Here is a 201504-nt window from a genome sequence, read left to right as displayed (position 1 = left end):
TCGACACCGAGGCGGACAGCCTGGTGGCGGAGCTGGGCCGCATCGGCACGTCGACCAACTTCAACGGGACCAAGCTGCTCGACGGCTCGGTCGCCACGCTCAACTTCCAGGTGGGCGCGGGCTCGACCACCAGCGACACGATCGCGGTGTCGCTGGCGAGCGCGAACGTCTCGGCCGTCGCCGCCGGGCTCTCGGCCATCAGCTTCGCATCGCACGCGTCGGCCCAGGCCGCGGTCTCCACGATCGACGTGCAGATCGGCAACGTCTCGACGGCCCGTGCGCAGCTCGGTGCCTACCAGAACCGGTTCGAGCACACGATCAAGAACATCAACGTCGCGGTGGAGAACCTGTCCGCGTCGGAGAGCCGGATCCGTGACACGGACATGGCCTCGGAGATGGTCTCGTTCACGCGTGCGCAGATCCTGTCGCAGGCCGGCACGTCGATGCTCGCGCAGGCCAACCAGATCCCCCAGGGCGTCCTGTCGCTCCTGCGCTGATCGCAGCACCACCCGCACGACCCGCACGACCCGCACCAACCCGGTCGGCGGCGGACCACCCGCCGCCGACCGGGCCGCACCACCCCGCTGACCCGACCACGAAAGGTGACGACCGATGGCCTCGTTCGGCATCGACGGCCTCGTGAGCGGCCTCAACACCACGGACCTCATCAACCAGCTCATGCAGGTCGAGGCCATGCCCCAGACCCTGCTCAAGAGCAAGCAGACGCAGACGCAGTCGTTCGTCTCCGGGCTCCAGGGGCTGAACAGCCGCATCGCGTCGCTCGCGGAGGCCGGGAAGACCGCGGCCAAGCCGGCGTCCTGGCAGGCGTACACCGCGACGAGCTCGTCGGAGGGTGCGAAGGCCACCGCGGGCAGCACCGCGCAGCCGGGCACCGTGACCTTCCACGTCGACGCCGTCGCCGCGGCCCAGGTGAGCGTCAGCAGGGCGACCCTCGACGACAAGAGCCTCGTCCCGACCATCCCGCCCGCCGTGACGATCAAGAAGAACGACGGCACGCTCGTCACCGTCCAGCCGACCACCGGCAGCCTGGCCGACATCGCCAAGGCCGTGAACGACTCGGCCGACGCGGGCGTCAAGGCCACCGTCGTGCGGATCTCGGGCGGTACGGACCCTCAGTACCGCCTCCAGTTCACCGGCACGAAGACCGGCACGGACGGGACGTTCGAGGTCTTCGCCGGCACCGGGGACACCGGTCCCTCGCTCGTGGAGGCGGACGTGCGCACCGCGCAGGACGCCGTCGTGACGCTGTGGAAGGGCACCGCGTTCGAGGAGGGCTTCACGCAGTCCTCGAACACCTTCAGCGGCCTCCTCACCGGCGTCGACGTCACCGTCTCGAAGGTCACCGGCGTCGACGACGACCCCGTGACCATCACCGTCGCGCAGGACGACGCCGCGCTGAAGAAGCTCGCGTCGGGCCTCGTGGGGGCGATGGGCGTCGTCCTGCAGGAGATCAGCTCGAAGTCGGCGACCACGACCAAGACCGGCACGGACGGCAGGACGACGGTCACGGGCGGCCTCTTCAGCGCCGACAGCGCCGTGCGCGGCATCCAGCAGCAGCTCTCGTCCGCGATGGCGCTGCCCGTCGACGGCCGCTCGCCGGTCGAGGTCGGGATCATCGTCGGCCGCGACGGCACCTTCACGTTCGACGAGGCGAAGTTCACCGCCGCGCTGGCGGCCGACCCGGCCAAGGTCCAGTCGATGGTCAGCGCGATCGCGGCCCGCGTCGAGGAGGCCGCGACCAGCATCTCGGACAAGTACGAGGGCAGCCTCACGCTCAAGATCCAGAGCCAGGAGGGCCTGGTCAAGACGATGGGCTCGCAGATCGAGGACTGGGACCGCCGCCTCGAGGTGCGTCGCGCCTCGCTCCAGCGCACCTACTCGGCTCTCGAGGTCACCCTCTCCAACCTCAACTCCCAGTCGAGCTGGCTCGCCGGCCAGCTCGGCTCCCTCCCCACGAGCTCGTGACGAGGCAGCCATGACCTACACCGCGAACTACGCCGCCGTGCGGACGCGCTACGTGGACGACACGGTCGCCACGGCGAGCCCGGCCAAGCTCCTGACGATGCTCTACGACCGCCTCGTCCTCGACCTCACGCGGGCCGAGGCCGAGCAGCGCGCGGGCAACCGGGGCGCCGCGGGCCCGCACCTGACCCACGCCCAGGACATCGTCGGCGAGCTCGCCTCGACGCTCGACGTCTCCGCGTGGGACGGTGCGCCGCGGCTCCTCTCGATCTACACCTTCCTGCTCACCGAGCTCGTCTCGGCGAACGTCGCGGGCGACCCCGAGCGCACGGCCGCGTGCCGCGCGCTCGTCGAGCCGCTCGCTGACGCGTGGCACCAGGCCGCGGACCAGCTCGGCGCGACCCTCGAGCCGGCGCGCGCGCCGTCGACGGCGTTCGCCGCCTCGGGCTCGGCCGCGTTCGGCGAGCTGGGCGTGGGCTGACGCCGTGACCACCGCGACCGCGCCGGCCACGACGCCCCGCTGGGACGCCGCGTGGGAGTCCGCGCTCGCCGAGCTCGAGCTCGACGTCGCGGCCGCCGAGGCGATGCTCACGCTCGACCACATCGCCGACGCGCCGCCGCGCGACCCCTGGGCGCCGCCTGCCGGGCTCGGGCCGCTGCCCGCGCCGCTCGTCGACCGCGCGCGCACCCTGCTGGACCGCCAGATCGAGGTGGGCCGCCGGCTCGCCGAGGCCGCCGAGCTGAGCCGCCGGCACAGCCGCGCTGCGCAGGCGCTGCGCCAGGCGCCGCCGTCGGTCCCGGTCTACCTCGACACCCCCGCCTGACCACCCACCCACCCGACGGCGACGCCGCCCGGCCCCGCCGCCCACCCGCCGGTGGTTCTGGAACCAGAACCGCCACCCGCGCGCGGGATCCGTTCCAGAACTCGGCGCTGCACGGTGCGGTCGAGGGCGCGTCCGGTGCGGTGAGGCGACGTCGGGCCGGAGTCCGGGGCGCGAGACGGCCGCGGCGCGGTGATGTCCGGATGAGGCCGGATCGGTGCGGTACGGCATCGACCGCGCGGGTGACGCGCGGATGACCTGCGAAGACGCGGGACCGAAGTCCTCACACCCTCGCCCGGACGGCCGATCACCCCCCTGAGCACGGATCGCTCACCCCGCAGGCCATGGATCGGCCGCTCTTCCCCCTCGAACCTTGAGGTGGCACCGGCTGTGTTCGACTCCGTGTCCTACGTCGCGATGAACAGCGCGCTCGACGGGCTGTCCCTGCGGCAGCGCGTCATCGCCGACAACGTCGCGAACATCCAGACCCCGGGCTTCCGCGCCGGGCGCGTGTCCTTCGAGGACGCCCTGCGCCAGGCGGTCGGCGACGGCTCCGGCGCGGTCACCCCCACGCGGTCGCGCTCGCTCGACGCGACGCGCCTCGACGGCAACAACGTCAACCTCGACACCGAGACGCTGTCGAACATCGAGACGAACCTGCGCTACCAGCTCGCGACGCGGGCCGTCGACGGCACCTTCTCGAAGCTCCGCACGGCGATGGGGACGCGCTGATGAGCATCTTCGGGGCGATCGGCGTCGCCGGCAGCGGCATGACCACCTACCGCACGTGGCTCGACGCCATCAGCGACAACCTCGCGAACCTCAACACCGTGCGCGGCACCGACGAGGAGGCCTTCCGGGCCCGGTACGTCGTCGCCCAGTCCATCGAGAGCGGCGACGGTGGCGTGCGCGTCAAGGGCGTCGAGTTCGGCAGCGCCGAGGGCCGCATGGTCTACGAGCCCGGCAACCCGCTCGCGGACGACGAGGGCTACGTGCGCTACCCCGACATCGACATGTCGAGCCAGATGACCCAGCTGATCATGGCCCAGCGCGGCTACCAGGCGAACGCCGCGGTGGTCGACCGGGCCAAGGAGACCTACACCGCAGCGCTGCAGATCGGACGTGGCTGATGAGCATCGAGGCGATCGGGGGCATGACCCCCGCGGGCCTGCTCGGCGCGCTGTCCCCCACGACCGGGCTCGGCGGCGCCGCGGGTGCCGCCGGCGTCCCGGGCGTCCCCGGCAGCGGCGCCGTCTTCGGCGCGACGCTCACCGGCTCCATCGACCAGCTCCAGGCGATGCAGTCGACGTCGAAGGCGCTCGGCGTGGCCGCCGTCACCGGTGACCTCGACGACGTGCACGACTACACCATCGCCTCGACGCAGGCGTCCGTCGCGCTCGAGCTCACCGCCGCCCTCCGGAACAAGGCCGTCGAGGCCTTCAGCGAGATCATGAGGATGCAGGCCTGATGCCCGCCCAGATCACCGGCCTCGTCGGCCGCCTCCAGACCACCGTGCGCGAGTTCAGCCTCGCCCAGCGCACGCTCACCCTCATCGGCGTCGCCGTGCTCGTCCTCGGCGCGTTCGCGCTCTCGACCTGGCTGAGCCGCCCCACGATGACGCCGCTCTTCACGGGCCTCGCCGCGAGCGACGCGAGCGCGATCGTCGACCAGCTCGACACCGAGGGCGTCGCGTACGAGCTCACCGACGGCGGCTCGACCGTCCTCGTGCCCGCCGACGAGGTCTACCCCATGCGCCTCGCGGTCGCGGCCGCCGGGCTGCCGACGGCGTCCGACGGCGCGGGCTACTCGCTGCTCGACGACATGGGCATGACGTCGTCCGAGTTCCAGCAGCAGGTCACCTACCAGCGCGCGCTCGAGGGCGAGCTCGCCCGGACGATCGGGTCGATGAGCGGCGTCGAGACCGCGACGGTCCGCCTCGCGCTCCCCGAGGAGACGGTGTTCGTCTCCGAGACCGCGGACCCGACCGCGTCGGTGTTCATCAAGACGCAGGCCGGCCAGACGCTCGACAGCGACAAGGTCCAGTCGATCGTCCACCTCGTCTCGGCCGGCATCGAGGGCATGTCCCCGACCGACGTCGCCGTCATCGACGCGGACGGCAAGGTGCTCTCCGCGGTCGGCGGGGTCCAGGCCGGCGGGCTGCAGGGCGGCCAGACGGCCGAGTACGAGGCGCGCGTCGCGGGCAACGTGCAGTCGATGCTCGAGCGGGTCGTCGGCGTCGGCAACGCCGTCGTCACGGTGACGGCCGACCTCGACTACGACCAGCTCGCCCGGACGTCCGAGACCTACACGCCCGCCGAGGGGACCCCGCCGCTCAACGCGGCGACGACCACCGAGACCTACACGGGTGGTGCGGAGTCCGCGACCGGCATCCTCGGCCCCGACGGGGTCCCGGCGACCGAGGACGACCCGACCGGCGCGTACAGCAAGGAGAGCTCGACCGTGAACAACACGGTCAACAAGGTCACCGAGCAGGTCACCTCGACGCCCGGCGCCGTGCGCCGCCAGTCGGTCTCGGTGGTCGTCTCGGCCGACGCGGGCGCCGCGCTCGACATGGCCGACCTCGAGCAGACCGTCGTCGCGGCCGCCGGCATCGACGCGGCCCGGGGCGACGTCGTCTCGGTGTCGCGGATGGCGTTCGACACCACGACCGCCGAGGCGGCCCAGGAGGCGCTCGCCGCCGCCGAGGCCGACGAGAAGGCGGCCGAGCAGGCCGACCTCGTCAAGCAGGCCGCGATCGCCGGCGCCGTCCTCCTCCTGCTCGTCGTCGCCGGGGTGCTCGGCGCACGCCGCAGCAAGAAGGCGCGGCGCGAGTCGATCGACCTCGGGCAGATCGAGCTCGTCGAGGCCGCCCAGCGCGAGGTCATCGAGCCGGCGCCCACGCCCGCGTTCGCCCTCCCGCCCGCCGAGGACCCGGCCAAGGCCGAGCTCGCGGCGAAGCGTGACGACGTCATGGCCCTCGCGGCCGACCAGCCGGCCGAGGTGGCCGAGGTGCTGCGCGGCTGGCTCGTGGGCGGACGCCGGTGATGGCGACCCAGGTCCTCACGGGCCGGCAGAAGGCCGCCCTCATGCTCATCCAGCTCGGCAAGGAGCAGGCCGCGCGCGTCATGGCGCAGTTCGACGACGCCGAGATCGAGGAGCTCACGGCCGAGATCGCGCGCCTCGAGCGCGTCGACGCGTCCGTCGCCGACGGCGTGCTCGAGGAGTTCCACGCCGCGTCGATCTCGGGCACCGGGGCCTCGAGCCGCGGCGGGCTCGGGCTCGCGCAGCAGCTCCTCGAGGCGTCGGTCGGGCGCGAGCGCGCCGCGGGCATGCTCGAGCGCCTCGCGACGTCGCTCCAGGGCCAGCCGTTCGAGTTCCTCCAGTACGCCGACGCGCGGCAGGTCGTGTCGCTCCTCACCGGCGAGCACCCGCAGACGGTCGCGCTCGTCCTCGCGCACCTGCGCGCCGAGCACGCGTCCGCGATCATGGCGGGCCTGCCGGCCGCGGTGCAGGCGGACGTCGCGCACCGGATCGCGCTCATGGAGCGCGCGTCGCCCGACGTCGTCCAGCTCGTCGCCGAGAGCCTCCAGCGCAAGGCGTCCGCCGTCCTCACGCCCCAGGAGCTCTCGGCCGTCGGCGGCGTCCAGCCGCTCGTCGAGATCATCAACCGCGCGGACCCGACGACCGAGAAGGCCATCCTCGAGGGCCTCGAGGAGCGCGACCAGGCGCTCGCCGAGGAGGTCCGCAGCCGCATGTTCGTCTTCGGCGACATCGTGCTGCTCGAGGACCGTGCGATCCAGCTCGTCATGCGCGGCGTGGAGATGGCGTCGCTCGCGACGGCGCTCAAGGGCGTCAGCGACGAGGTGCGCGAGAAGATCCTGCGCAACCTCTCCGAGCGGGCCGCCGAGAACCTGGCCGAGGAGATCGAGCTGCTCGGCCCGGTCCGGCTCTCGATGGTCGAGGACGCGCGCGCCGCCGTCGTCCAGGTGATCCGCCGCCTCGAGGAGAGCGGCCAGATCGTCATCCGACGGGACGGCGAGGACGAGTATGTCGCCTGAGCCCGCCCTCGCCGCGGCACCCGCCGCGCCCGTGGCCTTCCGGGCCGTCGCGCTCGCACCCGTCCCCACGCAGGCCGCCACGGCCGAGGCCGAGCGCGCCCGCACGGCCGGCTACGCGGCCGGCTGGGCGGCGGGTGCGCGCGCCGCCGCCGAGGCGGCCGAGGCCCAGGCCCGTCGCCACGAGGAGGCCGCCGTGCGCGCCGAGGCCGCACGCGAGGCCGCCCTCGCGGACGCGCTCCAGGTGCTCGCGCGCGCCGCCGTCGCCGCCTCGTCGCGCACCGTGCCGGTCCTCGACGACGCCCGCCGCACGGTCCACGAGGCCGCGCTCGCGCTCGCCGAGGCCGTGCTCGCCGGCGAGCTCGCGCCCGGCCCGCGGTCCGCGCGCGGCGTGCTCGCGCGTGCGCTCGCCCTGCCGCTCGACCTGGGCGTGCACACGATCCGCCTGCACCCCGCCGACCTCGCGGCCGTCGAGGCCGAGCTCGCCGCGCACCCAGGGCTCGTGCCCGACGGCGTGCGGCTCGTCGCGGACCCGCGCCTCGGCCCGGGCGACGCGATCAGCGAGCACCCGACCGGCTTCCTCGACGCGCAGATCGGCGGCGCGCTCGACCGCGCCCGCGCCGCGCTCCTCGGCGACGAGTCCGGCGAGGTCGCACCGTGACCGCGCTGCTCGCGGACGAGCGCCTGCGCCGGGCGCTCGACGTCGCCGCGCCCCAGCCCGTCGGCACCGTCGACGCCGTCGTCGGCCTCTCGGTCGACGTGGCCGGCCTGCGCGGCGCGGTCGGCGACCTGCTCGTCATCGACGGCACCACGACGGCCGAGGTCGTCGCCGTGACGCAGCGGACCCTGCGGTGCATGCCGCTCGGGCCGCTCCACGGCCTGCGCACGGGCATGCCCGTGCGCAGCACCGGCCGCCCCCTCACCGCGCCCACCGGCCCGAGCCTCCTCGGCCGCGTCCTCGACGGCCTCGGCCGCCCGGTCGACGGCAAGGGCCCGCTGGTGGACGCGCGGCGGGAGCCCGTGAGCGGGCAGGCGCCGTCGGCGCTCGGCCGCGCGCGCGTCGACCAGCCGCTCGCACTCGGCGTGCGCGCCCTCGACACCCTCGTCACCGCGGGCCGCGGTCAGCGTCTCGGGCTGTTCGCGGGCTCGGGCGTCGGCAAGTCGAGCCTGCTCTCGATGGTCGCCCGCGGCACGGAGGCGCAGGTCTCGGTCATCGCGCTCGTGGGCGAGCGCGGCCGTGAGGTCCGCGAGTTCCTCGAGGACGACCTCGGGCCCGAGGGCCTCGCGCGCAGCGTCGTCGTCGTCGCGACGTCGGACGAGCCGCCGCTGGTCCGGCTCCGCGCGGCCTTCGTCGCGACGCGGATCGCGGAGTCCTTCCGGGCCGAGGGCGCCGACGTCGTCCTCATGATGGACTCGCTCACGCGCGTCGCCATGGCCCAGCGCGAGATCGGACTGTCGGTCGGCGAGCCGCCCGCGACGCGCGGCTACCCGCCGTCGACCTTCTCGCTGCTCGCCCAGCTCCTCGAGCGCGCGGGCACGGACGAGCGCGGCTCGGTGACCGGCATCTACACGGTCCTCGTGGACGGCGACGACCACAACGAGCCCATCGCCGACGCGGCGCGCTCGATCCTCGACGGCCACGTCGTCCTCACCCGGGACCTCGCGGTCGCCGGGCACTTCCCGAGCATCGACGTGCTCGGGTCCGTGTCCCGCGTCGCGAGCCGGGTGACCGGCAAGGACCAGCAGGCGCTCGCGACCCGGCTGCGCCAGGTCCTCGCCGCGCGGCGGCGGGCGCAGGACCTCATCGACGTCGGCGCGTACGCCGCGGGCTCGAACCCGCTCGTGGACGCCGCCGTCGCGCACGCCGACGCCATCGACGCGTTCCTGCGCCAGGCCATGGACGAGGCGGCCCCGGCCGGCGACTCCTGGCAGCGTCTCGGCGCCCTCGTGCAGCAGATGGGAGCCCGCTGATGGCCGCCCCGTTCCGCCTCGCCGGCCTGCTGCGCCTGCGCGGCATGCAGGAGGAGCAGGCCGCGGCGCACCTCGCGCGCGAGAACGCGTCCCTCACCGCGGCCCAGCGCCGCGAGGAGGCCACCGCCCGTGCGCTCGCGGGCACCGACCTGCCCGAGCGTGCCGACGACCTGTCGTGGCAGGCGGCCGTCGCCGCGCGCGCCGCGGCGACGGGCATGCTCGCCGAGGCGATCGCCGCGCGCGACGTCGTGGACTTCCGCGTGCGCCGCGCGACCGGCGAGTGGAGCGACGCGCGTGCCCGCGCCCTCATGATCCGCAAGCTCGAGGAGCGCCACCAGGCCGCGCTCGTCGCCGAGGAGCTGCGCCTCGAGCAGCTCGTGCTGGACGAGGCGGCCGCGCGCCGCCGCGCGCCCGGTGCCGACCTCGTGGAGGAGACCCGATGACCGTCAGCACGCTCCCCGTCCCGGCCGCGTCGCGGCCCCGCGCCGAGCGCCCGGACGCCGCGGACCGCCGTCACGCGCCCGATGCCGACGCCTTCGCGCGGACGCTCGACGCCGCCGGTCGCCAGGCCCGCGCCGACGACGCCGCCCGCGCCCGCAGCACGGCCGACCGCACGCGCGGCGCGTCCGACACCCGCCCGACGGCGACGGCCGGCGCGACGGGCCGCGACGACCACGCCGCGTCCGGCACCACGTCCCGCCCCGCGACCGCGGCGGGGACCGGCGCGTCGGACGGCACGTCGGGCAGCACCGCGTCCGGCACGTCGACCGGCACGGCGACCAGCAGCTCGACCGGCGCCTCGACCGGCACCTTGGCCGGCACGGCGGACGGCACGGCGACCGGCACGACGACCGGTGGCGCGACCGAGGGGGCGCCCGGGGAGACCGGTGCGACCACCGACCCGGCCGCCGCTGCGGCGACGCCCGTCGCGCTCACCGTCGAGCAGGTCGTGCTCGCCGCGATGCAGGCGCTCGCGGGTGGCGCGGCCGGTGCCGCGGGCGCGGCGCCGAGCACCGACCCGCTCGACGCCGCGCTCGCCGTCGCCGAGGCGACCGCCGCGCTGACGCCCGCGACGGGCGACCCGGCGACCACGACGACGCCGACCACGGGTCCGGCCGCGACGCCGACCGGGGTGACCACGGTCGCCGGAGCGGCGGCTGCGACGCCGGGCGGACCGCCCGTGCCCGCCGTCGCCGCGGCCACGGACCCCGCGGCCACGGCCGCGACGGCCGACGCGCCGGCCGAGTCCGCCCGACCCGACGCGACGTCGGCTGCGCCGGCAGGGTCCGCCGCCTCCTCGTCCGGCGCGTCCGGCACCGCGGAGGCGCCGGGCGTGGCCACCGCCGCCACCGCGGCGACCGCGCCCGCCTCGCCCACCGGGCGCCCGGCCGACGTCGTGCCCACGCAGCGCACAGCGCCCGCGGAGGTCCCGGTGCTCGCGACCCAGCTCGGCACGCGCCTGGTGAGCCTGCGCACCGCGCCGCTCGGGGAGCACGTCATGGTCCTGCGCGTCGAGCCCGACTCGATCGGACCCGTGCGGGTCGTCGCCCACATCGCGAAGGACGGCGTGCGGGTCGAGCTGCTCGGCGTGACGGATGCCGCGCGTGACGCGCTCCGCGCGGCGCTGCCGGACCTGCGTCGCGACCTCGTCGCGGCGGGCCTGCCGTCCGACCTCGCGCTCGGCGCGCGCACCCAGGACGGCGCGGCCCAGGGCCGTCAGGGTGCGCCCGGTCAGGCCGGTCAGCCCGGCGACGGCCGCCACGACGGCTCGCGCGCCCCGGGCACGCCGTCGGCCGCCGGGTCGGGCGGCGCCCCCGCCGACACCGCCGCCCCCACCGACCACCGGACCGCCCTGCGCGGCCTCGACCTCGTCGTCTGAGAGGACCCCATGGACATCCCGATGACCGGTGCCGCGACGGCACCCGCGGCCGCGAGCACGAGCGTGCACGCGACCGGCACCACGTCGACCGCGAAGAAGGAGATGGACCAGGAGGTCTTCCTGGCCCTCCTCGTGGCGCAGCTGCGCAACCAGGACCCGTCGTCCCCGATGGACACCACCGAGATGATGGCGCAGTCGACCCAGCTCGCCTCGATGGAGCAGCTCTCCGCGATGGCCGAGACGTCGCGCGAGAGCTTCAGCCTCCAGATGCGCATCGCCGCGGGCGGCATGGTCGGCCAGCAGATCGGCTACGCCGACGCCGACGGCACCGCGCGCACCGGCGTCGCCGAGTCCGTGTCCTTCGCCGGGCCGGTCCCCATGATCACGGTCAACGGCACCCAGGTGCCGCTCGACGGCGTGACCCTCGTCCGCTCGACCTCGACCTCCACCACCCCCACGACCTCCGCCGACGCGTCGGCCGGCTCTGCTGCCTGACCAGGCCGCGACCACACCCGAAGGGAACTGACATGCTCCGCTCGCTCTTCTCCGGCATCAGCGGCCTCCGCGCCCACCAGACCATGCTCGACGTCACCGGCAACAACATCGCCAACGTCAACACGACCGGCTTCAAGGCCTCGCAGGCGCAGTTCCAGGACACCCTGTCCCAGGTGCTGTCCAACGCGGGCGGCCCGCAGGAGGGCGTCGGCGGCACCAACCCCGCGCAGGTCGGCCTCGGCGTCCGCGTCGCGGGCATCACGACCAACTTCCAGCAGGGCGCGGCCCAGCTCACCAACCGCTCGACGGACATGATGATCTCGGGCGACGGCTTCTTCGTCGTCGGCAAGGGCAACGAGCAGTTCTTCTCCCGCGCGGGCGCGTTCGACTTCGACGCGACCGGCCAGCTCGTCACGCCCGACGGCGCGCTCGTCCAGGGCTGGGCCGCCGCGGCCGACGGCACCATCGACGTCAACGGCCCGCTCACCGACATCCGCCTGCCCATCGCGACGCTCATGGGCGCGAGCGAGACCCGCGCGGCGACCTTCGAGGGCAACCTGCCGTCGGACGCCGTTCTCGGCACGGTGCTCAACCGCCAGATCGAGGTGCACGCCCCCGACGGCACCGCCTCGTCGCTCAACCTCGCGTTCACCAAGACCGCCACCGGCTGGGACGTCGCCGCCACGCGCGACGGCGCCGCGGTCGGCGCGGGCACCGTGACGTTCGACGCGAGCGGTGCGCTCACCGCGGGCGGCACGCTCACGGCCGGCCCGGTGACCGTCCAGCTCGGCACGCTCACGGGCTACGCGGGCCTCACCACGGTCGAGGCGTCGTCGCAGGACGGCCGCTCGGCCGGGACGCTCCAGTCCTTCATGATCAACGCGGACGGCACCCTGCTCGGCTCGTTCAGCAACGGCCTCAAGCAGCCGCTCGGCCGCGTCGCGCTCGCGACGTTCACCAACCCCGCGGGTCTGGAGAAGGCGGGCGGCTCGCTCTACCGGACCACGGTCAACTCGGGCGACGCGCAGGTCGGCGCCGCGGGCACCGGCGGCCGCGGCGCGCTCTCGGGCGGCACGCTCGAGATGTCGAACGTCGACCTCTCGGCCGAGTTCACGAGCCTGATCATCGCCCAGCGCGGCTTCCAGGCGAACAGCCGCGTCATCACGACGTCGGACGAGATGCTCCAGGAGCTCGTCAACCTCAAGCGCTGACGCGACCGACCCCACTGCCGACCGGGGGCGGACCAGGCCACGCGCTGCGTGCCCAGGTCCGCCCCGGTCGGCGTCTGCGCCCGCCGGCGCGCACGCCGCGGGCCGCCGGTCCGGTCGGGACGTGCGGCGCGCGGTGCTCGTGATGCCCCTGGGGGTCGGCGGCCCGCCACACCGGCCCCGTGCGTCACTCCGGCACCGTGCGCCGCACATCCCGACCGGGGGACGACGCGGACGGCGGGGCGCCGCCATCCCGGGGGCGCCGCGCACCGGGTCGCGGTCCGCTCAGGATCGCGGCCGGTCGGCCGATGGGTGTGCCGACCGGACCGACGACTGGAGCACCGTGATCAGCAACCGCACCAAGGCCCGCCTGGGTGTCCTCATCCCGCTCGCGGCGCTCGTCGCCGTGTGCGTGCTGGCGCGCACCTCGACCACGCGTGCGTCGTCGCAGCTCGCCGCGGGTGACGCGACGGCCGCGGCGGCGACGCTCGACTCGCTCTCCTGGCTCGTCTGGGTCCCGTTCGTCGTGCTCGCCCCCGCCCTGCTGTTCGCCGTCTGGGCCCAGGTGAGCGTGACCCGCCCGCTCCAGCGCACGGGCGCGTTCCTCGCCCAGGTCCACTCGGGCGACCTCAGCGGCCGGCTCGAGGAGCTGAGCAACGACGAGCTCGGGATGATGGGGAACGCGCTCAACGGCACGGTCGACTGGATGGCCACCACCGTCCACGGCCTGCGCACGGGTGCGAGCGCCCTCCAGGAGGCGGCCGACGACCTCGCCGCCGTGAGCCGCACGATGACCGGCGCGGCCGACACGACGGCGCGCGAGCTCGACCTCGTCGACACCACCGCGCGCGGCGTGACCGCCGACGCGCAGACGGTCGCCGCGGGCACCGGCGAGATGCGCCAGGCGATCGACGAGATCTCCCGCAACGCCGCGCAGGCCGCGACCATCGCCGCCGACGCCGTCCACGCCGCCGCCGCCGCGCACGCGACGGTCGGTCGGCTCGGGGACGCGAGCGCCGAGATCGGCCAGGTCATCAACCTCATCACCTCGATCGCGGCGCAGACCAACCTGCTCGCGCTCAACGCGACCATCGAGGCCGCGCGCGCGGGCGAGGCGGGCAAGGGCTTCGCGGTCGTCGCCGGCGAGGTCAAGGAGCTCGCGCAGGAGACCGCGCGGGCGACCGAGCAGATCACCGCGCAGATCGGCGCGATCCAGGACCGCACGACGCAGGCGGTCGGCGAGCTCACCACGGTGACCGACGTCATCCGGACCATCGCGGAGTACCAGACGAGCATCTCCGCCGCGGTCGAGCAGCAGTCGGCGACGACCGCGCAGATGGCGCACGCCGTCGCCGGCGCCGCGGGCGGCTCCGCCGACATCGCGGGCTCCATCGGCTCCGTGCGCTCCGCCGCGCGCGAGGCCCAGGAGGGCGCGCGCTCGGCCGACCAGGCCGCGCAGCAGATGCGCGAGCTCTCCGCCGAGCTCTTCTCGCTCGTCTCGACGATCAAGGTCTGAGGCGGCTCACCCGCACCGGAAGCCTCACATCGGGCGCGATCGGCCGATGAGTACGGGGCAGGGCTCATGGACGGGCCCCGAGGCATCACCAGGGATGGAACAGCCATGATCGTCGTCACGCGACTCAACGGACCGCGCTTCGCGGTGAACCCCGACCTGCTCCAGCGCGTCGAGAGCACGCCGGACACGATCCTCACGCTCATCGACGGGACGAAGTACATCGTCACCGAGTCGCTCGAGGAGATCACCGACCTCGTCGTGCGCTACCGCGCCCGCGTGGCCGCCGCGACCCTCGACTACTCCCGCGAGAGCGACGAGCTGGCTCCCGTCACCGAGCTGCGCCAGCAGCCGCGCCCCCTCACGGCAGTCCCGGAGGTCGACTGATGGATCCGGCAACCCTCGGAGGCATCGCCTTCGCGTTCTCGATGGTCCTGCTCTCGATCTTCCTCGAGGGCTCGAGCCCGATGTCGGTGGTCCTGCCGGCCCCGATGATCCTCGTCATCGGCGGCACGATCGGCGCCGGCCTCGCCTCGACGACGCTCAAGGACTTCCTGCACGCGTTCAAGACGCTCAAGGACTGGGTCACGTTCAAGCGCCCCGACCTCGACACCACGGTCGAGGTCGTCGTCGGCCTCGCCGACCGCGCGCGCCGCGAGGGCCTGCTCTCGCTCGAGGACGCGGCCCGCACCGTCGAGAACCCCTTCCTGCGCTCGGGCCTGCAGGCCGCGATCGACGGCACCGACCCGGACGACCTGCGCGAGATGCTCGAGGACCGGATCGCCAGCAAGAAGGCCCAGGACAAGAGCACCGCCAAGGTGTTCAACAACATGGGCGGCTACGCGCCGACCATCGGCATCATCGGCACGGTCGTCTCGCTCGTCCACGTGCTCGAGAACCTCTCCAACCCCGACGAGCTCGGCCACATGATCGCCGCGGCGTTCGTCGCGACCCTGTGGGGCCTGCTCTCGGCCAACCTCGTGTGGCTCCCGCTCGGCGCGCGCGTCAACCGCGCCTCCGAGCTCGAGGCCGCGCACATGGAGCTCGCGGTCGAGGGCCTGCTCGCGATCCAGTCCGGCGCCAACCCGCGCCTCGTGGGCCAGCGCCTGCGCAGCCTCATGCCGCCCGGCTCCGAGCCGCCCGCGGAGGGCAAGGCCGGCAAGAAGGCCGCAGCATGAGCGCGGGCCACGGCTCCGGGGGTCACGGGCGGAAGTCCCGCACGGCCCACGAGGAGGAGCACGAGAACCACGAGCGGTGGGCCGTCAGCTACGCGGACATGATGACCGTGCTCGTCGGCCTGTTCATCGTGCTCTACGCCGTGAGCCAGGTCGACCAGGTCAAGTTCGAGCAGCTGCGCCAGTCGCTCGCGGTCGGCTTCGGCCACGCGGCGCCGGTCGCGCTCGAGGGCAGCAACGGCGCCCTCACGGGCGTCGAGGCGTTCCAGATCACGCCGGACCTGCGCTCGGAGGCGGGCATCGAGGCCGAGCAGATCCAGGGCCCGTCGAAGGAGCTCACCGAGGACGAGCAGCGCGCGGCCGCCGCGAGTGTCGAGTACCAGCGGCTCGACGCCGTCGCGCAGCAGATCGCGGCCGCGCTCGCGCCCGAGGGCCTCGCGGACCGCGTCCGCTTCCGCATCACCGAGCGCGGCCTCGTGGTCGGCATGGTGGCCGACGACGTCTTCTTCAGCGCCGCGAGCGCCGAGCTCACCGCGACGGCGCAGCGGATCATCGACACGACGGCGCCCGTGCTCGCCGGCCTGCCCGACGAGCTGTCCGTCGAGGGCCACACCAACGCCATCCCGGTCTCCGGCCGGTACCCGACCAACTGGGAGCTGTCGTCCGACCGGGCGACCCAGGTGCTCCGCCGGCTCGTGGAGGTGGGCGGCATCGCGCCGCACCGCATCGCGGCCGTGGGCTTCGGCGAGGCCCGCCCGATCGACGACCCCGGCGTCGACCCGATCGAGGCGAACCGCCGCGTGGACCTCGTGGTCCTCAGCTCCGTCCCGGAGGACGTCCGCGCCCTCCTGCCGTCCCTCGCCGCAGCGAACCAGGGGTAAGACATGCCGACCGAACAGCGCATCATCGCGTCCAAGCCGACCATCGGGGCCTCGGGCAAGACGTCCGCGGGCCTCGGGTCCTCGGCGGCCGCCGAGGAGCCGCCGGCGAAGAAGGGCCGGAAGAAGCTCGTCGTCGTCCTGCTCGTCGTCGTGCTCGCGCTCGGCGGCGGCGCCGCCTGGTACCTCCTCATGGGGCCCGGCGCCGCCCCGGCCGACGCGGCGGCCGAGCCGGTCGAGCCCGAGCCCGAGCCGGGCGAGGTGCTCACGGTCGAGGCCGTGAGCATCAACCTCGCGGGCGGGCACTACCTGCGCCTGGGCATCGCGCTCCAGCTCACGAAGGACGTGCACGAGGAGGTGTCCTCGGCGCACGCGCTGGACCTCGCGATCGCGCTGTTCTCGGGCCGCACGGTCGAGGAGGTGTCGTCGGCCGAGGGCCGCGACGCCCTCAAGGCCGAGCTGCGCCACCAGCTCGAGGAGGCCTACCACGGCGAGGTGATGGACGTCTACCTGACCGACTACGTCACCCAGTGACGTCCGCCCGCCGACCCGGCGGGCCAGCACGGAGCCGGCACGGAGGCCGGCGGGTTCACGGCGCCATGGAGGGCGCCACCTCACCCGGGCGCCACGACGGCGGCCGGGGCACGACCACCGCGACACCCCGGCGACACGCCGGTCGCGTGCCGGCAGGCACGACGTCGCGCGCCGATTCCTCATGAGGTGCCGACCCCGGCCGATGTTGCCCGCGTGACGGTCCAGGACGCAGCGACGACGACCTCCGCGCGACGCGCGGGCGGTGCCCCGACGCGCACGCCCGAGCTCTACGACTTCCGCCGCCCGATGACGCTTGCCCGCGAGCACGGCCGGGCGCTCGAGATGGCCTTCGAGACCTACGCGCGCCAGGCCAGCACGCTGCTCACCTCGCGCCTGCGCGTGGTCGCCCAGGCCACGCTCGTCTCGGTGCAGCTGCACTCGTACGACGAGTACGTGCGCTCGCTCCCGGCGCCGACGGCGATGATCCTGTGCACGCTCGAGCAGGCGCGGGCGACCGCCGTCGTGCAGCTGCCCACGGACACGACGATGCTCTGGGTCGACTACCTGCTCGGCGGGCCGGGCATCGTCCTCGCGGACAGCGAGCGCGAGCTCACCGACATCGAGTGGCGCCTGGTGCGCGACCTCGTCCAGGTCTCGCTCGGCGACCTCGCCTACGCGTTCACGTCGATCTGCCCGCTCGACGCGAGCGTCCGGTCGGTGCAGTACAGCCCGCAGTTCGTCCAGGCCGCCGCCGCGTCGGACCCGGTCCTCGTCGCGACCTTCGAGCTCCTCGCGGGCGAGCACACGAGCACCGCCACGCTCATGTTCCCCGCCGACGTGCTGCTCGCGCCGCTGCGCGACGGCGACGCGACGGTCCGGCGCTCGGTGGACGAGGTGCGCGAGCACGAGGCCGCCGTCGGCCGCCTCGCCGCCCAGGTGAACGAGGTCCCCGTGGGCGTCTCGGTCCGCCTCGCGCCCGTGACCGTCACCCCCGCCCGGCTCGCCGACCTCGCGGTCGGCGACCTCCTGCCGCTCGACCACCGCGTCGGGACCCCGATGGACGTCGTCGTCGACGACGTCGTCATGGCCCGCGCCGCCCTCGGGAGCAACGGCTCCCGCCTCGCCTGCCTGGTCGTCACCTCCGAGGAGAGCACCCGATGACGTCTCTGCCCGTCAGCCTTCCCGTCACGCCCGCGGTCGCCGCGCGGCACGACGCCGACCTCCTCGCGACCGCGCACACGGTCGCCACCGAGCTCGCGCGCCTGCTGCCCTCGACCGCGACGCTCGAGGTCACCGTGCACGACCCCACCGCCGGCCCCGCGCCGGACGCGCAGGCCGTGCGCGCCGGTTTCGTCGGCGCGACGAGCGCCGAGCTCGTCGTCGTCGCCGACGCCGCGGTCGCCGAGGCGCTCGCCGGTGCGGGGGCGGGCGTCTCGCTCGCCGACGCGCTGCGGCCCGCGCTCGAGGGTGCCGTCGCCGTGCTCGGCCCGGGCGTCCTCGAGACCGCGACGGTCGCCCCGCTCGGTGGCTCGCTCGCCGAGGACGACGTCGTCGTGTTCGCGCTGGCCGGCCCGGCCGGGCCGCAGGCGTGGGCCGGGATCCGCCTGCGCGCCGCGGACCGCGTGCCCCAGCAGCGCGGCGCCTCGCCGGTCGCGTCCTCGACGACGCGCACCGAGAGCCGCGAGGCCACGATGCGCCTGCTGCAGCACGTCGAGATGACGCTCACCGCGGAGATCGGCCGCACCCGGATGCCCGTGCGTCAGGTCCTCGAGCTCGTGCCCGGCACGGTCCTCGAGCTCGACCGCGAGGCCGGCTCGCCGGCCGACGTCATGGTCAACGGCCGGCTCGTCGCGCGCGGCGAGGTCGTCGTCGTCGACGAGCACTACGGCATCCGCATCACCGAGATCGTCTCCACGGAGCCGGGCGCCTGATGGACTCCTCGACGCTCGTGCTCGGCCTGCGCGTGCTCCTCGCGCTGGCCTGCGTGCTGGGCGTGCTCTGGTTCCTCGGGCGCCGGGCCGCCGGCACCGGCACCGTCCGCCGCTCGCGCCAGGCCGCGCTGAGCGTCGTCGCGAAGCAGTCGCTCGGCGGCCGGACGGGCGTCGCGCTCGTCGAGATCGGCGGCCGCCGGCTGCTCCTCGGCGTGAGCGAGCACGGGGTCAACCTCCTCACCGAGGTCGAGCCGCCCGCCCCCGAGCCCGAGGCCGTGCGCGACCGTGTCGCCCTCGACCCCGCCGAGCTCGAGGCCGTCGTCGCCGACGCCGTCGTGCCGGACGACCTGCGCGACGTCCGCGCCGACGACGTCACCCCCCTGTCGACCCCCGCGGCACGGATGCCCGCGGTCCCCACGCCCCGCAACCCTCTCGAGGGATCGATCCTGGACGCCGCGACGTGGCGCCAGGCGGTGGTTGCGGTGCAGGAACGGACCATCCGGCGTTGAGCCTCACCACCACCGGGCCCCGCGCGGCCGGCACGAGCCGGAGCGCGCGCGTCCTCGCCGTCGCCCTGCTCCTGGCGCTGCTGGCGGTCCTGTCGATCGCGCTCGCGTCGGGCGCGCACGCCGCGCCGACGCCGCCCGTCGACCCGGCGGCACCCGTGGCGCCGACCGCGCCGACCGACGGCCCGACCGTCGGCATCGACATCAACGGCATCGACGGCACGCCCGACAGCTCGATCGTCGTCCTGCTGACGATCACGCTGCTCTCGGTCGCCCCGTCGCTCCTGCTCATGATGACGAGCTTCACGAAGATCTTCGTGGTCCTCGCCCTGACCCGGAACGCGCTCGGCCTCCAGGGCGTGCCGCCCAACCAGGTGCTCGCGGGCCTCGCGCTCTTCCTCAGCCTCTTCATCATGGCGCCGGTGCTCGGCGAGCTGAACGACGTCGGCCTCCAGCCCTACCTCGACGGGACCCTGACCTTCACGCAGGCCGTCGACGCGGGCACCGGACCCCTGCGCGAGTTCATGCTCGGCCAGACGCGCCAGGAGGACCTCGCGCTCGTCACGCGCGCCGCGGACCAGGTCAACCCCGAGTCCCCCGAGACCGTGCCGATGACCACGCTCATCCCGGCCTTCATGCTCTCCGAGCTCCGGTCGGCCTTCATCATCGGGTTCGTCGTCTTCGTGCCGTTCCTCGTCATCGACCTCGTCGTCTCGGCGTCGCTCATGTCGATGGGCATGATGATGCTGCCGCCCGTCATGGTGTCGCTGCCCTTCAAGCTCCTCCTCTTCGTCCTGGTGGACGGCTGGGGGCTCATCGTCACGGCGCTCGTGGGGAGCTACGGGTGAACCCCAACGAGGTCCTCGACATCGGCATGCAGGCGCTGCTCCTCGCGGGCAAGCTCTGCGCGCCCGTCCTCATCACCGCGCTCGTCGTCGGGTTCGCGGTCTCGCTCCTGCAGTCGATCACGCAGATCCAGGAGGTGACGCTCAGCTTCGTGCCCAAGGCGCTCGCCGTCGCGGTCGCGCTGCTGGTCGCCGGGCACTGGATGATCTCCGAGACGGTGACGTTCACCCACGAGATCTTCGAGCGCATCCCGTCGCTCCTCGGGGGCTGAGCCGTGGGCCTCACCCTGCCGCTGGCGACCCTCGAGGTCGTCATGCTCGCCGGCGTCCGCATCGCCGCGTTCCTCGTCGTCGCACCGCCCTTCTCGCACCGCGCGATCCCGGGCCAGGTCAAGGCGATGCTCGCGGTCGGTCTCGGGCTCCTCGCCGCGCCCCGCGCGGCCGAGGCCGCGGGTCCCACGCTCGGGACGTCGATCGCGTCCGGCACCGCGCAGTTCGTCGGCGACGTCCTGCTCCAGGCGCTCATCGGCCTCGCGCTGGGCTTCCTCGTGCTCCTCGTCTTCTCCGCGGTGCAGGCGGCCGGCAACCTCATCGACCTCTTCGGCGGCTTCCAGCTCGCGCAGGCGTTCGACCCGATGAGCATGACCAACGGCGCGCAGTTCGCGAAGCTCTACCAGCTCACCGCGATCGTCCTGCTCTTCGCGTCGGACGCCTACCAGGTCGTCATCGGCGGCCTGGTCCGGAGCTTCGACGCGCTGCCGCTCGGCACGCCGCTCGACCTCACGGTCATGGGCGAGACGCTCGTGGGCGGTCTCACCGACATGTTCCTCGCCTCGCTCCAGGTCGCCGGGCCGCTCATCGCCGTGCTGTTCCTCGCCGACGTCGGCCTGGGCCTGCTCACGCGCGTCGCGCCCGCGCTCAACGCCTTCGCCCTCGGCTTCCCGCTGAAGATCCTGCTCACGCTCGGGCTCGGCGTCACCGCCTACCTCGCGCTGCCCACCGTGATCGCGGCGCTCACCGACACGGCGGTGTCCCAGGTCGGGCAGGTCGCCCGATGAGCGGCGGCGAGGAGCGGACCGAGAAGGCCACCCCGAAGCGCATGAAGGAGCTGCGCCGCGACGGCGCGCTCCAGCGCTCGCAGGACGTCTCGGCCTGGCTCGGCATCGGCGTCGGCGCCCTCGTGCTGCCCATGGTGCTCACGGCCGGCTCGGGTGCGGCGGTCGACCAGCTCACTCTCGTGCGCGACGTCGCCGCGAACCCCAGCCCGGACGTCGCCGTCGCCGCGCTCTGGGACGGCATGTCCTCGGTGCTGCGCACCCTCGCGCCGCTGCTCGTGGTCGTCGTCCTGGCCGCCGTCGTCGCGTCCGCCGCGCAGGGCGGCATCCACGTCTCGGCGAAGAAGCTCAAGCCGACCTTCAAGCAGTTCAACCTCGCCGCGGGCCTGAAGAACACGTTCGGCCCGCAGGCCGGCTGGAACGGCGTCAAGGCCGCGCTCAAGACGGCGGTCATCGGCCTCGTCCTCGCGTCCGTCGTCCAGGGCCTCGTCCCGCTCCTCCTGGGCTCGGGCTCGCACTCGCTCAGCCAGATCCTCGACGCGGCGGGCGGCGGCGTCGCCGACGTCCTGCGGACCGCGGTCGTCGCGGGCCTCGTGCTCGCGGCGCTCGACGTGCTCGTGATCATGCGGCGCAACCGCAAGAAGACGCGGATGTCGAAGAAGGAGATCAAGGACGAGAACAAGCAGTCCGAGGGCGACCCGCAGCTCAAGGGCGCGATCCGGTCCAAGCAGCTCGCGATGAGCCGCAACCGCATGATCGCCGAGGTCGCCACGGCCGACGTCGTCCTCGTCAACCCCACGCACGTCGCCGTCGCGCTGCGGTACGAGCCCGGCAAGGGCGCACCGCGCGTCGTCGCGAAGGGCGCCGGCCACGTGGCCGCCCGCATCCGCGCGGCCGCGGGCGACAAGCGCGTCCCGATGGTCGAGGACGTCCCGCTCGCGCGCGCGCTCCACGCCGCGTGCGAGCTGGGCCAGGAGGTCCCGGCCCACCTCTTCGTCGCCGTCGCGAAGGTGCTCGCCTTCGTCATGGCCCTGCGCCGCCGCGGCTCCGCGGCCGGCACGCACCGCCCGCCGGGCGGGCCGAGCCGCCTGGAGGCCGCATGACGGCCGCCGGCTCTCCCGTCACCCGCAGCACCGACGCACGCACCACCACCACTGTCACCACCAGCAAGGGAGACCACCGATGAAGGGCAAGCAGCTGCTCCAGCTGGGCGTGCCGGTCGGCGTCGTCGGCATCGTCCTGCTCCTCGTGGTGCCGCTGCCGGCCGCGGTGCTCGACCTGCTCATCGTGCTCAACATCACGATCTCGCTCGTGGTGCTGCTCACGAGCATGTACGTCAAGCGGCCGCTCGACTTCTCGGTCTTCCCGTCGCTGCTCCTGGTCCTCACGCTCTTCCGGCTCGGGCTCAACGTCGCCTCGACGCGCCTCGTCCTGCGCGACGGCTACGCGGGCCAGGTCATCGACGCGTTCGGCCACTTCGTCGTGGGCGGCTCGCTCGTCATCGGCCTGGTGATCTTCCTCATCCTCGTCGTCATCCAGTTCGCGGTCATCACCAACGGTGCCGGCCGCGTCGCCGAGGTCGGCGCGCGGTTCACGCTCGACGCGATGCCCGGCAAGCAGATGGCGATCGACGCCGACCTCAACTCCGGCCTCATCGACGAGGACACGGCGCGCAAGCGGCGCGCCGACGTCGCGGCCGAGGCCGACTTCTACGGCGCGATGGACGGCGGCTCGAAGTTCGTCAAGGGCGACGCGATCGCGGGCATCATCATCACGGTCATCAACCTCCTCGGCGGCTTCGCCGTCGGGATGCTCCAGATGGGCATGTCCGCGGGCGAGGCGCTCGAGCGCTTCAGCCTCCTGACCATCGGCGACGGCCTGGTCACGCAGATCCCCGCGCTGCTCATGTCCGTCTCCACGGGCCTCATCGTCACGCGCGCCACGGCCGAGGCCGACATGGGCACGGCGGCCGGCCAGCAGCTCACGCAGTCGCGCACCGCGCTGCAGATCTCCGGCGCCGCGGCCATCGCGCTCGCGCTCATCCCCGGCCTGCCCAAGGTCCCGTTCATCCTCGTCGGCGCGCTCCTGCTGCTCGGTGCGTGGCGGATCAAGGTCTCCGAGGAGGCCGCCGCGGCCGCCGGCACCGACGTCGACACCGTCGACCCGACGCGACCCGCCCAGGCGGACACGCCCGAGGCGCTCATCGAGCAGATGCGCGTGCACGCGATCGAGATCCTGCTCGCCCCCGACCTCGTGGACATGGTCGGCTCGGGCACCGACCAGGACCTCCTCGCGCGGGTGCGCGGGCTGCGCCGCAAGGTCGCGATGGAGCTGGGCTTCGTCGTCCCGCCCGTGCGGACGCGCGACTCGGTGGACCTGCCGCGCTCCACCTACGTCGTGCGCATCGCGGGCGTCGAGGTGGGCCGCGGCGAGGCGCCCGGCGGTCGCCTGCTCGCGCTCGGCGACAACCTCGAGGGCATCGGCGGCACCGCTGTGGTCGAGCCCGTGTTCGGCCTGCCCGGCAAGTGGATCCCGACCGAGCTGCGCCACGCGGCCGAGATGGTCGGCGCGACCGTGGTCGACCGCGTGTCCGTCCTCATCACGCACCTCGGCGCGATCATCGACGCCAACGCGCCGCGGCTGCTGTCGCGCGAGGACGTGCGCGTGCTCACCGAGGGGGTCAAGCAGGTCAACCCGTCCGTCGTCGACGAGCTCGTGCCCAACCTCCTGACGCTCGGCGAGATCCAGCGCGTGCTCCAGGGCCTGCTCGCGGAGCAGGTCGCCGTGCGGGACCTCTCCCGCATCTACGAGGGCCTCACGCTGCGCGCCAAGGTCAGCACCGACCCCGAAAGCCTCGTCGAGGCCGCCCGCGGCGCGCTCGGCCCCGCGCTCGCCGCGCCCTACGCGCACGACGGCGTGCTGCGCGTCGTCACGCTCGACCCCTCGCTCGAGCAGCAGCTCGTCGAGTCCGTCCGGCCGGGGGAGAACGGCAGCCACCTGCTCGTCGACCCGAACCGCCTCGAGCGCATGCTCGCCGACCTGCGCGGCGTCGTCGTGCAGGGCGAGGCGAGCGGCCGCGAGGCCGTCGTCGTGTGCGCCCCCGCCCTGCGACCCGCGCTGCGCCGTACGGTGGCGCTGGCGCTCCCCCGCCTCGCGGTGCTGTCCTACAGCGAGGTGACCGGGGCGGGCCTGCAGATCGAGACCGTGGGGGTGGTCAGGGATGCCCACGCGATTGCTGCTTGACGGTGAGGACCTGCGCTCGCTGATGCTGCGCGTCAAGGCCGAGATGGGCCCGGGCGCACGCATCGTCAAGGCCGAGCGCATCCGCACGGGCGGCATCGGCGGGTTCTTCGCCAAGGAGCACTACGAGCTCACCGTCGAGGTGCCCGACCCCGTGCACCCCGGTCGACGCCTGCACGAGCGCCGCGCGTCCGGGGCTCCCGCCGGCGGCAGGCCCGCGGGCATCGAGGCGCTCCTCGCCGCGGCCGACGCCGCCGAGGACGCCGAGGTCCTGGGCGGGGCGGCCCCGGGCGGCGGCAGTGCTCCTGCGCCCGCGCGGGACGCGGCCGCCCCCGCCCCGGCCCAGCCCGCGCCTGACGCCGAGGAGGCCGACGCGCCTCCCGTGCCCGAGATCTCGACGACCGGGCCGACGTTCGCCGAGGTCCTCGAGTCCCTCGGTCAGCTCGTCGGCCCGCAGGACGACGCCGCGGCGGGCGAGGCGACGGGCGACCTCGTCGTCCGGCCCGCCGCCGGGCCCGTCGTCGCGACCGCCCCGCGCGAGCCGGACGCCCGGCCCGAGCAGCCCGAGCAGCCCGAGCCCCACGGGGCGACGGTCGGCGCCCTGCTCGAGCTCGGGCTGCCGGCCGCGCTGCTCGCCGGCCTCGGCGACCTGCGCGCGCCCGTGCCCCTGTCGCGGCTCGTCCGCCGGTTCCCCGCCGGGCCCGTGCTGCGCCTGGACGCGGGGGTCGTCGCGGTGGTGGGCGAGCCCGACGCCGCGCTGCGCACCGCGATGCAGATGGCCTACCGCGCGGGCATCGACCCGCACGACGTCGTCGTCGCCGGGGACCTGGGGCCCGTCCCGGGGCACGGGCGGCGCGTCCAGACCGCCGCCGCGGCCGCGCGGCTGCGCTCGCGCGCGGGCGAGGGCGCGACCCTCGTCGCGGTCGGCGTCGACGCCGACGGCGGCGCGGCGGCCGCCGACCTGCTCGAGGCCCTCGCGCCCGACCAGTGCTGGGCCGCGGTCGACGCCGGCCGGCGCGTCGCCGAGACGCGACGCTGGCTGCGGGAGGTCGGCGCGCGCCGGCCGTTCGACGCCGTCGCGGCCATGGGGACGTTCCACGCGCAGTCGCCGGGCGCGGTGCTCAACCTGGGCGTCCCGGTCGGGTGGGTCGACGGCCTGCCCGTGTCGCCCGTCGTCTGGGCCGCCGTGCTCAGCGAGCGGCTCGCGGAGGACGCCAGCTGGGACTGACGCGAGGCCCGGCGGGAGGAGCGACTACTCTCGCTCCATGCTCGTCCTGAGTCGCCGCGTCGGCGAACGCCTGGTGATCGGCGACGACATCGTCATCACCATCATCGACGTGCGCAGCGACGGCGTGCGGATCGGCATCGACGCCCCCCGCCACGTCCGCGTCAACCGGGCCGAGGTGCTCGAGGCGGTCACGAACGCGAACCTCGAGGCGGCGCGCTCGTCCGACGACGCCGCCGAGGCGGCGCTCAAGGCGCTCCGCCCCCCGACGCCGACGGACTGACGCGCCGGCACACTCCTCAGCGCAGCACGACGTCGCCGTCGGGCAGGCCGACGAGCTCCCGCGCCCGCCCGCCCTCCGCGAGGACCTCGTCGCGCTCGGCGCGCGTGAGGGGCCGCTGCGGGTGCACGACGACGTCGCCGTCGGCGAGCTCCCACGTCGCGGCCACGAAGCCGTCGACGAGGACCGTCGCGTGGACCATCGAGTACCCGGGCATGACGGCGCGCCGCACCTCCTCGGGCAGGATGCGCGCACGGTCGCGGTGGCCGAGGACCGCGTTGTCGAACGCCGCGAGGAAGCGCACCGGCGCGGGCGCGTCCTCGTCCGCGAGCGTGGCGCCGGGCAGGTCGAACAGCTCCGCGCCGTCGGGACCGCGCAGCACGCGCAGGTCGGCACGCATCGCGTCGAGCACCGGCCGCAGGCGCGTGAGGCCCGACCACGCCTGCACGTCCATGACGCCCGCGGGGCCGAACGCCGCGAGGTAGCGGCGCACGAGCCGCGGCACGTCCGGCGCGGCCATGGGTGCGCCGAGCCACGCGGGCGCGTGCGTCACCGCGATCGACCGCCGGCTCCACCACGACCCCCAGGCCGACGTCGCCGGGTCGTGCACGACCGGCAGGTGCGCCTCGACGGCTGCCGCGAGCACCGCCGCCCGCCGTCCGGGGTGGCGCGCCGCGAGCGCCGCGCCGAGCTCCCGGCGCGGGACCGTCCGGTCGCCCAGCACGGCGAGCGCGTCCGCGACGAGGACGTCAGCCCCGATGCCGGTCGTCTGCTCGGCGTAGTAGGGCGAGCGCACGAGGCGCTCGAGCACGGGGTGGATCGTCGGGCGCAGCCAGGGGTAGTCGTCCGCGGCGAGCAGGTGCTGGGTCCCCCGCAGGAGCGGGGACCGGACGAGCCCGCGCGCCTCGACCGCTCGCCCGACGCCCGCGGCCGTGAGGCCCGCGACGCGGGTGCACAGGCCGACGACCGCCCAGTTCGGCTCCTGCGCCTGGACGGCGACGAGGTCGCGGACGACCTGCTCGACGCCCGCCGTCGAGGGGGCCGCGAGGTGCTGGCGCTCGAGCAGCGTGCGGTTGAGGCGCCGCAGGCTCACCGTCTCGACCACGGACCCACCGTAGGACCGACCGCCGACACGCCCCGGGCGGCCGAGAGATCACCCGCCCCCGGGTCACCGTGCGCCGCCGCGGACGCTCACAAGTCCCCTGCGACCGCCGATCAGGGGGTCGAAGGGCGGACGGACCCGCCCCGGGAGCCACGGAGGGCGCAGTGGAGGACCTGGACGAGATCGTCCACGAGTTCCTGGTCGAGAGCCACGAGAACCTCGACCAGCTGGACTCGGACCTGGTCGCGCTCGAGGCGGCGCCGGGCTCGCGCGAGCTGCTGAGCAGCATCTTCCGCACGATCCACACGATCAAGGGCACGAGCGGCTTCCTCGCGTTCACCGCGCTGGAGCGCGTGACCCACGCGGGCGAGAACCTCCTCGTCGACCTGCGCGACGGCGTCCGCGCCATGGACCAACGGACGACGGACGTCCTGCTCGAGATGGTCGACGTCGTGCGCGACATCCTGCGCCGGATCGAGACGCAGCAGGGCGAGGGCGACGTCGACGTCGCGCCCGTCGTCGCGCGCATCCAGGCGGTGCTCGACGGCACGGCCGACGTCGCCGAGCCGGCCACCCTCGCGACCACCGAGGCGACGGAGGCCGTCGTCCCCGCGCAGCGCACCGCGCCGCCGGCGAGCGCCGAGAAGGCGGCCGACGCGCCGGCCGAGCTCGTGGCCGCCGGCGTCGTCGCCGAGCCCGCCGTCGTCACGGAGGCCGCCCCCCGGCCGCGCTCGCGCACGATCCGCGCGAAGAAGGCGCCGGCCGCCCCGAGCGCGCCGCCCGCCGCTCCCGCCGCGGAGCCGCCGGCTCCCGCCCCGACACCGGAGGCCGCCATCCCCGCCCCCGCCCCCGCCCCCGCCGCACCCCCGGCCGCCCCCGCTGCGGCGGTCGGGCCGCCGGCCGGGTCCCGGCCGTCGCCCGAGCCGGGCGAGACCGGCGCGGCCCGGACCGCCGCGGACGGCTCGATCCGCGTCGACGTCGGCCTGCTCGACGCGCTCATGCGCCAGGTCGGCGAGCTCGTCCTCGCGCGCAACGCCATCTCGCGCCTCGCGGGCGCGACGGCCGACGTCGACCTCGTGCGCGCCTCGCAGCGCCTCAGCCTCATCGCCTCGGAGCTGCAGGAGGGCGTCATGAAGACGCGCATGCAGCCCATCGAGCACGTGTGGTCGAAGGTCCCGCGCATGGTCCGCGACCTCGCGGCCGCCTGCGACAAGCAGGTGCGCCTCGAGATGGTCGGCGGCGACACCGAGCTCGACCGCAGCCTCCTCGAGGCCATCAAGGACCCGCTGACCCACCTCATCCGCAACGCGGTCGACCACGGCATCGAGACCGCCGAGCGCCGCGCCGCCGCGGGCAAGCCCGCTCAGGGCCTGCTGTCGCTGCGCGCGTCCCACTCGGGCGGTCAGGTCGTCGTCGACATCGTCGACGACGGCGCGGGCATCGACGTGGACCGCGTCGCGGCCAAGGCCGTCGAGCGCGGGCTGCGCACGCCCGAGCAGGTCGCGGCCATGGCGCCCGCGGACCTGCTCCAGCTGCTCTTCCTGCCCGGCTTCTCGACCGCCGAGGCCGTGACGAACGTGTCGGGCCGCGGCGTCGGCATGGACGTCGTGCGCACCCGGATCGAGGCGATCGGCGGCACCGTCGACGTCGAGTCCGAGCTCGGCACGGGCACCACGTGGCGCCTGCGCATCCCGCTGACGCTCGCGATCATGCCCGCGCTCACGGTGGCCTGCGACGGCGAGCTGTACGCGATCCCGCAGGTGAGCCTGCTCGAGCTGGTCGCCCTCGACGCGCAGACGTCGGGCGCGGTCGAGTACGTGCGCTCGGCCCCGGTCTACCGCCTGCGCGGCGAGCTGCTCCCGCTCGTCGAGCTGCGCGAGGTCTTCGGCGCCGAGGTGCCGTCCGACCGGGCGGGCGCCGTCATCGCCGTCCTGCAGGCCGACAGCCGCCGCTTCGGCCTGCTCGTCGACCGCGTGCTCAACACCGAGGAGATCGTCGTCAAGCCGCTCTCCGGCCGGCTCAAGGCGATCGGCCTCTACGCCGGCGCGACCCTGCTCGGCGACGGCCGCGTCTCGCTCATCCTCGACGTCCAGGCGATCGGCCGCCGCGCGATGGCCGGGGACCGCGGCGAGCTCGAGCGTGCACGCTCAGCCGAGGACCGCACCGAGCTGCGCGAGACCGTCCAGGTGCTCGTCGCGGGCATCGGGGACGGCCGCCGCGTCGCGATCCCGCTCGCGTCGGTCACGCGGCTGGAGAAGCTCCCGGCGACGCTGCTCGAGCACGTGGGCGGGCGCGAGGTGCTCCAGTACCGCGGCTCGATCACCCCCGTGGTCCGGCTCGACCGGATGCTCGGGACGCTCGCCCAGGAGCGCGACGAGCTCACCGTCGTCGTCTCCTCGCGCCGCGGCCGCAGCGTCGCCGTCGTCGTGGACCAGATCGTCGACATCGTCGACGACGACGTCACGGCGCACAGCGACCTGGGCGACCACGGCATCGTCGGCTCGACCGTCCTCAAGGACCGCGTCACCGAGCTGCTCGACATCCGGGCCGCGGTCGCGGCCGCGGACCCGCTGTTCTACGCCGACGAGTCGGACGACGAGGGCTCGGTCCTCGACGCCGACCTCGAACTGCGTGATCTCACCGCTCTCGTGGGAGGTGCCCGATGAGCCGCCAGCTCGCGACCTTCGTCCTCGCCGGCGCGCACTACGCCGTCGACGTCCGGCACGTGCAGGAGGCGCTGCGCTCGCAGCCCCGCACCGCGGTGCCGCTCGCCCCGGCCGGCGTCGCCGGCCTGGTCAACCTGCGCGGGCAGGTCGTGCTCACCGTCGACCTGCGGGTCGCGCTCGGCATGCCCCCGCTCGCGCGCGACGCCGACCCGATGATGGTCGTCGTCCAGGTCGGCGGGGAACCGGTGAGCCTGCTCGTCGACGAGATCGGCGACGTCCTGCACGTCGACGACGACCGCTTCGAGGCGCCGCCGGACACCCTCGCGCCCGGCCTCCGCGACCTCATCCTCGGCGCCTACAAGCTCGACGACCGCCTCCTGCTGGCGCTCGACGTCGACCGCGCCGTCGCCGCCTGACCCTCCGCCCCCCGCCACCAGCCCCCCGCTCACGAGGAGCACCGCATGTCCACGACCCTCCAGCGCCCGGCCGCCCCGCAGGCGCGCACCGGCGCCCTGCCCGCCGTGCCCACGCAGCGCTCGGCCTCCGCCGTGCCCACCGGGCCGTCGGGACCGGCGGCCGGCACGCCAGCGACGGGCGGGCGCCGTCGTCGGCTCTTCGCCGACCGCGGCGTCATGACCAAGATCCTCGGGACGCTCGGCGTCATGGCCTTCACGGCCGTCGCCGGCGCCGTCGTGAGCACGGTCAACCTCGAGGGCGTGGCCGAGGACACACAGACCCTCGCCGACCTCCAGGCCAGCACGATCACGGACCTCGCGGTCGTCCACCAGGAGGAGATCAAGGCGCGCATGCTCATCGCCCAGGTCGCCGCGGCGGCGACGGACGAGGAGCGCCAGGCGTGGGCCCAGAAGATCGTCGAGACCGACGCCGACATCCAGGCGCCGATCGACCGGCTGAACGTGGTGCTCACCGGCCTCGCGCCGGAGTGGACCTCCTTCGTCGAGCACTGGGAGGAGTGGAAGGACGTCCGCGACACCCAGCTGCTGCCCGCTGCCCTCGACGACAACCGCGCCCGTTACGAGGAGCGCCGCCTGGCCTCCGGCCAGCCGCTGATCGACGCCTTCGTCGCCGACCTCGAGACGGTCGAGGCCGGTACGACCGAGTACGTCGGGGGCATCGCGTCGGCCGCCCAGGCCGAGGCCGCGCGCGCCAGGACCGTCACGTTCGCCGTGCTCGGCGTCGGCCTGCTGCTGTCGATCGCGCTCGGCATCGTCACGGCGCGCTCGATCCGCGGCTCGCTGGGCCAGGTCGAGCGCTCGCTCGACGCGATGGCCGAGGGCGACCTCACCGTCCCCGCCTCCGTGACGAGCGCCGACGAGATCGGCCGCATGGCCGCCGCGCTCGCCACCGCCCAGGAGAGCCTGCGCGGCACGCTCGCGCAGGTCGCCGAGGCGTCGGGCACGATCGCCGCCGCGAGCGAGGAGATGTCGGCCGCCGGGGCGCAGGTCGCCGCGGGCTCCGAGGAGACCAGCGTCCAGGCCGGCGTCGTCGCCGCCGCGGCCGAGCAGGTCTCGCGCAACGTCCAGGCCGTCGCGGCCGGCGCCGAGCAGATGGGCGCCTCGATCCGCGAGATCGCCCAGAACGCGACCGAGGCCGCCAAGGTCGCGGCGCGGGCGACCGACGTCGCCCAGACGACGACGTCGTCCGTCGCGAAGCTCGGCACGTCCTCGCAGGAGATCGGCAACGTGGTCAAGGTCATCACGTCGATCGCCGAGCAGACCAACCTCCTCGCGCTCAACGCGACCATCGAGGCCGCGCGCGCCGGCGAGGCGGGCAAGGGGTTCGCGGTCGTGGCGGGCGAGGTCAAGGACCTCGCGCAGGAGACGGCGCGGGCGACGGAGGACATCGCGCGACGGGTCGAGGCGATCCAGACCGACACGACGACGGCCGTCGCCGCGATCAGCGAGATCTCGCAGATCATCGCGTCGATCAACGACTACCAGCTCACCATCGCGAGCGCCGTCGAGGAGCAGACCGCGACGACCAACGAGATGAGCCGCGGCGTGCAGGAGGCCGCGACCGGGTCGAGCGAGATCGCCGTGAACATCACGGGCGTCGCGTCCGCCGCGTCGTCGTCGACCGAGGTGCTGGGCCAGGTGCAGACGTCCATCGCCGAGCTCGCCGAGATGGCGGCCGACCTGCGCACCCGCGTCGGGGCGTTCACCTACTGACCGACCGCGACGGCCGGCGCCACCGCGCCGGCCGTCGCGCCACCACCAGGCTCGAGGAGGAGTCCCGATGCGTTCGCCGTTCACCGCGCTCCGTGCACTGCCCGTGCCCGGGGGGCGGAGCCGTGCACCGCGCCGGGACACCCCCGTACCCGACCCCGCCACCGCCCCGCCCTCCGTCGCCCTGCTCGAGCGGGACGGCACCGCGCCCGACGGCGCGCCGGACCTCCTCGACGACGTCCCCACGCAGCGCTCGGTCGTCGCAGGGCCCGCTGACGTCGCGCTCGACGACGCCGCGCCCGGCGACACCACGCCCGGCGACGGCGGGCACGACGACGGACCCGCCGACGGCGCGTCGGCGACGGCGGTGGTCGCGCGGCCCGGCGCCCCGCGCCGCCGCGGGCTCGGCTGGTACGCGGACCGCTCGGTCCGGACCAAGATCCTCGTGCTCGTCGCCGTCGCGGTCCTCGCCTGCGGCGGCCTCGGCATGGGCGTCGTCACCGGCATGGAGGCCATGGCGGAGAACACCGCCGGGCTCGCGCGCCTGCAGGAGGACGCCGCGGCGCCGCTCAGCCGGCTGCGCGAGAACCAGGCCGAGGCCGTGACGATCCTCGCGCAGATCGCCGCGCACGAGCTGCCCGGCACCAAGCAGCCCTTCACCAACCGGATGGGCACGAACGACGAGCAGATCGCCGCCGACATCGCGCACGTCCAGGGCAGCGGGATCGCGCTCGAGGGCTTCGACGAGTTCGTCGACGCGCAGGCCCGCTGGACCGCGGTGCGCGACGACGAGCTGCTGCGCCCCGCGCTCGACGACGACCGCACCGAGTACGCGCGCCTCCTCGGCGGGCGGCTCGAGCCCATCACCATCGAGTACACGCGGTACCTCGACGCCGCGACCGACGACGTCACCCGGCTCATGGACGAGGCGGCGGCGCAGGCGGAGACGCAGGCGGCGTCGTCCCGGACGACGATGCGCGTGACGATCGCGCTCGCGCTCGTCGTGCTCGTGGGGCTCGGCCTGCTCACGGCGGCCCAGGTCCGCCGCTCGGTCGCCCGGGTGCGCGCCTCGCTCGACGCGATGGCGGCGGGCGACCTCACGGTCGAGGCCGACGTCACGAGCCGGGACGAGCTCGGCGAGATGGCGCGCTCCCTCGCGACCGCCCAGGCCGCGCTGCGCGAGACGCTCGCGCAGGTCGCCGATGCCGCGACGACGCTCGCGCAGGCGAGCGAGGAGATGTCCGCCGCGGGCGCCCAGGTCACCGCCTCGTCCGAGGAGACGGCGGTCCAGGCCGGCGTCGTCGCGGCGGCCGCCGAGGAGGTCAGCCAGAACGTCCGGGCCGTCGCGGGCGGCGCGCAGCAGATGGGCGCGTCGATCCAGGAGATCGCGCAGAACGCCGCCGAGGCCGCGGGCGTCGCGGAGCGCGGGGCCGAGCAGTCGCGGACCACGGCGGAGGCGGTGAGCGCGCTGGGGCGGAGCGCCGAGGAGATCGGCACGGTCGTCCGCGTGATCACCGGCATCGCCGAGCAGACCAACCTCCTCGCGCTCAACGCGACCATCGAGGCCGCCCGCGCGGGCGAGGCGGGCCGCGGGTTCGCGGTCGTCGCGGGCGAGGTCAAGGAGCTCGCGCGCGAGTCCGCGCGCGCCGCCGAGGACATCGCCGCGCGCATCAGCGCGAACCAGGCGATGACCGCGTCAGCGGTCACTGCGATCGGCGAGATCACGGGCGTCATCGGGCGCATCAGCGACTTCCAGTCGACGATCGCCTCGGCGGTCGAGGAGCAGCAGGCCACGACGAGCGAGATGAGCCGCGGCGTCGAGGAGGTCGCGGCGGGCTCGGGCGAGATCGCGCAGAACATCACGGGCGTCGCGACCGCGTCGGCGGGCGCGAGCCAGGTGCTCACGCAGCTCCAGACGTCGGTCGCCGAGCTCGCCGCGATGGCGGCCGAGCTGCGCGCCCGCGTCGCGACCTTCACGTACTGACGCGCGCGTCGACGTCGGCCGACCCGCTCGGCGGGTCGCCGCTTTCACCTGCTGAACCCGCCGCCCGACGCTCACAACCGGCGTCGGGCGGCCGATCTGGAACCCGGCGCGGGAGGTCCCTGCCGAGGAGTGGCGACGAGCGGAGGACACGCGTGGCACCGATCAGGGTCCTGGTGGTCGACGACTCCGTCGTCGTCCGCCGGCTGGTCACCGACGTGCTCTCGGCCGACCCGGCGATCGAGGTCGTCGGCATCGCCGCGAACGGTCAGATCGCGGTGGGCAAGGTCGAGCAGCTCGCGCCCGACCTCGTGACGATGGACATCGAGATGCCCGTCATGGACGGCCTCGACGCGGTGCGCGCGCTGCGCAAGGCCGGCCACCGCATGCCGATCATCATGTTCTCGACGCTCACCGAGCGCGGCGCCGTCGCGACGCTCGACGCGCTCGCCGCGGGCGCGACGGACTACGTCACCAAGCCCGCGAACGTCGGCAGCGTGCAGGAGTCGCTCGCGCGCGTCGCGTCCGACCTCGTGCCCCGCATCAAGGCGCTCGTCCCGCGGCCCGGCGGCCTGCGCGGCCCAGTGCCCGCGTCCGGCGCGGCGGCGACCGCCGCCCCCGGCGCCCCGGCCGCCGTCCGTCCGGCCGCGGGCCGCACCCCCGTCCGGCTGCGCCCGCGCCCCGAGGGCCCGCGCCGGCCCGTGCGCGCCGTCGTCCTCGGCTCGTCGACGGGCGGGCCCGAGGCCCTCTCGCGCCTGCTCGGCGCGATGCCGACCGCGCTCCCGGTACCGATGGTCGTCGTCCAGCACATGCCGCCCGTCTTCACGCGGCAGCTCGCGGCGCGCCTGGACCGCCTCGGCCCCAGCACGGTCGTCGAGGCCGGCGACGGCGAGACCCTCGCGCCCGGCACCGTCTACATCGCACCCGGCGACCAGCACCTCGAGCTCGTCCCCGCGCCGTCGGGTGCGCGCACGCGCCTGCACCAGGGCCCGCCCGTGAACTTCTGCCGCCCCGCGGTCGACGTCATGCTCCGCTCCGCGGTCGCCGTCTACGGCGGCGACCTGCTCACCGTGGTCCTCACGGGCATGGGCTCGGACGGCCGCGCGGGCTGCGAGGCGGTCGTCGGCGCGGGTGGCCACGTCGTCGTGCAGGACGAGGCGTCCAGCGTCGTCTGGGGCATGCCGGGCGCGGTCGCGGGCGCGGGGCTCGCGCACGCCGTCATGCCCGTCGAGGAGATCGCCGCGACCCTGCTCGCGCGCACCGCCGCGGGCGACCTGCACGCCGCCGGGGCGGGCCGATGAGCCTCGCACCCGACTCCTTCGCCTGGGTCGCCGACGTCGTGCGCCGCCGCAGCGCCATCCAGCTCGAGGCCGGCAAGGAGTACCTCGTCGAGAGCCGCCTGCTGCCGCTCGCGCGCGCCGCGGGCCTGCCCGACGTCGACGCGTTCGTCCGCTCGGTGCGCGCCGCGCCGCCGCTCGCCCAGCCGGCCGCCGTCGAGCAGGTCGTCGAGGCACTCACGACCAACGAGACGTCGTGGTTCCGCGACGCCCAGCCGTTCCAGGCGCTCGCGAACCACGTGGTGCCCGAGCTCCTCGAGGCGCGCGGCGCGTTCGGCGCCGGCCCGCTGCGGATCTGGTCCGCGGCGTGCTCGAGCGGGCAGGAGCCCTACTCCATCGCGATGGCGCTCGCCGACCTCGTCCCGCAGACGTCGCTGCGGATCGTCGCGACCGACCTCTCGCAGCAGATGGTCGACCGCGCGCGCACGGGCCGGTACAGCCAGCTCGAGGTGAACCGCGGCCTGCCCGCACCGATGCTCGTCAAGCACTTCACGCGCTCGGGGGCCGACTGGGAGGTCGCCGCGCCCCTGCGGCAGGCCGTGACGTTCGCGAAGCACAACCTGCTCGAGGCGCCGCCGCTCGGCGGTCCCTTCGACATCGTGTTCCTGCGCAACGTGCTCATCTACTTCGACCTGGCCACCAAGCGCGACGTCCTGCGCCGCGTGCAGCAGGTCGTGCGACCGGGCGGCTACCTGCTGCTCGGCGCCGCCGAGACGACCATCGGCATCGACGACGGGTGGGAGCGGGTGCCGGTCGGGCGCAGCTCCGTCTACCGGCTGGCCGCACGGAGGGCAGCATGAAGGCACTGGTGATCGACGACTCGCGCGTCATGCGGCGGATCGTCGCGAGCACGCTCCACCCGCTCGGGTTCGAGACGATCGAGGCCGGGGACGGGCGCGCGGCGCTCGACGTCCTCGAGTCCGGGACCGTCGTGGACCTGTGCTGCATCGACTGGAACATGCCCGTCATGGACGGGCTCGAGTTCGTCGGTGCGGTGCGCGCGAACCGCGCGTGGCGCGACGTCACGCTCATGATGGTGACGACCGAGAGCGAGCACGGGCAGATCGTCCGTGCCCTCGCCGCCGGCGCGCACGAGTACGTCATCAAGCCGTTCACGGCGGACGCCATCAGGGACAAGCTCCAGCTCCTCGGGCTGGTCCAGCAGGAGGAGATCGCATGAGCGCCGCCGTCGACATCGAGGCCTTCGGGGGCACGGACCCCGTCCTCAGCATCGCGGAGGACCTCTTCGCGTCCATGGTGGACTCCGAGCCCGGGACGCTGCGCCCCTGGGACGGGCCCGTCCCCGCGCTCGGGCGCGAGATCCACGCGTGGGTCGACGTGCACGGCCCGGCCGCGGGCCGCGTGCTGCTGAGCACCGAGGAGGCGACCGCCGAGGACCTCGCGCGCGCCCTGCTCGGTCTCGAGGCCGACGACGACGTGTCCGACGCCGACCTGGTCGACGCGCTGGGCGAGGTCGCGAACGTCGTCGGCGGCAACGTCAAGGCGCTCGTCGTCGACCCGCACGCGCTCGGCCTGCCCGTCGTCGACCGCACCGAGCCGCGCGGCGACGTCGGCGAGCTGCTGCACCGCCTGACGCTCGACTGGCGCGGCCGGCTCCTGGTGCTCAGCCTGTGGAGCATCCGGTGACGCGCACGACCCCGACGCCCCCGACCGATCCTGTGTTCCCCGTACGACCGAGGTGGTACCGATGAGAGTCCTCGTCGCCGACGACAGCCGCGTCATGCGCCAGATCGTCGTCCGCACCCTGCGCCAGGCAGGTTTCGACTGGGAGGTCACCGAGGCGCCCGACGGCGCCGCGGGCCTGGAGATCGTGCGCCAGGAGGACCCGGACCTCGTCCTGTCCGACTGGAACATGCCCGAGATGACCGGCATCGACTTCCTGCGCGCGATGCGCCGGGAGGGCATCGAGACGCCGTTCGGGTTCGTGACGTCAGAGGGCTCGACGGAGATGCGCGAGCAGGCCGAGGCCGAGGGCGCGCTCTTCCTCATCGCGAAGCCCTTCACCGCGGACACCTTCCGCGACACGATCGAGCCGTTCCTCGCATGAACGCCAAGAGCCCCCTGCCGGCCGCCCTCGAGGTCCGCGAGCTCCTCGAGGGCCTGCTCGGCCGCGACGTCGAGGCCCAGGTCGGCACGCCGCCGGTCGACACGCGCGTGCCGGCGGGCGCGACCGTGGCCGCGTACGTCGACGACCAGCTCGCCCTGCGCGCCATCGTCCTCATGGACCTCTCGCTCACGGCCCACAGCGGCGCGGCGATCGCCCTCATGCCGGCGGCCGGCGCCGCCGACGCCGTCGAGAAGGGCATGATCACGCCCGCGCTCTACGACAACGCGGCCGAGATCCTCAACATCATGGCGTCGCTCTTCAACAAGGACGACGCTCCCCACGTGCGGCTCTACGAGGCGTACGCGCCGCGCGAGGCGCTGGCCGCCGACATCCAGCGGTGGCTCCTCGCCTACGTCCCGCGCGTCGACATGGAGCTCACCATCGCCGGCTACGGCACGGGCTCCCTGTCGGTCATGGTCATCTGACCACCCGCGCGGCGCTCCCCCGCACGGACGCCGAGGTCGCTGGTCTCCCAGGTCACCAGCGACCTCGGCGTCCGCGCGCCGGCGACCGGGTGCGTCAGTGGGTGGGGTGGTAGCCCCAGTGCCACGGCTCGCGCGGCGTGTCCTCGACGAAGCCGTACGCGCCGGCGTGCTCGCGCATCCACGCCTGGGCGCGCGCGTCGAGCGACAGGTCCACGGCCATGCCCCAGCCGTGCATGCTCGTGCCCGGCGCGGCGGCGAGGCCGCCCTGCGAGTACAGGCCCTTGCGCTCGGCGAGGTCGACCTGCGACGCGTACGTCCGGTAGGAGTCGGTCATCCCGATCGTCACGCCGTCGGCGGCGGCCGCGTCGCGCAGCGCCTCGAGCGAGCGTGCGGCGGGGGTCCAGAGCGTGTGGCTCGTCCCGGCGACGGGGCTGAGCGCCGCGGCGGGGACCTTGCCGTTGCCGTACTGCTTGAGCTCGATCGGCACGCCCTTGGCGTCGACGAGCGCCTTGCCGGAGCCGACGTCGGCCGTGGTGGCGGTGCTCGCGACCTCGGTCGCGAGGGCGGACGCGAAGTCGGCCGACGCGCCGCCGGCCGACGCGATGCCGGTCGTCGCGACCGCCGGCGCCGGACCGCCGCCCAGCACGCCCGACGCCGAGGCGCGCGCGAAGCCGAGGAGCGCGAGGCGACCCTCGATCTCCCCGATGCGCTGGCTGACCGCCGCGACGCCGTCCACACGTGCTCCTTCTGCCGGGTCGTCCGTCGGATCGGCCGCCCCACGCCGGTTGTGAGGCGAACCGCACTGCCGACGAGGCCCGCGACGTGTCGGGCTGCGTGTCCCGCCGCGAGGGCGAGAGCGGCCCGCGGCGCACGTCGGCACGCGGGACGCAGCGGGTGAAAGCGCTCGCCCGAACGGGTGGTGGCCCGCAGAGGCCCTCGGCCACGGCGAGGCTCCCCGTTAGAGTCGTCACGTCAGCGAAAAAGGCAAACCCGTCGCGAGGCGGGGACGCAAAGCCACGGGACCCTCGAGGTCAGCCGGGCCACCGAACGAGAGCAGGCCCCCATGAGCGACCTCGGCAACTCCGCGTCCGTCTCGACCTCCGTCGAGGACTCCGCGAGCACCATGACGGTCCCCCCGCAGGTCCTGGCCCGCTGGGCCGCGATGGCCGGCGAGCGCGCGTGCTTCAACGCGGTGCTGCCGACGCAGCTCCTGCGCGCGGTCTGACCTCAGCGCCGGGTCCGGCCCGGTCGCGTCCGGCCCGGCCGGGCGGTCACTGGTACGTGACGAGCTCCGGCACCGGCTGCACCGCGTAGGTCTCGGGCGGCGTGAGCATCGGCACGTCCTCGTCGATGAAGTTCTTCCAGCCCCACGCGAGGCCCGGCGGCGCGCCCTGCAGCAGCGAGGCCCACGTACCCGCCTTGGCGCCCTGGCTGCCCTGGCCGTCGACGTGGATCATCGTCGCGAGCTCGGGTCGGCTGGTGTCCACGAGCGCGCGGTCCGCGATCATCCGGTGGCTGAACTGGTGCAGGACGAAGAGCTTCTGCGGCAGGGCGTGCGTCCGCGTGAGGTCCGCGAGCCACGTCGAGACGGCGTTGATCTCGGAGGCGTGCACCGACCCGATCTGGCGCAGGTGCACCTGGTCGGGCGCGAGACGCCACTCGGGGTCCAGGGCGAGGCCCACGTTCGGGTACCGCAGCAGCGGCTCGTAGATCGTCGCCTGGCTGAGGAAGTCGGTCCGCCCGGGCTGGAGGTCGAGGACCACGTAGATCCCGGCGTCCCGCGCGGCCTCGACCCAGGGCACGAACGACTCGACCGGCAGCTCGTTCGAGTAGTTCCCGTCGGCGCCCGCACCGGCCGAGGCGATCGTCACGATGATCTCGAACGCGGGCACCACCAGGTCGCCCGTCAGCGGCTGGTAGGAGCCGGCGAGCGCGTGCGCCTTGGCGATGCTCCCGGCGAGGTCCGTCTCGCCGAGCACGCCGAGCGCCGGGAACGTCGGCGTCCCGTAGAGGGCCACGAGCCGGCGACCCGGGAAGAGCGTCTGCCCCCCGCCCGGGAGCTCGACGCCCGTCGCGGCCGTCGTCACCCGCCAGCCGAGGTCCTCAGGGGTCCCGAAGGCGGCGCCCAGCGCGACGACGGCGGTGGGCGCGGCGGCGGCGACCGCCTGCACGGTCGCGCTGCCCACGCGCGGGTCGCCCCCGGGCACGGCGAGCACCGGCACGCCGGCCGCGCGTGCGGTCGCGACCGCGGCGACGTCGCCCGCGTCCCCCGTGGTGAGCACGAGCCCGCCCGACGGCGGCTCGGGCCGCGAGGTGAGCGGCAGCGCGCCCTCGTCGGGCTCCTCGGGCTCTGTGGTCGCCCCGCCGGCGTCGTCGGCGTCGCTCGGCGCGGCCGGCAGGGTCGACGCGTCGAGCGCGGCGACCGCCGCCACCTCGCCCCCGGGTGCGGTCACGGGCGCCGCGAGGGGGTCGAGGCGCAGGACCGCGGCGAGCGCCTCGGGGTCCTCGGGCGCGTCGACCACGTCCGCGTCGGTCTCGAGCCCGCCCGGCACCCCCACCGCGAGGACGGCCGCGGCGTCGAGGCGCTCGACCTCGCCGCCGACGGTGTCGTCGGGGCCCGCGAGCAGGAGCGGCGCGCCGAGCGAGACGGCCAGCGCGGCGGCGCGGACCTGCGCGGCGACGTCGTCGGCCGGGGCGAGCACCACGACGGGCGCGCTCGCGAAGAGCGCCTCGCTGACCGCCACGGCGCGCGCGACGGGGTCCGGGCTGTCGAGCACCGTCGTGGCCGCGTCGGGCAGGCGCACCTCGGCGGCGACGGCGACCTCGGGCGTCGGGGTCGGCGTGGGTGCGCTCGTCGAGCGCTCGCCGTCGGGCTCGAGCGGCGTGCAGGCCAGGAGCGTGAGGGCGAGGGCGACGAGGCCCGCGGCGGCGCGTGTCGTCCTCATGGTCCCTCCCCGGTCGCGACGCGGCGGGGCGGCCCCGCCGGCTCCGCACCCTAGCCGGGGCGGCCGACGCACGCAGGCCCGGGGCGCCGCCGCCCGGGTGCGCCGTCAGGCCGTGGGGACGCGCGTGCCCGTGCGTCGCGCGGGCGTCGGGACGTGCACCACCGTCGACGGCGACCCGAGCGTGCGCGGCAGCGTCGCGAGGCCCGCCGCCGGCATGGGCCGCGCGATGTGGAAGCCCTGGATGCGGTCGCACCCCGCGCGCCGCAGGGCGGTGAGCTGGACGGCCGTCTCCACGCCCTCGGCGACGACCGAGAGGTCGAGCGCCCGGGCCATCGCGACGACGGCCGTGATGATCGGCCCGCACTCGCCGTCCTCGCCGATCGCGCTGACGAACGACCGGTCGACCTTGAGCTCGGACACGGGCAGGAGACGCAGGCGCGCGAGGGAGGAGTGCCCGGTGCCGAAGTCGTCGACGGACAGCTCGACGCCGAGGGCGTGCAGCTCGTCGAGCACGACCGCGGACCGCGGGTCGTCGGACATGAACAGGCTCTCGGTCACCTCGAGCGTGAGGAGCTCGGGCGCGAGGCCGGCCTCGGCGAGGGCGTCCTCGACGACCGCCCGGAACCCGTCGGCCTGCAGCTGCCGCACCGAGACGTTGACCGAGATGCCGACGGGCCGCCCGTGCGTCACCGCGAACGCCGCGGCCTCGCGGCACGCGGTGCGCAGCACCCACTCGCCGATGACCACGATGGTCCCGCTCGCCTCGGCGACCGGGATGAACGCGCCGGGCGAGACCGCGCCCCAGCGCGGGTGGTGCCACCGCGCGAGCGCCTCGAGCCCGACGACGGCGCCGGTCCCGGCGTCGACGATCGGCTGGTACTCGAGCGCGAGCTCGCCCCGCTGCACCGCGTGGCGCAGGTGGTTCTCGAGCTGGAGGCGCTCGTGCGCCTGGTGCAGCAGGCCCTCCTGGTAGACGCGCAGCGTGCCCTTCCCCGCGGCCTTGGCCGCGTACATGGCGAGGTCCGCGCTGCGGAGCAGGGAGCCGGCGTCGGCGCCGGCCGCGCCCGTGGTGACGCCCACGCTCGTCGCGGTGCGCAGCGCCAGGCCGAGCACCTGGAAGTCGTGCGCGAACGCCTCGAGCACCTCGGTGCCGAGGGCGACCCCCGCCGCCTCCCCGCCCCGGGGCAGGATGACCGTGAACTCGTCGCCGCCGAGCCGGGTCACCGTGCCGCGCTCGCCGACGATGTCCCCCAGGCGGCGCGCGGCGGCGGTGAGGAGCGCGTCGCCGGCCTCGTGGCCGAGGGAGTCGTTGACGACCTTGAAGTCGTCGAGGTCGAGCATGATGACGGCGATCTCGCGCAGGTCGAGGCCCGCCGCCGGGTCGGTGAGCTCGGCGACGCGCTGGGTGAACAGCGCGCGGTTGCCCAGGCCCGTGAGGGGGTCCTGGAACGCCTGGCGGCGCATCTCGAGCGCGTGCTCGCGCAGCTGCGCCTCGGCGGCCTTGCGGTCCGTGATGTCGCGCGCGATGCCCACGACCCCCGCGGGCTCGCCGTCGGCGTCGCGGATGACCGAGAGGGTGCAGAGGATCTCGACCGTCGTGCCGTCGCGCCGCAGGGCGAGCGCCTCGATCCGCGCGTGGCCCGTCGCGAGCGTCTGCGTGAAGGCCTGCGTGAAGGCCTCGGCGTCGCGGTCGTGCACGAGGACGCTCGACGGCCCGCCGACGGCCTCCTCGGCGGTGTACCCGTAGAGGCGGGTGGCGCCCGGGTTCCACGTGGCGATGAGGCCGTCGAGGGTCACCGTGAGCACGGAGTCGTCGGTCGAGTCGACGATCGCGGCGTACCTCGCGAGCTCCAGGTTCTGCGCCTCGACGCGGTCGAGCAGGCGCCGCTGCTCGGCCGTGAGCCGGCGCTGGTCCCCGAGGTCGCCCGAGAGGAGCTGCACCCGGACGATGACCAGCACGAACGTCACGCACGCGAGCACGAGCAGCCCCGGGCCGGCGTCGGGGCTCAGCGCGATGAGCGCGAGGGGGACGAGCGTCGCCCCGAGCAGCAGCCCGTGCCGGACGTACCTCACCCAGACCGCACGCTCGCCCACGACGACGTCGTCGCGCCCGCGGGCGCCGCGCAGCAGCGCGGGCAGGCGCGGGTGGACCGCGAGGGCCGCGAGCGCGCTGTAGGACACGAGCCACGTCACCGTCAGGGGCCCGCCGTGCTCGAACGTGCCGTTGGTGACCTGCGTGCCGTAGAAGACGTCCCCGGCGAGCTCGAACCCGATCCACGCCAGGAGGAGCGCGCCGGGCGCGCTCGCGAGGAGGCGGCCGGAGACGGCGAGCCGCGCGGCGAGCGCGAAGATCACGACGTTCGCCGCCGGGTAGACGAGCGCCACGGCGCGCGCCATGACGGGCGCCTGGGTGTGGATGCCCGGCTCGATCTGCAGCACCCAGACGGCCGCCGAGGCGGCGCACGTGAGGATGAGCGAGTCGGTGGCGGCGATCCGGCTCTCGGCCCGCCGGTCCGGCGCACGGTGGCGCAGGACGACGGTGAGGAACGCGGTGTAGACGCCGAAGGAGACGAAGAAGACGCCGTCGAGCACGGTCGGGAAGTCGAGCGTCACGCCGAGCACCACCGGCGCGAGGTACCACGTCCCCATCCCGACGAGGTACGCCGCCGAGCCGAACCACAGCAGCTGGAGCGCCCGGCGGTGCGGTCCGCGCGCGCGCCACGCGCGTGCGCCGAGCAGCGCCGTCGTCGCGACGAAGGGTGCGAGGAACGCGGCGACCTGCGCGGGCGAGCCCACGGGGGCGACGAGGAAGACGAGCACCGCGAGCGCGCCGGCGAGCAGCACGGCAGCAGGCAGCCGCTCGGCGCGCATCGTGCCCCCTCTGCTCCGGTCCGGCCACGTCGGACGTCGCCAGGTATATCGGCCCGATCCCCCGGGCGTTGAGGCCCGCGGGCGGCACGAGCCGGGTGCGGCCGGCCCGCGAAATACCGCTTGGCATCCCCGCGGGGCCGGACGTACCGTCGAGGCACACGGGAGAGGAGGTGGTCCAGAAGATGATTTCTCTTCGGACGCGTGAGGTGGCTGTCCGCTAGTCGCCCGAGCACATCGGACGGATTGCCTCCGGTCCCGAGCCGCCGAGCGGCAGCGAGACCCGGCAGTCACCGCAGCCCGTGGGGGCCGTGCATCGTCCAGCACGGCGCGCCGGTCGTCCCGACCGGTAACCCACGGGCTGTCCCGTGCCCGGGCCCCGCCCGGGGCGAGGTCAGACCCGTGCGAACGGGACGAGGGCCGCGCGGCCCGCCGCCGCGGCGACGCCGAGCATCCCGCCGAGGAGGTTGGCGAACGTCGGCCCGCCGAGCACGAACCCGCCGACCGCGCCGACGACGGCGCCCAGCGCGGCGAAGGCGATGACGTGCAGCGACTGGGCGCGCACCCGCCGGAGCAGCCAGCCCACCCCGAACGCGAGCGTCGGGCCCACGACGAGGATGGCGATCGCGGCGAAGCCGCCGATGAGCACGGCCAACCGTCCGGGAGCCGCCTCGACCCCGGCGGCCTCGAGCTCGCCCGCCGGCGCCGCCGAGAGCACCGTGTACACGAGGGCCATGAGCACGAGCGCCGTCACGAGGCACCCGGCGACGACGCCGAGCAGCCCGAAGCTCACCGCCCACGGCTCCTTGGCGGGGCGGTCGTCCGTCGTCATGGGCTGCACTCTAGGGCTCGCGCTGCCGCCCGCAGCGGCTGCGGTGGGGCACGATGACGGCGTGACCCGCCCCGCCCCGCACCGCCCGACCTACCGCGTCATGACCGTCTGCACGGGCAACATCTGCCGCTCGCCGATGGCCGAGGTCGTGCTGCGCGCGCGGCTCGCCGAGGCCGGCCTGGCCGACGTCGTCGACGTCGACTCGACCGGCACGAGCGACGAGGAGCACGGCCGGCCGATCGACCCGCGCGCGCGGCGGGTGCTCGCCGCCCACGGCTACGAGGTGCCGGAGCACCGCGCCCGTCGGGTCGACGCCGTCGACCTCGCGGCGCGCGACCTCGTGCTCCCGATGACGGCGACGCACGCGGCCGCGCTGCGCCGGCTCGCGCGGGGTGACGCCGGGCTGACCGACCGCATCCGCATGTTCCGCAGCTTCGACCCCGCGGCCCCGACGGACGGTCCCGAGCACGTGCTCGACGTCGACGACCCCTGGTACGGCGAGGAGTCGGGCTTCGAGACGACGCTCGCGGAGGTCGAGGCCGCCGTCGACGGGATCGTGGCCCACGTGCGGGCCGCGCTCGCCGAGGGCCGACCCCCGCAGGACGCGTCGCAGTCGTGATGCCGGTCGGGCACTTCGGGGCGCCCCCCGGCGTTGTGTGGGAGATCGCACCACGAGCGGAGGAGCTGCCATGAAGTGCCCGATCGACGGCGTCGACCTGGTCATGTCCGAGCGGCAGGGGGTCGAGATCGACTACTGCCCGACGTGTCGCGGCATCTGGCTCGACCGCGGTGAGCTCGACAAGATCCTCGACCGCGCCGCGGCGGAGGTCGCGCCCGCCGCCCCCGCCTCGGCGGCCCCGCCGGTGTCGCCGGCGTCCGGCCAGTACCCGCCGCAGCCGTACCGCGCGGAGCCCGCCGCTCCCGCGCCCTACCCGGCGCAGCCGTACGACACCCCGTCGTCCGGGTACGGCGACGAGCGCCGCGGCTACCGTGACGACCGGCGTGACGACCGCCGTGACGACCGGCGTGACTACGACCCGCGCCGCGACCCGCGCAACCAGCCGTACCGCAAGAAGAAGGAGTCCTGGCTCAGCGACATCCTCGACTTCGGCTGAGCCCCACCCGGTCGTCGGGCCGACGCCGCCCGGCACACGCGGCCGGAGCGTCGGGGCAGGATGGCCGGATGAAGGTCTCGCGCCGCTCGCTCGTCCCGCCGTTCGCCGTGATGGAGGTCCTCGCGGCCGCCAACGCCCGGCGTGACGCGGGGGCGTCGGTCGTCAACCTGTGCGCTGGCCAGCCGCTGCACGGCGCCTCGCCCGTCGTGCGCGAGCGTGCCGCGGCCCTGCTGGCGTCGGGCGACGTCGGGTACACCGAGGCCGTGGGCGTGCCGCGGCTCCGACGCGCCATCGCGGAGCACTACGGCCGCTGGTACGACGTCGACCTCGATCCCGCCCGCGTCGCCGTGACCACCGGCTCCTCGGGCGGCTTCCTGCTCGCCTTCCTCAGCGCGTTCGACCCGGGCGACCGCGTCGCCGTCGCGCGGCCCGGCTACCCGGCGTACAAGAACATCCTGAGATCGCTCGGGCTCGAGGTGGTCGAGCTCGCGTGCGGCCCGGCGACCCGCTACCAGCCGACGGTCGAGCAGCTCACCGCGGCCTACTACGACGGCGGGCTCGACGGCGTCGTCGCCGCGAGCCCCGCGAACCCCACGGGGACGATGCTCACCCCGCAGGAGCTCGCGGCGCTCACCGCCTGGTGCGCCGAGTACGACGTGCGGCTGATCAGCGACGAGATCTACCACGGCATCACGTACGACGGGGCCGAGGCGGCGACCGCGGCGGCGGCGACGGATGCCGGCGCGGTCGTCGTGTCCTCGTTCTCCAAGTACTGGGCGATGACGGGGTGGCGGCTGGGCTGGCTCGTGCTCCCGCCTGACCTCGTCGGTCCCGTGGACGCGCTCGCCGGCAACGTCGCGCTCTGCCCGCCCGGCCTCGCCCAGCACGCGGCGGTCGCGGCGCTCACGCCGGAGGGCTACGCGGCCGCGGAGGCGGAGGTCGCGGTCTACGCGGCGTCGCGCTCGCTGCTGCTCGACCGGCTCCCCGAGCTCGGCTGGCGGCAGGTCGCCCCGCCCGACGGCGCCTTCTACCTCTACGCCGACGTCTCGGACTCGGGACTCGACTCCGTCACGTGGTGCGCGCGGCTGCTCGACGAGGCGGGCGTCGCGCTCACCCCGGGCACCGACTTCGACGCGGTCGACGGCGACGGCTGGGTGCGTCTCGCGTTCGCCTCGCCCCCCGACGTGGTCGCCGAGGCCGTCGACCGCATCGTCGCCTGGCAGTCGCGCCTCACCACCTGACCTCGCGCGCACGCTGCCCACGCGTCGCGGCGTCGCCGCGACGTGCGCGAAGCCGTCCCGCGCCGCGAGGTCGCCGCGACGCCCGCGAGCCCGCTCGGCGGCCCGTCTCCGTCGCGAGCAGGACCCCGGCGGTCCCCGCACCACCCCCCGGACGGATGCCCGGGCGGAACGAGGGCGTGGAAGATCGCACCTGCGGGGTGTCGCATGCCCCAGGATGTCCGGAGTGGAGGGGGCGGGATGAAGGTCGTCATCACCGGAGGTGCCGGGTACATCGGCAGCACGGTCGCCTCGGCGTGCCTGGACCGGGGCTGGACCCCCGTGATCCTCGACGACTTCAGCACCGGCCGGCGCGAGTTCGTGCGCGGGCGCCTCGTGTACGAGGGCGACGTGGGCGACCGCGCGCTGGTCGAGCGTGTGTTCACCGAGCACCCCGACATCGAGGGTGTGGTCCACTGCGCGGCCCGGACCGTCGTGCACGAGTCGGTCAGCGACCCGCTCGCCTACTACCGCGCGAACGTGACGCGGTCGATCGAGCTCGTCGACGCGCTCGTCGGTGTGGGGTGCCCGCGCATCGTCTTCAGCTCGTCGGCCGCCGTCTACGCGGCGAGCCCGTCGCTCGTGGTCGACGAGCGGGCCCCGCTGGACCCGCGCAGCCCGTACGCGGTCTCGAAGGCGATGGTCGAGCGGGTGCTGCAGGACGTGGTGGCCGCCCACCCCGTCCGCGCGCTCGCGCTGCGCTACTTCAACCCGGTGGGCGCCGACCCGCAGATGCGCACGGGCCTCCAGGTCGCTCACCCCTCGCACGTCCTGGGCAGCCTGCTCGCCGCGCACGAGGCAGGGCGGCCGTTCACCGTGCACGGCTCCGACTGGCCGACCCGCGACGGCTCGCCCGTCCGCGACTACGTGCACGTGTGGGACCTCGCGCAGGCGCACGTCCTCGCGCTCGCGGCGTTCGACGACGTCTGCCACGACGCCTCACCGTTCACCGCGGTGAACATCGGGTCCGGGACAGGGACGACCGTCCTCGAGCTGGCGGACGCCTTCGCCGACGTGGTGGGGCAGCCCGTCGAGGTCGTCCGCGGCCCGCGCCGGGAGGGCGACGTCGTCGGCGGAGCGGCGTCCAGCGACCGCGCGCGCGAGCTCCTCGGCTGGAAGCCCGAGCTGTCCCTGCGCGACGCCATCGGCGACGCGCTGCGCTGGCGCGAGGTGCGCGGCGAGCGTCTCGGCGTGTGAGGCCGACGGGCGTCGCGACGCGCCCTCCTCGCGTGCCCGCAGGGCTTGGTCCCGTGGTGACACCGCCCGACCGGCGGGGTCGGTGACGACGTAGCGCGCCGCACCACGCACCGGCGGGCGCGATCCCGTCGGTCCCACCGCCGCCGGTGGACGCAGCCCCCGCCCCGCCCGCCCAGCACCTATGCTCGACGCAGCAGGACCACAACCGAACACGCTGCTCGAGCTGCGGCGGGAGAGCTCGCGACCAGGTCGCGACGCCGAAGGAGCAAGGCCCTCCCCGGGAATCTCTCAGGCCCACGTACCGCCCCAGCGAGGCAACTCTGGAAAGCGACCGGCGCCGCCGGTCCACCGACGGTGCACGCTGCGCGTCCCTCCGGGACGCCGGTCAAACTCTCAGGTCAGGGCCCCGGCCCACGATGACAGAGCGGGGAGGCCCAGCCACCGTCCGGGTCCGCCCGGGCACGTCCTCGGAGCCGCCAGCGTGACCACCTCCACCACGTCCCAGCCGCCCGGCACGACGACGCCCGCGCCCGTCGCCTCCCCGCCGGCGACCCACCCCGGCACGCCCGCCGCCCGCGACTTCGCGGACCGCCACATCGGCCCGCGTCCCGCGCACCTCGACACGATGCTCGCCGCCGTCGGCGCGACGTCGCTCGACGCCCTCGTGGACGACGCCGTCCCCGCCGAGATCCGCATGTCCGGCACCCTCGACCTGCCGCCGGCCCGCACCGAGGCCGAGGTGCTCGCCGCGCTGCGCGCGCTCGCGGACCGCAACGAGGTCCTCGTCCCGATGATCGGCCAGGGGTACCACGGCACGACCACCCCGCCCGTGATCCGCCGCAACGTGCTCGAGAACCCGGCCTGGTACACGGCGTACACGCCGTACCAGCCCGAGATCAGCCAGGGCCGCCTCGAGGCGCTGCTCAACTTCCAGACGGTCGTCAGCGACCTCACCGGCCTCCCGATCGCCGGCGCGAGCCTGCTCGACGAGGCCACCGCGGTGACCGAGGCCGTCCTGCTCATGCGCCGCGCGGTCAAGGGCCGCCCCGACGGCGTCGTCGTCGTCGACGCGGACACGCTGCCGCAGACGCTCGAGGTCGTGCGCGGCCGCGCCGAGGCGATCGGCCTGCCGCTCGTCGTCGCGGACCTCACGGAGGGGCTGCCCGACGGCGTCGGCGAGCTGGTCGGCGTCGTCGTGCAGCAGCCCGGGGCCTCGGGCGCGGTCCGCGACCTGAGCGCGCTGGTCGCCGCGGCGCACGAGGCGGGCGCTCTCGTCACCGTCGCCGCGGACCTCCTCTCGCTCACCCTGCTCACCCCGCCCGGCGAGATCGGGGCCGACGTCGCCGTCGGGTCGGCGCAGCGCTTCGGCGTCCCGATGTTCTACGGCGGCCCGCACGCGGCCTTCATCAGCGTCCGCCAGGGCCTCGAGCGCACGCTCCCCGGCCGCCTCGTCGGCGTGAGCACCGACGCCGACGGCGCCGTGGCGTACCGCCTCGCGCTCCAGACGCGTGAGCAGCACATCCGTCGTGACAAGGCGACGAGCAACATCTGCACCGCCCAGGCGCTGCTCGCCGTCGTGGCGAGCATGTACGCGACGTACCACGGCCCCGACGGCCTCCGCACGATCGCCGAGCGCGTCCACGCCCACGCCGCGACCCTCGCCGCCGACCTCCGCGCGGCCGGCGTCGAGGTCACCCACGCCGCCTTCTTCGACACGGTCCGCACCCACGTCCCGGGCCGGGCCGCCGACGTCGTCGCCGCCGCCCGGGCCCGAGGCATCAACCTCTGGTCCCCGGACGCGGACACCGTCCAGATCACCACGGACGAGCAGACGACGCCCGCCCACCTCACGACCGTCCTCGCCGCCTTCACGGAGGCGGTGGGCGACGGTGCCTCGCCCGACCCGACCGACGCCGGAGCCGAGCTGACCGCAGAGGCCGGGGCGGCGGCGGGAGTGGCGCAGCCCGTGGTGGGCCTGGCGGGCGCCGGCGACGAAGGAGCCGGCGCGGGAAGGGCAAGCGCTCCCGCCGCCGCCCCGGCCGGACCCGACCACGGAGCGGCACCCACCATCCCCACAGAGCTCCGACGCACGACGCCGTACCTCCAGCACCCCACCTTCCACCGCTACCGCAGCGAGACGGCGATGATGCGGTACCTCCGCACGCTCGCGGACAAGGACCTGGCGCTGGACCGCACGATGATCCCGCTGGGCTCGTGCACGATGAAGCTCAACGCCGCGGTCGAGATGGAGCCGATCAGCTGGCCGGGCTTCGCGGACCTGCACCCGCTCGCGCCTGCCGACCAGACGCAGGGCTACGCCGCGCTCGTCGCGGAGCTCGAGGGGTGGCTCGCGAGCATCACGGGCTACGCCGCGGCGAGCGTCCAGCCCAACGCGGGCTCGCAGGGCGAGCTCGCCGGCCTGCTCGCGATCCGCGCCTACCACCGCTCGCGCGGCCAGGGGGAGCGCACGGTCTGCCTCATCCCCGCGAGCGCCCACGGGACCAACGCGGCGTCCGCGGTGCTCGCCGGGATGCGCGTCGTCGTCGTGAAGACGGCGGCCGACGGCGAGGTCGACCTCGGCGACCTGCGCGCGCGCCTCGAGGAGCACGCGGACGGCGTCGCGGCGATCATGATCACGTACCCGTCGACGCACGGCGTGTACGAGGCGCACGTGCGCGAGGTGTGCGACCTCGTGCACGCCGCGGGCGGCCAGGTGTACATCGACGGCGCCAACCTCAACGCGCTCGTCGGTCTCGCGCAGCCGGGCGACCTCGGCGGCGACGTGAGCCACCTCAACCTGCACAAGACGTTCTGCATCCCGCACGGCGGCGGCGGTCCGGGCGTGGGCCCGGTCGCTGTCGCCGAGCACCTCGTGCCGTTCCTCCCGGGGCGCGGCGCCACGCGGGTGTCCTCGGCGCCCCACGGCTCGGCGGGCATCCTGCCGATCTCGTGGGCGTACGTCGCCCTCATGGGCGCGGAGGGGCTGCGGCGCGCGACGGAGGTCGCGGTGCTCGGGGCGAACTACCTCGCGGCCCGCCTCACGGACCACTACCCGGTGCTGTTCACGGGCCCGGGTGGCCACGTGGCCCACGAGTGCATCCTCGACCTGCGACCGATCACGGCGGCCACCGGGGTCACGGCCGAGGACGTCGCCAAGCGCCTCATGGACTACGGCTTCCACGCCCCGACGCTCTCGTTCCCCGTGCCGGGCACGCTCATGGTCGAGCCGACGGAGAGCGAGGACCTCGGCGAGCTGGACCGGTTCGTCGAGGCGATGGTCGCGATCCGCGGCGAGATCGCCGAGGTCGAGGCCGGCACCTGGTCCGCGGCGGACTCGCCCCTGCGCGGCGCGCCGCACACGGCGGCCAGCGTCGTCTCCGACGCGTGGGACCGCCCCTACAGCCGCGAGACGGCGGCGTTCCCCGTCGCCGGTCTTCGTGCCGGGAAGTACTGGCCGCCGGTGCGTCGGATCGACCAGGCTGCAGGTGACCGCAACCTGGTCTGCTCGTGCCCGCCGATCGAGGAGTACGCGTGAACACCGAGCGCATCAACGCCGAGCGCGCCGCCACCGAGCGCACGACCACCGAGCAGACGACCGAGCACGCCCACCCCGAGCGCCTCAACGAGTTCGGCACCCCGCGGCGGACGCCGCACGCCGAGGACCCCGCCGACGCGGGACGCCACGGTCCGCTGCACGCCGAGCACGTCGCGCTCGGGGCGGCGATGACGCCGTTCGCGGGCTGGTCGATGCCGTTGCGGTACACGTCGGACCTCGCGGAGCACCGGGCGGTGCGCGAGGCCGCGGGCCTCTTCGACCTGTCGCACATGGGTGAGATCCGCGTCGCCGGGCCCGGCGCGGGTGCGGCGCTCGACCGCGCGCTCGTGGGCAACCTCTCGGGCCTGGCCGTCGGCCGGGCGCGGTACACGATGATCTGCCGGCCGGACGGCGGCGTCCTCGACGACCTCGTCGTCTACCGCACGGACGACGACGCCTGGCTCGTCGTCGCGAACGCGTCCAACGCGGGCGTCGTGCTCGAGGCGCTCCGTGAGCGCTGCGCCGGACCGGAGGTCGAGGTCCACGACGAGTCGGAGGCCACCGCGCTCATCGCGGTCCAGGGTCCCGCCGCGGAGAGCATCGTCGCGGAGCTCGTGCCGGTCGAGGCCGAGCGCGCGGCCGTCGTCGGGCTCAAGTACTACGCCGGCACGCGTGCGGTCGTCGCGGGCGTCCCCGCGTTCGTGGCGCGCACCGGGTACACGGGCGAGGACGGCTTCGAGCTCTTCGTCGAGGCCGAGCACGCGCGCGCCCTGTGGCGCGCCGTCCTGGCGACCGGCGGGGCGCAGGGCCTCGTGCCCGCCGGCCTCTCGGCACGTGACAGCCTGCGCCTCGAGGCCGGCATGCCGCTCTACGGCAACGAGCTCGACGTCACGACGACGCCGCACGACGCCGGCCTCGGCCGCGTCGTCCGGCTGGACAAGGTGGACGCCGACGGCGCCCCGGTCGACTTCGTGGGCCGGGGCCCGCTCGCCGCGCGCGCGGGCTCGGACCCCGCCCGGGTCCTCGTCGGGCTCCAGGGCCTCTCGCGCCGCGCCGCGCGCCCCGGGCACCCGGTGCTCGCGCCGCGGGGGGCCGTCGTCGGGCACGTGACGTCGGGCGCGCCGTCGCCCACGCTCGGGCACCCGATCGCCATGGCGTACGTGACGCCCGAGGTCAGCGCACCCGGGACGGAGCTCGCCGTCGACGTGCGCGGGCGCGCCGAGCCCGTGCGCGTGGTGGCCCTGCCGTTCTACCGTCGCGACCGCGGCGCCGGCGCCTGACCCGCGCCACCCGACCACCCGGCCCCGCCGGACGACCGCTGCAGCACCGCACCACCACCGAGGAGACCCCGTGAGCACCATCCCGACCGAGCTGCAGTACACCGCCGAGCACGAGTGGGTGACGACGGGCGACCCCGCGACGATCGGCGTCACCGCCAACGCGGCGGACGCGCTGGGCGACGTCGTCTACCTCGAGCTGCCCGAGGTGGGGTCCCAGGTGACCGCGGGGTCGGTGTGCGGCGAGATCGAGTCGACGAAGTCGGTGTCCGAGATCTACTCGCCCGTCACGGGCACGGTCGTCGAGACCAACGACGAGGCGGTCGCGGACCCGAGCCTCGTCAACTCCGACCCGTACGGCCGGGGCTGGCTGCTGCGCGTCGAGGTCGTCGCGACGGGGACGCTGCTCAGCGCGCAGGAGTACGCCGAGCTCATCGGGGAGTGACGGGGCGCGCCGCGGCGGGGTCGACGAGCCCTGCGGGCGGCGCCCTCGCGTACTCCGATCGGGTGAACGTGCGGCGGCGGCAGTAGTCGATCACTCGGGCCGCTGACCTGCGGCGATGCGGTCGCGGGGGTGCCCTATCGGGCCGGACCGCGCCCCCGCAACCGCGTGGCCGCGAAATCGGGGGTGAAAACCGCGTCATCGGGGGTGAAGTCCCCGCTCTCTCCAGGTGTACCCGCACAACCGGTGCTTCACCCCGAGCACCGTCCCCTGGAGGTCATCATGACGATCGAAGCGACCGAGCTCCGTACGGTCCCGACGCAGCGCACCGCCGAGCCCCTCACGCGTCGCGAGCGCGTGATCCTCTCCAACCTGGACGAGACGGTCACGCTCGAGGAGATCGCGACCAAGCTCTTCGTCACGCGCAACACCGTGAAGTCGCAGGTCCGCAGCGTCTACAAGAAGCTCGGCGTCTCGACCCGGGCCGACGCGGTCGCGTGCGCGCGCCAGATCGGCCTGCGCTGACCACCAGCGCACCACCGCTCCACCAGCACGCGCGGGGTCCAGGGGTGGTGGCCGGTCCGGTTCGGACCGGCCACCCTGCCCGGGTAATGTCGGAGGACACATCTCCGGCCCGTCGGGCCCCGCTCGGAGGCAGGTGCGCGTGGATCGTCCGGGCGGTCGACCTGCGGTCGACGAGCACTGGGCGCCGGACCACCTGGTCCTCGACCGCCGGGTCCTGAGCCACGCGGGTCGCCTCTTCGTCGAGCAGGAGGCGGACGGCACCGTCCTCGTGCACTCGCCCCTCGCCGGCATGGCCGCCGTCGAGCAGCGGTACCCCGCCTGGGCCCTCGGCCCGTTCGGGCACATCGAGCCGGAGCACGAGCTCCCGGCCGCGCCAGGTGTGTACGCCCTGGTCACGCACGGCACCGTGCGCTACGTCGGCGCGTCCGACGACCTCGCCCGGACCTTCGGCGAGCGCCACGGCCTCGGCGACATCACGCGCCGCGACTGCCAGAACCCGCGCGGCGAGGAGCGCTGCCGCCTCAACCGCCTCGTCACGGCCGAGGCGGCCGCGGGGCGCACCGTCGATGTCTACGTCCTGGTGTCCGACGGCCCGGGCCGGCTCGCGCGCCTCGTGCGCCGCTCGGGCGAGGACGTGCGGGACGTCGCTGCCCAGCTCGCGGCGTCGGCGAAGGGCGCCTGGCACCTGCCGAGCTGAGCGGGTGCCCGGCCGGGCCGCCGCCGTCTGGGAGAATCCGGTCATGACGAGCCGCCGACCTCCCGTGCTCGTCGTGGCGGTCGGCCTCGTCGACGACCTCGACCGACCCGCACGCCTGCTGTCGGCGCGGCGCAGCAAGCCCCTGTCCCTGGCGGGTCGGTGGGAGTTCCCGGGCGGCAAGGTCGACCCGGGGGAGACGCCGCTCGAGGCGCTCCACCGCGAGATCGGCGAGGAGCTCGGCGTGACCATCAGCGTCGGCGCCGAGATCCCGGGCCCGCACGACGGCGGCTGGCCCATCACGCACGGCTACGTCATGCGGTTGTGGGCCGCGACGGTCGCGTCCGGCGAGCCCCAGCCGCTCGTCGAGCACGACGCGGTCACCTGGCTCGACGCCGGCGCCTGGCTCTCGGTCCCGTGGCTCGACCCGGACGTCCCGATCGTCGAGGCGCTCGCGGCGCGCGCGGCGTCCCCCGGCGGGCTCCGCTGACGGTGCCCGCCCACGACCCGCCGCCCCGCCGCGCGACGCTCGTCCTCGTCACGCCGGCCGGCGAGCTGCTCGGCCGGCTCGACGAGATCGAGGTGGCGACGCCCTGGTGGCAGGACGCGCGCGCCGTCGTCGCCGCGGCCCGGGCCGCGACCGGGCTCGACCTCACGGTCCTCCGGCTGCTCGACACCGAGCTCGCCCGACCCCAGGGCGGCGGGGTCACCTACCTCGCCGAGGTGAGCGGGCCGCTGCCCGCGGGCGTGCCGCTCCGGGCCCCGCTCGACGAGGCGCTGCGCGTCCGGGCGCTCGCGGACGCGCCGGAGCGCCCCGCGTACGCCCGGCCGGGCGGACCTGCGGCCGACCTCCGCTGGGCGGTCGAGGTGCTCGGCACCCACGGTCTGCGCCTCGCCGGCGCGCCCGTGCAGGACCGGACCTGGAACCTGTCCTCGCTCTGGGAGCTGCCCACCGACGACGGCGGCTCCGCCTGGCTCAAGGTCGTCCCCGCGTTCTTCGCGCACGAGGGTGCCGTGCTCGCGCGCCTCCAGGGCGGACCGGTCCCGACGCTGCTCGGGCGCGACGGTCCGCGCGTGCTGCTCGCCGCCGTCCCGGGCGAGGACCAGTACGAGGCCCCGCGGGCCGTGCTGCTCGAGGCGGTCGACCTGCTCGTCGGCGTGCAGCGCGCCTGGCTCGGGCGCGCCGCCGAGCTCGAGGCGGCCGGGGTGCCGTCCGCGCGCGCCGAGCCCCTCACCGCGGCGGTGGCGGACGTCGTCGCCCGCCGCGCCGCCGCGCTGCCGCCGGCCGACCGGGCGGCCCTCGACCGCCTCGTCGCGGGCCTGGGCGAGCGCTGGGCGGCCGTCACCGCGTGCGGCCTGCCGGACACGCTGGTGCACGGGGACGCCCACCCGGGCAACGTGCGCGGCACGCCGGGCGCCCTGACCCTCCTCGACTGGGGGGACAGCGCCACGGGCCACCCGATGCTCGACCGCGAGGCGTTCCTCGCCGCGGTCCCGCCGGCGGACGCGCCCGCGGTCCGGGCCCACTGGTCGGACGCGTGGCGTCGCGCCGTGCCCGGCTGCGACCCCGAGGGTGCGGCGCGGCTGCTGGCCCCCGTCGCGGCCGCGCGGCTCGCCGTCGTCTACCAGCGCTTCGTCGACCGGGTCGAGCCGACCGAGCGTCGCTTCCACGACGCCGACGTCGTGGACGCGCTCGCCGCCGCCGCCCGGGCGCTCGCCGTGGAGGAGGCCGCCGCGCGCTGACCCGCCGGGCGTCGCGGGCTACCGTGAGGCATGGTCAAGGAGCCGCTCCGCAGGGTCAAGGACCCCGTCCGTAGGCACGAGGCGAGCGTGGGCGCCGAGGCCGTGCTCCAGCGCACCGGTCGCACGCGCGAGGACTGGTTCTCCGCGCTCGACGAGGCCGGCGCCGCATCGTGGGCGCACGGCCCCATCGCGGCCTGGCTGGTCGACCAGGGCGTCGACGGCTGGTGGGCCCAGTCCGTCACGGTGGGCTACGAGCAGGCCCGCGGTCTGCGCCGGCCCGGCCAGCGACCCGACGGCGCGTTCGAGGCCAACGTCACGCGCACCCTCCCGGTGCCGACCGACGTCACGCTGACCTGGCTCACTGACCCTGACCGGCGCCGGCGCTGGCTGGACGTCGAGCCCGAGCTCCGCAGCACCCGTGCGGTGCGCTCACTGCGCTGGGGGTGGCCCGACGGCAGCCGCGTGACGATGCACGTGCACGGCGCGTCGGGCGACCGCACGCGCCTGTCCGTCCAGCACCGCACGGCCGACGACGCCGGCCTCGCCGACCTCAAGCAGGCGTGGGCCGAGCGGTTCGACCGCCTGGCGTCGGCGCTCGCCGACGGCGACTGAGGTCCGCCGCGTCGTCGCTACCGGTCGCGCGACGAGAGCAGGCAGAACTCGTTCCCGTCGGGGTCGGCGAGCACGTCCCAGGTCGCGTCCGGGCCCTGCCCGACGTCGACCCGCGTCGCGCCCAGCGCGAGGAGCCGGGCGATCTCGGCGTCGCGGTCGAGCGACGTGTGCGGCGCGAGGTCGAGGTGGAGCCGGTTCTTGCCGGTCTTCTCGTGCTCGACGGGCACGAAGACCAGGCCGGGCGGGACCTGCTCGAACGGCAGCGTCCCCCCGAGCTCGCGCGCCCACGGCGGCACGAGCACCACCTCGTCGTCGGTCGCGAACGCGGTCTCCCACCCGAGCGCCTCGGCCCACCAGGCCGCGAGCGCGCGGTGGTCGCGTGCCTCGACCACGACGGAGTACCAGCGCAGCGTCACGGTGCGTCCCCCTCCTCGGTGCGGCGGCCGGGCGCGCTCGCCCGGTCGAAGGCCTGGCCGCGGAGGTCCCCGGGCCGGCCGCGGGACGCCCGCCACCGGAGGCGGCGGGCGGGTGCCGGTTCGTCGTCGGACGTCCCGTGCCACTCCTTGACCACCGCCCACGCCACGGCGGCGATCGGGACGGAGAGCAGCGCGCCCACGATGCCGGCGATGATCGTGCCCGCCGTGAGGGCGAGCAGGATCGCGAGCGGGTGCAGCGCGAGCGCCTTGCCGATGACCACGGGCGCCAGCAGGTCGCCCTCGAGCTGGTTCACGGCGATGACCACCGCGAGCACGATGAGCGCGGTGACCGGCCCGTTCGCGACGAGCGCGACGAGGACGGCGAGCACGCCCGCGAGCGTCGCGCCGATGAGCGGCACGAACGCGCCGAGGAAGACGATGGTCGCGAGCGGCAGCGCGAGCGGGACGCCGAGGATGACGAGCGCCACCCCGATGACGACCGCGTCCACGAGCGCGACGATCGCCGTGCCCCGGACGTAGCCGCCCAGCACCGCGACGGAGCGGTTCCCGATGCGCCACGCGCGCTCCTCGTGCCCGGCGGCGAGCGGCCGGAGGAAGAACGCGTAGATGCTGCGGCCGTCCTTGAGCAGGAAGAACAGCACGACGACGCCGAGCAGCACACCGGCCACGACCTCGATGGCGGCGCTCGCGCCGGCGACGGCCCCGGACTGGACCGCGTCGCTCGCGAGCAGCTCGCGCGCCTGGTCGCGCGCGGCGCTGATCTGCTGCTCGTCGATCCCGAGCGGGCCCTCGGCGAGGAAGGTCTGGAGCTCGTCGAACCCAGCCTCGGCCGACGCGCGGAGCTCGTCCCACTCGTTGCGGATGCCGCGCCCGACCAGCCAGAGGACCGCCGCCAGCGCGCCGATCCCGGTGAGCAGGGCCGCCCACGTCGCCACCGCCGCGGGCAGCCCGCGCCGACGCAGGAAGGACACGACCGGGCTGACGGCGGCGGCGACGATCGCGGCGATGAGCACCGGGATGACGACGAGCTTGAGCTGGCGCAGCCCCCACACCGCGCACGCGACGAGCGCGAGCACGAGGAGCACCTGCGCGCAGCGCACGGCAGCCCGCCCGAGGCTGTCGGTCCAGAGGGACGGCGCGCGGCTGGGTTCCATGTCGCGAGCGTAAGGACGGACCCGGGAGAGCGCCCGGCGGGCGGGTGCTCAGGCGACGACCGGGCACCCCGCGAGGTGGTCGTCGACGAGGCCGCACGCCTGCATCGCCGCGTAGGCCGTCGTCGGGCCGATGAAGCGGAAGCCGACGGCCTTGAGGCTCTTCGCCAGCGCGGCCGACTCGGGCGTGGTCGCCGGCACCTCGGCGAAGGTCGCCGCACGCGGCCGGCGCACGCGCTCCGAGGGCGCGTGCGCCCACACGAGCTCGGTGAGGCTGCGCCCCGCGTCGCGCAGCCCGACGACCGCGCGCGCGTTGGCGATGCTCGCCTCGATCTTGGCGCGGTTGCGGACGATGCCGGCGTCGCCGAGCAGGCGGGCGACGTCGTCGTCGTCGAAGCGCGCGACCGCGTCCGGGTCGAAGCCCGCGAACGCGTCGCGGAAGGCGGGGCGCTTGCGCAGGATCGTGATCCACGCGAGGCCCGACTGGAAGGCCTCGAGGCAGAAGCGCTCGAGCAGCTCGGCCTCCCCCCGCACGGGCACCCCCCACTCGGTGTCGTGGTACGCCTCGTAGAGCGCGTCCCCGTCGCCGAAGCACCTCATGCGTCCTCCTCCGTCGCGGCCGGGCCGCGGTCCCGCGCCGTCGGGCCGTGCGCCTGCTGCGCGCGGAGGACGAGCGCCTCGATGCCGTCCAGCATGAAGCCGAGCCCTGACCCGAGGTCGGCGTCGTCCCCAGGCGACGCGCCGTCCACAGGGGCGCCGTCGTCGTCGTCGGGGCGCGGGTCGTCGAAGCCGCCGGCGGCGAGCGAGGCGGCGATCGCGGGGTGGCTCTCGGGCGTCGTGAGCCGCCGCAGCAGCCCGGCATAGTCGAGCAGGGCGGGGTGCGCGACCTCGGGGCCGTCGGCGTCCCGGCCGGCGGCGAGGGCCGCGGCGCGCCTCCGCTGCCGGCTCATCTCCGCGATGATCCGCCCCTCGCTGAGGACGTGCAGCGAGAGGGCCCCGACCACCGCCGTGCGCGTGCCGGGGTCCAGCGGGGTGTCGGCGAGCGCGTCGAGCCCGCGCTCGAGCCACCGCAGCTGGTTCGGGCCGAGGCGCGGGCTCGTGGGCACCTCGGCGAGCCAGGGGTGCACGTGCAGCGTCCTCAGCTGGTCCCGGCACCACTGCTCGAGCCGGTCGCGCAGCGGGGTCGGTGGCGCCGGGCCCGCGGGCACGGGGCCGAGCGCGAGGTCGTACATGAGCGCGAGCAGGTCGTCCTTGCCCGGCACGTAGCGGTAGAGGGCCATCGTCGTCACCCCGAGGGACTCGGCGACGCGCGCCATCGAGACCGCGGCGAGCCCCTCCTCGTCCGCGAGCGCGACGCCCGCGGCCGCGATCGCGTCGAGGTCGAGACCCGGCCGCGGTCCGCGGCGCGGCGCGGCGGGCCGGGGCCACAGGAGGGCGAGCTCGGGCGGCAGCGGGGCGTCCGCGGCGGGCGGTGCGGCCGTGAGCCCGGCCTGCTCCGCGGTCGCGCGCGCGTGGAGGATCTGGCGGGCCTCGCGCTGCGCCCGGGTCGCCTCCCGCTCCGCGTCGCGCACGGCGCGCTCGAGCTCGGCCTGGCGGCGCTGCTGCTCGCGTGCGGCGTCGCGCTCGGCCCGCTGCGCCTCCTTGGCCGCGGCTCGTGCCGCCTTGTCCTCGTCGGCGCGCCGGAGCTCGGCCTCGCGGCGCGCCGCGGCCGCCTCCGCGTGCCCCGCGTCCGCCGCGCCGTCCCCGGTGCCGCTCACCCGACCTCCCTTGACGCCCGTCCGCGCATCTGTGTACAACATACACACCAACTAATCGCGTACCCCATACACAGAAGGAGCCTCCATGACGACGATGGTCGACATCGCCGGGCTCGAGAAGGCCTACGGCCCGACGCGGGTGCTGGCCGGGATGGACCTGCAGGTCCAGCGGGGCTCGGTGGTCGCGCTGCTCGGGCCCAACGGCGCCGGCAAGACCACGACGGTCCACGTCCTCGCGACGCTGCTCCGTCCCGACGCCGGGACGGTGCGCGTCGACGGGCTGGACGTCACGCGCGACGCGGCCGCCGTCCGCCACCGCATCGGCCTCACCGGCCAGTACGCCGCGCTCGACCCCCTGCTCACGGGCGCGGAGAACCTGCGGCTCATGGGCCGCGTCGCGCACCTCGACCCCCGCGCGGCGCGCCGCCGCTGCGCCGAGCTGCTCGAGCTCTTCGACCTCGTCGACGCCCGGGACAGGCTCGTGCGGACGTACTCGGGCGGCATGCGCCGTCGTCTCGACCTCGCCGCGGGCCTCCTCGGACGGCCCGCGCTCATGGTCCTCGACGAGCCGACGACGGGCCTCGACCCCCGCAGCCGCAACGACCTGTGGCAGGTCATCCGTGACGTCGTCGCCGACGGGACGACCGTGCTGCTCACCACGCAGTACCTCGACGAGGCGGACCAGCTCGCCGACCGCGTCGCGGTGCTCGACCACGGGCGCGTCATCGCCGAGGGCACCGCCGCCGCGCTCAAGCGCCAGGTGGGCGAGGCGCACGTCGAGCTGACGCTCGCGGACGGCGGCCGGGAGCGGGTGCGCACGGACGGCTCCGTCGCGGACGTGCGGCGCATCCTGGCCGACGTCGAGGAGCGCCTGCTCGCGGTCGAGCACTGGGAGGTCCGCGCCCCGACGCTCGACGACGTCTTCCTCACGCTCACCGGGGCGCCCGCGCCCGCCGACCGCACCCTCCAGGAGGCGTCATGACCACGCTCGCCGCACCTCCGACCGCGGCTCCCGCGCCCGCGCCCTGGCGCCCGCGCCTCGGCTGGACGGTCCACGACACCGCGGCGATGGTGCGCCGCAGCCTGCGCCGCACGCTGCGCGAGCCGGACGCACTGTTCCTGTCCGTCGCCCTGCCGGTGATCCTGCTGCTGCTCTTCGTATACGTCTTCGGCGGCGCGATCGAGACGGGGTCGGCGTACGTCGACTACGTCGTGCCCGGCATCGTCCTGCTGTGCGCGGGCTTCGGTGCCGCCGGCACGGCCGTCACGGTCGCGGCGGACATGACCGAGGGCCTCGTCGAGCGGCTGCGCACGACGCCGGTGCACCCGGCCGCCGTCCTCACGGGGCACGTGGTCGCGGGCGTCGCGCGCAACCTCCTCGCGACGACGCTCGTCGTCGGCCTCGCGCACCTCGTCGGCTTCCGCGCGGCCGCGGGGCCGGGCGACTGGCTGCGGGTCGCGGGACTGATCGTGCTGTACGTCCTCGCGTTCACCTGGGTCGCGGTGTGCCTCGGCCTCGTCGCGTCGAGCCCGGAGGCCGCGAGCGGGTACGCGATGACGCTGCAGTTCCTGCCGTACCTGTCGAGCGCGTTCGTCCCGACGGACACGATGCCGGCCGTGCTCCAGGCGGTCGCCGAGCACCAGCCCGTGACGCCGGTCACCGACACCGTGCGGGCGTGGCTGCTCGGCTGGCCCGGCGCGGACCCGTGGGTCGCGCTCGCCTGGTGCGTGGGGATCCTCGTCGTGGCGCGTGCGGCCGCGGTCGTGCTCTTCCGGCGCTCCGCCCGACGCTGAGCCCGGCGGCGGACACGGCGACGGCCCGGGTCCTGCGGGACCCGGGCCGTCGTCGTGCGTGGGGCCGTGCGCCCGCGGTCAGACGGCCTCGCGGCGGCGGACGGCGAGCCCCGCCGGGTCGGCCGGGGGCGCGACGCGCAGCTCGACGTGCTCGGTCGGCACGGACAGGAGCCCGCTGCGCACGGCGCCGAGCAGCTCGGGGTCGGCAGCGGCCGCCGGGCCGCTCAGGGCGGTTCGGGCGAGCGTGACCTCGCTGTCGATGTCCGTCATGGGGGTCAATGTAGGGCCCTGGGCGGTCCGTGGGGGAGTGCGGCAGTGGGTGAGACCACGGGTGATTCCCGCGGCGGGCGTCGTCGTCGCCCCGACCGCGCCCCGAGCGCGGCCCGCAGCCGCGGTCAGCCCGCGAGGACCGTCCGGATCCGCTTCGCCGAGACGGGCTGGGCGGTGCCCAGCTGCTGCGCGAAGAGGCTGACCCGGAGCTCCTCGACGAGCCACCGCACCTCCTCGAGCCGCGCGGCGCGGGCGGCGTCCGGCGATCCGGCGCGCAGGGCACGGAGCGCGTCCTCGTACGCGTCCTGCACCTCGGCGACCTGCCACGCGAGCGCCTGGTCCCGGCCGGGGTCCGCGGCCGCCTTGCCGAGGCGGTGGCGCGCCGCGCGCAGGTACCGCACGAGGTGGGGCAGCCGCGCGGCGCCCGCCGCGCTCGCGAGCCCGTCGTGCACGAGCGCGTCGAGCTGGGCGCGCACGTCCGTGACCGTCGACAGCAGCGCGAGGCTCGTGGCGGCGCGGAGCTCGGCGTCGAGCTCGCGGGCCGCGCCCAGGACGGCGACGAGGTCGCGCGCGGCCGCGTACGTGCGGTCCTCGAGCCGGTCGCACAGGTGCGCGCGCAGCGCGGCGTAGGCCTCGGCGTCGCGGACCCCCGCGGTGCCCGACGCCGCGCCCGGTGCCCCGTCGGCGAGCGCGTCGACGGCCGCGCGCTGGAGGTCGACGACGAGCGCCTCCGTCGTCGGGTACGGGCTCGCCGCGAGCGTGAGCGACTCGGCCGTGGTCCACCGGCTCGTCACGCGGCCCGTCGCGAGCGCGAGCTCGCCGAGCAGCAGCTCCCGCACGCCCGCGGGGTGCCGGAGCGCCTGGTCGGCCGCCGTCGCGAGGACCCGCAGGTCCACCGGCCGGCGTCCGCCCCGCCCGCGCTCGCCCGCGACGAGGGCGGGGTATCCGTGGACGGTCACGCCGGCCGCCGTCGTACTGACGACGTCGGGGAGCCGCCCCTCGGGCAGGCCGTCCGGCCAGGTGGTGAGAGCGGTGCGCTCGAGCCCAGCGCCGGGGGCGGGGCGCGGCCCTGCGGACGACGGCGCGTGCCGGGCGTCGGTCGCGCCCGGACCCGACGTCGTGGCGACGTCCGCGGCGGGGGCCGCACCGGACTCGCGGACGGCCTGGCGGACGGCGTCGCGGACAGCGCTGCGGACGGCGTCCTCCGAGCGCGCGGCGAGGCGGCGCTGGAGCGCGAGGAGGTCCGAGCCCTCCTCGAGCACGACGGCGGACCGCCCGCGCTGCTCGACGACCCGGAAGCGCATGCGCAGGTGCGCGGGCAGGCGCGACGTGTCCCAGGCGTCGTCGGGCACGTCGACCCCGCGCAGCTCGCGCACCGCGCGGCCCAGCACCTGCGTGAACGACGGCGCCGCGTCGGCCGCGCGCACGGTGTCCTCCCACGACGGCTGCGTCGTGCGCAGCCACGCGACGACGGACCGCGCGACGTCGGGCGCGGGGACGAGCTGGACGCGCACGGGCTTGGGCAGCGCGCGCACGAGCGCGACGACGAGCTCCTCGTGCAGGCCGGGGACGAGCCAGTCGAAGCCCTCGGGCCGGACGCGCGGCAGCACCTGGACGGGCACGTGCACCGTCACGCCGTCGGCCTCCGTCCCCGGCTCGAACTGGTAGGTCAGCGGCAGGCGCAGGTCGGCCTGCGGCCACACCGACGGGAACTGCCCCTCGTCGACCTCGGCGTCGCCGACGAGCATGCTCATGGAGAACGTCAGCAGGTCGGGGTCGCGCCGTCGCGCGCCCTTCCACCACTGGTCGAAGTGGCGCGCCGAGACGACGTCGGCCGGGACGCGCTCGTCGTAGAAGGCGAACAGGGCGTCGTCGTCGACGACGATCCCGCGGCGGCGCGAGCGGTGCTCGACCTGCTCGGCCTCGGCGAGCAGGCGCCGGTTGGCGTGGAAGAACTCGTGGTGCGTGGTCCACTCGCCCTCGACGAGCGCGTGCCGCAGGAAGAGCTCGCGCGCGTGATCGGGGTCGACCTTCGCGTAGAGGACGCGGCGCCCGGCGACGATCGGCACGCCGTAGAGCAGCACGCGCTCGGTCGCCATGGCCGCGCCCTGCTTGGTGGACCAGGCGGGCTCGGAGTACGTGCGCTTGACCAGGTGCGGCGCGAGCTCCTCGGCCCACTCGGGCTGGACGCGCGCGACGTCGCGCGCCCACAGCCGGGACGTCTCGACGAGCTCGCCGGCCATGATCCACGCGGGGGGCTTCCGGGACAGCGGTGAGCCCGGGAAGATCGCGAACCGCGCGCCGCGCGCGCCGAGGTACTCGTTGCGCGCCTGCGGCCGCCGCTGCGCCCGGCCCTCGCGGCCCTTGACGGGCGCGTTCGCGCGGACCTCGGTGACCTCCTGCATGCCGACCTGCGAGAGCAGGCCCGCGAGCAGCGCCTGGTGGATGCGGTCGCCGTCCCACGCGAGACGCAGGGACTCCGCCGTCTCCGCGGCAGGGCCTTCGGCCTGCGCCTCACCGGTCCGCCGCTCGCGCAGCGACGCGTCCACCTTCGCCTGCTGCGACGTCGTGGCGGCGCGCCCGGGCAGCGGGGCGGGCTTCACGGGCGGCCGGACGACGATGCCCAGCGGCTTGGCCATCTCGCGCAGCTGCGCGACGACGTCCTGCCACTCGCGCACGCGCAGGTAGTTGAGGTGCTCGGCGCGGCACAGCCGGCGGAAGGCGCTGCCCGACAGCTCGCGCTGCTGCTCGCGCAGGTAGGTCCACAGGTTGAGGTACGTGAGGAAGTCCGACGTCGGGTCGGCGAAGCGCGCGTGCAGCGCGTCGGCCTGGGGCCGCTGCTCGACCGGGCGCTCGCGCGGGTCCTGGATGGACAGCGCGGCGGCGACCACCATGACCTCGCGCGCGACGTCGCGTCGGCCGCCCTCGACGATCATGCGCGCGAGCCGCGGGTCCATGGGCAGCAGCGCGAGCGCGCGCCCGGTCTCCGTGAGGCGCGTGCCCTCGGCCGCAGGGGTGAGCGCGCCGAGCTCGGTGAGGAGCTGGACGCCGTCGCGCACCGCGCGCACGTCCGGGGGCTCGACGAACGGGAACTGCGTGACGTCGTCGGGCGTGGACGCGACGCCCACGGCGACCATCTGGAGGATCACCGACGCGAGCGACGTCCGCAGGATCTCGGGCTCGGTGAACTCGGGCCGCGACGCGAAGTCGGTCTCGGAGTAGAGCCGGATCGCGATGCCGTCGGCCACGCGGCCGCAGCGCCCGGAGCGCTGGTTGGCGCTCGCCCGGGAGATGGGCTCGATGGGCAGGCGCTGGACCTTGGTCGCCTTGGAGAACCGCGAGATGCGCGCGGTCCCAGGGTCGACGACGTAGCGCACGCCCGGCACGGTGAGCGACGTCTCGGCGACGTTGGTCGAGAGCACGACGCGGCGGTGCTGGTGCGGCTCGAACACGCGGTGCTGCTCGGCCGCGGAGAGGCGGCTGTAGAGGGGGAGGAGCTCGACCGAGCCGGGGACCGCCGGACCGTTCCCCAGCGCGCGCGGGCCGAGGTGGCTGCTCAGCGCGTCCTCGGCGTCGCGGATCTCGCGCTCGCCCGAGAGGAACACGAGGATGTCGCCCGGCCCCTCGGCGCACAGCTCGTCGACCGCCTCGCAGATCGCCGTCATGAGGTCGCGCTCCTCGACGTCGGAGCGGCGCCCGGGCGCGCGCCGGAGCGGGGCGTCGGGCAGGTCGAGGTCGTCGTCCTCCCCGGGCGCGACGTCGTCGTCGGGGCGCAGGGGGCGGTACCGGACCTCGACCGGGTAGGTGCGACCGCTCACCTCGACCACGGGCGCGGGGACACCGTCGGGGTGCTCGGGCGTCGGCGGGCCGGCGAAGTGGCGCGCGAACCGCGCCGAGTCGATGGTCGCCGACGTGATGACGACCTTGAGGTCGGGGCGCCTCGGCAGCAGGCGCGTGAGGTAGCCGAGGATGAAGTCGATGTTGAGCGAGCGCTCGTGCGCCTCGTCGATGATGAGGGTGTCGTAGGCGAGCAGCTGCGGGTCGCGCTGGATCTGCGCGAGCAGGATGCCGTCGGTCATGACCTTGACCAGCGTCTCCTCCGACGACTGGTCGGTGAAGCGGACCTGGTACCCGACGATCGACCCGAGCGCGCCCGAGCCGCCGGTGATCTCCTCGCTGATGCGCTCGGCGACCGAGCGCGCGGCGATCCGACGGGGCTGCGTGTGGCCGATCTGACCCGCACGCCCGCGGCCGAGCTCGAGCGCGATCTTGGGCAGCTGCGTCGTCTTCCCCGAGCCGGTCTCGCCCGCGACGATCACCACCTGGTGGTCACGGATCGCGGCCGCGATGTCCTCGCGGCGCGCGGAGACCGGCAGCTGCTCGGGGTAGGTGATCGGCGGCACGACGACGCCCTGGCGCACCTCGGCGCGGCGGGCGCGGCGGGCGGCCTCGCGGCCGGCGTCGTGCACGGCCCGGGGGCCGGTCCCTTCCCGGGGCCGGTCGGTGCGGGCGCCGTCAGCGCCGGGCTGGCGCGGACCGCGCCGCCCGCGGGGTCGGCGCTGCCCGGACCGGGACCGGTCCGCGGCCGACCTCTGGGGCTCCTCGCTCACGACGGACCATTCTCCCCGACCTCACGCGACGGCGCTCCGCCATTCACGCAGGGCGCGGTCCGACGCGTGCGAGCCCAGTGCCCGGCCGGACGACGTTCGTCGAAGCAGACGTGCGGCGCATGGTGCTGGTGGGGTTCACGAGACTGTGGGTGGGCTCGCACGAGTCGCACCAGCCCCACGCGTCACATGCGCCGCACGTCTATGGCGGGCGGCGCCCCAGCACTCCGAGCCCGCGGCGGCGGGCCAATAGAACCGATCAGAGCTGGATCTCGCCCTCGAGGTAGAAGACGCACGCGCCGTGCAGGTGGACGCGGTCGCCGACGAGGCGGCAGCGCAGCTCGCCCCCGCGCCGCGACGCCTGGTGTGCGAGGAGCTCGGCCCGGCCGGTGCGTGCCGCCCAGAACGGCACGAGCGCGCAGTGCGCACCTCCGGTCACCGGGTCCTCCGGGACGCCCTTGGCCGGCGCGAAGTAGCGGCTCACCAGGTCGTACGGCCCGTCGCCGGCCGCGGTGACGACGACGCCGGTCCGGTCGAGCCGCGCGATCGCGGCGAGGTCGGGGACGAGCGACCGGACGTCGTCCGCGGTCGCGAGGAGGGCGAGGTAGTTGCCGCCGTCGACGGCGGTCTCCACCGGGGCGACGCCGAGCGCCGCGGTGAGCGCGGGCGGCGTCGGGACGGGGGTCACGGTCCGCGCGGGGAGGTCCATCCGGTACCCGTCGCCGTCGCGCGCCACGGTGAGCGGGCCGCTCGCGGTCTCGAACACGACCTCGTCGCGTCCCGGCTCGAGCCGCTCGAGCACGACGGCGCCCGACGCGAGCGTCGCGTGCCCGCACAGCGGCACCTCGACCACCGGCGTGAACCAGCGCAGCCGGTGGCGTCCGTCCTCGCCCGGGACGAGGAACGCCGTCTCGGCGAGGTTGTTCTCCGCCGCGACGGCCTGGAGCAGCGCGTCGTCGGCGAACTCCTCGAGCAGCACCACCGCGGCCGGGTTCCCGGTGAAGCGGCGCGTCGCGAAGGCGTCGACCAGCCAGATCCGCGCGCGCGTGCCGGGCGGGGGGCTTGCGATCATGCGCGTGACGGTACGGGAGGGCGACGGCACGCCGCTCCGAGCATCCGTGCAGAACCCGGCGTCGAGTACGTCCCCGTCTGCGTCACACGCTCGCATCCGAGCATCTGGACGTCGGAGGGCCGGGAGAGGAGGGGCTGGAGGGGCAGAAGGGCGGGGCGGCTGCCACACTGCCCGCATGAGTCTCGGGCCGACCGACTGGGTGAGCGGTGAACGCGTCTTCGCGCCGCCGAGCGGCACCGTGGACGTCGACTGGCTCTTGCCCGCGGTGCTCGAGGCGGTGCCCGGCGCCGACGCGGCGTCCGCCCGCGACGCGCTCGCCCGCGCGTGGGCCGCCCGGCGCGTCGGCACGGCCGCGCTCGCGGAGGGCGCGCTGGACGACGCCGCCGCGCGCGTGCTGACCGAGGCGGCGGCGATGTTCCGGGCCGACACGACTGCCGGCCCGGCCGCCGACCCGGCTGCCGGCGCGGCCGCGGACCCGGCCGCGGACCCGGCTGCCGGCGCGGCCGCGGACCCGGCCGCGGACCCGGCCACCGACCGGCTCGCCTGACCGGCTCACCGGACCGGCCCGTCCGGGCCCGGCCCGGCGCGGCGCGCCCGCCACCCGGCGTCGGCCGGGCGATGCTCGTGCGGTGAGCCACCACGCCGGCCCCGACGGGCACCACGCACCGGCCCGGGCCGACCGACGCACGCGCCTGCTGCTCACGGCGCTCCTCGCGCCGGTGCTGCTCGCGACCGTCGTCGGCGCCGTAATGCTCCGGGCCCCCGCGGGGGACCGGCCGACGCTGCAGACCATGGCGCCCGGCTCGTCGGTCCAGGAGGTCACGGTCACGGCCGTCGACCGGCAGGCGACCGCGCTCGCGCAGCTCGACGCCCGGACGGCGCAGGGCGAGGACGTCGAGGTGCACGCCCCGCCCGAGTACCTGCCCGAGATCGACGTCGGCGACCGGGTCCGCGTCATCGTCCTGCCGACGGACGCCGTCGCCGGGGCGCCCGCGGGCACGCCGACGCACGTCTTCGTCGACTTCGTGCGCGGCCCGCCGATGCTGCTGCTCGCGGGCGTCATGGCCGTGCTCGTCGTCGCGGTGGCGCGGCTGCGCGGGGCGGCGGCCCTGCTCGGGCTCGGGCTCTCCCTCGCGGGCCTCGCGTCGTTCACGCTGCCCGCCCTGCTCGCGGGCCGGCCCGCGGCGGCGGTCGCGGTCGTGTCCGCGGTCGGGATCATGGTCGTCGTGCTGTACCTCGTGCACGGGTTCTCGGCACGCACCTCGACGGCGCTGGTCGGCACGGTCGTCGGCATCCTGCTCACGGCGGGCCTCGGGGCGTGGGCGACCGGCGCGACGCACCTCACGGGTCTCGGCGGCGAGAGCTCGCTCGACCTGCTCCAGCTCGCGCCCGACCTGTCGCTGAGCGGCGTGCTGCTCTGCGGCCTCGTGCTCGCGGGCCTCGGCGTGCTCAACGACGTGACGATCACGCAGGCGTCCGCCGTGTGGGAGCTCCGCGCGTCCTCGCCGACGGCGAGCCGGCGCGAGGTCTTCGCGCGCGCCATGCGCATCGGCCGCGACCACATCGCCTCGACCGTCTACACGGTGGCGTTCGCGTACGTCGGCGCGGCGCTGCCGCTCGTCCTGCTCGTCGCGATGAGCGACCGCGCGGTGCTCGACGTGCTCGGCGCGGGCGAGGTCGCGGAGGAGGTGGTCCGGACGCTGGTCGGGTCGATCGGCCTCGTCCTGGCGATCCCCGTGACGACGGCGCTCGGCGCGCTGCTCGCGGGTCCCGGCTCGCTCGCGTCAGGAGTCGACGAGGGCGGTGCCGTGCGCGTGCCCGTGGCCGGCTGAGCCGGCGGGCACGGCCGCGCGGCGGCCGTGCGCGGATCCCGCGGTGACGACGACGACCGCGATCGCCGTCGTGAGCGGGATCGCGAGGACCAGGCCGATCGAGCCCACGAGCGTGCGTGCGATCTCCTCCGCGAACTCGCCGCTGCCGATCGTCTGCGCGAGCGGCAGCCCGTAGACCTCGAGCAGCAGGAGCACCGGGAGCGCGGCGCCCGCGTACGCGAAGGCGATCGTGTAGACGGTCGAGGCGATGTGGTCGCGGCCGATGCGCATGCCGCGCGCGAAGAGTGCCCGGCGGCCGGCCGCCGGGTCCGCGGCCCGCAGCTCCCACACGGCCGAGGCCTGCGTGATGGTCACGTCGTTGAGCACGCCGAGCCCCGCGAGCACGACGCCGCACAGGAACAGGCCGCGCAGTCCCGGCCCGTCCAGCTGGCCGGTGTACATCGCGAGCCGGTAGCTCTCCTCCGTGGCGAGGCCCGTGAGGTGCGCGGCCTCGGCCGCGAGCGCGCCGAGCCCCGCGGTGAGCGCGAGGCCGCCGAGCGTGCCGAGCAGCGCCGTCGTCGTGCGGCGCGAGAGGCCGTGCGCCAGGTAGAGGACGACGAACATGATCGCCGCCGAGCCCGTGAGGCCGACGACGAGGCCGTCCCGCCCCTCGAGCAGCGCGGGCAGCATGAACACGCCGATGACGCCGAACGCGAGCGCGAGCCCCACGAGCGCCCGCAGGCCGCGCAGGCCGGCGACCGCGACGACGACGAGTGCGAACGCGACCGCGAGGACCGTGAGCGGGAGCGTGCGCTCGAGGTCGTGCCACACCCAGACCTCGGGCTCGGTGTCCGTCGCCGCGTACCGCGCGAGGACGACGCGCGTGCCCTGGGGCACGTCGTCGGGCCCGACCGTGGCGGGCGCCCAGACCTCGACCCGGCCGCCGCCGTCGGGCACGGCCGCGGTGACGCGCGTGCAGCCGACCGTCTCGGGGACCGTGCCGTCCGGCAGGCGGTCCTCGTCCATGCCCTGGCACTCCTCGACGACCGCCGACGTCACGCTCGCCGTGACGTACTCGGCACCCTCGGCGGCGACGTCGGTCACCTGGCGCTCGCCGGTCGGCCACAGCGCGGCGAGCGCCAGGACGGTCGCGAGGGCGAGCGGCACGAGGACGGCGGTGAGGAGCGCGGTCACGCGGTCGGGGCGGGGCACCGGACCATCCTCCCCGAGGACGGTCGGCGCCGGCCCGGACCCCCCGGGCCGGCACCTCGACGGCGCCCCGCCGGGCACCTCGTCGGCGACGGTCGCACGCACGGTCAGTGCTCGTGCGCGTGCTCCCCCTCGCCGGACGCACCGGTGATCTCGTTCGGCGTGACGGTCAGCTCGGCGCGCTGCCACACCTCGCCGGTCTCGACGTCGACCGCGTGCACGCTGCGCGTGGCGGGGTCGGTGACGTAGGCCGAGCCGTCGAGCACGACGACGGCGGGCCGCGGCTCCTGCCACGCGTCCGGCTCGGTCCACGGTGCGATCACGGGGACCGACCGCACGAGCACCCCGGTCTCGGGGTCGATGACGTGGAGCGCGCCGTCGGTGCCGAGCACGAGCGCCTCGCCCGCGTCGCCGCGGGCCAGCGAGCGGAAGGTGTAGCTCGCGGGCAGGTCCACGAGCCGCAGGGCGGCCGTGCGGGTGTCGACCAGCGCGACGCGCGTCGGCCGCTCGAGCTCGGCGTCCGGGTCGCTCTTGTAGTCGCCGAGCACGACGGCGGAGGCCTCGGAGCCGGCCTGGTTGCCGATCCGGCCGTACGCGTCGGGGCTCTGCACCTTGGTGATCGTGCCCGCACGGTGCACCAGGACGCCGTCCTCGCAGCCGATGACCACGGCCTCGTCCGCGGCGACGGCCTCGCCGTGCACGCCCGGGCAGGCGTCGGACGACGCGACGACGGCGCCCGCGGCGTCGAGCAGGCTCGTGCCGGTGCGCGCCTCGTCGGTGCCCTCGGAGACGACGAGCTCGCCCGTCGAGAGCTCGACCGCGACGCCGTGGTGGGCGGTGGGCGTCGTCGTGGTGCGCACGTCGTGCGCGGCGTCGGGCCCCGCCGCGACCTCCGCGGACGGGACCGACACCACGCGGCCGGTGCCGTCGTCGAAGAGGACCGTGCGGCCCGCGTGGACGACGGCGTACCCGGGCACCTCGGCGGGCCAGACGACGTCGGTCAGGGCCGGGTCGGTCACGTAGTGGTGCGCGTGGTCGCCGTGCGTCTCGGCCCACGTGCCCGCGTCGAGGACGCGGAAGCCGCCGTCGACGCTCACGAGGACGTGGCGGCCGTCGCCCGCGGGGTTGAGGCGCACGAAGCCCTCGAGCGGGAGGTCCGCGACGACCTCGAGCGTGAGGGCGTCGAGCACCTGGACGCCGCCGTCGTAGGTGAGGGCCAGGCGCGGGCTCGCGGTCGCGGCCTCGCGGACGTCGGACACGGTCGCCGCGGCCTCGCTGGGGGTGGGCGCGGTCGCGGCGGGCTCGGCCGCCCCGGCGCAGGCGCCCAGGAGCGCGAGCGGCACGAGGGCGGCCAGCGGTCGCAGCCGACGGGTGGTGGTCATGGGTCCTCCAGGTGGTTCCGCGTGCCCCGGCGGGCACGGCGTCCGCAACCTATTCGATATGAGACTCGTTATCAATAACGAGGAGGACGTTGGACTCTGGCGCCGCCGCTCGCCCCGGGCGGACGGTGGAGGCACGAGGACCGCGGGCCCGGAGGCGACCCGCAGCCGTCCGCCCGCGGCCCCGGATGCCGGGGAGGCGTGATGACCACCACCAGCAGCGCCGTCGTCGTCGGGGTCGACAGCACCAGCTCGAGCAGCCAGGCACTGGTCTGGGCGGCCCAGGCCGCGCGCGACCGGCACCTGCGGCTCGTCCTCGTGCACGCGGTCGGCCACCCCATGACGGCGCTCGACGCGATCTACGACGACCAGATCCGCGAGGGGGCCCACGACCTCCTCGAGAAGGCCGCGACGCGCGTGCGCGAGTCGTGGCCCGAGGTGGCCGTGACCACCCACGTCGCGGGCACGCCCGCGACCCACGCGCTCGCCGAGCTCTCGCGCGAGGCGGCGCTCGTGGTCGTGGGCACCCACCGCCTCTCGCGCGCCGAGCGCGTCCTCGCCGGCTCGCTGAGCTACGCCGTCGCCGCGGCGTCCTGGTGCCCGGTCGTGGTCGTGCCGCGCCTGCCGGGCGACGACGCGGCGGGCGTCGTCGTGGGCGCGGACGGCTCGGCGGACGGCGTCCTCGCGGTGCGGCTCGCGGCCGAGGAGGCCGAGCGGACCGGCCAGGAGCTGCACGTGGTTCACGCCTGGCAGGAGCCGGCCACGTACCTCTCGGCCGACTACGTGCCGTCCGGGTTCGGCGAGCAGCTCGCCGACGCCGAGGCCGTCATCCTCGGCGAGTCGGTCGCGGGCCTGGCGGACGCGCACCCGGACCTCGTGGTCCGCCGGCACCTCGTGCAGGCCCAGCCGGCGCGGGCCCTGCTCGACGTGGCCGCCACCGCCCGGCTCGTCGTCGTCGGGAGCCGGGGGCGGACCGGCCTCACGCGGGCACTGCTCGGCTCCGTGAGCCACGACGTCGTCCTGCACGCGCCGTGCCCGGTCATGGTCGCCCGCACCCGCGAGCACGTCCGCGCCGAGCACCACTGACGGCGTCGCCCGGGACCGCACGGCGGGGACGCTTGTCCTCGCCGCGCGGCTCCGCCCAGGATGGGCCCGTGACCGACACCGCGACGCCCGGCCCCGGCGAGGGCGAGCAGCGTGCCGTCGCGGCGCTCGACGCCGCCGGGCTGCGGTACCGGCTCGTGCGGCACGGGCCCGTCCGGAGCCTCGCGGAGGCCGCCGCGGCCCGCCGGCTCGGGCCCGACCAGGTGGTCAAGACGCTCGTCGTGCGGCGCGGGGAGGACGACTACCTCTTCGTGCTCGTCCCCGGCGGCCGGACGATCTCGTGGCCGCGGCTGCGCGAGCTGCTCGGGGTCTCGCGGCTGTCGATGCCCGACGCCGCCGTCGCCCGGGCCGTCACGGGCTACGAGCGCGGGACGATCACGCCCTTCGGGTCCACGCATGCGTGGCCGGTGATCGCCGACGCGCGCGTCGCCGGCCGGCCGATGTCGATCGGTGCGGGCGCCCACGGCGTCGCGGCGACGGTCGACGGCAGCCAGATGGTGCTCGCGCTCGGCGCGACGGTGGCCGACGTGACGGAGCCCGAGGAGGGCGCCGACGGCGCCGGGGGCACCGACGCCGGGGCCACCGACGGCACGGCGGCCCGGTGAGGCGTTCACCCGGCGTCCACCGGCCGTCCACGCGGCTCGGGAACCCTGGGTGTCGGTGCTTCGTCCTACGTTCCGTGGGCACGCGACCGGACCGACCGACGACAGGGACCTCATGACCGACGCCGACGACCGGGCCCCTGCCGCCGCCGCAGCGCCCGCCACCACCGCCCCCGGCCCGCGTCGGGACGCCGCCGGGCGCGGTCCGGCCGTCCGGCTGCCGGGTCTCGGCGGGGCGCCCCTCGAGATCGGCGACGGCCCGTGGGGCGGCATCGAGCTCGACGGGTCCCGGCCGGACGCCTCGGTCGTGCGCCTGTGGGGCGACGTCGACGCGAGCCTGCGGGACCAGGCGAGCGACGTCATGGCGCAGGTCGTCCTGCGCAGCGGCCCCGTCGTCATCGGCGCGGCCGACGTCGGCTTCCTCGACTCGACCGGCCTCGCCTTCGTGCTCCAGCTCGTCAAGGCGGGCGAGGAGGAGGGGCGCGCCGTCGTCCTCGAGGACCCGCCCGCGCACCTGACGGACCTCGTGGCGATGGTCGGCATGACCGACCGCGTCCCGGTGCGCCGCTCGGCCCCGGTCGAGGCCTGACTGCGGCCCGGCCGCAGCCCGACCCCGTCGCCCACGCCGAGGTCACCGGTTCGCGCGGTGCGAGCCGGCGACCTCGCGTCGGTGTGCCCGACGAGGTCGTGTCAGGCGGTCGCGCGGCGGGTGGCGACGACCGCCGTCGTGCCGGCGGCGACGAGGGCGAGCGCGAGCGCGAGCCACGGGGCCGGGGTGCTGCCCGTCACCGCGAGCGCTGCCGCCGCGGCCACGACCGGCGCGGCGACGGGCGCCGTCGGGGCCACGACCGGCGCGACGGCGGGCGTCACGACCGTGAGCGTCACCGGGTCGGTCGCGACCGCGCCGCCCGCGTTGGCGACGTAGGCGCGGTAGACCGTGCCGTCCTGCGCGGCCGTGACGCCGGCGAGCGTCAGCGTCGCGCCGTCCTCGCCCGCGAGGTCGGCCCACGTGAGGCCGTCGGCGGACCGGACCTGCCACTGGATCGTCGGCGCGGGCGTGCCCGCGACCGCGACCGTGAAGGTCGCCGAGCCGCCCGCGGTCACGGTGGTGGAGGTCGGCGACGCCGTGAGGGTCGGCGCGACCGCGGAGACCGTGAGGAGCGCGTCGGCGCTCGCGACGGCACCCGCGGCGTTCGTGGCGACCGCCCGGACGAGCGTGCCGTCCGCCTCGAGCGGCACGTCGGCGAGCACGAGCGTCGTGCCCGTCTCGCCCGCGAGGTCCTGCCACGTGGTGCCGGCGTCGTCGGACGACTGCCACTGCAGCGCGGGGGCCGGGTCGCCCGTCGCCGCGACGTCGAACGTCGCGTCACCGCCGACGACGAGCGTCACGTCCTGCGGGTCCGTGGTGACCACCGGCAGCGCCGGGAGCACGGTGAGCGCGGCCGGCGCGCTCGCGACCGTCCCCTCGGCGTTGGACCAGACCGCGCGGACCCGCAGGCCCGAGTCGGCGGTCGTGACCCCCGCGAGGTCGAGCGTCCCGGACGTCGCGCCCGCCACGTCGGTCCACGTCGTGCCGTCGGGCGACGTCTGCCACTGCACCGCGAGGGCGGGGTCGCCCGTCGCGCTCGACGTGAACGACGCCCTCGCGCCGGACGCCACCGTGACGTCCGAGGGTGCGGTGACGACGGGGGCGACCGCCGCGGCCCACACGAGCGGGAAGGTGTCCGGGTGGCCGTTCTCCCACGGCAGGCCGGGCGTCGGGTCGACGGGGCCCACGCTCGAGCACCAGCCCCAGGACGCCATGGTCACGCGCTGAGGGGTGAGCTGGGAGACGTAGCCCGACGCGTCCCAGCCGTAGAAGGCGAACCCGGAGGCCCGGACCTCGAACGGCGTGCCCGCGAGGTCGACGTCGGCGGTGCCGGCGTTCCCGCCGCAGTTGCCGCCGCCCGCGAAGGGCGTCCAGTCGGCGGTGCCGCCCGCGCGGCCCTGGAAGCCGGTGCTCGTCGAGAAGGTGCGGTCGGTGCGCAGCACGCTGAACGGCTGGCCGACCGATGTCGGCAGGAGCAGCCGGACGCGCTGGTAGGTCGTGCGCACGTCGGTGCCCCAGACGTCGCCGCCCGCGCCGTTGACGGACACGTTGCCGGGGCCGAGCGAGAGGTACTCGGCCGGCGTGCCCGCCATGCCGGCGCACCACACGTCGAGCGTCTGCCCGAGGACGGTGATCGTGTAGGTGCCGTCCGGCGCGCCCGGGGTCGCGGCGGCGACGTCGGCACAGCTCGCGGACGGGCTCACGACGGCGGTCGCGGGCGCCGCCGCGAGCGGCCCGGCGACGGCGGCCGCGAGGGCCAGCCCCGCCGTGACGAGGCGCCGGAGCCGACGGCGGGCGGGCGCGGGGGAGTGCGCGGACGCGCGGGCAGGCAGGAGGGAGCGGGCCACGGGGGTCCTTCGGGGCGGGGGAGGTCCACGCGGGGGGACGTGGGGAGGGGAGCCCATGGTCACACGGATGTCGATCACTTCCCCGGTCGGCCCCGGGTGAAACGCCCGGCGTCGCCCGAACGGCCGACCGCCGAGGCCGCCGGCACGCCGGGGCCGCTGGTGGGTACCAGCGACCTCGGTGCGGCCGGCGACCCCGGCGGTCGGGGCGTCGTGCGGTCGGGGCGGGCGGTCAGCCCAGGGTCTCGGGGAGCTCCGGGACGCCCTGGTCGAGCACGTGCTCCGCGAGGAAGCCCGTGACCACCTGGTACCAGACCTTGGCGTGCTGCGGGCTGAGCACCCAGTGGTTCTCGTCCGGGAAGTAGAGGAACCGGTGCGGGGTCCGGCCCTCGTCGTCGGCGGGGAGCTGGGAGGACGACAGCAGCTCGTACCAGAGGCGCAGGCCCTCGCCCACAGGCACGCGGTAGTCCTTGTCGCCGTGCACCACGAGCATCGGCGTGCGGATGTTCCCCACGTTGCGGTGCGGCGAGTAGCGCTCGGCCATCTCCGCCGTCATCTCGCGCTCCCAGTAGAAGGAGACGTCCGTCGTCGGGCCGAACTGGTCCAGCGCCCAGAGGCTCGCGTGCGTGACGATCGCCCGGAAGCGGTCCGTCTGGCCCGCGACCCAGTTGGCCATGTAGCCGCCGAACGACCCGCCCATCGCGGCGGTGCGCGACTCGTCGATGTCCTCGCGCGCCACCGTCGCGTCGGTGATCGCCATGAGGTCGGTGAAGGGCTCGGCGCCCCAGCGTCCCCACCCGCGCTGGATGAACTCCTGCCCGTAGCCGGTCGACAGGGCCGGGTCCGGCAGCAGCACCGCGTAGCCCTGGGCGACCATCAGCCACGGGTTCCAGCGCCACGACCACGTGTTCCACGAGCCCAGCGGTCCGCCGTGGATCCACAGGAGCAGGGGCGCGGGGTTCGCGGGCCCGCTGCCGTCCGGCAGGGCGAGCCAGCCGCGGACCTCGTGCCCGTCCTCGGCCGTCGCGCGGACCTCGGTGAGCGTGCCCGGCAGCGTGGGCGGCGGGACGGGCGCGCGGAGCACCGTGACGGTGCCGCGCGTGCGGTGCTCGTCCTCGACGACGAGGTGGATGCGGACCGGGTGCGCCGGCGCGAGGTAGGACGCGCGCAGGGCGTAGACGACCGTCGCGTCGGGCGCGACCTGGAGGTCGGAGTACGTGTAGTCGTCGTGCGTGAGCTGCGTGACCTCGTCGGTCGCGAGGTCGATGTGGAAGACCGGCGCGCGGCCGTCCTGGTCGGCGACCACGAGCAGGCCCGAGCCGTCCGGGAGCCACTGGTGGCCCGCGGTCCAGCGGTCCCACGACGCCGCGACCTGGTGCGTGCGCTGCGGCGACCCGTCCTCCGTCGGCGCGAGCGCGACGAGGTGGAGCGTGCGGCGCGGCGCCGTCGTCGGGTCCGAGACGGACTCGCGGACGAACGCGACCGCGCGGCCGTCGGGGGAGATGACGGGCGAGTCGAGGTCGGCGTCCGGGTCGTCGACGATGACGGTGCGCTGCTGGGTGTCGACGTCGATCCGCACGAGCACCGTGCGGAAGGCGCCGCGCGCCCCGGGCACGCGCCACGTCGAGACGACGAAGCTGCCGTCCGGGCTGAAGTCGTACTCGGCCTCGCGCAGCGCGTGGCCGGGCTGCGGCGTGAGGTCGCTGACCTTGAGGTGCTCGACGCTGAGGCTCGCGACCTCGACGGACCGCGCGACGTCGTCGCCCGGCTTGAAGTGCCAGCCCAGGAGGTGGGGCTGGTCCGGGCCGAGGTCGTGGTCCCAGTACCGGACGGGGTAGCCGTCGTGGAGGATCGCGGAGACCTTGGTGTCCTTGCGGAGCTTGCGCAGGCGCTCGTCGTCCGAGCCGCTCGTCGCGCCCGGCAGCATGTCCGTCGCGAAGACGACGGCGGGGGACCGGCGCGCGGTGCGCACGCCGTTGACGCCGCCCGGCCGGGTGGCCACGATGCGCGCCTCGCCGCCGCCCGCGGGCAGGACCCACAGGGCCGGCTTGTCGAGCGGCTTCTCGGCGTCGTCGGTCGCGTCCGCGTTGGGGCGCGAGGAGGTGAAGAGGAGGTCGCCGTCGGGCGTGAAGGCCGCGCCCGACTCGCCCTGCGAGGAGCGCGTGAGGCGGCGCGCGGGCCGGGCGCGGGTCGGGTAGACCTCCCAGAGCGCGGTGTGCGTCTTGGTCGCGTCGTGGTTCACGGTGGAGACCTGCGTGACGAGGCGCGACCCGTCCGGCGAGAGCACGAGGCCCGACATGCGCGGGAGCGCCACGTACTCGTCGAGGTCGTGGAACGCCGTCGTGAGGGTCAGGGCGTCGGCCGGCGCCGAGTCGTCCGTGACCAGGCGGAGTCCCGGTCCGGACTCGTGGGTCGGCGTCATCTGGTTCCTCCTGTGCTGGTGCTGCTGCAGGGTGCCCTGCGGACGCGCCCGCCGGGCATGACGGGACAGCGTCCACTACATCGGCCGGGCCAGCCCCCTGGTTGACCCCCCGCACCAGATCTCACCCGGATCCTGCCACCCCCCGCCGACCGCCGACGGGGCGTCGCGGGTCGGCGCGGCGGTCACGGCGGTGCGGCAGACTCGCCGGGTGCGTCGTCTGCTGCCCGGGCTCGCGCTCGTGGCCGCGGTGACGGTCCCGGCGCTCCTCGTCGCGCGCCTCGCGCCCGTGTCGGCGCTCGTGCTAGCGATCGTCGTCGGCGCCGTCCTGCGGAACGTCGGCGCCGTGCGCGCGGCGGCCCAGCCCGGGCTCACGTGGTCGGCGCGGCGCCTGCTGAGAGCGGGCGTCGTGCTGCTCGGCCTCCAGCTGTCGCTCCCGGCCGTGGCGGCGCTGGGCGTGCGCGGCGTCGTCGTCATCGTCGCGACCGTCGCGGTGACGTTCGGCGCGACCGTGCTGCTCGGACCCGTGCTCGGCGTGCCGCGACGTCTGGGCCTGCTCGTGGCGACCGGCTTCTCCATCTGCGGCGCGGCCGCCGTCGCGGCGATGTCGGCGGTGGTCGACCCGGACGGCGAGGGGGCCGACGACGACACCGCCACGGCGGTCGCGCTCGTCACGCTCTTCGGGACCCTCGCGCTCGTCGCGCTGCCGCTGCTGGCGGGGCCGCTCGGGTTCGACGACGACGCCGCGGGCCTGTGGATCGGCGCGAGCGTGCACGAGGTCGCGCAGGTGGTGGCCGCGGGCGGTGCGGTCTCGGCGGCCGCGCTCGCCGTCGCGACCGTGACGAAGCTGGGTCGCGTGGTCCTCCTGGCGCCGCTCGTCGCCGGGGTCGGGCTGGTCGTGCGCTCGCGCCGCGCGGACGCTGGCGTGCGGGCGACCGTGGAGGTCCGGGCCCCGGCCGAGCCGCGGGGCGCCGCGCCGGGTGGGGTCGGGCGCGAGCCGGCAGCGCCGTCCGCGCCGCGCGCGACGCGCCCGCCCCTCGTCCCGCTCTTCGTCGTGGGGTTCCTCGCGGCGGTCGCCCTGCGCTCGACCGGGGCGCTGCCCGACGTCGTGCTCGACGTCGCCTCCTGGACGACGACCGCGCTGCTCACCGCCGCGATGGTGGGCCTGGGGGCGGGCGTGGACGTACGGCGCCTGCGCCGGACGGGCGGCCGCGCGGCGGCGCTCGGTGCGGCCTCGACCCTTGTCGCGGCGGGCGTCAGCGGCGTCCTGGTCGCGACCCTCGCCTGACGCCCGCCCACCTCGCGCCTGTCCAGATGCTCGGATCCGAGCGTGCCGACATCTGGAGGCGTCCAGTACGCCGCCGTGCGCACGGACGCTCGGATGCGAACGTCCGGACGAGGGCGTGAGGAGCGGGCGTCGCGCGACGCGCCCGGCCGGTGCCCGGGTCGTGTCGGTGGGGCGGGTTAGCGTCCGGGGCATGCGGATCCTGCACACGAGCGACTGGCACCTCGGTCGCACGCTGCACGGGGTCGACCTGCTCGCCCACCAGGCCGCCTACCTGGACCACCTCGTCGAGCTCGTGCGGAGCGAGGGCGTCGGCGCGGTCGTCGTGTCGGGGGACGTGTACGACCGCGCGATCCCGCCGGTCGAGGCGGTCCAGCTGCTCGCCGACGCGCTCGCCCGCCTGAGCGAGCACGCCGCGGTCGTCGTGACGCCGGGCAACCACGACTCCGCGATCCGCCTCGGGTTCGGCGCCAACCTCATGCGCCCGGGCGTCCACCTGCGCGCGCGCGTCGCCGACGTGGGCCGCCCGGTCGAGCTCGCGGACGACGACGGGCCTGTGCTCGTCTACGCGCTGCCCTACCTGGACCCGGACGCGGTCCGCCGCACGCTGGCGGACCCGGAGGACCCGGAGCTCACGCCCGAGGGCCTGCTCCCGCGCTCGCACGAGGCGGTGACGGCGGCCGCGATGCGGCGGGTCCGGTCGGACCTCGCGGGGCGCGGGGGCACCCGGCGCCCGCGCAGCGTCGTCATGGCCCACGCCTTCGTCGTCGGCGGCGAGCCCTCGGCGTCCGAGCGGGACATCCGCGTCGGTGGCGTCGACAGCGTGCCCGCCGGCGTGCTGCGCGGCGTCGACTACGTCGCGCTCGGGCACCTGCACGGCGCGCAGCGGATCGGCGTCGAGCCGGACGCCGACGGCGCAGCGCCGGTGCTCCAGTACTCCGGTTCGCCGCTCGCCTACTCGTTCTCCGAGATGCGCCAGCGCAAGGCCTCGGTGCTGGTCGACCTCGCGGGGGACGCCGTCGGCGTCGAGCTCGTCCCCGCGCCCGTGCCGCGCCGCCTCGCGGAGGTCAGCGGCACGCTCGAGGAGCTGCTCGGCGCGGCGGGCGACGCGCACGTGGACGACTGGCTGCGCGTCGTCGTCACCGACGCGGCCCGCCCCACCGAGCTCTACGCCCGCGTGCGGCAGCGGTTCCCGCACGCGCTCGCCGTCGAGCACCGCCCCGTCGGCGGCGCGGCGCGCCTGCGGGCGGCCGCCGTGACGACGGCCAGCGACCCGCTCGACGTCGCCGCCGCCTTCGTCGAGCACGTCACCGGCGCGGCGCCGTCCGAGGCCGAGCGGGCGGTCCTCCGGCGCGCCTACGAGGACGTGCTCGCGGCGGAGCGGAGCGCCTGATGCACCTGCACACGCTCACCATCCAGGCGCTCGGACCGTTCCCCGGTCGGCACACCGTCGACCTCGGCGCGCTCGGCGCGAGCGGCATCTTCCTGCTCGAGGGACCCACGGGCGCGGGCAAGTCGACGCTCATCGACGCGATCGTCTTCGCGCTCTACGGCAAGGTCGCGTCCAAGGAGGCCACCGAGGAGCGCCTGCGGTCGGCGCACGCGGCGCCCGGCGACGAGACGGTGGTCGACCTCGTCTTCGAGACGGGCGCGGGCGTCCACCGCGTGCGCCGGACGCCCGCCTACCCGCGGCCCAAGCAGCGCGGCACGGGCACGACGACGCAGCAGGCCACCGTCAAGCTCTGGCGCCTCACGGACCCGTCGCGCCCGGACGACGGCGAGCTCCTCTCGACCCGGCTCGACGAGGCCGGGCTCGAGCTCCAGCGGCTCGTGGGCCTCGACCGCACGCAGTTCGTCCAGACGGTCGTGCTCCCCCAGGGCGAGTTCGCGGGGTTCCTGCGCGCCAACCCCGAGGACCGCCGGGGACTGCTGCAGAAGGTGTTCGGCACCGAGGTCTACGACCGGCTCCAGCAGCGCCTCGAGGCGATGCGCGCGGAGACGGGTCGCGCCCTCACCGACGCGGGGGCGGCGGTCGCGCGCGCGGTCGACCACTTCGCCGGGGCGGCCGGCCTGGACGACGACGACGCCGGCGCCCTGCGCGGGCTCGGCACCCGGGCGGAGGCGGGCGACGCGCTGCGCGAGGCGGCACGCACCCGCGCCGCCGCGCACGAGCAGGAGGCGCTCGCGACCGCGCGGGCCGCGGCCGCGGCGAGGGAGCGGTGCGGCCAGGCGCGCACCGCGCTCGACGCGGCCCGGGCCCTCGTCGCGGCCGACCGCCGGCGCACCGCGCTCCGCGCCGAGCTCGCGGACCTCGAGTCGCAGGCCGACGAGCACGCCGCGCGGGCCGAGCGCCTCGCGGCGGCCCGTCGGGCCGTCGCCGTGCTCCCGTCCCTGAGCGGCGCCGAGGCGGCCGCCCGGGCGCTCGACGCGCGCGCCGCGGCGTGCGACGCGGTCGTCCGGGCGGTGCCCGCCGACGTGCGCGCGCTCGTCGACGAGACCACCGAGCCCCGCGTCGTCCGCAAGACGCTGGCGATCGAGCGGGACCGGTGCGCCGCGCTGCGCGGCACCCTGGTGCGGGCCGTCGCGCTCGAGGACGAGCTGCCCGTCCGTCGCCAGCAGCTGCGCACGCAGGAGGCCGCGCAGGCTCGCCGTGCGGGCGAGGTCGCCGCGCTGACCGAGGCGCTCGCGGAGCGTCCGGCCGCGCGGGTCCCGCTCGCGGACGCCGTCACGGTGACGGCGGCCGCGGCGGCCGGGCTCGCGGCGGCGCGCGAGCGGCTCGCCGCCGTGCGCACGCGGTGGTCCGCGGTCGAGGAGGCCGAGCGGCTCACCGGCGAGGTCGAGGAAGCGCAGGGTCGCGTGCGCGTGACCGCGCGCCAGGCCGAGGACGCGGTGGCCGCCGCGGCACGTCTGCAGCGCGCGCGGATCGCGGGCATGGCCGGGGAGCTGGCCGCGGACCTCGTCCCGGGGGAGGCGTGCGTCGTGTGCGGCGGGACCGAGCACCCCGCGCCCGCCCTCCTCACCGCCACCCACGTCACCGTCGAGGCGCTCGAGGCGGCCGAGGATGCGCGCGACCTCGCGACCGACCGGCTCGGCGCGGCGTCGACCGCGCTCGCCGCCCTGACGACGCGGCTCGACGAGCGACGCGCGGCCGCCGGCGGCACCGCCGACGAGGTGCGCACCCTGCTCGACGCCGCGCGGGGCGAGGTCGCGACCGCCGAGGCCGCGCGCGGGCGTCTCGCCGAGCTCGAGGACACGCTCCGCGCCTTCGACGACGCCACTGCGAGCGCGACCGCCGCGGTCGCGCGCCTCGAGGTCGAGATCGCCGAGGGCCAGGCGCGCGCCACCGCGCTCGAGGAGCGGCTGCTGCTCGACGAGGTCGAGGTCGAGGGCGCGCGCGACGGCGCCGACACCGTCCGCACGCGCCTGGACGCGGTCGAGGTCCGCATGCGGCACCTCGAGGCGTGGACCGAGGCCCTCGCGGCGCTCGAGGAGGCCACGTCGACGCACGAGGGCCGGGTCGCCGAGCTGGCCTCCGCCCTCGTCGAGCACGACTTCGCCGACGGCGCCGCGGTCCGTGCTGCTGCCCTCGAGCCCCGTGCCCTGACCACCCTGGAGCGCGAGGTCGCCGCCCACGACGCGGCGTGGGTGCGCGTCCGCGCCGGGCTCGCGGAGCCCGACCTCGTCGCGCTCCCGGCCGTCGTGGACGTCGACCTCGACGCGCTCGGTGCGGCCCACGCCTCGGCCGAGGAGGCCGCCGGCGTGGCCGCGGGCGAGGCGGCGCGCACCGCGCACCTGGCCCAGGCCGCGGCGCGAGCGCTGACCGCGCTCGAGGCCGCCGTCGACGCGCGCGACGCGGCGCACGCGGAGGCTGGCCCCGTGGTCCGGATGGCCGACGTCGCGGCGGCGAGCGGCGCGGACAACACCAAGCAGCTCACCCTCGCGACGTACGTGCTGGCGCGCCGGTTCGAGGACGTCGTCGCCGCGGCGAACACGCGGCTCGCGGCGATGTCGGACGGCCGCTACGCGCTCGTCCGGAGCGAGGAGAAGGAGGCGGTCCGCAGCCGCCGGACGGGCCTCGCCATGAAGGTCGTCGACCACCGCACCGGCACGGAGCGCGACCCGCGCACGCTGTCCGGGGGCGAGACGTTCTACGTCTCGCTGTGCCTCGCGCTCGGGCTCGCCGACGTGGTCACCGCCGAGGCGGGCGGCACGGACCTCGGGACGCTCTTCATCGACGAGGGCTTCGGCTCGCTCGACCCCGAGACCCTCGAGGTCGTGCTCGCCGAGCTGGCCCGCCTGCGCGACGGCGGTCGCGTCGTCGGCGTCGTGAGCCACGTCGAGGCGCTCAAGCAGGCCATCGCCGAGCGCATCGAGGTGCGCTGCCGACCGGACGGGACGAGCACGCTCAGCGTGCGTGCCTGAGCTCCCGCCGTCCGGGCGTGAGGGCTCGGCGTCCGTGCCGGAGCGCCCGCCGTCCGGGCCCGGGCGGCCGGCGCCCGGGCCGGAGCGACGTCACCACGACCAGCCGCGCGACGCGAGCTCCATCTCCTCGCGGAACCGCTCCGGCTCGCGCGTGGGTCCCCACGGCTCGGGCGACCACTCCTGCTCGACGGGCACGCCCGCGAGCCGGCACGCCTCGGCGAGCAGCGCGTCGTAGGCCGCCTGCGCAGCGAGCATCCGCCGGCCTCGCGCCCACGCGTGCGGGTCGGCGTCGAGCGCGCGCATCTGCGCCGTGAGCCGGCCGAGCTGCACCTGCACCACGAGCACGTCGAACGGGTCCGGCGGCGCCGTCGGCCGACGCACTGGCTCGCGCGCCGGCGGTGCGACGCCTGGGCCCGCCGCGGGCGCCTCGTCGACGACGGCGGCGCCGTCCCTGGGGGTGTGCGATGCACGCCGCTCGCGGTGGCGGGTCAGGGCGGCGCGCAGGCGCGACCACGTGCGCGGTGGGTCGTCGAGGACCACCCAGGCGAGCGCCCCGTAGACCACCGCGGGAAGCACGATCCACAGCACGCCCTGCGCCATGTCAGGCTCCTCGTCGGCGAGGTCCTCCCAGCGTAGGTCGCGGCGCCGACGGTCACCAGGCCCCGGGCCGGCGGACCCCCGCGGGCGCGGGCGCCGGGCCCGGCCGGACGCCCGCCCGCCGTCCAGGGCGGTCCGCCCGTGGGCACGCGGCCGCGGTCGCCCCTAGGGTCGCGACGTGGGAACCCGAGCCGTCGTCGCGACCGCCGTCGTGCTGGCCGTGGTCGTGGGCGGTGCCGTGGTGGCGGACGGCGTCGTGCGGGACCGTGCCGAGGCCGACCTCGCGGCCTCGCTCGTCGACCAGGTCCCCGGGCTCGACGCCGTGCCCGACGTCACCATCGAGGGCTTCCCGTTCCTCACCCAGGTGCTCGGCGGCGAGCTGGACCACGTGCGCATCGCCGCGCCCGCGGTCACGGTCGACGGGATGCCCCTGCACGACGTCGTCGTCGACCTCGAGGGCGTGTCGACCGACTCCCCGACGACGGCGCGGCTCGCGACCATGACCGCGTCCGCGTCGCTCGGCGACCTGTCCGACCAGCTCGCCATGGACGCGGACCTCACGGTCGAGGACGACCTGCTCGTCGCGACCACGTCGTTCCTCGGCCTGCCCGTCGCCGTGCGGCTGACGCCGCGCCCGGCGGGACGCGCGATCGAGGCCGACGTCGAGTCGTTCGCGCTCGCCGGGGTCACGGTGTCCGCCGAGGACCTCCCCTCCCAGCTCACGGACCGGCTCGACGGCCTCTCCGTCCCCGTCGACGGGCTGCCCGCGGGCATGATCCTCACCGCCGTCGACGTCACGGCCTCGGGGGTCGACCTGGAGGCGGGCGGCGAGGACGTCGTGCTCGACCGCACCCTGGCGGAGTAGCGCGGCCGGGCGGCGCGGCGGGGCCGGTGGCAGGCAGTCGCTAGGGTCGGGGCATGGCGACGCCGCACATCTCCGCCGAGCCCGGCGACCTCGCACCCGACGTGCTCATGCCCGGCGACCCGCGCCGCGCGACCCGCATCGCCGAGACCGTCCTCACGGACGCCCGTCTCGTCACGGAGGTGCGGGGGATCCTCGGCTACACGGGCACCTTCGAGGGCCGGCCGGTGTCGGTCATGGCCTCGGGCATGGGCATGCCGTCCATGAGCATCTACGCGACCGAGCTGTTCCGCTTCTACGGCGTCCGGCGGATCATCCGCATCGGCACGGCCGGCGGCATGGCGCCCCACCTGGACCTGGGCGACGTCGTCATCGCGAGCGCGGCGCACACCGACTCGGCGATGTCCGCGGGCCGGATCCCGGGGATCCACTACAGCCACGCGCCGAGCTTCGCGCTCACCGCGGCGGCCGCGGCGGCCGCGGGCGTCGGCCCGGGCACGACGCCCCCCGCCGAGGCGCCGTCGGGCGGGCGCCGCCGTCGCCGGGTCGCCCGGCCGACCGTGCACGTCGGTGCGGTGTTCTCGTCCGACTCCTTCTATGCCGAGCGCCCCGCCACGAACGAGGCGCTCGTCAAGCACGGGACGCTCGCCGTGGAGATGGAGGCCGCGGGCCTGTACGCGGTGGCCGACGCCGAGGGCGGCCAGGCGCTGGCCATCTGCACCATCTCCGACCTGCTGTTCCGGGACGCCTCGCTGCCGGCCGCGGAGCGCGAGCTGCTCTTCGACCGCGCGGTCGCGCTGGGCCTCGCGGCCTTCGCGGCGGCCTGACGGGCGCGGACGCCGCGGGGACCCGGGGGAGCACGGTGGCGAGGGTGCCGGCCCGCGTGGACCGCGCGGTCGCGCTGCTCGACCCGGCCCCCGACGCGCGCGTCCTCGAGGTCGGCTTCGGCCCCGGCGCCTCCCTGGGGCTGCTGTGCGCGCGCGTCCCCCGCGGCCACGTCACGGGCCTCGACCGCTCCCCGGTCGCCGTCACGCGCGCGCTCGCGGCGCACCGCGCGCTCGTCGAGGGCGGGCGCCTCACCGTGCGCCACGGCGGTCTCGGCGACGGCGACGGCCTCGACGGGTCCGGGCCGTTCGACCGTGTCCTCGCCGTGAACGTCAACGTCTTCTGGACGACGCCGGCCGTGGCGGAGGTCGCCCGCCTCCGCGAGCTGCTCGCCCCCGACGGCGTCGTCCTCCTCGTCTACGAGGTGCCGGGGGACGCGACGGGGCACCGGTCCGGCCCGCTCGCGGCGCGCGCGCTCACGGACGGCGGGCTGGCCGCGGAGCTCGTCCCCGCGGACGGACTCGTCGGCGTGCGCGCGCACCACGGCTGAGGCGCGGCCCGGCTCGGCACGGCCCGGCTCGGCGATGCTCGGCAAGGCTGGGCAAGGCTCGGCTCGGCTCGGCCGGCCACGCCCGCGCCGGTCAGGTGCCGTCGGCGGGGCGAGCCTCGTGCCCCCGGGCGGCCACGCCCGCGCGGGTCAGGCGCCGTCGGCGGGGCGCGCCTCGTGCCCCGGACGCCCGTGCGTGCGGCGCTCCTCCTTGAGGCGGGCCTCGTAGACGTGGCGCCGGCCCTCGAGCAGCTCCTCGCGCACCCGCCGCTCCCACGCGCGGAACGGCTCCCAGTAGCCGTCGTCGTAGTCCTCGACGATCTGGAACGTCCAGCGCCGCGAGATGACGTTCTTGCCGAGGAGGTCCTCACGCATCTGCGCGGCGAGCTCGCCGTGACCCGCGTCCTCGAGCGCCTCGAGCGCGTCGAGCAGGTCGTTGTCCGCGTGGCCCGTGAGCCGGTGGAAGCCGTAGAGGCGTCCGCGCGCCTCCTCGACCATCTCGAGCGCGGCCGTGAGCTTGCCGACGGCGTCGACCGTCGCCTCGCTCGCCCCCGCGGGCGGGCGGTGCTCGGCGTCCGGCCCGTCGGTGGTCAGGTCGGCCCCCGGGGCGGCACTCGAGGGCGTCGCGGCCCCGTGCGGGACCGCGTCGCCGGACGTCACCGCTTCTTCTCCTGCTCCAGGACGTCCTTGGCCTTCTCGACGACCGAGTCGATCGTGGCGTCCGCCGGCGTGTCGGTGCGCTGCTTGAGCAGGTCGGCCGCCTTGTCGAGGGCGTCCTGCGCCTGGTCCTCGCGGCCGTCGAGCGCCTTGCGCGCCTTGCCGACCATGTCGTTGATGTCCATGCGGACCTCCGTGCTCGTGGGGTGCTCCCGGGTGCTCGTGGGGCGCTCGGGGTGCGTGCCCCATGCCTACGGTCCCCGGCGACCCCCCGCAACTGCTGCCGCCACCCGCCCCCCACCCGCCGCCGCGCGCCGGTGCGGGTGGGAGCGCGGTGCGGGCGCTGGGGAGTGCAGGGCCGGTGCGGCGGGGCGAGCGGCGGGCGGGCGGGCGGGTGAAGCGTCGGGTGAACCCGGGGCCCGCGGGTCAGGCCGGCGGGAGACCTTCCGATGGGAGAGTACGGAGCGGCTCTGCGGCGGCGTCCCCGACCGCGGCCGCTCAAGCGACCCGACGAACCGGCCGAAAGCAGACCTGTGCCCCGCCTCTACCCGACGCAGCCCGACTTCGACGACGCGAGCCGCGCCGAACGTCGGGTGTGGGAGGACCTGCGCGACCAGCTGCCCGACGAGGCGGCCCTGTTCCACCACGTGCCGCTCCAGCTCGGCAGCCGCGAGCGCGAGGTCGACCTGCTCGTCGCCTGGCCGGGCGTCGGTATCGCCGTCATCGAGGTCAAGGGCGGGCGCGTGGTGCGGGACGCCGAGGGCTGGTGGCAGGGACCGGCCGACACGGCGCACCGCATCGACCCCGTGCGCCAGGTCCAGGACGCGCGCCACCTGCTGCACCGCTACCTCGGGCAGCACCGCAGCCCGGCGTCGCGCGCGCGGTGCGTCCACCTCCTCGCGCTGCCCGGCGTGCACGTGCCCGCCGACTGGGAGGCGCCCGACTGCCCCCGCCAGATGGTCATCGACAGCGACGACCTGGTGGGCCTCGGGCTGCGCGTGCGCCGGGCCATCGAGGACCTCGGCCGCGGGCAGCAGCCCCTCACGCCCGAGGGGCTCGAGAGCCTGGTGGAGCTGGTCGCGGGCGCGCTCCCGAGCCAGCGCGACCACCTGCTGGCCGCCGCGGAGCACGACCAGCGCGTCGAGCAGATGACGCGCGACCAGGCCCGCCTGCTCGACCTCCTGCGCTACCAGCGCCGCGTCCGCGTCGTCGGCGGCGCGGGCAGCGGCAAGACGTGGCTCGCCCTCGCGCAGGCCCGCCGCCTCGCACGCGCGGGCGAGCGCGTCGCGCTCGTCTGCTACAGCCGCGGCCTCGCGCGGTTCCTCGAGCGCGTCACCCGCGAGTGGCCCGGGCGCGAGCGCCCCGCCTACGTGGGCCTCTTCCACGACCTGCCGGTGCTCTGGGGTGCCGAGCGCGGGGACGACGACGACTCCGACTACTGGGAGCGCCGCCTGCCCCTGCGCCTGGGCGAGCTCGCGGCCGCCCGCCACCCGAGCTCGCTGTTCGACTCCGTGGTCGTCGACGAGGCGCAGGACTTCGGCGAGCTGTGGTGGCCCGCGCTCCTCGCCTGCCTGCGCGACGGCGGCGCACGCGGCGACGGCCCGCAGGGCGGCCTGTTCGCGTTCATGGACGACGCCCAGCGCGTGTTCGCGCGGCACGGGCACGTGCCCGTCGACCTGCCGCCGTTCGCGCTCCAGGAGAACATCCGCAACACCAAGCGCATCGCCCAGCTGTTCGGCAGCCTCTCGCACGAGGAGCTGCGCCCGCGGGGCCTGCCGGGCGAGCCCGTGCGGCTCGTCGACGTCCCCGCCGAGCACGCCGTGCAGGTCGCGGACGACGTCGTCGAGGCCCTGCTCGACGAGGGCTGGCAGCCCGGTCAGATCGCGCTGCTCACGACCGAGCACCGCCACCCGGAGCAGCGCCACGCGGTCGAGGTCGGGGGATGGGGCCACTACTGGGACGCCTTCCTCGACGACGAGGACGTCTTCTACGGCCACGTCCTCGGCTTCAAGGGGCTCGAGCGCCAGGTGGTCGTGCTCGCCGTGAACGGCTTCCGCGACCTCCAGCGCGCGCGCGAGATGCTCTATGTCGGCCTCTCGCGCGCCCGGGCGCTGCTCGTGCTGGTGGGGCCGCGCGCCGTCGTCGAGGAGGTCGGCGGCACGGCCGTGAGCCTCCGGCTCCACAGCGCCGAGCCCTGGTACCCGAAGCCCCCCGGCGGCTGAGACCCCGGTCGCCCCGGCGCCGGACCTGCGCCGGACCCGCGTGGGGACCGGCTAGCGTCGCCCCGTGGAGGACCGCTCGCCCGCGCGCCGCGACCTGACGCTCCTGCTCGCGGGCGCCGCGGTCTCGACCGTCGGGGCGTCGCTCACGCTGCTCGCGGTGATGGTCCACCTCGCGGACGCGGGCGCGGTGTGGATCGCCGCCGCGATGGCGGCCGAGCTCGTCCCGGTCGTGCTCCTCGCCCCGCTCGCGGGCCGGCTCGTGGACCGCGTGCCCAACCGCCGGCTGCTCCTCGCGTCGCTCGTCGTCCAGGGCGCGGCAGTGCTCGCCGCGGCCCTCGTCGGGCTCGACCGGCCCGTGCTGCTGGTCGCGGCCCTCACGCTCCTCGGCGCCGGCTCGGCCGTGACGAACCCGGTGGTCGCCGCGCTCCTGCCGCACGTCACGGGCGAGGCGGGCGCGACCCGCGCCTACGGCTGGTACTCGGCGATCACCCAGGCCGGGTTCCTCGTCGGGTTCGCCGTGTCCGGCGTGCTCGTCGAGGCGACGTCGGTCCGGACCGCGATCCTCGTCGACGCCGTGACCTACGCGCTCATGGCCGCGGCCGTGCTGGCGCTGCGCACCGAGCGCCGCCCCTCCGCGCACGACGACGCCCACGCGTCCGTCTGGGTGGGCTTCACGCGGCTGGGGCACGACCGGCTGCTGCTGGTCGGCGTCGTCGGGCTCGCGCTCGCCGTCCTCGCGACCGTGATCGTCAACGTCGCCGAGGTGTTCTTCGTGCTCGGGGACCTCGCCGCCGGGCCCGCCGCGTACGGGCTCGTCACCGCGCTCTGGCCCGCCGCGGGCATCGCGGGCGGCTGGTACGCGGGTCGGCTCGTCGGGGACCGCGCGCTGTTCCGCGCCCTCGCGCTCGCGAGCGTCGTCATGGGCGTCGCCCTCGCCGCGGCCGGTGCCGTGGTCTCGCTCGTCGCGGTCGGCGTCGGCTGGGTGCTCGGCGGCGCCGCGGGGGCCGTGCAGCGCGTCGCGATCAACGCGCTCATCCGCGCGCGCACGCCCGACGACGTCCGGGGGCGCGTCTTCTCGGCGGTGAGCGGCGTGTTCCAGGCCGGCAACCTCGTGGGCCTCGCCGTCGGCGCGGCCGTGGTCGGGCTGGTCGGCGCGCGGTCGAGCCTGCTGCTCTCGGGCGCGCTCACGGCGCTCGTGGGCGTGGGGACGTGGGTCGCCGGCCACGGCGCCCTGCGCGGCGCGGACCGGCCCGTCCCGGCGCCGGCCGACGCCGACCTCTCTGGCGCCACCGCCCCTGGCGCCACCGCCCCGGACGCCACCGCCCCGGAGGCGCACCGGACCTGACCCGCGCCGCCCCGGACACGCGCGAGCGGCGCCGCCGGTGGTCCGGCGACGCCGCCCGGGCGTGCTGCGTACGGGCGCCTGCGCCCCGTCCGGTCAGGCGGGCGGCGGCGGGGGCGGCGTCGAGCCGGCGCGCACGCCGAGGCCGTCGCGCGGCGCGCCGTCGACCGTCCGGCCGCCGGCGACCGACGAGATGAGGTCCGCGAGGTCGAGGCCCGTGAGCTGGCGCACGACCTCCTGGCCCTCGCCGAGCACCGACGCCACGTTCTTCGTGATCGCCGAGGCGCCGTCGGTCGAGATGACGGTCATCTGGCCGATCGAGCCGATCGGCTCGGCGGCGGCGCGGACGATCTCGGGCAGGCGCGAGATGACCTCCTGTGCGATGGCGGCCTCGCCGTACTTCTTGAGCGCCTCGGCCTTGGCGTCCGTGGCTGCGGCCTCGGCGCGACCGGCGGCCTCGACCGCGGCGGCGCGCGCCTCGCCCTCGGCGCGGATGGCGGCGGCGAGGGCGAGCTGGCGGTCGCGCTCGGCCTCGCCGGCGCGGCGCACGGCCTCGGCGTTGGCCTCGGCGTCCTGGATCGCGGCCGTCTTGTTGGCCGTGGCGATCGTCGTCCGCTTGTAGGCGTCGGCCTCGGTGGCCGCGTTGGCGGCGTCGCGCTCGGCGTTGGCCTTCTGGACCGCCGCGTACGCCTGCGCCTCGGCGGGCTTGCGGACGTCGATGTCGAGCTGCTCCTCCGTCACGCGCGCCTGCTCGGCGAGCGCCTCGCGCTGCTGCGCGGCGACGATCTTGTCCTGCTGCGCGCGCGCGAGCTGGCCGGACGCCTCCGCCTCGGCGTTGGCGCGGTCGGTCTCGGCCTTGATCGAGGCCTTCTTGAGGTCGAGCGCCTTCTGGCGCTCGGCGATCTGCTCGGCCGCCTCGATGACGGCGAACTCGGCCGCGCGGCGGGCCTCGGCCTCGGACACCTCGGCGACCTGGCGGGCGCGCGCGTTCTCGGCGCGGCCGAGGTTGGCGAGGTAGTCGGAGCCCGGCGTCGAGATGTCGGAGATGTTGAGCAGGTCGACCTGGAGGCCCTGCTCGGCGAGGTCGGCCTTGGTCGACTCGACGACGCGGTCCGAGAGGCCCTTGCGGTCGGAGATGATCTGCTCGATCGTCATGTCGCCCACGATGGAGCGCAGCGAGCCCTCGAGGGACTCCTTGATGATCTCGGTGAGCGTGCCCTGCTGGGACAGGAAGCGCTGGGCCGCGCGGCGCACGCCCTCCTCGTCACCGCGGACCTTGAAGTTGATGGACGCCTTGATGGCGATCTTGATGCGGTTCTTGTCGACGCCCTCGACCGTGATGCCGATCTGGCGCTGCTCGAGCGAGATCGGGAAGCCCTGCTGGAGCACGGGCCACACGAACACGCGCCCGCCGACGACGACACGCTGACCGGACTCGGCCGCCGCGGCCTTGCCCGCGCCGCGCCCGACGATGATGAGCGCCTCGTTCGGCGGGACCCGCCGGATGCGCTTGGCGATGAACGCCACGATCGCGACGACCGCCAGCACGAGGGCGGCGACGCCGATCACGGTGACGATGTCGGAGGTGAGCGGGAAGGGTGTCACGAGGCTCTCCGGAGTCTGGGTCTGGCGGGTGGTTCGTGGCTGCTGCGCGGCAGCGGGCAGCGGGTGCGGTGGGCGGCGGGCTCAGTCCGTCGGCGTCGCGGGGGTCACCTTGACGCGACCGCCCGACTGCTCGACGACGACGATGCGCGTGCCCTCGGCGATCTCGACGTCGGCCCACGCGAGGCGCCGCTCGAGCTCGCGCGCGTCGTCGAGGCTGACCTCGCCGCTGCGGCCGGGCGCGACGGTCGAGGTCACGACGCCCTGGACTCCGGTGAGGGTGCGCGGCTGCCCGTCCTCGGACGCCTTGAGGCGTGCGACGAGGCGCTGCATGCCCACGACCGTGAGCAGCGCGAAGACCGCGGACGCGACGTAGGCCCAGCCGGTCGGCAGCCCGTTGGCGGTGACGATGGCGCCGATCGCGCCGAAGGCGAGCGCGCCCGCACCGAGCGACGTGCCGGACAGGGCGCCGTCGCCGATGTCGAACACGTCCCCGAGCGGGAGCGCGACGAGGAGCAGGAGCAGCCCGAGCGCACCGATGACGATGAAGATGATCATGCGGTCGCTGCCCGCCCCCCGTGGTGGTCGCTCGCCGGTGCCCGGCTCGCCCGCACCCTACCGTCTGGCGTGCGCGCCACGGGGGTGAACCTGGGCCCCCGTCCCGCGCGGCCGGCGTGCCGCGTCAGGGCACCGCCCAGAACGCGGGTGCGGCGGCGTCGAACGAGAACAGCTCCTCGACGCGCAGCGCCGCACCCGTCGTGACCTCGGCGGGCACGTCCATGCACACCTGGTAGCTCGCCGTCGCACCCGCGGCGACGGGCTCGAGGTCCAGCGGGTCCTGCGGGAGGGTCGCCCAGCACGACGACGCCGAGTAGGCGCGCCCGTCCGTGCCGAGGACGGCGGTGTCGAGGTCCCAGAACGGGTCCCCGACGTCCTCGCCCGCGTAGGTCACGGTGAGGTCGACGAGGACGTAGCGGTGCGTCGGAGGCGCGTTGTACTGGTCCGTCGCGGCCACGACGTCGTCGGCGTCGGTGTCGATCGCGGTGACCGTGACCGTGTACTCGCCGACGACGGCGGACTCGCCCAGGGCCAGCGGCGTCGCCGCGTCGAGCTCCGCCTGCTCGTCCGACCCGATCGCCGAGCTCTGGTCCGTCGCGCTCGCGTCCTGCTCCTCCTGGCTCTGGTCGATCTCCTCCCACGCCTGGTCGATCGTGTCCTGCGTCGAGCGGATCGCGGCGAAGAAGAGGGTCGTGACCAGCGCGCCGACGAGCAGCCCGACGCCGCCCGCCGCGAGCCCGCCGATCGCGAGGCCCTTGCCGCCCATGTCGCCGTGCGCGCGGCGCACGCCGACGATCCCGAGCACGACGCCGGCCAGCCCGAGGAGCGCGCCGATCACGGGCACGGCGCAGAGGAGCAGGCCCAGGCCGCCCACGACGAGCGCGGCGATGGCGACGCCGTTGGTGCGCAGCACGGGCGGCGGCGCGTAGGAGCCGTACGCCCCGGGACTCGGTGGGCCGTAGGCGCCCGGGCCGTAGGGGGCCGGGCCGTACGCGGCGTGGCCGTACGGGGCCTGGCCGTACGGGGTCCGGCCGTACGCGCCCTGACCGTAGGGAGCCTGGCCGGACGGGGCGCCGTACGGCTGGCCGGCGCCGGCGTGGCCCGCGCCCGGGTCGCCGTAGGGCGAGGGGGGCGGCTGGTACGCGGGCCGCTCGGAGGCCGGCGCGGACGGCGTGGCCGGCTGGTACGGCGGCGGCTGCTGGTACGGCGCGGCGGGCGCCCCCGGTCCGTGCGGCTCGTGCGGCTGCTCGCTCACGCGTCGTCCCCCTCGTGCTCGCCGGCCGCGCGGCCGGACGCCGGGAGGCTACCGGCCGTCGCCGTGGCGCGACGTCACCCGTCCGGGTGCCGCCTCACGCCTCGCGGCCGAGCACCCACCCGTGCGGCTCGGCGAGCGCGTCCGCGGCCCTCGGGCCCCACGACCCGGGCGCGTAGGGCTGCACCGCGGGCCGCCGGTCGCCGAGCAGGGGCTCGAACGCCGTCCACGCGGCCTCGAGGCCGAGCGGCGTCGTGAACAGGGTCCGGTCGCCCTCGAGCACGTCGTGCAGCAGGGAGGCGTAGGCGGGCAGCGGCTCGCCGGGGTGGACGTCGTCGAGGTCGAGCTTCGCGGTGCCCTGCGCGAGGTCGAGGTCTGGCCCGGGCTTCTTCACCGCGGTGGTGAGCTCGATCGCCCCGTCCCCGGCCAGCGACAGGCTGATCGCGCTCGCGGGCACGACGTCGCCGAACAGGTGCACCGGGTCGCGGCGCAGCACGAGCGTCACGCGCTGGGCCGACGCCGCCATCCGCTTGCCCGTGCGCAGCAGGAACGGCACGCCGCGCCAGCGCTCGTTGTCGATCCACAGGCGCGCCGCGATGAACGTGTCGGTGGTCGAGCCCTCGGCGACGCCCTCGATGTCCTCGTACCCCTCGAACTGCCCGAGCACGACGTCGTTCTCGGGGTCGAGCGGGCGGAAGTCCGCGATCGCGTCCTCCCGCGCCCGCACGAGGTCGGACACCGCGAGGTGCCGCGGCGGCTCCATCGCGACCTGGCCCGCGACCTGGAAGAGGTGGCTCACGACCATGTCGAGGGCCGCGCCGGTCGCGTCGTAGAAGCCCGCGCGCTGTGCGACGTCGAGCGTCTCGGGCACGTCGATCTGCACCTGCTCGACGTGGTGGCGGTCCCAGACGCTCGAGAACAGCTCGTTCGCGAAGCGCATGACGTGCAGGTTCTGCGTCGCCTCCTTGCCGAGGAAGTGGTCGATCCGGAAGACCTGCTCCTCCTCGAGCGTGCGGTGCACGACGGCGTCCAGCTCGCGGAAGGTCTCGGGCGACGTCCCGTAGGGCTTCTCGTAGACGACGCGCACCGTCGCGCGGCTGCCGTCCGGCCCGGCGTTGAGCCCCTGGGCACCGATCGCCTCGGTGAGCGGCGCGAACGCCTGCGGCGGGATCGCGAGGTAGTGCACGACGACGACGTCCTCGGGCCCGATCTCGTGCTGCGCGGGCTCCTGGTCGCCCTCCGCGAGGCGGTCGCTCTCCGTGAGCTCGCGCCGCACTTCCTCGAGCGCCTCGGGCAGGCCGCCGCCGCTGTCGACCGTCACCTCGTCCGTGAAGCGCGAGTGCCGCGTGAGCGCCTCGACGTCGTCGGCCGTGGTGCCCTCGTGGCCGAACTCCTCGAGCGAGCCGCGCACGTGCTCGACGAACTCCTCGCGGCTGATCTTCCCGCGCCCCGTGCCCAGCAGCGCCCAGCGGTCGGGGAGCAGCCCGCGCCGGTGGAGCGTCGCCAGCGACGGGATGACGAGGCGGCGCGCGAGGTCGCCGCGCGCGCCGTGCAGCACGAGCACGAGCGGCGCCGCGCCGGCCGGCGGCGCGGACGTCGGGGTGGCGGACGGCGTGTCCTGGTCGGTCGTCATCGCGCTCCTCGGCACGTCGGCGCCCCGGCGGTCCGTGCGCGCCGGGGGCGGGCGGGTGGGCTCTCCGCCCGACGCTACGTCGCCCGCCCGGGCCCCGCGCGGCGGCGGCCCGGGCGCCGGGCCCGCGGGGCACCGGGCCCGCACCGGGCCTGTCTAGGATCGGCGGCGTGCCGACGCCCCCGACCAGACTCCTGCTGGTCGACGACGACGTCGCGATCACGGACGCACTGGCCCCGATCCTGGGCCGGGAGGGTTTCGAGGTCGCCGTCGTGCACGACGGCGACGCGGCGCTCGCGAGCGTGCGCGCGGCCGAGCCGGACGTCGTCGTGCTCGACGTCATGCTCCCGCGGACCGACGGCCGCGCGGTGCTCCGCACGCTGCGCGCCGAGGGGCGCACCGTGCCCGTCCTCCTGCTGACGTCGGTGGGCGAGGCGGGCGAGCGCGCCCGGGCACTCGACGACGGCGCCGACGACTACCTCAACAAGCCGTTCGACCACGGCGAGCTCATCGCCCGCGTGCGCGCCGTGCTGCGCCGGAGCGTCCGCGGCCGGCCGTCGCTCGCGGGCGCGGGGCGCGTGCGGTCCGGCGACCTGCTCGTCGACCGGGTCTCGCGCCGCGCGTGGCTGGGCACGCGCGAGCTCGTGCTCACGCCGAAGGCCGCGGCGCTGCTCGACTACCTCGTCACGCACCCCGACGAGCTGCTCGGCCGGGACCGCCTGCTCGAGGTCGTGTGGGGCTTCGACCACCCGGTGGGCACGCGCGCCGTCGACCACCGCGTCGCGGAGCTGCGTCGCGTGCTCGACGACGACCCCGCGGCCCCGCGGTGGGTCGAGACCGTCCAGGGGACGGGCTACCGGTTCCGCGGCGCCGTCGAGCCGTCCGCGTGAGCGCCCGCGCGGCCGTCCCCGTGGCGCTGCCCCTGGCGGCGGGCGCCGTCGTCGGCGTCGCCCTGTACGCCGCGGCGCCGCGGACCTACCTCGTCTGGTCGGTGCACCTGGGCCTCGTCGCGGGGCTGCTCGGGATCGCGGGGTCGGCGGTCGCCGCGGCCGTGCTCGTGGCGCGGCGCCGTCGGCTCCGGGCCGAGCGGGCGCTCGCGGCCGCGCAGGAGCGCCGCGCCGCCGAGGTCGCGGAGCACGTCCACGCCGAGCGGCTGCGCCTGCTCGACCGGCTCGACCACGAGCTGAAGAACCCCGTGCAGGCCCTCCAGCTCTCGCTCGTCAACGTGCGCGCGAGCCTCGACAGGCCCGGCGCGCCGGGTGCGCCCGGCGGCGGGTCGGCGGCGCACGCGCCCCTCGCGGCGACCGAGCAGCAGGTGCGGCGCATCGGCGCCCTGCTGGGCGACCTGCGCAAGCTCACCGACCTCGAGCGCCGCCCGCTCGACCTCGACGAGGTCGACGTCGGGCAGCTGCTGCACGAGGTGCGCGACGCGCTCGCCGAGCGGCCGGGGGCCGCCGAGCGCCGCTGGTCGGTCACGGTGCCGCAGGCGCCCTGGCCCGCGCCTCGCCTCCACGCCGACGGCGACCTGCTGTTCCTCGCGGTGCACAACCTCGCCGACAACGCGCTCAAGTACTCGCGCCCGGGGGACCGGGTCGAGCTGCGCGTGAGCGAGCCCGAGGACGGCGTCGTGCTCGTGGAGGTCGCCGACACCGGTGCGGGCGTCCCCGCCGACGAGGTCGACGGCGTGTGGGAGGAGCTCGCGCGCGCGTCCACGGCGGGCGACGTCGCGGGCACCGGCCTCGGCCTGTCCCTCGTGCGGTCCGTGGCGCGCCTGCACGGCGGCCGGGCCGAGATGCGCTCCCGCGTTGGTCACGGGACCGTCGTCTCCCTGCGCCTGCCGGTGCGCCACGACCCGGCGGCCGCCGCGCGACCCGCCGTCCGACCCACCCCCGTCACCGAGAGGGCACCGCTGTGACCGTCCCCCCGTCCGCACACGCGCCGCGCCGCGCCCCGCTCGCCGTCCTCGCGGCCCTCGCCGTGCCCCTGCTCGTGGCCGGCTGCTCCGCGACCATCGAGACCGACGGGCCGCAGAAGACCGACCGCACGGGCGAGCCGGCGCCCGCGGCCGAGGACGCCGACCGCGCGGACGCGACCGCGGACGAGACCGAGGAGGACGGCGAGGCCGTCGGCGAGGTGGTCGCGGGCGGGTCCGGTGCGCCGGGCAACCCGTTCGCCGGACGCAGCGACCTCCCGATCCTCAACGCGACCTGCACCGGCCAGGACCTCGACGTCGACGAGGACGGCAGCACCGTGATCATGACCGGCCCGTGCGGCGCGATCACGGTCACGGCCTCGTGGGTCACGGTCAACGTCGACGACGTCGAGCGGCTCGAGGTCTCCGGCGACAACGTCACGGTCATCGCCAAGGACGTCGGCGCCGTCGTCGTCAGCGGCTCGGGCAACGTGCTCAACCTCGACCGGGTCGACGGCGAGGTCGAGGACTCCGGCCGGCTCAACGAGGTGCTCACCGACTGACGCGCGGTCCTCAGCCCGCGGGGACGAAGATCTCCACGCGGCGGTTGAGCTGACGGCCGGCCGGGTCGTCCTGGCCCTCGACCTCGTTGGGCGCGACGGGGCGCGTCTCGCCGAAGCCGCGCGCGACGAGCGGCGCGCCGAGCCCGCGCTCCTCGAGCCCGTCGACGACGGCGGCCGCGCGCCGCTCCGAGAGGGCCTGGTTGAACGCGTCGTCGCTCACGGAGTCCGTGTGGCCGTGCACCTCCACGGTCCCCGCGACACCGGCCGCCGTCAGCCCCGTGACGACCGCGTCGAGCACGGCGCCCGCCTCCGGGCGCAGCTCGTGCCGCCCGAAGTCGAACAGCACCGATGCCGGCAGGGTCACGAGCGAGCCGCACACCGGGGCCACCGGCTCGAGCGCCGCGAGCGGCGGGAACACGCCCATGCGGGGGACCGGGGGCAGGGGGTCCATCTCGACCGGCACGCCGTCGACGAGCCCGGTGCCGTCGCCGTGGTTGACGATCGACGTCGTCGGCCCGCTGTACGTGCCGGACCCGTCGCCGTGGTTCGTCACGGACTCGGTGCCGTCGGTCCACGTTCCCGAGCCGTCGCCGTAGTTGACGATGCTCGCCGTGCCGTCCGTGAGGGCGCCCGACCCGTCGCCGTAGACGGTCACCGAGCGGGTGGCGTCGGTGTAGGAGCCGGACCCGTCGCCGTAGTTGACGATCGACACGTCGCCGTCGGCGTACGTGCCGGACCCGTCGCCGTAGTTGGTCGTCGTCGACCCGTCCGACGTCGCGGTGCCGGACCCGTCCCCGTAGGCCACGACCGTGCCGTCGGGACCCACGAACGTGCCCGAGCCGTCGCCGTAGAGCACGGCCCCGTCGCGCACGACGAGCTCGCCGGCCGCGTCGCAGCGCGCCGGCGTCACCGACAGCCCCGGCAGGGACGCGACCGCGGCCCGGACGGCCGCGTCGACGGCGGCCTGCGCGTCGTCGAGCGCCGAGAGGTCCGGCACGGCGATGAGCGGGACCGGCGGGATCTCGCCGTAGGGCAGCCCGTGCACCCCGGTGGGCTCGGCGGGCGCCGTCGGCGTCGGCGTGCCGGTCGGGGCGGCGCTCGCGCTGACGCGCGGCCGCGGCGCCTCGTCCCGCTCGGCGACCGACAGGCTGCACCCGGCCAGGGGCACGACGAGGACGGCGAGCACGAGCAGCGGACGGCACGGGACGGGACGCACGGGGGTCCTCCAGGGGACGACGGCGGCGGGGCCGGGGACGGCGCCGGTGCCTCGGACGAGGCCGGCACCCCGACCCTAGGGAGCGCGCGTCGCGTCATGATCGACGGGGCGTTGCAGGTCCGCGACCCGTGTCGCAGGACTGCGACACGGCGCCGGTACTCCTGCGACGCGGGCTGCCTAGCGTCGAGGCGTGACCACACCACCGCCCCTCGGCCCTCCTCCCGCCCTCGCGTGGCCCGCCCCGGCGGCCCAGCCCGTGCGGGTCGTGACGACCAACGCGCTCGCAACGACGGCGCTCGTCACGGCCCTGCTCGGCCTGTCGGTCGTCGCCGTCGTGTGCGGGCACGTCGCACGGCGCCAGATCCGCCGGACCGGGGAGCCCGGGGACGCGCAGGCCGTCGTCGGGCTCGTCGTCGGCTACCTCGGGCTGGCCGCGACCGCCGTCGGGGTCGCGCTGGTCGTGGGGCTCGTGACGCTGCCGTTCGTCACGTCCTGACGCGCCGCCCGCCCGGCCGGCCGCGTGTGACCCGGAGCACGTTCACCCGCCCGCGCGGTCATCGACCGGGCACCCGTGCCGATCCTTCCTGGTATCAGCCGCGCAGCGGGCGCGGCCCGGAGGGAACCCCAGCGAGGTCGCCATGAGCAGGACGCTTGCTCCGTCGAAGGTCCGCGGCGCCTCGGCCGTGCTGCACGGCACGCACCCCCTGCGCGGCTACGCCGTCACCTGGCACCTCACGCCCCTCGGCACGCACCTCACGGGCCCCGCGGACTTCCTCGTCGAGCGCGCGGACGGCCACATCGAGGACCCGCTCGTGTGGGAGCTCGCCGAGAAGGACACCTCGATCATGACCGCGCACCAGATGTGCGAGCTCGTCCGCAGGGCGGCCGGACGGCTGGTCTGAGGCCGACCGGCCCTCGGCGTGGACGACTCAGGCCGGACCGACGGCGCGGGACGGTCCCGCCGGCCCGCCCGGGCGCTTGAGCTCGACGAACACCACGTGCGTCTCGGTGTCGCCGATGTTCTCGCCCGCGTGGTGCTGCGCGGGGAGCCACATCGCGGCGCCCGGCGGCAGCTCGACGTCGCGCGAGGTGCCGCCCGCGTGCAGGCGCCGCCGGAAGCCGGAGAGGGTGATCATCACGCTGTCCGGGTGGTCGTGCGGTGTCGACCGGTGCCCCGGCACGTCGGCGTACCGCAGCACGCGGACGTCGTCGTTCTCGAACACGACCGAGTAGTGGTCCGGGTTGGTCTCGACGGGGTCTGCGCTCATCCGGCAGACGATCCTCGGCACCGGGTCGCACGTCCAGGGTCCGGTCGGACCGGCCGTGGACCGACGGCTCCGCGGCGCGCCGTCGCGGCACCGCGCGCGGGCGGCCCGGCGTGCGTACCGTGACGCCCGTGGGGTCGCCGTCGACGGAGGGCACGGCCACGTCGGCTCGTGACGCCGCCGAGCCGGCGCACGACGACGGCCGGGGGCCGTCGTCCGACCCGGCGCGCCCGTCGCTCGTGCTCGACCCCGAGCCGGCGAGCGCCGAGCGCGCGCGCCGCTGGCTGCGCGAGGTCCTGGAGGCCGCCGGGCGGCCCGACTGCGTGGACGTCGCCGAGCTCGCGTGCACCGAGCTCGTGACCAACGCCGTGCTGCACGCGCACACCACGGTCGAGGTGTCCGTCGAGGTGGGCGCGCAGGTGCGGGTCGAGGTGCACGACGCGAGCGCGACCCTGCCCTCCCAGCGCGGCCGCGACACGCACGCCACGACCGGGCGCGGACTCGCGCTCGTCGCAGCCATCACGGACGCCTACGGCATCAGCGACGCGGGCCCGCACGGCAAGACGCTGTGGTTCACGGTCGGCGGGGAGGAGCCCCGCTCGGGCGAGGACGTGCTCGCCGCCTGGGACGACGCCGACTGGGACCTCGGCCCCGAGGCGAGCGCCCTGAGCGCCGCCGCCGCCGACGACGTCGCGACCCGCAGCGTCCGCCTGCTCGGCCTGCCGCCCGGGTTGTGGCTCGCGGCGCACGACCACCACGCGACGCTGCTGCGCGAGCTCGTGCTCTTCCTGTCCCAGCACGACGTCCCCGAGGCGGACCCCGAGCAGGCCGACCGGGCCCGGTCCGTCGTCGGGCCGCCGATCCTCGCCGCGCTCGACGCGGCCGGCGTGGCCGCGGCGCCCCACCCCGTCGTCCCGCTGGGTGCCCCGGGCCTGCCCGCCCGGGTGCACGAGCCGGTGGACCTCGCGCTCGACGTGCCCGTCGACGCCGGCCCGGCGTTCGTGGCGCTCCAGGACACGCTCGACGTCGCCGAGAGCCTCGCCGAGGCCGGGCGGCTCCTCGCACACCCCGGGCTCACCGAGGTCGTCGCGCTGCGGGACTGGATCTGCGAGCAGGTCGTCGCGCAGCTCGCGGGCGTGCCGCCGACGCCCTGGCCGGGTCTCGACGGCGACGGTGCCGTCCTGGGGTCGCCGGCCGGGCTCGCGGTGCCGGCCACCGCGGGCGACGCCGTGCGGGACCTCCTGCGCACCGCGCTGCGGGAGGCCGTGACCGACCCCGTGCGCCGCGCGGTGACCGAGTCCTCGCGCGGCGTCCTCGCGGCCGACGAGACGCACCGGATCGTCGCGGTCAGCCGCTCGCTCGCGCGCACGACGGGCTGGGAGGTCGACGAGCTCGTCGGGCGCCGGGTCGTCACGCTCGTCCCGGCGCACCTGCGCGAGGCCCACGTGGCCGTGCTCACGCGCCGGCTCACCGCCGACGAGGGTGCGCCCACGGGTCCGCCCCTCACGGTGCCGCTCGTGCGCGCGGACGGCAGCGAGGTGGCGTGCACGTACCTCGTCGAGCGGGCGCGGTCGACGAGCGGGCGCGCGCTGTACCTCGCGTGGATCGAGCCGACGGGCGAGGCCGGGCCGCGCACGTCGACCTCCGTCGAGGTGGACCACGTCCGGCTCTTCCGCTCCCTGCTGACGCCCTACATGGTCATGTCGCCCGACCTCGTCATCGTCGAGGCGAACGACTCCTACCTCGCGACCGTCGGCCGGGCGCGCGAGGAGGTCCTGGGCCGGTACGTGTTCGACGCGTTCCCCCCGACGCACGACGCCCTCGACCCGACGGGCGTGCCGCGCGTCCAGCGCTCGTTCGAGCGCGCGCGCGACACGGGCCGCCCCGACACGATGCCCATCCAGAAGTACGACATCCCCGACCCCGCGAGCGGCGGCGTCATCGAGCGCTACTGGTCCCTCATCAGCATCCCCGTGCTCGACGACGACGGCCGCACCGTGCTGGTCGCGCAGCGCGCCGAGGACATCACGGACTACGTCCGCGGGCGCGGCGCGGAGACGGCCGCGCGCGACGACGCCTGGCGCCGCCGGGTCGAGGAGGTCGAGGCCGACCTCTACGCGCGGGCGCGCGAGCTCGCGGCCGCCGTCGAGGGCAAGGAGATCGCCGCGCGGCGCCTCGCGGCGCTCGCCGAGGCGGCGTTCCAGCTCACGAGCGCGGACACGGTCGCCGACCTCGAGGACGTCGTCGTCGCCCAGGGCCTGCGCGTCCTCGGGGCCGACGGCGGCGCGGTGCTCACGGTGCACCCGGCGGGCGGCTGGCGGATGAGCGCGATCGGCACGCTGCCGGAGAACCGCCGGATCGTCGGCATGCACGTGCCCCACGACAGCCCGTGGCCCGCGGCGTGGGTCGCGCGGCGCGGCCGGCGGCTCATGCTCCCGACCGTCGCCTCGGCCGTCGCGTTCGACCCGATCATGGTCGAGGCGTACGAGTCGTCCGGGCGCCGCGCGTGGGCGTTCATCCCGCTGACGGTCCAGGACCGCACGATCGGCTCGCTCGGCGTCGCGTGGACCGAGGAGCACCACGTGCTGCCCGACGAGCTCGAGCTGCTCGAGGCGTTCGCCGCCCAGCTCGCGCAGGCGCTCGAGCGCATCCGCGCGACGGAGGCCCAGCGGGTCGCGTCCGCCGAGGCGCAGCGCATGTCCGAGACGCTCCAGCGCAGCCTGCTCACGCGGCCGCCGAAGCCCGACGGCCTGAGCATCGCGGTCCGCTACCAGCCGGCCGCGCAGCAGGCCCAGATCGGCGGCGACTGGTACGACGCGTTCCTCACGTCGACGGGCGCGACGCTGGTCGTCGTCGGCGACGTCACGGGGCACGACCGCACGGCGGCCGCGCTCATGGGCCAGATCCGCAACCTCCTGCGCGGCATCGCCTACGACAGCCACTCCAGCCCCGCGGTCCAGCTCACGCGGCTCGACGCGGCCATGCACGGGCTCGGTCTCGGCACGCTCGCGACGGCGGTGCTGGGCCGGCTCGAGCAGACGGCGGCGGACCGCGCGAACCACGTGTGGCGCCTGCGCTGGTCGAACGCCGGGCACCTCGCGCCGGTCCTGCGCACGCCCGACGGCCACGTGGCCCTCGTGGACCGGCGCACCGACCTGCTGCTCGGCGTCGACCACCACACGCCGCGCGCCGAGCGCACGCTGGTGCTCGCGCCCGGGAGCACGCTCGTCCTCTACACCGACGGGCTCGTCGAGCGGCGCCGCGGGTCGCTCGACGCGGGGATCGCGCGGCTGGTCGACGTGGTGCGCTCCGCGGGTGCGGCGACGGCCGAGGAGCTCGCCGACGCGATCGTCGGCGAGATCGGCCCCGAGCAGCGCGACGACGACCTCGCCCTGCTGGTCCTCACGGTCGACGGCTGACGCGACCGGCGCCGGCCGGTGCGCGCGCCGGTCCGCGGGTCAGCGCCGGGGCTCGCGGCGCAGGACGCAGAACTCGTTGCCCTCGGGGTCGGCGAGGACGACGAACGGGTCGTCCGGCGACTGGCCCACGTCGGCGTGCCGCGCCCCGAGCGCGAGCAGGCGGGCGACCTCCGCCTCGACGTCGCCGTCGTCGGGGCGCAGGTCGGGGTGGCCGCGCACCTTGCCGGGCGTCGGCGCGTCGACGCGCTGGAGCCACACCGTGAGGACGCCGGGGTCGGCGTCGTCGGGCGGCCAGAGCTTGGCGCCCGCGTCGTCGCCGCGGTCGACGCGGTAGTGCAGCGCCTGCGACCAGAAGGCCGCCATCGTGTCGAGGTCCTGCACGTCGAGCGTCCACTGCGCGATCCGGGCCATGGTCGGCAGTGAACGCCACGCGCGGCGCGAGCGGCAAGGGTGACGGCGTCAGCCGGTGACCTTGGCGACGACGGCGGCGATCCGGCGCTGCCGCGTCTCGGGCGTGCGCGCGTCCTCGACCGAGCCGACGTGCGCCTTGCGGTGGCTCGGCGCCAGCCGGTCGAAGGCGTCGCGCGCCCCCGCCGTCGCGAGCGCCGCCGCGAGGTCGTCCGGCACCTCGACCGTGCGCGGCGCCGTGTCGAGCTCGACGTCGACGTCGACCTCCTGCCCGCCCTCGACGCCGGCCGCGGCGCGGTTCGCGCCGCTCAGCGCGATCATCGCCACGCCGTCCCTGACGGCCACCGTGCTGCGGTAGGTGTGGCCGCCGAGGGTCACGACGACGGGCGGCTTCTTCCCCTGCCCGAGCGCGGTGAGGACGTCGTCCGGCACGGGCACGCCCGTCGTGCTCCCGCCGGTCTGCAGGATGGTCGTGCGGTACCTCACGGGACCTCCTCGGGGTCGTGCGCCGACGACGTCGCGGCGGTCGTGCCGGCGGCCAGGGCGCCTCGCGACCATGGTGCCCGCCCGCGGGCCGCGGCGGGAGTCCTCCTCGGCACCTCCGCCGGAAGGACGAGGCGGCCGCGCGGAACCCACCGTCCGGTGGAGGTGGCGCGCGGGTCGCGCGCCCTAGCGTCCTGGACATGGACCACTCGGCCCCGCCGCCACCGCCCGCACCGCCGACCGGGACGCTCGCCGCCCCACCCGGCGCCGCACGTGTCGCACCGCTCACCCTGGACGCGCTCGCGGCGCCGGCGCCGGTCGCGCCGCCCGCGCCGGTCGCGCCGCCCGCGCCGCTCCGCCGGTCCGAGCGCTCCCTCGCGCCCGACGTCGCGCGCGGGGCGATGCTCCTGCTCATCGCCATCGCGAACGTCGGCATCCACCGCTGGGGCTACCCGGTCGACGCCGACCTCACCGAGACCGGGCTGTCCGTCACCGACCGGGCCGCGCTCTTCGTCGAGCAGTGGCTCGTCGCGGACCGGTCCCGCCCGATGTTCGCGATCCTCTACGGCTTCGGCATCGCGATGATGGCCTCGCGCATGGCGGCCCGCGGCGTCGACCTCCGTGGGGTGCGGCGCGTGCTGCGGCGGCGGAGCCTGTGGCTGATCGCGTTCGGCGTCGTGCACGCGGCCCTGCTCTTCCTCGGCGACATCCTCGCGCCCTACGGCGCGACCGGCCTCGTCGCGCTCGCGCTCGTGCACCGCAGCGACCGGGTGCTGCGGCGCTGGTTCTGGGTCAGCCTCGTGCTCTTCGAGGGCCTCGTGCTCGCCGTCACGCTCAGCCCGCTCGCCGAGCTGTTCACGCTGGGCGACGGCGCGGGGACGATGCCGGGCTCGACGTACCTCGAGCAGCTCGGCCTCGGGCTCGGGGCGTCCGTCTTCGCGATCCTCGCCTCGACGCTCGCGCTCGGCTTCCTCGCGCCCGTCCTCGTGGGCTTCTGGCTGCACCGCCGCGGCTGGCTCGAGCACCCCGAGCAGCACGTGCCCGCCCTGCGCCGGGTGCTGCTGGTCGCCGTCGTCGTCAACCTCGTCGCGAACCTGCCGCACGCGCTCGGCGCGGCGCAGGTCTGGCGGCCGGAGGGGTGGGTCGGAGCGCTCGTGTGGGAGCTGCACAGCCTCAGCGGCCTGCTCATGGGCGCCGGCTACATCTGCGGGTTCGCGCTCCTCGCGCTGCGGTGGCGCGAGCGCGGTCGCACGGGCGTGCCGCGCGCGCTCGCGGCCGTCGGGGAGCGGTCCCTCACGGCGTACCTGCTGCAGTCGCTGATCATGGCGCCGGCGCTCGAGATGTGGGGCCTGGGGCTCGGGCAGCACCTCTCGACGGCGCAGGCGTACCTGTTCGCGATCGGGACGTGGCTCGCCATCCTCGGGCTCATGGTGCTGCTCGACCGCGCGGGGCGCCGGGGGCCGTTCGAGGTGCTGCTGCGCCGGCTGACGTACGGGCGTCCCGCGTGACGCAGGTCTCGCGGTTTCACCCTCTCGGGGCTTGCCCGAGGGGCCTCCCGGCGGGTTAAGGTTCAACTACCGAAGGCCCGCTGCCCGCCCCCTGGCAGCGGGCCTTCTGTATGCCCGCAGCCGCGTGTGGTCAGCGCGCCGCCGCCAGCGCCGGGTAGGTCCGCTCCTGCAGGCGCTCCGCCGCCGACGGCTCGACGGTCACGCCCAGCCCGAGCGACGCGAGGACCCACCGCACCCGGCCGACGTCGAGCGAGCCGTGCCGCTCGAGCGGCAGGTGCACGACGCCGTCCACGACGCGCACGCGGTGCAGGCCGAGGATCGTCGTCGACATCGGCCGGTGGTACGGGTAGCGGTGGCGCGCGGCGCGCTCGTCGGAGTGCTCGAGGACGACGAGCCCGGGGACGCCGTCGAAGTCCGCCCGCAGCGCGTCCGCGCGCCAGTGGGCGGGCTCCTCGGCGGCACCGGTGAGGTGGTGCGAGCGGTTCGCCGACGTGATGAACAGCGGCGCCGGGGCGGCCGCGGCCGCGGCGAGCGCGAGGAAGCGGTTCGACGGGCACCGCGTGCCCGGGACGATGACCTGGGTGGTCGCGACGCCGCCGTCGTGCCGCGTGACGTGCGCCGGGACGTGCGCCGCCGCCGGGCCGCGGAAGCCGATCGGCCCCACGCGCGCGAAGGCGTCGACGACCCGCGCGACCAGGGCGGGCGTGAGCTCGGGCGGCAGGGCGGCGGTGTCGAAGGCGGAGAGCAGCCGGTCCCGCGGGAGCGTGATGCTGCCGACCTGCCCGGGCGGGCGCCCCTTGAGCACGTTGACGCGCGCGACCGTCGCCGCGTCGCCGCGCGTGGTGATGGCGTAGATGTTGCCGAACCCGTGGGCGACGGCGGCGCCGCCGGCCAGCAGCGTCGCGGCGAGGGCGGTGTCGGTCAGGTCGTCGACCACCAGGCGGTGGGTGCGGACCGTGCTGATGCTCATGCTGGCCTCCGAGGTCTCACCTGTACGGAGGGCGGCCCGGGCGGGTTGTGACACCCGCGCCGCTCACGTCCACGGTCCGCCCGCGGGGCGCGTGCGCGCGGTTGCCGCGCCGGAGCGCGTGGCCCCGGTGTGCGCGGCGGCCAGGCCCCACGGTGGGTGCACGCCCGCCGCCGTCGCCGATCGCGTGCCGTGAAGGGTTGGTCGCGCGGGCCGCGACGAACCCTTCACGCCAGTGACCAGGCCGCGCGCGGGGCGTCGCGCCGGCCGACGTCGGGACGGCTGCGTGGCGTGAAGGGTTGGTCGCGGTGGACGCGACCAACCCTTCACGTCGAGGGCCCATGCGGCGCGTGGGGGTGTCTCGCCAGCCGACGTCGTGCCGGCTTCGTGGCGTGAAGGGTTGGTCGCGCGGGACGCGACGAACCCTTCACATCGAGGGCCCATGCGGCCCGCGGGGTGTCTCGCCAGCCGACGTCGTGCCGGCTTCGTGGCGTGAAGGGTTGGTCGCGCGGGCTGCGACCGACCCTTCACGTCCTGGGCGGCCCGGCGGCAGCTGAGCTCAGGCGGTCGGGGCGTTGTGCTCGTCGCGGGGCATGGCGACGGCCGCGAGGGCGGTCGCGACCGCGACGACCGACACCGCGACGAACACCGCGGTCGCCGCCTCGCCGAAGCGCTCGGGAGCGGCGAAGGCGTCGTCGCCCCGCATGCGCGCGTTGACGAGCGCGCCGAGCGCCGCGACGCCGACGGCGCTGCCCATGGACCGCGCGAACATGTTCGCGCCGGTCACGACGCCGCGCTCGCCCCACTCCACGCTCGACTGCGCCGCGATGAGCGACGGCGCCGCGACCAGGCCCATGCCCATCCCGATGACGAAGCAGCACGCGGCGACGACGGCGATCGACGGCGTGCCCGAGAGCAGCGCGAGCGCGGCCGTGCTCACGACGACGATCGCGATGCCGAGCAGCACGGTCGCGCGGAACCCGATGCGCAGGTAGAGGCGGCCGGCCTGCGACGCGGCGAGGGGCCAGCCGAGCGTCAGTGCGGCGAGGGTCAGGCCCGAGGTCAGCGGCGAGACGCCGAGCAGCGCCTCGAGCCACGTCGGCACGTACGACGTCAGGCCGATGAGGATGACGCCGACCCCGACGCCGACGAGCGCCGTCGTCGCGAGCAGGCGCCGCGAGAGCACCCACAGCGGCAGCACCGGCTCGGCCGCGCGCCGCTCGACGAGCACGAACCCCACGAGCATCACGAGCCCGACGGCGATGGCGCCCACGCTGCGCGGGTCCGTCCAGGCCCACGCGTTGCCGCCCTCGAGCAGGGCGAGGATGAGCAGCGTCGAGCCGACGGTGAGCAGCGCGCCGCCGGTCCAGTCGATGCGGTGCTTCTGGCGCTCGACGCTCTCGTGGAGGTGCCGCACGAGCAGCCACGCCGCGAGCACGCACAGCGGGATGTTGACGAAGAAGATCCAGGTCCAGTCGAGGAACTCGGAGAACACGCCGCCGAGCGTGGGACCGACCACCGACGAGACGGCCCAGACGCTCGCGATGTACCCCTGCGCCTTGGCGCGCTCGGCGACCGTGTAGATGTCGCCCGCGATGGTGATCGCCATGGGCTGCACCGCGCCGGCGCCGAGGCCCTGGACCGCGCGGAAGGCGATGAGCGCGGGCATCGACCACGCGAGCCCGCACAGGACCGAGCCGAGCAGGAAGAGCCCGACGCCGATGAGGATGACCGGCTTGCGGCCGATCGTGTCCGCGAGCTTGGAGTAGATCGGGACCGAGACGGCCTGCGTCAGCAGGTAGACCGAGAACAGCCAGGGGAACGAGGAGAACCCGCCGAGGTCCGCGACGATCGTCGGGACGGCCGTGGCGAGGATGGTGGCGTCGATCGCGATGAGGCCGGTCGTGACCATGATCGCGACGAGGATCGGGCCGCGCTCGGAGCGGAAGCCGACGCCGTCGTCGCGCGTCGGGGTCGTCGTCGCCGGTTCTGTCGCCACGCGTGGCGACAACCCGCGCTCGCCGCGCGGCATTCCGCGCCGCGGTGCGGCGGGTCCGGCCGGGCGCGCCGTCGTCAGCGCCCGGGGGTGAGCAGCCAGGGCTCGTTGAGGTCCAGGTAGGTCGGCTCGCCCTCGGTGATCGACGCCATCTCCTCCATGGCCGCGCGCATCGACTCGGGCATCTCCTTCGCCTCGTTCTCGCGCGCCTCGGCCTCGGAGGTGAACCAGATGACGGTCGTCCAGCGGCCGTCGTCGTGCGCGGCGCTGAGGCTGCCGAGGACGTCGGGGCGGAACGCGTTCCACTCGCCCGAGTCCTGCGACATGAGCTCGCGCGCGCGGGCCGTGTCGGTGACGCGCTCCTGGATGACCTGGACGAAGCCCGCCTGGTCCGGGTCGCCGACGACGTCGACGGTGACGTCCGAGCTCTCGGCGAACGTCGGGCGGCCGTCGAACAGCTCGGCGGTCTCGGCCCACCACGCGGCCTGCGCGGGCTGGGCGTTGTTCTCGCGCGCGGCCTCCTCGGACTCGAACCGCGCGACGTTGATGAACTGGCCGTCGGCGGTGACGCCGGCGGTGGCGCCGAGGAGGCCGACGCCGGTGCGCGCGAGCTCGTCGGCCCACCGGTCGAGCTCGGCCCGCGCTGCCTGCGGGTCGCGGACCTTGCCCTGGACGATCTGCACGAACATCTCGGCTCCCTCGGGGCGACGGTGCGGTTCCCTCGACGGTAGGTCGGGCGGCGCCCGACGGCGACCGCGGGCTCGTCGCGGGCCGGCGCGCGGCGGGGAGGTGGTTCACTGGCGCGCATGCCGAGGCTCGCGCGCGTGGTCCTGACCGGTGCCCTCGTGGCGGCCCTCGCCGGCTGCACCGGCGGCGCCGAGCGGGTCGTCGAGTACACCGACGCCGAGGCGACGCTCGCGGTGGGCGAGACGCTCGTCGTCGACTTCGGCGAGGTCAACGCGTCGATCGGCGACGGCTGGGCGCTCACCACCCGCCCGGACGCGAGCATCCTGTCGAAGGGCGAGGAGGAGAGCGAGAGCCTGGCGCGCGACGGCGAGGTCGGCGCGGGCGCGCTGCTCACCTACCGGTTCGAGGCCGTCGGCCCGGGCACGACGACGATCGGCTTCACCTACTCCTACCGCGGCACCGAGGGCGACCCCGAGGGGCGCACGGACGACCCGACGCCGGAGATCACCGTCACCGTCACCGAGTAACGGAGCGCTGACCAGCGCGGATGACGGCGCGTTGGTCCGATCGGGTGAATCGGACATCCCGCACTCAAGTCGGGCGAATCGCCCGCCGATGAACAGGTATCCCCCCAGCAAGGCCCGGCCTCGTCGTGGCCGTCGCAGCGCTGCGATCTCGCGCGTGCCCTGCTCGCTCGAGGCCTGCTCGCTCGAGGCCGGCCCGCCCGTTGCCGTCGGCCGGTCGTCGTCGGCCGCGAGCCGCCTGCGGTCAGCCGCCTGCTGGCCGACCCGGTGACCGGGCGAGGCCGCTGGCCCGCCGGATCTCCCGCCCGACGGCGACCCGCACGGCGTCCTCGCTGCCGAGCAGGCGCACCGCCTCCCGCGCGCGGGTGGCCGCGGTGTAGAGCAGCTGGCGCGTGAGCAGGGGCGACGTCGCGGGCGGGAGCACGAGGGAGACGCGCGCGAACTGGCTGCCCTGCGCACGGTGCACGGTCATCGCGTGCACGGGCACGACGGCGGGCAGGCGGTGCGGGCTGATCCGCAGGGGACGGTCGGGGTCGCCGAAGACCGCGACCCGGGCGCCGGCCTCGTCCGCGATCACCACGCCGGTGTCGCCGTTGAAGAGCCCGCTGTCGCGGTCGTTGGTCGTGACGAGCAGGGGCAGGCCGAGTGGCCACGGACCCTGCTGGTCGGGCGCGTCGGGCTCGGCGACCCAGGCCTCGGCGACCTCGGCCCAGTGGGCGACGCCTGCGGGGCCGCGGCGGTGGGCGAGGAGGAGGCGGTGCTGCTCGAGCGCGCGCAGCGCGGCGGGCGCGTCGCCCGCGCGGGCCGCGGCGAGCAGCGCGGACCCGGCGGCGCGGACGTCGTCGTGCAGGCCGGTGAGGTGCGCCGGCGTGAGGGTGCCTTCGGTGTCGACCCACGTGATCGACGGGTGACCCGAGCGCAGGAGGGCGATCGTCTCGTCGACTCGACCGTCGCGGATCGCGGCGGCGAGCGCGGCGAGCTCGAGCCCCTCGAACCGGTGGTTGACCGTGAGCCGCACGACGCCGTGCCGCAGCGCCGCGTGGTCCTCGGCCGGGAAGGCTGCGGGCAGCGGGAGCGCCGCCTCCACCGCGGGGAGCGGGCCGTCGCCGGCCGCGGCGCGACGCACGAGGTCGCCGAGGACGGCGCCGGCCTCGACGGACGCGAGCTGGTCGGGGTCGCCGACGAGCAGCAGGCGCGTGTGCGGGCGCAGCGCCTCGAGCAGCCGCGCCATGAGCGGCAGGGACACCATCGAGGTCTCGTCGACGACGACGACGTCGTGCGGCAGGCGGCGCGAGCGGTCGTGGCGGAAGCGCGTCGACGAGCCGGGGCGCCAGCCCAGCAGGCGGTGGATGGTCGTGGCCTCGAGGTCGCCGACGCGGTCGTGGTCGGTCTGGCCCAGGCGCCCGACCTCGAGCTGGACCGCCTCCTTGAGCCGCGCGGCGGCCTTGCCCGTCGGGGCGGCGAGCGCGACGCGCAGCCGCGGCCGGCCGGCGCCCTCGCCCGCGACCTCCTGGAGGATCGCGAGGATGCGCGCGACGGTCGTCGTCTTGCCCGTGCCGGGGCCGCCCGTGAGGACCGTGAGCGGGGAGACCGCGCAGGTCACGCCCGCGAGGCGCTGGCGCTCGTCGACGTCGCGGGGGAAGAGCCGCTCGACGGAGCCGCGCAGGGCGGACGGGTCGACGGCGAGGGCCGGCGCGGCGAGGCGCGCGTCGATCTCCGCCCGGACCACCTGCTCGTCGCGCCAGTACCGGTCGAGGTAGAGGCGCCCGTCGACCCACCGGACCGGGCGGTCCTCGTGCCCGTAGGGCCCGACGGCGACGAGCGGGCTGCGCTCGATCGCCTCGCGCCAGGCCCGTGGCTCGGGCCACGGCAGGTCGTCCGCGACGCCGCCCTCGACCTCGGCCTCGGCCGTGAGGGTCGCGGCCTCGTCGAGCTCGACGCAGACGGACCCCGACCGGACTCCGCGCACCGCCAGCGCGACCGCGAGCTGCACCGTCTCGTCGGGCTCCCGCGCGAGCCGCCCGAGCCGTTGCGCCACGTGGACGTCCGCGGCCGAGAGCAGGCCCGCGACGTTGAACGTGCGCAGGAGCGGTGACGCGCGCAGGGCGAGGCGCGCGTCGAACGGGTCGGGCGGGGTGGCCGGCGGTGCGCCGGCGACGGTCCCGGTCGCGTCGGTCACGGCGTCCTCCCGTCGAGCAGCGCGGAGAGGTCGAGCACGAGCGCCGTCGGCGGGCGCCACGCCATGACGCCGCACGGCATGCCGTCGACCACGGGGGTGCCGGGCCCGGCCATGCCGCGGACGAAGAGGTAGAGCCCGCCGCCGAGGTGCACGTCCGGGTCGTACCCGGGCTGGCGCCAGCGCAGGAACCGGTGCAGCGCGACCGTGTAGAGGAGCAGCTGGAGCGGGTAGTGGGCGTCGATCATCGCCGACGCCATCGCGTCCGGCCGGTAGTGCCAGAGCGTGAGGTCCTCGGCCGCGGGCGCGAGGCGGTTGGTCTTGTAGTCGACGACGAGGTGGCGCGGGGTGCCGTCGTCGTCGCGCACGCGCAGGACGGCGTCGATGGAGCCCGTGAGGTAGCCGCGCAGCCGCTCGGTCGCGGTGTGCGGGCCGTCGAGCCGGTCGGCGTACGGCGCGAACGGGTCGTCGGCGGGCACGTGGCGCCGCAGGAGCGTCGCGACGTCGCGCAGCACGGCGCCGCGCGGTGCTGTCCCACCCGGCGCGGTGCGCCGGTCGGTCTCGCCGCCCGCGAGCGGCAGCTCGAACACCATCTCGGGCAGGCGGTCCCCCGGCACGACGTCGGCCAGCGCCCGCCCGCCCGCGAGGTCGCCCAGGGGCGTGCGCATCACGGGCAGGAGGGACGCCGCGAGCGCGTCGGGGTCGACGCCGAGCCCGCGCGTGAGCCCGGCCTCGCGGCAGCGCCGGAGCAGTTCGGTGCCCAGGTCGTCCGCGGTGGTGTCGACGTGCTCGAGCACCTCGTGGACGAGCGTGCCGAACGTCGTCCCGCCCGGCAGGTCCGCCATGGGCGAGCGCAGCGCCCGCAGCGCGTCCTCGGTCACGGCACCCGTGCCCGTGGCAGCGGCGATCGGCGTGCCCGCGTCTGCTGGTCCGCCACCCCCGGTCCCGGTGGCGACCGGCTCCGTCGTCCGGCCGTCGCCGACGCCGAGGTCGAGCTCGTCCTGGACGGCGGCGCCGTGCGTGAGACCCGGTGTCGGGTCGACCACCGGTGGCGCGGCCGTCCGCGCGTCCTCCGGGCCGGGTACCGGACCTGCGGCGGGCGCGCTCTCGGGTCCGAGCGCCCCCGCCACCGCGGGCGCGTCGGCCTCGTCGGTGACGCCCGTGGTCTCCGGCTCGTCGGCGACCCCGTGCACGGCCTCGTGCGCCGCAGCCGTGAGCCCGGAGTACGACGTGCGCCGCCAGGCGGTGTCGAGGTGCCGCGTGAAGCGCGCGACGTCGAGTGCGGGCGGCGTCGCACCCGGCGGCTGCCAGCGCACCGGCTCGGGCATCGTGGCGACGACCTCGTGCGCGATCACCCCGCCGGACTCCGCGGCGAGCGCGGCGAACGCCGCCTCGACCTTGTCGTCCTTGGGCACGGTGATCGCGGGCAGCGGCTCGACGCCGCGCGTCCGCGGCCCGAGCAGCAGCCTGCTCAGCGGCCCGCCCGCGGCGTTCTTCGTCGGCGCCCACCACACGACGACCTGCGAGCTCGCGCGCGTGAGCGCGACGTAGGTGAGCCGCAGGTCCTCGCCCTGCTCCTCGGCGAGGTGCCGGTTGCGGGCGTCGGCGTACGTCGCGTCGCCCGGCCCGCCGACGTGCAGCAGCCGGCGGTCGGCGTCGTCGTGGTAGCGGAGCACCTGCTGGCCGGACGCGGCGAACCGGTCCCACGCGAACGGCACGTGCACCACGGGGAACTCGAGGCCCTTGCTCGAGTGGATGGTGACGACCTGCACGGCGGCGGCGTCGGTCTCGAGGCGCCGGCTGCGCTCCTCGGCGTAGTCCTCGGCCGTCTCGGCGATGCGGGTCGCGAGCCACTCGGTGAGCGCCGCGGTGCCGAGCCGCTGCCGCACGACCACCTCGTGCAGCGCCTGGCCGATGTGCCGGACGTCGGTGAGCATGCGCTCCCCGCCCACGGTGCGGAGCAGTCGCTCGGTGAGCCCGCCGGCGTCGGCGGCCTCGACGAGCGTCGCGACGCCGCGCTCGGCGAGCAGGTGCGCCCACACGCGCAGGCGGTCGGCGAGGGCGTCGCGCTCGGCCTCGGAGGCGCCGTCGAGCCGCGCGGCGTCCCACCCGACGAACGGCGTGAGCGCCACCGCGGCCCCGCGCGCCGAGCTGCCCGGCTGCGCGAGCGCGGTGAGCAGCGTGAGCCAGTGCCGCGCGGCGGGCGTGCCGAACACGCTCGACAGCCCGGACACCACGGCCGGCACGCCGACGGCGGCCAGCGCGTCGCGCACCGCGACGGCGTCGGCGTTGCGCCGCGCCAGCACCGCGACGTCGCCCGGGCGCAGCGGGCGCCAGGAGCCGTCGTCGTGCAGGCGGTCCTGCTCGAGCGAGCGCACCACCTCGGCCGCGACGTCCGCGTAGATCACCGCGCGCACGGCGCCCACCGACGGGAGCGAGCCGCTGAACCCCGTCGCCGGGCGCGTGACCTGCCGCAGCCGGACCGCGGGCGAGCCCTCGAGCCGCCGCCCGGTGTGCTGCGCGTCGACGGGCCGGACGACGATGCGGTCGTCGCCGAGCGCCGCGCCGTGCAGCACGGTCGCGAGCCCGGTGAGGACGTCGGCGTCGCTGCGCCAGTTGCGGCCGAGGGTCGAGGTCGCGTGCGCCTCGCCCTTCGCGGCGAGGTAGGTGACCACGTCGGCGCCGCGGAACGCGTAGATCGCCTGCTTGGGGTCCCCGATGAGGACGAGGGTGCGGTGCCCGTGGAACGCGGTGCGCAGGATCTCCCACTGGACCTGGTCGGTGTCCTGGAACTCGTCGACCATGACGACGCGGTAGCGCGACCGGACGCGCTCGGCGGCGGCCGGGCCGGTGACGGGGTCGGTGAGGGCGTCGCGCAGGAGGACGAGGAGGTCGTCGTAGTCGAGCACGCGGCGGGCGCGCTTGCGGCGGGTCATCTCGGCGCGCACGGCGGCGGCGAACCGCACGCGATGCTCGGCGGGGGAGCCGGGCTCGGGGTCATCCGGCCGCAGGTCGGCGTCGTGATCGCTCACGGCGGCGCGCGCGACGGTCCGCGCCTCGCCGATCGAGATCCTCGGCTCGGCCTCGCCCATGTACCCGCGCAGGTAGAGGTCGTCGACGACCTCGTCGACGAGGTCCGCCTGGTCGGGCACGAGCACCGCGTCGTGGTCGACGTCGGCCGCGGTGCCGAGCGCGGCGAGCATCTGCTGGCAGAAGCCGTGGGTGGTGGCGATGGTCGCGGCGTCGAACTGCGCGAGCGCGCGCGTGAGGCGGGTGCGGCGGCGCGCGAGCTCGGCGTCGTCGACGTCGGCGAGGTGGCGCAGCAGGGCGTCGTCGGACGCGCGCACGGCCGGGTCGCGCAGCGCCCGCTCGGTCGCGACGAGGCGCTCGCGGACGCGGTCGCGCAGCTCGGACGTCGCGGCGCGGCCGAACGTGATGAGCATGAGCTCGGACAGCTCGGCGAGGCCCTCGGCGACGTAGCGGGTCGCGAGCGCGGCGATGGTGAACGTCTTGCCCGTGCCGGCGCTGGCCTCGAGCACCGTGGTGCCCTCGGGCAGCGGGCCGCAGACGTCGAAGACGGGCTCGACGGCGACGTCGCCCGCGGTGGCCCCCGTGCTCGTGGTGGACGCCGCGCTCGTGGTGGAGTCCGCGCTCATGCGAGCTCCGTCCGCTCCTGCTCGAGCAGCGGCTCCCACAGCCGCCGCGCGAGCACGCCGAGGCGCGTGCGGTCCTCGGGCCACCACTGCTGCTCCGCGGGCGACGGCGTGCCCTGGACGTCGGCGATCGTCGCGTCCTCGCCCCAGACGAGCACGTGCTGGGCGTCCCGGCTCTCGAAGCTGTCCTTCCACTCCTTGCGCGCGCTGTCGAGCGCCTCGAGCTCGCCGTCGCCGCCGGCGCGCGTGCGGGCGTAGGCGCAGGTGGTGGCGACGGGCATGGGCAGCGGCTCGCGCAGCGCCTGGTCGCGCAGCGCGACGAGCTGGTCGAGCAGCCGCCTCGCCTCCTCCGGCTCGGGCGCGACGAGGATCGACAGCGCGGCGGTCGGCCGCGTGCTGCGCCCGCGCCCGATCGTCACGGCTCCGCGCACCGACGTGCGGCCGTCGGCCGCGAGCGCGAGCAGCTGGATCCAGGCGCGCAGCCGGTGCTTCGCGGCGAGCTTCGAGAACACGCACCGCACGACGACGTCGCCCCGCACCCCAGTCACGGTGCCGACCACGCTGCGCCCGCTCGGCAGGGCGACGTCGACGTCGACCGTCTCGCCCGGCCGCTCGAGGTACGGCTGGGCGGCCGCGGCGACGGGGGCGACGTCCTGGCCGACCTTCCGCAGCACCGCCGTGCCGAGCTGCCCCGGCGGGATGAGCGGGCGCCGGCGCTCGGCCGCGGCGGCGACGTCGATGTCGACGCCGTCGAGCACCGCGCCGAGCAGCCGGTCGCCGACGGTCCACGTCTGCAGCCCGTCGAGCTCGAGCGGCAGGCGGTCGCCGAGCTCCTCGACCTCGCCCGGCAGCTGCACGCCGAGCCGCCGTCGCAGGAACGCCTTGACCGGGTGCTCGAGCGCGTAGACGAGGTCCTCGAGGTCGACGGCGCCGCGCGCCTCCTCCTCGGGCAGCGGCGGCAGCGGCTCGTCGAGGAACGGCTCGCGGCGCGCGCGCTGGCCGCGCGCCCCGAGCGCCGCGCGGTGGTGCAGCGCGTCGAAGCTGAACGGGCCGGGCCGGCCGAGGGTGCCGTCGGCGAAGTTCCGCTCGTCGGCGGTCTGCAGCGGGTGACGCACGACGACGTGCCGGCGCACCGGCTCGCCGTCGGCCGCGGCGCCCGCGGCGTCGAGCGCGTCGAGCAGCTCCCCGACCGGTACCGCGGGCGGGCGGGAGGCGCCGGTGCGCTCGTCGGCGCCGCTGTAGAGGACGACGAGGTTCTCCTGCGCGGCGACGACCGCGTCGAGGAACAGCTGCCGGTCCTCGCCGCGGCGGTCGCGCTCGCCGACGAGCGGGTCGCGCAGCAGCACGTCGTCGCCGTCCTGGCGGGTGCCGCGCGGGAAGGCGCCGTCGTCCATGCCGAGCAGCGCGACGACGCGGTGGGGGACCGCGCGCATGGGCTCGAGCGAGCAGACCGTGAGCGCGCCGGTGCGGAAGCCCGCGCGGGTGGGACGGCCGCGGAGGCGGTGGGCGAGGAGCGCGCGAACGTCGGTGAGGCGCAGCTCGGTGGCCCTGCAACTGTCAGTTGCACCGTTCTCGGGACCCGAAGAGCTCGCGTCGCCGCCCGCGGCCAGCGCCCCGTGGCGAGCGTCGTCGAGCACCATGCGCGCCTCGACGTCCTGCCACGTGTCCGCCGGGCCGACGTCGGCGAGCAGGTGCAGCGCGCGGTCGAGCGCGTCGAACCAGTGCGCGGGCGCGTGCACGCCGTCGAGGTCGCCGAGCACGACGGTGAGCCGGTCGACCAGCTCCGCGAGCCGGCCCGCGAGGTCGACGTCGGTCGAGTCGACGTCGTCGAGCGGCAGCGCGGTGGCGACGAACCGGTGGTCCTCGGCCATCGCGGCGCCGAGCAGGATGCGGTCGAGCGCGGTCGCCCACGTGCCCTGCGGCGCGGGGACGCCGAACCGCTCGTGCCGCGTCGCGTCCTCCCCCCACCGCACGCCCGCGTCGACGGCCCACTGGCGGATGCGGTCGAGGTCCTCGTCGTCGAACCCGAACCGCCGACGCACGGGCTCGGTGCCCGCGAGGTCGACCACGTCCGACGCCGTGACGCGCCCGTCCGCGAGCTCGAGCAGGCGGCTGACCAGTGCGAGCAGCGGGTTGGTCTGCCGCAGCGACCGGTCGGCGAGCCGCACGCGCAGCGACCGACCGGGGTGCGCGTCGGGCTCGGCGTCGTCGGCGGGTGCGAGCCCGAACGTCGCCGCGACCAGCGGCGCGAACGCCTCGATGTCCGGGCACATGACGACGACGTCGCGCGGCTCGAGCGTCGGGTCGTCGGCGAAGAGGCCGAGCAGCGCCTCGCGCAGCACCTCGACCTGCCGCGCGCGCCCGTGGCACGCGTGCACGCGCACGGACCGGTCGTCGGCGGCGAGCGGGTGGGGCGGCGCGTCCGGGGCGTCGCCGCGCAGGCGGCGCTGGAGAGCGCCGAGCAGGGTCGGCGCGGGCTCGGCCGAGGGATGGTGCGTGGCCGAGGCGCCGTCGAGCGCGGCGAGCCGCAGCTGGAGCTCGGTCGCGTCGCGCGCCATCGACGCGAGCAGCGGGTGCGCGGCGACTGCGGGCACGTCGCGCCGCCGCGGCACCGCGTGAACGACGGCGCGCGCACGCCCAAGTGCCGCGCCGGCGTCTGCGCCCGTGGAGCCGTGATCCACGAAGGCGTCACCGCCGGGCGCGCCCGCCGACCCGATGCCCTCGAGTCGCGCCCACAGCGCCGGCGACGGGTGCGGCAGCCACAGGTGCACGTCGCGGTGCCGGGCGAGCGCGTCGAGCACGAGCCGCTGGTCCTCGGGCAGGCGCGTCGGCCCGAACACCGAGAGCCGCGCCGGCAGGTCGACGCGGTCCGGCTCGGCGGCGAGCAGGCGGAGCGCGTCGTCGAGCCGCTCGGCGGGGCTCGGCGCGCCGACGCGAGCCCGCAGGCGCCGCCACAGCTCGGGCTGCCAGGCGAGGTCCTCGGGGACGGGCGCACCGGCGCCGTCGTCGTCGCGGCCCGACGCCCACGCGAGGACCATCGCGGGCCGCTGCGCCGCGTAGGAGGAGAAGAGGCCCGCGAGGTGCTGCGCGGACTGCAGGCGGCGGCCGCGGCGCGGCCCGTCCGGCTCGCCGACGCCGAGGTGGCGGCCGAGCGGCGCCGCCCACGGCTCGCCCGCGCTGGCGTCGACGACGTCGAGCAGGGTCCAGGTGAGCCGGTCGCGCTGCCAGGGGTCGTCGTCGGCGGTGAGGCCGAGGACGGTCCCGAGCGCCTCGCCGACGAGCCGCGCGGGGGAGGGGAACGTGACGTTCGCGCAGATCCCGGACTCGCCGTCGGCGGGTGTACCCGGACCGCCGGTGCCGAGGTGGTGCGAGAGCCGCTGCGCGACCCATCGCTCGACGCCGCGCGTCGGCACCGCGACGACGTCGACCGCGAACGGGTCCGCGACCGGCGTGGCGAGCACCGCGGCGAGCGGGGCGATGAGGGCATCGGCGCGCTCGGAGCGGTGCAGGTGGAGCACGCGGTCCTCCTTCGCGGCCGATGGCGGTGACGTCACCGTAACGGCCACCGGTGACACGGTGGTGGGCGGGTCGGCCGTCCGTGGACGGGTCGCCCTACGCTGCGGCGCGGCAGTCGCGACGCGCGGTCGTGACACCGTGAGGGAGGCGTGAGTGACGCACGACGAGCGACCGCCGCGGCAGCGCGGAGCGGGGGTCACGCGCACGGTGCGGGTCGACGTCGTGCCCGGGCCGCCCGTGGTCGCGCCGAGGGGCAAGCAGGCGCGGGCCGTCGCGATCGCGGCGGTGTTCCTCGTCGGGCTGGGTGCCGCGGGCGGCGGCATGGTCGTGCGGGGCGAGGACGCGTACCCGGCGCTCGGCGCGACGTTCCTCGGCCTTGCCGTCGTCTGCGGTGCGGCGATCTGCCTCCTGGTGGGTCCTCGCCGCGGACGGCTGCGGTTCCAGCGCTGGGGAGGCGGGCTGGTCCTGCCGCCGAGCCGCGCGTTGGGCGTCGTCGTGATCGCCGGGACGGTCCTGTGCGCCGCGCTCGGTGCCGTGCTCCTGGGTGCGTGGCTCACCGGGGAGGAGCTCGGCAGCGGGCGCCGGTCCGGGCCGGTCGTGGGGCTGCTCCTGCTCGGACTGTGTCTGTACGGCCTGCTCAGCGGCTCGGCGCGCCGGGGTGCGACGCCGCGCGTCATGCTCACGCCCGACGGCGTCTCCCGCTGGGTCGGCGACCGCGCGACCGTCGTGCCGTGGGACGAGATCGCCGAGGTGCGACCGCACCCTGCGCAGGTGCGCGTGCTCGTCGTCCTTCGGCGGCCGGTGCCCATCCCACGGCCGCTGGCGCACGGGCCGCGTGAGGAGTGGCCTGCGCCGCTCGAGCTGCCGCTCGGGCTGCACGCGAGCGACCCTGCCCTGGTGTGGGCGGTGATCGAGCACTACCTCGCGCGGCCAGGTGACCGCTGGGAGCTCGCGACGGAGGTGGTCGTCGAGCGAGTGGCGCGTGGGGGGCTCGGGCCGGGGCGGTATCGCTGAACGGCGCGATCCCCTCCGGTGGCAGTTGGGTCTGAACGCGTCAGCAGGTGCTCGGCATGCAGGGCTCGGCGACGAGCGCGGTGCGCTGCTCGACGGCGGTGATCGGCGGAATGGTCGTGACGGTGGTGGCGGTGCCGTCGACGGGGAGCCACGCGGTGGAGCCGGCGATCCGGTACTGGCCGGACCAGGTCGTCGTGAGCGTGATCGTGTAGGTGCCGGGCCGGGCGTAGGAGTGGTGGACGTCGTGGTGGGGGTAGGCGTGGCCGGGGCTAGTGGTGACGAGGCGAGCCGACCCGTCGCCGTAGTCCCAGGTGTAGGTGGTCGCGGTCGCCTGGACCTCGACGGGGTACCCGAGCAGGTCGGTCGCGAGGTTCTGCTGCGGGGCGGCGGCCATCGTGATGGTCGGGATGTTGATGAGCACCGTGGATGCCGCCGGCTGCACCGTGACCTGCGCTGGGGCGAGCGGGAGGCGGCGGAAGTCCTCGGCGGTGAATGCGGGCAGCGCGTCTTGCGGACACGACCAGCCATTGACGAGCCGCCAAGGACCCCAGGCGCTGGTCGAGGTGGCGCGCTCGCGGCTCCACAGCGGTCTCAACGGTTGGAGCTCGCCACAGTCCGGCACCTCCGTCAGGTCGATGTCCTGCGCGCAGTCACCGGCGCCGGGTGCGCCGGACTCCAACAGCTCGATGCCGCACTCGACTGACCGGAGAAACTCGATGAGTCGAGCACCGGTATTGCTGCCGGCCGCCAACCATGCACGCTCCGCCGCGAGCCCGTCGCGAGCGTTGAGCTCGACCGCACCGCCACGAGCCGTCCCAGAGACCTGAGAGTTGTCTCCAAGGCTGTCCCGCGCGTGCGCCGCGGTGGGCAAGAGGGCACTGAGCATCGCCAGGACGAGGACGAGAGTTACTCGTGCGCTCATTGTTCGACGACTTCGGTCGCATCGATCTCGAGCACAATCCACTCGGTATCGCCCCGCTGCAGTGCGAAGACGACGTCGTAGGTCTTCGAGGTCGGTAGCTCGGAGACGACGCTTCCGTCCCCGGCAACTTCCACGGACGGAGACTCGGTGACGACCGCGTTCACCGCGAAACGGGACGGGCTGATCGTGGCGGCGTAAAGCTGGTCGATGTGGAGCCCGCCGAGACTGACTGTCCCAGCGACCACCTGCTCTTCGACGTTGCTGATCACTGAGTTGCAGAATCCGCACTCCGGGTGGCTCAGTGCTCGCCACTCTGTCAGGTCGTTCGTCGCGTATGCGTACGGGTAGAGCTCCAGGAAGTACGTCGCCGCAGCCTCCGCCCCCGCGACGCTGATCTCCGCCATCTCGGCCGGACGCTCCGGCGCGAGCGCCTCGGGCGGCGTCGTCGGGGTCGGGGTGGGCGTGGGCTCCTCGGCGGTCGGCGACGCGCTCGGGGTCGGCTCGGTCTCGTCGGGGGTGCAGGCACCGAGAAGCGCGATGGCGCCCAGGCCGACCACGATCGCCGACGTGAAGGACAGCCCCCTGCTCGCACGCATGGCGGGCAACCTATCGGTCAGCCCGACATTCCGGACACGGGTTGATCAGATCTGTGGACGACTGACGGCAACTGTCACCCGGACGAGTGTCAGCGACGCGCGAGTGCGCCCACGAGCACATCGGCAGGCGTGCTCGTGGGCCGGTCGCTCACCTGCCCGTCACCCAGCTCGACGACGCGCCAGGCGCCGTCGTCGCGCAGCACCATGTCCACCGTCGCGAACGGCAGCGCGAGCAACGCGACCAGTGGCGCCACGGCATTCAGGTCCGGGTCGGGCGCGACGTCGTCGGGGGTGTCCGGGTGCGGCGTGACGAGCCGGCACTCGCCGCCGACCCACCACGTGCGCACCTCGGCGGATACGAACCGCTCGAACCGCCGAAGCACCAGCCCGCCCGTGAGGTCCTCGCCGCGGAGCTCGAGGAAGCGCGCGGCGACGGTGCGCGCGGAGGCGAGGTCGGCGACGTCGGGCACAAAGGACGCCTCGTCCCAGTGGTGCTTGAGCGACTTGGTGAAGTCGCGGAGCACGGCGGGGCCGGAGCCGAGACGTCGGCAGGCGTCCTCGAAGGCGTCGAGATCGGGCCCGTCGGACCAGACGGACTCGGGCGTCACCTCGGCGAACGCGTTGTACCAGCCGGGGAGCTCATGCGCGGTGCGGTACTGCGCCGACGTCGTGCGCAGGGTGGCGCCACGCTCGCGGAGGGCGCCCTCGAGCGCGGCGTACTGCTCCGCGCGAAGCATCCAGCCGTGGTAGACGGCGTCGTCCGACTTTGAGAGGCGCAGGAGTGCGTCGTCGGTGTGACCCCGCTCGAGCGCGTCGTGGTCGAGGAGACCGACGTCGTGCCCTGCCTCGCGGGCGGCGACGGCCTCGTCGCGGAAGTGCTCGTCGGCGCGACGAGGGTTCAGCGGGTCCGCGGGGACGAGGAGGAGCATGTAGGGATCATCGCGAACCGAAACTCGAGTGACCTAGCGACCGGTACCCACGGATCGTCGAGCGCACCTAGACCGCGTTGGCGATGGCCAGGAGGGCGTCCATCGCACGTTCTGCCTTGACTCGCTTCTCGCCCGACACCGGCGTGTACGAGTACCCCGCCAACGTCTTCATGCCGAGGAGGACGCTCAGCGCCTTCGCAGCGCCCTCATCCGCCTTCCGCAGGTGCGCAATCGCGTCCTCGTGCCTCTCGCCCTGGTGGTAGCTGCCGAGCCGTGCGGAGCAGATCACGTCAGCAGCAGCGATTCCCGCGTGCACGGCCAGCGTCACGAACGCGTCCGCCACGTCCTGTGCTTCGTCCGCGAGGTCGAGCACATCGTGCGCGACGGCCGCGAACTGGGTGGCCTTCGCGAGTCGTCCCGCTCGGACGCCGGCGTCTGCCTGCCTCGTGCTCATTGAGCCTCCTAAGTTGCCTTGACCAGGCGTGGCAAGGGCACCCGCTTCCGAAGCCAGGTCGGTTCTCCGTGCATGGTTAGGCCTTGATTTCGAATCGAGCGGAGCACCGGCTCGTTGGCCCGCTCGGGAAGATCGGCCTCGTCGATCACGAAGGGACGCGCGTCGTTGCCTGTCCAGCGCGAGACGATCCGCTGCAACTCGTCCACCTGTGAATCCCACTCGTCCTCGTCTGCCTCGTCCGGACGGACGATGAAGAGGTCGACGTCCGAGTCGGCCGTCGCTTCACCTCGGGCCCATGATCCGAACAGCGCGGCGTATATGGGCGGCTCGTTCCAGGTCTTGAAGTGAGCTTCAAGGCGTTCACGCAGCGTCCGAGCCTGATTCGCCAGTGCGACAATGCTCTCGGCGGCGAGGTGCTCTCGGTTGAGCTCGTAGGTTACGGCCGCATGGCCAACGCGGGTCGACGTCACGATGCCCTGCTTCGCGAGCCGATTCAGAACCTTGCGGACGCCCTCTACCGAAGCCTTCGGCAGCAGGCGCGCTAGCTGTCCAGGTGTAAACGCAGCCCGGGTCAGCGCCAGGTGCGTGAGGACGTCGCCGTCCAGGGTCGGAGTCACGACCGCGAGCGGATGCGTCGCGTCCACCGCACTCGCCTCCCTAGGCCCACTTTCGTACGCGTCCTCCCACTTTTGTGGGCGTGTGTCAACCATAGTGTGCGCGCCAGAGTCTTGTCACCTCGTAGCCCGGGCAGGTGACTACCGAGCGCTCGTGCGGCGTCCGCGAGGGCCTTACGCCACACTTGTCTAGCTTCGGGTGCCTTCCTCGCTGAGGGTTGCCCGCTCCCGTGTGCCCTCGACCTCATTCCGCGGAGCCGACTCCCGGTACGTCCGCGAGATCGTCCGGTAGACGGGCGACCGCAGCGCCACGAGCGCCGCGACGACCATCACCAGCCCGCTGATGAGGAAGACGAGCGCGATCCCACGGGTGTCGCCGTCGCCGAGCCACGGACGCAGCGCGTCTCGACCGGCCTCCGTGCGCGCGTAGGGGATGACGACGAACTGCGCGATCGGCGCGATGAGGAACGCGGTGATGGGCGCCGCGGCCGACTCGAGCGTCATCGCGACGCCGAACACGCGCCCTTGCCGCTCGAGCGGCACGACCCGCTGGATCACCGTCTGCTCGGCCGCCTCGACCACGGGGATGAGGCACATGTACGCCCAGATGCCGAGGGCGTAGAGGAGCCACCACTCGCGGATGGTGAACGTCGCGCCGAGCACACCCATGGCGACGACGACGAGCAGCATCGTGCGCATGGGGTTGGCCCCGAGGCCGAACCGCGCGACGAGGCCGCCGCCGATGAGGAAGCCCGTCGCCGTGACGCCGAGCACCAGCCCCCACGCCTCGACCGAGAACAGCTCGAGGCCGTACGGGTCCATGAGCGCCATGTAGACGCCGCCGATGAGGTTGTTGAACGTCGCGAAGATGATGAGGGAGAACAGTCCAGGCGCCGAGCGGATGACGCGGATCGAGCCCGACAGGTCGATCTGCGCGCGCGCCCCCGACGCCGGCGCGGCGGCGGCCCGGTCCTCGCGGAAGCGGATCGTCAGCAGGTGCAGCAGCGTCGTGGCGGTGAGCGCGAGCGCGATGACCAGCGTCCCACCCATGCCGAGGAACCCAACCGACAGCCCGCTGAGCACGCTGGTCACCATGAACGCGACGCCCTGCACGGTGCCGACGAGGCCGTTGGCGTTGGCGCGCCGCTCGTCGGGAACGAGGATCGTCACGGTCGTCGACAGGGCGATGTTGCGCATGTGCTCGACGACGGCGCCCGCGAGGATGATCACGGTGAACGCCCAGAAGTACGGCGCACCGAGGTCGAGCAGCGTCGCCTCCGGGGTGAGCCAGAAGAACGCCCCGGCCGCGCCGAACGCGAGGAGCGTCGCCGTCGTCGACATCTGCATGACGCGCAGCTTGCGGTGGTGGTCGACGATCGTGCCGAACACGACGCTGCTCGCGGCGATGAAGAGCATGTACGCGCCGCCGATGACGCCCGTGGCCAGGACCGAGCGCGTCTCCAGGTAGACCCAGAACGTCAGCGCCCACCAGAGGTAGCTCGTCGTCACGTTGGCGACGGCGGTGTTGACGAGGATGTGGCCGAAGGTGCGCATGGCGGTGGGTTGTGCGTCGGTCGGGGGTGCGGCGGTCGCGTCGCTCACGGTGAGGTCCTCCTTGGGTCAGGTCTCACCCGCTACTGACTGCCAGAGTCGCCCGAACTGGTCGGGATCGGGAAGACTTGTCTGCGGTGCGCGAAGTTCACCTCAGGTGTTCCGCCAAGAGACGTGGCGCCGGGCCGCTAGGACTCCGCCGACGTCCCTAGGTCGCGGAGCGCCTCGCTGACGCGGCCCTGTGCGGAGGCGTTCGCTGTGACCATTCGGCGCCCTTGTGAGGCGCCAAGGGCTTCTAGGGCGACCTGGCGGACCCGCTCCAGAACTGCCTCCGGCCGTTCGCGCAGGTTGAGCGGAGCCGTCACGACCTCCACGACGGCGTTCTTGATCTTGCGCCGGATGTCCGCACCTCCGCCGGCATAGATGAGCCAGGCGGTAGGGACGCCCAGGGCGGTGCAGTAGGCGAGCATCTGGTAGTGGTCGGCGTTCGCGTACCGGCCCGTGTGGGACGCGAGCTTGTACTTGGCGTCAAACACCACGTCCGGCGCTCCGTCTCCGTCGACATGCACGACGTCGACGTTCATGAGGACGTCGCCGTGCGGGTCCTCCTGGCCTCGGCCCGTCCTGCCCTCACCCCAGTCGCCCGCACCGGTCAAGTAGACGGGCAGGTGCGGTGAGGAGTAGCCAGGGTGCGCGGCGAGGGCCTCGGTAAGGGCGGTGGTCACGAAGTCCTCGAACACCTTCCACATCACAACGACGAACGCCGACATCGTGATGCCCGTGGCGCTCGCTCGGGTCGAGGCGTGGCGCAGCAGCACCTCGGCCAGGCCCAGGGCGGCGTGGTACCGCTCGTTGAGGCGCGTGGGCTGCCATCGTGGTGTCGGTGTCCCCGGGACCAGCCGCTTCACTCCTACGAATCGCGCGTCGAGGTGCAGCAGGCGCCTTCGGATCTCGCCGTCCAGGCGTGGCACACCGAGCATCAGGTGGATCGCCGCCACGAGGATCTGGTTCTCGGCGATGTCGGGGCTGAAGTCGTCGTACCGAACCTCGATCGGCACGGTGTGGCCAGGCCGGCGGCGGATCTGCTCCTCGAACGCGATGCGCCCGCGCACCGTCAAGAGGGCCTCCTGCTCGGAGGTGTACCCCTGCAGCACGCCCATCCTCAGGGCACGCTCCACTGATGCGGCGAGGGACTGGGCCATCGCCGGCCACAGGTCCCCGTGGGCCTCCCCGACGACGGAGTCCGGGCGGAAGCCGGGGTTCTTGGCGTAGCCCAGGAGGAACATCAGGTGTGTGACGTCGAGCTTGTGATTGGGCGTCACGTTCACCTGGAGGTCCTCGAACCGCACTGCCCCGACTCGGCCGTTGGGCATCAGCCAATGCCGGTCGCCGCCGAGCGTACGGACGTCGACCAGCTTCGACTCGCGGAGCAGCATCGCCTGCTGCGCGGTCAGCTCAAGCTCCCTGCCCTCCAAGTCGAGCTCGTCGAGGGTGACGTGCCGGAAGTCCATCAGACCTCCGGCTCGGCCGGGCCCTCGCCAGAGGTGACCCGGCGCTCGATCCTCTCGCGCAACGACGACAGACCGAACTCCTGATCGACGACGTCCGGCGGCTTGGTGCCGTAGAAGTGCTCGTGGAGCAGCGGCAGGATGTCGTACCGCCATACCAAGTCGAGCGCCCCTGGCTGGTCGAGGCCGTCCCGCATGAGGTACGACGGCCCAATGTGCAGGTCGTGACCACGCTGGCCCATCGCGGCGTTGAGCTCGTCGAGCAACGCGACGCGGTCGTCGCTCAGCTGCCGGCGCCGAACGAACTCGGCGAGGACCCCGTTTACGGGCTCGCGTTGGGGATGCATCTCGAAGAACGGGAAGCGGCGCCGGATAGCTGCATCGACAAGCGCGATCGAACGGTCCGCGGTGTTCATCGTGCCGATGATCAACAGGTTGTCCGGGAGGCTGAAGGGCTTGTCCGGCTGGTACTGGAGCCGGACGGTCTCCTCGCGGTACTCCAGCAGGAAGTACAGCTCGCCGAAGACCTTGGCGAGATTCGCACGGTTGAGCTCGTCGATGATGAGCACATAGGGCTTCCCGCGGTTCTCCGCCTTGGCGGCCTCGGCCGCCATCAGCTTGAGCGGCCCGTCCTGGAGGGCGAAGTGCGCTTGGCCGTCTTTCTCCACCGGCCGGAAGCCTTCGAAGAAGTCCTCGTACGCGTACGAGGGGTGGAACTGGACGAGCCGAACCTTGCTCGGGTCCTGCGCGCCGGCCAACCGCTCCGCGAGCTTCTTGGCGACGAACGTCTTGCCCGTCCCGGGCGGCCCGTAGATGACGACCTGTCGCCGCCGGTTGAGCACGTCGACCAGTTCCTGCAGCGGCGCGACCGGCATGAACAACTCGTCGGCCAGGCTCTGGTACACGGTTGGCAGCATCGCCCGCTCGGTCTGCTGGGGCGCCGTCCTCGCGCGGTGGGCGGTGGTCTCCGGGTAGTCGTCAGCCAAGTCTGCGAGAAGGTCGAACACCGCCGTCAGGTCGACGACGTGCCCCTCCTGTTCCAGCGCCGCGCTGAGCTTGGCGGGGAGTGCCTCGAGCGGTGTCTGCGACTCCGCCCATAGCACCGGGCGCGTCAGGAGCGGCGACTGCACCGCTGGCGGTGGCGCGTCGTCCAGCGTCCCGGTGATGAGCCGCTGCCCCGTCAGGGCCACGACCAGGTCGCCCTCCTGCATCCCCTCGCGGAATGTGTGCAGGGCTGCGGCCATCTCGTCGCGCTGGGACGGCGGGAGGTGCGCGTAGCCGCCGGCTACGAGCGTCGATACCTCGGCCAAGGTCAAGCCCGGCTCGAGGGCCAGCTGGGCTTCGTCGCGGAGCGTGACGCAGCCCGTCTTGCGCCACCCGGCGACGTCCTCCGGAGCGTCAGAGCGCACCAACCAGGCTCGCGGACCGGACCAGGAGCCGGGGCGCCAGCGGTTCACGAAGGGCGGCTCGTACCAGGAGACAGCGCCCTTCTTCTTGCGCTCATGCAGGGCGCGGAGGGCGACCAGGTCGCGCGTCACGTGCTCGTCGTCGTCGCCGCTCGGCGCCCCGACATCAGAGATGAGGCCGTTGCGGATCTTCCGGCGGTGGGCCGCACTGACGATCGACGGAAAGATGCCCGGCCACGCCAGGTGCTCGAGGTCGTAGCGGATCGACGGGGAGTCCTCGGGGACGCTCGTGGTCACTTCGCGGAAGGCGAAGGGGTCTCGCAGAGCCTTGTCGACGACGTCAGCGGGCTCGTCGAGCCAGTGGAGCACGAACCGGCACAGCCACTGAAGATGCTCGGGCGCGCGCGCGTGGTAACCCTGGCCGCCGGCGAAGGCGCGGCCGTCGTCCAGCCCCGCACGTAACGTGTCCGGCAACGACGGCGCCCCCGACATCGCGGCCAGGACGCCGTTGATGCGGTCCGCCTTGGTCGAGGCCTTCATGTCGTGCAGTGGTGTGTCACGGATGTACAACAGCTCGGCGGCTAGGCACAGCACGCCGTCGGACGCACCCTCGAGCTGATGACCCAGGCGCTCGGCGAACTTCTGGCCGCTTTCGCCGCTGCGCAGCCGTGCGGCGAGGTCGTGCGCTGTCTCGACGGACCAGCTCCGCACGCCGCTGACAATGGCTGAGGTCTCCCCGCGCAGGCCGGCGCCGAGCACCTTCCAAACTGCTGCTTCCATCGTGGGGCAGAAGCTCTCGCCGCGTTCCACACGCACCTCGCCGGGACGGCCGTCGCGCCAGTGCTGGAGCTCGGCCCGCTTCATCGGTGCCCACGTGTCCGGCGCGGCCCACTTCATGACGAGCCAAGCGAGGCCTTGCGCGTCGAGCCGGTCACGCAGGGCCGGCTCCTGACCCTCCCACCGCTCAAGCAGCCCGTCGCAGAGCGACAGCAGTGCCGCATAGCGCTCGCTGGGGGTGCTCCCCGCGGGCTCGCCGACGCGCTCTGCCCACGTCTTGGCGAGCGCCGGTCGGTACGGCACGAACGACGAGGGATCGCGGCCGAGCAGGAGGCAGGACGCGAACACCGTTCGATCGCCGGGGCTGACGTATTCGCCCCAGGTGCCCAGCCGCTCCCCGAACGCCTCCACAGCCTGAACCGTCCCCGCCGCGTACAACTCCGCGAAAGCGGCGCGCACCTCGTCCGGATGGTCCACGATCCGGTTGCGCAACCACGTCTGCGCAAACGCGTCGACGAGGTTCCCCGCACCGCACGCCTGCTTGAGGCGCTCGGCCCACTCCGGCGCCCCGGCTACGCAGGCCTCCCCGGCAGCCGCCCACCTCTCCGCAGCCTTGAGCTTGTAGTCGCGCTCCTCCGCGTCGAGGTCGACGCTCCCGGCGAGCTCGCGCGCCCACAGGAGGAATGGGTCCCAGCCGACCGCTGGCGAAGCCCCGTCGCGCCTGGATGCGGTGTACCGACGGTTGATCTCCAGCCAGAGGTCGTCGCCGGACAGCTCCTCAAGCGCTTCGGCGCCACTCTCCGTGAGGTAGTACGCGCCGCTGTCGTCCCTAGCGAGCCAGCCCGCGAAGGTGGCACGCGACAATGCTGCACTCACCGCCGTTCGCCATCTCTCCTGGCCGCTTGCGTTGGTACTGAGCTCTCGGTCGGTGAACTGGAGCCGCTCCTGGATCCCCGCAAGAACGCGGCTCGACTGGAGCGGTCCTGATCCCTCTGCCACTACCTCGAACGCTGCGCGAGTCAGCACACCGCGACGGACGCCCTCGTCGGTTGCGGGTGGGTCTGTGCGGTCCGCGGCGAGGCTGGCAGGCAGGCGGTAGACGCCATTGCCCAGGAACTCCACAAGACCCTCGTCACGAAGCTTCTGGATCGTCTTCTGGGCAGACTCCTTCAACGCAAGGTTGTCGGGGAACGCGTGCTCGAAAGCCGGCATGCTCACGCGCAGCCATTCACCGCGAGAGAACTCCTGACCCGGACGCCAACGGCGCCGAATCTCGGTGAGCACAAGCTCACGCCAGCTGGTCATCGCTGCCCATCCTCGTCATGTCATGCGGGTGGCCGACCGCTGCCGTCGCTGCGCACCCGCGGGCTCTCGAGACGGATCCCAGGCGCCGGGGGCGTCCGCACGCACCCCGTCACGGTAGCCGGGAACGCGGTCGAGGGCGACGATCCACGAAGCTGTCGCTCGGCCGAGCGAGGTGACTGGGCGCTACGCGCCCGTTAGCACCGTCCGAGCGCTGTCGATTGCAGCTGACGTCCTCCGCCGCTGCGATCGACGTGCTCAGGGGCTCCATGAAGCCGAAGAGCTTGCCGGCTCGATGGGCGGCGTCCGACCTGGAGCGCGGCGGCGCCACCGTCAATCGGAGTGTCACTGAGCTGGCGCGCGGCGGACTTACCCAGCCTTGCACCGGAGACCTATCCGCGCCGGGGTGTCCCCATCCCGGTTTGGTCCCTCTCGCGGTGTCGGGTGGTGGCCGGGAGGGGCAAATATCGTTTGGTGATACCACCGCTCAAATCGCGACGGACTGTATGGCGGCGAGTAGCCTCACGCCCCAATCAACTGGAGCAGCGAGTCGAAACTGTCGACGACGTCGTACTTCACGCCATCGTGCTGGGCCTTGCCGTTGAGCGCGGCGAAGAACTTGCGGGCGCACTCGATCTTGGCGTCTTCGATGCCCTTGAGCTGCAGCGTTGACATGGAGCCCTTGGTCTCGGCGACAAAGTAGACGTGCTTGATCTTCGTAGTGTCGTCGCGGAAGGCGATGGCCCAGTCGGGGTTGTAGTCACCGACCGGGGTCGGGATGAAGAACCCGCGGGGCAGCTTCGAGTAGACGACGACCTCGTCGCTGACGTCGAGCTCCTCGACGAACGACCGCTCGATCTTCGAGTCTGTGACGACGTATTCGTAGACGCTCTTCTTCAGCTTGTCGCCTGCCCTGGTCAGGTCTTGGGCGGTCTGGCTCTCGGTGAAGATCGAGGAATCGTAGCGGCCGTCGAGCGGGTCGTAGGTGAGGTGCTCGATGATGACGGTGGCCTTCTGCTCGTTGATGAGCCGGGCGGCCTCGGTGATGAACTGCTCGGGGTTCTGCTTGAACTTCGCAAACGTGCCCGGGTTGATCCCGGTGAGGATCGCCGCGCAGGTGCGCCTGGTGAGCTGCGTCTTCTCCGCGATCTCGCCGAGCAGGTCGTACTCGACGGTCGAGCCCGCCGACACGGCCGAGTGCTCGACCTTCGTCTTGGAGACCTTGAAGCCGGTGCCCGCCTCGAGCTGCTCGACCTCCAAGCCAACGACCTGCTTGCCGCTCTCGACGAGGTACTGCGTGACGGTCACGTTGAGGGTCTTGTCCAGCATCCTGACGCAGTTATTGACCAGCTCGGCAGATTCGAACTCGACCCGATAGACGGCCTTGTGGTTGATGCGACCCCACAGCTCCTGGAACTCGCGCTTCTTGAAGTTGGCCTCGTTCAGCGGGATCTTCTTCGGCTTGCGCCCATCGGTCGGCCTGGGCACGTCGAGGTAGAGCGCGTCCACCAGGGGCCACACGAAGTCGATGATCGGCTTCAGCGCCTCGGCGGTCGGCGCGGCGAGCATCCCGGACGCCTTCGCCTCCTTGTACGCATCGGCGACCAGCCCGTCATCATCGACGTAGTCGTTCTTGATGAGGTAGTTGTACAAGGCGTTCGCGACGGCCTTCTCCAGCACGGCCGTCGAGCCGCCAGCGAGCTTGATGTGCTTGCCGGTGAAGTAGTCGACGCTCGCCTTGCGCGGCCTGGCCGACAGCGACTCGACGATCTCCTTCTGGAGCGCGGTGACGAAGTCGGTGTACGACTCGTCGGTCACGACGGTCAGCTCGTTGATGTCGTGCACGGTGACGGGGTTGTCCATCCGCTCGCCGTGCTGGTCGACCGACAGGCGCAGGCCGCGGCCGATCTCCTGGCGCCGGGTCGTGGTGTTGTCGCTCTTCTTGAGCATGCCCATCACGAAGACGTTTGGGTTGTCCCAGCCCTCGCGCAGCGCCGAGTGTGACCAGATGAACCGCACCGGCTCCTCAAACGACAGCAGCCGCTCCTTGTCCTTCAGGATCAGGTCGTACGCGTCGACATCGTCGGACTGGCCAGCGGTCTCGCCGGTCCTCTTCACGGAGCCGTCGATGGAGCGGCCGGTCTTCTTGTCGATGGAGAAGTAGCCCTCATGGGTACGCCGCACGTCGATCGCCCCGACGTACGCGCGGTAGCGCTCGGCGGCCCCATCGAAGTCGAATTGGCCGAGGTAGTCGTTCAGCACCGCCTCGTACTCTTCCTCGAACACGCGGGCGTACTCGCCGAGGTCGTCCTCGCGCTCGTAGTCGCGGTACTTTGCCACCTCGTCGATAAAGAACAGCGAAAGCGTCTTGATTCCCTGCGCGAACAGCTCGCGCTCTTTGTCGAGGTGAGCGCGGATGACCTCGCGAATCTGGATGCGCCGCTTCGCATCGTCGGTGACGTCCTGCGTGACCTCGCCTGCACCGATGATGTCGCCGTTGCTCAGCTCGACGATGTCGCGGTTGGCGTCGACGTCCCGGATGAACAGGCCCTTGTACGCCTCGATTCCGCCGGAGACGGTGTGAAGGTTCATGCCCTGGCTCAGCCGCTTCACCTGCCGCTTGATGCCCTGGGCGGTCTGCACCTCCAGCTCGACGCGCGCCTTCGGGAAGTCCGCGCCCTTGCCGACCTCCAGCCCGTCCACGTACAGGTATGCGGTGCTGCCGGCCAGGTGCTTCACGGTGATGCCGCGCACCGCGATCTTCTTCACGAGCTTCTGGTTGTAGGCGTCGATCGCGTCCAGGCGGTGCACCTTGGTGCGCTCGATCCTGTGCGTGGCCGAGTAGCGGAGCGCGAATAGCGCGTTGAACAGCCCGAGCGCCTCCAGCGACTTCGACGGCTTCTTCGCGTCGCCCTCGATCTTCTGCGGCTCGTCGATGATCAGGATCGGCCGGTTCCCGGCGATTACGTCGATCGGCTTGCGGGACTGGAAGTCGTCGAGCTCCTCGTAGATGCGCCGGGCGTCCTTGCCGGTGGCGTTGAACGCCTGGATGTTGATGATCATCACCTGCACGCCGGAGTCGGACGAGAACCGCTCCAACTCGTGCAGCCGCGAGGAGTTGTAGACGAACGTGCGGGGCTTGGTGCCGTAGAACTGTTGGAAGTGCTCGGAGGTGATGTCGAACGACTTTTTCACGCCTTCGCGGATCGCGATCGAGGGCACCACCACGATGTACTTCGACCAGCCGTACCGCTTGTGCAGCTCCATGATGGTCTTTGTGTACACGTAGGTCTTTCCGGTCCCGGTCTCCATCTCGACGTCGAGATTGATCGCGGCCGCGGACTTCCTCATCGGGTCCCTGAGGTCCTTCGAGAGCGGCAGTCCTCCCTCCCGCTGGACGGCGTGCACGTTCTCCAGAAGCTGCGGCGGAGTCAGCGCGATCTCCGCATTGCGCAGACCCGCATCGTCGAGCAACGTAGGCGCGGCGTCCTTGCCAGGGTCGATGCGGTACTTCACCCCGTCGGCGTACGGCTGGCCGGTGAACACGTTGACCACGGCACTGACGGCGTCGGTCTGGTACTGCTGGATCTTGAACTGGAGCTTCATCGGGTTCAGATCGCCCTTACCTCTGTGACGGGTGACATCTCGAGGAAGACCTGCTCGGCGTTGATGCGAGCGGCGTCATCTGCAAAGCCGACGTCCAGAAAGACTGCGCGCAACGGACGTCGAGAGGCGATTGCTTGTACAACAGCGTCGGTGATCTCGTCGGCGAAGCAGGCGATCAACGCATCGTCAGCGACCGACAGTACGCGCGTGCCGCCAACGTCTTCGGCCGCGATCGGCTCGGTGAGATCGAGTCCCCAGTCGAGCAATACTTGGAAGAGCAGGTCTTCGTCCGTGCGGTCCGGCTTCACGCTGGGCGCGAGGTCCGCGAGGAGGTCCTGCGAGGTCTTCTCCGCCGTGCGCCGGACATCCGCGAGGTTCGACGAGTCGATCCTTGTCAGTCTGTAGCCGAGGTCCTGCTCCTTGCCGCCGAGCGTGCGACGGATCTCGGTGCTCACGTTGCGCAACCGGGCGAGGCTCATCCCAAGAATCGAGCGGAACGTTGGTTCTGGGGTTGCGAGCGGTTCGTCGATCTGCACTGCGATGAAGCGGCGGTTGCCGCCGTCCTCGGCATTTTGCTTTAGCACAGCGTGCGCCGTCGTCCCACTGCCGCTGAAGAAGTCGAGGACGATGTCCCCGTCATGTGGTCTACCGGCCAGTTGAAGGATTCGCTGGATCAACTCGACAGGCTTCACCGAGTTGAGGACGTTCTCGGTGTGCTCGAAGGGGACGTACTTGAGCAGGGTCTTCTTCGCATCCTGGGTGTGGCCGACCTCCTGGTAGGTCCAGAGAGTCTGGGGGGTGCGTCCATCTGCAACCTCCGACAGAAACCGCTTGACCGCTGGACTGTTATTTCCGTCGGTGCCCCACCAGATGCGGTTGTCGGCATCCAACTCGCGGAACTTTGCCTCTGATATCCGCCAGTATGTCCCTCGCGGAGGTCCAGGGATCAACCTGCCTGAAGGCGTTCTTACCGGGTAAACGCCAGCGTCGTATGGATTCCGAGCGGTCATATTCTCGGCCTTCCAAGGCCCTCGAGGGTCATTGTCGAGGTTTTTGTACCGTGCTTCCATCGCCTCAGTCCGAGGTAGCGGCCGCGGCTGCCAGCGCAGCTTGTTCCGGGCGTAGCAGAGGACATAGTCGTGATCCTCGGAGAACCACAACGCCGAGTTCTTGGGCGCGTACACCTTTTGCCAGATGACCTGCGCGATGAAGTTTGGCGCGCCGAAAACCTCGTCACACAGCTTGCGCAGGTTGTCGACCTCGTGGTCGTCGATGGAGATAAAGATGACTCCGTCGTCCTTTAGCAAGTTGCGTGCCAGCTTGAGACGCGGGTACATCATCGAGAGCCAGTCGGAGTGGAAGCGACCATTCGCTTCTGTGTTAGCTACGAGCCTTTGACCGCCTGCGCCAGTCTGGCCGGACTTCTCGAGATAGTCGTTGGTTTTCTCGCTGAAGTCGTCGTCGTAAATAAAGTCCCCGCCTGTGTTGTATGGCGGGTCGATGTAGATCAGCTTGACCTTGCCGAGGTACGATTCCTGGAGGAGCTTGAGCGCGTCGAGGTTGTCGCCCTCTATGAACAGGTTCTTCGTCGTGTCGAAGTCGACCGACTCCTCGCGCACCGGGCGGAGCGTCTTGGCGATGGGGGCGTTGGCCGCGGAGGCCGCGGCGCGCTTGCCAGGCCAATCGAGCTGATAGCGCTCGTGTGGTCCCTCAACGATGTGGTCGGAGAGTTCCTGGCGGAGCGCGTCGAAGTCGACGGCACGGGTGGGGTTGCCGTCGCCATCGACGCTCTCGGTGATGGCCGTGGGAAACAACTCCGCGATGGCGTCGATGTTGCGCTGGGTCAGGTCCGGCGAGTGCATCTTGAGCTTGTCCACGGTCATTCCTTGTTGCTCGGTACGGGGTCGGTCAGCTCGGTGAGCGCTGCGGTGCGCTCAATGATCTGCCTGCGGAGTGCAACCTTGCGGTTGAGTTGTGGTTCGGTGCGCAACTTCTTCTCCAGTGCGCCGATCTCGCGCTGGAGCTTTCGGGCTCGGTCCAGTCTGTCGGTCGCTTCTGACACTGTCTCCCCGGCGCGCGTGTCCACTGGGAGCAAGGCGCTGAGGATCGCCTCGTAGAGGCCGGGCAGGTCGAGAGCTGTCGGCAGCGGCCGGCGCGGGCCATCAGCGGGCTGCCAGTCGCTCGAGAGGTACGCGCCGATCGTCGGGGTCTTGCCGGACAGCGCCTTCTGGGCTGCGACGGTGCGCACCCGGTCGCAGCTGGCGACCTCGAAGATGATCGGGAAGTGCACCGTCTTGTCGATGGCGGTGAGCACGTCGTCGGAGACATCCGCGCCCTTGGTCTCAACGGTGAAGACCTGAATCTCCGGTACAGCGGGCGTGCCGCGCAGGCGGAGGGTGTCATCTGCGAGCTTGTAGGCCCAGATGACGCGCTGGATGCCGTCGACGAACTTCTCCCGCAGCGCGGTGCGCACGTTGCCGTGCTCATAGAACTTCGTCTTCGGCACAGTGCGGCCGAACGCGGCGTTCGGCGGCCAGCGGAACAGAACGGGCTCAGTCATCCAGCGGCTCCTCGACGATCGCTAGGAAGGCGATCAGCTCGAAGTCGTCGAGCCCGGCGATGGTCTGCACGAGGGCGGTGGTACGGCCGGGGCTGAAGAGGCTGTCGACATCGCGCTCCTCGGTGACATCGATCATGGAGCGGATCGCCTTGGTGAGCAGGTGGCTGTACTGGTCCATGTCGGCCCCGTCGCGGGTGGCGGCGTTGAAGACACGGCACACCTCCCAGGCGGGTTCGTCGCGGGTGCGGCATCCTGCGCGGATGAGGTCGAGTAGGCGCTTGACCGCGGTGTGGTCGGCGATCACCTCGCCGCTGTTGTCTAGGTAGACAAGGTAGTGCGGATGCAGGCGGTTTCCGCGGTTGAGGTGCTCGTCGGCGTTGATGTTGCGCAGGACAAACAGCGCGCCGGGCTTGAGGCCCTTGTAATGGTCGGCGGGAATGACTGCGTGCAGGCCTTTCGGGGTGCCGGCCAGGGCGCCGTACTCCTTGATGTAGCCGAGCAGGTCCATGCGGAAGTCGTTCAGGCCCAGGTCGGTGATCGAGACGCCGGTGCGGACGTCCTCGAGTTCGATTACCTCTTCCTGGAGCTTGCGGAGCTGCTCCTTGCGGAAGGCGGCGTCGCTGGCCTCAGGCGTAAGCACGTTGTCATCGGCGGTCCCCGCGAGGTCGGCGATCACCATGCGGTTCTCTACGCGCTCCTTGAGGTTGATGTACTCGTCGAGGGAGATGTCGGGCCAGAAGTTGACGAGCTGGATTCGCTCGTTGGTCGATCCGATGCGGTCAATGCGGCCGAAGCGTTGGATGATCCGCACCGGGTTCCAGTGGATGTCGTAGTTGACCAGGAAGTCGCAGTCCTGGAGGTTCTGGCCCTCGCTGATGCAGTCCGTGCCGATTAGCACGTCGATCTCGGACGACTCCTTCGGCATCACGAGGTGTCGCTGCTTCGACCGCGGCGAGAACAGGGTGAGGGTCTGCTGGAAGCCGTAGCCCTTGCCGAGGGTGGTAAGCGGGTTGCCTTGGCCGGTGACGAGGGCACTGTCGTAGCCGTGCTCCTTGATGGCTGGGGCCAGGCTCTCGTACAGGTACTTGGCGGTGTCGGCGAAGGCCGAGAAGATCAACACCTTGCGGTTGCCCGGGTTCAGCGGGTGCTGGAACTTGCCCGCGAGCAGCTCGCGCAGCGCCTTCAGCTTCGAGTCGTGCTCGGGAGTGATGCCGCTGATCGAGGCGAGGAGCTGCTGGATGACGTTGCCGTCGTTGACGAGGTCGCGGTTCCACGAATCGACATCGATGTCGGCCAGGTCGATCGGGACCTTCTTCCCGACGGTGCCGCTCGTCGGAAACTCAAAATCGTCGTCCTCGGCGTCGATGTCCGCGAAGGCGGAGACGATCGCGGCGATGCTCGCGGCGTGGTCGTCGAGGGCCTCGATCGCCTCGGCAATGGTTCCCTCTAGCCGGTGCAAGGTAAGCCGGAACGCCTCGACGCTGGACTCCAGCCGCTTGAGGAGGTTGACCGTCATGAGCTTGCGGATGCCCTGCTCACGGCTCGCCGCGCCGAGGTTCGCCGTCTGCCCACCCATGTAGTTCTGGCCCGACCCGGCCCCGTAGAGCTGTTCGTACTTGTCGCGGCGGCTCGGGAACACGTAGGCCAGCGGCGTGTAGACCGCCAGGGTCAGGAGCTGGAGCTGCTCGAAGATCTCGGTGAATGCGGGAGCGTCCAGCAGGTCGGTGAGCGGCGGCCGCAGCGACTCCGGCTTCATCCGCTCGGGGAACGCTCCAAAGTCGGAGGTGTCGTAGAACGCCTGGATATGCTTGCGGGACCGGGCGATGGTAACCGCGTCGAGCAGCTCGAAGAAGTCGAAGTCCAGCCGAGCCAGGATCGCGTCGGTCGTGCGATCCTCTGGCGGCAGATCGGACCACTGGTTGAACATCCGCTGTGCCTGACGGAACACCTCCTCGATCGAGGTCTTGATGTTCAACTTCGCGGCGAGCCGCGCGGGGTCGCCCTCGTAGGCCAGGGCGAGCTGGTTGCGCAAGTCGTTGAACCGGTTGTTCACCGGCGTCGCCGAGAGCATCAGCACCTTAGTCTTCACGCCCTCGCGAATGACCTTGCGCATCAGCCGCTGGTAGCGGGTCTCGCGCTCCTCCACGTAGTCGGCGTTGCGAAAATTGTGCGACTCGTCGATCACGACCAGGTCGTAGTTGCCCCAATTGATCAGGTCGAGCCGCTTGCCCAGAGACTCGCCGCCATTACGCGAGAGGTCCGTGTGGGCGAGCACGTCGTAGTTGAAGCGGTCCTTCGCGAAGATGTTCGTCGTGTAGTTGCTGTTGTAGTTCGTCCAGTTGTCGGCAAGCTTCTTCGGCGCGAGCACGAGCACCGTCTTGTTGCGCAGCTCGTAGTACTTGATCACCGCGAGTGCAGTGAATGTCTTCCCGAGGCCGACACTGTCGGCGAGGACACAGCCGTTGTAGGTCTCCAACTTGTTGATCACGCCTGTGGCGGCATCTCGCTGGAAGTTGTAGAGCGCTTTCCAGACTTCGGTGTCCTGGTAGCCGGTCAGGTCGTTGGGCAGTACATCCTCGCTGATGTCGTCGAGGAATTCACTGAACAGGTTGTAGAGGATCAGGAAGTACACCCGCTGGGGCGAGTTCTCGGCGTACACGCTCGCGATGTGCTCGCGCACCGCCTCGGTCACGTCCTCGACCTGGTCCGGGTTGCGCCAGACCTGGTCGAACAGCTGGATGTACTGCTGTGTGAACGGCATGTCTTCGATCTTGTGCACCATGTTCGACACCGCCGGCCCCCGCTCGTAGCCGAGGTCAGCGGTCGTGAAGCCCTGGAGCGGCGCGTAGGCGGCGGTGTCACCAACCACTGCGAACGACTGCATCGGAGCGCCGGTGCGGTTCGAGCGGAAGGTGACCTTCTGCCGCACCCACTCCGCGCACTCCCGGGCGATCGCCCGTTGGGTCAGCTTGTTGCGAAGCCGGATCTCGAACTCGGTGCCGTAGAGGGCGGCATCTCGGTTCTTGTCGTTCGGGATGAAGAACTGGCGCTTCTCCGGCGCGGGCTTGTCGGTCGCCTTCGTCGTCGTGAAGGAGGGTGCGGTGAAGATAAACTCCAGCTCCTCGACCGATTCCAGCTCACGCTTGAGTGCCTCGAAGGCGAAGATCGAGAAGGTGCTCGCCGCGATGCGGAGCTTGGAGCCCGGCTCGATCGATGCCTTAAGGTCGTCGCCGAGGAACTCGTTGAGGTTGTCGATGATGCGCATCAGGTGTCACCGCCCTTGGGCTCCGGGCGAGCAACGTGCCGCGTCGGAGCCGCCAAGGGTTCTTTCGTCCCGCAACCCGACGGCTTCGGGCAGCAACCCTCGCGTTCAGTCGGGCGTGATTGCGTGGAAACCCCGGAAGACACGTAGTAGCGCACGGCGTTTCTCAATATGGCGGCCTGGACGGCAGGCGTCCGGGGTTCGGCGATCTCTGCTCGACCCCTGGCGCCGAGGGCGTAGCCGGTGCGCACGTCGCTCAACCTAGCGGTCGTGGCCCCCAACGGGGCCAGCGAGCTTTGGGCTGCACGTTGGGTCTGTCCCCCGTCCGGCGGAGTCGGGTTGCCGGAACTCCAGTGCCAGTGATCTTGGAGGAGCGCCTCGCGGTACCGAGTTGGCGCGGCATCCGGGGGGCCGGTGAGAATCACGGAGCGTGGCGCTCAGTAAGCGGGTTGGGCCATCGCGGTAGAGAGCTCGAGCCGAGACCGCCGAGTATCGTCGCCCAGGTCCCCGACATTCGGCTCGAAGGAGGAGGAGCGCCAGCGCTCTGACGCGGAGGTTCAAGCTGAGGACTGGCTCAGGCGCCCCGCTCAAGTGCGTGGTCCCAGGCGCCGACGTTGAATGGATGGCGATGCACTGATGAGGCTTGGTCGAGGGGACGTCACACGAACGCTTGGTCGCCATGGCCACCACTGAGCGGCACGGGCTGCTCGGAACCAAAGAGAGAGCCGGCGGAGCGTAACGATGACGGACGACGTGCTCGACGACACGAGCGAAGACCAGGGCAAGTGGCTGAAGACCCTCGATCGCGCCCTGGCGATCCAGCAACGAGTAGTCGAACGGAACGTCGATCGCGTCCGGCGGTCCCGGCCCGAGGCGATTCCCGCTGAGCTGATCGGCGCGCTCGAGAAGGCGTACACGGCCACCGTCACCGCGACAGGTGCGGGCGCCGGTGCGGCGGCAGCGGCACCGGGGGTCGGCACGCCGGTTGCGTTGGCACTTGGCGCCGGGGAGGCGGGCGTCTTCCTTGAGGCGACCGCGCTGTTTGCGCTTTCGGTCGCCTCAGTCCACGGTGTCCGGGTAGACGATGTCGAAAGACGTCGAACGCTGGTTCTTGCCGTTGTTCTAGGCGACGCGGGTTTCATGACCGTGCAGCGCATGGCGGGGCGTACTGGAGCCCATTGGGGGAAGAAGCTAACTCAAAAGATTCCGATCGAAGCAATTCGCGCCGCGAATCGGGTTCTCGGCCGGAATTTCATCACGCGCTACGGTACGCGGCAGGGCATCATTGTGCTCGGAAGGCTTGCTCCGTTTGGGATCGGGGCGGCTATAGGCGCCGGCGCCAATGCTGCGATCGGATGGGGTGTGGTACGGACGACCCGCCGCGTGTTTGGGCCCCCGCCGCCCCTACCGGTCGAGGCAGGCGACGCGCCAGTTCGACCTGATGGGGTCCGTGATCATGACGCTTAGCGCGGAGGGCATGGAGTTCTTGGAGGTCATGCTCGTGCTCGGAGGCCGCCGCGTATTGCTGGCACCCGCTTCTGAGCGTGACGAGGCCAGGCGGGAAGTCGCCGAACTCCGCGAGCGTTCCCTGGGGCGCGTCGTCGCGGCCACCCGCATTCGTAACGAGCTCGGGGGGCGCGGCGTGCGTGACGAAGGCCGCTCTGCGGAGCGGTGCCACCGGCCGTGTCGAGGCTGAAGCATGGTCCGATATCACTGGCGAGGACATTGGCGCCGCAGCAGCAACGGCACGCGTCATTGGGTCTCGGGTCACTACGTCAACCGCGGAGGCCATTCTCCGTGAAGTCGAAACGTCTCCACACGATCGCGACCATCGGCCGTAACGGTTCGCGTCGCCTACTCGTTGCGCTGGGCGCAGCCGAACGCTCGCTGCCCGGTGTGCGGGGCCCCGGTCTACTTCTACTCCAATCAGCAAGGAAGCCGGGTTTACTTCGACGAGATCGGCCCCCCATGGCCTAAGCACCCTTGCCTCGCGGACCGAGGACGCATCGTTCGCTGGATTCAGCAGCGGAACAGTCCGGAACGCCCCGTCCGACCCGAGCCCACCGTTGGAGGCAGATTCGTAGATCATGGGCCCGCATTACGACGAGGGCGAGACGCGAGTATTGGGACAAGTACGGAGGTGAGCCTCTCGAGGCGCACGTTGTACGTGCTGCCGTACCCGACGCGCGTGGCACGCGCCTGTGGCTAGATGCCATGTCTCCGCCGTACGTGTCGAGCGTCTGGGGCATCGGCGGATGGCCGGTCGTCGCTCCCGGTGACGTCGTCTTCGTGTCGGGTAGGTGGGTGTCCCTTCTCGACATTGCCCGACTTGATGCCGTTTGGCTGCCCGCCGAGCGCATTGCTTAACCAGCGGCTCCGCCAGACCGCGTCGACTTTCACGTGGTGAAGCGCTGGTACCGCCAGGCCAGCAGCTCGCGGTCGGGTGCGTCCGCGCGCCGCACGGGCAGGGTCAACTCCCGCCCGTGCATCTCCTGGATCCCGTGCTTGAGCATCGGACCGTCGATCTCCTCCAGCACGTCGCTCCGCACCTGCACCCGGTAATCCGGCGTGACGCCGAGGATGTTCTGGTCGTAGGCGGCGTGGTGGATCTTGCACAGCGCCAGGCCGTTCGGCGTCGTCGGGACGCCGTGCGCCTCGGAGTCGGGGACGATGTGCGCCGCGTCGAGCAGCGAGCCGTGCTGCAGGCGGCAGATGGAGCACTGTGTGTTGTAAGCGAGCAGCACGCGAGTGCGGAACGCTGGCTGGTGCAGGCGCTGCTTCGCTAGCCGCCGGGCGTACTCGCGCTGCGGCTCGGCGAGGTGTCGGACGTCGCCCATGAACCTGAACGCCTCGTCGAGTGCGATGATGAACGCCCGGCTCTCCGGCTCGTCGTCGACCACGTAAACCGGCATGACGGGCGTGTAGTAGTTGGCGACCTCCTTGCGGAAGAGGATCAGCGGCTGGCCGGTCTCCATCGCGGTGCGGAGCTTGCGGTTGTCACCGCTCCACGGGTCACCCTTGCGGTAGCTGTAGTGCAGCAGGCCGTCGTCCGACTCGACGTCGTCGTAGGGCCCGTTCGCGGCCGCGACGATCGACAGCGTCGAGCTGAAGGCGGCGGGGTTGCGGATGCCGCGCGAGAAGTCGATGAGCGGCAGGTCGTTGCCATTGATGCGGAAGCCGAGCAGCTCCTGCCGGTGCAGGAAGCCACCGTTCGCCTCAGCGCGCCCGCGCACCCAGTCCATGATCTGCACGCGGAGTGCTGACTCGACGGCCGTGTCCATGCGACAGAGCTCACCACGCGGATCGCGCATTGTCTGCCATCTGCGGGGTGACGGTGGTACGCCAGATCTCGGTGAGCCTCTGGCGAACCGCCGTCGGCCATATTCGGCGCTCGTTCCCTGCCGTGGCTTCCCCATCAAGTGCACCCCGTGCTCTGCCGATGAGGTGCACGAGAGGGGGCCCACCATGCCCGCAGGAGACTCCGCCGGCGCAGAGGCGCGTCGGCAGCTCGCGCTCGCCGACGCCCACGCCGCCGCGGCGGCCGAGGCGCGCGCCACGGCCGCTCGCTACGGCATCGCCGACGTCACCGAGAAGCGCACGGCGCAGGCCCTCGCGCCCCTCGCCGCCGTCGGGCACCACCTCCTTGCCGACCGTCGCTGGCCCGGCAGCCGACGCGCCCAGGTCGACCTCGTCGTCGTCGGGCCGGGTGGTGTCTTCATCGTCGACACCAAGGCGTGGAAGGACGTCCGCATCCACTCGGACCGCATCTACCGAGGCCAGGACGACGTGACGGACGACGTCCTCGGGCTCGCCGACCTCGCCTACACGGCCGAGGGGGACCTCGCCGAGGTCGGCCTCGCGCCGGGCGAGGTGCACGCCGTCGTCGTGCTCGCCGGACGGCAGGGCATCAACGAGCGGGTCGGGCCCGTGTGCGTCGTCGGCGAGAAGGACGTGCTGCGGTTCATCGCCGCCAAGGGGAACCGGCTCACGCCTACACAGGCGGACACCGTTCTCGCGCGTGCGCTCGCGCTCTTCCCCGAGGTCAACGCACCGGCGCCGGTGAGCATCGCGCTGCCGGAGCCGGTCGTCCCGACGCAGGCGGCCGCCTCGATGGAGCCGCTGCTCAGCGAGGAGGAGGTGCAGTCGGCGCTGCTCGAGGGGATGCTCGCGAGCCCCATCGAGGAGTGGATGACCTTCCTCCACCCGTCGCAGGCGAAACTCGTCCGCCGCTCGTTCAACGGGCCGTCGCGCATCCGCGGCGCCGCCGGCACGGGCAAGACGGTGGTGGGACTGCACCGCGCGGCGTACCTCGCGCGCACGCGGCCGGGGAAGGTGCTCGTGACGACGTTCGTCCGGACTCTTCCCGACGTCCTCAAACAGGCGCTCCAGCGCATGGCGCCCGACGTCGTCGATCGCGTCGAGTTCGTCGGCATCCACCAGTTCGCGCTTCGCGTGCTCGACCAGCGCGGCGTCCGGATCAACCTCAACGGGCAGAAGGCCGACGCCGCGCTCAAGGCCGCGTGGGAGCGGGTCGGCGTCGCCGGTCGGCTCGGGACGTCGGCGATGGACGCGCGGTACTGGAAGGAAGAGATCCAGAGCGTCATCAAGGGCCGCGGCATCACGCAGTTCGGCCAGTACGCGGACCTCCAGCGCACGGGCCGCGGCTATCGGCTGACGCTCGACCAGCGCCGCGAGGTCTGGCGTCTGTACGAGGCGTATGACGCCGAGCTGCGCTCGCAGGGCGTGTGCGACTTCGCCGACGCCATCCTGCTCGCCGAGGCGGAGCTGCGCCGCGAGCCGCTGGCCGAGACGTACAGCGCCGTCCTCGTCGACGAGGCGCAAGACCTCAGCTGCGCCATGGTCCGCATGCTGCACGGTCTGGTCGGCGACGCGCCCGACGCCTTCACGCTCATCGGCGACGGCCAGCAGTCCATCTACCCCGGCGGCTACACGCTCTCGGAGCTCGGCATCTCACTCGCCGGCCGCGGCGTCGTCATGGACGTGAACTACCGCAACACCCGCCAGATCCTCGAGTTCGCCCAGCGCCTCGTCGCGGGCGACGAGTTCGCCGACATCGAGGGCGCGATCGCCCGCGGCGACGTGCCGGGCAGCGTCCCGCGGGTCGGGCCCGAGCCGGTGATCGAGCAGTGCGCCGGCACGAAGGCGCGCGGGCCGCGCTTGGTTGAGCGCGTGCGCCATGTGCTGGGCGAGGTCGGAACCGGGCCCGGCGACGTCGGTGTCCTGTGCTTGAGCAAGTTCGCCGTGCGTGACGCGATCGCCGCGCTGAGCCGCGCGGGCATCCCTGCGATCGAGCTCGAGAAGTACGACGGAACGCCGGTCGACGCCGTCAAGGTCGGCACCATCAAGCGGGCCAAGGGCCTCGAGTTCAAGCAGGTCCTCCTGCCCGACGTCGGTTCGGCGGACGTCGGGAGCGCCGCGCCGCCTGAGGACGGGACCCAGCGCGAGCGCTGGAACCTGCGACGACGCGAGCTCTACGTCGGGATGACGCGGGCGCGTGACGGGCTTTGGGTGGGTGTCGTCTGATGCGCTAGCCGGCGACTCGGACGCTGCAGTTCCTCCGAGTAGCGCCGAGCTCACCGACCAGCTCCACGCGCGCTCCTGCGTCGCAGACCTCGTAGCGCCCGGATCAGGTACGCGACCGGGAGCGCCATCACCACGCCCCAGATCCAGCTCTCCTGCGTCGCGCCCACGACGCCGACGGCCGCGCACCACGCCGCGAGGAGGACGAAGATCGCCGCCGTAGCGCCGCGCACCTTTGGGCTGCCCGGCCGGAGCGGCCGGGACGCGCCCACCGCGCCAATGACGGCGACCAGCCCGAAGACGACGAGCGCGGCGGCCCACACCTTCCCGAAGCCGGTGTCCGCGCGCGCGACGACCGCGACGCCCAGCACGATCGCGACGAGTCCCGTGACCACGCCCAAGGCCAGCTCGACCTGGCCGATGCGAGCGCGGCGAACCTGCCGGCGGCTCGCGTCGGTCGGAGGCGTCGTCATGGCCTTCCTTCACCGGTCGTTCGAGCGCGGGCGATCGCCAAGCGAGTATGCCCGCGTACACCGACGGACCACGCCGTCTGTCACGGCCTCCCCGTACCCTGCGCTGGACCGCACACCTGGGGGCGCACCGCATGACCGCACTCGACACCACGCTCACCGACGCCGAGCGCCTCGGCCGCGGCCTCGCCGCGCTCGGCGCCGCGCTGCACCCGTGGGTCGACCGCGAAATGCGCGAGGACGCGCCCGCAGGCGAGGACTGGGTCGCGCTCTACGAGGCCGCCGAGTCCGCCCGCCGCGGTCACCCGTTCCGCCTCGACCCCCGCGACCCGCGCGCGCTGATGCGCATCGTCCGCCACACCCGCCACGTCTTCCCCCTCGAACAGGCGCAGCGCGCCTGGCTCGACGAGCTCATCGCCTCGGGCAACCGATGGGCCCACGTCCCCGACCTCGACCGCGCCGAGGCCGACCGCGCCCTCGAGACCATCTCGCTGCTCCTCGACTCCCTCGCGATGGAGGACGCCGCCGAGGAGGTCCGCGCCCTCCGCCCCGCCGGCCCGGCCCTCGAACCCACGCCCGAGACCGCAGACGCCCCCACGACCACAGCCACCACCCGCGACCAAGGCCCACCCAGCCCCGGCTTCTGCCTCCTCACCGTCGAGGTCGGCGACCTGGACGTCGTCGTCGTGTACCGCGAGGCGCTCAACTACGCGCTCGTCACCAACCGCGTCTCGCCCGTCCTCGCGATCCGCCTCACCAACAACGGCCCCGCCGCAATCGACCCCGGCCGCCTGATCCTCACCATCGAGCCGTGGAGCGCAGCCCACGTCGCCGAGCCGCTCGTCGTCGAGCCCGGGCCCGTCGCCCCCGGCGAGACGCTCGACGTGCCCAGCCACCTCACCGCGTGGCAGCTGAGCCCGTCGGCGTTCGTGCACCTCGACGAGTCGATCACCACGCGCCTCACCCTCGCGGCGACCACTTCCACCGGCACGACGACCGCAGCCGAGCTCGTCCGCCTCCTCCCGCCCGACGAGTGGTGGTCCCTGTCCATCCCCGAGGCGCTCGCCGCCCACGTGCGCCCCAACGACGCCGCCGTCGCCGCGCTCCTCGCCGAGGCCAGCCAGCGCCTCCGCGCTAAGACCGGCCGCGGCGACCTCGACGGCTACCAGGGCGGCGAGGAGCGCGCCGTCGCCATCGCGCAGGCCGTCTACGAGGCGATGGCGACGCGCGAGATCCGCTACATCACCGCGCCGGCGTCGTTCGAGGGCACCGGCCAGCGCATCCGGTCCCACGCCGCGGTGCTCGAGGGCCGCTGGGGCAACTGCCTCGACCTCGCGTGCGTCTACGCGGCCGCGCTCGAGTCCGCCGGCCTGCACCCCGTCATCGTCACGACCCGCAACCACGCCTTCGCCGGCTACCTCGTCAACGACAGCCAGCTGCCGCTCGTCGCGGTGCGCGACGCCGGCACGCTCACCCTGCTCCTGGACGCCGGGGTCGTCGAGACGGTCGAGCTCACGGGCACGACGTCGGCCATGGCGTTCGACGACGCCGTCGCCGCCACCGCGCCGTGGTGGACGCGCAAGCTCGACGAGGTCAGCCACATGCTCGACGTCGCCGCGGCGCACCGCCGCGTGCGGCCGTTGCCGACGGTGCGGCGCGAGGGGGACACCGTCGTCGTCGAGGTGGAGGTCGAGCGCGCCGAGGTGCGCCGGCGCATCCGCGGCGAGGTCACGCCCGCGATGCCCGTCGAGGACCGGCCCGCGCGCATCGAGGCGTGGCGGCGCTCGCTGCTCGACCTCACGCTGCGCAACCCGCTGCTCAACCTCTCCGCCTCGCGCAGCGGCGCGCCCGTGCACGTGCCGCACGGCGCGCTCGGCGCCCTCGAGGACCTCGTCGCCGCCGGGCAGAGCCTCTCCCTCATCCCGCACGACCAGATCGGTCAGCTCCACGTCGAGCAGGGCGCGCGCTCGGCGCAGGACATCGACGCCGACGTGCTGCGCCGCATCCTCACCGAGGAGTCCGGCCTCTACGTCGGCCTGCCGACCAGCGTCTACACGGCGCGGATGCTCGGGCTCGCGCGCCGCGCGCGGACGGCGATCGAGGAGACCGGCGCCAACAACCTCTACCTCGCGCTCGGCGCCCTGACGTGGACCGAGCGGAACAAGACCGTCCGCGCGCCGCTGTTCCTCGTGCCGGTGACGCTCAGCGGTGGCCGCGGCGCGCTGTGGCGACTGCGGATGGACGAGACCGGCGCGATCGTCCCCAACCACTGCCTCGTCGAGAAGCTGCGCGTGAGCCGCGGCATCGTCATCCCCGAGCTGCTCGACCCCGGCCAGGACGGCGCGGGCATCGACCTCCCGCGCGCGCTCCAGGCCGTGCGCGGCGCGATCCTCTCCGGCGGCCACAGCGGCTTCACGCTCGAGGAGACGGCCGCGATCGGCATGTTCGCGTTCTCGACGCTCGAGATGTGGAAGGACCTCACCGAGAGCTGGCGGTCGTTCGTCGAGCGGCCCGTCGTGCAGCACCTCGTCGAGACGCCCGGCCTGCCGTTCCTCGACGAGGCGCCCGAGCCCGAGCCGGACCCGACCGCCGAGGCCACCACCTACCTGCCCGTCGCCGCCGACGGCTCGCAGATCGAGGCGGTCCGCTGGGCCCGTGCCGGACGCTCCTTCGTGCTCGAGGGCCCGCCCGGCACGGGCAAGTCGCAGACCATCACCAACCTCGTCGCCGACTGCCTCGCGCACGGCCGCAGCGTGCTGTTCGTCGCCGAGAAGCAGGCCGCGCTCGACGTCGTGAAGCGGCGCCTGGACGACGTCGGGCTCGGCGTCTTCTCCCTCGACCTGCACGGGCGCAACCAGACGATCAACGCCGTGCGCGCCCAGCTGCTGCGCGCCATCGAGCACGGCGCGGACCGCTCGCCCGCATGGGAGACGCTGCGCGACACCTACCGCTCGCTCACGGAGAACCTCAGCCGCTACCCGCGCCAGCTGCACGACGAGGGCCCCGCCGGGCTGTCCGCGTGGGACGCGCGCCAGGTCGCGCTCAGCCTGCGCGAGCGCGGCGACGTGCCCGACGACGCGCTCCCGCAGCTCCCGACGACGCTCGTGCTGGGCACGGTGCCGCCGGCCGACGTGTACGACGCCGCGCGCGACCTGGCCCACGCGCTGCACGACCTGGGCGGGGCGCCCGCGACGAGCCCGTGGCGGCTCGCGGGCCTCAGCGGTCCCGAGGCGATCGTGCCGCACCGCGTCGCCGCCGCCGTCGACGAGGTGCTCGCCGCCGACGCCGCCCTCGCGGGCACGGTCCTGCGGCCGCTGCTCGACCTCGCGACCGCGCCCGAGCACCTCGACGGGGTCGCCGAGTGGCTCGACTCGAGCGCGGGGCAGCGGCTCGCGCCGACCGCCGAGGGGCGGCGCGTCGTCGGGCCGGACTGGGCCGAGCACGCCGCGCAGGTGCGGCAGGCGCTCGAGCAGCACCGCGCCGCGCACCTCGGCCGCCTCGGGCCGTTCGCGCCCGACGTCATGGCGCTCGACCTCGACGCCGCTCTCGCCGCGGCGACCGCCGCCGACGCGTCGTTCTTCCTGGGCCGCAAGAAGCGTCGTCGGGCGGCGCTCGCCCTGGTTGCGGGCGTGGTCCGCCCGGACGCCGAGGTGCCGCTCGACCAGCTCACGCCGCTGCTCACCGGCCTCGTCGGGGCGCGCGCGGCGGGCGCGCAGCTCGCGCAGTACGTCGGCGGCCTGCCCGGGCTCTTCCTGCCGTTCGGCTGGAACCCGCTCGACCCCGAGGCCGCCGTGCCCGTCGAGCAGGCGATCCGGCGGTGGCGCGCGACGGCGGCGCTCTCCGCGGTGGGCACGGACGGCGGCGACGCGGTGGACGCGGCCACGGCCGACGTCGTCGACCGCGCGCACGACCTGCCGTGGGGCGCCGTCGACGCCGTCCGGCGCCTGGCCGCCGCGTGGCACGAGGTCGTCGCCGCGCTGCGCCCGCACCCCGAGGACCTCGCGTTCTGGCTCGGCGGGCGCGGGCTGTCCGCGGCGCTCGCCGTCGACGGGCCGCTGTGGCAGGCCGACGCGCGCTCGGGTGCGCTCGTGCGGCTGCAGCGCTGGACGCGCGTGCGCGGCGCGATCGCCGCGTTCGACGGCTGGGGCGCGGCCGACGTCGGGCGCCTGGTGCGCACCGGCCGGCTCGACGGCGACTCGACCGAGGAGGCCGTGCGCCTCGCGTTCGCGGAGACCGTCGTCGCCGAGCGGCTCGACGCGACCGGGCTGCGCGCGTTCGACGAGCGGCAGCGCGCGCGGCTGGCCGGGCGCTTCCTCGCGACGGGCGAGGACGTGCGCGAGCGCATGCGCGTCGAGCTGCCCGCGCGCATCGTCGCCGCGCGCACCTTCGACCCGCGCGTGCGGGCGGGGAGGTCGAGCGAGTTCATGGCGCAGCTCGGGCGGCGGCGGGGCGGCCTGTCGATCCGCCAGCTGCTCGCGCGCTACGGATCGATCATCACCGAGGTCACGCCGTGCCTGCTGATGAGCCCGAGCTCGGTCGCGCGGTTCCTGCCGCCCGAGGGCATCGGGTTCGACGTCGTCGTGTTCGACGAGGCGTCGCAGATCCGCGTCGCCGAGGCGGTGGGCGCGATGGGACGCGGGGCCTCGGTGATCGTCGTCGGCGACTCCAAGCAGATGCCGCCGACGTCGATGTTCGCCGCGTCCCTGGGCGAGGACGACGAGACGCTCGTCGAGGACGTCGCCGTGCCGGCGGACATGGAGTCGATCCTCGGCGAGGCCAAGGAGTCGCGGCTGCCGAGCCTGCAGCTCAGCTGGCACTACCGCAGCCGCGACGAGACGCTCATCGCGTTCTCCAACCGCTCCTACTACGACAACCGCCTCGCGAGCTTCCCAACGCCGCCCGGCCGCCGCGACGGGCTCGGCGTCTCGTGGCGCAGGGTCGACGGGGTCTGGGAGGGCGGGGCGCGCGCGGCGCGGGTCAACCGCGCGGAGGCCGACGCCGTCGTCGAGGAGATCGGCGCGCTGCTGCGGCAGGACGCGGACCGGTCGATCGGCGTCGTGACGTTCAACATCCAGCAGCGCGACCTGGTGCTGGACCTGCTCGAGGGCTCGGGGGACCCGCTGGTCGAGGCGGCGCTCGCGCGCGAGGAGGAGCCGCTGTTCGTCAAGAACCTCGAGAACGTCCAGGGCGACGAGCGCGACGTGATCGTCTTCACGCTCGCGTTCGCCAAGGACGCGCGCGGTCGGGTGCCGCTCAACTGGGGCCCGCTCACGCGCAGCGGCGGCGAGCGGCGGCTCAACGTCGCGGTGACGCGCGCGAAGGAGCAGGTCATCGTGCTCTCGTCGTTCGAGCCGGAGGAGCTGGACCTCTCCGGCTCGTCCGCGCAGGGCCTCGCCGACCTGCGCGACTACCTCGTGCTCGCCAAGCACGGCGCGCAGCGCGCGGGGCTCGTGCGCGAGCGCGGGCGCGACCTGCACCTCGAGGAGGTCGCGACCGCGCTGCGCGACGCCGGCCTCGAGGTCCTCACGCACGTCGGGCTGTCGGACTTCACGGTCGAGCTCGCGGTGCGGGCCGCGCCGGACCTGCCCTGGGTCGCCGTCATGCTGGACGGCCCGGCGTGGTCCCGGCGCACGACCGTCACCGACCGCGAGGGCCTGCCGCGCACCGTGCTCGAGGGGTCGATGGGCTGGTCGCGCGTGGTGCAGGTGTGGCTGCCGACGTGGCTGCGCGAGCCCGACGCCGTCGTGCAGGCGGTGGTCGACGCGGCGCGGGACCCGGTCCGCCCGCCGGCTGCGGAGGTCGCGGAGGTCGTGGCCGAGAACGAGGTCGTCCCGAGCGACCTTGTCCCGAGCGACGTCGCGCCGGACGACCTCGCGCCGGGCGGTCTCCGGGGCGACCGGCTGCTGGACGGCCGCGCGGCGCCCTCGGACGACGTCGTGCCCGCGGTCGACGACCTCCCCCCGGCCGACGGGGAGCCGTCGGACCACCCGGCCCCGCCCCCGCCGCCGGACCCGACCGTCTGGACCCGCGCCGACGAGGTCGTGCGCGCGTCGGTGAGCGTGCTCGACGGGCTGCCCCGGCCGCGGAGCCTCGAACGGGTGCGCGCCGAGATGGACGCGGTGCTCGCGGTCGAGGGCCCGATGCTCGCCGACCGCCTGGTGCGCATCACCGCGCGCCGCTTCTCCCTGTACAGCCTCCGCGAGGCGCGCCGGCAGTCGCTGCTCGACGCGATCCGGCCCGAGCAGGTGCGGGTGTCGCCGAACGGCGACGTCGTCGTGTGGCCGCGCGATCTGGACCCCGCGACGTGGACCCTCCACCGGCGCCCGGTCGGCGAGGCGCGCGAGATCGCCGACGTCCCGTACGACGAGCTGCGCAACGCGATGGTCGACGTCGTGCGGCGCGCGCACGGGATCGACCGCGACGACCTCCTGCGCCAGACCGCCCAGGCGTTCGGCGTCGCGCGTGTCGCCTCGCGCGTACGGCCCCGGCTGGAGGACGTGCTCGCGGCGGCGCTCACCGAGGGCGCGCTGACGGAGGCCGGCGAGCACCTCGTGCTCCCGCTCTGACGTGACCACCTACCTGGGCATCGACCTCGCGTGGGGCGAGCGCGCGCGGACGGGCCTCGCCGCGCTCGACGCCGCGGGCCGGCTCGTGGCGTCGACATCCGTGGTGACCGACGACGACATCGCCGCGTTCGTCGCCGAACAGGCCGCGGGCGACGTCGTCGCCGCGATCGACGCACCGATCGTCGTCCCCAACCTCACCGGCCGGCGCGACTGCGAGGCCGAGCTCCAGCGCGAGTTCGGCCGGTTCCACGCCGGCGCGCACCCGTCGAACCGCTCGCGCGTGTGGCTGAACCCGCCGCGCGCCGAGCGACTCGCGGAGCGGTTCGGTTGGGATGTCGACCCGCGCGTGGCACCCGGCGCAGGGATGTCCGTCGCGATCGAGGTGTACCCGCACCCGGCGATGGTCAGCCTGTTCGGCCTCGCGTCCGTCCTGCCGTACAAGAACAAGCCGAGACGCACGACGGCGTCGCGGCGCGAGGCGTTCACGCGGCTGCTGGACGGGATCGAGACCGTCGCCGGCCCGACGATGCGGCTCGGCGAGAGTGTGCGCTGGTCGGAGATCCGCTCTGCCGTGGTGCGCGCTGAACGTCCGATGCACCTCGCTGCGATCGAGGACGAGGTCGACGCGATCTTCTGCGCGCACCTCGCCTGGCTGTGGGGACAGCGCGACGAGCGGCTGCGAGTGCTCGGCAACGTCGCGAGCGGCTACATCGTCGTGCCCATTCCGCCCGTGGGAACGCAGAGGACCGTGCGCCCGTCGCGCACCCCCGCGCTGAGTGCCGAGGTGCTAGAGCGCGTGGCACGCGAGGCGACGGCGCGGGGGATCACTCCGGACGAGCTCGTCGCCGAGGCGCTCGATCGCATGGGCTGATCTCGAGACGGTCCTGTGGACAAGGGCCGCGCTGCCGGGGATCGCGCCAGCATCGCTCCGACGCCAAGGGGGAGCGGTGACGAGCGGGTTCGAGATCGAGTACGAGGAGGCGTGGGCCGCCGGGTCCGCGCTGCTGCGCGCGGGCGACGACGTCGACGCCGCGGGCCGGGCGGGCATCCTGCTCGGGGCTGACGCGTACGGCGGACCGCGCCTGGTCGGCGCCGGACGGAGCTTCGGCGCGCGCTTCGAGCACCTGCTCGTCCAGGGTCTCGCCGAGGAGGCGGTGGCCGCGGGCGAGAACCTGCACGCGACGGTCCGCGACTACGCCGACGTCGACGTCCTGGCGCTCGGACTGCTACCGGCCGCACCGGCGGGTGCACTGTGAGGTTCGAGCTCGCGACAACGCGCGACCCGCACCTGCTCGTCCCCGGCTCGCTCGAGGCGCTGCACGCGGACGCCGACGACCTGGACGCCCGCGCGGCGACGCTGAGCGGTGCGGCCGCGGACGTCGGGCGGCACGTCGTCGCGTCCTGGATCGGCGATGCCGCCTCGAACTGGGCGCCGCGACGCGAGGCGCTGACCGACGGTTTGGTGGGCGTGGCGGACGTCCTCACGTTCGCCGCCTCGGTGCTCCGCGCGCACGCCGACGTGCTCGCGTGGGGACGCGAGCGGGCCGCCGTCGCCGCGGACATGTGGGAGAACGTGCCCGGCCTGTCCGCGACCGGCGGCCTCGTCCACTACGGACGCGACCGCAGCGGTCAGCCGGGGATGCTCAGCCCGCACCAGGTGTTCGGCAGCCACCTCGGAGACCCGTTCGGCCTGCGAGCGATGGCCGAGGCGGTCCTGGCCGACGCCCGGCGCGAGGTCGCCGCCTCGGAGGAGGCCGCGGCCCAGGTGCTCGACTCGTTGAGCGAGGGCATGCCCGACGGTCGCTGGGACCCGTCGCAGTTCGTGTTCGCGCTGGGTCAGTGGCTGCTCGCCAAGGCCGCCGGCCTTCCCGTGGTCCTCGCCGCCCGCGCGATCGTCGACCACGACGGGCTCGTCGCCGAGGGTGAGGCAGCGAACGAGGCCCTCGGCGCTCTGGGGGAGATGGCGGTCCACAACCCGGAGCAGGTCGTGCCGACCCTCCTCGACACCCAGACGCTCGAGGACAACCCCGGGGCGTGGTGGGGTGGCATGGCTCCCGACCTGGTGCTCGCCGCTACCGGCGCGGGTACCGCGCGTCTAGCAGGTCTACGCCAGCTCTCCCTGCCGACCGTGACCGCGACGCCGGCACCCAGAGTGTTCGTCTCGCGCGATCCGCTGGTTGCGGACGTCGCCCGGGTGCTTGAGGCGGAGCGCCCGGGCTGGGTCAGGGCGCTCAACCACGACATCCCGTACGCCGACGGCAGCGGCATGCGCGAGATCGACATCGACCTTGGCGATACGGTCGTCCAAGTCAAGAGCGGCGACGCACGGCGGATCATCCGCCAGATGGAGGCGACCATCGCGACCACAGGTCGCACGGTCGTGGGATATGCACCGACGATGCGCCCAGGTGCTTGGGTCGAAGCAGCCCAACGCGGCCTCCCCATCGCGCGGACACCGGACGAACTGATTGCGATCCTGAAGGAGCTCGAATGAAGTCGGCCACCTTCCTCTCTTTCGACCCGGAGTTCGAGCGGGTGGTGAGTGAGGTGATCACGGCTCGCGGTGGTCGGGTCGGTGACCAACAGATGGAGCTTGTGGAGGACGGCCCGGACCGCGGACGGTTCAACTTCTACGGGAAGACGCCGGCGGATCTCGACTGGGAATTCCGCGACCCCCCGTGGGAGGCCGCCGACGGCGTCACCCTTCCCGACATGGCGACGGTCGGCGGCTACTACGTCGAGTGCGGCTGGGAGCAGCAGTTCGCCGACGTCGCGAAGGCGATCGCTGAAGCTGCGTCGGGACCGGTCTGGGTCATGGACAGCGATGGCGTCGTGTGGGACGCCGCGGCCGTCGACCCCGAACGCATCGTCCTGTGAGGCCACGCCGCCGCCCCAGAGCGACACACGAGCACGTCGTCGACGCCTGGGAGGGACGTGCGGTGGCCAGGCACAACGGCACGGACGAGTGGGACCGGACCATCGGGATGATTGCCCGTCTCACCGGCTCGGACTCGACGGCTCGATCCAACGCGGCGGACGAGATCACGGACGTCCTGAGTGGACTCCCCGACGTGGAGTCGCTCGCGCTCTCCTACGTCCTTGCGACGCTCGTGCGCCTCGAGACCGCCGGCTCGGGATGAGGCTCCCGTGAGAGCAGCCGTCTTCCTCTCCTTCGACGAGTCGCTGCAGAGGCATCTCGAGGACCTGCTCCGTCCGCGCGGCGCCCTCGTGAACGGGGAGTTCGTCCGGCTGCAGGGCCCCGAGGACGGCGACCACGGCTGGTTCACCTGGTTCGGCAGGATCCCGGAGAGCCGCGCGAGCGACTTCCGCGACCCGCCGTGGGAATCGGCGGACGGCGTCGCGCTGCCGGACATCAGCACCGTCGACGGCTACTACGTCGAATGCCGCTTCGAGCAGCAGGTGGCGGAGATCGCGAAGGAGCTGGCCGAGGCGTCCGGGCAGCCCCTCTGGGTCCAGGACGGCAACGGCGTGATCTGGGACGCCCGGGCCGTCGACCCACGTCGCCTCGTGCTCTGACGGCCGGCTCGGCCGACGGCGCCGGACCTCCCCTCATCCCCCGATCGCATCGAGCTCCGCGACGTCACCGGCCGTGAGCACCACCCCGGCCCCCGCGACGTTCTCCCGCAGGTGCGCCACCGACGACGTCCCCGGGATGAGCAGGATGTTCGGCGAGCGCTGCAGCAGCCACGCGAGCGCGACCGCCATCGGGGTCGCGCCGAGCCGCGCGGCCACCGCCGAGAGCGCGTCCGACTGCAGCGGGCTGAAGCCACCGAGCGGGAAGAAGGGCACGAACGCGATCCCGTCGCGCGCGAGCTCGTCGACGAGGGTGTCGTCGTGCCGGACGGCCAGGTTGTACAGGTTCTGCACGCACACGATCGGGGCGACGGCGCGCGCCTCCGCCACCTGCTCGGGCAGCGCGTTGCTGACCCCGAGGTGCCGGATGACGCCCTGCCGCTGCAGGTCCGCGAGCGTCTCCATGGCCTCGGTCACCGGCTCGGACGCCGCTCCCATCGCGTCGCCGAGGCGGAGGTACACGAGGTCGAGCACATCGACGCCGAGCGTCTGGAGGTTCGCGTCGACCTGGCGGCGCAGGTCGTCGGGCGTCCGGGCCGGCGGCCAGCCGCCCTGCGCGTCACGGACGGCGCCGACCTTCGTCGCGACCGTCACGCGCTCGTACGGGTAGAGCGCCTCGCGGATGAGCCGGTTGGTGACCCCGGGCCCGTAGGCCCCGCTCGTGTCGATGTGGGTGACGCCGAGGGCGACGGCCTCACGCAGGACGGCGAGCGCGGCGTCGGGATCGGCCGGCGGGCCGAGCACGCCGGGGCCGGCGAGCTGCATCGCCCCGTAGCCGACGCGCGTCACGTCGAGGTCGCCGAGGGCCCAGGTGCCGCCGGGAAGGGTGGTGGAGGTGGTGGTGCTCATGCTCTGCCTCTCGCGCAGGGGCGGTGCTGACGTGCTCCACTCTGGTGGGGTAACTTCCCGTCAGGAAGTAGGCACTTCGAGGTGCCTAGGTCACTCGAGGAGACACCGTGCCGACCATGACCGCCGCCCAGCAGCGCGCCGAGGCGAAGGTGCAGTACGACGCGTTCCTCGCGGCCTGCCCGAGCCGCCAGCTGCTCGACCGGCTCTCCGACAAGTGGGTGACGCTCGTCGTCGCCGCCCTCGGCAGCGGCCCGGACTGCGCCGGCGGTCCCGCGCCGATGCGGTTCTCCGAGCTCGCCCGCACGCTCGCCGGCGTGAGCCAGAAGATGCTCACGCAGACGCTCCGGTCCCTCGAGCGCGACGGCCTCGTGACGCGCACGGTCACCCCGACCGTCCCCGTCACCGTCCACTACGAGCTCACGGACCTCGGCCTGTCGCTCCACGCCCTGGTCCGCGGCATCAAGGACTGGGCGCAGGACCACATGGACGACGTCGTCGCCGCCCGCGCGGCGTACGACGGCGCCTGACCGGGGGCCCTTCCACCGCTCGTCCTTCCGGCCGATCTGGCCGCCCCGCCCGCTGCCGTACGGTCGCCGCATGACGACCCCGCTGCGCTCCGCATGGGCGGAACCCCGCCCGCCCCGGCCGCGCACCAGCCGCGCCGCGGACGCCGTCGCCCTCGCGATCCCGCTGGTCATCGCCTTCCTCGAGGTCGCGCTCCGGACCGACCTCGCCGGCCACCTCGGCGCGCTCCTCGCGACCCTCGCGCTCGCGGGCACCCTCCTCTGGCGCCGCACCCGCCCCCTGCTCGCGCTCGCGGTCGCCGCCGTCGGGCTGACGCTGGTGTCGATCCTGAGCAGCGGCCCGGACATCTACGTGAGCGTCTTCGTGCTCGGCCTCGCGTACGCCGTCGTGCGCTGGGGGTCGGGGCGTGAGGCGATCGTCGGCGCCGTCGGGATGGTCGCCTTCGGCCTCGTCGACCCGCTCGTGAACGGCACGCCCGCGGGCGACGTCCTCGGCGGCCTCGCGATCCTCGGGGCGAGCCTCGCGCTCGGCGCCGCCATGCGGTACCGCGCGAGGTCTCGGCAGCGCGCGCTCGACGAGGTGCGGCTGCTCGAGCGCGAGCAGCTCGCGCGGGACCTGCACGACACCGTCGCCCACCACGTCTCGGCGATCGCCGTGCGCGCGCAGGCCGGGCTCGCCGTCGCCCCCCACCGGCCCGAGGCCGCGACCGAGGCGCTCGCGGTCATCGAGGCCGAGGCGTCCCGCACCCTCGCCGAGATGCGCACCATCGTCCGCGCGCTGCGCCGCGATGAGCCCGGCGCCGACGTCGACGCGCCGCAGCGCCGCCTGGCCGACGTCGCCCTTCTCGCCGACGACGCCGGCCCCGGCCCGTCCGTGCGGGTCACCGTCGCGGGCGACGTCGACGCCGTCGCGCCGTCGGTGGGCGCCGCGGTCTACCGGATCGCGCAGGAGGCCGTGACGAACGCACGCCGCCACGCGCGCTCGCCCCGGCTTGTGCGCGTCCACGCGGCCGTCGACGGCGACGTCGTGCGCCTGGTCGTGACGGACGACGGCGAGCCGCCCGCGCGCGCGTCCGGTGAGGGCTACGGTCTCGCCGGTATGAGGGAACGCGCAGCGCTGCTCGGCGGGACGTGCGAGGCCGGGCCCGCGCCCGACGGCGGCTGGGCCGTGACCGCCACGCTCCCGCGCACCGGCCCGGCGTCGTGAGCGTCCGGGTCCTGCTCGCCGACGACCAGGAGCTCGTCCGGACCGGGCTGCGGATGATCCTCGACGTCCAGCCGGGCATCGAGGTCATCGCCGAGGCGGGCGACGGGCGGCGCGCCGTCGAGCTCGCCCGCGCGCTGCGGCCCGACGTCTGCCTGCTCGACATCCGCATGCCCGTGCTCGACGGCATCGCCGCGACGCGCGAGCTCGCCGGGCCCGACGTCGCCGACCCGATCCCCGTCGTCGTCATCACGACCTTCGACCTCGACGAGCACGTCTACGACGCCCTGCGCGCCGGCGCGCGCGGGTTCCTGCTCAAGGACGCCGGGCCTGACCTGCTCGCCCAGGCCGTCCACGCGGCCGCCGCGGGCGACGCGCTCATCGCGCCCGCCGTCACCGCCCGGCTGCTGCGGGCCTTCGCGACGCAGCCGACGTCGACCCGGGGCGGCGCGGCGCAGCCGATCGACCCGCTCACCGAGCGCGAGGAGCAGGTGCTGCGCGAGGTCGCCGCGGGCCGCACGAACGAGGAGATCGCGCGCGCCCTCTTCGTCACCCTCAGCACCGTGAAGACGCACGTCGCGAACCTCCTGGCCAAGCTCGGCGTCCGCAACCGCGTCGAACTCGCGCTCTGGGCCTACCAGACCGGTCGCATCGACGGCGGTCGCGCGGACTGAGGGGCCAGGCCTCGGCCGAAAGGACGAGGCCACCGCCCGGTCGTCCGGCCGATCCGGCGCCGCGCGGCGCTCGCGACGATCGACGCATGACGACGATCGAGGCCCCGCTCCCGCGCTCCCTCCCCGCGCGCCGCCCCCGACGGCGTCGGCCGTGGGCGCCCGCGTGGGTGCTGCCCACCGCGTTGATCCTGCTCAGCCTCGTCCCGATGAGCGCGGGCTCCCTGCGGCTCGCGTCGCTCGCCGGCGCGGTCGACGTCAGCGCCGACCTCGGGGCGCCGCCCACGCCCGTGCCGGCGCTCGTCGCGCACATCGTCGGCATCACGGTCTACGTGCTGCTCGGGGCGCTGCAGTTCCACCGCGGCCTGCGGCGGCGGCGGCCGCGCTGGCACCGCATCGCGGGACGCGTCACGGTGCCGGCGGGCGTCCTCGCGTCGGTGAGCGGCATCTGGCTGACGCTCGCAGCGGTCGGGCCGGGCGCGAACGGTGCCCTCGTGGTCGTGCGGATCGCGGTCGGCGTCGCGATGGTCGCGGCGCTCGTCCTCGGCGTGCTCCGGGCGCTCGGGCGCGACCTGCGCGCGCACCGCGCGTGGATGGTCCGCGCGTACGCGCTGGGGCAGGGCGCGGGCACGCACGTGTTCGTGCTCCTCGGTGGTGAGGCCCTGCTCGGTCCCCTCACCGGCCTCACCGAGGCGGCGCTCTTCGCGGCCGGCTGGGCGATCAACGTCGCCGTCGGGGAGTGGGCGATCCGGCGCTGGTGAGCGACGCCGACGCGACCTGGACATCCCGCGCGCCGGGCACCACCCGGCCGTGGTCCGGGCGGACGCCTAGGCTCGCCGCCATGCCTGACGAGACCCCCGCACCCGAGCGCGAGCTCGCCTCACCCGGCTGGGACGCGATCGACGCCGCGCTCGTCGCGGTCTACGGTCCGGCGCCGCACCAGCACGTCTCCTACGAGCCCGTCGCCGGTGAGGCGACGAACCTCGCCGGCTGCGCGGCCCACGACGCCGGCGACCACTGGCACCTCGTGACCTACGGGCTGAGCGAGCTCTGGGAGAAGCAGCCGACGTCGCACCCGGACTACTCGGGCTGGGGCCTCGAGCTCACGATGCGCGTGCCGCGCGCCGACGGCGACACCCAGGCGCCCGGGTGGGCCTTCACGATGCTCAACGCGATGGGCCGGCACATCCACGCGACCCGCGCGATCCCGCTCGCGGGCCACCGCATCGACCTCGGTCGCCCCGTCACCGGCCACCCCGACGTGCCGGACGCTCCCGCCACGGGCCTCACCGCGTTCGCGGTGGTCGAGGACCCGCAGCTCGGCGTCATCGACACGCCCAACGGCCGCCTGGCGTTCCACCAGCTCGTCGGGATCACCGAGGCCGAGCGGGCCGAGATGGTCACGACGTCCACCGAAGCCGTCCTCGCGCGCCTCGCCGGGGCAAGCCCGCTGCTCGTGACGGACCCCGCGCGGGCCTGACGTCAGGCGCCCGCCCGACGCGCGCCCCGGCGCGCGACCAGCGTCGCGCCCAGGGCGGCGGTGACCAGCGAGACGACGGCCGCCGCCGTGAACGCGGCCGCGTAGCCGCTCCCGGAGACGACGTCGGCCTGGCCGTCGGCGAGCGTCGCCGCGGTGCCGATCGCGGTGAACGCCGCCATGCCGAGCGCGGCGCCGACCTGCGTCGCCGAGCCGGCGAGCCCCGACGCCAGGCCGGTGCGGTGCTCGGGCACGGCCGCGGCGACGACCATCGTCGTGGGCGTGAAGCTGAGCGCGACGCCGGTCGCGACGAGGAGCAGCGCCGGCAGCACGCCGGTCGCGTACGTCGCGCCGACCGGCGTGCGCGCGAGCCACAGGTGCCCGCCCGCAAGCACGACCAGCCCCACGACCATGCTGCGCTCCGGCCCGATCGCCCGGAGCACGCGCGGCAGGAGGGCGAGCGACACCACGAAGCCGGCGAGCGACGTCGGCACCATCGCGAGACCCGCGACCTCGGGCTCCATCCGCAGCGCCTGCTGGAGGAACAGGGCGATGAGGACGAACGTCGAGGCGCGCGTGCCGCCGCCGAGCACGGCCAGCGCGACCCCGGTCGACAGGGGCCGCGACCGGAACAGGTCCAGCGGCACGAGCGGGTCGGCCGCACGCCGCTCGGCCGCGACGAACACCGCGAGCAGCACGACGGCGACCACGGCGCCCACGACGACCGACGGCGAGGCCCAGCCCTGGTCGGGCACGGCGAGGGCGGCGTGGACGACCGCCAGGACCGCGCCCGTGATCGTCGCGGCGCCCAGCGCGTCGAACCGGCGTCGCGGACCCGCCGCACCCGGCTCGTGCCCACCCCGCCCGCGCGCGCCGTCGAGCAGGCGCGGCGCGGCGACCAGCGTGGTCACGGTCAGGGGCACGGTCATGAAGAAGATCCACGACCAGCCGACGGTCCCGGCGAGCAGGCCGCCGATGACGACGCCCGAGGCGCCGCCGAGCGTGGACGCCGCGCCCCAGGCCGCCATGGCCCGCGCCCGCGTGACGCCCGGGAACATCGCGAGCAGGAGCGCCATCGCGGCCGGGCTCAGCGCGGCGGCGCCGGCGCCCTGCACCACGCGGCCCGCGACGAGCAGCGCCTCGGAGGTGGCGGCCCCCGCGAGCAGCGTCCCGACGGTGAACACGGCCGCGCCGATCCGCAGCATCCGCCGCCGCCCGACGACGTCGGCCACCCGCCCCGCGAGGAGCAGCAGGCCGCCGAAGGCCAGCACGTAGGCGTTGACGACCCACGCGACGCCCGCGGGCGTGAGGTCGAGGTCCCGCTGGATCGAGGGCAGCGCGACGTTGACGATCGACGTGTCGAGCATGACCACGAACTGCGCGGAGACGAGCAGGCCCAGCGCGGCGGTGCGTCGTGCGCTCGAGGCGGGCACGGGGATTGCCGGTGCCGCGGGGACCGGCGGGGGGACGGCGGTCATCGGGCTACCTCGTCCGCGGCGACGAGCGGGCCGTACGCGTCGGGCGACCAGCCGGCGAGGACCTTGTCCCGCAGCGTCGCGCCGAGCCCGGCGTAGAACCGCTGGGCGCCCGCGTTCTCGGGCTCGACGCCCCACGTGAGCGTGAGCCCCTCGGGCGCGGCGAGCCGGGCCATCGCGGTGAGCAGCCGACGACCGAGGCCGGCGCCGCGCTCGCCGGGCCGCACCCAGACGTCGTCGACGGCGAGCACGTCGCCGCCGCTCCACAGGTGCAGTCGGCGCACCGCCGACGTGTAGCCGAGCGCCCGGCCGTCACGCTCGGCCACGAGGACGACGACGTCGTCGCGCCCGAGCAGCTGCTCCCAGCGCTCGGCTGTGACGCGCACGTGGTGGGTGTCGCCCTCGTGGGCGGCGATCTCCAGGACGAGGGTCTGGACGGTCGCGGCGTCGGCGGGGACGGCGCGGCGGATCGTGACGGTCGACGGGGCGGCGGGCGACGCGGTGGTCGGGACGGTCATGGCGGGCTCCTGGGGAGTCTCGGGTGGTGGACCTGCTGGGACCAGGCTGCCGCCCGCGCCGCCGGGGTCTCGCCGGTGGAACTACCGGGATCCTGCCGGACGACGCGGGCGGCCTGCGCGCGGGTGGTGGGGTCAGTGGGTCGCGATCGCCTCCAGCACGTCCATCCGCGCGGCCCGGCGCGAGGGCGCGAGGCCGGCCACGAGTCCGGCCACCACGGCGAGGACGACGACGACCGCGAGGCGTCCCGCGGGCAGCGCGACGACCAGCGGCGCGGTGCGCCCGAGCGCCGTGACCGTCGCCGCGCCGAGCCCCACGCCGAGACCCAGGCCCACCACGGCCGCCAGGGCGGCGACGAGGACGGCCTCGGACCGGACCATCGCCCCGACCTGCTGCCGCGTCCCGCCGACGGCCCGCAGGAGGCCGATCTCGCGCGTCCGCTCGGCGACCGAGAGGGCCAGGGTGTTCGTGATCCCCAGCAGCGCGATGACGACCGTGAGCACGAGCAGCACGGTGACGAGCCCCAGCACCTGGTCGACGGTCGCGCCGCGGGCCTCCGCGGCGGCGGCCTGGTCCTGCACCGCCGCCGTCGGGTGGTCGGCGAGCACGTCCTCGACCGCGGCGCGGAGCTCCTCGGCCGGCACGCCGTCGGCCCCGCGCACGAGGACCGTCGCGTCGACGTCCTCCGTGAAGTGCTCCGCGTAGGTGCCGAGCGAGACCAGCCAGCTCGTCGAGAGCGCCTGCGCGTCGAGGGAGTCGAGGACCCCGACGACACGGAGGTCCTGGTCGCCCGTGGCCGAGAACGTCATGGTCACCGTGTCCCCGACCTCGAGCCCGCGCTCCTGCGCGACCGACTCCGCGACCACGACGCCGCCGTCGTCCAGCGCCTCGAGCGACCCCGCGACGACGTCCAGGTCGGCGACCTCGCGCAGCGTGCCCGGGTCGACCGCGGCGAGCGCGCCCGTCTGCCCGGCGTCGAGCCAGTGCCCGTAGCGCACGCGCGACGTCGACCCGACCTCCGGCAGCGCCGCGACGTGGTGCCCGACGTCGGTCGAGAGGCCGCCGAGCATCTCGCCGCGCGCGCTCTCGACGACGAGGTCGGCCGTGATCGTCTCGCGGTACGCGCCCGTCATGCCGTCCTTGAGCGACGTCGCGACCACCGTCATGAAGGCGATGAGCGCGAGGCCGAGCGCGAGTGCCATCGCGGTCGACGTCGTGCGGCGGGGTGCGCGGGCCGCCGACTCGCGCGCCAGATGGCCCGTGACCCCGGTGCGCAGCAGCGGGGTGCCCAGGGCGCGCGCGAGGGGCGGCGTGAGCACCGGCCCCAGCAGCGCGAGCCCGACGACGGTCGCGACCGCGCCCGGCACGAGGACGAGCACCGGGGCACCCGCGACGACCGCGGCGACGCCGGCCAGGCCGAGCGCGAGCGGGACCGCGCGGAGCACGGACCGCACGCGGCCGGGCGCCGTCGTGCCCGCGAGGTCGACCGAGGCCCGCAGCGCCTCGACCGGCGCGACGCGCGCCGCGCGCCGGGCCGCGCCGACCGCCGAGACGACCGTGACGACGAGGCCGACGGCGACCGACACCGCGACGGTGCCCGGTGCGACGACCGTCGCGCCCTGGGGCAGGTCGAGGCCGAAGCCGCCCATGACGGCGCGCAGCCCGCCCGCCGCCGCGACGCCGAGCGCCGTGCCGAGCGCGCCGCCCACCGCGCCGACGAGCACCGCCTCGCCGAGTACCGCACGCGTCACCTGGCCCGAGGTGGCGCCCGCGGCCCGCAGCAGCGCGAGCTCGCGCCGCCGCTGGCTCGTGACGATCGCGAACGTGTTGGCGATGAGCAGGCCGCCGACGAGCACGGCCGCGGCCGACATCGCCGTGAGCACGAGGCCGAGCGAGCCGAGCTGCTCCTGCGCGGCGTCGGCGCTCGCGGCTGCGGTGTCCTGCGCCGTCGCGACGTCGTACTCGTCGCCGAGCGCGTCGCGGAGGGTCGGGAGCGCGTCCTGCACCGAGGTGCCGTCGGCCGTCGTGACGCGCAGCTCGGACACGCCGTCGCCGAGCTCGAGCATGCGCTGGGCGTCCGCGAGCGTGACGAGGGCGAGGGTCGCGCCCGGCACGCCGTCGGCGTCGCCGAAGCCCGCGAGGCCGACGACCTCGAGGTCGGAGCGCAGGTCGGTGAGGACGGCGACCGTGTCGCCCACCTCGACGCCCGCGTCGCGCGCAGTCGCGAGGTCGAGCACGACCTCGCCGGCGGACGCGGGGGCGCGGCCCTCGCGCACGGTGAACGCGCCGAACGGCTCCGGCGCCCACGAGGCGAGCACCGAGGCGCCGACGGGCACGAGCGCCTCGCCGTCGACCTCGATCAGCCCCTGACCGGTCGCGACGGGTTCGACCTCGCCCATGCCCTCGACGGAGCGGACGCGCTCGACGACGTCGGGCGTCAGCGGGTCGCGGTCGACCTCGACGCCCATCGCGGACCCGAACGCGGCGGCGCCGCGGACGGTGAGGTCGACACCCGCGGCGGCGGTGCCGAACTGCTCCTCGAGCAGCCGGTCGGAGGTGTCGGTGAGCAGCAGGCTCCCGGACACGAAGGTCACCGCCAGGACGACGGCGAGCAGGGTGAGGGCGAACCGCGCACGGTGCGCCACGACGTTCCGCAGGGTCAGGTGCCACATGGTTCAGACCTCCGCCCGCGCGGCGGGCTGCTGCTCGAGCCCGGCCATGCGGGCCAGGACGGTGGGGACGGTGGGGTCGGTCAGCTCGCCCGCGACGCGGCCGTCGGCGAGGACGACGACGCGGTCGGCGAACGACGCCGCCGTGGGGTCGTGCGTGACCATGACGACGGTCTGGCCGAGCTCGCGGGCCGCGCGCCGGAGGAAGGCCAGGAGCGCGAGCCCGTGGCGCGAGTCGAGGTTGCCGGTCGGCTCGTCGGCGAAGACGATCTCCGGTCGCGTGACGAGCGCCCGCGCTACGGCGACGCGCTGCTGCTGACCGCCGGACAGCTCGCTCGGGCGGTGGGTGAGCCGGTCGCCGAGGCCGAGCGTCGCGACGAGCTCGTCGAGCCACGCGCGGTCGGCGGTGCGCCCGGCGAGGCGCAGCGGGAGCGTGATGTTCTCCTCGGCGCTGAGCGACGGCACGAGGTTGAACGCCTGGAACACGAAGCCCAGGCGGTCCCGGCGGAGCAGCGTCCGCTGCCGCTCGGACAGACCCGTCACCTCGGTCCCGCCGAGCCGGATCGAGCCCTCGTCGACCCGGTCGAGGCCGGCCATCGCGTGCATGAGGGTCGACTTGCCGGAGCCGGACGGGCCCATGACGGCCGTGAGGCGGCCGGCGGGGATGACGACGTCGGCGCCGTCCAGCGCGCGGACGGCGGTCGCGCCGCGGCCGTAGACCTTGACGACGCCGCGCGCGACGGCGGCGGGGGCGGGGGCGTCGGGCGCCGCGCCGGCGGTGCCGGCAGCGCCAGCGATGGGTGTGGTGAGGACGCTCATGAGGTGCTCCTGGTGCGGGTGGAGGGGTGGGCGGGTGGTGCGGGTCGTGCGGGTGGTGCGGGAGGTGCGGGTGGTGCGGGAGGTCGGTCAGTGCAGCGGCGCGACGCAGTGGCCCGTGCGGACGACGGCCGCCTCGACGTCCGCGCGGTCCACGGGCTCGTCCGCGACGACCGTGAGGGTGCGGCGGGCGTGGTCCACGGCGACCGAGCGGATGCCGGGCACCTGGCGGACCGACGCGAGGGCGGCGTCGAGGCAGTGCCCGCAGACCTGGCCGGCGACGCGCACGGTGGCGCTGCCGACGAAGGTGCGGGGGGTGGACGGCATCACGGCGGCGGCTCCGGGGTCTCGTGGTCCGGCCGTGCGGGTGCCGGCCGGTGCACCGGTGCCGGGGGTCCCGATCGGTGCACCCCGAGCGTCGCCGGGGCGACCACCGGGTCGCGCCGGTGAAACCGCCTGGATCGGACGCGCGTGGTCGTCGGACGGCGGTCCCGCGGGGGTTCGGCGCGGCGCCGCTCAGGGCTAGGCTCCGCGCCGTGGTGGTCGCCCGGGACGCGGAGCGCGACGCCGTCGCGCGCGTGCTCGACAGCGCCCGCCGCGGCGAGGGCGGGGCTCTGGTCCTGGTGGGTGAGCCGGGGGCCGGCAAGTCCGTCCTGCTCGCCGACGCGGTCGCCTCGGCGCCCGACCTGCACGTGCTCCGGGTGCGCGGCGTCGAGTCCGAGTACCCGCTGCCCTTCGCCGCGCTGCACCGCGTGCTGCGGCCGCTCCTGCGCTCGGCGTCGGCGCTGCCGGCGCGCCAGTCGGGCGCGCTGCGCGTCGCGCTCGGCGAGGCCGACGACGCCGACGGCCCCGGTGCCGCGTCGGACCGCTTCCTCGTCTACCTGGCCGTCCTCGGCCTGCTCTCGGAGGCCGCGGAGGCGCGGCCCGTGCTCGTGGCCGTCGACGACGCGCACTGGATCGACGACGCGTCGCGCGAGGCGCTGCTCTTCGTCGCCCGCCGGGTCGAGGGCGAGAGGCTCGCCCTCCTCGTCGCCGCCCGGGAGGACGCGGGCCTCGACGCCGCGGACCTGCCGACCCTGCGCGTGGACGGGCTCGCCCCGGACGCCACCCGGGCGCTGCTGGGCGAGCAGCTCGGCGAGGACGTGCCCGACGCCGTCGCGCGCGCGCTGCACGCGCGCACCGCCGGGAACCCGCTGGCCCTGACCGAGCTCGCGCACGCGGTCGAGCGCGACGCGCTCCTCGGTCGCGCACCGCTGCCCGCCGCGCTGCCCCTCACCGGCGGCGTCGAGGCGGCCTTCCTCGACAAGTACCGCCGGCTGCCCGACGGCGCGCGCGCCGTGCTCCTCGTGGCGGCCGCGGACGACTCGGGCGACCTCGCCGTCGTCGACGAGGCGGCGCGCGCCCTGGGTGCCGACGACGTCGCGACCGAGGCGGCCGAGCGCTCCGGCCTGCTGAGCCGCCACGGCGACCGGGTCGAGCTGCGGCACCCGCTGGTCCGGTCGGCCGTCTACGCCGGCGCGAGCACGCCCGAGCGGCGGCGCGCGCACGCCGCGCTCGCCGAGGCCCTGCGCGGGCCGCAGGACGCCGACCGGCGCGCCTGGCACCTCGCCGCGGCCACCCCGCACCCCGACGAGTCGGTCGTGGCCGAGCTCGAGGCTTCGGCCCGACGCTCGGCCGCGGTGGGCGGGCACGAGGCGGCGTCGGCGGCCTGGGAGCGCGCGGCCGAGCTCACGGCGGACCCGGGCGCGCGCGGGCGGCGGCTGCAGGAGGCGGCGTCGGCCGCGTGGACCGCAGGCCAGCCCGACCGCGCCGCGACGCTCGCCGACGCCGCGGTGCTCGTGCTCGACGACCCCCGGCGCCACGCGGACGCCGTGCTGCTGCGCGCCCGAGTCGAGTGGAACACCGGGTCCGTGCAGGTCGCGCACCGGCGCCTCCTCGGGGAGGCCGCCGCCGTCGCGCCGCACGACCCGCGCCGGGCCCGCGAGCTCGCGATGTTCGCCGCGTCGCTCACCGCGACGACGCCCGTCGAGGCGTCCGCCGACCCGCTCGCCCTCGTCGGCGAGCCGACCACCCCGGAGGAGCGCTGCACCGCCGACCTGCTGCGCGCGTTCGTCCACCTGGGCCGCCACGCGTGGGGACCGGCGGTCGACGCGGTCCGCGCGGCGGAGGCCCATTCCGCCGACGTCGACCTCGGGCTCGAGGGCCTGCTGCCCAACCTCGGGCTCGCGGCGATGCACGTCGCGCTCGACGACGCGGCGCTGCGCCTGCACGAGCGGCTCCTCGCGGACGCGCGCGACGCGGGCGCGCTGATCATGGTCCTCTACGCCCTGACGCGCCGGGGCGCGGTCGACCAGGTGCTGGGGCGCTGGGACCAGCTCGCTGCGGGCGCGCGCGAGGCGCTCGGCCTCGCCGAGGCGACCGGCCGGCCCGCGCTGGCCGCGATGCCCCGGGCCTGGATCGCGCTGGTCGCCGCGCTGCGGGGCGCCGACGACGCGCCTGAGCAGCTCGCCGCGCTCGAGCGCGTGCTGGCCGAGGGGCCGTCGGGCACCACGGAGTCCTCGGTCCGCGACCAGCTGCTCTGGACGCGCGCGGTCCTGGCCACGACACCCGCGGACGCGCTGCACCACTACGAGCAGATGGCCCACGGGTTCGCGGAGCGCATGATCGCGCTCGACCGGATCGAGACGGCGGTCGCGGCGGGCCGCCGTGACCTCGCCGAGCGGTGGCTCGCGCAGATCGCGCACTTCGCCGAGGGGACCGGCTCGCCGTGGGCGGGCGCGGTGACCGAGCACGCGCGCGCGGCGCTCGCCGACGGCGCGCAGGTCGAGGCCCACCTGCGCCGCGCGCTGGCGCTGCACGCCGTGTCGCCGCGCCGGGTCGACGCCGCCCGGACCCACCTCGCCCTGGGCGAGTGGCTGCGCCGCGAGCGTCGGCGCGTCGACGCGCGACCGCACCTGCGTGCGGCGCTGCAGGTCTTCGAGGACGTCGGCGCGCGGCGGTGGGCCGAGCGCGCCGCGCAGGAGCTGCGGGCGTCGGGCGAGACCGTCCGGCGCCGCGACGCCGACCCGGGCGCCGCGCCGCACCTCACGCCCACCGAGCTGCAGGTCGCGCGCCTCGTCGCGCAGGGTCTTGCCACGCGGGACGTCGCGGCGCAGCTCTTCGTCAGCCCGCGGACCGTCGACTTCCACCTGCGCAACGTCTTCGCCAAGACCGGCGTGACGTCGCGCGCCGCGCTCGCGCACGTCCCGCTCGGCTGACGCCGTCACAGACGCGGCGCGCAGGACTCCTTCCGAACGAGGGGGTCACCCATGCGCACACCGGCCCGGACCCGACGAGCCGCCCTGACGGCCGCAGCGGCGGTCGCGCTCACGGTCGCGCTCGCCACCGCCGCGGCCCCGGCACCTGAGCACCGGGACGGCGGGGGTGCCGAGCACCGGGACGGGTGCGCCGGCCTCGTCCTGGTCGGCCCGAGCGGCGCCGTCCGCACCGGGTGCGCGCCGGAGGGCCGCGGCGCGGCCGACGGCTCCCCGCTCCGCCTCGGCCACGCCGTCGCGGACGTGCGGGACGTCACCGTGGACGGGCCCGGGACGGTGGTGGGCGTCGCGGCGCCCGGGGCGGTCGGCGTCGTGACCTTCGACGGCGCCGCGGGAGCGGCGGTCCTCGTCGAGGTGGACGCGGCCTCGCCCGCGCTGGGCGGGTGCGGCGTCGTCGAGCTGCTGGCGCCGGACGGCGCGTCCCTGGCGTCGGGCTGCGTGCGCGGGGGGCAGGGAACCGTCGACGCGACGACGCTGCCCGCCACCGGCCGGTACGCGGTCGTCGTGGACCCCGCCGACGCCGGAACCGGCACGGCTCGCGTCCGGCTCGCGAGCACGGTCGACCAGGTCGGCCCGCTGACGCTCGGCGGACCGCCCGTCGACGTGCGGCTCGAGCGCGCGGGCTCCGTCGCGAGACTGCCCTTCGCGGCCGCGGCCGGCCAGGTCGTCGTCGTGCAGCTGAGCGGGGCGACGTTGGCCGACCAGTGCGAGGCCGTGCGGCTTCTCGGCCCGGACGGCCGCGAGGTCCGCTCGGGCTGCCTGCTCGACGGCGCGGGCGAGCTGCGGCACCGCGTCGCCGGCGCGGGCGAGCACGTCGTGGTCGTCGACCCACGGGCGCGGGAGACCGGCACCGTGACCGTGGGTGTGAGCGAGGGCTGAGGCACGGGGCGCCGCGCCGTCGGGCCCCCGCGCACGCCCGCCGGTCGCCGTTTCCGTGCGAGGTAAGGGTTGCCTTAGAGTCGAGCGCGCGCCGGAGTCCGGCGCCCCCGCCGCCCCACCCCTGAGGTCCCCATGCGCCCGTCGGTCCCCGCCCGCCTCCGCGTCCTCGCCGCAGCCACGTCGCTCGCGGCCGTCGGCGCCCTCGCCGCGTGCGGCGACGCCGCGCCCGAGGAGGAGTCCGGGCCCGCCCTGACCATCTACTCGGGCCGCAACGAGAACCTCGTCGGCCCGCTGCTCGAGCAGCTCGAGGCCGCCGTCGGCGTCCCCGTCGAGGTCCGCTACGCCGGCTCGAGCGAGCTCGCCGCCCAGCTGCTCGAGGAGGGCGAGGGCACGGACGCCGACCTCTTCTTCAGCCAGGACGCGGGCGCGCTCGGCGCGCTGAAGAACGCCGACATGCTCGCCGACCTCCCGGCGGCCGTGCTCGACCGCGTCCCCGAGCAGTACCGCGACGCCGACGGCACCTGGGTCGCGACGTCGGCCCGGGCACGCGTCCTCGCGTACGACCCCGCTCAGGCGCCCGAGGTCACCTCGTTCACCGGCATCGACCAGGTCCTCGACGAGGCGTACCGCGGCAAGATCGGCTTCGCGCCGACCAACGCGTCCTTCCACGCGTTCGTCACCGCGCTGCGCCTCGACCGCGGCGAGGACGGCGCGCGCCGGTGGCTCGAGGACTTCGCGGCGCTCGACCCGCAGGCCTACGACAACAACATCGCCGTGCTCGACGCGGTCGACGAGGGGCAGGTCGCCCTCGGCCTCATCAACCACTACTACTGGTACGAGCAGGTCGCGGAGGAGGGCGCCGACGCCGTCCCGTCCCGCCTGCACTTCCTCGCGAGCGACGACCCGGGCGCGCTCATCAACGTCGCGGGCGTCGGCGTGCTCGCCGGCTCGGACATGGCGGACGAGGCCCAGGCGGCCGCGGAGTTCCTCGTCTCGGACGAGGCCCAGCAGTACTTCGCGGACGTCACCGCCGAGTACCCCGTGGTCGAGGGCATCACGTCGACCGAGCACGACCTGCAGCCCCTGTCGGAGCTGTCGGGCTACGTCGTCGACCTCAACGCGCTGGAGTCGCTCGAGCAGACGCTCGCGCTGCTCGACGAGGTGGGTCTCACCTGAGCCTCCCCGGTCGCGCCGCGCGCCGTCCGTCCCGGTCCGGCACCGCCCGGCCGACGGCGGTCCTCCTCGCGCCCGCGTGGGTCGCGGCGGCCGTCGCGCTGCTCCCGGTCGTCTACCTCGTCGTCCGGGCCGCCGAGGCGGGCGCGGCCGACGTCGTCGCGATCCTCGTGCGGGACCGCACGGTCACGCTCGTGCTGCGCAGCCTGGCCCTCGCGGCCGCCGTGACCGCCTCGGCGATCGTCATCGGCGTGGCCCTCGCGTGGCTCACCACGCGCGCACGGCTGCCGTGGCGCCGCGGCTGGGCCGTGCTCGCCGCGCTGCCGCTCGCCGTCCCGAGCTTCGTCGCCGCGTACACGTGGGTGTCGGTGGCCCCCGGGGTGTCGGGGTTCCTCGGCACGTGGCTGGTCCTCACGTTCTCGACCTACCCCTACGTCTACCTGCCCGTCGCGGCGGCCCTGACGCGCACCGACCCCGCGCTCGAGGAGGTCGCGCGCTCCCTCGGGCGGACGGGCCTCGCGGCCACGGTCGAGGTCACCGCGCGCGTCGTGCGGCCCGCGGTCGCGGCGGGCGCGCTGCTCGTCGCGCTCTACGCGCTGAGCGACTTCGGCACGCCCTCGCTCATGCGGTACGACGTCTTCACGCGCGTCATCCACACGTCCTACAGCGCGTCCTTCGACCGCACGCCCGCCGCCGTCCTCTCGCTCGTGCTCGTCGCGATCACGGTCGCGATCACGGTCGCGGAGCAGCGCAGCCGGGGCCGCGCGGGCTACGCGCGGCTCGGCGCGGGCGCTGCGCGCGCGCTGCACGACGTCGACCTGGGCCGGGCCACGCCGCTCGCCGTCGCCTTCACGGGCGCGGTGACGGCCGTCGCGCTCGGCTTCCCCGCCGTGGTCCTCGGCCTGTGGGTGAGCCGCGGCCGCTCGGCGGGCGTCGACTGGGCCGAGCTCGTGCCCGCCGGCGTCTCGACCGTGTGGGTCGCCGTCCTCGGCGCCCTCGCCGCGACCGCGCTCGCCGTGCCCGTCGGGGTGCTCGCCGCGCGGCACCCCGACCGCGGCGGGCGCCTGCTCGAGCACCTCACGTACGCGGGGCACGCGGTGCCCGGCATCGTCGTCGCGCTCGCGCTCGTCTTCTTCGGCGTGCGGTACGCGCAGCCGGTCTACCAGCGCACCCCGCTCCTCGTGCTCGCCTACGCGGTCCTCTTCATGCCCGCCGTCGTGGGTGCCGTGCGCGCGGCGGTGAGCCAGAGCCCGCCGCGCCTCGAGGAGGTCGCTCGCTCGCTCGGCCGGACGCCCGCCGGCGTGCTGCGCGACGTCACGCTCCGGCTCGCGACGCCGGGCATCGCGGCGGGGTTCGCGCTCGTCACGCTCACCGCGATGAAGGAGCTGCCCGCGACGCTGCTGCTGCGGCCCACGGGGATGGACACGCTCGCGACCCGGCTGTGGACCGAGACCGGCGTCGGCGCGTACGCGGCGGCCGCGCCGTACGCCGTCGCGCTCGTGCTGCTCGCCGCCGTGCCGACCGTGCTGCTCGCGCGCGTGCAGGAGCGCGTGACCCGTCCGGCGCAGCCGGGCGGGGAGCCCGTCGACCCGGTGGCTACCGTGGTGCCCGCGGTGGCGACGGAGGGCGGGGCACGATGAGCACGAGGCGCACGAGGGCGGGACGCGGATGAGCCGCCTCGTCGTGCGCGGCGTGCACAAGTCCTTCGGGTCCACGCACGTGCTGCGCGGGATGGACCTCGACGTCCCCTCGGGCGCGCTCGTCGCGCTGCTCGGCCGGTCCGGCTGCGGCAAGACGACGCTGCTGCGCGTCGTCGCGGGGTTCGAGCAGCCCGACGCGGGCGAGGTGGTCATCGGCGACCGCGCCGTCGTGTCGGCGCGCGGGTCCGTGCCGCCGGAGCAGCGCAACGTCAGCGTCGTCCCCCAGGAGGGCGCGCTGTTCCCGCACCTCACGGTCGCCCAGAACGTCGCGTTCGGCCTGCGCGGCCGCGGGCGCGACGCCGGCCGGCGGCGGCAGGAGCGCGTCCGCGAGCTGCTCGCGCTCGTGGGCCTCGCGGACATCGGTGACCGGATGCCGTCCCAGCTCTCGGGCGGGCAGCAGCAGCGCGTCGCCGTCGCGCGCGCGCTCGCACCGCGGCCCGACGTCGTCCTGCTCGACGAGCCGTTCTCCGCGCTCGACGCCGGGCTGCGCGGCGCGCTGCGCGACGACGTCCGGGCCGCGCTCAAGGCGGCCGGCGCGACGGGCGTGCTCGTCACGCACGACCAGGAGGAGGCGCTGAGCATCGCGGACCTCGTGGCCGTGGTGCGCGACGGCGTCGTCGTGCAGGCCGCCCCGCCCGCGACGCTCTACCGGGAGCCCGTGGACCTCGAGACCGCGCGCTTCGTGGGCGAGGCCGTCGTGCTGCCCGTCGAGGTCGACGGCGCGGCCGTCGAGACCCCGATCGGGCGCCTCCAGCTCGTGCGCGGCGACGCCCTCGCGTCCGGGCCCGGCTGCGTCGCGGTGCGGCCCGAGCAGATCCACATGGTGCGCGCCGGGCGCGGCATCCGCGGGCGTGTCCGCGACGTCACCTTCCACGGCCACGACGCGACCGTGCGGCTCGAGGTGCCCTGGCGCGACGGTGCGCCGGTGGACGTGCTCGTCCGGACGCAGGGCCCGCTGCCCGAGGTCGACACCGAGGTGGGCCTGCTCGTCGCCGGGCCGGTGTCGTTCTTCGCGACCTGACGGCCCGCCCGCCCTCGCTTCCGGGTTAGGTAAGCCTTGCTTTAGGCTTCCTCCTCGTGACCGTCCTGCCCGTCGAGGCCCTGCCGCTCGCGGACCTCGCGCGCCACGGCGACCGCCCCGCCGTGCGCACCGCCACGGGCACGCTGACGTACGCCGAGCTCGCCGCGCGCGCCGACGACGTCGCCCGGCGCCTCGGCACGCGGCGGCTCGTGGCCGTCGCCGCCCTGAACGACGTCGGCTCGCTCGTCGCCTACCTGGGCGCGCTCGCGGGCGGGCACGCCGTCCTGCTGCTGCCGGGGGACAAGCCGGAGGCGGTCGACGCGCTCGTCGCGGCGTGGGACCCCGACGTCGTGCTGCGCGGCCGGGACGCGCCCGGCGACGACGTCGTCCTCGACGAGCGCCGCCCCGGGACCGCGCACGACCTCCACCCCGACCTCGCGCTGCTGCTCAGCACGTCGGGCTCGACCGGGGCACCCAAGCTCGTCCGGCTCTCGCGCGCGAACCTCCAGGCCAACGCCGAGCAGGTCGCCGACGCGCTCGGCGTCCGGCCGGACGACCGCGCCGCGACCACCCTGCCGTTCCACTACTCCTACGGCCTCTCCGTCGTGCACAGCCACCTGCTGCGCGGCGCGACGCTCGTGCTCACCGACCTGTCCGTCGTCGACCCGTGCTTCTGGGCGCTCGCGCGCGAGGCCGGTGTGACGACGTTCGCGGGTGTGCCGTACACCTTCGAGCTGCTCGACCGGCTCGGCGTCGAGCGGATGGACCTGCCCAGCCTGCGCTACGTCACCCAGGCGGGCGGCCGCCTCGCGCCCGACGCCGTCCGGCGCTGGGCCGGCGTCGGCCGCGAGCGCGGCTGGGACCTCGTGGTCATGTACGGGCAGACGGAGGCGACGGCCCGCATCGCCGTGCTGCCGCCCGACCTCGCGCCGACCCGGCCCGGGGCCGTCGGGCGCGCCGTCCCCGGCGGGAGCCTCCGCATCGAGCCCGTGCCCGGGTCGCCCGACGGCGAGCTCGTCTACGAGGGCCCGAACGTCATGCTGGGCTACGCGGAGTCGCCCGCGGACCTCGCGCTCGGCCGCACGGTCGACGTGCTGCGCACCGGCGACCTCGCGCGCCTCGGGCCCGACGGCGTCGTCGAGGTCGTCGGGCGGCGCAGCCGGTTCCTCAAGGTCGTGGGGCTGCGCGTGGACCTCGGGCACGTCGAGGCCGTCCTCGCGGGGATGGGCCTCACGGCCGCCGCGGCGGGGCGCGACGAGCGGCTCGTCGTCGCCGTCGAGGGCGCGCTCGACGCCGGGCTTCTGGGCGCCCTGCTCGCCGAGCGGCTGGCGCTGCCGCGCGGAGCCGTCGTCGTGCACCCCGTCGACGCGCTGCCCCGCGTGGCGTCCGGAAAGGTCGACCTCGCCGCCGTGGCCGCGCTCGACGCCGCGGTCGTCACGCCCCCGGCGGAGCCCGACGGTCCCGCCGACGTCGCCCGCATCTACGCCGAGGAGCTGGGCCTCGACCGCGTCCCGCCGGACGCGTCGTTCGTCGACCTCGGCGGCGACTCCCTCTCGTACGTCGCGACCTCGGTGCGCCTCGAGGCGGCGCTCGGCCACCTCCCGGCCGACTGGCACGTCACCCCGGTGGGCGCGCTCGCCGGGTCGGCCGCCGACGCCGCCCGCCCGGCCGGTGCGCGCCGCCGCCGCCTCCTCGGGGCCGTCGAGACGAGCGTCGTGCTCCGGGCGGTCGCGATCGTCCTCATCGTCGGCACCCACGCGAAGCTGTTCGCGTGGCCGGGCACGGCGCACGTGCTCGTCGCGGTGGCCGGGTTCAACTTCGCGCGGTTCCAGCTCGTCGGGGACCGGACGGCCCGCCTGCGCCGCCAGCTGCGCAGCCTCGCGCGCGTCGTCGTCCCGAGCGTCGCGTTCATCGCCGTCGCGGCGCTGCTCACGGGGACGTACACGCTCGCCAACGTGGCGCTCGTCAACGCGCTCGTCGGGTCCCCGACGTGGACGCCGCAGTGGCACTTCTGGTTCGTCGAGATGCTCGTGTACGTGCTGGTCGGCGTCGTCGCGCTGCTCGCCGTGCCCTGGGCCGACCGCGCCGAGCGGCGGTTCCCGCTCGGGTTCCCCGTGGCCCTGCTGGGCGTCGGCCTGCTCACGCGGTTCGACCTCGTCGTGCTGCCCACGCCGCACCCGGCGCCCGTGCTCTGGCTGTTCGCGCTCGGCTGGGGCTTCGCCCGGGCGCGCCGGGTGCGCGAGCGCCTCGCGCTCTCGGCCGTCGTCCTGCTCACGGTGCCCGGCTTCTTCGACGACCCGCGGCGCGAGGCCGTCATCGCCGTCGGCCTCCTGCTGCTCGCGTGGCTGCCGACCGTGCCCGTGCCGACGGCGCTGCACCGCGGCCTCGGGATGCTCGCGAGCGCGTCGCTGCACGTCTACCTCGTGCACTGGCTCGTGTACCCCGACCTCGCGACCGTGCACCCGGCCCTCGGCGTCGTCGCGTCGCTCGCCGCCGGCGTCGGGTACTGGGCGCTCGTGACGCACGGGCCGCGCGCGGTCCGGCGCGCGCGGGACCGGCTCCCCGTCAGCGCGGGGCCCTGATCCCCAGCGTCACCTCGACCTCGGTGCCCTCGCCGGGCGCGGAGCGCAGGGCCAGCGTCCCGCCGTGCGCCTCGACGACGCCGCGCACGATCGACAGGCCCAGCCCCGTGCCGGGCACGGCCCCCTCGACGGCGTTGGACGCGCGGAAGAACCGCTGGAACAGGTCCTCCTGCTCCTCGACCGGGATGCCGATGCCGGTGTCCCGCACGACGAGCCGCACGCCGCCGTCGTGCCGGTCGAGCCGGACGTCGACGGAGCCGCCGTCGGGCGTGAACTTCACCGCGTTGCCCGCGAGGTTGAGCACGACGCGCTCGAGCTGGCCGACGTCGCCCATGATCGTCGGGACGTCGGGGCCGAGGTGCGTCGCGAGCCGGACGCCCCCCGCGCGCGCCTGCGGCTCGAGCGTCGCGACGGCGGCCGCGGTCACCTCCGCGAGGTCGACCGCCTCGCGCCGGCCGCGGTGCGCGCCGGACTCCATCTGGGAGAGCGTCAGCAGGTCCTCGATGAGCTCGCGCAGCCGCTGGGCGTTGCGCTCGACGACGGTGACCATCTCCGCCGCGCTGGGACCGAGCGCGCCGCCGTCGCCGTCGAGCAGCATCTCGGCGTAGCCGGTGATCGAGGTCAGCGGAGTGCGCAGCTCGTGCGAGACGTTGGAGAGGAACACCGACTTCTGCCGGTCGAGCTCCTGGAGCTGGTCCACCAGCCGCAGCTGCCGCTCGAACAGGTCGCTCTGCTCGAGCGCCTGCCCGAGGTCGTCGCAGAGCCGACCCAGCGCCTGCTCCTCGTCCTCGGTGAGGCGGTGCGTCGCATGGAAGGCGACGACGGCGAGGCCGAGCACCTCGCCGCCCACCGCGACGGGCGCGACGACGGCGCTCATCGCGCCGGGCGCGACCGCGCGGACCAGCCGCGCGGCCGCGCCCTCGGTCCCGCCGTCGGCAGGGGTCGGGCCGGGCACGTGCTCGAGCACGACGACCTCCGTCGCGCCCGCGAGCGCGCGGGCGAGGGCGACGTCGTCGGGCCCGTGCGGGACGGGCGCCGGCCGCCGGGAGCCGCGCGCCGGCCAGACGCCGTCGGGCACCTCGACGTCGTCGTGGCGCCGGCCGCCGCGGCCGAGGTAGCGCAGCACGACGGCGTCCGCGCCGACCAGCTCGGCGACCGCGCCCGCGGCGACCTCGAGCACGGCGACGCGTCCCAGCTCGTCACGGACGAGGCGCACCGCGTCGCGCGTGCGGCGCCGCAGCGCGGCCTGCTCGGCCTGCTGCTCGCGCAGGCGGTCGCTCTCGTCGGCGAGCGCGTTGACGGCCTCGGCGACGTCACGGACCTCGGACGGGCCGGCGACCGGCGCGCGCGCGGCGTGGTCGCCGAGGCGCTGCCGCTCGAGCACGTCGCGCACGCGGTCCAGCGGGCCCGCCACCGCGCGCACGGTCCCGCGCGTGACGAGCGTCGCGAACACCACGCCGAGGGCGGTCAGCGCGCCGAGCCCGGGCACGACGGCGGCGCGGTACTGGCGCGCGTCCGTGCGCACCTCCTCGCGCCGCACGCTCAGCGCCTGGGCGACGGCGCGCTGCTCGGCGCGGAACTCGTCGAAGAGCTCCTTGCCCGCGTCGGACGTCGCCTCGTCGGGCGGGCCCGCGCCGTCCACGACGTCGGCCGCGTACTCCTCGAGCCACGCGCGCGCCGCGGCGAGCTCGCGCTCGTAGGGCGCCTCGACCCCCGCGAGCTCGCCGAGGCTCTGCGTCGACGTCACCGCCCCGAGGACGTCGTCCTGCGCGGCCTCGTAGGGCACGAGGAAGGCCGCGTCGCCCGTGAGCTGGTAGCCGCGCACGGCGGTCTCGGCGTCGAGCATGAGCTGGAGCGCCTCGGCGTTGGCCTCGACGGCGGGCGTGAGCACGCGGGAGAGGTGCTCGACCCGCTGCGTCGCGATCCCGACGCCGAAGATCCCGGCCAGGCCGACGCCCGCGACGAGGACCATGACCGTGCCGAAGCCGCGCCGCAGCGTCTGGCGCAGGGTGCCGGGGCGGAAGGACAGCTCGGCCGGGCTCACGAGGTGCCCCCGCGGGTGGTCGCTGCGGCCGTGCCCGCGGTGCCCCCGGCGGCCTCGGTCTCGTCCGCGAAGCCCGTGCGCGTCATGGTGCCCCACACCTGCGTCCGCCGGGTCAGCCCCTGCCACAGGCCCTGGAGCCGCCACCACGCGGTGACCTGCCGGTAGCCGACGTTCTCCCACACGCTCGAGGTGAGGATGCGCCCGAGGTCGCGCCACCGGCCGTAGCGGTGGAACGAGAGCTCCTCGGCGCACACGGCCGCGAGCGAGACGAGGATCGCGAACGCGTAGGCGACGAGGAGGAAGCGCACGGTGTAGTCCACGTCGACCGCGCCCACGACGAGGCCGAGCACGACGAGGACGACGCCGAGCAGCTCCATGACCGGCGCCAGGAGCTCGAACAGCCAGTAGTAGGGCACGGCCACCATGCCGATGCGCCCGTAGCGCGGGTTGAGGGTCATCGAGCGGTGCTTCCAGAGCACCTCCCACATGCCGCGGTGCCAGCGCCGACGCTGGCTGCGCAGGACGCGAGCGGTCTCGGGCACCTCGGTCCAGCTGACGGGCTCGGCGACGAACACGACCCGGTGCTCGCGGCGGGCGCGCCGCAGGTGCCGGTGCAGGCGCAGGACGAGCTCGAAGTCCTCGCCGATGCAGTCGGCGTCGAGCCCGCCCACCTCGACGAGCACGTCCCGGCGGAACAGCCCGAACGCGCCCGAGATGAGGATGAGCGACCCGAGCTTCGACCAGCCCGTCCGGCCGAGGAGGAACGCGCGCAGGTACTCGACGACCTGGATCCGGGCGAGGAAGGACCGCGGCATCCGCACGTCGACGACGCGGCCCGCGACCACGCGACACCCGTTGGCCGCGCGGATGACGCCGCCCGTCGCGACGACGCGGTCGGGGTCGTCGGCGAAGGGCTTCGCGACGACGAGGAGCGCGTCCGGGTCGAGGATCGAGTCGGCGTCGACCATGGCGACGAGCGGGTACCGCGCGACGTTGACGCCGACGTTGACGGAGTCCGCGCGGCCCGAGTTCTCCTTGCGCACCACGACGAGCCGGGTCCGCCCGTCCGCGGGCACGTGGACCGACGTCGGACGCTGCCGCACCGGCACGTCGTCGGGGACGACGCGGGGCACCTCGACCAGGCCGAAGGCGGCGCGCAGGCGCTCGAAGGTCGCGTCGGCCGAGCCGTCGTCGACGACGACGACCTCGTGCTCGGCGTAGCGCAGCGCGAGCATCGCGCGCACCGACGCGACGATGCCCGCCTCCTCGTTGTACGCGGGCACGATGACCGACGCCGGCAGGGCGAGCGGGCTGACGGCGACGTCGTCGAGCCCCGCGAACGGCGCGCGGCGCAGGTGGCGCGCGAACTCGAGCGCGGCGAACGCGATGAGCACGAGGTAGCTCGTGTTGATGAGCAGGAAGTACCCGAGCACGGGCTCGCCGACGGCGTCGAACACGACCGTGAGCACCTCGCGCAGCGTGCGGCCCGGCGCGCTCTGGCGGACCGGCTCGAGGAAGTCCTCGACGGGCTCGGGCATCGTCGGCACGCCGTGCCAGGGAGCCCACGGCACCGCCCCGGGTCCGCGGGTCACGACGTCGCCCCGGCGCGCTCGCGCAGCCCGGCGGTGACGAGCGCGTCGCGGGCGTGGGCGGCCTCGCCGGTCGCGGGGCCGGCGGACGGGCCGTTCGCGCCGTCGGTCCCATGGTCCGCCGCGGCGGCCAGGGCCGCGCGTCCGGCGGGGCCCAGGTCCGCGAGCGCGCGCGCGGCGTTGGCCGCGACGTGGTGGGCCGCCGCGCGGAGGAGGGCCGCGAGGTGCGGGACGGCGGCGGGGTCGCCGACCTCCCCGAGCGCGCGGGCGGCGACGGCGCGCAGGGGCACCGGCTCGCGGTCGGCGGTGGCGGCGACGAGGGGTGCCACCGCCTCGCGCGGGCCCAGCCGGCCCAGCGCGCGTGCCGCGCGGATTCGTACCTCCAGCACGTCGTCGCCCTCGAGCGCCGCGACGAGTCCAGGCACGCAGGGCAGGGCGCCCGAGAGGCCCGCGATCTCCGCGGCGGTCGCGCGCTGCGGCGCGTCGCCCGCCCGCAGCGCGTCGACGAGCGCGGGGTGCGCCGCGGCCCCGAGCCGCAGGACGGCGGTCGCCACGACGCGCGCCGGGATCTCGCGCGGGGGCGAGAGCCGCGCCAGGAGGGGGCGGACGGCGCCGGCGTCCCCGCCGCGCCCGAGCGCGCGCGCCGCGACCTGCCGCACCTCGGGGTCGCGGTCCTCCAGCAGGGGGAGGAGGTGCCGGGTGGCGCGCGCGAGGCCGGTCGCCCCGAGCAGCTCGGCGGCCTCGGCCCGGCGGACGACGCTGCGCGACCGCGTGCGCGCGCGGGCCCGGTCGAGCGTGCCGCGACGCTCGAGGAGCGCGACCACGGCGGCGTGCGTCTCGCCGCGCACCTTGAGCAGCAGCCCGCCGACGACGGGCTCGACCGCCGCCCAGTCCGCGGCGCCGAGGGCGGCGAGCTCCGCGAGCGCCTCCTCGGCGTCCTCGGGGTCGCCCGCGGCGAGCCGCAGCAGCACGGGCCGCAGGGGCTCGGCGCGCACGCGGCGCCGGCGGGCGCGCGAGAGCCGGAGGGTGCGGGCGACCGTGACCACGAGCGCGAGCGCCGCGAGCAGCGCCGCCAGCGCGACCAGCGCGACGCCGAGCGCTGCCGCGGTGGTCACGGCACCGAGCGCGCGAGCACCGCCCGGACCCGGCTGAGCAGCTCGCGCGGCGAGAACGGCTTGGTCACGTAGTCGTCGGCGCCGACGCCGAAGCCGCCCTCGACGTCGGACTCCTGGGCCTTGGCGGTGAGCAGGATGATCGGGACGGTCGCCGTACGCGGGTCGGCGCGCAGCTGCTGGGCGACGTCGAGCCCCGAGAGCCCGGGCATCATGACGTCGAGGAGGACGAGCCGCGGCGGCCGGGCGCGCGCGTGCTCGAGGGCCGCGAGCCCGTCGCCGACCACCTCGACCTCGTACCCGGCCGTGCCGAGCTTGAACGCCACGAGGTCGCGGATGTCCGGGTCGTCGTCGGCCACGAGGACGTGCTGCCCCACCGGTGCGTCCGGTCCGCCGGCCTGGGTGCTCGCCTCGCTCACGGCACGAGCAGACCATCGGTGCCGCGCGTCCGCCAGTGGGCACGCCGGGTCGACGCGGCCACGGCGGGGCGGTGCGGGGGTGCGCGTGCCGGAGGGGCGCGCCACCCTGGGAGGCGGAGGTGGACGATGACGACGTACCCGACGATCGCGTCCGTGGTGCTCGACACCCGGGACGCCCGCGGCCTCGCGGAGTTCTACCGGCAGCTGCTCGGCCTCGAGTACCGCCCGGGCGACGAGCCGCCCCCGCCCGGCGAGCCGGACGAGAAGGGCCGCGACTGGCTCGTGCTGCGCAACCCCGGTGGTGCCCAGCTCGCGTTCCAGCAGGAGGACGAGCAGGTCGAGCCGACGTGGCCGGACCAGACCGTCCCGCAGCAGCTGCACCTCGACACGGTGGTCGGCTCGAAGGACGAGCTCGACGCCCAGCACGAGCGCGTCCTGGCGCTCGGCGGGCGCCTGCGGTTCGACCGCAGCGACGACCCGGACGAGCCGCTGCGCGTCTACGCGGACCCGTCGGGGCACCCGTTCTGCATCTTCGTCGCCTGAGTCCGCGCTCGGCGTGAAGACTTCGGCACGCATGGCGTGACGAAGTCTTCCTTCCTCCGGCGACGCTCAGACGACAGGGCCGTAGACGCGGGTCGGACAAGGGCGGTGCCGCCTGTCCGGCGCAGAGTGCCTCAGGGTGTGATCGCGTCCATCAGGGCGCCGATGAGACTGACGCCGCTTGCGGCGAGGATGATCGCGAAGATCGTTCCAATGATGCCCAGGACGCTGAGCACGATGCCCGCCACGGTCAGCCCATGACCGCCGCGTTCACCCGTGCTGGTCTCGCCCCAGGCGAGTCCGCAGAAGGCGAGCGCGAGCGGCCACAGGCCGACGGCGGCGAGCACAAAGCCGGTGGTGGCGTATCCGGAGCACGGCACCACTCTCGGGCGTCCGTGCTGGTCGAGGTAGGTCACGCGGGACGTCGCGCGCTCAGAGACGGGGGTAGACCGAGTAGATGGTGTCCGCGGGCAGCGGGTCTGCGAACATCACCTCGAACCGGACCGTGCCGCCGACGGGAAGTCGGTCCACGTAAGCCATATCCGCGCCGATGATTGTCCCGGCCGGGTTCGAGGCGACCACGACGACCGTGACGAACTCCTGCTCAGTCGCGAAGGTCCCGGTGAGGTTCCCGCCGACCGTGGTCGACCACGAGTCGGTCACCGCGGCGACCTCGCTGGCACTGAATGTGCCGACGCCTTCAGTCGGGGCAGGCAGAGCGGCATTCGCGAGCGGGCCCCGCACCTCGATGTGATCGATGAGGTTCTGTCCCACGTTGAAGAACGTCCCCGTGATGGCGATCTGTCCGGGCAGGATCTCGAGGAAGTCGGTGCCGGTGTCCAGGATGACGCCGTCTGCTCCGTACGCCTCTGTGTTCACTTCCGCGAAGGAGAAGACATGACCCGGGTTGGGGTTCTCAAGAATGACGGTGTACCACCACACCGATGCGTCGTAGGAACGCTGGCCGAACGCCGAGTTGACGACGACGAGTTCCTGGACGGCGGGCGCTTCCGGCTTCTCGGTCTTCTCGGGCTCGGGAGTCGGTTCCTCTTCGGAGGTCGCACTCGCCTTGGCGTCAGGCTCGCTCTTCGCCTCGATCGCCCCGGTCGAGCCGCAGGCGGCGAGGAGCGCGAGCAGCGGTGTGACGGCTAGTGCGGTGAGCTTCTTCGGGGACACGGGCACGACTCCTTCGATGACGGACGACAGGCTTCGCGGCGCTGCCGCCGCTCTTCGAGCTACCCGCTCGGCGCCGTCGCCGGAGTCGCCGTGGGAGGTGCCGACGTCGAGTGCCGGCCTCGCTCCCTCTTCGTCTCGGCACTTCCCCATCAATTAATGAGTGCCGGGAGGAGAAGTCGGCCGTCCTTGCCGGGTGATTTCTCGCTACCCCATTTGACACGGCATCGCCGGTGCAAATCGCGCAGCGCTCAGGCGAGTGGGCCGTACGGATCCGTCGCGAGCAGGTCGTCGGCATTCATGGCGTCGAGGATAGGTAGGAGCCGCAATTCCTCGTAGCGGAAGTGCGTGAGCATGACCGCCTCGATCCCGTCGAGGTGGCGCAGCATTTCCTCGGTCGGTGCGTCCTCGGCCCGCCGTAGCTCGCCGATGAGGTGCTCGATCATCGCGTGGTCCTGCACGAGCTGGGCGAGGACGGACGCGAGCTCGGGGTGTGCCCGGACGACGCGGGGGAAGAGGGCGCCGTCCTCGCTGCGGTGGTGGCCGCTCAGCGCCGCGCAGAAGCCCCAGCAGTACAGGAGGGGGTCGGGCGCGGCGGACGGGGCCGCGTGCTCCTCCTCGACTGCGACGCGCGCGAGGTCGATCGCGTCGCGCAGGCGCCGGTGGACCTCGCGCATCTCGGCGCGCTACGCGCGGAGGCGGCCGACCTCGTCGGGGGTCGCGCTCAGAACGCGCCGCCGATCGCGCCGGCCATGCCGAGCAGCACCATCGCGACGACGACGGCGAGGGCGATCCAGGGCGCGGCGCGCCGGGTCCGCCTCACGCGGGCTCCGCGATCTCGAGCGCGGCCGACGGGCGCCGCGCGCCCGGGCCGACGGCGGCCAGGCGCAGCTCGCGCCCGTCCGGGAGCGCGTGCGGCACGCCGGGCCGCAGCACGACGTCGGTCGTGTCGGGGAACGTGCCGACGCGGACCGCGGCGAAGGCGCCCTCGCCGTCGGTGCCGGCGTCGGTCACGGCGAGCCGGACGTCGCCGAGGTGCTGGGTGCCCGCCTCGAGCACGAATCTCTCGCTCACTTGCCGTCCCCCGTGCTCGCGATCTGGTGGAAGATCCGCTCGAAGTCGTCCTGCGAGATGCGGATCGGGCCGCCGCCGTCGGCGCCGTTGCCCTGGCCCCATGGGTTCATCAGGGTGACGTCACCGTCCTTGTCGACGCTCACCACCGTGTAGGCGTGCGAGCCGACGATGTCGACCTTGACGGTCTGCATCGTCCCGTCCGGCCCGGGGCGCTCGGCCTCGACCGGCCACATGCCCGCCTTGGGGCCCGAGCGCGTGGCGGCGACCAGCTGATCGCCGTCCTCGACGTCGTTGCGGATGTCGCCCCAGTCCCAGCCGCGCAGGAAGCGGTCCTCGTACACGTGGGTGTCCCCGCCGGTGAGGAGCTCGAGCGCGTCGGCCGGCCAGCCGCCGTCGTTGAGGTCGTTGAACTTCAGGTGCTGCTTGAGCGCGTTCTCGTAGATCGACGCGATGCCCGGGCCGCCGTTCTCCGTGACGCCGCCCTGCTGCGCGCGGTCGACGAAGTAGACGACCTCCTTGCCGTCGACGTGCAGCGTGACCCAGTACCCGCCGCGCTCGGGATCCCAGCGCAGGTTGTCGCGCAGCAGCTGGTCGCCCTCGTCGGTCTGCATGAGCGCCATGAGCGAGGCCAGCAGGTAGCAGTCGCCGATGCCGCCCTGCGAGACGTCGAGCGGGTCGAACGGGGAGTTCTCGTCGAGCCCGCCCGGGATCGGCACGGTCGGCAGCGACGCCGGCGGCGGCCAGCCGTCGGGCGGCCAGGTGAGCTCGGGGAGATGGGACGAGTCGGACGCGACGAGCGCCAGGAGCTCGTCGGCGGCATGGATCGAGTACTGCTCGCGCTTGTCCGTCGCCACGGAGGCGTCGTTCATCCCGTTGATGATCTTCGGCAGCACGCTGAGGTCGAGCGGGTCCGCGCGCCACGCGTCCCACGCCTTCTCGACCGCGGCCTTGGCGGTGGCGATCTCGAGGTCGCAGGTCTCCATCTCGCCCGCGTAGCGGTCGAGGATGTTCGCCGCGGCGCGCAGGTCCGCCGCGTGCTCCGTCGCCTCCTGGGAGAGCGCGAGGCGCCGGTCGCGGAAGCCGCCGGCGGCCGAGCCCTGCCACGTCTCGACGTCGAGCGCGGTGATCGCTTCCGAGGCGCCGATGTTCGTGTTGCCGGCGGTGGTCAGCGCGGTGGCGGCGGCGCGCACCTGCGCCGGGCTGCCGTTCACCGGGGCCCCGTGCCGAGGAGGTTGCCGAGCAGCCGGCCGAGGTTGGTCTCGGCGAACGCGTCCGCGGCCTGGTAGGCGAGGCGGCACGCGTCGATCGTGGTGCCGACGCCCGAGGTGCCCTTGACGATCGCGTCGTGCCGCTGGTTGAAGGCCTCCACGACCTGCTCGACGGCGCCCGCGAGGTACGCGTACCCGTAGGTGCCGGTGCCGCTCGGGAGGCCGCTGAGCCGGGCGTCCGAGAGGTCGGTCGCCACGTCGCGGAACCCGTGGGCGGTCTTCTTCATGTCGGCGTAGTCCACCTCGATGTCGCTCACGGTCGTGAGCGTAGGGGCTCCTCGGCGCGGGGTCAGGGCCCGGCCGGCGAGGTGATGGTGCAGATCCTGTGGACGGACGACGAAGGCCCCGACCGGGCGGTCGGGGCCTTCGCGGGTGGTGCGACGTCGGGGTCACGAGTCCGTGGGGGACTCGGCCGCGTCCTCGGCCAGGAGCCGGTAGAGCTCCCTGCGGGTCCGCTGCAGGACCTCGGTCGCGGCGGTGTGCTGGGCCGGCGTGCCGACCTTCGCCACCTGCGCGACGGCGTCCTTGAGCGCCATGATCTCCTGACGCAGCGCGAGGGCCGACGTCGGGTCGAAGCCCGCGACGGTCCACGGCGACCCGAGGGCCTGGCGGTTCTCGTCGACGTAGGCCGTGCCCTGCGCGGTGAGGGAGGCCGTGCGGCGCCCCTCGACGCGCTCGATGGTCACGAGCCCCTCGTCCTCGAGCGCCTGGAGGGTGGGGTAGACCGACCCGGGGCTCGGCGTCCAGGAGCCCGAGCTGCGCTCGGCGATCTCCTGGATGAGCTCGTACCCGTGGCGGGGCTGCTCGTCGAGCAGCAGGAGGATGGCGGCGCGGACGTCGCCCCGCGCCCGGGGGCCGCCGCGTCCGCGACGTCCGAAGCCCGGACCGAAGCCGGGGCCGAAGCCAGGGCCGCCGCCGGGACCGTGCCCCGGGTGGCCGTGGCCTCGCGGGCCGCCGCGTCGTCCGCCGAAGCCCTCGTCGAAGGCCGGCGGCTCGAAGCGGAAGCGGCGCTCGCCGCCACCGCGTCCCGGGCGGTTCTCGTGGTGGTGGGTGTGGTTCTTCATGGCTGTCCTCTCGTTTCGACATGCTCACGATATATCGGCAACCCATCGTCCGCAAGGGTGGCAGAGATCACGTCGGATCCACCGTGCGGGGGATGCGAAGTGCACCCGCGTGGGAGAAGATCTCTCGACATCGAGAGATCGAGTCCCGAGGGGGATCGCCCGTGAACGAGCAGCACGAGACCGCGGACGACGTCGCCGCCGAGCGCATCGTCTGGACCGGCGTCAGCAACCCGAACCGCACGCGCGTCTGACCGGCTGTCCGGCACGGCGGCCCGTGGCCCGGGCGAGCGCGGTGCCCGTCTACCGTGGGCGCATGATCCTCGCCGACGACCTCCTCCTGCTGCTCACCGACGACCGCTCGGGCCGGCCCGCGGAGACGGGGGTGCGGCTCGAGAACGTCGTCGCGGGCGCGGCGCTCACGGAGCTGCTGCTGCTGAGCCGCGTGCGGCTCACCGGTCCCGGCGAGTCCGTCCGGGCCGGCCGCGTCGTGGTCGAGGACGCGACCCCGGTCGGGGACCCGCTGCTCGACGAGGCCCTGCGACGCGTGGGGCACGGCACGCCGAAGGCGCCGCACACGCTGCTCGCGCACCTGCGGCCCGGCCTGCTCGAGGCCCTGCGCGCACGGCTCGTCGAGCGTGGGGTGCTGCGGGTCGAGGCGGGTAGGGTCCTCGGGCTGTTTCCGCGCACGTCGTGGCCCGCCGAGGACTCGACGCACGAGGCCCAGCTGCGCGAGCGCCTGCGCGAGGTGCTCGCGCTCGGTCGTGAGCCCTCCGAGCGCGAGGCCGGCGTCGTCGCGCTCCTCCACGCGGTCAACCGCGTGCAGAACGTGCTGGGCGACCTCGGCGTCCCGGGAGGCCAGGTCCGCTCGCGGGCGACGACGATCGCGCAGCGGCACGTGGGCGCGGACGCGGTGCGTCGCGCCAACAACGCCCTCGGGCCGAACGACGCCGTCATGGCGGTCGCCGAGCTCGGTGTGGCCGGCCTCGGCTGAGCCTCAGGCCCGCGCGGACGCGAGCGCGCGGTCGAGCCCGTCGAGGACGAGGTCGAGCCCCAGCAGGTACTCGTGCGCGTAGTCGTAGCCGGGCTGGAGCACGTGCTCGGTGGTGAGCCACGCGAGGTGCGGGTACTCCTCGGGCGGCATCCGCGCGAAGATCGCCTGGGCCAGCGCTGCCGTGTCCTCGGGCGTCTCGAACGGCAGGGCCCGCTCCTGCATCGCGAACCCGTACACGTACGCGTCGAGCACCGAGAACGCGTGCGCGGCGAGCGCGACCGGGAAGCCGGCGCCGCGCAGCACGCCGAGGACGGTGTCGTGGTGCCGCATCGTCGCGACGCCCGGTGTGGGGCGCGACTCCATGAGCGTGACGGCCCAGGGGTGGCGCTGCATCGCGGTACGCACCGAGATCGCGCGACGACGCATGGACTCGCGCCACCCGACGTCGCGCGGGACGTCGATCTCCGCGAAGACCGCGTCGACCATGCCGTCGAGGAGGTCGTCCTTGTTCGCGACGTGCTTGTAGAGCGACATCGCCTCCACGCCGAGGCGCTCGCCGACCCGCCGCATGGTGACCGACTCGGTGCCGCCGACGTCGGCGAGCGCGAGTCCTGCGGCGACCACGCGGTCGCGCGTCAGTCCCGGCCGTGCCCGAGGTGGCGTCATCTGGTCCTCCCGAGGTCTTGACAGGCTTACGGTGTAAGCATCAGCCTTACGACGTAAGCCTACCGAGGAAGAAGGCATCCCGTGGACCTGAAGCAGCGTGACATCCCGAGCTCGACCGGTGGTGCCCGGCCGACGACGATGACGGCGGTCGTGCAGGACCGCTACGGCGAGGCGGCGGAGGTGCTGCGCGTCGCCGAGGTCCCGATCCCGGTGATCGGCGACCGCGACGTGCTGGTCCGCGTCGAGGCCGCCGGCGTGGACCGCGGGGTCTGGCACCTGGTCGGCGGCACGCCCCGGCTCGTGCGACTCGCCGTCGGCCTGCGCGCGCCACGGCAGAAGGTGCCCGGCATGGACGTCGCCGGCGGGGTCGAGGTGGTCGGCGCGGCCGTCACGCGCTTCCGCGTGGGGGACGAGGTCTACGGCGCCGGCTCGGGGACCTTCGCCGAGCACGCGCGGGTGCCCGAGGCGTCGCTGGCGCTGCGCCCGGCCGGCCTCACCGCCGTGCAGGCCGCGGCCGTGCCGATCTCGGGGTGCACCGCGCTCGAGGCGGTGCGCGACCGGGCGCGCGTCCGGGCGGGGGACCGGGTGCTCGTCCTCGGGGCGTCCGGCGGGGTCGGCTCGTACGCCGTGCAGGTCGCCGCCGCGCTCGGCGCCGAGGTGACCGGGACCGCGAGCACGGCCAAGGTCGACATGGTCCGTGCGCTCGGTGTCGACCACGTCGTGGACCACTCGACGTCCGACCCGCTCGCGGAGGCCGGCTCCTACGACGTGATCATCGACACCGGCGGCGCGCGGTCGCTGCGGAGCCTGCGCCGCGCCATGACGCCGACGGGACGCCTGGTCATCGTCGGCGGGGAGACCGACGGGTGGCTGCTGGGCGGCCTCGACCGGCAGCTGCGCGCGTCGGTGCTCTCGCTCGTCGTCCGGCAGTCGTTGGTCATGTTCGTCAACGCCGTCCGCGCCGCGGACCTCGAGGCGCTCACGGCGCTCGTCGAGGCCGGCAGCCTCGTGCCCGCGGTCGACCGCACCTACCCGCTGGCGGAGGCCGCGGCGGCGATCCGGGACCTCAGCGAGGGGCGCGTCCGCGGCAAGGCCGTCGTCACCGTGTGAGGCCCGGCGGCCCGTCCGGTCGCCGTCGGGCGCTGAGCCGCTACGCCGCGGTCCGCGGCGGCGGGCGCCGGTCGACGAGCGCGGCCGTCACGCCGCCCAGCACCACGGCCGCGAGCAGCACGGACGGCCACGGGCCGAGCGTGTCCGCGAGCACGTGCGACGCGACGAAGCACGCGGCGCCGGCGAGCACGACGACGGCCAGCCGCGAGGCCGCGGTGCGCCGTGCCTCGCGCGCCACGCACCACGCGACGCCTGCGACGAGGACGACCGCGCCGGCGACGCGAACGCCGCTGACCTGCGCGACGGCGAAGCCGAGCACGAGGGTGACCGCGGCGATCAGGGCGGTGGGAAGGCGGCGCACGCGCGCCAGGCTACGGCCGGGGCGCACGTGCCGTGGGTCAGTGCAGGGCGGCGTCGGCAGCGCCGACCTGCCAGCGACGGAACCGCACGACGAGGCCCGCGCGCGTCGGACCGCAGCAGAAGGGGCCTGCGGCGACGTCGGCGTCGGCCGGGAACGGGGCGACGCGGACGAGGCGGAAGGGCTCGTCGTCGGCGCGCGCGCGGATCGTCACGGCGTCGCCCGCGCGGCTGGCGCGCACCGTGACCTCACGGCCGGCCCACGAAGGCACCGGACCGACCGACCAGTCCGACCGCCCGAGGGTCACGACGGCGCCGGCGTTGAGCTCGCCGTCCGAGAACTCGAGCCCGGCCTTGATCCAGGTCTCCGCGTCGGCGCGCACGAAGACGCCGGCCTGGTCGAACTCCTCGGCGAAGTCGGCGAGGAACGTCACCTCGACGGCGGTCCCGGGCTCGAGGGGCGCGAGGAGCGCGTGCTCGTCGTCGTGGACGAAGCCGTAGGCGGTGTGCCGCCAGGCGTCGCTGCCCTCGACGGCCTCGACGACGAGGTCGGTGCCGTCCTCGTGCGCGGTGGCGGGCGGCGTGGTCCAGGTGCCCTCGGACCAGGGGACGGTGCGGAGCGCGTCGGTCATGCGCCCACCCTGCCAGGTGACGGGGACATGATCGACGCGCGCGCCCGCCGGGGCCCGGGAGTCGGCGTGCGTCGCTACGGTGACGCCCATGGCACCCACCGAGGTCGACGCCCCCCGCCGCCCCCGCACCCGACGGGTGCTCGTGTGGGCGCTGGGCACCGTGGTGGTCGCGGTCGTCGTCGGCGTCGTGGTGGGCGCGGTCGTCGCCCTCGTGATGACCGCCCTGGTGTCGGACGACGCGACCGACGGCTGGGCCGGCCTCGCCGCCGTGGTCGTGGGGGTCGTCGCGGCCGTCCTGGCGGCGGTCCTCACGTGGGTGATCGGGCTGGTCGTCGGTGCCCGGCGCTACTTCCCGCGAGGCAGCCGCGCCGTGGCCGTCCTCCTGACGCTCGGTACGGCGGCGCTCGGCTCCGCGGCGCTCATCGTCCTGCTGGACGCGACCGGCGTCGGCGGCGGCGCGGTCACGGGGAGCGAGAACAAGCTCCTCGTGATCATCGCGATGGTCGCCCTGTCGGCGGCGGTGTTCCCGTGGTGGGAGCGGCGTCTGTCGCGCCGCCGCTGAGTCGGGCGAACGCCGCGCCGACCGCCCGGAGCGCCTCGTCGAGGCTGTGGGCGACGGTGAGCCCCGGCGCGTCCGGGACGGCCGCGGGCTCGGCGACCGGCCAGGTGCCGAGCGCGACCACCGGCACGCCGGTCCGCACCGCGAGCGCGAGCTCGCTGAGCGTCCCCCAGCTCCCGCCCACGCACAGGACGACGTCGGCCGCGCGCACCAGGAGCGCGTTGCGCATCTCGCCCAGACCGGTGGGGATCGCCACGGTGAGCCAGGCATTGCCGTCCGCGCGGTCGCTCCCGGGCAGCAGCCCGACGACGACGCCGCCCGCCTCCGCCGCGCCGCGTGCGCCGGCCGCCATGACGCCGCCCAGGCCGCCGCAGACGACGACGTGCCCGTGCTCCGCCGCCCAGCGCCCCGCGGCGGACGACGCGTCGGCCTCGGCGGCCGACGCGTCGCCCGGGCCGCTGATCAGCAGGTAGCCCATCGGTCGCCCCTCCCCGGCCCGGCGCGCGGCCTCACGTCAGGTGCCGCGCGAAGAACCGCGCGGCGGCGTCGAGCTCGAACTCCGGGACGCCGGTGTGTCCACCGAGGTTCGCGTGCAGCGTCTTCTCGCGCGAGCCGAGGGCGTCGTAGACGTCGAGCGCCTGCCCGCGGTCGTTCCACTCGTCGTCCCACTGCAGGAGCATCTGCACGGGGACCGTGACGCTGCGTGCCTCGTCGACGATCGCGGCCGGGATGAGGCTCCCGGCGTAGAGGACCGCGGCGCGCACGCGCGGCTCGACCGCCGCGAGGCGGATGCCCACGGAGATGACGCCGCCGTCGGTCCCGACGGGGCCGCCGATCTCCGGGAGCGTCAGCAGGGCGTCGAGCGCGGCCTGGTGCTCCGGGACCGCGGCCTCCACCAGGGGGAGGACGAGCCGGTCGACGATCTCTGCCACCGGCTCGCCGGCAGCCAGCGCCCGGCGCAGGTCCGCGCGGGCCCGCTCCGCGGCGGCGGAGCGCGGGCGGTCGCCCGCGCCGGGCGTCTCGACCGCGGCCGCAGCGAAGCCGTACGTCACGTAGTGCCGCGCGCGTCCGGCGAGACGCGGGTACATCGCGTCGAGGCCGCCGGGATGGCCGAGGAGGAGGAGCGGCGCCGGCACCGGCGAGGTGGCGGCGGTCCAGAGGATCGCGGGGACGTCGCCCACGGTGAGGCGGCGCTCGAGGAGCCCGTCGTCGAGGTGGTGCTCGGAGATGAGTCGCATGGTCGTGCCTTTCGGAGTGCTGGGCGGCGCTCCCGGGCGACCTATCGCCCGACCGCGGGCCCGGAGGGGAGCGCCCGTGTCGTCACGGTCACGGTCACCACCTCCTCGAGCAGCTGTGCGGTCGTCGGCAGGCTAGCCGTGCGCCGGGCCGGCTGACCACGGAGTTGTGGACGCGGGCGTTGTCCACAGATCTCGACCGCGCGCCCCACCGAGGTGGTCGGCGCCGGTAGGAATGCCCCGACACACGGGAGAACGGCGGGGGGACCGGATGGCGCAGGGCTTCGAGGTCGACTGGGACCTGCTCGGTCGCGCGGGCTCCTCGCTGCTGCACACGGCCGACGACGTGGTTCCCGGGCTGGGGGCGCCTCTGCGCGGCCGGACCGGCTACGGGGACCCGGCGCTCGCCGGCGCGGCCGCGCTGCTCGGCGAGGCGATGCACCACCAGGCGGTCGGGCTCGCGCAGGCGCTCGCGGGTCTCGGCGACGGCCTCCGCGCGTCGGCGCGGTCCTACAGCGAGGCGGACGCGCTCGCGGCGGTCCACCGGGTCGAGATGTTCGGATGAGCGTGCTCGCCGCTGCCGCGTTCGGCGACATCCGGGCGCTGCGTGACGACGCGGTCGCGCTGAGGGGTCGCGCCCGGGCCGCGGAGCGCCTCGCGCACCTCGTGCGCCGGACCGACGTCGGCTGGTGGTCGGGCGAGGCGTCCGACGCGTTCGGCGAGGCGCTGTCGGCGACCGCCCGACGGCTGCTCCGGGCCGCCGACGGCGCGCTCGACGCGGCGCGTGCGCTCGACCGTCACGCCGACGTCGTCGCGTGGGCGCGGGACGAGGCGTCCGACCCGACGGCCCCGTCCCTCGAGCGCGAGGTCCGGGTCGCCGAGCTGTGCGAGGTCGTCCGTGCCTCGGCCGAGCGCGCGGCGGACGCGCTGCGCGCGATCGCCGACGGGATCGAGCGCCTGCCGGACGGCTGGGACGTCGCCCGCTACATGCGGGACCAGTACTGGACCGGGATGGGCGAGTCGCTTCTCGGCATGGTCGAGAGCTCGTGGCAGGTGCAGACGTTCCGCTTCGTGACGGACCCGCTGGGATTCGCCGCCGAGCAGCAGCTCGTCGGGCAGGCAATGGGTGAGGGTGTCCGCAACGACCCGGTGCGCCTCGCGCGGGACATGGTCGCCTGGGACACGTGGCGCACGGAGCCGGTGCGTGCGGTCGGCCAGCAGGTCCCGGACCTGCTCCTGTCGGCGGCGACGGCCGGTACGGGGGGCGCGGCTGCAGCGGGCTCGAGAGCCTTCACTAGCGTCAAGGCTGCGGAGCGTGCGGTCGACGACGTCACCTCGACGCCGCAGGCGCGACCGCGGCCGGACCCGCCCGGCACTCCGGACCGTTCCTCCGTGCGGACCACCATCAGCCGCCAACGTCAGGATCGCCACGTTCTCGGCACGCGCCTTTATCGCGGCGGCGGCTACTTCCTGTCCGCCGCAGACGCTCAGCGCGTGCTCGACGATTTCCACAGCGGGATTGCGGAGGCTCTCGGCATGAAGCACGGCGATATCGTCGTCCGTGCGGACCGCGTGACCGGGTACAACAACAATCCGGGAGCACAGCACCCAGACCAGCCGACGAATGTCTTCTTCATCAAAGGCACGACCTCGCCAAGTGTCGTGCCATTCAACCCAGAGTGGACACCGTGACCTACCCAAGCCCAGAGGACATGAAGCTCGCGCCCGCGTGGGACAACTACGTCGTGGCGCAGCTGAGCCAGGCCGCGCTGGGGATCATCCCAGTCAACGCGCTCGCGCTCGGTGCCGAGATATTTGGGAGCAGGGTCAGGCTGCACTTCCAGCTGACCACGGAATCAGAGCAGGACATCGAGGACATGCGAGAGATCGAGGACGGGCTCAGCGACCTCGTCGGAGACGCGGTACAGATCGAACGCGCGGTGGAGATCCGTGCCGAGCCCTCGCTCGCGCCGCGAGGAGTCCGGTGGGTCTACCGCGTGCGTCAGGACGGGTGACTCGACCCGCCTCGTGGGGCGCCTGGCGTACCCGCTGCTGTGCCGGCCCGACGAACCTCACGAGCCAGTGCAGAGCGCGCCGCTCGCCCTGGACTCGTGGGACGCCCCGTCTTCCTGAGGCCGCGGGTGCGCGACGGCGGCTCAGCCCTGAGCGTCGTCCATCGGGACCAGCACGAACACCGGGATGAGGCGGTCCGTCTTCGTCTGGTACGTCGCGTAGTCCGGCCACACCTCGACGGCGCGCGCCCACCACGCCTCGCGCTCGCCGCCGGTCGCCTCGTGCGCCAGGTAGTCCCGTTTCACCGGGCCGTCCTGGAGCTCGACGTGGGGGTGCGCGACGAGGTTGTGGTACCAGGTCGGGTGCTTGGGCGCACCGCCCTTGGACGCGACGACCGCGTACTCGCCGTCGTGCTCGACGCGCATGAGCGGCGTCTTGCGCAGCTTGCCGCTCTTCGCGCCGACCGACGTCATGACGATGATCGGGACGCCGCGGAGGGTGTTGTGCTTCGTGCCGCCCGAGGCCTCGAAGCCTTCCGCCTGCGTGCGGGCCCAGTCGGACGTGGAGGGTGCGTACTCACCGGTCAGAGGCATGCTCCAGCCAACCACGACCGCCCGTCCGCGCATTCCGGTCGTCCCCCGGTGGATCCGTCGCGAGGCGGAACGCGGCGGCGAAGATCCGTCCCCGGACTGGTCCGCGCGGCGCCCCGCCTCCCTAGCGTGGAGGCATGCTCCTCGTCGACGACCTCATGCTCCAGCTCCTCGACGCCTCCGGCCGCACGCGCGCGGACGCGACCCGCACCGGCCTCGGCCTCGCCGGCGCCCTCATGCTCGACCTGGCGCTCCGCGGCAAGGTCGACGTCGCCCAGCCGGGCGAGCGGGTCAAGGCCGGCCGGCTCGTCGTCCGCGACACCACGCCCACCGGTGACCCGCTGCTCGACGAGGCCCTGCGGACCTTCGCCGAGCGCGAGGGACGCAAGCCGCAGGACGTCCTGCCCAAGGTCGCCAAGGGCCTCAAGCAGCGCGTCCTCGACCGGCTCGTGCGGCTCGAGCTCGTCCAGCACGTCGAGGGTCGCGTGCTCGGCGTCTTCCCGACGCACGCGTACCCCCGGACGTTCGCGCACGGCTCCGACGCGACGGCCGAGGGCATCCGGGCCGTCGTCGTCACCGGGCACACCCCGACCGAGCGCGAGGCCGCGCTCATCAGCCTGCTCCAGGCGGTCGACCGGATCCCCGCCGTCGTGGGCGACGTCGGCCTGACCAAGCGCGAGCTCCGCGCGCGGGCCAAGGCCGTCGCGGCGAGCGGGTTCGCGAGCGAGGCGGTGCGCAAGGCGATCGAGGCGGTCGACGCCGCCACGACGGCCGCCATCGCCGCGGCCGTCGCGTCCACGGCGGCGACGGCCGGCAGCTGACGCCGGCGGCGCGACCGGTCAGAAGCGGTTCGGGTCCCCCGCGCCCTCGCGCACGACGACGGGGTAGCCGTCGGACCAGTCGACGACCGTCGTCGGCTCGGTGCCGCAGTCGCCCGCGTCCACGACCACGTCGACGACGTGGTCGAGCTCCTCCTTGATCGCCCAGCCCTCGGTGAGCGGCTCCTCGTGGTCGGGGAGCAGCAGGGTGCTCGACAGGAGCGGCTCGCCCAGCTCGCGCACGAGCGCCATCGCGACCGGGTGGTCGGGGATGCGCACGCCGACCGTCTTCTTCTTGGGGTGCGCGAGGCGCCGCGGCACCTCCTTGGTCGCGGGGAGGATGAACGTGTAGGCCCCGGGCGTCGCGGCCTTGATGGCGCGGAACGCGGAGTTGTCGAGGATGACGAACTGCCCGAGCTGCGCGAAGTCGGCGCACACGAGCGTGAAGTGGTGCCGGTCGCCGAGGTGGCGGATGCGACGGATCCGCTCCGGCCCCGTGGGGCTGCCCAGCCGGGCGCCGAGCGCGTAGCAGGAGTCCGTAGGGTAGGCGACGAGCGCGTCCTGGTCGCGGAGCATGGCCGCCACCTGCGCGATGGTGCGCGGCTGGGGGTCCTGCGGGTGGACGTCGACGTAGCGCGCCACGGGTTCCTCCTCGGTCGACGCCAAACTACAACCGGGTCATCGGCCCCCGCGACGGCGCGGGTGCGCGCGCGCCGCGTTGCTAGGGTCCGGTGACCATGAGCCCGGACGCGCGCAGCCCGGACGGACGACGTCGGCTCGCCCTCGCCGCGGCGGCCCTCGTGGTCGTCGCGGTCGGCCTCGCCGTCTCGCGCGGCACGGGCCTCGTCGCGGACCTCGCGGGCGGTGCGCTCTACGCGGCGCTGGTGGTGGTCCTCGTCGCGCTCGTGCGGCCCCGCGCGCCGTCGTGGGCCGTCGGCGCGGCCGCCCTCGCGATCTGCGTCGCGGTCGAGCTGCTCCAGCTCACCGACCTCCCGCGCGACGTCGTCGCGCAGATGCCCGTGCTGCGGTACGTGCTCGGGACGACCTTCGTCGCGACCGACCTCGCCGCGTACGCGGCGGGCGCGCTCGCGGCGGCCGGCGCCGACGGTGCCCTCCGCCGGCACCTCGGCGAGCGGAGCCTCAGCGCCCCCGGCCGCCGCCCGCGGTGAGCACCGCGACGAGGAAGTCGGAGTCGGGCTCGAGCGCGCGCAGGTCCCACGTGGCGAGCGCGACGTCGACCCGCAGCCCGGCCGCGCGCACGTCGTCGAAGAACTGCGCGAAGGGGTAGCCCCGCCCGGCGCCGAACCCGACGACCACGCGGCCGTCCGGCCGCACCGCGGCGCCCAGCCGCCGCAGGACCTCGACCTCCGTGCCCGGCGCGACGAACGTCATGACGTTGCCCGCGCACACGACGACGTCGAACGGCTCGTCGACGCCGTGCGCGGCGAGGTCGAGCTCGGCGAGGTCGCCGACGAGCCACCGGCCCTCCGGGTGGTCCTCGACCGCGGCCGCGACGAGCACGGGGTCGACGTCGACGCCCACCACGGTGTGCCCGCGGCGCGCGAGCTCGCCACCCACCCGGCCGGGGCCGCAGCCGGCGTCGAGCACGCGCGCGCCGCGCGGGACCATGGCGTCGATCATCCGCGCCTCGCCGTGCAGGTCGGCGCCGTCGGCTGCCATCCGCCGGAAGCGCTCCACGTACCAGTGCGAGTGCTGGGGGTCGGCGTCGACCCTGGTCTCCCACCGTGTCGGCTGTCGCATGCCCTGACCGTACGACGCCCCGGGACGTCGGTGCGTCAGCCCTGCGCCTCGGGGCTCTTGTGGTCGAAGTTCGCGACGCCGCGACGCCAGTAGCCGGTCATCGACAGGGCCTTGCGGTCGACGCCGCGCTCGGTGAGGTCGCGCCGCACGGCGCGGACCGCCCCGGCCTCGGCGCCGGCCCAGACCCACCCCGGCCCACCAGCGGGCAGCGGGGTCGCGGCGACCGCGTCGGGCAGGAGCGTCGTGCTGCCCGGCTCCGCGTCGCCGCGGTGGAGCCAGGCCACCTGGGTGCCCTCACGGCGCGGGAGCGGCACCTCGTCCTGAGGGCCGCCGACCTCGACGAACGCGTGCACGCGCACGCCGCGCGGCAGCCGCTCGAGCCAGTTGGTGAGCGCGGGCAGGCCGGTCTCGTCGGCGACGAGCAGGTACCACGCGCGGTCGGTGGGGCCGATCTTCGACGTCTTGGGGCCCAGCACCCCGAGCTCCTGCCCGACCGCGGCCTGCGCGGCCCAGCGTCCGGCCGGACCGTGCGCGTGCACGGCCATGTCGAGCACGAGCTCGTCGGACGACGGCACGTACGTGCGGACCGTGTACTCGCGCACGACGTGGCGCGGGTCCTGCCGCCCGCCCCACGAGGCGACGTCGGGCAGCGTCAGGGGTGCGCCCGGCTCGGCGGGGAAGAAGACCTTGGCGTGGTCGCTCGGCCCGTGGCACTCGAAGCCGGCGAGGTCGGGGCCGGCGAGCGCGACGCGGCGCACCGACGCGGACAGCTCGTCCACGCGCTGCACGGTCAGGCGCCGCAGGCGCAGGTCGAGGGGGATCTTGCGGACCGGCGAGCCGGTCGGCGCGTGTGCCGTCACGCGTCGAGGCTAGGCCACGCGGCTGTGGACGGCCTGTGACGAAGGACCGGCGCGGTCCGCGTGGGCGGTGCGCCGCCCGCGCTGGGCCGTCCGGCTGACAGCGCTCACCCGTCCGACTGACGCCGGACCCCTCCGGCTACGCCGCACCCCCGCGCGGACGATCGGACGACGACCCGAGGACCGGGTCGCAGGCCGGTGCCGCCTCCGCGCGCCACGGCCGACGCCGCCCACGGAAGGGACAGCGGTCAGCATGGGCATCAGGGCACGACTGCGATCCGCTCACGGCAGGGCGCTGGCCGCCACGGTCGCCGCGGTGACCGCGGCGACGGGTGCGGTCGCGGTGGTGACGTCCGGCCCGGCGGTGGCCGTCGCGTCCGCCGCGGACCTCGGACCGGGCGACGGCCTGCACCGGTACGTCGTCACGCCCGACGACGCGTTCGACGGTCCCGCGGGCACGCCGACCCCGGGCGTCGGGGCCGTCGCGCCCGCGTCGGTCGAGCGCGGGCGGATCGACCTCGGTCTGCTCGCCGCCGCGCAGGCGGAGCTCGGCGCGGGCGGACGGACGGTCCAGGTCGACCGCGTCGCCTACTACGTCGTGGGCGAGGCCGCGGCCGTCGTGTCGCCGGGCGGCACGGGTGCGGTGCTCGAGCCCGCGCAGGTCCCGGCCGGCCTCCTCACCGGTTCCGCCGCGAGCGGCACGACGGCGGCGCTCGACGCGCTCGCCGGTCACCCCGCGGTCGACTCGGCGCAGCTCGTGGACGGCGGCCAGGTGCTCGTGGCGACGCGGCTCACCGCGGCCGAGGTCCGTGCGCTGCCCGGCGTCGCCGACGTCGCCGACGCGCCGCAGGTGCCCGTCGCCGCGGACGACCCCTACTACGCCCCGTACGGGTGGAACCTCCACAACACCGGCTCGAACGCCTACGGGCAGGTCGCGAAGGCCGGCGCCGACGTCGGCGCGCCCGCCGGCTGGGCGGCGACCCGCGGCGCGGGCACCGTCGTCGCCGTCGTCGACACGGGGTTCGACTCCGACCACCCCGACCTGGCCGGGGCGCTGTGGACCAACCCGGCCGAGGCGTGCGGCGGCGTCGACACCAACCGCAACGGCAAGGTGGGCGACTGCCACGGCTGGAACTTCTACCGGAACAGCGCCGACGTCGACAACGGCGTCGACGGCACGCACGGCACCAACGTCGCGGGCGCCATCGCGGCCGCGCTGGGCAACGGCCAGGGCTCGGCGGGCGTCGCCCCCGAGGCCCGGATCATGCCGCTGGTCGTCGGCGGCGGGCGGAACGTCGACGTGATGCTCGCCGCCCAGGCGATCCGCTACGCGGCCGACAACGGCGCCGACGTCGTCAACGGGAGCTTCGGCGGCGCGTTCACCGGACCGGCGCTCACGGCGCTGAGCAGCGCCGTCGACTACGCCATCAGCAAGGGCGTGGTCGTCGTGGTCGCGGCGGGCAACGACAG

Annotated in this window: 180 protein-coding genes and 2 riboswitches (1 of these 182 only partly in view); of the genes, 107 read left to right on the top strand and 73 right to left on the bottom strand. The window is 74.9% G+C overall.

Annotated elements, in window-relative coordinates; translation table 11 throughout:
- The 30 genes from JIG38_RS04775 to csrA all read left to right on the top strand — a co-directional run.
- Window positions 1–497 (top strand): flagellin (locus JIG38_RS04775; RefSeq protein ID WP_267907602.1); only part of this gene is annotated, 497 nt, incomplete at its 5' end.
- A 115-nt stretch (window positions 498–612) separates the two neighbouring features.
- Window positions 613–1986: a flagellar filament capping protein FliD gene (fliD, locus tag JIG38_RS04770; RefSeq protein WP_199422596.1), complete on the top strand. Its 1374-nt coding sequence runs from the start codon at window positions 613–615 to the stop codon at window positions 1984–1986.
- Between the two features lie 10 nt (window positions 1987–1996).
- Complete coding sequence (gene fliS, locus JIG38_RS04765; RefSeq protein WP_199422595.1) at window positions 1997–2464, top strand: flagellar export chaperone FliS; 468 nt, start codon at window positions 1997–1999, stop codon at window positions 2462–2464.
- Window positions 2465–2468: 4 nt separating this feature from the next.
- Complete coding sequence (locus JIG38_RS04760) at window positions 2469–2807, top strand: hypothetical protein (protein WP_199422594.1); 339 nt, start codon at window positions 2469–2471, stop codon at window positions 2805–2807.
- A 387-nt stretch (window positions 2808–3194) separates the two neighbouring features.
- Window positions 3195–3536: a flagellar basal body rod protein FlgB gene (flgB, locus tag JIG38_RS04755; protein ID WP_199422631.1), complete on the top strand. Its 342-nt coding sequence runs from the start codon at window positions 3195–3197 to the stop codon at window positions 3534–3536.
- The gene (flgC, locus tag JIG38_RS04750; protein ID WP_199422593.1) at window positions 3536–3934 is read left to right on the top strand and encodes a flagellar basal body rod protein FlgC; all 399 of its coding nucleotides are present in this window, start codon (window positions 3536–3538) and stop codon (window positions 3932–3934) included. Before flgB ends, flgC begins: the two co-directional genes overlap by 1 nt.
- On the top strand, window positions 3934–4272 hold the full coding sequence (gene fliE / locus JIG38_RS04745) for a flagellar hook-basal body complex protein FliE (RefSeq protein WP_199422592.1): 339 nt from the start codon (window positions 3934–3936) through the stop codon (window positions 4270–4272). Before flgC ends, fliE begins: the two co-directional genes overlap by 1 nt.
- Window positions 4272–5849, top strand: a complete 1578-nt coding sequence (gene fliF, locus JIG38_RS04740; protein WP_199422591.1) for a flagellar basal-body MS-ring/collar protein FliF — start codon at window positions 4272–4274, stop codon at window positions 5847–5849. Before fliE ends, fliF begins: the two co-directional genes overlap by 1 nt.
- Window positions 5849–6862, top strand: coding sequence for a flagellar motor switch protein FliG (fliG, locus tag JIG38_RS04735; RefSeq protein ID WP_199422590.1), 1014 nt, complete (start codon window positions 5849–5851; stop codon window positions 6860–6862). The genes fliF and fliG overlap by 1 nt, the downstream gene beginning before the upstream one ends.
- The gene (locus JIG38_RS04730; protein ID WP_199422589.1) at window positions 6852–7520 is read left to right on the top strand and encodes a FliH/SctL family protein; all 669 of its coding nucleotides are present in this window, start codon (window positions 6852–6854) and stop codon (window positions 7518–7520) included. The genes fliG and JIG38_RS04730 overlap by 11 nt, the downstream gene beginning before the upstream one ends.
- Complete coding sequence (locus JIG38_RS04725; protein WP_199422588.1) at window positions 7517–8830, top strand: FliI/YscN family ATPase; 1314 nt, start codon at window positions 7517–7519, stop codon at window positions 8828–8830. Before JIG38_RS04730 ends, JIG38_RS04725 begins: the two co-directional genes overlap by 4 nt.
- The gene (locus JIG38_RS04720; protein WP_199422587.1) at window positions 8830–9273 is read left to right on the top strand and encodes a flagellar export protein FliJ; all 444 of its coding nucleotides are present in this window, start codon (window positions 8830–8832) and stop codon (window positions 9271–9273) included. The genes JIG38_RS04725 and JIG38_RS04720 overlap by 1 nt, the downstream gene beginning before the upstream one ends.
- The gene (locus JIG38_RS04715) at window positions 9270–10709 is read left to right on the top strand and encodes a flagellar hook-length control protein FliK (RefSeq protein WP_199422586.1); all 1440 of its coding nucleotides are present in this window, start codon (window positions 9270–9272) and stop codon (window positions 10707–10709) included. The genes JIG38_RS04720 and JIG38_RS04715 overlap by 4 nt, the downstream gene beginning before the upstream one ends.
- Before the next feature lie 9 nt (window positions 10710–10718).
- Entirely contained in the window at window positions 10719–11204 is a 486-nt protein-coding gene (locus tag JIG38_RS04710; RefSeq protein WP_233404415.1) for a flagellar hook assembly protein FlgD, read from the top strand.
- Window positions 11205–11236: 32 nt separating this feature from the next.
- On the top strand, window positions 11237–12415 hold the full coding sequence (locus tag JIG38_RS04705) for a flagellar hook protein FlgE (protein ID WP_199422585.1): 1179 nt from the start codon (window positions 11237–11239) through the stop codon (window positions 12413–12415).
- Between the two features lie 340 nt (window positions 12416–12755).
- On the top strand, window positions 12756–13928 hold the full coding sequence (locus JIG38_RS20905) for a methyl-accepting chemotaxis protein (protein ID WP_199422584.1): 1173 nt from the start codon (window positions 12756–12758) through the stop codon (window positions 13926–13928).
- Between the two features lie 66 nt (window positions 13929–13994).
- Complete coding sequence (locus JIG38_RS04695) at window positions 13995–14312, top strand: flagellar FlbD family protein (RefSeq protein WP_233404414.1); 318 nt, start codon at window positions 13995–13997, stop codon at window positions 14310–14312.
- Complete coding sequence (locus tag JIG38_RS04690) at window positions 14312–15103, top strand: motility protein A (RefSeq protein ID WP_199422583.1); 792 nt, start codon at window positions 14312–14314, stop codon at window positions 15101–15103. Before JIG38_RS04695 ends, JIG38_RS04690 begins: the two co-directional genes overlap by 1 nt.
- A complete protein-coding gene (locus tag JIG38_RS04685; protein ID WP_199422582.1) occupies window positions 15100–15981 on the top strand; it encodes a flagellar motor protein MotB in 882 nt (293 codons plus the stop codon). Before JIG38_RS04690 ends, JIG38_RS04685 begins: the two co-directional genes overlap by 4 nt.
- Before the next feature lie 3 nt (window positions 15982–15984).
- A complete protein-coding gene (locus tag JIG38_RS04680) occupies window positions 15985–16512 on the top strand; it encodes a flagellar basal body-associated FliL family protein (protein WP_199422581.1) in 528 nt (175 codons plus the stop codon).
- Window positions 16513–16725: 213 nt separating this feature from the next.
- On the top strand, window positions 16726–17673 hold the full coding sequence (locus JIG38_RS20900) for a flagellar motor switch protein FliM (protein WP_307844581.1): 948 nt from the start codon (window positions 16726–16728) through the stop codon (window positions 17671–17673).
- On the top strand, window positions 17670–18443 hold the full coding sequence (gene fliN, locus JIG38_RS04670; RefSeq protein ID WP_199422580.1) for a flagellar motor switch protein FliN: 774 nt from the start codon (window positions 17670–17672) through the stop codon (window positions 18441–18443). Before JIG38_RS20900 ends, fliN begins: the two co-directional genes overlap by 4 nt.
- Window positions 18443–18952: a flagellar biosynthetic protein FliO gene (gene fliO, locus JIG38_RS04665; RefSeq protein ID WP_199422579.1), complete on the top strand. Its 510-nt coding sequence runs from the start codon at window positions 18443–18445 to the stop codon at window positions 18950–18952. The genes fliN and fliO overlap by 1 nt, the downstream gene beginning before the upstream one ends.
- Window positions 18949–19797 carry a flagellar type III secretion system pore protein FliP gene (fliP, locus tag JIG38_RS04660; protein ID WP_233404413.1) on the top strand — a complete coding sequence of 283 codons (849 nt, stop codon included), beginning with the start codon at window positions 18949–18951 and terminating at the stop codon, window positions 19795–19797. The genes fliO and fliP overlap by 4 nt, the downstream gene beginning before the upstream one ends.
- Window positions 19794–20066: a flagellar biosynthesis protein FliQ gene (gene fliQ, locus JIG38_RS04655; protein WP_199422578.1), complete on the top strand. Its 273-nt coding sequence runs from the start codon at window positions 19794–19796 to the stop codon at window positions 20064–20066. Before fliP ends, fliQ begins: the two co-directional genes overlap by 4 nt.
- Window positions 20067–20069: 3 nt before the next feature.
- Window positions 20070–20852, top strand: a complete 783-nt coding sequence (locus tag JIG38_RS04650) for a flagellar biosynthetic protein FliR (protein WP_307844579.1) — start codon at window positions 20070–20072, stop codon at window positions 20850–20852.
- Window positions 20849–21952 carry an EscU/YscU/HrcU family type III secretion system export apparatus switch protein gene (locus tag JIG38_RS04645; RefSeq protein ID WP_199422577.1) on the top strand — a complete coding sequence of 368 codons (1104 nt, stop codon included), beginning with the start codon at window positions 20849–20851 and terminating at the stop codon, window positions 21950–21952. Before JIG38_RS04650 ends, JIG38_RS04645 begins: the two co-directional genes overlap by 4 nt.
- 79 nt (window positions 21953–22031) lie before the next feature.
- Window positions 22032–24092, top strand: coding sequence for a flagellar biosynthesis protein FlhA (locus JIG38_RS04640; RefSeq protein ID WP_199422576.1), 2061 nt, complete (start codon window positions 22032–22034; stop codon window positions 24090–24092).
- Window positions 24070–25317: a hypothetical protein gene (locus tag JIG38_RS04635; RefSeq protein WP_199422575.1), complete on the top strand. Its 1248-nt coding sequence runs from the start codon at window positions 24070–24072 to the stop codon at window positions 25315–25317. Before JIG38_RS04640 ends, JIG38_RS04635 begins: the two co-directional genes overlap by 23 nt.
- A gap of 37 nt (window positions 25318–25354) precedes the next feature.
- A complete protein-coding gene (csrA, locus tag JIG38_RS04630; RefSeq protein ID WP_199422574.1) occupies window positions 25355–25597 on the top strand; it encodes a carbon storage regulator CsrA in 243 nt (80 codons plus the stop codon).
- 16 nt (window positions 25598–25613) lie between these two features.
- Here the strand turns inward: csrA and JIG38_RS04625 are convergent, their stop codons facing one another.
- Window positions 25614–26699: a winged helix DNA-binding domain-containing protein gene (locus JIG38_RS04625; protein WP_199422573.1), complete on the bottom strand. Its 1086-nt coding sequence runs from the start codon at window positions 26697–26699 to the stop codon at window positions 25614–25616.
- Window positions 26700–26860: 161 nt separating this feature from the next.
- Here JIG38_RS04625 and JIG38_RS04620 point away from each other — a divergent pair, with 161 nt between their 5' ends.
- The 10 genes from JIG38_RS04620 (at window position 26861) to JIG38_RS04575 (ending at window position 37419) form a co-directional block, all read left to right on the top strand.
- The gene (locus JIG38_RS04620) at window positions 26861–29362 is read left to right on the top strand and encodes a chemotaxis protein CheA (protein ID WP_199422572.1); all 2502 of its coding nucleotides are present in this window, start codon (window positions 26861–26863) and stop codon (window positions 29360–29362) included.
- On the top strand, window positions 29359–29778 hold the full coding sequence (locus JIG38_RS04615) for a chemotaxis protein CheW (protein WP_199422571.1): 420 nt from the start codon (window positions 29359–29361) through the stop codon (window positions 29776–29778). Before JIG38_RS04620 ends, JIG38_RS04615 begins: the two co-directional genes overlap by 4 nt.
- A 45-nt stretch (window positions 29779–29823) precedes the next feature.
- Entirely contained in the window at window positions 29824–31551 is a 1728-nt protein-coding gene (locus JIG38_RS04610; protein WP_233404412.1) for a methyl-accepting chemotaxis protein, read from the top strand.
- 67 nt (window positions 31552–31618) lie between these two features.
- Window positions 31619–33532, top strand: a complete 1914-nt coding sequence (locus JIG38_RS04605; protein WP_233404411.1) for a methyl-accepting chemotaxis protein — start codon at window positions 31619–31621, stop codon at window positions 33530–33532.
- A gap of 152 nt (window positions 33533–33684) precedes the next feature.
- Window positions 33685–34830, top strand: a complete 1146-nt coding sequence (cheB, locus tag JIG38_RS04600) for a chemotaxis-specific protein-glutamate methyltransferase CheB (RefSeq protein ID WP_199422570.1) — start codon at window positions 33685–33687, stop codon at window positions 34828–34830.
- Window positions 34827–35666: a CheR family methyltransferase gene (locus tag JIG38_RS04595; RefSeq protein ID WP_199422569.1), complete on the top strand. Its 840-nt coding sequence runs from the start codon at window positions 34827–34829 to the stop codon at window positions 35664–35666. Before cheB ends, JIG38_RS04595 begins: the two co-directional genes overlap by 4 nt.
- On the top strand, window positions 35663–36046 hold the full coding sequence (locus JIG38_RS04590; protein ID WP_199422568.1) for a response regulator: 384 nt from the start codon (window positions 35663–35665) through the stop codon (window positions 36044–36046). The genes JIG38_RS04595 and JIG38_RS04590 overlap by 4 nt, the downstream gene beginning before the upstream one ends.
- On the top strand, window positions 36043–36513 hold the full coding sequence (locus tag JIG38_RS04585; protein WP_199422567.1) for a chemotaxis protein CheX: 471 nt from the start codon (window positions 36043–36045) through the stop codon (window positions 36511–36513). The genes JIG38_RS04590 and JIG38_RS04585 overlap by 4 nt, the downstream gene beginning before the upstream one ends.
- A 61-nt stretch (window positions 36514–36574) precedes the next feature.
- Window positions 36575–36934 carry a response regulator gene (locus tag JIG38_RS04580; protein ID WP_199422566.1) on the top strand — a complete coding sequence of 120 codons (360 nt, stop codon included), beginning with the start codon at window positions 36575–36577 and terminating at the stop codon, window positions 36932–36934.
- Window positions 36931–37419 (top strand): hypothetical protein, encoded by a 489-nt coding sequence (locus JIG38_RS04575; RefSeq protein WP_199422565.1) that lies wholly within the window; start codon window positions 36931–36933, stop codon window positions 37417–37419. Before JIG38_RS04580 ends, JIG38_RS04575 begins: the two co-directional genes overlap by 4 nt.
- Window positions 37420–37513: 94 nt before the next feature.
- On the opposite strand, the gene JIG38_RS20620 is transcribed toward JIG38_RS04575, so the two are convergent.
- Window positions 37514–38155, bottom strand: coding sequence for a M15 family metallopeptidase (locus tag JIG38_RS20620; RefSeq protein WP_199422564.1), 642 nt, complete (start codon window positions 38153–38155; stop codon window positions 37514–37516).
- Between the two features lie 237 nt (window positions 38156–38392).
- A riboswitch (cyclic di-GMP riboswitch) is annotated at window positions 38393–38467 on the top strand.
- 15 nt (window positions 38468–38482) lie between these two features.
- On the opposite strand from JIG38_RS20620, the gene JIG38_RS04565 reads away from it, so the two are divergent.
- Complete coding sequence (locus JIG38_RS04565; RefSeq protein ID WP_199422563.1) at window positions 38483–38644, top strand: hypothetical protein; 162 nt, start codon at window positions 38483–38485, stop codon at window positions 38642–38644.
- Between the two features lie 46 nt (window positions 38645–38690).
- On the opposite strand, the gene JIG38_RS04560 is transcribed toward JIG38_RS04565, so the two are convergent.
- The 3 genes from JIG38_RS04560 to JIG38_RS04550 form a co-directional block, all read right to left on the bottom strand.
- Complete coding sequence (locus tag JIG38_RS04560) at window positions 38691–40364, bottom strand: hypothetical protein (protein ID WP_199422562.1); 1674 nt, start codon at window positions 40362–40364, stop codon at window positions 38691–38693.
- A 105-nt stretch (window positions 40365–40469) separates the two neighbouring features.
- Window positions 40470–43235, bottom strand: coding sequence for a putative bifunctional diguanylate cyclase/phosphodiesterase (locus JIG38_RS04555; RefSeq protein WP_199422561.1), 2766 nt, complete (start codon window positions 43233–43235; stop codon window positions 40470–40472).
- A gap of 391 nt (window positions 43236–43626) precedes the next feature.
- Window positions 43627–44064, bottom strand: coding sequence for a hypothetical protein (locus JIG38_RS04550; RefSeq protein WP_199422560.1), 438 nt, complete (start codon window positions 44062–44064; stop codon window positions 43627–43629).
- 100 nt (window positions 44065–44164) lie between these two features.
- On the opposite strand from JIG38_RS04550, the gene JIG38_RS04545 reads away from it, so the two are divergent.
- From JIG38_RS04545 to JIG38_RS04490, 12 genes are all read left to right on the top strand, one after another.
- Window positions 44165–44683 carry a low molecular weight protein-tyrosine-phosphatase gene (locus tag JIG38_RS04545; RefSeq protein WP_199422623.1) on the top strand — a complete coding sequence of 173 codons (519 nt, stop codon included), beginning with the start codon at window positions 44165–44167 and terminating at the stop codon, window positions 44681–44683.
- 70 nt (window positions 44684–44753) lie between these two features.
- Window positions 44754–45179 carry a TFIIB-type zinc ribbon-containing protein gene (locus JIG38_RS04540; protein WP_199422559.1) on the top strand — a complete coding sequence of 142 codons (426 nt, stop codon included), beginning with the start codon at window positions 44754–44756 and terminating at the stop codon, window positions 45177–45179.
- A 68-nt stretch (window positions 45180–45247) separates the two neighbouring features.
- Window positions 45248–46420 carry a pyridoxal phosphate-dependent aminotransferase gene (locus JIG38_RS04535; protein ID WP_199422558.1) on the top strand — a complete coding sequence of 391 codons (1173 nt, stop codon included), beginning with the start codon at window positions 45248–45250 and terminating at the stop codon, window positions 46418–46420.
- 237 nt (window positions 46421–46657) lie between these two features.
- Entirely contained in the window at window positions 46658–47653 is a 996-nt protein-coding gene (gene galE / locus JIG38_RS04530; protein WP_199422557.1) for a UDP-glucose 4-epimerase GalE, read from the top strand.
- Between the two features lie 219 nt (window positions 47654–47872).
- Window positions 47873–47967, top strand: a riboswitch (glycine riboswitch).
- Between the two features lie 167 nt (window positions 47968–48134).
- Window positions 48135–51188, top strand: coding sequence for an aminomethyl-transferring glycine dehydrogenase subunit GcvPB (gcvPB, locus tag JIG38_RS04525; RefSeq protein WP_199422556.1), 3054 nt, complete (start codon window positions 48135–48137; stop codon window positions 51186–51188).
- A gap of 188 nt (window positions 51189–51376) precedes the next feature.
- A complete protein-coding gene (gene gcvT, locus JIG38_RS04520) occupies window positions 51377–52468 on the top strand; it encodes a glycine cleavage system aminomethyltransferase GcvT (protein WP_199422622.1) in 1092 nt (363 codons plus the stop codon).
- A 70-nt stretch (window positions 52469–52538) separates the two neighbouring features.
- On the top strand, window positions 52539–52910 hold the full coding sequence (gcvH, locus tag JIG38_RS04515; protein WP_199422555.1) for a glycine cleavage system protein GcvH: 372 nt from the start codon (window positions 52539–52541) through the stop codon (window positions 52908–52910).
- A 279-nt stretch (window positions 52911–53189) separates the two neighbouring features.
- Window positions 53190–53432: a LuxR C-terminal-related transcriptional regulator gene (locus JIG38_RS04510; RefSeq protein WP_199422554.1), complete on the top strand. Its 243-nt coding sequence runs from the start codon at window positions 53190–53192 to the stop codon at window positions 53430–53432.
- A gap of 139 nt (window positions 53433–53571) precedes the next feature.
- A complete protein-coding gene (locus JIG38_RS04505) occupies window positions 53572–54129 on the top strand; it encodes a GIY-YIG nuclease family protein (RefSeq protein ID WP_199422553.1) in 558 nt (185 codons plus the stop codon).
- 43 nt (window positions 54130–54172) lie between these two features.
- Window positions 54173–54616: a (deoxy)nucleoside triphosphate pyrophosphohydrolase gene (locus JIG38_RS04500; RefSeq protein WP_199422552.1), complete on the top strand. Its 444-nt coding sequence runs from the start codon at window positions 54173–54175 to the stop codon at window positions 54614–54616.
- Window positions 54617–54618: 2 nt separating this feature from the next.
- Entirely contained in the window at window positions 54619–55869 is a 1251-nt protein-coding gene (locus JIG38_RS20895) for a phosphotransferase (RefSeq protein ID WP_199422551.1), read from the top strand.
- A 30-nt stretch (window positions 55870–55899) separates the two neighbouring features.
- A complete protein-coding gene (locus JIG38_RS04490; RefSeq protein ID WP_199422550.1) occupies window positions 55900–56481 on the top strand; it encodes a hypothetical protein in 582 nt (193 codons plus the stop codon).
- Window positions 56482–56498: 17 nt separating this feature from the next.
- On the opposite strand, the gene JIG38_RS04485 is transcribed toward JIG38_RS04490, so the two are convergent.
- Genes JIG38_RS04485 through JIG38_RS20615 form a run of 4 tightly spaced genes read right to left on the bottom strand, consistent with a single transcriptional unit; the run spans window position 56499 to window position 59826 of the window.
- The gene (locus tag JIG38_RS04485) at window positions 56499–56897 is read right to left on the bottom strand and encodes a VOC family protein (protein ID WP_199422549.1); all 399 of its coding nucleotides are present in this window, start codon (window positions 56895–56897) and stop codon (window positions 56499–56501) included.
- Window positions 56894–58072 (bottom strand): AI-2E family transporter, encoded by a 1179-nt coding sequence (locus JIG38_RS04480; protein WP_199422548.1) that lies wholly within the window; start codon window positions 58070–58072, stop codon window positions 56894–56896. Before JIG38_RS04480 ends, JIG38_RS04485 begins: the two co-directional genes overlap by 4 nt.
- A 48-nt stretch (window positions 58073–58120) precedes the next feature.
- Window positions 58121–58669, bottom strand: a complete 549-nt coding sequence (locus tag JIG38_RS04475) for a DNA-3-methyladenine glycosylase I (RefSeq protein ID WP_199422547.1) — start codon at window positions 58667–58669, stop codon at window positions 58121–58123.
- Entirely contained in the window at window positions 58666–59826 is a 1161-nt protein-coding gene (locus JIG38_RS20615; RefSeq protein ID WP_199422546.1) for a TetR/AcrR family transcriptional regulator, read from the bottom strand. Before JIG38_RS20615 ends, JIG38_RS04475 begins: the two co-directional genes overlap by 4 nt.
- Window positions 59827–59911: 85 nt before the next feature.
- Here JIG38_RS20615 and JIG38_RS04465 point away from each other — a divergent pair, with 85 nt between their 5' ends.
- Together JIG38_RS04465 and JIG38_RS04460 are read left to right on the top strand one after the other, a co-directional pair.
- On the top strand, window positions 59912–60808 hold the full coding sequence (locus JIG38_RS04465) for an ATP-binding cassette domain-containing protein (RefSeq protein WP_199422545.1): 897 nt from the start codon (window positions 59912–59914) through the stop codon (window positions 60806–60808).
- The gene (locus tag JIG38_RS04460; protein WP_199422544.1) at window positions 60805–61620 is read left to right on the top strand and encodes an ABC transporter permease; all 816 of its coding nucleotides are present in this window, start codon (window positions 60805–60807) and stop codon (window positions 61618–61620) included. Before JIG38_RS04465 ends, JIG38_RS04460 begins: the two co-directional genes overlap by 4 nt.
- A gap of 78 nt (window positions 61621–61698) precedes the next feature.
- Here the strand turns inward: JIG38_RS04460 and JIG38_RS04455 are convergent, their stop codons facing one another.
- The 3 genes from JIG38_RS04455 to JIG38_RS04445 all read right to left on the bottom strand — a co-directional run bounded on the left by JIG38_RS04455 (window position 61699) and on the right by JIG38_RS04445 (window position 67569).
- A complete protein-coding gene (locus tag JIG38_RS04455; protein WP_199422543.1) occupies window positions 61699–61890 on the bottom strand; it encodes a hypothetical protein in 192 nt (63 codons plus the stop codon).
- Between the two features lie 125 nt (window positions 61891–62015).
- Window positions 62016–66500, bottom strand: coding sequence for an ATP-dependent RNA helicase HrpA (gene hrpA / locus JIG38_RS04450; RefSeq protein ID WP_199422542.1), 4485 nt, complete (start codon window positions 66498–66500; stop codon window positions 62016–62018).
- Between the two features lie 256 nt (window positions 66501–66756).
- Window positions 66757–67569 (bottom strand): PhzF family phenazine biosynthesis protein, encoded by an 813-nt coding sequence (locus tag JIG38_RS04445; RefSeq protein ID WP_199422541.1) that lies wholly within the window; start codon window positions 67567–67569, stop codon window positions 66757–66759.
- A 175-nt stretch (window positions 67570–67744) separates the two neighbouring features.
- On the opposite strand from JIG38_RS04445, the gene JIG38_RS04440 reads away from it, so the two are divergent.
- Window positions 67745–68116, top strand: coding sequence for a hypothetical protein (locus tag JIG38_RS04440; RefSeq protein ID WP_199422540.1), 372 nt, complete (start codon window positions 67745–67747; stop codon window positions 68114–68116).
- Between the two features lie 82 nt (window positions 68117–68198).
- Window positions 68199–69401, top strand: a complete 1203-nt coding sequence (locus JIG38_RS04435; protein WP_307844572.1) for a YibE/F family protein — start codon at window positions 68199–68201, stop codon at window positions 69399–69401.
- Here JIG38_RS04435 and JIG38_RS04430 read toward each other — a convergent pair.
- Both JIG38_RS04430 and aztD read right to left on the bottom strand, forming a co-directional pair.
- Window positions 69354–70592 carry a YibE/F family protein gene (locus tag JIG38_RS04430; protein ID WP_307844571.1) on the bottom strand — a complete coding sequence of 413 codons (1239 nt, stop codon included), beginning with the start codon at window positions 70590–70592 and terminating at the stop codon, window positions 69354–69356. The two genes, JIG38_RS04435 and JIG38_RS04430, sit on opposite strands and share 48 nt — an antisense overlap.
- Before the next feature lie 104 nt (window positions 70593–70696).
- A complete protein-coding gene (gene aztD / locus JIG38_RS04425) occupies window positions 70697–71971 on the bottom strand; it encodes a zinc metallochaperone AztD (protein ID WP_199422539.1) in 1275 nt (424 codons plus the stop codon).
- Between the two features lie 201 nt (window positions 71972–72172).
- Between aztD and JIG38_RS04420 the strand changes: the two genes are divergently transcribed.
- From JIG38_RS04420 to JIG38_RS04410, 3 genes are all read left to right on the top strand, one after another.
- A complete protein-coding gene (locus tag JIG38_RS04420) occupies window positions 72173–73054 on the top strand; it encodes a universal stress protein (protein ID WP_199422538.1) in 882 nt (293 codons plus the stop codon).
- Window positions 73055–73122: 68 nt separating this feature from the next.
- The gene (locus tag JIG38_RS04415) at window positions 73123–73677 is read left to right on the top strand and encodes an aminoacyl-tRNA deacylase (RefSeq protein WP_199422537.1); all 555 of its coding nucleotides are present in this window, start codon (window positions 73123–73125) and stop codon (window positions 73675–73677) included.
- A 112-nt stretch (window positions 73678–73789) separates the two neighbouring features.
- Window positions 73790–74263, top strand: a complete 474-nt coding sequence (locus JIG38_RS04410) for an STAS domain-containing protein (protein ID WP_199422536.1) — start codon at window positions 73790–73792, stop codon at window positions 74261–74263.
- A 101-nt stretch (window positions 74264–74364) separates the two neighbouring features.
- Here the strand turns inward: JIG38_RS04410 and JIG38_RS04405 are convergent, their stop codons facing one another.
- Both JIG38_RS04405 and JIG38_RS04400 read right to left on the bottom strand, forming a co-directional pair.
- Window positions 74365–76110, bottom strand: coding sequence for a DUF8696 domain-containing protein (locus tag JIG38_RS04405; RefSeq protein ID WP_199422535.1), 1746 nt, complete (start codon window positions 76108–76110; stop codon window positions 74365–74367).
- Window positions 76111–76339: 229 nt separating this feature from the next.
- Window positions 76340–78529, bottom strand: a complete 2190-nt coding sequence (locus tag JIG38_RS04400; protein ID WP_199422534.1) for a prolyl oligopeptidase family serine peptidase — start codon at window positions 78527–78529, stop codon at window positions 76340–76342.
- 208 nt (window positions 78530–78737) lie between these two features.
- On the opposite strand from JIG38_RS04400, the gene JIG38_RS04395 reads away from it, so the two are divergent.
- From JIG38_RS04395 to JIG38_RS04385, 3 genes are all read left to right on the top strand, one after another.
- A complete protein-coding gene (locus JIG38_RS04395; protein WP_199422533.1) occupies window positions 78738–79814 on the top strand; it encodes a YeiH family protein in 1077 nt (358 codons plus the stop codon).
- Window positions 79815–80004: 190 nt separating this feature from the next.
- Window positions 80005–81204, top strand: coding sequence for an exonuclease SbcCD subunit D (locus tag JIG38_RS04390; RefSeq protein WP_199422532.1), 1200 nt, complete (start codon window positions 80005–80007; stop codon window positions 81202–81204).
- The gene (locus JIG38_RS04385; protein WP_199422531.1) at window positions 81204–84233 is read left to right on the top strand and encodes an AAA family ATPase; all 3030 of its coding nucleotides are present in this window, start codon (window positions 81204–81206) and stop codon (window positions 84231–84233) included. Before JIG38_RS04390 ends, JIG38_RS04385 begins: the two co-directional genes overlap by 1 nt.
- A gap of 90 nt (window positions 84234–84323) precedes the next feature.
- On the opposite strand, the gene JIG38_RS19960 is transcribed toward JIG38_RS04385, so the two are convergent.
- Complete coding sequence (locus tag JIG38_RS19960; RefSeq protein WP_233404409.1) at window positions 84324–84833, bottom strand: hypothetical protein; 510 nt, start codon at window positions 84831–84833, stop codon at window positions 84324–84326.
- A 175-nt stretch (window positions 84834–85008) separates the two neighbouring features.
- Between JIG38_RS19960 and JIG38_RS04375 the strand changes: the two genes are divergently transcribed.
- Genes JIG38_RS04375 through JIG38_RS04365 form a run of 3 tightly spaced genes read left to right on the top strand, consistent with a single transcriptional unit; the run spans window position 85009 to window position 87067 of the window.
- A complete protein-coding gene (locus tag JIG38_RS04375; protein WP_199422530.1) occupies window positions 85009–85695 on the top strand; it encodes an LmeA family phospholipid-binding protein in 687 nt (228 codons plus the stop codon).
- A gap of 53 nt (window positions 85696–85748) precedes the next feature.
- Entirely contained in the window at window positions 85749–86519 is a 771-nt protein-coding gene (locus JIG38_RS04370; RefSeq protein ID WP_199422529.1) for a purine-nucleoside phosphorylase, read from the top strand.
- Window positions 86520–86563: 44 nt separating this feature from the next.
- Window positions 86564–87067 carry an SAM-dependent methyltransferase gene (locus JIG38_RS04365; protein WP_199422528.1) on the top strand — a complete coding sequence of 168 codons (504 nt, stop codon included), beginning with the start codon at window positions 86564–86566 and terminating at the stop codon, window positions 87065–87067.
- Between the two features lie 147 nt (window positions 87068–87214).
- On the opposite strand, the gene JIG38_RS04360 is transcribed toward JIG38_RS04365, so the two are convergent.
- Window positions 87215–87658, bottom strand: a complete 444-nt coding sequence (locus tag JIG38_RS04360; RefSeq protein WP_199422618.1) for a hypothetical protein — start codon at window positions 87656–87658, stop codon at window positions 87215–87217.
- 62 nt (window positions 87659–87720) lie between these two features.
- On the bottom strand, window positions 87721–87906 hold the full coding sequence (locus tag JIG38_RS04355) for an antitoxin (RefSeq protein WP_199422527.1): 186 nt from the start codon (window positions 87904–87906) through the stop codon (window positions 87721–87723).
- Between the two features lie 348 nt (window positions 87907–88254).
- Between JIG38_RS04355 and JIG38_RS04350 the strand changes: the two genes are divergently transcribed.
- Window positions 88255–89943 (top strand): NERD domain-containing protein, encoded by a 1689-nt coding sequence (locus JIG38_RS04350; protein ID WP_199422526.1) that lies wholly within the window; start codon window positions 88255–88257, stop codon window positions 89941–89943.
- Between the two features lie 64 nt (window positions 89944–90007).
- Complete coding sequence (locus JIG38_RS04345; RefSeq protein WP_199422525.1) at window positions 90008–91288, top strand: MFS transporter; 1281 nt, start codon at window positions 90008–90010, stop codon at window positions 91286–91288.
- 93 nt (window positions 91289–91381) lie between these two features.
- Here the strand turns inward: JIG38_RS04345 and JIG38_RS04340 are convergent, their stop codons facing one another.
- From JIG38_RS04340 to JIG38_RS04325, 4 genes are all read right to left on the bottom strand, one after another.
- Window positions 91382–92890 (bottom strand): SPFH domain-containing protein, encoded by a 1509-nt coding sequence (locus JIG38_RS04340; protein ID WP_199422524.1) that lies wholly within the window; start codon window positions 92888–92890, stop codon window positions 91382–91384.
- Window positions 92891–92971: 81 nt separating this feature from the next.
- The gene (locus tag JIG38_RS04335; RefSeq protein ID WP_199422523.1) at window positions 92972–93445 is read right to left on the bottom strand and encodes an NfeD family protein; all 474 of its coding nucleotides are present in this window, start codon (window positions 93443–93445) and stop codon (window positions 92972–92974) included.
- Window positions 93446–93569: 124 nt separating this feature from the next.
- Window positions 93570–94700, bottom strand: coding sequence for a hypothetical protein (locus tag JIG38_RS04330; RefSeq protein ID WP_199422522.1), 1131 nt, complete (start codon window positions 94698–94700; stop codon window positions 93570–93572).
- A 94-nt stretch (window positions 94701–94794) separates the two neighbouring features.
- Window positions 94795–96330 (bottom strand): glucose-6-phosphate dehydrogenase, encoded by a 1536-nt coding sequence (locus JIG38_RS04325; protein WP_199422521.1) that lies wholly within the window; start codon window positions 96328–96330, stop codon window positions 94795–94797.
- 167 nt (window positions 96331–96497) lie between these two features.
- On the opposite strand from JIG38_RS04325, the gene JIG38_RS04320 reads away from it, so the two are divergent.
- From JIG38_RS04320 to JIG38_RS04310, 3 genes are read left to right on the top strand one after another with little or no spacing between them, the layout of a single operon-like run.
- Window positions 96498–97217, top strand: a complete 720-nt coding sequence (locus JIG38_RS04320; protein WP_199422520.1) for a response regulator transcription factor — start codon at window positions 96498–96500, stop codon at window positions 97215–97217.
- Window positions 97214–98242 carry a sensor histidine kinase gene (locus JIG38_RS20890; protein ID WP_199422519.1) on the top strand — a complete coding sequence of 343 codons (1029 nt, stop codon included), beginning with the start codon at window positions 97214–97216 and terminating at the stop codon, window positions 98240–98242. Before JIG38_RS04320 ends, JIG38_RS20890 begins: the two co-directional genes overlap by 4 nt.
- A complete protein-coding gene (locus tag JIG38_RS04310; RefSeq protein WP_199422518.1) occupies window positions 98239–98802 on the top strand; it encodes a hypothetical protein in 564 nt (187 codons plus the stop codon). The genes JIG38_RS20890 and JIG38_RS04310 overlap by 4 nt, the downstream gene beginning before the upstream one ends.
- Before the next feature lie 10 nt (window positions 98803–98812).
- On the opposite strand, the gene JIG38_RS04305 is transcribed toward JIG38_RS04310, so the two are convergent.
- Window positions 98813–100018, bottom strand: a complete 1206-nt coding sequence (locus tag JIG38_RS04305) for an OmpA family protein (RefSeq protein ID WP_307844569.1) — start codon at window positions 100016–100018, stop codon at window positions 98813–98815.
- 190 nt (window positions 100019–100208) lie between these two features.
- Between JIG38_RS04305 and JIG38_RS19950 the strand changes: the two genes are divergently transcribed.
- Window positions 100209–100514, top strand: a complete 306-nt coding sequence (locus JIG38_RS19950; RefSeq protein ID WP_199422517.1) for a DUF4190 domain-containing protein — start codon at window positions 100209–100211, stop codon at window positions 100512–100514.
- 142 nt (window positions 100515–100656) lie between these two features.
- Window positions 100657–100920, top strand: a complete 264-nt coding sequence (locus tag JIG38_RS04295) for a hypothetical protein (RefSeq protein WP_199422516.1) — start codon at window positions 100657–100659, stop codon at window positions 100918–100920.
- A 27-nt stretch (window positions 100921–100947) separates the two neighbouring features.
- Here the strand turns inward: JIG38_RS04295 and JIG38_RS04290 are convergent, their stop codons facing one another.
- On the bottom strand, window positions 100948–101286 hold the full coding sequence (locus JIG38_RS04290) for a cupin domain-containing protein (protein ID WP_199422515.1): 339 nt from the start codon (window positions 101284–101286) through the stop codon (window positions 100948–100950).
- A 128-nt stretch (window positions 101287–101414) separates the two neighbouring features.
- Between JIG38_RS04290 and JIG38_RS04285 the strand changes: the two genes are divergently transcribed.
- On the top strand, window positions 101415–104702 hold the full coding sequence (locus JIG38_RS04285; RefSeq protein ID WP_199422514.1) for a SpoIIE family protein phosphatase: 3288 nt from the start codon (window positions 101415–101417) through the stop codon (window positions 104700–104702).
- Between the two features lie 39 nt (window positions 104703–104741).
- Here the strand turns inward: JIG38_RS04285 and JIG38_RS04280 are convergent, their stop codons facing one another.
- The gene (locus JIG38_RS04280) at window positions 104742–105113 is read right to left on the bottom strand and encodes a VOC family protein (protein WP_199422513.1); all 372 of its coding nucleotides are present in this window, start codon (window positions 105111–105113) and stop codon (window positions 104742–104744) included.
- A 48-nt stretch (window positions 105114–105161) separates the two neighbouring features.
- The gene (locus JIG38_RS04275; RefSeq protein WP_199422512.1) at window positions 105162–105596 is read right to left on the bottom strand and encodes a YdeI/OmpD-associated family protein; all 435 of its coding nucleotides are present in this window, start codon (window positions 105594–105596) and stop codon (window positions 105162–105164) included.
- Window positions 105597–105793: 197 nt separating this feature from the next.
- Here JIG38_RS04275 and JIG38_RS04270 point away from each other — a divergent pair, with 197 nt between their 5' ends.
- On the top strand, window positions 105794–107101 hold the full coding sequence (locus JIG38_RS04270; RefSeq protein WP_199422511.1) for a DUF418 domain-containing protein: 1308 nt from the start codon (window positions 105794–105796) through the stop codon (window positions 107099–107101).
- A 130-nt stretch (window positions 107102–107231) separates the two neighbouring features.
- Here JIG38_RS04270 and JIG38_RS04265 read toward each other — a convergent pair whose 3' ends face one another.
- From JIG38_RS04265 to JIG38_RS04255, 3 genes are all read right to left on the bottom strand, one after another.
- On the bottom strand, window positions 107232–108071 hold the full coding sequence (locus JIG38_RS04265) for a hypothetical protein (protein ID WP_199422510.1): 840 nt from the start codon (window positions 108069–108071) through the stop codon (window positions 107232–107234).
- Window positions 108072–108627: 556 nt separating this feature from the next.
- A complete protein-coding gene (locus JIG38_RS04260; RefSeq protein WP_233404453.1) occupies window positions 108628–109980 on the bottom strand; it encodes an MDR family MFS transporter in 1353 nt (450 codons plus the stop codon).
- Between the two features lie 161 nt (window positions 109981–110141).
- The gene (locus tag JIG38_RS04255; protein ID WP_199422508.1) at window positions 110142–110753 is read right to left on the bottom strand and encodes a hypothetical protein; all 612 of its coding nucleotides are present in this window, start codon (window positions 110751–110753) and stop codon (window positions 110142–110144) included.
- A gap of 117 nt (window positions 110754–110870) precedes the next feature.
- Between JIG38_RS04255 and JIG38_RS04250 the strand changes: the two genes are divergently transcribed.
- Window positions 110871–111278: a protease inhibitor I42 family protein gene (locus tag JIG38_RS04250; RefSeq protein WP_199422507.1), complete on the top strand. Its 408-nt coding sequence runs from the start codon at window positions 110871–110873 to the stop codon at window positions 111276–111278.
- Between the two features lie 241 nt (window positions 111279–111519).
- On the opposite strand, the gene recD is transcribed toward JIG38_RS04250, so the two are convergent.
- The 3 genes from recD to recC are packed head-to-tail and all read right to left on the bottom strand — an operon-like array spanning window position 111520 to window position 120622.
- Window positions 111520–113454 (bottom strand): exodeoxyribonuclease V subunit alpha, encoded by a 1935-nt coding sequence (gene recD, locus JIG38_RS04245; RefSeq protein WP_199422506.1) that lies wholly within the window; start codon window positions 113452–113454, stop codon window positions 111520–111522.
- On the bottom strand, window positions 113451–117107 hold the full coding sequence (locus JIG38_RS04240; RefSeq protein WP_199422505.1) for a UvrD-helicase domain-containing protein: 3657 nt from the start codon (window positions 117105–117107) through the stop codon (window positions 113451–113453). Before JIG38_RS04240 ends, recD begins: the two co-directional genes overlap by 4 nt.
- Entirely contained in the window at window positions 117104–120622 is a 3519-nt protein-coding gene (gene recC, locus JIG38_RS04235; protein ID WP_199422504.1) for an exodeoxyribonuclease V subunit gamma, read from the bottom strand. Before recC ends, JIG38_RS04240 begins: the two co-directional genes overlap by 4 nt.
- 151 nt (window positions 120623–120773) lie before the next feature.
- Here recC and JIG38_RS04230 point away from each other — a divergent pair, with 151 nt between their 5' ends.
- Window positions 120774–121634 carry a hypothetical protein gene (locus JIG38_RS04230; RefSeq protein WP_199422503.1) on the top strand — a complete coding sequence of 287 codons (861 nt, stop codon included), beginning with the start codon at window positions 120774–120776 and terminating at the stop codon, window positions 121632–121634.
- A 40-nt stretch (window positions 121635–121674) separates the two neighbouring features.
- Here the strand turns inward: JIG38_RS04230 and JIG38_RS04225 are convergent, their stop codons facing one another.
- The 12 genes from JIG38_RS04225 to JIG38_RS04170 form a co-directional block, all read right to left on the bottom strand.
- A complete protein-coding gene (locus JIG38_RS04225) occupies window positions 121675–122520 on the bottom strand; it encodes a PKD domain-containing protein (RefSeq protein ID WP_199422502.1) in 846 nt (281 codons plus the stop codon).
- 32 nt (window positions 122521–122552) lie between these two features.
- A complete protein-coding gene (locus JIG38_RS04220) occupies window positions 122553–123152 on the bottom strand; it encodes a DUF6318 family protein (RefSeq protein ID WP_199422501.1) in 600 nt (199 codons plus the stop codon).
- Between the two features lie 89 nt (window positions 123153–123241).
- The gene (locus JIG38_RS04215) at window positions 123242–124081 is read right to left on the bottom strand and encodes an ATP-grasp domain-containing protein (RefSeq protein WP_199422500.1); all 840 of its coding nucleotides are present in this window, start codon (window positions 124079–124081) and stop codon (window positions 123242–123244) included.
- A 67-nt stretch (window positions 124082–124148) separates the two neighbouring features.
- Entirely contained in the window at window positions 124149–124535 is a 387-nt protein-coding gene (locus JIG38_RS04210) for a hypothetical protein (protein ID WP_199422499.1), read from the bottom strand.
- An 8-nt stretch (window positions 124536–124543) separates the two neighbouring features.
- Window positions 124544–125179, bottom strand: coding sequence for a nucleotidyltransferase domain-containing protein (locus JIG38_RS04205; protein ID WP_199422498.1), 636 nt, complete (start codon window positions 125177–125179; stop codon window positions 124544–124546).
- A 159-nt stretch (window positions 125180–125338) separates the two neighbouring features.
- The gene (locus JIG38_RS04200; protein ID WP_199422616.1) at window positions 125339–126703 is read right to left on the bottom strand and encodes an MFS transporter; all 1365 of its coding nucleotides are present in this window, start codon (window positions 126701–126703) and stop codon (window positions 125339–125341) included.
- Window positions 126704–126888: 185 nt separating this feature from the next.
- Complete coding sequence (locus JIG38_RS04195; RefSeq protein ID WP_199422497.1) at window positions 126889–128211, bottom strand: McrC family protein; 1323 nt, start codon at window positions 128209–128211, stop codon at window positions 126889–126891.
- Complete coding sequence (locus JIG38_RS04190; RefSeq protein ID WP_199422496.1) at window positions 128211–131696, bottom strand: AAA family ATPase; 3486 nt, start codon at window positions 131694–131696, stop codon at window positions 128211–128213. The genes JIG38_RS04195 and JIG38_RS04190 overlap by 1 nt, the downstream gene beginning before the upstream one ends.
- A gap of 519 nt (window positions 131697–132215) precedes the next feature.
- On the bottom strand, window positions 132216–135299 hold the full coding sequence (locus tag JIG38_RS04185; RefSeq protein WP_199422495.1) for a type III restriction-modification system endonuclease: 3084 nt from the start codon (window positions 135297–135299) through the stop codon (window positions 132216–132218).
- Between the two features lie 5 nt (window positions 135300–135304).
- The gene (locus JIG38_RS04180) at window positions 135305–137176 is read right to left on the bottom strand and encodes a site-specific DNA-methyltransferase (RefSeq protein WP_199422494.1); all 1872 of its coding nucleotides are present in this window, start codon (window positions 137174–137176) and stop codon (window positions 135305–135307) included.
- 2 nt (window positions 137177–137178) lie between these two features.
- Window positions 137179–137859, bottom strand: a complete 681-nt coding sequence (locus JIG38_RS04175) for a DUF4391 domain-containing protein (RefSeq protein ID WP_199422493.1) — start codon at window positions 137857–137859, stop codon at window positions 137179–137181.
- Complete coding sequence (locus JIG38_RS04170; RefSeq protein ID WP_199422492.1) at window positions 137852–141124, bottom strand: helicase-related protein; 3273 nt, start codon at window positions 141122–141124, stop codon at window positions 137852–137854. The genes JIG38_RS04175 and JIG38_RS04170 overlap by 8 nt, the downstream gene beginning before the upstream one ends.
- Window positions 141125–141862: 738 nt before the next feature.
- On the opposite strand from JIG38_RS04170, the gene JIG38_RS04165 reads away from it, so the two are divergent.
- Complete coding sequence (locus JIG38_RS04165) at window positions 141863–142588, top strand: hypothetical protein (RefSeq protein WP_199422491.1); 726 nt, start codon at window positions 141863–141865, stop codon at window positions 142586–142588.
- Window positions 142589–143517: 929 nt separating this feature from the next.
- On the opposite strand, the gene JIG38_RS04160 is transcribed toward JIG38_RS04165, so the two are convergent.
- Window positions 143518–144402 carry an HNH endonuclease gene (locus JIG38_RS04160; RefSeq protein ID WP_199422490.1) on the bottom strand — a complete coding sequence of 295 codons (885 nt, stop codon included), beginning with the start codon at window positions 144400–144402 and terminating at the stop codon, window positions 143518–143520.
- Between the two features lie 184 nt (window positions 144403–144586).
- Between JIG38_RS04160 and JIG38_RS04155 the strand changes: the two genes are divergently transcribed.
- Entirely contained in the window at window positions 144587–146665 is a 2079-nt protein-coding gene (locus JIG38_RS04155; RefSeq protein WP_199422489.1) for a nuclease-related domain-containing DEAD/DEAH box helicase, read from the top strand.
- A 50-nt stretch (window positions 146666–146715) separates the two neighbouring features.
- Here the strand turns inward: JIG38_RS04155 and JIG38_RS04150 are convergent, their stop codons facing one another.
- Entirely contained in the window at window positions 146716–147135 is a 420-nt protein-coding gene (locus JIG38_RS04150; RefSeq protein WP_199422488.1) for a hypothetical protein, read from the bottom strand.
- Between the two features lie 131 nt (window positions 147136–147266).
- On the opposite strand from JIG38_RS04150, the gene proA reads away from it, so the two are divergent.
- The 7 genes from proA to JIG38_RS04115 all read left to right on the top strand — a co-directional run bounded on the left by proA (window position 147267) and on the right by JIG38_RS04115 (window position 157235).
- The gene (gene proA / locus JIG38_RS04145; RefSeq protein WP_199422487.1) at window positions 147267–153698 is read left to right on the top strand and encodes an anti-phage protein ProA; all 6432 of its coding nucleotides are present in this window, start codon (window positions 147267–147269) and stop codon (window positions 153696–153698) included.
- Between the two features lies 1 nt (window position 153699).
- Window positions 153700–154569, top strand: coding sequence for a DUF429 domain-containing protein (locus tag JIG38_RS04140; RefSeq protein WP_199422486.1), 870 nt, complete (start codon window positions 153700–153702; stop codon window positions 154567–154569).
- 76 nt (window positions 154570–154645) lie between these two features.
- Window positions 154646–154954: a hypothetical protein gene (locus tag JIG38_RS04135; RefSeq protein ID WP_199422485.1), complete on the top strand. Its 309-nt coding sequence runs from the start codon at window positions 154646–154648 to the stop codon at window positions 154952–154954.
- Entirely contained in the window at window positions 154951–156192 is a 1242-nt protein-coding gene (locus JIG38_RS04130) for a hypothetical protein (protein WP_199422484.1), read from the top strand. The genes JIG38_RS04135 and JIG38_RS04130 overlap by 4 nt, the downstream gene beginning before the upstream one ends.
- On the top strand, window positions 156189–156575 hold the full coding sequence (locus JIG38_RS04125; protein WP_199422483.1) for a hypothetical protein: 387 nt from the start codon (window positions 156189–156191) through the stop codon (window positions 156573–156575). The genes JIG38_RS04130 and JIG38_RS04125 overlap by 4 nt, the downstream gene beginning before the upstream one ends.
- A gap of 62 nt (window positions 156576–156637) precedes the next feature.
- Window positions 156638–156838 carry a hypothetical protein gene (locus JIG38_RS04120; RefSeq protein WP_199422482.1) on the top strand — a complete coding sequence of 67 codons (201 nt, stop codon included), beginning with the start codon at window positions 156638–156640 and terminating at the stop codon, window positions 156836–156838.
- 7 nt (window positions 156839–156845) lie between these two features.
- A complete protein-coding gene (locus JIG38_RS04115; protein WP_199422481.1) occupies window positions 156846–157235 on the top strand; it encodes a hypothetical protein in 390 nt (129 codons plus the stop codon).
- Between the two features lie 33 nt (window positions 157236–157268).
- Here JIG38_RS04115 and JIG38_RS04110 read toward each other — a convergent pair whose 3' ends face one another.
- Window positions 157269–158141: an oxidoreductase gene (locus JIG38_RS04110; protein WP_199422480.1), complete on the bottom strand. Its 873-nt coding sequence runs from the start codon at window positions 158139–158141 to the stop codon at window positions 157269–157271.
- Between the two features lie 116 nt (window positions 158142–158257).
- Here JIG38_RS04110 and JIG38_RS04105 point away from each other — a divergent pair, with 116 nt between their 5' ends.
- The 5 genes from JIG38_RS04105 to JIG38_RS04085 all read left to right on the top strand — a co-directional run bounded on the left by JIG38_RS04105 (window position 158258) and on the right by JIG38_RS04085 (window position 162020).
- The gene (locus JIG38_RS04105; protein WP_199422615.1) at window positions 158258–158668 is read left to right on the top strand and encodes a winged helix-turn-helix transcriptional regulator; all 411 of its coding nucleotides are present in this window, start codon (window positions 158258–158260) and stop codon (window positions 158666–158668) included.
- Between the two features lie 70 nt (window positions 158669–158738).
- Window positions 158739–159872, top strand: a complete 1134-nt coding sequence (locus JIG38_RS04100; RefSeq protein WP_199422479.1) for a sensor histidine kinase — start codon at window positions 158739–158741, stop codon at window positions 159870–159872.
- Window positions 159869–160543, top strand: a complete 675-nt coding sequence (locus JIG38_RS04095; protein WP_199422478.1) for a response regulator — start codon at window positions 159869–159871, stop codon at window positions 160541–160543. The genes JIG38_RS04100 and JIG38_RS04095 overlap by 4 nt, the downstream gene beginning before the upstream one ends.
- Window positions 160544–160629: 86 nt before the next feature.
- Window positions 160630–161301 (top strand): DUF2306 domain-containing protein, encoded by a 672-nt coding sequence (locus tag JIG38_RS04090; RefSeq protein ID WP_199422477.1) that lies wholly within the window; start codon window positions 160630–160632, stop codon window positions 161299–161301.
- 80 nt (window positions 161302–161381) lie between these two features.
- Entirely contained in the window at window positions 161382–162020 is a 639-nt protein-coding gene (locus JIG38_RS04085) for a suppressor of fused domain protein (protein WP_199422476.1), read from the top strand.
- 2 nt (window positions 162021–162022) lie between these two features.
- On the opposite strand, the gene JIG38_RS04080 is transcribed toward JIG38_RS04085, so the two are convergent.
- The 5 genes from JIG38_RS04080 to JIG38_RS04060 all read right to left on the bottom strand — a co-directional run bounded on the left by JIG38_RS04080 (window position 162023) and on the right by JIG38_RS04060 (window position 167820).
- Complete coding sequence (locus JIG38_RS04080; RefSeq protein ID WP_199422475.1) at window positions 162023–163495, bottom strand: MFS transporter; 1473 nt, start codon at window positions 163493–163495, stop codon at window positions 162023–162025.
- A complete protein-coding gene (locus JIG38_RS04075) occupies window positions 163492–164010 on the bottom strand; it encodes a GNAT family N-acetyltransferase (protein ID WP_199422474.1) in 519 nt (172 codons plus the stop codon). The genes JIG38_RS04080 and JIG38_RS04075 overlap by 4 nt, the downstream gene beginning before the upstream one ends.
- A 132-nt stretch (window positions 164011–164142) precedes the next feature.
- Window positions 164143–166680 carry an FtsX-like permease family protein gene (locus JIG38_RS04070; RefSeq protein ID WP_199422473.1) on the bottom strand — a complete coding sequence of 846 codons (2538 nt, stop codon included), beginning with the start codon at window positions 166678–166680 and terminating at the stop codon, window positions 164143–164145.
- A 3-nt stretch (window positions 166681–166683) separates the two neighbouring features.
- Entirely contained in the window at window positions 166684–167496 is an 813-nt protein-coding gene (locus JIG38_RS04065) for an ABC transporter ATP-binding protein (RefSeq protein ID WP_199422472.1), read from the bottom strand.
- Between the two features lie 87 nt (window positions 167497–167583).
- Window positions 167584–167820: a heavy-metal-associated domain-containing protein gene (locus tag JIG38_RS04060; protein ID WP_199422471.1), complete on the bottom strand. Its 237-nt coding sequence runs from the start codon at window positions 167818–167820 to the stop codon at window positions 167584–167586.
- Window positions 167821–168029: 209 nt separating this feature from the next.
- Between JIG38_RS04060 and JIG38_RS20885 the strand changes: the two genes are divergently transcribed.
- The 6 genes from JIG38_RS20885 to JIG38_RS04030 all read left to right on the top strand — a co-directional run bounded on the left by JIG38_RS20885 (window position 168030) and on the right by JIG38_RS04030 (window position 178162).
- Entirely contained in the window at window positions 168030–170750 is a 2721-nt protein-coding gene (locus tag JIG38_RS20885; RefSeq protein ID WP_199422470.1) for a helix-turn-helix transcriptional regulator, read from the top strand.
- A 51-nt stretch (window positions 170751–170801) separates the two neighbouring features.
- Window positions 170802–171686 (top strand): hypothetical protein, encoded by an 885-nt coding sequence (locus JIG38_RS04050; RefSeq protein ID WP_199422469.1) that lies wholly within the window; start codon window positions 170802–170804, stop codon window positions 171684–171686.
- A 132-nt stretch (window positions 171687–171818) separates the two neighbouring features.
- Complete coding sequence (locus JIG38_RS04045) at window positions 171819–172862, top strand: extracellular solute-binding protein (protein ID WP_199422468.1); 1044 nt, start codon at window positions 171819–171821, stop codon at window positions 172860–172862.
- A 167-nt stretch (window positions 172863–173029) separates the two neighbouring features.
- A complete protein-coding gene (locus JIG38_RS04040) occupies window positions 173030–174499 on the top strand; it encodes an ABC transporter permease (RefSeq protein WP_307844566.1) in 1470 nt (489 codons plus the stop codon).
- Between the two features lie 28 nt (window positions 174500–174527).
- Window positions 174528–175580 (top strand): ABC transporter ATP-binding protein, encoded by a 1053-nt coding sequence (locus JIG38_RS04035; protein ID WP_199422467.1) that lies wholly within the window; start codon window positions 174528–174530, stop codon window positions 175578–175580.
- Between the two features lie 56 nt (window positions 175581–175636).
- Window positions 175637–178162 carry an AMP-binding protein gene (locus tag JIG38_RS04030; protein WP_199422466.1) on the top strand — a complete coding sequence of 842 codons (2526 nt, stop codon included), beginning with the start codon at window positions 175637–175639 and terminating at the stop codon, window positions 178160–178162.
- Here the strand turns inward: JIG38_RS04030 and JIG38_RS04025 are convergent.
- From JIG38_RS04025 to JIG38_RS04010, 4 genes are read right to left on the bottom strand one after another with little or no spacing between them, the layout of a single operon-like run.
- Window positions 178146–180206, bottom strand: a complete 2061-nt coding sequence (locus tag JIG38_RS04025; RefSeq protein WP_199422465.1) for an ATP-binding protein — start codon at window positions 180204–180206, stop codon at window positions 178146–178148. The genes JIG38_RS04030 and JIG38_RS04025 overlap by 17 nt on opposite strands.
- Window positions 180203–181744 carry a glycosyltransferase family 2 protein gene (locus JIG38_RS04020; RefSeq protein WP_199422464.1) on the bottom strand — a complete coding sequence of 514 codons (1542 nt, stop codon included), beginning with the start codon at window positions 181742–181744 and terminating at the stop codon, window positions 180203–180205. The genes JIG38_RS04025 and JIG38_RS04020 overlap by 4 nt, the downstream gene beginning before the upstream one ends.
- A 50-nt stretch (window positions 181745–181794) precedes the next feature.
- Window positions 181795–182910, bottom strand: a complete 1116-nt coding sequence (locus tag JIG38_RS04015; protein ID WP_199422463.1) for a HEAT repeat domain-containing protein — start codon at window positions 182908–182910, stop codon at window positions 181795–181797.
- Window positions 182907–183326, bottom strand: a complete 420-nt coding sequence (locus JIG38_RS04010; protein ID WP_307844565.1) for a response regulator transcription factor — start codon at window positions 183324–183326, stop codon at window positions 182907–182909. The genes JIG38_RS04015 and JIG38_RS04010 overlap by 4 nt, the downstream gene beginning before the upstream one ends.
- A gap of 126 nt (window positions 183327–183452) precedes the next feature.
- Here JIG38_RS04010 and JIG38_RS04005 point away from each other — a divergent pair, with 126 nt between their 5' ends.
- Window positions 183453–183869: a VOC family protein gene (locus JIG38_RS04005; protein WP_199422462.1), complete on the top strand. Its 417-nt coding sequence runs from the start codon at window positions 183453–183455 to the stop codon at window positions 183867–183869.
- Between the two features lie 131 nt (window positions 183870–184000).
- Here the strand turns inward: JIG38_RS04005 and JIG38_RS04000 are convergent, their stop codons facing one another.
- The 7 genes from JIG38_RS04000 to JIG38_RS03970 form a co-directional block, all read right to left on the bottom strand.
- On the bottom strand, window positions 184001–184282 hold the full coding sequence (locus tag JIG38_RS04000) for a hypothetical protein (protein WP_199422461.1): 282 nt from the start codon (window positions 184280–184282) through the stop codon (window positions 184001–184003).
- A gap of 16 nt (window positions 184283–184298) precedes the next feature.
- Window positions 184299–185042, bottom strand: coding sequence for a hypothetical protein (locus JIG38_RS03995; RefSeq protein WP_199422460.1), 744 nt, complete (start codon window positions 185040–185042; stop codon window positions 184299–184301).
- A 248-nt stretch (window positions 185043–185290) separates the two neighbouring features.
- A complete protein-coding gene (locus JIG38_RS03990) occupies window positions 185291–185716 on the bottom strand; it encodes a hemerythrin domain-containing protein (protein ID WP_199422459.1) in 426 nt (141 codons plus the stop codon).
- A 142-nt stretch (window positions 185717–185858) separates the two neighbouring features.
- Window positions 185859–186113, bottom strand: coding sequence for a hypothetical protein (locus JIG38_RS03985; protein ID WP_199422458.1), 255 nt, complete (start codon window positions 186111–186113; stop codon window positions 185859–185861).
- On the bottom strand, window positions 186110–187324 hold the full coding sequence (locus JIG38_RS19935; protein ID WP_199422457.1) for a C2 family cysteine protease: 1215 nt from the start codon (window positions 187322–187324) through the stop codon (window positions 186110–186112). The genes JIG38_RS03985 and JIG38_RS19935 overlap by 4 nt, the downstream gene beginning before the upstream one ends.
- Window positions 187321–187638: a P-loop NTPase family protein gene (locus tag JIG38_RS03975; protein ID WP_199422456.1), complete on the bottom strand. Its 318-nt coding sequence runs from the start codon at window positions 187636–187638 to the stop codon at window positions 187321–187323. Before JIG38_RS03975 ends, JIG38_RS19935 begins: the two co-directional genes overlap by 4 nt.
- Before the next feature lie 132 nt (window positions 187639–187770).
- Window positions 187771–188445, bottom strand: a complete 675-nt coding sequence (locus tag JIG38_RS03970) for a PadR family transcriptional regulator (RefSeq protein WP_199422455.1) — start codon at window positions 188443–188445, stop codon at window positions 187771–187773.
- A 313-nt stretch (window positions 188446–188758) separates the two neighbouring features.
- Here JIG38_RS03970 and JIG38_RS03965 point away from each other — a divergent pair, with 313 nt between their 5' ends.
- On the top strand, window positions 188759–189436 hold the full coding sequence (locus JIG38_RS03965; RefSeq protein ID WP_199422454.1) for a GOLPH3/VPS74 family protein: 678 nt from the start codon (window positions 188759–188761) through the stop codon (window positions 189434–189436).
- A 3-nt stretch (window positions 189437–189439) separates the two neighbouring features.
- Here JIG38_RS03965 and JIG38_RS03960 read toward each other — a convergent pair whose 3' ends face one another.
- A complete protein-coding gene (locus JIG38_RS03960) occupies window positions 189440–190102 on the bottom strand; it encodes a TetR/AcrR family transcriptional regulator (protein ID WP_199422453.1) in 663 nt (220 codons plus the stop codon).
- A gap of 81 nt (window positions 190103–190183) precedes the next feature.
- Between JIG38_RS03960 and JIG38_RS03955 the strand changes: the two genes are divergently transcribed.
- A complete protein-coding gene (locus JIG38_RS03955; protein ID WP_307844564.1) occupies window positions 190184–191212 on the top strand; it encodes an NAD(P)-dependent alcohol dehydrogenase in 1029 nt (342 codons plus the stop codon).
- Window positions 191213–191252: 40 nt separating this feature from the next.
- Here JIG38_RS03955 and JIG38_RS03950 read toward each other — a convergent pair whose 3' ends face one another.
- Together JIG38_RS03950 and JIG38_RS03945 are read right to left on the bottom strand one after the other, a co-directional pair.
- A complete protein-coding gene (locus tag JIG38_RS03950) occupies window positions 191253–191573 on the bottom strand; it encodes a hypothetical protein (RefSeq protein ID WP_199422451.1) in 321 nt (106 codons plus the stop codon).
- 37 nt (window positions 191574–191610) lie between these two features.
- A complete protein-coding gene (locus JIG38_RS03945; protein WP_199422449.1) occupies window positions 191611–192201 on the bottom strand; it encodes a DUF1349 domain-containing protein in 591 nt (196 codons plus the stop codon).
- A gap of 88 nt (window positions 192202–192289) precedes the next feature.
- Here JIG38_RS03945 and JIG38_RS03940 point away from each other — a divergent pair, with 88 nt between their 5' ends.
- Complete coding sequence (locus JIG38_RS03940) at window positions 192290–192763, top strand: hypothetical protein (protein WP_199422447.1); 474 nt, start codon at window positions 192290–192292, stop codon at window positions 192761–192763.
- On the opposite strand, the gene JIG38_RS03935 is transcribed toward JIG38_RS03940, so the two are convergent.
- Together JIG38_RS03935 and JIG38_RS03930 are read right to left on the bottom strand one after the other, a co-directional pair.
- Window positions 192693–193238 carry a TIGR00725 family protein gene (locus JIG38_RS03935; RefSeq protein ID WP_199422445.1) on the bottom strand — a complete coding sequence of 182 codons (546 nt, stop codon included), beginning with the start codon at window positions 193236–193238 and terminating at the stop codon, window positions 192693–192695. The genes JIG38_RS03940 and JIG38_RS03935 overlap by 71 nt on opposite strands.
- A 31-nt stretch (window positions 193239–193269) precedes the next feature.
- Entirely contained in the window at window positions 193270–193998 is a 729-nt protein-coding gene (locus JIG38_RS03930) for a dienelactone hydrolase family protein (RefSeq protein ID WP_199422443.1), read from the bottom strand.
- A 268-nt stretch (window positions 193999–194266) separates the two neighbouring features.
- Here JIG38_RS03930 and JIG38_RS03925 point away from each other — a divergent pair, with 268 nt between their 5' ends.
- Genes JIG38_RS03925 through JIG38_RS03915 form a run of 3 tightly spaced genes read left to right on the top strand, consistent with a single transcriptional unit; the run spans window position 194267 to window position 196010 of the window.
- Window positions 194267–194560: a hypothetical protein gene (locus tag JIG38_RS03925; protein WP_199422441.1), complete on the top strand. Its 294-nt coding sequence runs from the start codon at window positions 194267–194269 to the stop codon at window positions 194558–194560.
- Entirely contained in the window at window positions 194557–195687 is a 1131-nt protein-coding gene (locus tag JIG38_RS03920; RefSeq protein WP_199422439.1) for a putative T7SS-secreted protein, read from the top strand. The genes JIG38_RS03925 and JIG38_RS03920 overlap by 4 nt, the downstream gene beginning before the upstream one ends.
- Entirely contained in the window at window positions 195684–196010 is a 327-nt protein-coding gene (locus tag JIG38_RS03915) for a hypothetical protein (protein WP_199422437.1), read from the top strand. Before JIG38_RS03920 ends, JIG38_RS03915 begins: the two co-directional genes overlap by 4 nt.
- A gap of 141 nt (window positions 196011–196151) precedes the next feature.
- On the opposite strand, the gene JIG38_RS03910 is transcribed toward JIG38_RS03915, so the two are convergent.
- The gene (locus JIG38_RS03910) at window positions 196152–196601 is read right to left on the bottom strand and encodes a nitroreductase family deazaflavin-dependent oxidoreductase (protein ID WP_199422435.1); all 450 of its coding nucleotides are present in this window, start codon (window positions 196599–196601) and stop codon (window positions 196152–196154) included.
- Between the two features lie 134 nt (window positions 196602–196735).
- Between JIG38_RS03910 and JIG38_RS03905 the strand changes: the two genes are divergently transcribed.
- A complete protein-coding gene (locus JIG38_RS03905; protein WP_199422433.1) occupies window positions 196736–197419 on the top strand; it encodes a GOLPH3/VPS74 family protein in 684 nt (227 codons plus the stop codon).
- Between the two features lie 18 nt (window positions 197420–197437).
- Here JIG38_RS03905 and JIG38_RS03900 read toward each other — a convergent pair whose 3' ends face one another.
- On the bottom strand, window positions 197438–198058 hold the full coding sequence (locus tag JIG38_RS03900) for an L-threonylcarbamoyladenylate synthase (protein ID WP_199422431.1): 621 nt from the start codon (window positions 198056–198058) through the stop codon (window positions 197438–197440).
- Window positions 198059–198153: 95 nt separating this feature from the next.
- Here JIG38_RS03900 and JIG38_RS03895 point away from each other — a divergent pair, with 95 nt between their 5' ends.
- A complete protein-coding gene (locus JIG38_RS03895; protein ID WP_233404439.1) occupies window positions 198154–198585 on the top strand; it encodes a DUF2809 domain-containing protein in 432 nt (143 codons plus the stop codon).
- On the opposite strand, the gene JIG38_RS03890 is transcribed toward JIG38_RS03895, so the two are convergent.
- Both JIG38_RS03890 and JIG38_RS03885 read right to left on the bottom strand, forming a co-directional pair.
- Window positions 198557–199177: a class I SAM-dependent methyltransferase gene (locus tag JIG38_RS03890; protein ID WP_199422427.1), complete on the bottom strand. Its 621-nt coding sequence runs from the start codon at window positions 199175–199177 to the stop codon at window positions 198557–198559. The two genes, JIG38_RS03895 and JIG38_RS03890, sit on opposite strands and share 29 nt — an antisense overlap.
- 35 nt (window positions 199178–199212) lie before the next feature.
- Entirely contained in the window at window positions 199213–200037 is an 825-nt protein-coding gene (locus JIG38_RS03885; RefSeq protein ID WP_199422425.1) for a siderophore-interacting protein, read from the bottom strand.
- A gap of 313 nt (window positions 200038–200350) precedes the next feature.
- Between JIG38_RS03885 and JIG38_RS20610 the strand changes: the two genes are divergently transcribed.
- Window positions 200351–201504: the 5' portion of a S8 family serine peptidase gene (locus tag JIG38_RS20610; protein WP_199422423.1), read on the top strand. The gene runs 1783 nt beyond the window's last position; the window shows 1154 of its 2937 coding nt (coding positions 1–1154); it begins with the start codon at window positions 200351–200353; the stop codon falls past the right edge of the window.

It is taken from the genome of Actinotalea solisilvae, from assembly GCF_016464425.1.
Classification (GTDB): domain Bacteria; phylum Actinomycetota; class Actinomycetes; order Actinomycetales; family Cellulomonadaceae; genus Actinotalea; species Actinotalea solisilvae.
The sequence above is the reverse complement of the archived record's forward strand: the minus strand, read 5'-3'. Positions and strand labels throughout refer to the sequence as shown.

Excerpts from the sequence above, each read along its gene's own strand:
- JIG38_RS04605 (WP_233404411.1), top strand. The coding sequence starts at position 31,619 with ATGCGTTCGCCGTTCACCGCGCTCCGTGCACTGCCCGTGCCCGGGGGG.
- JIG38_RS04465 (WP_199422545.1), top strand. The coding sequence starts at position 59,912 with ATGACGACGATGGTCGACATCGCCGGGCTCGAGAAGGCCTACGGCCCG.
- JIG38_RS04460 (WP_199422544.1), top strand. The coding sequence starts at position 60,805 with ATGACCACGCTCGCCGCACCTCCGACCGCGGCTCCCGCGCCCGCGCCC.
- JIG38_RS04110 (WP_199422480.1), bottom strand. The coding sequence starts at position 158,141 with ATGAGCACCACCACCTCCACCACCCTTCCCGGCGGCACCTGGGCCCTC.
- JIG38_RS04370 (WP_199422529.1), top strand. The coding sequence starts at position 85,749 with ATGGCGACGCCGCACATCTCCGCCGAGCCCGGCGACCTCGCACCCGAC.
- JIG38_RS04335 (WP_199422523.1), bottom strand. The coding sequence starts at position 93,445 with ATGATCATCTTCATCGTCATCGGTGCGCTCGGGCTGCTCCTGCTCCTC.
- JIG38_RS04710 (WP_233404415.1), top strand. The coding sequence starts at position 10,719 with ATGGACATCCCGATGACCGGTGCCGCGACGGCACCCGCGGCCGCGAGC.
- JIG38_RS04390 (WP_199422532.1), top strand. The coding sequence starts at position 80,005 with ATGCGGATCCTGCACACGAGCGACTGGCACCTCGGTCGCACGCTGCAC.
- JIG38_RS04690 (WP_199422583.1), top strand. The coding sequence starts at position 14,312 with ATGGATCCGGCAACCCTCGGAGGCATCGCCTTCGCGTTCTCGATGGTC.
- JIG38_RS04610 (WP_233404412.1), top strand. The coding sequence starts at position 29,824 with ATGTCCACGACCCTCCAGCGCCCGGCCGCCCCGCAGGCGCGCACCGGC.
- JIG38_RS04035 (WP_199422467.1), top strand. The coding sequence starts at position 174,528 with ATGAGCCGCCTCGTCGTGCGCGGCGTGCACAAGTCCTTCGGGTCCACG.
- JIG38_RS04720 (WP_199422587.1), top strand. The coding sequence starts at position 8,830 with ATGGCCGCCCCGTTCCGCCTCGCCGGCCTGCTGCGCCTGCGCGGCATG.
- JIG38_RS04400 (WP_199422534.1), bottom strand. The coding sequence starts at position 78,529 with ATGACGCCGACCCACGAGTCCGGACCGGGACTCCGCCTGGTCACGGAC.
- JIG38_RS04535 (WP_199422558.1), top strand. The coding sequence starts at position 45,248 with ATGAAGGTCTCGCGCCGCTCGCTCGTCCCGCCGTTCGCCGTGATGGAG.
- JIG38_RS04580 (WP_199422566.1), top strand. The coding sequence starts at position 36,575 with ATGAGAGTCCTCGTCGCCGACGACAGCCGCGTCATGCGCCAGATCGTC.
- JIG38_RS04445 (WP_199422541.1), bottom strand. The coding sequence starts at position 67,569 with ATGATCGCAAGCCCCCCGCCCGGCACGCGCGCGCGGATCTGGCTGGTC.
- fliS (WP_199422595.1), top strand. The coding sequence starts at position 1,997 with ATGACCTACACCGCGAACTACGCCGCCGTGCGGACGCGCTACGTGGAC.
- JIG38_RS04170 (WP_199422492.1), bottom strand. The coding sequence starts at position 141,124 with ATGCGCATCATCGACAACCTCAACGAGTTCCTCGGCGACGACCTTAAG.
- JIG38_RS03895 (WP_233404439.1), top strand. The coding sequence starts at position 198,154 with ATGAGCCCGGACGCGCGCAGCCCGGACGGACGACGTCGGCTCGCCCTC.
- JIG38_RS04160 (WP_199422490.1), bottom strand. The coding sequence starts at position 144,402 with ATGGACACGGCCGTCGAGTCAGCACTCCGCGTGCAGATCATGGACTGG.
- JIG38_RS04265 (WP_199422510.1), bottom strand. The coding sequence starts at position 108,071 with ATGAGCATCAGCACGGTCCGCACCCACCGCCTGGTGGTCGACGACCTG.
- JIG38_RS19960 (WP_233404409.1), bottom strand. The coding sequence starts at position 84,833 with ATGGCGCAGGGCGTGCTGTGGATCGTGCTTCCCGCGGTGGTCTACGGG.
- JIG38_RS04355 (WP_199422527.1), bottom strand. The coding sequence starts at position 87,906 with ATGGACATCAACGACATGGTCGGCAAGGCGCGCAAGGCGCTCGACGGC.
- JIG38_RS04090 (WP_199422477.1), top strand. The coding sequence starts at position 160,630 with ATGACGACGATCGAGGCCCCGCTCCCGCGCTCCCTCCCCGCGCGCCGC.
- JIG38_RS03935 (WP_199422445.1), bottom strand. The coding sequence starts at position 193,238 with ATGGGCTACCTGCTGATCAGCGGCCCGGGCGACGCGTCGGCCGCCGAG.
- JIG38_RS04065 (WP_199422472.1), bottom strand. The coding sequence starts at position 167,496 with ATGAGCGTCCTCACCACACCCATCGCTGGCGCTGCCGGCACCGCCGGC.
- JIG38_RS04385 (WP_199422531.1), top strand. The coding sequence starts at position 81,204 with ATGCACCTGCACACGCTCACCATCCAGGCGCTCGGACCGTTCCCCGGT.
- JIG38_RS04455 (WP_199422543.1), bottom strand. The coding sequence starts at position 61,890 with ATGACGGACATCGACAGCGAGGTCACGCTCGCCCGAACCGCCCTGAGC.
- JIG38_RS03990 (WP_199422459.1), bottom strand. The coding sequence starts at position 185,716 with ATGCGCGAGGTCCACCGGCGCCTGCGCGACGCGATCGACCTCGCGCGC.
- JIG38_RS04045 (WP_199422468.1), top strand. The coding sequence starts at position 171,819 with ATGCGCCCGTCGGTCCCCGCCCGCCTCCGCGTCCTCGCCGCAGCCACG.
- JIG38_RS04050 (WP_199422469.1), top strand. The coding sequence starts at position 170,802 with ATGCGCACACCGGCCCGGACCCGACGAGCCGCCCTGACGGCCGCAGCG.
- JIG38_RS04560 (WP_199422562.1), bottom strand. The coding sequence starts at position 40,364 with ATGAGGACGACACGCGCCGCCGCGGGCCTCGTCGCCCTCGCCCTCACG.
- JIG38_RS04555 (WP_199422561.1), bottom strand. The coding sequence starts at position 43,235 with ATGCGCGCCGAGCGGCTGCCTGCTGCCGTGCTGCTCGCCGGCGCGCTC.
- JIG38_RS04565 (WP_199422563.1), top strand. The coding sequence starts at position 38,483 with ATGAGCGACCTCGGCAACTCCGCGTCCGTCTCGACCTCCGTCGAGGAC.
- JIG38_RS04215 (WP_199422500.1), bottom strand. The coding sequence starts at position 124,081 with ATGCTCCTCCTCGTCCCCGCGGACCCGCTGAACCCTCGTCGCGCCGAC.
- JIG38_RS03930 (WP_199422443.1), bottom strand. The coding sequence starts at position 193,998 with ATGCGACTCATCTCCGAGCACCACCTCGACGACGGGCTCCTCGAGCGC.
- JIG38_RS03910 (WP_199422435.1), bottom strand. The coding sequence starts at position 196,601 with ATGCCTCTGACCGGTGAGTACGCACCCTCCACGTCCGACTGGGCCCGC.
- JIG38_RS04190 (WP_199422496.1), bottom strand. The coding sequence starts at position 131,696 with ATGACCAGCTGGCGTGAGCTTGTGCTCACCGAGATTCGGCGCCGTTGG.
- fliE (WP_199422592.1), top strand. The coding sequence starts at position 3,934 with ATGAGCATCGAGGCGATCGGGGGCATGACCCCCGCGGGCCTGCTCGGC.
- JIG38_RS03970 (WP_199422455.1), bottom strand. The coding sequence starts at position 188,445 with ATGAAGAACCACACCCACCACCACGAGAACCGCCCGGGACGCGGTGGC.
- gcvT (WP_199422622.1), top strand. The coding sequence starts at position 51,377 with ATGACGCCGTTCGCGGGCTGGTCGATGCCGTTGCGGTACACGTCGGAC.
- JIG38_RS04510 (WP_199422554.1), top strand. The coding sequence starts at position 53,190 with ATGACGATCGAAGCGACCGAGCTCCGTACGGTCCCGACGCAGCGCACC.
- JIG38_RS04595 (WP_199422569.1), top strand. The coding sequence starts at position 34,827 with ATGAGCCTCGCACCCGACTCCTTCGCCTGGGTCGCCGACGTCGTGCGC.
- JIG38_RS04150 (WP_199422488.1), bottom strand. The coding sequence starts at position 147,135 with ATGACGACGCCTCCGACCGACGCGAGCCGCCGGCAGGTTCGCCGCGCT.
- flgC (WP_199422593.1), top strand. The coding sequence starts at position 3,536 with ATGAGCATCTTCGGGGCGATCGGCGTCGCCGGCAGCGGCATGACCACC.
- JIG38_RS04240 (WP_199422505.1), bottom strand. The coding sequence starts at position 117,107 with ATGAGCGCGGACTCCACCACGAGCGCGGCGTCCACCACGAGCACGGGG.
- JIG38_RS04325 (WP_199422521.1), bottom strand. The coding sequence starts at position 96,330 with ATGACGACCGACCAGGACACGCCGTCCGCCACCCCGACGTCCGCGCCG.
- JIG38_RS03905 (WP_199422433.1), top strand. The coding sequence starts at position 196,736 with ATGCTCCTCGTCGACGACCTCATGCTCCAGCTCCTCGACGCCTCCGGC.
- JIG38_RS04225 (WP_199422502.1), bottom strand. The coding sequence starts at position 122,520 with ATGCTCAGTGCCCTCTTGCCCACCGCGGCGCACGCGCGGGACAGCCTT.
- JIG38_RS04635 (WP_199422575.1), top strand. The coding sequence starts at position 24,070 with ATGCCCACGCGATTGCTGCTTGACGGTGAGGACCTGCGCTCGCTGATG.
- JIG38_RS04175 (WP_199422493.1), bottom strand. The coding sequence starts at position 137,859 with ATGACTGAGCCCGTTCTGTTCCGCTGGCCGCCGAACGCCGCGTTCGGC.
- JIG38_RS04550 (WP_199422560.1), bottom strand. The coding sequence starts at position 44,064 with ATGACGACGGACGACCGCCCCGCCAAGGAGCCGTGGGCGGTGAGCTTC.
- JIG38_RS04705 (WP_199422585.1), top strand. The coding sequence starts at position 11,237 with ATGCTCCGCTCGCTCTTCTCCGGCATCAGCGGCCTCCGCGCCCACCAG.
- JIG38_RS04590 (WP_199422568.1), top strand. The coding sequence starts at position 35,663 with ATGAAGGCACTGGTGATCGACGACTCGCGCGTCATGCGGCGGATCGTC.
- JIG38_RS04680 (WP_199422581.1), top strand. The coding sequence starts at position 15,985 with ATGCCGACCGAACAGCGCATCATCGCGTCCAAGCCGACCATCGGGGCC.
- JIG38_RS04255 (WP_199422508.1), bottom strand. The coding sequence starts at position 110,753 with ATGTTCGTGCAGATCGTCCAGGGCAAGGTCCGCGACCCGCAGGCAGCG.
- JIG38_RS04105 (WP_199422615.1), top strand. The coding sequence starts at position 158,258 with ATGACCGCCGCCCAGCAGCGCGCCGAGGCGAAGGTGCAGTACGACGCG.
- JIG38_RS04020 (WP_199422464.1), bottom strand. The coding sequence starts at position 181,744 with ATGCCCGAGCCCGTCGAGGACTTCCTCGAGCCGGTCCGCCAGAGCGCG.
- JIG38_RS03940 (WP_199422447.1), top strand. The coding sequence starts at position 192,290 with ATGGCACCCACCGAGGTCGACGCCCCCCGCCGCCCCCGCACCCGACGG.
- JIG38_RS04260 (WP_233404453.1), bottom strand. The coding sequence starts at position 109,980 with ATGGTCACGACCGGCCTCATCGCGATCGACGCCACCATCCTCGCCACG.
- JIG38_RS04500 (WP_199422552.1), top strand. The coding sequence starts at position 54,173 with ATGACGAGCCGCCGACCTCCCGTGCTCGTCGTGGCGGTCGGCCTCGTC.
- JIG38_RS04250 (WP_199422507.1), top strand. The coding sequence starts at position 110,871 with ATGCCGAGGCTCGCGCGCGTGGTCCTGACCGGTGCCCTCGTGGCGGCC.
- JIG38_RS04480 (WP_199422548.1), bottom strand. The coding sequence starts at position 58,072 with ATGGAACCCAGCCGCGCGCCGTCCCTCTGGACCGACAGCCTCGGGCGG.
- fliD (WP_199422596.1), top strand. The coding sequence starts at position 613 with ATGGCCTCGTTCGGCATCGACGGCCTCGTGAGCGGCCTCAACACCACG.
- JIG38_RS03945 (WP_199422449.1), bottom strand. The coding sequence starts at position 192,201 with ATGACCGACGCGCTCCGCACCGTCCCCTGGTCCGAGGGCACCTGGACC.
- JIG38_RS04070 (WP_199422473.1), bottom strand. The coding sequence starts at position 166,680 with ATGTGGCACCTGACCCTGCGGAACGTCGTGGCGCACCGTGCGCGGTTC.
- JIG38_RS04575 (WP_199422565.1), top strand. The coding sequence starts at position 36,931 with ATGAACGCCAAGAGCCCCCTGCCGGCCGCCCTCGAGGTCCGCGAGCTC.
- fliO (WP_199422579.1), top strand. The coding sequence starts at position 18,443 with ATGGACTCCTCGACGCTCGTGCTCGGCCTGCGCGTGCTCCTCGCGCTG.
- aztD (WP_199422539.1), bottom strand. The coding sequence starts at position 71,971 with ATGACCACCACCCGTCGGCTGCGACCGCTGGCCGCCCTCGTGCCGCTC.
- JIG38_RS04585 (WP_199422567.1), top strand. The coding sequence starts at position 36,043 with ATGAGCGCCGCCGTCGACATCGAGGCCTTCGGGGGCACGGACCCCGTC.
- JIG38_RS04280 (WP_199422513.1), bottom strand. The coding sequence starts at position 105,113 with ATGGCCCGGATCGCGCAGTGGACGCTCGACGTGCAGGACCTCGACACG.
- JIG38_RS03965 (WP_199422454.1), top strand. The coding sequence starts at position 188,759 with ATGATCCTCGCCGACGACCTCCTCCTGCTGCTCACCGACGACCGCTCG.
- JIG38_RS04685 (WP_199422582.1), top strand. The coding sequence starts at position 15,100 with ATGAGCGCGGGCCACGGCTCCGGGGGTCACGGGCGGAAGTCCCGCACG.
- proA (WP_199422487.1), top strand. The coding sequence starts at position 147,267 with ATGACCGCACTCGACACCACGCTCACCGACGCCGAGCGCCTCGGCCGC.
- JIG38_RS04155 (WP_199422489.1), top strand. The coding sequence starts at position 144,587 with ATGCCCGCAGGAGACTCCGCCGGCGCAGAGGCGCGTCGGCAGCTCGCG.
- JIG38_RS04080 (WP_199422475.1), bottom strand. The coding sequence starts at position 163,495 with ATGACCGCCGTCCCCCCGCCGGTCCCCGCGGCACCGGCAATCCCCGTG.
- csrA (WP_199422574.1), top strand. The coding sequence starts at position 25,355 with ATGCTCGTCCTGAGTCGCCGCGTCGGCGAACGCCTGGTGATCGGCGAC.
- JIG38_RS04125 (WP_199422483.1), top strand. The coding sequence starts at position 156,189 with ATGAAGTCGGCCACCTTCCTCTCTTTCGACCCGGAGTTCGAGCGGGTG.
- fliN (WP_199422580.1), top strand. The coding sequence starts at position 17,670 with ATGACGTCTCTGCCCGTCAGCCTTCCCGTCACGCCCGCGGTCGCCGCG.
- JIG38_RS04440 (WP_199422540.1), top strand. The coding sequence starts at position 67,745 with ATGAGTCTCGGGCCGACCGACTGGGTGAGCGGTGAACGCGTCTTCGCG.
- JIG38_RS04545 (WP_199422623.1), top strand. The coding sequence starts at position 44,165 with ATGACCGTCTGCACGGGCAACATCTGCCGCTCGCCGATGGCCGAGGTC.
- JIG38_RS04490 (WP_199422550.1), top strand. The coding sequence starts at position 55,900 with ATGGTCAAGGAGCCGCTCCGCAGGGTCAAGGACCCCGTCCGTAGGCAC.
- JIG38_RS03920 (WP_199422439.1), top strand. The coding sequence starts at position 194,557 with ATGAGCGTGCTCGCCGCTGCCGCGTTCGGCGACATCCGGGCGCTGCGT.
- JIG38_RS04540 (WP_199422559.1), top strand. The coding sequence starts at position 44,754 with ATGAAGTGCCCGATCGACGGCGTCGACCTGGTCATGTCCGAGCGGCAG.
- JIG38_RS04645 (WP_199422577.1), top strand. The coding sequence starts at position 20,849 with ATGAGCGGCGGCGAGGAGCGGACCGAGAAGGCCACCCCGAAGCGCATG.
- JIG38_RS04210 (WP_199422499.1), bottom strand. The coding sequence starts at position 124,535 with ATGAGCACGAGGCAGGCAGACGCCGGCGTCCGAGCGGGACGACTCGCG.
- JIG38_RS04695 (WP_233404414.1), top strand. The coding sequence starts at position 13,995 with ATGGACGGGCCCCGAGGCATCACCAGGGATGGAACAGCCATGATCGTC.
- JIG38_RS04195 (WP_199422497.1), bottom strand. The coding sequence starts at position 128,211 with ATGGACTTCCGGCACGTCACCCTCGACGAGCTCGACTTGGAGGGCAGG.
- JIG38_RS04060 (WP_199422471.1), bottom strand. The coding sequence starts at position 167,820 with ATGCCGTCCACCCCCCGCACCTTCGTCGGCAGCGCCACCGTGCGCGTC.
- fliG (WP_199422590.1), top strand. The coding sequence starts at position 5,849 with ATGGCGACCCAGGTCCTCACGGGCCGGCAGAAGGCCGCCCTCATGCTC.
- JIG38_RS04715 (WP_199422586.1), top strand. The coding sequence starts at position 9,270 with ATGACCGTCAGCACGCTCCCCGTCCCGGCCGCGTCGCGGCCCCGCGCC.
- JIG38_RS04730 (WP_199422589.1), top strand. The coding sequence starts at position 6,852 with ATGTCGCCTGAGCCCGCCCTCGCCGCGGCACCCGCCGCGCCCGTGGCC.
- JIG38_RS04295 (WP_199422516.1), top strand. The coding sequence starts at position 100,657 with ATGAGCAGGACGCTTGCTCCGTCGAAGGTCCGCGGCGCCTCGGCCGTG.
- JIG38_RS04005 (WP_199422462.1), top strand. The coding sequence starts at position 183,453 with ATGACGACGTACCCGACGATCGCGTCCGTGGTGCTCGACACCCGGGAC.
- JIG38_RS04420 (WP_199422538.1), top strand. The coding sequence starts at position 72,173 with ATGACCACCACCAGCAGCGCCGTCGTCGTCGGGGTCGACAGCACCAGC.
- JIG38_RS03925 (WP_199422441.1), top strand. The coding sequence starts at position 194,267 with ATGGCGCAGGGCTTCGAGGTCGACTGGGACCTGCTCGGTCGCGCGGGC.
- JIG38_RS03960 (WP_199422453.1), bottom strand. The coding sequence starts at position 190,102 with ATGACGCCACCTCGGGCACGGCCGGGACTGACGCGCGACCGCGTGGTC.
- JIG38_RS04290 (WP_199422515.1), bottom strand. The coding sequence starts at position 101,286 with ATGAGCGCAGACCCCGTCGAGACCAACCCGGACCACTACTCGGTCGTG.
- JIG38_RS04200 (WP_199422616.1), bottom strand. The coding sequence starts at position 126,703 with ATGCGCACCTTCGGCCACATCCTCGTCAACACCGCCGTCGCCAACGTG.
- JIG38_RS04185 (WP_199422495.1), bottom strand. The coding sequence starts at position 135,299 with ATGAAGCTCCAGTTCAAGATCCAGCAGTACCAGACCGACGCCGTCAGT.
- JIG38_RS04100 (WP_199422479.1), top strand. The coding sequence starts at position 158,739 with ATGACGACCCCGCTGCGCTCCGCATGGGCGGAACCCCGCCCGCCCCGG.
- JIG38_RS04270 (WP_199422511.1), top strand. The coding sequence starts at position 105,794 with ATGGACCACTCGGCCCCGCCGCCACCGCCCGCACCGCCGACCGGGACG.
- JIG38_RS04220 (WP_199422501.1), bottom strand. The coding sequence starts at position 123,152 with ATGCGTGCGAGCAGGGGGCTGTCCTTCACGTCGGCGATCGTGGTCGGC.
- JIG38_RS03890 (WP_199422427.1), bottom strand. The coding sequence starts at position 199,177 with ATGCGACAGCCGACACGGTGGGAGACCAGGGTCGACGCCGACCCCCAG.
- JIG38_RS04615 (WP_199422571.1), top strand. The coding sequence starts at position 29,359 with ATGAGCCGCCAGCTCGCGACCTTCGTCCTCGCCGGCGCGCACTACGCC.
- JIG38_RS04075 (WP_199422474.1), bottom strand. The coding sequence starts at position 164,010 with ATGACCGTCCCGACCACCGCGTCGCCCGCCGCCCCGTCGACCGTCACG.
- JIG38_RS04475 (WP_199422547.1), bottom strand. The coding sequence starts at position 58,669 with ATGAGGTGCTTCGGCGACGGGGACGCGCTCTACGAGGCGTACCACGAC.
- JIG38_RS04165 (WP_199422491.1), top strand. The coding sequence starts at position 141,863 with ATGACGGACGACGTGCTCGACGACACGAGCGAAGACCAGGGCAAGTGG.
- JIG38_RS04085 (WP_199422476.1), top strand. The coding sequence starts at position 161,382 with ATGCCTGACGAGACCCCCGCACCCGAGCGCGAGCTCGCCTCACCCGGC.
- galE (WP_199422557.1), top strand. The coding sequence starts at position 46,658 with ATGAAGGTCGTCATCACCGGAGGTGCCGGGTACATCGGCAGCACGGTC.
- JIG38_RS04640 (WP_199422576.1), top strand. The coding sequence starts at position 22,032 with ATGAAGGGCAAGCAGCTGCTCCAGCTGGGCGTGCCGGTCGGCGTCGTC.
- JIG38_RS04410 (WP_199422536.1), top strand. The coding sequence starts at position 73,790 with ATGACCGACGCCGACGACCGGGCCCCTGCCGCCGCCGCAGCGCCCGCC.
- fliF (WP_199422591.1), top strand. The coding sequence starts at position 4,272 with ATGCCCGCCCAGATCACCGGCCTCGTCGGCCGCCTCCAGACCACCGTG.